Consider the following 221,379-nt stretch of genomic DNA (forward strand, 5'->3'; position numbering starts at 1 on the left):
CGGCAAATTCCTGCCGGCGGGGGCGGAAACCTTTCCCCCCATCGTTCCCCTACGAAGGCCCGGGACCAGTGGGGGGAGGTCAGTGACGACGCGCAGCGCCCTGTTCCCGCCACCTGGCCACCTGCACCCCCCCGCCTTCGCCGGGGGACGAGACGGAAAAAAGCGGCAACTTCCTCAAAATGGCACGGCCATTGCTTATCACCGTCCGAACGCCAATCCGGGCGTCCAGGGAGGCCAGTGTGGCAGCAGATACTTTGTTCGGCGTGCATGGAGCCGCGCTCCAGATACGGTCGCAACGCATGGGCGTGCTGGCGTCGAACATCGCCAACGCCTCCACCCCCGGCTTCAAGGCACGCGACATCGATTTCGGCGCGGCGCTGTCGTCGCTGGAAGGCGGCAACCAGGGCGCGGTCGCGACCGCGACGAAATATCGCGTGCCGCTCCAGACCTCGATGGACGGCAACACGGTCGAGCTGAACGAGGAACAGACCGCCTTCGCCGAGAATGCCGTCCAGTATCAGACGACCCTGTCCTTCCTGAACGGCCGCATCTCGCAGATCACCCGCGCGCTGAAGGGCGACTGAGCCATGGCCAACCCGCTTTCCATCTTCCAGGTGTCGGGCCGCGCCATGTCGGCGCAGCTCCTTCGCATGAACACCACCGCGTCGAACCTGGCCAATGTCGGCAACGCCGCCGGCTCCGCCGAGGCGGCCTATCGCACGATGAAGCCGGTGTTCCGCACCAGCTTCGACGCCGCCAGCGGCATGGCGACCGTGGATGTCGAGAAGGTGGTGACCGCGGGCGAGGCGCCGACCAAGCGTTACGATCCCGCCAACCCGATGGCCGACAAGGACGGCAACGTCTTCGACGCGGCGGTCGACGAATCGCGCGAGCTGGTCGACATGATGGAGACCGCGCGCAGCTACCAGAACAATGTCGAGGTGATGCAGACCGCCAAGTCGCTGATCATCGACACCCTCAAGCTCGGGCGCTGATGATGACGACCTCCACCGCTTTCGATTCCACCCTCGCCGGCCTCGGCATCTCGCGCAGCAACACTGCCGCGACGGTCAAGTCCTCCGCCTCCACCGCGCTCGGCCAATCGGACTTCCTGAAGCTGATGACCGCGCAGATGCAGAACCAGGACCCGTTCAACCCGGTCGACAATACCCAGATGGTCGCGCAGATGGCGCAATTCTCGTCGCTCGCCGGCATTTCGGAGATGTCGACGACGCTGAAGGCGATCCAGGACAAGTTGGGCGCGACCACCGCGTCGGACGCCATGGCCTATATCGGCAAGACGGTGCAGACGCCCGGCACCACAGCCTATGGCCGCACCGGCGGCGGGCTGACCGGCGCGGTCGAGCTGGGCGACGCCGCCTCGCGCGTCACCGTCAGCATCGCCGACCAGAGCGGCAACGTGCTGAAGCAGATGGACCTGGGTGCGCAGGCCAAGGGCACCGTCACCTATGACTGGGACGGCAAGACCCAGGGTGGCGAGGAAGCCGGCAGCGGCCCCTTCACCGTCACCGTCGCTGCCCAGTCCGCGGGCAAGACCGTCCCCGCCACCAACCTCGTCTGGGCGCCGGTCGGGTCGGTCTCGACCACCAGCGGCGCCACCGTCCTCACGCTTCCCGGTCTCGGCGAAGTCCCCGTCAGCGCCGTTCGCCAGATCGGCTGAGCCCCTTTTCCAGGAGCAATCCCCATGTCCTTCTACACCTCGCTTTCCGGTCTCCAGGCGTCGCAGTCGGAGATGTCGACCATCTCGCACAACCTGGCCAACGTCGCGACCAACGGGTTCAAGAAGAGCCGCACCGAGTTCGCCGACGTCATCGCCTCCTCGGTGTCGCTCAACCCGGCGCAGCAGGTCGGCTCGGGCACGGTGGTCAAGGCGAACCGCCAGCAGTTCGGCCAGGGCAACCTGATCCAGTCGGCCAACTCGCTCGACCTGGCGGTCTCCGGCGACGGCTTCTTCGTGGTGAAGCCCGAGGTCGGCGGCGCGAAGGTGAATTTCACGCGCAATGGCGGCTTCTTCGTCGACTCCAGCCGCTATGTGGTCGACTCGCAGGGCGGACATCTCCAGGTCTATCCGGTCGACGGATCGGGCGCGGTGGTGGCGACCGGCATCGACTCGGCGACCAGCCTCCAGCTGCCCGCCACCAGCGGCGTCGCGGTGCCGACCAAGAACGTCACCATGTCGCTGAACCTCAACGCCAATGCGTCGATCCCGACCGCCAAGAGCTTCGACCGGTTCGACCCGTCCAGCTACAACCAGTCGGCGCAGACCACGGTCTACGACACCGCCGGCAACGCGATGACGCTGACCAATTACTTCGTGCGCGAGACGACGCCGCAGACCGCCACCGACAGCTCGACCTGGAAGGTCTACAGCTTCGTCGGCGACAAGCAGCTGACCAGCAAGGGCGCCGATTCGGTCACCCTCACCTTCAATTCGTCGGGCGCGATCACCGATCCGGTGACGCAGATCCCCTATGACGAATTCACCACGGCGGGCGCGACCGCGCCGCAGCAGTTCGGCTTCCAGTTCGGCGTCGACACCACCCAGTTGTCGCAGCCCTTCAACGTCACCGATCGCGGCCAGGACGGCAAGCCGGTCGGCCAGATCCAGGGCGTGTCGATCGACGAGACCGGACTGGTCAAGGCCAGCTTCTCGAACGGCGACACCCAGGCGCTGGGCCAGGTGATGCTCGCCAATTTCTCCAATCCGGAGGGCCTGCGCCAGCTCGGCTCCAGCTACTGGCAGTCGACCGGCGTATCGGGCGAGGCGAAGCTGGGCGCGGCGGGGGCCAATGGCTTCGGCAATCTGATGAGCGGCACGATCGAGCGATCGAACGTCGACATCACCGAGGAACTGGTCAACCTGATCGCCGCGCAGCGCGACTTCCAGGCGAACGCCAAGGCGCTCGATACCGCCAGCCAGATCTCGCAGACGATCTTCAACATCCGCACCTGATCGGACGCGTAAGGGAGGTACGGGGTGGACAAGCTGGTCTATACCGCGGCGACGGGCCTGCGCGCGCACATGGCGGCGCAGGCGGCGATCGCCAACAATATGGCGAACGGCTCCACCACCGGCTTCCGCGCCGACCGGGTGGTGTTCGACCGCATCGAGCTGAAGGGCGGACCCGCCCAGATCGCGGCGCGGATGCCGACCGCGGAGGAAGTGACCGACGCCGATCGCACCGCCGGCGCGATCCAGCAGACCGGCCGCCCGCTCGACGTGGCGGTTTCGGGCGACGCCTGGATCGCGGTGCAGGCCGCCGACGGGCAGGAAGCCTATACGCGGCGCGGCGACCTGGAGATCGCGCCGTCGGGCGTGCTCCAGACCGGCGACGGCCATATCGTGATGGGCCAGTCCGGCCCGATCACGCTGCCGCCCGCATCCTCCGTGTCGATCGGCGCGGACGGCAGCATCACCATCGTGCCGCAGGGCGCGGACGCCACGCAGACCCAGATCGTCGACAAGCTGAAACTGGCCTCGGCCAAGGGCACCGACACGGTCAAGGGGCTGGACAACCTGCTCTATGTCCGGGGCGGCGGCACGCTGCCCGAGGATCTGGACGCGCGCGTCCAGGGCGGCGCGCTGGAAGGCTCCAACGTCAACATGACCCAGGCGCTGGTCGACATGATCGAGAACCAGCGCTCCTACGAAGTCACCGCCAATCTGATGAAGTCCGCCAAGGACATGGACGAGAGCAGCACGTCGCTGCTGCGTCTGCCGAGCTGAGGGAAGAACCATGACCAACGCCGCCATGCACATCGCGCGCACCGGGCTCGACGCCCAGGACATGCGGATGCGCGTCATCTCGAACAACCTGGCCAACGTCAACACGACCGGCTTCAAGCGCGACCGCGCCAATTTCGAGACGCTTTCCTATCAGGTGGTGACGACGCCGGGCGCGCAGTCGACCGCCGAGACGCGCTACGCCACCGGCCTCAACCTCGGCACCGGCGTGAAGGTGCAGGGCACCGCGCGGATCGACACGCAAGGCTCGATGCAGCAGACCGGCAACAGCCTCGACCTGGCGCTGGACGGCGACGGCTATTTCCAGGTGCAGATGCCCGGCGGCACGCTGGGCTATACGCGCGCCGGCAATTTCTCGCGCTCCGCCGAGGGGCTGCTGGTGACCAGCGAGGGCTATCAGGTGCAACCCGGCATCACCATTCCGGAGAATGCCACCGCGATCACGATCGGCACCGACGGCACCGTCTCGGCCACCGTGCCGGGGCAGAACGAGCCGACCCAGCTCGGGCAGATCCAGGTCGCCAGCTTCCCCAATGCCAGCGGCCTGCAGGCGACCGGCGACAACTATCTGACCGAGACCGCGGCATCGGGCGCGGCGAACCTGGGCGTCGCCGGCCTGGATGGCCGCGGCAAGGTGCGCCAGGGGTCGCTGGAGGCGTCGAACGTCAATGTCGTCGAGGAACTGGTCGACATGATCGAGACGCAGCGCGCCTATGAGGTCAACAGCAAGATGATCTCGGCGTCCGACGACATGCTGAAATACGTCAACCAGAACCTCTGATCGGGACGCCAGCTCATGTCACCTCGCCTCGCGCTCGTCCCGATCGTCGTGCTCGCCCTGGCGCCCCAGCCTTCGCAGGCCGGGCTGTTCGGCAAGAAGGCCCCGCCGGAGGATTTCTCCGCCGCGCGCGCCGCGCCGCCGGTCGTGGTGGAGCCGGCGACCGGTTCGATCTTCGCCGGGTCGCAAGGCTATGCCGCGCTGTACGAGGGGTGGCGCGCGCGCCGGGTCGGCGATCCGCTGACCATCGTGCTGGTCGAGCAGACGGCGGCGTCGAAATCGGCCTCGTCCAAGCTCGACAGCCAGGGCTCGGCCAGCATCACCCCGCCGACCACCGGGCCGCTCAACCTGTTCCCGCCCTCCTCCGCCACCGCCAGCGGCGGCCGCGCCTTCAATGGCAAGGGCGCGGCCGACCAGGCCAATTCGCTGTCGGGCGAGGTGTCGGTGACGGTGGCCGAGGTCTATCCCAACGGCACGATGCTGGTGCAGGGGCAGAAGCGGCTGACGCTCAACCGCGGCGACGAGTTCGTCCGGATCAAGGGGATCGTCCGCACCGCCGATGTCGACCGCGAGAACCGGGTGCTGTCGACCCGGGTGGCGGACGCGCAGATCGCCTATACCGGCAAGGGCGACGTGGCGCGGGCCAGCCGCCAGGGCTGGCTGTCGCGCTTCTTCTCGGTGGTGAGTCCGTTCTGATGGCTGGTCGGGTGCCCCGTCTTCGTGTTCCGGCGAAAGCCGGAACCCAGGGTCCGGCAGGACAAGGCCCGGCAGCGTCCGTGGCCCTGGGCTGCTGCCGACGCACGAACACGCGACGCGCCCGTGCCCGCCGAAGTGGAAAAGCAATCTCGGCTAACCCTTTGATAACCATACACCCGGCAAAAGTTGCCGCCATGCTCCGAGTCCTTTTCGCCGCGCTTGCCGCGCTTCTCCTCGCCACCCCGGCGACCGCCGACCGGATCAAGGATCTGGGCGGCTTCCAGGGCATCCGCTCGAACCAGCTGACCGGTTACGGCGTGGTGGTCGGCCTGCCCGGCACCGGCGACGACAATCTGGACTATACCGTCCAGTCGCTGAAGGCCGTCGCCTCGCGCTTCGGGCTGCAACTGCCGCCCAACGCCAATCCGGGCATGAAGAACGCGGCGGTGGTGATGATCACCGCCGAATTGCCGCCCTTCGCCAAGCCGGGCCAGCGGCTGGACATCACCGTCGCCTCGATGGGCAAGGCCAAGAGCCTGCGCGGCGGCAGCCTGATCCTGACGCCGCTGCTCGGCGCGGACGGGCAGATCTATGCGATGGCGCAGGGTAACCTGGCGGTCGGCGGCCTGGGCGCGGAGGGCGCGGACGGGTCGAAGATCGTCGTCAACGTCCCCTCCACCGGCCGCATCCCCGAGGGCGCGACGGTCGAGCGCGCGGTCGCCACCGGTTTCGACACCGCCCCCACCCTGACCTTCAACCTGGCGCGCGCCGATTTCACCACGGCGCAGAACGTCGCGGGCGCGATCAACCAGAAGTTGGGAATGGGCGTGGCCGAGGCGATCGACGCGGTGTCGATCGCGGTGCGGGCCCCCACCGGCGCGGATCGGCGCGCGACGATGATGTCGCTGATCGAGAATCTCGACGTCGTCTCCGCCGAGCCGCCCGCCAAGGTGATCGTCAACGCGCGTACCGGCACCGTCGTCATCAATTCGGCGGTGCGCGTCGGCCCCGCCGCCGTCACCCATGGCAAGCTGACGGTCCGGATCGACGAGAACCAGCGGATCAGCCAGCCCGCCCCCTTCAGCCAGGGCCAGACCGCGCTGGAGCGCAAGTCCAACGTCGCGATCGACGAGGAGAAGAAGCCGATGTTCCTGCTCGCCCCGGGTCCGCGCCTGGCCGACGTGGTCAAGGCGGTGAATGCGATCGGCGCATCGCCCGCCGATCTGGTCGCCATCCTGGAAGCGCTGAAGGAAGCCGGCGCGCTCAAGGCGGAGCTGATCGTCCTGTGACCGACATCACCACGCCCTCCCCGCTGGCGACGACCGCGTCGACCGGTCCGGCCGACACGCGCCGGCTGAACAGCAACGCCAATCTCGACCAGGCCGCCAAGCAGTTCGAATCGGTCTTCACCGGCATGATGCTGAAGTCGATGCGCCAGGCCAAGCTCGCCGACCCGCTGTTCGACAGCAAGGCGCTCGACACCTTCCGCGACATGCAGGACCAGATGACCGTCAAGGCGATGGCCGAGCACACGCCCTTGGGAATTGGTAAGGCGATGCGCGACTTCCTGGCGAAATCGCAAGCCGATCTTAAGACTCCGGCGCGATAAGGACGGGTCATGAGCGATCTCCTGTCCATCGGCGCCTCGGGCGTCCGCGCCTATCAGAGCGCGCTGTCGGTGACCGGCGAGAACATCGCCAATTCGGGGGCGGCGGGCTACGTCCGGCGCAGCGTCAAGCTGACCGAGATGGGCGCCGGCGCCGGGTTGGTCGACGTGCCGGCGGCGGGCAATGGCGTGCTGATGACCGGCATCGTCCGCGCCACCGACGTCTATGCCAGCCAGGCGGTGCGCAGCGCATCGGCCGACCTGTCGCGCACCGCGGCAGGCGTGCAATGGCTCGACCGGATCGAGAAGACGCTGACCGGCAACGAATTGTCGGCGCGCATGACCAGCTTCTTCGGCAGCGCCAGCACGCTGGCCGCCGAACCCGACTCCACCGCTTTGCGCCAGGGGATGCTGAGCGCCGCCGAGTCGCTCGGCATCGCCTTCACCGCGACCGGCCAGTCGTTCGACCAGATCGACCAGGACATGGACGCGGCCGGCCGCCAGGCGACCACCCAGCTCAACGCGCTGGGCCGCGCGCTGGTCCAGATCAACGACGGCCTCGGCCGCACCACGCCCAATACCGCCGCCGCCGCGCAGCTGACCGACCAGCGCGACCAGATCCTCGACCAGATGAGCGCGATCGTCGATATCGACGTGACGATGGACTCGCTGGGGCGCAGCAACGTCAAGCTGGGCGGCGCGAACGGCCAAGCCTTCGTCAACCAGAACCTGTCCGGCGCAGTCGCCTATCAGCGCAGCAAGGGCGAGGTGGTGCTGGCCGTGTCGATGAACGGCGGCATCGGCATCCTCTCCCCCAATGGCGGCGCCCTCGCCGGCATCGTCGACGGCGCGCAACGCGTCGCCGCGGCGCGCGGGACGGTGGAGGATGTCGCCACCGACTTCGTCAAACAGGTCAACGCCAACCAGAAGGCAGGCGAGGACCAGAGCGGCGCCGCGGGCCAAGCGATGTTCACGGTCGGCGCGCGCGCCACCGACGTCACGGTCGCGCTGACCAGCGGCGCGCAGATCGCCGCAGCCGATCCGGGCGGCGGCAAGCGCGATTCGAGCAAGCTGACCGACCTGGAGGGCTTGCGCGGCGCCAAGGGCTGGGAAGCCTCGCTGACCGCGACGATCACCAACAATGCCAGCGCGCTCGACCAGCGCAACACCATCGCCGCGGCGCAGGGCGCGATCCGCGACGGCGCGATGTCGGCGCTGACCAGCACCACCGGCGTCAATCTGGACAGCGAGGCGGTGGAGCTGATGCGCTATCAACAGGCGTATCAGGCCTCCAGCCGCGTCATCCAGATCGCGCGCGACACCCTCCAGACCATATTGGATATCCGCTGATGGGCGTGCAGCTTTCCACCGCCAGCTTCTACGACAGCAACGCCCGGCGCCTGTCCGCCATGTCGGCGCGCGCGCAGACGCTGCAGACCGAGATCGCCACCGGCAAGCGCATCACCACGCCCTCGCAGGACCCGGCGGTGGCGCAGCAGCTCGCCGAACTGGCGCGCAAGGACAGCGACGCGGCCGCCTATGGCGCGAACATGACGCTTGCCGGATCGCTCCTGACCCAGGCGGACGGCGTGCTGGGCCAGATCGCCACCCAGCTCCAGCGCGCGCGCGAGCTGACCACCCAGGCGGCGACCGGCACCCAGAATGCCGAGACGCGCGCGATCATCGGCACCGAATTGCAGTCGATCGTCGGCGCGATCACCGGGCTCGCCAATACGCGCAACGTGCGCGGCCAGCCGCTGTTCGGCACGCCCGATGGCACGCCCGCCGTGGTGCAGAACCCGGCCGGCGGCTTCACCTATGCGCCGATCAACGTGTCGGAAGTGCCGATCGCCGACGGCCAGAGCGTGCAGGCGACCGAGAGCGCCGCGCGCATCTTCACGCAGGCGGACGGCACCGACACGCTGAAGATGCTGTCCGACCTGGCCGCCGCGCTTCAGGACAATGCGACCGACGGCACCGCCGCCAACGCCGCGCTCGACAAGATCAGCGCCGCGACCGACCAGGTCTCGCTGGTCCAGGCGTCGATCGGCGCGCGCTCGGCGCGCGTCGAGCTGCAACAGTCGCTGGCGACCACCGCCAATACCGATCGCGACGACCTGCGCTCCAAGCTGGAGGATACCGACGTGACCTCGGCGGTGATCGAGCTGCAGCAGCTCATGACCGCGCTGTCGGCGACCCAGGCCAGCTTCACCAAATTGTCCGGCCTGTCGCTGTTCGACTATCTGCGCTGATAAAGCGACACCCGGCAATTTTTGCCGGGTGGTAACGGATTGGCGAGGAAATCCAGTTAACCCGTTGAACATCAAGCCGGCTTTTGCCGAATCCCGGGGGTGTTCCAGACATGTTTCCAGCCATCGGCCTCGTCGTGCTGCTTCTCATGGTGTTCGGCGGCTTCGCCTTCACGGGCGGCGCGCTCGGCCCCGTCATGGAGGCGATCCCGCACGAGATGCTCATTATCGGCGGTGCGGCGGCGGGCGCGCTGATCATCGGCAATTCGGGCGCCGAGCTGAAGGCGATGGGCGGCGGCCTGGCCAAGGTGTTTAAGGGCCCGAAATACAAGAAGCAGGATTATCTCGACACCATCTTCCTGGTGTCGAAGCTGATGAAGATGCTGCGCATGGAGGGTCCGATCGCGGTCGAGCCGCATGTCGAGGACCCCGCCTCCTCCGCCGTCTTCGCCGAATATCCCAAGCTGCTGAAGGACCATACGCTGGTCGCCATGATCGCCGACACGCTGCGGCTGGTGGTGGTGTCGTCGGGCACGCTCGACGTCCACGCGGTCGAGGACGTGATGGACCATGCGATCAAGACCCACCATCACGAGGTGGAGGGGCCGCAGCACACGCTGACCAGCCTGGCCGACTCGCTGCCTGCGCTCGGCATCGTCGCGGCGGTGCTGGGCATCGTGAAGACGATGGGTTCGATCGACAAGCCGCCCTCGGTGCTGGGCGGGATGATCGGCTCGGCGCTGGTCGGCACCTTCATGGGCGTGCTGCTCGCCTATGGCATCGTCTCGCCGCTGGCGGGCCGGCTGAAGCAGGTGATCGACGCCGATGCCGCCATCTACGACGTGGTGAAGCAGATCATCATCGCCTCGCTGCACGGCCATCCGCAGCCGTTGGTGATCGAGGCGGCGCGCGCCGGCATCGCGCACAAGAACCAGCCCGGCTTCGCCGAGGTGTTCGACGGCCTGAGGGGCAAGTAAGATGGCGAAGGCGGCCCCGCACGGCCACAACATCCCGCCCAAGATCATCGTCAAGAAGATCTATATCGAGGGCGGCGGCGGTCACCATGGCGGCGCCTGGAAGGTCGCCTATGCCGATTTCGTGACCGCGATGATGGCGTTCTTCCTGCTGCTCTGGCTGCTCGGCGCGACGACCGAGAAGCAGCGCAAGGGCATCGCCGATTATTTCGCGCCGACGCTGATCGACACGCATGCGATCGGCATCGGCGGGTCGGGGCTGCTCGGCGGCGAGTCGCTGATGTCGAACAACAAGCTGGGGCCGAAGGCCGCCGCCGCGCGCGTCGCGTCGATGGGTCTCGCCGCGCCGATCGCGCAGCAGGGCCCCGAAAGTGGTCTGGGCAAGAAGGGATCGCTGCGCAGCACGCCGGCCAGCCGCGCCGAGGATCTGAAGTCCTTCGAGACGATGCGCCGCCAGGTGATGGCGAAGATCGCCGGGTCGAAGCAGCTGGCGCGGCTCGCCAACCATATCCGCTTCATCCGGACCGCCGACGGCCTGCGCATCGACCTGGTCGACGACGCCGATTATTCGATGTTCGCCAGCGGCACGACGATGCTGGACGGGCGCGCGGGCGATCTGATCGGGATGATCGCGCAGTCGATCGCGCCGATGGGCAATCCGATCATGATCCGTGGCCATACCGACAGCGTGCCGTACGGCGACCCGCGCGCGATGAACAACTGGATGCTCGCCACCGGCCGCGCCGAGGCCACCCGCCGCCGCCTGGCGCTGGGCGGCATCCCCGAGGCGCGGTTCGACCGGATCGAGGGCGTCGCCGACCGCGAGCCGATGATCGCCAACAACCCCGCCGACCCGCGCAACCGTCGGGTGGCGATCACATTGCTCTACCGGCGCGGGGTGTTCGGGCAATAGGGGCATCAGAAACCGCCGCATCGGCCGTCGCCAGTCGCTGGAATGCGGCGGTTGAGTCGCCGTCAGCTAGACGGGACAATCCGCTTCAGCGAAATCCAATTCCGGTCAGCCGGCCACAGCGACCTTGCGGCGGGAGCGTCCCGCCGCACCGACCATAGCGAAGCCGACGATCATCATCGCCCAAGTGGCCGGCTCGGGCACCGCTGCCGCCACGCCTGAAATGCGGACGCCCATCGACCTGCTGGGGTCGTAAAGACCCTTCCAGCCCTGGCTTGATTTCCAGTACGCCGCCTTGGATAGCGGGTTGGGAGCACCGCCCGGCATCATGCCGGAGCCGGAATTCGCGAACGATACCCAGTAGTCGCCGGCATCCAGCACCCAGTTCAGATTGCCCAGACCCTGAAACGATGCCCCCTGCGCGAGGGCGACGGCCCCCGAATACAGGACGCCGCCAGGAACGCTGCCGCCGCGATTGATCGCGATCGTGAGAGTTGCCGAATTGCTGTACGATTTTATGTACCCTTGAACGTCGGTCAACGTGGTTGCGGACGACAGCGAAAAGCGCCCGGCGAGCGACTGCTCAGGACCGAGCGATAACCCCCAGGATGCATCGGGCGGCGTTCCGGTGTCGACGATCGTCGCCGCCTGCGCCGGCGCGGCGATGGACAGGGTCGCGGCCAGCGCGACGGGCAGGAATTTCATGCTATGTCTCCGACAGGCTGAACGGGTTGGTGTCAGGCGATGTGGACCGCCGCGCGCGTGGCGGACGATCGACGACGCAGCGCGCCGCCGGCCACGCCAAAGCCGACGATCATCATCGCCCAAGTGGCCGGCTCGGGCACTGCCGCTGCCACGCCTGAAATGCGGACGCCCATCGACATGGGATAGCTCTGCCAGCCCCAGCGTGGATCCAAATAGGCCGTCTGCGTCATCGGCCGGGGTGCGCCGGGCATCATGGAACTGTAGCCGGAACTCGCGAACGACACCCAATATTGTCCCGCATCCAGCATCCAGTTCAGATCGCTCAGGCCTTGGAACGATGCGGTGCGCACGGCAGTGAGCGACCCCGAATAGAGGACGTTGCCGGGAGCGGCGACACCGTCCCGTATCGCGATCGTGATCTCGGCATTGGGTGACGAGCCGATAAAGCCCTGAATGTCGGTCAACACGGTTGCGGACGTCAGCAAAAAGCGCCCGGCGAGGCTCTGGTTGGGGTTGAGCGCGATCGGGTTATCCCCTCCGACCGGCTTACCGGTGTCGACGATCGTCGCCGCCTGGGCCGGCGCGGCGATAACCAGGGTCGCGGCCAGCGCGACGGACATGTATCTCATCATATTCCCCTTTGACGGTGCTGATCGATAGTGATGGACAATCACGCCGCTGTCCGTGAGGCGGGGTGATCGCCGGGTGATGGCAACGACCGCTCGCCGCGGCGGATGTCTTCGGGCTAATCGGCAAGCGCGCGCTGCACCACGACGGTGTCGACATATTGGACAAAGCGCACGATCCGGCCGTTGCGCAGCGTCCAGGCATGGACGAAGGGCGCGCGGAACGCCTTGCCGGTCGCCTTGTACGTGCCGCTGTAATGGCCGAGTGCGATGACATCCTCGCCCGCGCTGACATAGCGATCCGGGATCGCTCTATAGCCGTCCCATTCGGTGGCGAGCCGGGTGAAGACGCCGTCGACGATCGCCTGGGGCCCGCGGAAGGTGCCGGCATAGGGATAGCCCTCGGCCTCGGTCCATTCGATGTCGGGCGCCATGTCCGCTAAGATGGCGGGCATGTCGCCAGTCGCGAAGCCCGCGTACAATGCCTTGATAATGTTGGCGTTGGTCAAGGAATGATCCTTTGTCAGCATGATAGTCGGCGGCCATGGGCTTTCTTCTAGTTCTCAGCGGTCTGCTGACTGGCCGTTCGTCATGGTTCTAGTGTTCGTCCGACGCGCATGTCATTTGGTCATTTGTCCAGCGACGCGGGATATTTGTCCAAGCGTCCCGCTGCGGCACTGCGGCGATGGCGTATCGCGAACCGGCCTGGACAAAATCCCTGCCGACTGGACAGAATGCCTCATGCATGATGCACATCAATTGCGTAGAAAGCGGCGATGATGCCGCCCCATGCTGATCACTACCGACCCTGGCGGGCCAAACGCTTCGAAGCGGCGGAGATCGACAGCACCAAGGCACCGCCCGGCGTCGAGGATTATCTGGAGAACGCCTTTCTCTATCGCCGCACCCCCCCGATCACCTTTGATGGCCGGCCATTGGACACGACGATGCGCTGGTTCATCGGATCCAGCGCGGCGTTCCTCCATTCGATCTCGCGTAATGGCGGCATGACCGGGCGACGCGCGGAGGATGACGACGCCGATAGCATGGACGGCTTGCTCACGTGCTTCATCACACAGGGTCGCATGGAAGTGGAGACCGACGGCAAGCTGCTGCATCTCGACGAAAGCGACGTGTTCACGCTCGATACGGCGGTGCCGCACGTGATGCGGGACTATCCGGCCCATGTCGTCGCGATCTTCGTGCCGCGATCGGCAGTCGCCGCGGCGGTGGACGCGGCGCGGCTGCGCGGGATCGCGGGTCGGGTGTTCACCGGCAGCGAACTGGCCGAACTGTTCGGCTTGCAGGTCCGCTATATGGTGGGCGCGTTGGGCACGGTGTCGCCCGCGACGTTCGACGTGGCGCTAACCACCACGGCCGACGTGGCCCTTGCGATGATCCGCCAGACAGAGGCCGATCCGGCGGAAGCGAAATCCCATCTCGTCGCCCGCGTGAAGGCGCTGGTGGCCGCGGCTGGCACCGATCCCGAACTGACCACGGCCAAGATCGCCACCATGCTCAACGTGTCGCGCAGCAGCCTGTACAGCGCGTTCGCCAAGCAGGGCGTGACGGTGGCGGCCTATCTGCGCGACCACCGTCTGCGCACTTTCCTGCAACTTCTGCGAAGCGCCCCCGAGATGCCGATTCAGAAATTGGCCCACGATGCCGGCTTCGGCGGCAGCGCGTCCGACTTCACCAAGCTGTTCCGCCGTATCTATGACACATCGCCTTCGGAGATGCGGTTGGCATTGCTGAAGGAGAGGACTTCGGAGCCGACCGAGGACACGTTCCACGCTATATCGAAGAAATAGGCGCTTTCCGCGCGGCGGACGGGTCCCGGTGAGGGCAATTTCCTCGTCCCGAGGTTCGATCCTTTCGATTCGGCACGAGCCCCGTCACGCGCCCACGCCCCCGTCAGCCCCCCGCCACCGGCTCCTCGATCCGCGCCAGCGCCTCGCGTTCGATCGTCGCCAGTTCGACCAGCGTCTGGTCGATGGCGTGGCGTTGCGCCTCCAGTTCGTCGATCCGCTCGCGGCAGCGGCCGGCCAGGCGGCGCATCTGCTCCACATGCTGCGGATCGGCGTCGTACAGGTCGAGGAACTCCTCGATCTCGCGGAGCGAAAAGCCCAGTCGCTTGCCGCGCAGGATCAACTGCATCCGCGCCGTGTCGCGCCGCGTATAGACGCGGGTCGAGCCGATGCGCAGCGGCTGGATCAGCCCACGATCCTCGTAGAAGCGCAGGGTGCGCTGCGTCACGCCCAGGCTCGTCGCCACCTCCTGGATGCCGCGCAGGTCCCGATCATCTTGGCTCACCGGCCGCTCCCCCATTGTCCCCCGACCGCGCCGCCCGGGCGGCTTCCTCTTCGACCAGCTCCTTCTTGGACAGCTTGCCGATCAAGGTCTTGGGCAGGCTTTCGCGGATTTCCACCTCGCGCGGAAGCTCGATCTTGCTGATCTTGTCGCGCAGGAAGTCGCGCAGGCCGTCCGCCGTGGCCGTCGCGCCGGGCGTCAGCGTGACGAACGCCTTGGGCGCCTGGCCGCGATAGCGGTCGGCGACGCCGATCACCACCGCCTCGGCAACCTCGGGATGCTCGTACAGCGCCTCCTCGATCACGCGCGGATAGACATTGTAGCCGCCGCACAGGATCATGTCCTTGATCCGGTCGACGATGAAGAGGTAGCCGTCCGCGTCGAGATAGCCGACATCGCCGGTGCGCAGCGCGCCGTCGGCGAACACCGCCTCGGTCTCGGCGGGCTTGTGCCAGTAGCCGGCCATCACCTGCGGGCCGCGCGCGCAGATCTCGCCCTTCTCGCCGGTCGCGACGATGCGGGTCGGCTGCTCGCGGTCGCGGATCTCGATCGTCGTGCCGGGAAAGGGCAGCCCGGCCGAGCCTTCCTTGTTCACCCCCTCGAACGGGTTGCAGGTGATGATCGGCGACGCCTCCGACAGGCCATAGCCCTCGACCAGCTTGGCATGCGTGCCCTGTTCGAAGGCGTGGCGCACCTCGATCGGCAAGGGCGCGCCGCCCGAGATGCAGACCTTGATCGCCGACAGGTCGGGCCGCTCGCCCGCGGGCAGGTTGGCGAGCGCGTTATAGATGGTCGGCACCGCCGGGAAATAGGTCGGGCGTGTGCGCTTGAGGGTGGCGAGCAACGGCTTCAGCTCGAACCGGGGCAGCAGGATCATTTCCGCCCCCGTCCGCGCCGAGAAGGTCAGCACGTTGGTCAACGCGAAGACGTGGAACAGCGGCAGCACGCCCAGCACCCGGTCCTGCTCCGCCGCCTCGCCGCCGACATGCGCGACCATCGCATCGGCGTTGGAGACGAGATTGGCATGGCTCAGCATCGCCGCCTTGGGCACGCCGGTGGTGCCGCCGGTATATTGCAGCACCGCCACCTCGTCGGGCGCGACCGCAACCGGCGTGGGACTTGCGCCATGGGCCATCAGCTCGCGGAAATACAGGTGGCGCGCATCGCGGGGGGCGCGGCCGATCTCACGCCTCTTGACCAGCTTGTAGCCGAGGCGCTTCGCGAACGGCAGGGCATCCGCGATCGGGCAGCTCACGACATGGCGCAGCTTCGTCTCGCCCGCCACCTTCAGCACGCGTGCCTGGATCTCGGCCAGGTCGCAGGTGACGATGATCTCCGCGCCCGAATCGGCGATCAGATGGTGCAGCTCGCGTTCGACATAGAGCGGGTTGACGTTGACGACGATGCCGCCGGCCTTCAGCGTCGCGAAGAACAGGATGGGGTAATAGGGCGTGTTGGGCAGGCAGAGCGCGACCCGCGTCCCCTTCACCACCCCCAGCGACTGCAGCCCCGCCGCCGCCCGGTCGACCGCCACGCCCAACTCGCCCCAGCGTGTCACCCGGCCCATGAAGTCGATCGCCGCGCGACGGCCGAAGCGCCGGACCGAATCGTCGAGCAGCGCGCCCAGCAGGCGCGGCCGCACGTCCAAGGGCGCGCCCTGCCGGATCGCGGGGGCCAGCGCCTGGCCCGTATCCGCCGTGCCCGTCGCGATTCCGTTCATGCTCGCATCCTCTCCATCCCGGTCATCGGACATATTGTCCGCCTGCACCACTTGACGTAATGGGAAGCTATCGCACCTATAGGACATCCCGCAAGCCCAAGCGGCTGCGCCCGGAGCATCAGAGAGGATTTCATGACCAACGTCGTCATCGCCGGTTATGCCCGTTCGCCCTTCCACCTCGCCGGCAAGGGCGCGCTGGCGCGGGTCCGCCCCGACGATCTGGCCGCGCAGACGATCCGGGGGCTGCTGGCGAAGACGGGGGTCGATCCGGCGCTGATCGAGGATATCGTGCTGGGCTGCGCCTTTCCGGAGGGCGAGCAGGGGCTGAACGTCGCCCGCATGATCGGCCTGCTCGCCGACCTGCCGCTGTCGGTCGGCGGCATGACCGTGAACCGGTTCTGCGGTTCGTCGATGAGCGCGATCCATATCGCGGTCGGCCAGATCCAGATCGGCGCGGGCGAGGCCTTCATCTGCGCCGGGCTGGAGTCGATGAGCCGCATCCCGATGGGCGGCTACAATCCGCTGCCCAACCCCGTGCTCGCGAAGGCCAATCCCGGTGCCTATATGGGCATGGGCGACACCGCCGAGAATGTCGCGCAGAAATACCAGATCACCCGCGCCGAACAGGACGGTTTCGCGGTCAAGAGCCAGAAGAAGGCCGCCGCCGCGCGCGCCTCGGGCAAGCTGGCCGACGAGATCGTGCCGATCGTCACCAAGGCTGGCACGGTGAGCGAGGACGGCACGATCCGCCCCGACACCGACGAGGCCGCGCTCGCCGGGCTGAAGCCGGCCTTCCATCAGGAGGGATCGGTGACCGCCGGCACCTCGTCGCCGCTGACCGACGGAGCCAGCGCCGTGCTCGTGACCTCCGAGGCGTTCGCGAAGACCCATGGCCTGACCATCCTGGCGCGGATCAAGTCGGTCGGCATCTCGGGCTGCGAGCCGGAGACGATGGGCCTGGGCCCGATCGGCGCGTCGAAGAAGGCGCTGGAGCGGGCCGGCCTGTCGGTGGCCGACCTCGACGTGGTCGAGATCAACGAGGCGTTCGCGTCCCAGGCGATCGCCTGCATCCGCGATCTCGGCCTGAAGGAGGAGACGATCAACCTGGACGGCGGCGCGATCGCGATCGGCCATCCGCTGGGTGCGACCGGCGCGCGGATCGTCGGCAAGGCGGCGGCGCTGCTGGCGCGCGAGGGTGGCCGCTATGCGCTCGCCACCCAGTGCATCGGCGGCGGCCAAGGCATCGCCACCGTGCTGGAGCGCGCATAACATGACGGACAGCGTGAAGAAGGTCTGCGTCATCGGCGCGGGCGTGATGGGTGCCGGCATCGCCGCGCACGTCGCCAATGCCGGCGTGCCGGTGCTGCTGCTCGACATCGTGCCCAAGGACGCGACCGATCGGGACGCCGTTGCCAAGGGCGCGGTCGCGAAGATGCTGAAGACCGATCCCGCCCCCTTCATGTCCAGGGGCGCGGCGAAGCTGGTCGAAACCGGCAATATCGAGGATCACCTCGAACGAGTCGCCGAATGCGACTGGGTGGTCGAGGCGATCGTCGAGCGGCTCGACATCAAGCAGGCGCTCTACGCCCGGCTCGAGCAGGTGAAGCGGCCGGGCACCGCCGTGTCGTCCAACACCTCCACCATTCCGCTGGAGAAGCTGGTCGAGGGCCGATCGGACCAGTTCAAGGCCGATTTCCTCATCACTCATTTCTTCAATCCGCCGCGCTACATGCGGCTGATCGAGATCGTCCGCGGCGCCGCCACCGACGCCAGTGTGGCCGGCAAGGTCGAGGATTTCGTCGACCGGTTCCTGGGCAAGCGGATCGTCCGCGCCAAGGATACGCCCGGCTTCATCGCCAACCGCATCGGCACCTATTGGCTGGCGGTCGCGATCAACGCGGCGATGGACCAGGGCCTGACCGTCGAGGAGGCCGACCAGATCGGCGGGCGGCCGATGGGCGTGCCCAAGACCGGCATCTTCGGGCTGATCGACCTGGTCGGCGTCGACCTGATGCCGCTGCTCGCGAAAAGCCTGTCCTCGACGCTGCCGGCGGGCGACCCCTATTTCGACACAGTGCGGCCGCTGCCGCTGGTCGATCGGATGATCGCCGAGGGGTTCACCGGGCGCAAGGGCAAGGGCGGCTTCTACCGCCTCGACAAGGGCGCGGACGGCACGCGCACCAAATTGGCGCTCGACCTGTCCACCGGCGAATACCGGCCGCAGGGCAAGCCGGAAAAGCTGCCGGGTGCGGCCGAGCGCGATCTCGCGGCGCTGGTGAGCGCGCCGGGCAAGGTCGGGGCCTATGCTTGGGAGGTGCTGGGCAAGGTGCTGTCCTATGCCGCGATGCTGGTCGGCGAGGCGGCGGACGACGTGGTCGCGATCGATGACGCGATGAAGCTTGGCTATAACTGGAAGTTCGGGCCGTTCGAACTGATCGATCGCCTCGGGCCGGGCGCGCTCGCCGCGCGGCTCAAGGCCGAGGGACGGCCAGTGCCCGCGATCCTAGAGACGGCGGGCGACCGCCCCTTCTACCGCGTCGAGAACGGTCGGCGGCAATATCTGACGATCGGCGGCGACTATGCCGATGTCGTGCGGCCCGAGGGCGTGCTGCTGCTGGAGGATGTCAAGCTGCGCGAACAGCCGCTGGCCAAGACCGGCTCGGCCGCGCTGTGGGACATCGGCGACGGCGTCGTCGCGCTGGAGTTCACGGGCAAGATGAACGCCCTGGACGAAGAGGTGACCAAGCTGATCCAGCAGGCGATCCCGTTGGTGAAGGCCAAGTACAAGGCGCTGGTCATCTATAACGAGGGGTCGAACTTCTCGGCCGGCGCCAATCTCGGCCTGGCCATGTTCGCGGTGAACATCGCCGCGTGGAGCGAGATCGACAAGCTGATCGCCGCCGGGCAGCAAGCGTTCAAGGCGCTGAAATATGCGCCCTTCCCGGTCGTGTCGGCCCCGGCCGGCATGGCGCTGGGCGGCGGGTGCGAGATCCTGCTCCATTCGGACGCGGTGCAGGCCCATGCCGAAAGCTATATCGGCCTGGTCGAATGCGGCGTCGGCCTGCTGCCCGGCTGGGGCGGCAATGGCGAGATGCTCGACCGATTCGCCAAGGCGCCGATGATGCCCAAGGGGCCGATGCCGGCGGTGGCCAAGGCATTCGAGACGATCTCGACCGCCAAGGTGTCCAAGTCGGCCGCCGAGGCGAAGGAGCTGATGTTCCTGCGCGCCACCGACGGGATCACCATGAACCGCGACCGGTTGCTCAGCGATGCCAAGGCGCGTGCGCTGGCCTTGGTCGAGGGCTATGCGCCGCCGGAGAAACCGGTCTTCCGCCTGCCGGGCGAGAGCGGCCGGGTCGGCATCGCCGGCGTCGTCGCCGACTTCCGGAAGAAGGGCGTGGCGACCGAGTATGACGTGGTCGTCGCCGAGCGGCTGGCGACCGTGCTGACCGGCGGCGAGGCCGATCTGGTCGACACCGTCACCGAAGACCAATTGCTGAAGCTGGAGCGCCAGGCCTTTCTGGCGGGTGTCAAGGACAGCCGCACCCAGGCCCGGGTCGAACAGATGCTGACGACCGGCAAGCCGCTGCGCAACTGAGGACGTAAAACGATGCAAGTCTATACCGCCCCCTTGCGCGACATGCGCTTCGTGCTGCACGAACTGTTCGCCGACCGGCCGTTCGGGCCGCTCGCGCTGTCCGACGACTTCACCCCCGACCTGTACGACGCGGTGCTCGAAGAGGCGGCGCGGATGGCGCAAGAGGTGCTGCTGCCGCTCAACGCCAGTGGCGACCTGGAGGGCTGTACGTACGAGAACGGCGTGGTCCGCACGCCCAAGGGCTTCCCCGAAGCCTATGCCCGCTTCCGCGAGGGCGGCTGGGCGGCGCTGTCATCCGATCCGCGCTGGGGGGGACAGGGCCTGCCGGAGACGGTGAACAAGCTGGTCGAGGAGATGACCTGTTCGGCCAACCTCTCCTTCGGCCTCTATCCCGGCCTGACCCACGGCGCGACCACCGCGATCGAGGGCCATGCCAGCGAGGATTTGAAGCAGGCTTATCTGCCCAAGATGGTCAGCGGCGAATGGGCGGGCACCATGTGCCTGACCGAATCGCATTGCGGCACCGATCTGGGGCTGCTGCGCACCCGGGCGGTGCCGCAGGGCGACGGCAGCTACAAGCTCACGGGATCGAAGATCTTCATCTCGTCCGGCGACCACGACCTGACCGATAATATCATCCATCTGGTCCTCGCCCGCCTGCCCGACGCGCCGGCCGGCGTGAAGGGGATCAGCCTGTTCCTGGTGCCGAAGTTCCTGCCGAACGCCGACGGCAGCATCGGCCCGCGCAACGGCGTGGCGGTCGCCGGGATCGAGCACAAGATGGGCTTGAAGGCCTCGGCGACCTGCCAGATGAACTTCGACGACGCCGCCGGCTGGCTGGTCGGCGAGCCGAACCGGGGGCTGGCGGCGATGTTCACGATGATGAACACGGAGCGCGTGTCGGTCGGCGTGCAGGGCCTGGGCGTGGGCGAGATCGCCTATCAGTCCGCCGTCGCCTATGCCCGCGACCGGTTGCAGGGTCGTGCCCTGACCGGCCCGGCGCGGCCCGACCTGCCCGCCGACCCGATCATCGTCCACCCGGACGTGCGCCGGATGCTGATGACGATGCGCGTCTATGCGGAGGGGTGCCGGGCGCTGGGTCAATGGACCTCGCAGGCGCTCGACGCCGAGAAGCACGGCACCGATCCCGAGGGCCGCGCCCGCGCCACCGACTTCGTCGCGCTGATGACGCCGGTGGTGAAGGCCCTGTTCACCGACCTCGCTTCCGAAGCGGCGAACCTGGCGGTGCAGACCTATGGCGGCCACGGCTATATCCGCGAGCACGGCGTCGAGCAGTTCGTCCGCGATGCCCGCATCTGCCAGATCTATGAGGGGACGAACGGCGTCCAGGCTCTCGACCTGCTCGGGCGCAAGATGCCCGCCAATATGGGCCGCGCGCTCCGCCCCTTCTTCCACAGCGTCTCCGGGCTGCTGGAGGAACTGACCGGCACGACCGACAAGGTCCTGTCGATCCACGCCACCGCGCTCCACCAGGCGTTCGGCGCGTTGCAGCTCACCACCGGTATGCTCGCGCAAAAGGGGCTGAAGGACCCCGACGAGATCGGCGCGGCGGCGACCGATTACCTGCGCATGCTGGGGCTGGTCGGCATCGGCTATTGCTTCCTGAAGGCGGAGCGGATCGCGCAGGCCCGACTCGCCGAAGGAAGCGGGGACGAGGCCTTCTACCGCGCCAAGATGGCCACGGCCGGCTTCTTCTTCGACCGCATCCTGCCCCAGGCGACGACCGGCTTCCTGGTCATCAAGTCGGGCAAGCGGTCGACCATGGCGCTCCCCGCCGACGCTTTCTGATCGCTGCCACAATCTCTACCTTCCATCCCGGCGGAGGCCGGGATCCAGTTGGAGAGATGCTGGTAAGAGACCAGGATCGTTCCGTGACTGGACCCCGGCCTTTGCCGGGGTCGAATAGATGGGTCCATCGGCCCCGCCGCTAAGACAGCTATGCTGACCTTGACACGTCACAAGAAAATCATAGGGTCAGCCGACTTCCCAATGCGTAAGGCACCGACCCTTTAAGTCAGGCCCGGCGCACTGGTGCAACCGGCCGATCGTACATATACGGCGGCCAAACGGCCCTATACGGCCACGAGGAGAGGATGATGTCGGCACCTGCCCTGTTCGCCACCCTGATCGCTTCGGTCGTGGCGCTCGCGCCCGTGGCGGCGTCGGCGCAAGCCGGGCCCAGCGCCGCGATCGGCCTGTGGAAGACGGAGACGCGCGGCGGCGTGGTCGAGATCCAGCGCTGCGGCGCATCGATCTGCGGCCGGCTGGTCACGTCGGAACTGCTGCGCACCCAGCCCAATCTCAAGGACGCGAACAACAAGGACGCGTCGCAGCGCAACCGCCCGCTGAAAGGCCTGCTGATCCTCAGCGGCTTCAAGGGCGATGCCGGCGCCTGGTCGGGCGGCACCATCTACAATGCCGATGACGGCAAGACCTACAGCGCCAAGCTGACGCCGATCGGCAACGATCAGCTGAAGGTACGCGGCTGTGTATTCGTGCCGCTCTGCAAGACCCAGACCTGGACGCGTCTGCGCTGATCCGGCCCCCGCTTTTCCACGACTGAACTGACCAAAGGAACTGCCCCATGTCGCTGCGCCTGAAGGTGTCCCTTGCCACCTCCGCTGCCCTGTCCGTCTTTGCCTGTGCCGGCGTCGCGCAGGGCCAGGCCTTCTATCTCCAGGAACAGTCGGCGCGCGCCGCCGGCCGCGCCTTTTCGGGCGAGGCGGCCGATACCGGCGCGCAGTCGCTGTGGTGGAACCCCGCCGCGATCGGCGGGCTGGACCAGGGCGATGCGGCGATCGCCGCCGCCGCCATCCTGCCCAAGGGCAAGGTGGTCGACAATGGCACGCTGATTCGCCGCCCCGGCCAGCCCGCCGCCGCCATCGGTGGCCAGTCGGTGTCGCGCGACCCGATCAACAACGGCGTGCTGCCCTCGGGCGCGATCGCCTATCCGTTGACGGACCGCGTCTCGATCGGCCTGGCGGTCACCTCGCCCTACAGCTTCACCACCGACTATGACGCCGACAGCTGGGCGCGCTATTCGGCCGACAAGACCAAGCTGCGCACCATCGACATCCAGCCCTCGATCGGCATCGCGCTGACCGACTGGCTGCGCGTCGGCGGCGCGGTGAATGTCGAATATACCGATGCCAGCTTGGGCAATGCGCTGCCCAACCTCTCGGCCGCGCTGCCCGACGGCGCGCAGAAGCTGAAGGGGGATGGCTGGGACCTGGGCTGGACTGCCGGCGTGCAGATGCACAACGACTTCATCACCGTCGGCATCGCCTACAAGTCGCGCATCCAGCACAATCTGAAGGGCAGCCTGGAGGTCAGCGGCCTGGTCGGCCCGCTCGCCGCGCAGAACCGCACGATCGACGGCGCGACCGCGCAATTCTACACGCCCGCCCAGACCATCGTCGGCGCCCGGCTGCGCGCCACCGACGCGCTGACGCTGAACGCGCAGGTGGTCCGTTACAATTGGAGCAAGTTCGACGCGATCCGCCTCGGCGCGCCGATCAATCAGGCCCTGCCGGAGAACTATCGCGACAGCTGGAGCCTGGCGGGCGGCGTCGACTATGCCGTGTCGCCGGCGCTGACGCTGCGCGCGGGCGTGCAGCACGCCAACACCCCGACCCAGGACGGCCGCCGCGACGCGCGTGTCCCCGACTCGGACCGCTGGAACTATGGCGCGGGCGCGACCTTCAACGTCACCTCGCGCTTCTCGATCGACGCGGCCGGCAATTACGTCGACTTCAAGAACGCGCCGATCGACCGGATCACCGCCGCTTATGCCGGCACCGCGGCGCAGACGCCGATCCTGACCAACGGCCGGCTGGAGGACGCCCACGCCTTCATCGCGTCGCTGGGTGGCCGCTTCCGCTTCTGATCGACCTCCGGGGGCGGCCGACCGCGACCGCCGCCCCCCCCATATCCCTGAACCGCCGCTAAATATTCCATTCCGACAGCATTCAGCGCGGGGCCGCTATCAGCGGAACCACGATCGCACCTTCGCGCGTTTGTCTCACAGCGGACCGGGCGTATCGAGTAGGAGGTTCGGGATGAACAACTGGATCAAGACAGCAGGTTTGAGCATTGCTTTGGCCGCGACCGCCGTCACCGCGGCAGCGCCGGCCGAGGCGCAGCGGTGGCGCGGCGATTATGGCTGGCGGCATCGTGGCGGCGGCGGCAATGCCGCGGCGGGTGCCCTGCTCGGCGGCATCGTCGGCCTGGGGGTCGGCGCGGCCATCGCCAGCAGCAATCGGGGCTACAACCGCAACTATTATTACTACGACGCGCCGCCGCCCCCGCCGCCGCCCGTCTATCGCGACTATTACTACGACAACTACTACCAGCCACAATGCTGGACGCAGTGGCGCTATGACCAATATGGCTACCGCGTCCCCGTACGCGTCTGCCAGTGAGGTGAGCGACGGCGTGGGGTCATCCCCACGCCGTTTGCTTTGAAGCCGCTTTTTTGTGGCCGAGCCGGCGTGGCTTGCGCTAAGCGCCGGGCATGACCGATACGCCTCCCGACCATCTTTCGATCAATCCCGACAGCCCGTTCTTCGACCAGGCCGCGCTGGAGCGTGGCGTCGGCATCCGCTTCAAGGGAGCCGAGCGCCGCGACGTCGAGGAATATTCGATCTCCGAGGGCTGGATCCGGGTCGGGCTGGGCAAGAAGGTCGACCGCCACGGCCGGCCGCTGACCATCAAACTGAACGGCCCGGTCGAGGCCTGGTTCGAACGCTCCGCCGACGGTGCCGAGGCGAGCGAGGACACGACCGCGTCCAGCGCCGACTGAACCTCCGCAAAACCGGGAGGCCGACCTGAAGCGCATTCTTCTCCTCACGGTCGGTCTTGCCGCCTGTATCCCCGCGAAGGCGCCAGAGGACGCCGGCGCCCGGCGCGATACCGACACGACGACGGTCGCTGTCCCGCCGATCGCGATGGTGACGCCGCGTCCCGGCGCGCTCCGGACCTTTGGCGACTGGGCCGTGGCGTGCGACAATGTCCGCCGCTGCGCGATGACGTCGCTTGGTGCGGAATTCGGCATCGACTGGCCCAAGGTGGCGATGACCGTCACGCGGACGCCGGGTCCGCGGGGCGGGTTCGCGCTGACCTTCCAGGCGCTGGATGATCACAGCCCGCCCTCCGACGCGGTGTCGATCGATGGCCACCGCTTGTCGCTGGCGGGCGGGCGGACCGGCAGCCCCGCCGCGGCGATCGTCGCCGCCATGGCGAACGGCCGGTCGCTCGCGATCGAGTCGGGTCCGCGCACCCTGTCCACCGTGTCGCTGAGCGGCGCGGCGGCGGCGCTACGCTATGTCGATGCCGAGCAGGGACGCGCCGGCACCGTCACCGCCGTGATGGCAAGGGGGGATGCGCCGGCCAGCCGCGTTCCGGCCGCGCCGCCGCTGCCGGTCGTCCGCATGGTCACGCCCGGCGGCCAGCCCGCCGCGATCGACCCACCGACGCTGAAGCGGCTTCGCCAGCAGGCCGGATGTGCGATGGACCTCTCCGCCGACCATCCCGCCGGGACGATGCCGCCCGAGGCGCACGCGCTGGGCGGCGATCGCACCCTGCTGATCGTGCCCTGTTCGATGGGAGCGTATAATTTGCTGTCGGCGCTCTTCGTCTCGCGGGGCGGGGACTGGGTCCCGGTCGCGGTCGATGCGCCGATCGGCTTCGCGGAAACCGGCGCGGAGGGCGATGGCCCGGTGCCCGAATTGGTCAACGCCGAATGGAAGGACGGCATGCTGACGGGCTATGCCAAAGGTCGCGGCCTGGGCGATTGCGGCCTGTCGCAGACCCTGGCCTGGGACGGCGCCCGCCTGCGCCTGACCGAGCAGCGCGAGATGCGCGAATGCCGAGGCAATCCGCACCTCCTCACAACGTGGCGGACGCAATTGGTGTGGGAGCGTTCGGCCCGCGCCGAGACACGACGGCGCACGGCCGGCGCGCTTTAGGTGCAACGGCCCCGTGCCGGGGGGGGGGGGGCGATGCGACACGTCGCGACCGTCCGGGCGCGTCCCGGCCTCCCATTGGGGGCCGTCGCGCATGGTTCGAGCGGTTGCGTGACCGGACCCCGGCCTCCGACGGGGTGGTGCCGATTTCGCGCCGCCTGGACCGCGATTATGGTGCGACCCGCTCCGCCTGGGCTTCGGCCAGATAGACCGCGAACAGCCCGTCGGGATCGGTCCATTCCGCCACCGGCGTCCAGCCGCCGGTGCGTAGCAGGATGCGCGCGTCGCGGGGGCCGTATTTGTGGCTGTTCTCGGTGTGGATGGTCTCGCCCGCCGCCATCGCGAAGGCGCGGCCGTCGACCGTGAAGGCGATGTCGCGCACCGCCTCCAGATGCATCTCGATCCGCGCCCGGTCGTCGTTCCAGATCGCGCGGTGGCGGAACGCGTCCAGCGGCATGGTGCCGTCCAGTTCGCGGTTGATCCGTTCGATCAGGTTGCGGTTGAACGCCGCCGTCACCCCCGCCGCATCGTCATAGGCGGGGACCAGCACGCGCTCATCCTTGATCCGGTCCATGCCGATCAGCAGCATCGCCCCCTGCCCCAGCGACTCCCGCATGGCGCGCAGCAGGTCGCACGCCATCGCCGGGGTCATGTTACCGATCGTCGAGCCGGGGAAGAAACCGAGCTTTGGCTGCTCCGCCACCGCCGCCGGCAGCGTCAGGGGCTTGAGGAAGTCGGCCTCGAACGGCAACACCGGAAGGTCCGGGAACCGCGCCGCCAGCACGCGCGACGATTCGCGCAGGAAATCGCCCGAGATGTCGATCGGCACATAGGCGCACGGATCGACGCAGGACAGCACGACCGGCGTCTTGGTCGACGAGCCGGAGCCGAACTCCACCACTGCCCGGCCGGAGCCGACCAGGTCGCGCAGCGTCGGGCAGATCGTCTCCAGGATCGCGGTCTCGGTCCGGGTCGGATAATATTCGGGTAGGTCGGTGATCGCCTCGAACAGTTCCGAGCCGCGCCGGTCGTAGAACCAGCGGGCCGGGATCGCGCGCGGCCGCCGCTCCAGCCCGGCGAGCACATCGGCGCGGAATGCCGGATCGGTCAGGCTGCGCAGGCCGTCCTCACCCTCGGGTTTCAGCATCTACAGATCCTTTGCGAGGCGCAGGCCGGTGAACTGCCAGCGTTGATGGGGGTAGAAGAAATTGCGATAGCAGGCGCGGACATGGCCGCGCGGCGTCGCGCAGGAGCCGCCCCGCAGGACGAACTGCCCGCTCATGAACTTGCCATTATATTCGCCGACCGCCCCGTCGGCGGCGCGGAAGCCGGGATAGGGGCGGTAGGCGCTGCCGGTCCATTCCCAGACATTGCCGAACATCTGGGCGTCCGCAGCGGCAACCGGCTCGATCACGCCAGCCGTGTCCATCTGCCGGCCGCCAAGCGGGTCCTGCCGGGCGGCATGCGCCTCCCACTCCGCCTCGGTCGGCAGGCGCGCGCCGGCCCAGGCGGCATAGGCATCCGCCTCGAAGAAGCTGATATGGGTGACCGGCGCGGCGGGATCGACCGGGCGGCGGCCGTCCAGCCCAAATCGCGTCCAGCCCTCCGCACCCTGCTGCCAGTAGAGCGGCGCCACGACCCCTTCCGCCTTCACCCAGGTCCAGCCGTCCGCCAACCACCAGCGCGGTTCGCGATAGCCGCCATCGGCGATGAAGGCGGCCCATTCGCCATTGGTCACGGTGCGGTCGGCGAGCATGTGGGGGGCGAGCAAGGTCTCGTGCCGCGGCCCCTCGCAGTCGAAGGCGAAGCCGTCACCGTCATGGCCGATGCGCACGATCCCGCCCGGATGCGACCGCCAGCCGGTCTCCGCCGGCATCGCCGAGGGGCCACGCCGCACGGGCGGATAGAGCGCCGGCTCCAGCGGATTCTCGCTGAACAGATGGATCAGGTCGGTGACCAGCAGTTCCTGATGCTGCTCCTCATGATGGCAGCCGAGCGCGACCAGCGCCCGCGCGTCCGCCGACAGGTCGGGCAGCGCCCGGGCCAGGGCGGCGTCGACATGCGCCCGGTAGGCGCGGACCTCGGACAGGTCGGGGCGCGTGATCATTCCGCGCCGGTGACGGGCGTGACGCCGCCCCTCCGCCTCGTAATAGCTGTTGAACAGGAAGGGCCAGCGGTCGTCGTGCAGCCGGTAGCCGGGCACATGGTCGCGCAGCACGAAGGTCTCGAAGAACCAGGTGGTATGCGCCAGGTGCCATTTGGCGGGCGAGGCGTCGGGCATCGACTGCACCGTCGCATCGGCATCGGACAAGCGATCGGTCAGTGCCAGGCTCAGCGCCCGGACATGCGCGAAACGCGCCTCCAGCTCCGTGTCGACTGCCGATATCGCCGTTGCCATCCACCCGCTCCCATCCGAACGCGTGGTCGACGATCGATCAGCGCGCTCGCCCCGGAACCCAGAGAACGTCTCCTGATCCATTTTGGTTCAGCGCCCGCGCCGCCACGAACAGGAAATCGGACAGCCGGTTGATGTAGGATAATGCCGCAGGGTTGATGGGTGCATCAACCGCCACCATCGCCCGCTCCGCACGGCGGGCGATCGCGCGCGCCAGATGCAGCGCCGCCGCCGCCGCCGAGCCGCCGGGCAGGATGAAGCTGCGCAAGGGGGCCAGATCGGCATTGGCGGCGTCGATCGCGGCCTCCAGTCGCGCGACCTGCGCCGGCAGGATGCGCAGCACCATGGCTGACGGTGCGAAGTCCTCGCCCTCGCCCGCCGGCGTGGCGAGGTCGGCGCCCAGGTCGAACAGGTCGTTCTGGACCAGCAGCAGCGTGTCACGCACCGGGCCGGCGGGCAGCTGCACCAGCGCCACGCCGATCGCGCTGTTCGCCTCGTCGACATCGCCGATCGCCGCCATGCGCGGATCGGACTTGCGCACGCGGCTGCCATCGACCAGCCCGGTGGTGCCGTCGTCGCCGGTGCGCGTGTAGATTTTCGTCAGCTTGACCAGATCAGGTCCGCCCGGCCGCGAACAGGATGACGACGACGATCAGCACCGCCAGCGCCTGGAAGAACACCCGCTGCTGCATCATCCGGTTGGATTTCAGCGCCGCCTGGCTCGGCCCCTCGCCCCGCTTCACCTGCGCGGTCGATTCCTGGAGGAAGGCGATCACCCCGCGCACGAGCGCCACGACCGTCGCGATCATCGCGGCGATGAGCAACAGGGTGAGGAACGTGTTCATGCCACCAACTTAAGGCTTCGCGAGCGAAAGACCAGCGGGCAATTCGCCCCGCCGCAACGCGTCGGCCAGCGCCCGCCCGTCCTGCCCGGCGACGCGCTGCGCGGCGAGGCTGGGCGCGCCGTCGCGCTTGGCCAGCCGCCGTCCGCCGGGCCCGGTCAGCAGCGGATGGTGGTGATAGCGGGGCGTCGGCAGGCCGAGCAGCGCCTGCAGCAGCCGATGGACATGCGTCGCGTCGAACAGGTCGACGCCGCGCACGATGTCGGTCACGCCTTGCGCGGCATCGTCCAGCGTCACCGCCAAGTGGTAGCTGGCCGGCGCATCCTTGCGCGCCAGCACCACATCCCCCTGGGGCGCGGGATCGGCCTCGACGCGGCGGCCATGGTCGAACCAGGCCAGCGGCCCCGCCAGCGCCAGCGCGCGCGCCATGTCCAACCGCCAGCAATGCGGCTCACCCATCCGCGCCTGGACCTCCGCCGGGGTCAGGCGGCGGCAGGTGCCGGGATAGGCGACGGCCGCCCCATGCGGCGCGGACAGGCTGGCGGCGATCTCCGCACGCGTGCAGAAACAGGGATAGACCAGCCCCATCGCCCGCAGCCGGTCGAGCGCGGCCGCATAGCTGGCCAGCCGTTCGGACTGGAAGACCGGCCCCTCGAAGCGCAAGCCGAGCCAGGCCAGGTCGTCCAATATGCCCGCGACATGGTCGGGCCGCGACCGGGTACCGTCGATATCCTCGATCCGCAACAGGAACGTGCCGCCGTGCGTTACGGCGAAGTCATGGGACAGGATCGCGGACCAGGCATGGCCGAGATGCAGCGCGCCGGTTGGCGAGGGGGCAAATCGCGTGCGGACTTGACCCGGGCTCACGGTCCGTGCTGTCTTGCGGTCCATTGTCATGACTGTGTCACGCCGGTCGGCCAAAGCACTTCCGGCTTTGCTTGGGAGGGCCCGTGTTTCATCCCGACCTGATCCGACATCCCGACAGTTGCCCCACGCTCGTGCTCAATGCGGACTATACGCCGCTGTCCTATTATCCGCTCAGCCTCTGGCCCTGGCAGACGGCGGTCAAGGCGGTGTTCCTCGACCGCGTCGACATCGTCGCCCATTACGAGCGCGAGGTGCGCAGCGCCAATTTCGCATTGAAGCTGCCATCGGTGATCGCGCTGAAGCAATATGTGAAGCCGTCGCAGTTTCCCGCCTTCACCCGCTTCAACCTGTTCCTGCGCGACCGCTTCGCCTGCCAATATTGCGGGGTGGGCCGCGACCTGACCTTCGACCACGTCATTCCCCGCGCCTATGGCGGGCGGACGACCTGGGAGAATGTCGTCACCGCCTGCGCGCCGTGCAACCTGAAAAAGGGCGGCCGCACCCCGCGCGAGGCGGCGATGCCGCTGCATGTCGAGCCGATCCGGCCGACCAACTGGCATCTCCAGGAACATGGCCGCGCCTTCCCGCCCAACTACCTGCACGAGACATGGCACGACTGGCTCTATTGGGACGTTGAGCTGCAGGCATAGACAGGAACGGGAGCCATTGATGCGGGTGACGAACGGGGGAATGGCGGCCGGCGCGATGGCGGTGGCGCTGATGCTGGCGGCCTGTGGCAAGGACCCCGAGCAGAAGATGGCGCAGGCCGATCACCAGGCCGCCGCCGCCGGCTTCACGCCGCCCTCGGTCACCTCGCGGCTCGATTTCGGCGGGATGATGGAGCGCCGCTTCCATACGCTCGATCGCGACGGCGACGGCGTGATCGACCGGACGGAGATGCCCCGCAACAACTCGCGCCTCGTCGCGCTGGACCGCAACCGCGACGGCAAGATCACCGCGACCGAATTCTCCGAAGGGACGCTGGCCTGGTTCGACCGGATGGATTTGAACCGCGACGGCACGGTCACGTCGGAAGAACGTGAAACCTACCGCAGGAACCCGCAACCCGCGCCGACGCCCACCGGTTCGGTGATCCCCGTCCCCTGACGCCGGCCCGCCGGCGGGACGCGCCGAAGGGAGCCAGCGATGACCGACATGCCTCAGGCCGATGCGGGACCCGACCGCACGCCTCGCCCGGACACGGGCCGCCGCCGCGTGGTGATCGTCGGCGGCGGTTTCGCCGGCCTCGCCTGCGCGCGCGAACTGGCGGGCGCGGACGTGCAGGTCGTGCTGATCGACCGGCGCAACCATCATCTGTTCCAGCCGCTGCTCTACCAGGTGTCGACCGCCGCCCTGTCGCCCGCCGACATCGCGGTCGCCATCCGGCGCGTGCTGCACAAGGCGGGGAACGTTGATGTCGTACTGGCCGAGGTGACCGGGGTCGACCGTGCCGATGCGCGCGTGCGGCTCAAGGATGGCGGCCATATCCCCTATGACCAGCTCGTGCTGGCGACCGGCTCCGTCTACCATTATTTCGCCCATCCCGAATGGCGTGACCATGCCCCCGCGCCCAAGTCCATCGCCGAGGCGCGCCGCATCCGCGCGCGGCTGCTCGGCGCGTTCGAGCGGGCGGAAAGCTGCCCCGATCCCGCCGAACGCCGGGCGCTGATGACCGTCGTCGTGGTCGGCGGCGGCCCGACCGGCGTGGAGATGGCGGGCACCGTCGCCGAACTGGCCCGCTATACGCTTCGCGGCGATTTCCGCCGGATCGATCCCGCAGAGGCGCGCATCCTGCTGGTGGAAGCGGGGCCGCGGCTGCTCGCCGCCTTTCCGCCCGACCTCGGCGACTATGCGCGCGGACGGCTGAAGCGGATGGGCGTCGAGGTGCGGCTCGACCAGCCGGTCGAGGCGATCGACGATGGCGGCGTCACGCTGGCGGGCGAGCGGATCGACGCCGCTACCGTCGTCTGGGGAGCGGGCATCCGCGCCGCGCCCGGCGCGGACTGGGTCGGCGGCACCGCGGACCGCACCGGCCGGCTGCCGGTCACCGCCAATTTGTCGCTGCCGGGCGACCCCGCCATCTTCGCGCTGGGCGACCTCGCGCTGTTCGAGCAGGACGGCAAGCCGCTGCCCGCCCTGGCGCAGGTCGCGCAGCAGCAGGGCCGACACCTCGGCCGGGCGCTGCGCCGGTCCGATGCACCGCCACCCTATCGCTACCGCACGCGCGGCGACACGGCGGTGATCGGCCGCCATGCCGCCGTCTACACCTATGGCCGGTTCAAGCTGACGGGGCGGCTGGCCTGGCTGCTCTGGTCGATCGCCCATGTCTATCTGCTGATCGGCTTCCAGCGGCGCACGCTGGTGATGCTGCAATGGGTCTGGCGCTATCTCACCTTCGAGCGCGGCGCCCGGTTAATCGACTGAATCGGTCGCTTACGCATACGTAAGCGCAATAAATGTTCGTGTCGCCGGGTATTCGCGACTTGACCCATGTTCCACCGCAGCGCAGCACAGACGCCATGGCCAGTCTTCCCCCGATCGCGAACAATCCCGACATCCGCTATCTCGGCACGCTGCTGGGCGACGTGATCCGCGACTATGGCGGCGACGCCCTGTTCGAGGCGACGGAGACGATCCGCCGCGCCTCGGTCGAGCGGCATCGCAGCGGCGGCGATGGCGCCACCGTCGACCTCCAGCTCGAACGGCTCGACCTGGACGAGACCATTGACTTCGTGCGCGGCTTCATGCTCTTCTCGATGCTCGCCAACCTCGCCGAGGATCGCCAGGGCATCGCCGCCGAACAGGGGGCCGATGTCGCCGCCGCGTTGGAACGGCTGGCGGGCGAGGGCATCGACCGCGCCGAGGTGACGGCGCTGTTGTCCGAGGCGCTGGTGATGCCGGTGCTGACCGCCCACCCGACCGAGGTGCGGCGCAAGAGCATGATCGACCATCGCAACCGCATCGCCGAGCTGATGGCGATGCGAGACGCTGGCCGCACCGAGACGCCGGACGGCGATGCGGTCGACCAGGCGATCCAGCGCCAGGTCGCGCTCTTGTGGCAGACGCGGGCGCTGCGCCGCGAGCGGCTGGGCGTGGCGGACGAGGTGGAGACGACGCTCTCCTATCTGCGCGACGTGTTCCTGCCGGCGATGCCGGCGCTATACCAGCGCTGGGACCGGGCGCTGGGCGGCCGGGTGCCGAGCTTCCTGAAACCCGGCAGCTGGATCGGCGGCGACCGCGACGGCAATCCCAACGTCACCGCCGACAGCCTCACGCTGGCGCTGGCCCGTGCGGCCGAGACGGTGATCGGCCACTATCTCGACACGCTGCACGCGCTGGGTGCGGAACTGTCGATCTCGTCGCTGCGCGCGCAGGTCGACCCCGCCGTGCTGGCGCTCGCCGACGCGAGCGGCGATACCGCGCCCAGCCGCCAGGACGAGCCGTTCCGCCGCGCGATTTCCGGCATCTATGCGCGGCTCGCCGCCACCTATCAGGCGCTGACCGGCAAGGCCCCGCCCCGCCCGGGCGCGCTGAAAGGCGAGCGCTACGCCGATCCGCAGGCGTTCCGCGCCGACCTGGTCGCGATCGCGCGCGCGCTGGCGACGCGCGGCGGCGGCACCCTGGGATCGAGTGGCGCGCTCGGCCGCCTGATCCGCGCGGTCGACATCTTCGGCTTCCACCTCGCCACGCTCGACCTGCGCCAGAACAGCGCCGTGCACGAGCGCGTCGTGGCCGAACTGCTGGCGGTGGCGGGGGTGGAGACCGACTATGCCGCGCTGGACGAGGAGGCGCGCGTCGCGCTGCTCCGCCATGAGCTCGCCTCGCCCCGGCCGCTGGTCGATCCCTATCACGACTATTCCGACGAGACCGCATCCGAACTGGCGGTCGTGCGCGCCGCTGGCGCCGCGCATGCCCGCTACGGCGCCGCCTGCATCGCGCGCTACATCTGCTCGATGGGCAAGTCGGTGTCCGACCTGCTCGAGATCCACCTGCTGCTGAAGGAAGCCGGCCTCTATCGCCCCGGCGCGACCGGCGAGGCCCCGCGGGCGGCGGTGATGGCCGTGCCGCTGTTCGAGACGATCGAGGACCTGGAGGCTGCCCCCGGCATCATGGCCGACTGGTTCGCGCTGCCGGAGGTCGCCGCGCTCGCCCGCCAGCGGGGCGCCCAGGAGGTGATGATCGGCTATTCGGACAGCAACAAGGACGGCGGCTACCTGACCTCGACTTGGAGCTTGTCCAAGGCGTCGACCGCCCTCGCCCCGGTCTTCGCGACGGCGGGCGTGCGGATGCAGCTGTTCCACGGGCGCGGCGGCGCGGTGGGGCGCGGCGGCGGCTCGTCCTTCTCGGCGATCCGCGCGCAGCCGCACGGCACGGTGCAGGGCCGCATCCGCATCACCGAACAGGGCGAGGTGATCGCCGCCAAATACGGCACGCGCGAGAGCGCGATGACCAACCTGGAGGCGATGGCCTCGGCCGCGATCCTCGCCAGCCTGGAGCCGCCGCAGCTCTCGGCGCATGAAAGCGCGACGTTCGCCGGCGCGATGGACCGCCTGTCCGACGCGGCGTTCCGCCACTATCGCGACCTGGTCTATGGCTCGGACGATTTCCGCACCTTCTTCCGCCAGATGACGCCGATCGCGGAGATCGCCAACCTCAAGATCGGCAGCCGCCCGGCCAGCCGCACCAAGTCCGACCGGATCGAGGATCTGCGCGCCATCCCCTGGGTGTTCAGCTGGGCGCAGGCGCGGGTGATGCTGCCCGGCTGGTACGGCGTCGGCCAGGCCATCGCCGCCTTCGAGGACAAGGCGCTGCTCGCCGAGATGGCGGCGGGCTGGCCCTTCTTCGCGGCGACGCTCGCCAATCTGGAGATGGTGCTGGCCAAGTCCGACATGGCGGTGGCGGCGCGCTATGCCGATCTGGTCGAGCCTGGGCTGCGCCGCCATTTCGCTACGATCCGCGACGCCTGGAGCCTGACCGAGGCGGGGTTGCTCGCCGCCACCGGCCAGTCGCGCCTGCTGGAGAAAAGTCCGGCGCTCGAAGCCTCGATCCGGCTGCGCCTGCCCTATATCGAGCCGCTCAACCTCCTCCAGATCGAACTGATGAAGCGCCACCGCGCAGGCGAGCAGGACGAGCGGATCGGCGAGGGTATCCTCCTGTCGATCAACGCCATCGCCACGGGGCTGCGCAATTCGGGGTGAGGGATTCTATGCGGAAGCCCTAATCTTCTTCCGTTCCCCGGCGAAGGCCGGGGCCCAGTTGGGAAGGCGTTGGAAACGGAGCACTGCGCGTCGTCACGATCGTCCCCCAACTAGGCCCCGGCCTTCGCCGGGGAACAGCTTGTGATGCAGGACGCAACCCAGCGCAAAAAACCACGGGCGGTGCCTGCCGGATGCAGACACCGCCCGTAGCCCGTAGTGACACAATGAATGTGTACAGCAGCGGTTGCTGACTGCAAGCCGGCCCTACACCATCGGCATTGCCACATTATGTCCCTGATGTGTCCGACAGGAACCGTTCGGCGATTTCCGGGCGGACGCGCAGCAGCCGGCCGGTGGCGCGGTCGATGAGCGCCCAGGTGGTCACCGCCTCCACCTTCACCCGACCGTCGGCGCCGGTGAAGCGGACGTGGCGATCGAAGCGCGCGCCGCGCGGGGCCGCGACCCAGGTCTCGGCCGTCACCGTCTCCCCTGCCGCCAGGTTGCCGCGATAGTCTATCTCGTGCCGGGTCACGACCCAGATATAGGCGGCCTGCTGGTCAGGGGGGGCGACCGCCGCCCAGTGCGCACCCGCCAGATCCTGGATCCAGCGGACCCAGACCGCATTGTTGACATGGCCGAGGATGTCGATGTCCGCCTCTTGCGCGGTGATGACCTGGGTGAAGCGGCTCATGCCTGTCGTCCTTTCCGCCAGCGAAAGAGTGCGAAGCCGATGCCCACCATCGCCAGCGCCGCCACCGCCCAAGGCCAATGCGTCGTGATGCGCCCCACCAGCCGCTCGAAGGCATGGCCGAACAGATAGCCGATGCCGGTGAAGAGCACGCCCCAGATCGCCGCCGACGCCGCATTGACCAGCACGAAGGTGCGCGCCGGCACCCGGGTCGTGCCGATCGCGATCGGGCTGACCGTGCGCAGGCCGTAGAGAAAGCGGAACACGAAGATGAAGCCGATCGGATAGCGTTCCAGCCACTGGATCGCTTTCGCAAAGGCGGGTTTCTCGCGCGCCTGCCGGACCCAGCGATGGTCGCGGAAATAGCGGCCGCTGGCGAACCAGGCCTGGTCGGCGGCGAACGAGCCGGTGGCGGTGGCGATCATCGCGCCCACCAGCGGCAGCAGCCCCTGATGCGCCGCCACCCCGCCGGTGACGACGACCGTCTCGCCCTCCATCGCCGCGCCGACGAAGAGCGCGGGCAGGCCGTAATGGGCGATCAGCTCGGGCAGGGTCACCCTGCGACCCCGAGCTGCCACAGGACGAAGGCATGTTCCTCCGCCGCCTCGCGCAAGCTTTCGAACCGGCCCGACTTGCCGCCGTGCCCCGCGCCCATATTGGTCTTGAGCAGCAGGATGTTGGCGTCGGTCTTGGTGGCGCGCAACCGCGCCGCCCATTTCGCCGGCTCCCAATAGGTGACGCGCGGATCGTTCAGCCCGCCCGAGATGAACAGCGGCGGATAGGCCTGCGCCCGGACATTGTCATAGGGGCTGTAGCTGCGGATCAGCGCGAACGCCGCCGGGTCTTCGATCGGGTTGCCCCATTCAGGCCATTCGCCCGGGGTCAGCGGCAGGTCGGCGTCGAGCATGGTGTTGAGCACGTCGACGAACGGCACGTCGGCGATCACCGCGCCCCACAGTTCCGGGTCGGAATTGACGATCGCGCCCATCAGCTCGCCGCCCGCCGACCGACCGGCGGTGGCGATCCGTCCGGCGCTGGTCCAGCCGCCGGCGATCAGCCCCCGGGCCACGTCGACGAAGTCGTTGAACGTGTTGGTGCGCTTTTCCAGCTTGCCGTCGTGATACCATTGCTGGCCCAGATCGTCGCCGCCCCGGATATGCGCGATCGCATAGGCGAAGCCGCGGTCGAGCAGGCTCAGTCGCCCGGTCGAGAAGCCGGGCGGAATGGCATGGCCGTACGCGCCATAGGCATAGAGGAACAGGGGCTGCGACCCGTCGCGCACGAAACCGGCCGGATAGACGATCGACACCGGCACCTCCGTGCCGTCGCGCGCGGTGATCTTCAGCCGCTCGGTCCGGTACCGGTCCGCGTCATAGCCGCAGGGTATCTCCTGCACCTTCAGCGTGGTGAGCGCTCGGCTCGCGACGTCGTACTCATAGACGGTGCCGGGCGTGACCATCGACTCATATCCCAGCCGCAGCCGGTCGACCGCATATTCGGGATTGTCGCCCAGCCCCGCGGCATAGCTCGCCTCCGGGAAGACGATGCGCTGCGGCGCGGTGGCGTCGTCATAACGGTGGATCGCGATCTGATCCAACCCGTCCTCGCGCCCCTCGACCACGAAGAAGTCGCGATAGCATTCCACCCCGGTCATGTAGAAACGCGGGTCCGGCGCGATCCGCTCGTGCCAGTCGCCGGGCGAATCGATGCTGGCGGTGCACAGCCGCCACATCGGATCGGTATCGTTGGTGTGGATGAACAGCGTGCCGTCATGCGCGTCGACATCATATTCGCGGCCGGACTGGCGCGCCGCGACCAGGATCGGTTCGGCGAACGGATCATGCGCCGGCAACAGCCGCACCTCGCTGGTGACATGGTCGCCGGTGCCGATCACCAGCCATTGCCGGTCACTCGTCTCCGCCACCGCGACGCGGTAGCCCTCGTCCGCCTCGTGATAGAGTTCGACGTCTTCCTCGACCGGGGTGCCCAGACGGTGGAAGCGCGCATTGTCGGTGCGCCACTGGTCGTTGGCCAGGCCATAGAGGAAACCGCTGTCATCGGCGCACCAGACGATATCGGACAACATGCCAGGGATCGTCTCGGGCAGCAGCGCGCCGCTGGTCAGGTCCTTGACGTGGATAGTGAAGCGTTCCGACCCGTTATCGTCGATCGCATAGGCCAGGTGGCGCCCGTCGTTCGACACGGCGAACGCGCCCAGGCTGAAATATTCCTTGCCCTCGGCGAGCGCCGGTTCGTCGAGCAGCAACTGGTCCGCGCCGCCCGCGACCGGCTTGCGCCACCATTTGCGATATTGCCCACCCGTCTCGAACGCCGCCCAGTAGAGCCAGTCGCCGTCCTTTTGCGGCACGGAGGATTCATCCTCCTTGATGCGGGCCTTCATCTCTTCGTACAGCCGGTCGACCAATGGCCGGTGCGGCGCCATCACCGCCTCGAAATAGGCGTTCTCCGCCTCCAGATAGGCCAGGATCTCGGGATCGCCGACCTCGGGATAGTCCGGGTCCTTCAGCCAGGCATAGGGATCATCGACGGTGACGCCGTGCAGGGTGAAGCTGTGCGGGCGCCGCTCCGCGACGGGCGGCTGGGGAGCGGGCTGGCTGGTCGGCTGGGAGTCGGTCATGGGACCGCCATAACGCCCGAAACCGCGAAGTCGACGGGGGGCGCCCTTCTACCCCCGCCCCTGCGCGCGCCAGCGCTGGATGGTCCGCGCGACGATCGCCTCCTCGCCGCCGACATCGCGCCACAATTCGGAGAAGAGCGGATCGCCCGAGGCCGGGCGGCGCGCCTCCTCCAGCGCGTCGAAGGCGACGCGTACGGGGATGGTCACGCCCTCGCCGCAGATGATCGCCTCGCGGTTGCGCAGCGCCGGGATCGAATCGAGGAAGCCGCGCGCCCCCTCCGGCATCGCCGCGCGGACGAAAGCCTGGTCGCGATCATTGTTCAGCCGCATGGCGATGATCGTGCCGCATTGCGACAGCACGCCCTCCGCCAAGTCGGACGGACGCTGGGTCACCAGCCCCAGGCTGACGCCATATTTGCGCCCCTCCTTGGCGATCCGGCCCAGGATGCGTCCGACCGACGAGCCGCTGTCCGACCCCGCGGGGACGTAGCGATGCGCCTCCTCGCACATCAACAGGATCGGGCGGCGCGGCTCGGCGCGCGACCAGATCGCATAGTCGAAGGTCATCCGCGCCAGCACCGCGACCACCACGGACGTGATGTCCGACGGCACGCCCGACACGTCGATGATCGCGATCGGCTTGCCGTCGCCGGGCAGGCGGAACACCCGCGCCAGGAACGCCGCCATCGTGTCCGCGACCAGCAGGCCGGAGAACATGAAGCCGTAGCGCGGATCGGCCTTGATCTCGTCGATCTTCGCCTTCAGCCGCAGATAGGGGGCGGTGTCGCCCGCCCGGTCCATCTTGCCCATCTCCTGCGACAGGATCGCGGAGAGGTCGGACAGCAGATAGGGCACCGGCGCGTCAACCGTCAGCTTGCCGATCTCCTGCCCCAGCCGGCTCTTGGCGCGTGCGGCAAGCAGGCATTTGGCGAGAATGTCGGCATCCACCTGCCGGTCCGGTCCGGCCGCGGTCAGGAACACCTCGCAATGTTCCTCGAAATTCATCAGCCAATAGGGGAGTTGAAGGTTGCCCACGTCCAGGATCGCGCCATTGTCGCGAAAGGCGGCGGCATATTCGCCGTGCGGGTCGATCATCAGGATATGGCCGTGCGGGGCCATGTCGCAGATGCGGTGGAGGATCAGCGCGGTCGCCGTCGACTTGCCGGTGCCGGTCGAGCCGACCAGCGCGAAATGCTTGCCCAGCATCGCGTCGATCGACAGCGAGGCGTGGATATCCTGGGTCGGATAGACGGTGCCGATGCCGATCTGCGCGGCGTCGCCGGCGGCGTAGACCTGGCGCAGGTCGGCGGTGGTGACGGGCCAGACCGAGGCGCCCGGCATCGGATAGCGGGTGACGCCGCGCCGAAACCGATGCAGCGCGCCGGTGGCCGCGTCCTGGTCGCCTTCGCCCAGGAAATCGATGTCGGCGACGATCGCGCCCTCCGCCGCATCCAGCCGCAGCGCGCGGATGTTGGCGATCAGCCAGGTCGCGCCGACCTGCATCCGCACCAGGCTGCCGACTTGACCGGCGGCGGCGAGCGCCGGATCGGCCGCGTCCGCCAGCCGCCCTGCGACGTCCGGATCGATCGTCACCCGGCTGGACGCGCCATCGATCGCCACCACACGGCCGATCGCGACCTCCGGGACGGGCGGTGCGACGGAGGCGAAGGCATCGCTGCCGGGCATCAGGGTCATGAACGGCCTTTCGAACAGCGCGAATGATGTGCGTGCCGCCGCCATGCCATGCCGGAAGTAAACGAAGCGTGAGCGGGCGCCGCTACATCCGTCTGGCCACCCAACCGGCCAGATAGCCCAGCCCCACCGACAGCATCACCGCGACCAGGCCATAGATCAGTTCGTGCCGGTCCGCGGCGCGGGCGACGAATCGCTCGAACCCCGATTTACGGATGTCGATGTCGCGTACCGCCGCCGCCAGGACGCGACCGTCGCGGATCAGGAAGGTCTCGGCGGTGAAGCGGCCGACCGGCACGCGCGCCGGGATGGTGACGCGCGCACGGTAGAGCACCCCGTCGGTGATCTCCACCGCGCGGGGCGACTCGACATAGAGGCCAGCGCGCTTCTTCAGCTCGACCAGCCCGCGGCCGAACCGGGCCTGCACATCGGGCGGCGCAGTGGAGGTGGGGGAAAGCTGCAGGCTATCCAGCCCCAGTTCGTAGATGGCGCGGGTGCGGTCGTCGACCAGGTCGCGGATCGGCCGCGATGAGGCGACGCTGTAGAAGGAGGGCGCAGAGCGATAGCGCGCGCTCTGCGCATTGACCCAGATGCCGGCCACCTTTTCCTTCTCGCGCAGCAGGATCGACTGGGTCGGCCCCTTGACCACCACGACGATGTCGGCCGGCCGCTCGCCCGCCGGCACGCGTCCGCCGGGATAGAGGATCGCGCCGAACAGCAAGAGGTCCGCGCCGGTGAAGGAATAGGCGATGTCGACCTGGCGCTGCGACACGTCGGGGACCAGCACCGGCTTGGCCTGGCCCATCAGCAGCGGCGCGGCGAGCAGCAGCGGCAGGAGCGGCCGGCCCACGCTCACGACAGCGCGACCGTGAAGATCTCCTCCGGCCGCCAGACCAGCCCCAGCAGGATACGGACGCCGACCAGCAGCACGATCACCGCCAGCGCCAGCCGCAGATATTCGGGCTTCACCCGCGTCGCGAACCGCGCGCCGACCTGCGCGCCGGTGACCGATCCGATCAGCAACAGCCCGGCGAGCACGATATCCACCGCCTTGGTCGTGGTCGCATGGACCATCGTCGCCATGGCGGTGACGAACAGGGTCTGGAACAGGCTGGTCCCGACCACCACGCCAGTCGCCATGCCGAGCAGGTAGATCATCGCCGGAACCAGGATGAAGCCGCCGCCGACGCCGAGCAGGATGGTCAGGATGCCGGTGACGAAGCCGAGCAGCAGCGGCGCGAGCGGCGAGATATAGAGGCCCGAGGCATAGAAGCGCGTCCGCATCGGCAGCGCCGCGACCAGCGGGTGATGGCGACGCTTGCGCGGGCGGGGCGGCTGGCCGCGCCGGGCGAGCAGGATGGTGGTCATCGCCTCGCGCGCCATGGTGCCGCCGATCCAGCTCAGCATCACCACATAGACGACCGCGATCACCGTATCGATCTGGCCCAGCGCCTGGAGCTGGCGGAAGATCCACGCGCCCGCGAAAGTGCCGGTGATGCCCCCCGCGACCAGCACGCCGCCCATCTTGAAGTCGACGCCGCGGCGCCGCAGATGCGCGAAGACGCCCGACACGCTCGCCCCCGTCACCTGGCTGGCGGAGGAGGCGGCGGCGACGGTCGGCGGGATGCCATAGACGATCAGCAGCGGCGTGGTCAGGAAGCCGCCGCCGACCCCGAACATGCCCGACAACAGTCCGACCCCGCCGCCCAGCAGCACGATCACCAGCGCGTTGACGGACAGATTGGCGATGGGCAGGTACAGGTCCACCTGCTGCTGGTAGCGCGGCCGGCGGCGCATCCCAACCCCTCCCCGCGCCACGGCTCCGGTTTTTCGGCCCCTTCGCCAAACCCCGCAGCCCATGCCCCCACCCTCCACCCCGACGACGGTCGGGGTCCCGGAATGGCCGGGGTCCGGTGACGGCCGGGGTCCGGTGACGGAATGTCTCGGATGATGTCCGGAGGTTGCGCAACCGGGTTCCGCGCCCGCGGGGCCTGGAACGCCGGCCCCTCCCCCGCTCAGAAGTCGGTGCCGACCGACAGCGCCGGGCCTGAGCCGGGGGCGGCGTTGCCGGCCACCCGCTGGCGCCAGTCGAGCGTGACGCGCAGCCGGTGCTCGCCCGCAGGCACGACGACCGCCAGGCTGGGTCCGAGGTCGAGCCGCGCTGCGCCGCGCTGCATCCCGCCCCACAGGCCGATGCCCAGGTCGAGCCGCGTCGCGCCCCGCGTCACCGGCCGGCTCAATCGCGCCGCGCCGTCGCCGAACCCCGCCGCCGCCGATCCATCGCGCGCGATCGCTCCGGCCTGCCCGTAGGCTTCGAGCCGCCACTCCCCCGCGATCCGCGTCGGATCGAGGCCGGCGACCAGCGTCACGCTCGCGCCATCGCGACCGCCATCCACCGCGATCCGCTTTTCCACCAGCACATGCACCGGTGCCGGGCCGGGCTGCCAGTCGAGCCCGGCGGCGATCTCGGCACCGCGTCCGCGCATGGGCGCCATCGCCCGGACCGACAGCGCGACGCGTCGCGCGTCGTCCAGCGCATAGCCGATCCGCCCGCCAAGCTGCGATCCGCCGAGCTGCGCGGCATCCGCCCGGGGCGCGCCGCCGCGCAGGATCAGCCAGCCGCTGGCGCTCCAGCGCGCACGGGCCGCGCCATGCGCCGGGGGCCGTTCGGGCAGCAGCAGCGGCGGCGCAGGATCGACCACCGCCCGCAAGTGCGGCGGGGTCGCCGAGGATCCCGACGGCGCGAGCGGGGTCGAGCCTGTGGATAAGTTTTGGGGCGGGGCTGTGGATAAGTTCGCAGGGCGGGACGGGAGCGCGACGGCATGGCGGCGCGTCGCCGGCGGCGGCTCCGGCGCGATCGCCAGCGCCGCGGCCGGCGGCACGATCGCCTCCATCACCTTCGCCGCCGAGTCGAGCTGCGGCCAGAGCAGGATCACGCGCGCACCGATCCACAGGCCGAGCGTGGTCGCCAGGAAGCGGAACGGCCGCCCGCCCTTCACAGCTCGGCCGCCGCCGGCTCCGGGAAGTCGTGTCGCGTCTTGCCCCAGGCCGGCGCCGCGCCGCGCAGCATGCGGACATAGCGCACCGCTCCCGCCCGGCCGGCGAGCAGCGCGATATAGTTGCCCAGCACCAGTCGTGGCGCGGACAACAGCGCCTGCCGCCACCCATAGACCTGTCCGGTCATCCAGGCGCGGACCACCAGCCGCCAGGCGAGCAGCACACCGTTCAGCGCCAGCATCCCCGCCAGCCAGGCGGGGATGCCCGCCTGTGCCAGGGCGAACATCCAGTGCAGCGCCCAGCGGACCGCCCAGCCCAGCAGGGCCCCATAGCTGGCGAGCAGGACCAGCAGGGCGAGCGGCCCGCGCCGGTCGCGCATCCGCATCCAGTTCTCGCCCAGGGCCAGGGTGCGCCCCCAGCCGGTGCGATCCCAGCCGGCAAAGGCGATCCCGGCCAGCCAGCGCGACTTCTGCCGCACCGAGTCGGCGATGCGATGCGGGAAATAGGCGCGCACCGCGATCAGCCGCCCGCCCGCGTCGCGTCGGCGGACGAAACAGCCCCGCCCGCCCAGATCGGCGATGCGCAGGCCCAGTTCGTAATCCTCGACCAGGCTGACCGGATCGAACGGATCGCCGCCCCGCGCCGCCGCGATCCGCGCCAGCATCGCCGGATCGATCGCACAGCCCGTCCCAGCCAGCGGCATCGCCGCGCCCAGGCCGGTCCGCACCGGCATCATCCGGCCATGTGCGTCGGCGAATTCGTCGGCATAGGTGGCGGACACCAAAGCCGCCATGACGCCCGCATCGCGGCGGATCAGCGGCATGACCGGCAGCTGCACCACCGTCCAGTCGGCGATCAGCGCATCGAACAGCCGGAGTTCATGCGGGTCGACGACGTCCTCGGCGTCGTGCAGCACGACCGCGCGGGTCGTCTGCCCCGCCGCGCGATCATCGGCGCACAGGCGATGCCACAGGATGTTGAGGCAATCGGCCTTGGTGGTCGGCCCACCGCCCGGATTGATCGCCAGCCGCACCCGATCGTCCCGCGCCATGACCGCGCGCACCGCCGCGATCGTCGCCGGATCGTTGGCATAGGCCCCGACGTAGATCCGATAATCGGGATGGTCGTAGCGGCGCAGTGCGGCGGTCAGCATCGCGCCGATCACCGCGCTCTCGTCCCAGGCGGGCACGAACACCGCCATCCGGCCGGGCGTCGTCGGAGCCGGGGCCGTCGGAGCCGTGCCCGCCCCCGACGACGACGCCCGCCACCGCCACAGGGCGATCCCGTCGATCAGCAGTTCGTCCAGGCCGCCGATCGTCAGGCCGAGCGCCGCGAACAGCGTCAGTTCGTGCAGCACGCGGTCGAGCGCGCCGATCGCTTCCATCATGCCAACCCCCGCTGGCCCACCCGCGTCCACGGGTTTCCGGTCCGGGATGGATCATTACCGGTCCGAAACGGAGTCTGGCGAGAACCAAAGCGGCGGTGGCGCGTTCACGCCCCGATCCCTCCCCCTTTTCGGGATCGGTGCCGGTCCAAGCACGGCACGGCCGCGTCGCCGCGTAGCTGGCGGCGCGGCCAACCCGGTGTTCCGCAACAGCAAATCCGACAATCCGGGTGCCGCGACGCGCCCGGCACCCCGCTGCCCGCTACCGGGTCGGGGCGGAGACGGACCGGCGGCCGGACCGAGATCCGTCCCGCGCTGGCACAAAAGTCGCCACCGACCGATATATCCGAAATGGAGCAGCTTTCGCCGCAGGAGCGAGCCAGGTGGCGCGGAACCCGTCAGCGCGCTCTGGTCTGCGTAAACGCGCCTAGGCCCCGCGAAACGCCGGGATCAGGGCCGGGTACGACCCGCGCCGCCACCGCCGCCGCCTGCCGGCCCGCCGGCGCCGGCCGCGCCGACCGTGCCGATATTGCCGAACAGGTCCTGGAAGAAGCCGCGCTGGCGGCCGAGCGTCGGCGTCGTCTTGCCATAGGGGCTGACCGAGGCGACCTGCGCCACGCCGCCGCGTCGGATCGCGCTGACATTGCCGGCCTGGTCGAAGCTGATCTGCACCGTGATCTGGTCGCGGACCTTGGGCACCTGATAGCCGTAGTTGCGGCTGTCGCGCGCGATATAATACCAGTCGCCCTGGCCGAAGGCGGTGGTCAGCGTCGGCTTGCCCAACGTCGCCTGGACCGAGGCGCGATTGTCGACGCCCGGCTGCACCGAATTGACCAGGTCGCTGTCGACCACATACCCCTGGTGCGAGCGGAGCGGTGCGCATCCCGCAGCGAGGAGGCCGGCGCCCGCGACCAGCGCGAGAGAGGCGAGGGGATGGCGCATGGACGAAAACTCCGGGCGGACGCGGGGACGCTGAACGACGACGGCCGATTGCATCGGTCGCCGATCGCCTCGATATGCGAGGGCGTCGCGGCGCACAAGCCGCGTGAAGCGGGAGGACGCGCGATTGGGCTGGCTGGGCAGGCTGTTCGGCGGCGGCAGACAGGCGGATGCCGCCCTGCCGCTCTACAATGCGGTGGTGCTGCAGGCGCGGGCGGAGCATTGGTATCTGGCCGGCGCGGTGCCCGACACGGTCGACGGCCGGTTCGACATGATCGCGGCCGTGCTGGCGATGCTGCTGCTCAGGCTGGAGGAGGAACCGGCCGGGGCCGAGCCCGCCGCGCGCCTCGCCGAACGCTTCGTCGACGACATGGACGCGCAGTTGCGCCAGCTGGGCATCGGCGACATCGTCGTCGGCAAGCAGATCGGCCGGATGATGGCCGCGCTGGGCGGTCGCCTGGGCGCCTATCGCGACGGGCTGGCGACGGGCGGGTTCGAGCAGGCGCTGGTCCGCAACCTCTATCGCGGCACGCCGCCCGATCCCGCCGCGCTCGCCCATGTCGCCGACCGCTTGCGCCGGCTGCGCGGCGACCTCACCTCCGTGCCCATCGACCAGCTTCTGACCGGATATCTGCCATGACCCCCGAATTCTCCCGCCCCGAACGCCTCGACACGATCGGCGAGGGCGAGCGCACCGTCGCGATCGAAGCGGAGGCGGAGGAGCGCCGCCGGCTCGCCGCCCGCTTCGGCATCGTCGCGGTCGATTCGCTCGCCGCAACCCTGACCATCCGCCGCGACGCCGGCGGCATCCTGGCGACCGGCCGGGTGACCGGGCAGGTGGTTCAGTCCTGCTCGATCACCGGCGATCCGCTGACCGTCGCGATCGACGAGCCGCTGGCGCTGCGCTTCGTCGAGCCGATGGCGGGCGAGGAGGAAGTGGAACTGTCCGCCGACGCGCTCGACACGGTCGAGATCGAAGGAAGCGCGATCGACCTGGGCGAGGCGGCGGCGGAGACGATGGCGCTGGCGCTCGATCCCTTTCCGCGCGGCCCCGATGCGGCCGAGGCGCTGAAGCGCGCCGGCGTGGTCGGCGAGGACGAGGCCGGGGCGGTGACCGGGCCGTTCAGCGCGCTGGCCGAGCTGAAGAAGACGCTGGGCGGCTGAGCCCCTCACCCCATCAGGTCGCGATATTCCGGGTGGCGGTCGATGAACGCCTTCACGAAGGGGCATTGCGGCACCACGCGCAGACCCTGGTCGCGCGCGCTGTCGAGCGCACCGCGGATCAGCTTGCTGCCGACGCCGCGCCCCTCGATCTCGGGCGGCACCAGCGTGTGGGTGAAGACGATCACTTCACCCTCGCGCTGATAGGCGGCGACGGCGCGATGGCCGTCGACCTCGAGCGTGAATTCCTGTTCGGCGCGATTGTCGCGAAGCTGTTGCATGGTCATCGAACGCGCTCTGCCCGATCCGGGTCCGTGTTGCCCAGCCCGCCGGTCACGCGCAGGTCAGCGTGATCCGCCGCGCCGGCTTGTCGAACAGGATCGACGAACAGCGCGCCAGCATGTCCGCGCCCAGGTTCAGCCGGTCGCGCGCCGGATCGGCCTTCTTGCCGCGCGCAACCACCACCAGCTCGTCCGGATCGGGCTCCGCCTCCGCGATCGCCGAGGTGCGGCCGTAATCGCCGTTTCGCGCGCCCAGCACCGCGAGCTGGAGCGGCCCGATCGCCAGCGGCCGCGCCAGCGTCAGCGTGCGCACCGGGCGGGCTATGCCGAAGGCGATCTCGACCGGCGCCGGCGCGCCCGACAGCGTGCCGCCCTGCGCCGCCGCCAGCCGCACCGCCGCCCCCGCCGTCGCCAGCGTGCGCGGATGATGCGGGTCGAAGCGCAGCCGCATCGGCTGGCCGCCGACCAGGATCATCGCGTCGCTCGCGCCCCAGTCGCCGAACAGGCCGCCGGCCTTCATCATCGGCAGCGTCACCGTCCGCTCGCCCGCGATCGGCGGCCGCAGCGTGAAGCGGACCAGCGGCTCGGGCAGCCCGCCCGGGCCGATGGCGCCGGCGATCCCGGCGGTCCGCGCCTGCACCGCCCAACCGATCCGCCGCTTGAACGGCGCGGCCCCGGGCAGCACGACCGGAGCGACCGCCGTGTGCCCCGTGAACAGGCGCGGCCCGACCGCAAACCGCATCGCGAACGGCCCCGGTTTCAGCCCGGCGAGCGCGGCATGCCCCGAATCGAGCATCGGCATCGCGATCATCGCCGGGTCGATCCGCATGGTCATGGCCGCACCCCCCACCCGCGCCGCTACCAACCCGTCCGCCGGCACCAGCCGTTCGCGCGGTGCGTCCTTCGCGGGCAGCGCCGCCGCGACCGCGAGCCCCATGATCGCCGCTGCCCCGAGCCGTCTCGCCATGCCACCGCCCCCGGCGGCGAAAGCGCCGCGACGACAAGCTGTCATGTCACGGCCGTAACAATCAAGGGCGAAGCATGGACCAAAGCGGAATCGCACCCTGGCGCGAAGTGCGGCCGCTCCGTGTCCGGCGCTGCTCGATCGTCGCCGACGCCGCCGATGATCGCGGACCCGCCACCCGCCGGACGCACCGGCCGCACCGGTGCGCGAGCCCTGGTCTTCTTTCCCCGCCCCCTCGACCCTGCCCATCACCGCGCCTACATCGCGGGCAATGCCCCCCGAAACCCTGCCCACCCTCCAGCGCGTCTTCGGCTTTCCCGGTTTCCGCGGCGTCCAGGCCGATGTGGTCGGCCGCGTGCTCGACCGGCGGCGGACGCTGGCGGTGATGCCGACCGGCGCCGGCAAGTCGCTCTGCTATCAACTTCCCGCGGTGATGATGGACGGGTGCTGCGTCGTCGTCTCGCCGCTCATCGCGCTGATGCACGATCAGCTCCGCGCGGCCGAGGCGGTCGGCATCCGCGCCGCGACGCTGACCAGCGTCGACCAGAATCGCGGCGAGACCATCGCGCGGTTCCGCGACGGGGCGCTCGACCTGCTCTATGTCGCGCCCGAACGCGCCTCGTCGGGCCATTTCCGCGATCTTCTGGAAAGCGCCCGGTTGTCGCTGTTCGCGATCGACGAGGCGCATTGCGTCAGCGAATGGGGCCATGACTTCCGGCCCGACTATCGGCTGCTCGCACCGCTGATGGATCATTTCCCGGACGTGCCGCGCCTGGCGCTGACCGCGACCGCCGATGCGCATACCCGCGCCGACATCCTGCAACAGCTCGGCATCGACCGGGAGGGGTTGATTGTGTCCGGCTTCGACCGGCCGAACATCCGCTATGCCATCTCGCCGCGCAGCAACCTGAACCAGCAGCTCGCCGACGTGATCCGCGCCAATCCCGGCCCCGGCATCGTCTATGCCCAGACCCGCGCCGCGACCGAGAAGCTGGCCGAGGCGCTGGCCCGCACCGGCCGGCCCACCCGCGCCTATCATGCCGGGCTGGACCCCGCGATCCGCGCGAAGAACCAGGCCGATTTCGTCGCCAGCGAGGATATGGTGATCTGCGCCACGGTCGCGTTCGGCATGGGCATCGACAAGCCCGACGTGCGCTTCGTCGCCCATGCCGGCCTGCCCAAGTCGATCGAGGGCTATTATCAGGAGACCGGTCGCGCCGGTCGCGACGGCGATCCCTCGGTCGCGCACATGTTCTGGGGGGCGGAGGATTTCGCCCGCGCCCGTCAGCGGATCGGCGAGGTCGAGCCCGAACGCCAGCCCGGCGAGCGCCAGCGGCTGAGCGCGCTGGGTGCGCTGGTCGAGACGGGCGGGTGCCGCCGCCATGTGCTGCTCCGCCATTTCGGCGAGAACCCGGTCGAGGATTGCGGCAATTGCGACAATTGCCTGGGCTCGCCCGACGCGCGCGACGCGACCGAGACCGCGCGCAAGTTCCTGTCCGCCGTCTTCCGCACCGGGCAGATGTTCGGCGCGACCTATGTCGAGCAGGTGCTGTGCGGCCAGTCGACCGAGCGCAGCCTGATGAACGGGCACGAGAATCTGTCGGTGTGGGCGATCGTCGACGGCGACGAGGTGGGGCTGATCAAGCCGGTGCTGCGCGCGCTGATGCTGCGCGACGCCCTACGCACCAACGCGCATGGCGGGCTGGAATTCGGCCCCGCCGCGCGCGCGCTGCTGAAGGGCGAGGCGTCGCTGTCGGTGGTCGTGCCCCCCAAGCGCGAGCGGCGCGGTCGCAGGGCGGGCGCGGCGACGGCCGCGAACCCCGCCGACAATCCGCTGTTCGAGGCGCTGCGCACGCGCCGCCGCGAACTGGCCCAGGCGGCCGGCGTGCCGCCCTATGTCATCTTCCACGACTCGGTGCTGCGCGACATGGCGGCGCAACGGCCCGCCAGCCGGGCGGAACTGGCGCTGCTGTCGGGCATCGGCGCGCGCAAGCTGGATGCGTATGGCGACGCGTTCCTGGAGGTGATCCGGGGGGCGTGATCGACGGCTGGACGGGTTCGCGCTAGCAAGGCTAGTTTTCTCCTTCCCGTGTCCCGGCGAAGGCCGGGGAACGGGAAGGTCGTGCGTTACGACCCCCGTGCTACCGCACGTCCCGCCCGCAGTCGGGAATTCGCCGTCGTGTCCGCATCACGCCCACGCGCCATCTTCCCCCGCCCCCGCCGCTTCAGTAAGGCGCGGGACATGGCCCAGATCCGCACCCTCAACGAGTCCGTCGCCGTCGCCCCGCAGATCGTCCCGGCCGATGTGCCGGTGATCAAGCAGGCGGGCTTCGTCGCCATCGTCAACAACCGGCCGGACGGCGAGGAGCCGGGCCAGCCGAGCGGCGATTCCATCCGCGAGGCGGCGGAAGCGGCCGGTCTCGCCTATACCGCGATCCCCGTGACTCCCGCCGGCATCGGCCATGCCGAACTGGATGCGATGGTGCAGGCGCTGACCGCCGCCGACGGGCCGGTGCTGGCCTATTGCCGGTCGGGCACGCGCTCGTGCAACCTGTGGGCGCTCGCCGCCGCCCGTGCCGGCCGCAACCCGACGCTGCTGATCGCCCAGGCCGAGGCGGCCGGCTACGACCTGTCGGCGCTGCGCCCCACGCTCGAGTCGCTCTCGGCCGCCCAGTGATCGCCGCCGACGCCGTCCTGATCGGCGGCGGCGGCGTGGCGGCGCTATTGGTGGTCGTCCCGCTCGGCCTATGGCTGTGGCGGCGCCGCACGCCGCCGCGGATCGACGGACCGGAGGAAGCCGTCGCCGCGGTCGAGCAGATGCTGCCCGGCTTCCCGGTCAGCGCCGCCGTGGTCGGCGCGGATGGGCTGGGCGCACTGGCGGTGACCGCGGACGGCCGGATCGCCGCCGTCCGCCGTGTCGGCCGCCGGCTGCTGGCGCGGGAAGTGCCGTGGCGCGTCGTCCGCGCGACCCGCGACGGGATCCTGGTGGAGACGGGCGACCGCCGGCTGGGCACCGTGCTGCTCGCCCGGGTCGACGCGCTCGATATCCGCCGCCTCACACCCAAGGGGATCGAATGGTGACCACGCCCAGCGCGCTCTACAAGCAGTTCATCGACTGGATCGGCGACGGCACCGGCCTGCCCGACACGATCCTGCACATCCATGCCGGCCTCGCCGTGCTGATGCTCGCCCGCGTCGTCACCCGCCGCTCGCTCGGCAGCCTGGTGCCGCTGTCGGTGGTGGTCGCGGCGGAGGCGTTCAACGAGATCATGGACCGGCTCTATTACGGCTCGTGGCGCTGGAGCGACACGTTGGGCGACATCGCCAACACGCTGTTCTGGCCGCTGGTCATCTGCCTGGGAATCCGCCTGCGCCCGCTGCTCCACCGGCGCGGGCTTTAAGCAAAGCTGGATCACAGCGTTATTGGATCGAAGTGGAACGCGACGAAAAAAACCCGGTGCGTTTCCGCACCGGGCTGAGGGTCGTCCGCAGGAGGAACATCGGTGGGGTGCGGGGGACCGTCCCCCGCACCCGAACAGTCAATTATAGGCGCGCTCGCCATGCTCGCCGAGGTCGAGGCCTTCATATTCGACCTCCTGGCTGACCCGCAGGCCGGTGACGGCCTTGGCGACGAGGATGGCGATGACGGTGCCGATCGACGCCCAGACGATGGTCACGACGACCGCCTCGATCTGGACGAGCAGCTTGGTGCCGATCGCATAGTCCGCCGCGCCCGGCCCGCCGAGCGACGGGGCATAGACGATCGCGGTGCCGATCGCGCCGATCATGCCGCCGACGCCGTGGACGCCGAACGCGTCGAGCGCATCGTCATAGCCGAGCTTGGGCTTGAGCACCGAGACGGCGAAGAAGCAGATGATCGAGGCGACCGCACCCAGCACGATCGCGCCGAACGGGCCGCTGTTGCCCGCCGCCGGGGTGACCGCGACCAGGCCGGCGATGATGCCCGAGCAGAAGCCCAGGGCCGAGCCCTTGTGGCCGCGCGCGCGCTCGATCAGCATCCAGAACAGCGCGCCGGACGCGGTGGCGACGAAGGTGTTGATCATCGCCAGGCCGGCGGTGCCGTTGGCCTCCAGCGCCGAGCCGGCGTTGAACCCGAACCAGCCCACCCAGAGCAGGCCGGTGCCGACGCCGGTCAGCGTCAGCGAGTGCGGCGGCATCGGCTCGCGCGGGTAGCCCAGCCGCTTGCCGAGCATGATCGCGGCGACCAGCGCCGACACGCCGGCGTTGATGTGCACGACGGTGCCGCCGGCGAAGTCGAGCGCCCCGGCCTTGAAGAACACGCCCGACGAGGCCCAGACCATGTGCGCGATCGGGAAATAGACGATCGTCAGCCAGACGAGCGCGAACACCATCACCGCCGAGAACTTCATCCGCTCGACCACCGAGCCCAACACCAGCGCGACGGTGATCGCGGCGAAGGTCATCTGGAAGCAGACGAAGACATATTCGGGGATCTCGACGCCCGGCGTGAAGGTCGCCGCCTGGGTCGTGGAGGTCACGCCCTTCAGGAACGCCTTGTCCAGGCTGCCGACGAATTGCGACAGGAAGGTGTTGGACACGTCTGGTCCGAACGCCATGCTGTAGCCCCACATCACCCAGACCAGCATCGCCAGACAGGCGACTGCGCCGATCTGGGTCATGGTCGACAGCATGTTCTTCGACCGGGTCAGGCCGCCATAGAACAAGGCCAGGCCCGGCAGGATCATCATCAGCACCAGCACGGTGGAGGTCATCATCCAGGCGGTGTCGCCCTTGTTGACGACCGCCGTCGGCGCGGCGGGCGGCGCCTGCAACGTCGCCGACTGCGCCCAGGCGGGCAGCGCGGCACAGAGCGCGGCCACCAGGCCCACCCCGGCGGCGATCTTGATCGCTTGCTTCATCTTACCCCCCTTTGCCTCAGAGCGCCGCATCGTCGGTCTCGCCGGTGCGGATGCGCACCGCCTGTCCGACATCGAGCACGAAGATCTTGCCATCGCCGATCGCGCCGGTGTTGGCCGCCTGCTGCACCGCCTCGACCACGCGGTCGGCGATGGCGGCGGCGCAGACCACCTCGATCTTGATCTTGGGCACCATGTTGGTGCTGTATTCCGCGCCGCGATAGATTTCGGTCTGACCCTTCTGGCGGCCGAACCCCTTGACCTCGGTGACCGTCATGCCCGCGACGCCCAGCGTCGTCAGGGCTTCGCGCACCTCGTCGAGCTTGAACGGCTTGATGACCGCAATGACCAGTTTCATCCCGCCCCCTTTGATGGCTGTTGATGCTGGCGTTGCATCGCAACAGCCGTGCCAAAATCCGAAATGGCGGGATTTGCGGGAGATAGGCAGCGGCAGCGGAGGCACGCAGCGGCGGTGCAACGATTAATTAAGCAGCAATCCCGGCCGCTGCCTGTTTTTCAGGCAGGCAGAATGTCGCGTGCGGCGGACAGCTCGTCCTCATCGACCATCACGCGCACGGGGATCAGCAGATAGCTGCCGTCGGCGATGCTCGCGCCGCCATCGAAGGCGACCGCCTCGATCCCCTCGGACTCGAGCCGGCCGACCAGGATCATCGCCTCGTTGCGCGCATATCGTCCGAGTTCGACCAGGGCCATGCGGGTGAAGCGCCGCGCGGGGCGGATCGTTCCGTCTGCGGATCATTGACCCTCGCCGGGTGAGGGGGGCGACCATATCTTTCCTACAGGGCGATCGCATACCGATCCGATCCCGCCGATCCCGTGCAGCCCACCGGCCTTCGCGACTCGGTGAAAGCCGAAAGCGCGCGGCGTTGGCAGCAAGAGAATCGCGAGGCGGTCGCCGGCTGGAACCAGTGGATCGAGGAAAACGGCCTGCCGCTGGCGCGCTATTGCTTGTTCTGATGGCGCAACGACTTGTCGGCCGTGACAGTTAGGCACCCCTGACCAATGGCCATCAAACCTTGCTACTGATCAACACGCTCCCTCACGCGCCATCCCGGCGAAGGCCGGGATCCAGGTGCGAGACGCTGGTGATCATCACCTCCGCTCCGTAACCGGACCCCGGCGTCCGCCGGGGTGGAAGCTCGCGGGGACGAAACGTCAACTTTCGCAAGCTCCCCTCTCCTCGGGGTGGTGTGAATGAAGGGGAGCGGACGATCATCCCCCCTCGCCCTCACACCGCCGTGCCGCCCACCGTCAGCCCCTCGACCAGCAGGGTCGGCTGGCCGACGCCGGCCGGCACGCCCTGCCCGCCCTTGCCGCAGACGCCGATCCCCTCGTCCAGCGCGAAGTCGTTGCCGATGCCGGTCACCTTGGTCAGCACGGTCGGCCCGTCACCGATCAGCGTCGCGCCCTTGATCGGCGCGCCGATCCGGCCATTCTCGATCCGGTACGCCTCGGTGCAGGAGAAGACGAACTTGCCCGACACGATGTCGACCTGCCCGCCGCCGAACGACTTGGCGAAGATGCCGGTCTTCACCCGCGACAGCAGCTCGGCCGGATCGTCCTGCCCGCCCTTCATGAAGGTGTTGGTCATGCGCGGCATCGGCGCATGGGCGAAGCTCTCGCGCCGGCCGTTGCCGGTCGCCGCCATGCCCATCAACCGGGCGTTGAGCCGGTCCTGCATATAGCCCTTGAGGATGCCGTCCTCGATCAGCACCGTCTCGCGCGTCGGCGTGCCCTCGTCGTCGATCGACAGCGAGCCGCGCCGGTCGGCGAGCGACCCGTCATCGACCACCGTCACGCCGGGCGCGGCGACCCGCTCGCCCAGCCGGCCGGAAAAGGCCGAGGTGCCCTTGCGGTTGAAGTCGCCCTCCAACCCGTGGCCGATCGCCTCGTGCAGCAGGATGCCCGGCCAGCCCGGCCCGAGCAGCACGGTCATCTCGCCGGCCGGCGCGGCGACCGCGTCGAGATTGACCAGCGCCTGGGCCAGCGCCTCGTCGATCCCGCGGTTCCAGGTCGCCGCGTCGAACAGCCGGTCGTAGAGATAGCGGCCGCCGATGCCGAAGCTGCCCGTCTCGCGCCGGCCGTTCTGCTCGACCACGATCTGGATGTTGAGCCGCACCAGCGGCCGCACGTCGGTGGCGACGAAGCCGTCAGCGCGAACGATCTCGACCACGCCCCAGGAGCCGGACAGCGACACCGACACCTGCGCCACGCGCGGATCGCGGGCACGCGCCGCCGCGTCGATCGTCTGGCAGAGGTTCACCTTGTCGGCGAAGGGCACCAGGTCGAGCGGATCGGCATCGGTATAGAGGTGCCGGTTGGTGCCGGCCGGCGCCGGTGCCCGCGCGGCGGCGGACGGGTCGATCAGCGCCATCGTCTGCCCGGCGCGGCGGATCGCCGCCTCGCTCAGCTCATTGGCATGGGCGAAGGCGGTCGTCTCGCCCGACACCGCGCGCAGGCCGAAGCCGGCATTGGTGTCGTAGGAGGCGGTCTTCAGCCGGCCGTCGTCGAAGCCGAACGCCTCCGACTTGCGATATTGCAGATAGAGTTCGCCGTCATCGGCGCCGCCGAGCGCGTCGCTGGTGAGGCGCTGCGCCGTCTCGGGCGACAATTCGCGGTAGAGGAAGCCGCGCGGGTCCTGATAGGTCATGGGCCACAATATAGGGGCGGCGCGGCCGACGTCCATGGACCGCCGGCTTGACCCAGGCTTGACCCAGGCTTGACCCAGGCTTGACCTTGCCCGCGGGCCTATCCATCCCCCCGGCGATGAGCGACATCCGCCTGCATCCCGACTGGCTCGCCGCGCTGCGGCCCGAGTTCGACAGCGACTATATGGCGACGCTGACGGCGTTCCTGGCCGAGGAGCGCCGCGCCGGGCCGGTCTTCCCCGCGCCCGCCGACTGGTTCCGCGCGCTCGACCTGACGCCGCCCGACCGGGTCCGGGTCGTGATCCTGGGCCAGGACCCCTATCATGGCGACGGGCAGGCGCACGGCCTGTCCTTCTCGGTGCCCCCCGGGGTGAAGCCGCCGCCCAGCCTGGCCAACATCTTCCGCGAGATGGAGAGCGACCTGGGCATCCCGCGCGCGCCGCACGGCACGCTCGACCATTGGGCGCAGCAGGGCGTGCTGCTGCTCAATTCGGTGCTGACGGTGCGGCGCGGCGCCGCTGCCTCGCACCAGAAGCGCGGCTGGGAACAGTTCACCGACGCGATCATCCGCCATGTCGCGGCCGAGCCGCGCCCAATCGTCTTCATCCTGTGGGGCGCCTATGCGCAGCGCAAGGCCGGCTTCGTCGAAGCGGCGGGCGGCGGGCGGCACTGCATCATCCGGTCGGCGCATCCGTCGCCGCTGGCGGCGCGTAACGGCTTCTTCGGCTCGCGTCCCTTCTCGCGCGCCAACGCCTTCCTGGTCGCGCACGGCCAGCCGCCGATCGACTGGGCGCTGCCGCCGGTATAGGCGCGACCTCCGCAACAGAGACGATACCACCCCGGCGAAGGCTGGAATCCAGTTGGGAAACGCTGCTGGCTGACCGCCACCGTTCCGTAACTGGGCCCCGGCCTTCGCCGGGGGGGGGGGGGCTTTGAGGGTGTGGGTGGCCGGCTTCTCGAAGCCCGGGCACCCCTCTGGCAATCAGGCGCTGGCGCCGTCCGGATGGTCGGGCAGCGTCGACTGGTCCTTGCCGTCGGCCGCGCCGCCGATCAGCACGAAGCGGCGATCGCAATAGCCACAATCGACATAGCCTTCCTCGTCGATCTGCAGCCAGACGCGCGGATGGCCGAGCGCGGCGCCTCCGGGAATGTCGCTGGCGCCGTCACAGGCGACGCGGGGCTGGCTGACACGGGTGATTTCGAGCGGCGGATGCATGGTGCTGCGATAGCAAGGAGCATTGTGGTCAGGCAAGCACCGGCCTATCGCGAACCGCATGACTGATGCGGCGATTTCGATCCAGGGCCTGGGCAAGACCTATGCGGGCGGCAAGCGGGCGCTGGACGGGGTGACGTTCGACGTGCCCCGCGGCCAGATCTTCGGGCTGCTCGGCCCCAATGGCGCGGGGAAGTCGACGCTGATCAACATCCTGGCGGGGCTGGTGAACCGGACGGAAGGCACCGCCTCCATCTGGGGGTTCGACATCGCCGAGCATCCGCGCAACGCCAAGGCGTCGATCGGCATCGTCAACCAGGAGATCCTGTTCGATCCCTTCTTCACGCCGATCGAAACGCTGGAGATCCAGGCCGGACTGTACGGTGTACCCAAGGCCGAGCGGCGGTCGATGGAGCTGCTCCAGGCGGTGCATCTGGCCGACAAGGCCAATGCCTATGCGCGCACCCTGTCGGGCGGCATGAAGCGGCGGCTGATGGTCGCCAAGGCGATGGTCCATTCGCCGCCGGTGCTGGTGCTGGACGAGCCGACCGCGGGCGTCGACATCCAGCTCCGCCAGCAGCTGTGGGACTATGTCCGCGAGCTCAACGCCGGCGGGGTGACGGTGGTGCTGACCACCCATTATCTCGAAGAGGCCGAGGAGCTGTGCGACCGGATCGCGATCATCAACCATGGTCGCCTGATCACCAACGAGCCGACCCGCGCGCTGGTCGGCCGCGCGCAGGAGAAGGTGGTCGCCGTCACCGTCGACCGCGACGTCGCCGCGCCGCCGGCGAACGCCTGTTTCCAGAAGATCGTGCTGAAGGGCGAGCGGACGCTGGAGATCACCTATGCCAAGGACAAGGTGAATGCCGGCGAGGTGCTGGCTGCGATCCAGGCGGCCGGGCTGGGCATCGTCGATGTCTCCACCAAGGAAGCGGACCTGGAGGACGTGTTCCTCAGTCTGACGCGCGGCGAGGGGTAAGGCTGGCGTCCTTCAACGCGCCATTTTCCGACGTACCTGTTCCCCGGCGGAGGCCGGGGCCCGGTTGCGGGACGCTGGTGACGACGCGAGCGCTCCGTTACACCCACCTTTTCAACTGGGCCCCGGCCTTCGCCGGGGAACAGGAAACAATCGGGAACGCCCCTACTTCTTCGCCAGCAGCTCCGCCGACCGGCGCGTCAGCGTCACCGCCTCGTCGATCAGGCGGGCGGCATGATCCTGGTCACGCTCGCGCACGGCGATCGCCACACAGTTCACAGCTTCGGAACGCAGACGCGCGGCGCGATCGCGCAGGCGATCGGCCTTGGACAGGATACTCACAGTCCCGGTTGAAAGCGGGGTGGCCGCTTCGGTTCCCCGATCGTCCAACGGTTCGTCGCATTGCCCGGCCATCGCTTCTCCACATCACTTCCCCCTGTCACATCCCCGCCCTCCTGTGCCAGAGCGGCGGGATGTATCCGTCGCCCCGCCCCGCGCCCTCGTTCGAAAGCCCGTCCGCATGAGCGGCCGCCGATCCGATGTGCTGATCGTCGGCTCCGGCGCGGCGGGGCTGACCGCCGCGCTCAACCTGGCCGAGCGCTTCCAGGTCACGGTGCTGGCGAAGGGCGCGCTGAACGAAGGCTCCACTGCCTGGGCGCAGGGCGGCATCGCCGCGGTGTTGGAGCCGGGCGACACGTTCGACAGCCATATCGAGGACACGATGGTCGCGGGCGCCGGCCTGAACGACCGCGCCACCGTCGAGTTCGTCGTCGAGCGCGCCCCCGCCGCGATCGAGCAACTTCGCAAGCTGGGCGTCCCCTTCGCGATGGAGGGCGATGCGCTGCACCTGACGCGCGAGGGCGGCCATTCGCACCGTCGCATCGTCCATGTCGCCGACGCCACCGGCTGGGCGGTGCAGGAGGCGCTGCAACGCGCCGCCGAGGCGCACCCCAACATCACCCTGGTCCCCGACCAGGTCGCGATCGACCTGGCGACCAGCCGGCACGAGCAGCGCTATTCGGGCGCCGACCATGTCTGGGGCGTCTATGCGGTCGACCGGCGGAGCGGCCGGGTCAATCTCTACACCGCGCGCGCCACCATCCTGGCGACCGGCGGCGCGGGGCGCACCTATCTCTTCTCCACCGCGCCGCGCGGCGCGACCGGCGATGGCATCGCCATGGCGTGGCGGGCCGGCGCGCGCGTCTCGAACATGGAGTTCATGCAGTTCCATCCGACCTGCCTCTACAATCTCGACGTGAAGAACTTCCTGATCACCGAGGCGGTGCGCGGCGAGGGCGGGCATCTGCTGCTGCCGCAAGGCGTGCCGGGCGGGGGCGAGCGGTTCATGCCGCGCTTCGACGCGCGCGCCGAACTGGCCCCGCGCGACATCGTGGCGCGTGCGATCGACCATGAGATCAAGCGGCTCGGCCTGGATTACGTCCATCTCGACATCAGCCACCAGCCGGCCGATTTCGTCCGCGCGCACTTCCCGACCATCTACGACAAGCTGCTGGGCCTCGGCATCGACATGACCCGCGCGCCGATCCCGGTGGTGCCGGCGCAGCATTATACCTGTGGCGGCATCGTCGTGGACCGTGACGGGCGCACCGACCTGCCCGGCCTCTATGCGGCGGGCGAGTGTACCCAGTCGGGCCTGCACGGCGCCAACCGGCTGGCGTCCAACTCGCTGCTCGAATGTTTCGTCTATGGCGAATCGGCGGCGGCGCACATCGCGCGGGCCTGGGACGACCTGCCCCCGCCGCCGCCGATCCGCGCCTGGGACGAGAGCCGCGTCACCGATTCGGACGAGGAGGTGGTGATCAAGCAGAACTGGACCGAGATCCGCCGCTTCATGTGGAATTATGTCGGCATCGTCCGCACCACCAAGCGGCTCCAGCGCGCCGCCAGCCGCATCCGCCTGATGACCGAGGAGGTGGCGGACTATTACGGCCATTTCCGCGTCACGCCCGACCTGATCGAGCTGCGCAACCTGCTCCAGAGCGCCGACCTGATCGTCCGCTCCGCGCTCCACCGCAAGGAGAGCCGGGGGCTGCACTATACGCTCGACTATCCGGAGACGCTGCCGGACGCGGTGGACACCATCCTGGTGCCGTGACGGGGCGTTCCACCAGGCTCTTGCGGCGGCAAGGCACACGGTGCTCCCAGCATCGATCCTCCACCCGCCGCGCGCGCCTGCCGCTTCGTCGCAGGACCGCAAAAGCCCCTTTTCCCGCGCCCGCCAGCCGATAAGGATCGGGCACGGCGGTGGTGGATCTTCTGGAACGCATGACTTTTCCGAGGGCGCTGGCCCTGTTGGCCCTGATCGGCGGCGCGGTGGTCGCCTGCGGTTCCGGCACGCGCCTGGGCGGCAGCGGTCGTGCGCCGTCGCGCGAGGACCAGGCGTCGGTCTCGATCCCCGTCCCGCCACCCGCGCCGGCCCGCCCCGCCGCCAATCGCCCGCGCGAGTTGCAGGCGCGGATCGATTCGATCGCCGCCGGCTTCCACGGCCGGTTCGGCATCGCCATCCGCGCGGTCGACGATGGCTGGACGGTCGAGCACGGCGCCCGTCAGCGCCTGCCCCAGCAATCCGTGTCGAAGCTGTGGGTGGCGATGACCGTGCTCGACCAGCGCGACCAGGGCCGCCTCCGCCTTGACGATCCGATCATCGTGCGGCCCGAGGATCTGACGCTGTTCCACCAGCCGATCGCCTTCCTGGTCAAGGCGGGGGGCTACCGGACGAGCGTCGGCGGCCTGCTGACCCGGGCGCTGACGCAGAGCGACAATACCGCCAACGACCGGCTGCTGACCCTGGTCGGCGGGCCTTCGGCGGTGCGGCGGATGATCCAGGCCAAGCGGCTGGGCGAGATCCGCTTCGGCCCCGGCGAGCGGCAGTTGCAGGCGGGCACCGCCGGGCTCACCTGGCAGCCGGCCTATGCGATCGGCAACGCCTTCCAGATCGCCCGCTCGCGCCTGTCGCCCGACGCGCGCAAGGCGGCGCTCGACCGCTATGTCGCCGATCCGCCGGACGGGGCCGCGCCGCTCGCCATCGCCGATGCGCTCGCCCGGCTGGCGCGCGGCGAGATCCTGTCGGAAACCTCGACGCGCATTCTGCTCGACACCATGGCCAGTTCGGTGACCGGCCGCGCCCGCCTGCGCGCGGCGCTGCCGGCCGGCTGGAAGATCGCGCACAAGACCGGCACCGGGCAGGACCTGGGCGTGCGCAACGCCGGCTTCAACGATGTCGGGCTGCTCACCGCGCCGGACGGCCGGCGCTATGCGCTGGCGGTGATGATCGGCGACTCCATCCGGCCGATCCGCGAGCGTCAGATGCTGATCCAGGCGGTGGCCGCCGCGCTCACCCAATATGTCCAGGCGCATCCATCAAATGCGGCCAGACTCAACAGCTTGCAATAAGGCGCTCCCCGCCCGCGCGTGGATTTGCTAGGCCCGGCCCCGATGCCCCATCTCTATCTCGTCGACGGCTCCGGCTATATCTTCCGCGCCTATCACCGGCTGCCGCCGCTCACCAACAAGCATGGCGAGCCGGTCGGCGCTGTCTATGGCTATACGACGATGCTGTGGAAGCTGGTCGACGAGGTGAACGCCGCCGACGGGCCGACGCACATGGCCATCGTGCTCGACAAATCGTCCAAGACGTTCCGCAACGAGCTGTACGACCAGTACAAGGCGCATCGGCCGCCGCCGCCCGAGGACCTGGTCCCGCAATTCCCGATGATCCGCGACGCCACCCGCGCCTTCTCGCTGCCCTGCATCGAGGAAGCCGGGCTGGAGGCGGACGATCTGATCGCCTGCTACGCCCGCGCCGCCCTGGCGCAAGGCTGGCAGGTGACGATCGTGTCGGGCGACAAGGACCTGATGCAGCTGGTCGAGGATGGCAGCCTCGACATGCTCGACACGATGAACAACCGTCGGCTGGGCGAATCCTATGTCGAGGAGAAGTTCGGCGTCGGGCCGAAGAAGCTGGGCGACGTGCTGGCGCTGATGGGGGACAGCGTCGACAATGTCCCCGGCGTGCCGGGCATCGGTCCCAAGACCGCCGCCAAGCTGATCGTCGAGCATGGCGACCTGGAATCAGTCCTCGCCGCCGCGCCCGAGATGAAGAAGGGCAAGCTGCGCGACAATCTCATCGAACATGCCGACAATGCCCGACTGTCGAAGCGGCTGGTGACGCTGGAATGCAACGCGCCGCTGCCGACGCCGCTGGAGGAGCTGGCGCTGCACCCGGCGATCCCGGACGCGCCGTTGCGCGCCTTCCTGGAGCATCACGGCTTCCGCTCGCTGATCAACAAGCTGGGCCAGATCGCCGACGCGCCGGTCGCGCCCGCCGCCGGGCCGGCGACCGACGCGCCGATCCCGGACGAGCCGGCCTGCGACCTCGACTCCTATGTCACCGTGCAGGACCTCGACACGCTCGACCAGTGGATCGCCGAGGCGGTGCACCAGGGGTTCGTTGCGATCGATACCGAGACCAGCTCGACCGACGCGACCCAGGCCAATTTGGTCGGCGTCAGCCTTGCGCTCGCGCCCAACCGCGCCTGCTACGTCCCGCTCGGCCATGGCGGCAGCGACCTGCTGGCAGACGTGCCGGTGCAGATCCCGGTCGAGGCGGCGCTGGCGCGGATCAAGGCGCTGTGCGAGGACGAATCGGTCCTCAAGATCGGCCAGAACCTCAAGTTCGACATGATCGTGCTGGGCGAGCGCGGCATCAGCATTGCTCCGCATGACGACACGATCGTGATGAGCTTCGACCTGGACGCCGGGCTGCATGGCCACGGCATGGACGAACTGGCGGCGACGCACCTCTCCCACAGCTGCCTCGCCTTTAAGGAGGTGGTCGGCACCGGCAAGAAGCAGCTCGGCTTCCACGAGGTCGATCTCAAGACCGCGACCCGCTATGCCGCCGAGGATGCGGACGTGACGCTGCGGCTGTGGAACCGGTTCAGGGCGCGGCTGCCCGTGGAGGGCGCGACCCGCGTCTACCAGATGGTCGACCGGCCGCTGGTGCCGGTGATCGCGCGCATGGAGCGGCACGGCATCAAGGTCGACCGCGCCCGGCTTGCCGCGCTGTCGGAGGATTTCTCGGGCAAGATCGCCGGGCTGGAGACGGAGATCCACACGCTGGCCGGTGGCCCCTTCACCATCGGCAGCCCCAAGCAGCTGGGCGACGTGCTGTTCGAGCGGCTGGGCCTGAAGGGCGGGCGCAAGGGCAAGTCGGGCGTCTATTCGACCGACGTGACCGAACTGGAGCGGCTGGCCCGCGAGCAGGGCGAGGGCAGCGCCATCGTCCACAAGGTGCTGGAATGGCGCCAGCTCACCAAGCTGAAGAACACCTATACCGATGCGCTCCAGGCGCAGATCAACCCGAAGACCGGCCGCGTCCATACCAGCTACAGCCTGACCGGCGCGCAGACCGGCCGCCTGTCCTCGACCGAGCCCAACCTCCAGAACATCCCGATCCGCACCGAGATCGGCCGCCAGATCCGCGAGGCGTTCGTGGCCGAGGCGGGCCATGTCCTGCTCGCCGCCGACTATTCGCAGATCGAGTTGCGGCTGGCGGCGCACATGGCGGACGTGCCGGCGTTGAAGGCGGCGTTCGCGAACGGCGACGACATCCACAGCCTTACCGCGACCGAATTGTTCGGCGAGGTCAATCGCGACACCCGCGCGCGCGCCAAGACGATCAACTTCGCCATCCTCTACGGCATCAGCCGCTGGGGTCTCGCCGGCCGTCTGGAGGTGTCGGCGGACGAGGCGCAGGCGATGATCGACCGCTATTTCGAGCGCTTCCCCGGCATCAACCGCTACATGGCCGAGACGCTGACCCAGGTCCGCGACCATGGCTTCACCGAGACGCTGTTCGGCCGCAAGACGCATTTCCCGCGCATCAAGTCGAAGAACCAGGGCGAGCGCCAGGGCGCGGAGCGCGCCGCGATCAACGCGCCGATCCAGGGGACCAGCGCCGACATCATCAAGCGGGCGATGGTGCGGATGGAGCCGGCGCTGGCGGCGGCGGGCCTCTCCCATGTCCGGATGCTGCTCCAGGTGCACGACGAACTGGTGTTCGAACTGCCCGAGGCGGATGTCGCCGCGGCGAGCGCGGTGATCCGCGACGTGATGGAACGCGCTGCGGAGCCGGCGGTGACGCTCAGCGTGCCGCTGGGCGTCGAGATCGGCACCGGCCTGTCCTGGGGCGCGGCGCATTGAGCATGACCCTTCGCTGATGTCCGACGACCCTCAAGATATCGACGCGCTCGCCAAGGGCGGGCGGACCAATGTCGCGGGCTTCATCCTGCGGCTGGCGGCACGCATCCCGTTCCTGTTCATCGCCGGCCGCCTCTATGGCCCCGACCTGGTCGGGCGCTTCGCCATCGCGGTGGTGGTGGTCGAGCTGGCGGCGCTGCTCGCGACGCTCGGCATGAAGCGTGGCCTGGCGCAGGCGCTGGCGGCGACCGACCGGCCGCACGCGCATGTCGTTTGGGACGCGATGGCGCTCGCACTGGTCGCCTCGCTGATCGCCAGCGCGGTGCTGTGGCGCTTTCCGCAGCTCCTCTATCCCAATTCGCCGATCGTCGGGCTCGATCGCTGGCTGCCGCTGATCGTGATCGCCATCGCCTGGTCGGACGTCAGCCTGGCGGCGCTGGCCTATCGGCTGAACGTCAAGGCGGCGGTGACCGCACGCGCGGTGGTGGAGCCATGGACGATCTCGGGCGCGGCCTGGGTCTTCTCCTTCGTCACGATCCGCGACGGCCTGGTCCTGTCCTATGTCGCGTCGATGACGGCGGCGCTGCTCGCCTCGATCGTGCCGTTCCTGCGCAGCTATGGCCTGCCGCATGGCTGGCGGCCGCAGCTTGGCCGGCTGGCGCGGCTGGCGCGCGCCAATGCGCCGCTCGCCGGGGCGGACGCGCTGGAATGGGGCAGCCGCAATGTCGACCGCTTCATCCTGGGGCTGGTCTTCACCCCCGCCATCGTCGGCATCTACTATATGGCGCAGCAGGTCGCCTCCCTGCCGCAGAAGCTGAAGACCAGCTTCGACCCCGTGCTCGGGCCCGTCATCACCCGCGCGCTGGCGATCGGCGACCGCGCGGCGGTGGCGCGGCAGGTGCGCCAGGTCGCCTTCTGGATCATCGCCGCGCAGGGCTGCCTCGCCCTCACCGGATCGATCCCGGGCGAGGCGGTGATGGGGATCGTCGGCCCGCAATTCGTCGCGGGCACCGCCGCGCTCGCCTTCCTGCTGTTCGCCGAGGTGCTGGCCTCGCCCGGCGCGGTGTGCGAATCGGCGCTGGTCTATATCGCGCGGCACCGCAACCTCGCCATCTCGGCGGTCATGCTGTTCGTCCAGATCGGCCTCAGCTTCGCCTTCATCTTCCTGATGCGCGCGCTCGACTGGCCGGTGACGTGGCAGGCGGCGGGGCCGGCGGTGGCGCTGATGACCAGCGTGGGGCTGACCTCGCTGATCAAGGCGCGGCTGCTGCGCCGCATCCTGCACGCCCCGGTGTCCCCGTTCCGCTGGCCGATCCTGTGGGCGGCCGGTACGGCGACCGCGGTCGGCGGCGCCTTCACGCTCCTGCCGCCCCGGCTGGAATGGGCGGAGCTGATGTTCGGCGTGCCGGCGATCGCGGGCACCTATCTGTTCATCCTGTGGCGCCGCGCCTTCGGACCGGCCGATCGCGCGCTGTTCGGCAGCGTGCCGTCGGGCGACGATGCCACCCTGCCCAATGTCGGGTCGCCGGTACGCTGACGGAACGACCCGGGGGGTTGGTGCGTAGCCTGATCCGCATAAACCACCAGGGAATCGTATATAATGAAGAAGATCGGACTCCTGCTGCCCGTCGCGGCGGCGCTGGCGTTGGCGGCGTGCGGCGGCAAGGGCGACGACAAGCTCGGCGACCGGGTCGAACAGGCCGCCGACAACCGCGCCGACGCGCTGGAGGCGCAGGCCGACAATCTCGAAGATCAGGCCAAGGCCGTGCGCAAGACCGGCGAACAGCAGGAAGACGCGATCGACGCCGCCGACGTCAATGCCCAGGCGATGAGCAACGGCGAGAAGGAAGCGCTGATCAACGGCAGCGACAAGCTGCGCTGAGGATTATGAGCGGGGCCATGGGCCAGCCATGAACCCGCTCGTACAATGGAATAGCGTGGTGGAGGGCATCCACTCATCCACCACGCCCCACCCCGGCGAGGGCCGGGGTCCAGTAACGCAACCGTCCGGCTGACTTACCACCGTGACCCAACTGGACCCCGGCCTTCGCCGGGGTGGTAGAAGGGTTATACCACTCATCCCTCACATGCCGAAGCTATGGAGGGCTGGCTTCTTATCAATGCCGGAAGTGGCGCATCCCGGTGAACACCATCGCCAGCCCCGCCTCGTCGGCGGCGGCGATCACCTCTTCGTCCCGGATCGAGCCGCCCGGCTGGATCACCGCCGTCGCCCCCGCCTCGACCGCCGCGAGCAGGCCGTCGGCGAAGGGGAAGAAGGCGTCCGAGGCCACCGCCGAGCCGATCGTGCGCGGCTCCGCCCAGCCGGCCTTGTCGGCGGCGTCCTTGGCCTTCCACGCGGCGATCCGCGCCGATTCCAGCCGGTTCATCTGGCCCGCGCCGATGCCGGCGGTGGCATTGTCCTTGGCATAGACGATCGCGTTCGACTTGACGTGCTTGGCGACCGTCCAGGCGAAGCGGCAATCGGCCAGTTCCTGCGGCGTCGGCGCGCGCTTGGTCACCACCTTCAGCATGTCGTCGGTCAGGCGCCCGCCGTCGCGCGACTGGAGCAGCAGCCCGCCCGCGATCGACTTCAGCGCCAGGCCCGGACGCTCCGGATCAGGCAGCTCGCCCGACAGCAGCAGGCGCAGGTTCTTCTTGCGCGCGAACACCGCCTTGGCCGCGTCGCTGGCGTCGGGAGCGACCACCACTTCGGTGAAGATGCCCGAAATTGCCTCCGCCGTCGCCTCGTCCAGCGGGCGGTTGCAGGCGATGATGCCGCCGAACGCCGACACCGTGTCGCAGGCGAAGGCGGCCTTGTAGGCGTCCAGCAGCGTGTCGGCGGTGGCGACGCCGCAGGGGTTGGCATGCTTGACGATCACCACGGTCGGCGGCCCGTCGCGGAACTCGCTGACCAGCTCCAGCGCCGCGTCGGCATCGTTCAGATTGTTGTAGGACAGCGCCTTGCCCTGCAACTGCTCGGCCTGGGCGATGCCGCGACCATGGGGGCCGCGCGGCATGTAGAGCGCCGCCGACTGATGCGGGTTCTCGCCATAGCGGAGCTCGTCGGCATGGCGGGTATAGGCCATGGGCAGCGTCTGCGGGAAATGCTCGCCCTGGTCGGCGAAGGCGAACCACTGCGCGATCGCCGCGTCATAGGCGGCGGTGGCGGCGAAGGCGCGCGCCGCCAGCCGCTTGCGCGTGGCGTGCGTCGTGCCGCCGGCGGCGATCTCCGCGATCACCACCGGATAGTCGGCGGGGTCGGTGACCATCGCGACATAGCCATGGTTCTTGGCGGCGGAGCGGACCATCGCCGGGCCGCCGATGTCGATATTCTCGATCACCTCGTCGCGCTCCGCGCCGCGCAGCACCGTCGCCTCGAAAGGGTAGAGGTTGACGACGACCAGGTCGATCGCGCCGATGCCGTGATCCTGCATCGAGGCGGCATGGCCGGCATCGTCGCGCACCGCGAGCAGGCCGCCATGCACCTTGGGATGGAGCGTCTTGACCCGTCCGTCCATCATTTCCGGGAAGCCGGTCAGCTCCGACACGTCCATCACCGCAAGGCCGGCATCGCGCAGCGCCTTGGCGGTGCCGCCGGTCGACACCAGCTCGACGCCGTGCTGGCTGAGCGCCTGGGCGAACTCGACGATGCCGGTCTTGTCGGACACCGACAGCAGCGCGCGGCGGACGGCAACCATATCGGGAGCGGGAACGGCGACAGGGGTCATGGATGGTCCTCGGGGGATCTGGGAGATGGGAAAGGTTGCGGCGGCCTTACACGCTGGGAGCGGCCGCACCCAAGCCCCCGCCGTCCGATTTTATACCAGCATGGTCGCGGGACCCGCCGATGCCGCCCCCGGCGGCGGAGTGACGGACATCACGCCGCGCGCTTCATCGCCCAGCTAACATGGACGCCGCCGCCGCTCGCCTGGCCGACGATCACCAGCTGGCGGATGCCGACCGGGCGGCCCTGCCCGTCGATCCACAGGCTGTCGTCGATCGACAGCTCGCCGCCCTTGCAGCGGAACTGCCACAGCGCGCCATTGGCGGTGCGCAGCATCACCGCCTGCCCCTCCGCCGCCGGCACCGCCTCCACCCCCGGCCCCAGATGGAAGCGCAGCGTGAAGCCGGCGTCGGACACGGCGCGACGCTTGCCGGCCGGCAGGAGGGCGTCCTCGCCGCGCAGCTCGCGCCCGTCCCCGGTCAGCAGCAGCTGGCGGCGATGGACGAAGCCCCAGCGCGCGGCATAGCCGTCATGGCTGGCCTCGATCCGGCTCGCGCCGTCGGATTCCTGGCGCGACAGCTCGACCTCGGTGACGCCGCGCCCCAGCGTGCCGTCGGGCAGGATGGCGGTGGAATTGCTGTCGGCCAGGGTCAGCGTCGAATGCGCGGCGGTGGTGCGCAACCCCTCCGCCAGGCCGCCGGGCAGCTGCACGACATGGTCGCGCGCGCCGCCGCAATTGACTACCAGCCGGTCCGGCCCGTCGGAGAATTCGAACGCCAGCGTCGAGGCGCAGCCCCCCGCCACCAGCCGGGCGATCGGCGGCGGCGCGGCGTCGACGATCAGCACCGCTCCCGCCGCCGCCAGCCTTTGGTAACCCCAGTCGCGCGACTGACGCAGCGGCCGGGTGCGGATGCAGCTCGCCTCGATCACCGCCGCGATATGCGCCTCGGTCGAGGGCCCGCCGCCCTGCCAGCAGGACAGGGCGCGGTCGCCATGCATCACGCCGAGCAGCGCCGGCACCATGCGCGACAGGGCGGCGCGCATCAGCTCGGGCGGCTCCAGCCCGCGCGCCTCGTAGCAGGCGCGCACCATGCCGAGCAGCATCACCGCCTCCAGCAGGTCGACCGGGCTGCGCGACACCACGCCGCCGTCGCTCAGGATGCCGCTGCCCAGTGCCCGCGCCAGGCCGCGCTCGGCAAAGGCGCGGCGCTGTTCGCCGCCGGGGATCAGCAGCCCGGCGGCGACGATGCCGCTCCACGCCGCGATCCGGCCGGTGCCCGCCACCGCCTGGTCGGCGCAGCGGTCCAGATGCCGGGCCCCGCGCGCCAGCGTGTTGAGCACCTGCGCGCGGTACACCACGTCGGTCGACGACAGGATCAGCGGCGCGTGCGCGGTCCAGAACAGGATGCGCCGCCCCCACAGGGCGGGCGACCAGGCGGGGTCGGTGACCTTGTCGGCATGACGCGCCAGCCAGCGGCTCATCAGCGCCTCCGCCACCGGCACGCCCTGCGACAAGGACCCGGCCATGGACAGGTCGCGCAGCCAGTCGAAGCCATGCAGGTAACGGTCGAAACCCGGCGTCCAGTCGGGCTTGGCCAGGTCCAGCCGCGCCAGATCGCGCGCCTCGCCAAGATAGTTGATCTGCCCGGCCAGCATCGCCCGGCCGCGCGCGACGTCGCCGGGGACCGGGTCGATCGGCACCGCCACCAGCCGCACCGGATGGCGGCCGTTCAGCCGCAGGCGGTGGAGCGGCGTCGCCCAGGCGAAGGCGCGCAGCCGCTCCGCCAGCCGCTCGGCGAGCGACGAGCCGCCGCCACCGGCGGCCCGGACCAGGCGCTTGCCCTCCTCCACGCCGTCGATCGCGGGATCATCGCTGGAACGCGGTCGGAGCATCGCGTCGAGCGCGGGCCGTTTCACCCGGCGCGCAATGCCGCGATATTGGCGGCATAGCGATCCGGCCCACCCCGGAATACGGCGGTGCCCGCGACCAGCGCATCCGCCCCGGCGGCGATGCAGCGCGGCGCATGGACGGGATCGACGCCGCCATCCACCTCCAGGTCGATGGCGCGGCCGGTCGAGTCGATCATCGCGCGGATCGCGGCGATCTTGCTGAGCTGGCTATCGATGAAATGCTGGCCACCGAAGCCCGGATTGACGCTCATCACCAGCACCAGGTCGACCAGATCGATCAGATAGTCGAGCGTGTCGACCGGCGTCGCCGGGCACAGCACCACGCCGGCGCGCTTGCCCAGCGCCTTGATCGTCTGGATCGTGCGATGGACGTGCGGGCCGGCTTCCGGATGGACGGTGATGCAGTCGGCTCCTGCCTCGGCGAACGCCTCCAGATAGGGATCGACCGGCGCGATCATCAGATGCACGTCGAATGGCTTGGTGGTGACCGGGCGGATCGCCTTCACGATCGCCGGGCCCATGCTGATGTTGGGCACGAAATGGCCGTCCATCACGTCGATATGGATCCAGTCCGCGCCGGCCGCGTCGATCGCGCGGACTTCCTCGCCCAGCCGGGCGAAGTCGGCGGACAGGATGGACGGGGCGATGCGGACGGGGCGATGGGAGCGGGTCGACATGGCGGCCCTGTTAGCGCGCGGACTCGCCCGGCGAAAGCGGGCGCGACAGCTGCGCGATGAAGAAGCCGTCCATCCGCCCGCGATCCGCCAGCATCGCCGGACCGGTGCGCAGCCAGCCGCGCGGATCGGCCGCCACCCCCACCGGCAGCACGTCCGGCGCGGGCGCGACCAGCGCGAAATCGGTGCGCGAGTCCAGGAACGCGGCCAGCCGCCGCTCGCCCTCCGCCGGCTCCAGCGAGCAGGTGGCATAGACCAGGGTGCCGCCCGGCTTCACCCAGTCGGCGGCGCGGGCGAGCAGCTTGCCCTGCAGCTCCGCCATCTCCGCGATCACCGCGGGGCGGACACGGTAGAGCACGTCGGGATGGCGGCGGAAGATGCCGGTCGCGCTGCACGGCGCGTCGAGCAGCACCACGTCGGCCGGCGCGGGCGGCGCCCAGTCGAGCAGGTCGGCGCGGACCACCTCGGCGGACAGGCCGGTGCGGTCGAGATTCTCCGAAAGTCGCGCCAGACGACTTTCCGACTGGTCGACCGCCGTCACCCGCCAGCCGGCGGCGGCGAGTTGCAGCGTCTTGCCGCCCGGCGCGGCGCACAGGTCGAGCAACGCGCCCTCCCCGCGTCCGATGAGGCGCGCGGGCAGCGAGGCGGCGATGTCCTGCACCCACCAGGCCCCCTCGCGGAAGCCCGGCAGGTCGGGGATCGGCGCATGATCCTGCCCCAGCCGGACATGGCCGGGCGCGAAGCTGGTCCCCTCCAGCCGCTCCGCCCAGACCGCCGTCTCGGCCGCGTCGCGCAGCGACAGATCGACCGGCGGCGGCGCGGCGATCGCCGCCTCCGCCGCCTCGACCATCTCCATGCCCCAGTGCATCTCCCAGCGCGCCGCCGCCGAATCGGGCAGGCGCGCGACCTCGGGCAGGGTCACGCCCTGGCGCATCAGCGTGCCGAACACGCCGTGCACCAGCTTGCGCGGGCCGCCGTCGACCAGCGGCAGCACCGTCGCGATCGCGGCGTGCGGCGGCGTGCCCAGCCCCAGCACCTGCGCCAGCGCGATGCGCAGCGCCGAGCGGGCCTTGGCGTCGTCGGGCAGCCGCTGCCGCGTGGCGCTGTCGATCAGCGTGTCGAGATCGGGCAGGCGGCGCAGCGTCTCCGCCGCGATGGCATGGGCGAGACCCCGATCCGGTCCGCCGGGCAGCGCGCGCGTGGCATGGCCCAGCGCCGATTCGAGCGGCTCACCCCGGCGCAGCACCGCATCGAGCAGGCGCAGCGCCGCGCGACGGGTGGCGGTGCCCAGCGGATCGGGCTGGCGCCGGGGAGCGGACGGGCTGGCGGCGGGCGGTTTCGGCATGATCGTTGAAGCAACCGTTCTTGGAAGGACGCGGGCCTCGCGCCCGGAGACGCATGACCCTATATGGGCGGCATCCCGCCCGGTAGAGGAGAGAGCCAGCCATGGGCCAGCGTCCCGACCACGTCAAACCGCCCGAATATCTCTCGCCCAACCCGCCGGTGCCCCGGCCTCGCCCCGCGCCCGCGCGCGACGATGATCCGCTAGGGCGCGATCCGGTGCGCTACGGCGATTGGGAACACAAGGGAATCGCGGTGGATTTTTAAGTCCACACTCCTGACGCAAGCGGAACGATCGGCCTAGCTCGCGCGTCGAGCCTGACATGGATCATATTGGGCGGCGACGCCGGATCGTCGCTGCGGCGCTGATCGGCCTGCTTCTTCTGTTGTTGCTGCTGGTCGCCGCCTTTCCCTGGGGCTGGCTGCGACCGCTGGTCGAGCGCGAAGCGAGCCAGCGCTTCGGCCGGCCGGTGACGATCGGCTCGGTCGAGCGGACCGACTATTTCGGCTTCCGCCCCGTCATCGCGGTTCGCGACCTGCGCATCCCCCAGGCGGACTGGGCAGGTCCCGGCGATTTCGTAAGGATCGACCGCCTCCAGTTCCGCCTGCCGATCTGGTCGCTTCTCAAGGGCGGCGTCCGCCCGCAGGATATCGTCGCCAGCGGCGTCCACCTGTCCTTCGCGCGCGACAAGGCCGGGCGCACCAACTGGCAATCCCCCGACGACAGGGGCGACGCGGGCGAAGGCAATGCCGATACCGATCTCGGCACATTGACCGTGCGTGACGCGGTGATCCGCTATGCCGATGCCAAGCGCGACCGCTCGGCTCTATTGAACCTGACGGCCGATCCGAACACCGGCCTCCGCGCCGAGGGCACCGGCACGGTGGCGGGCGCGCCGGTCCGGCTGGCGTTCGCCGGCCCCGCGCCGAGCAGCGGCCGGCCCTGGCCCTTCACCGCGCGGATCGCGGGCGACCGGCTGTCAATGTCCGCGCGGGGCCGAATGGACCGGCCGCTCGATCCGGCGCGGATGACGATCGATGTGACCGCGCGCGGCGACGACCTGAAGCGGATCGACACGGTGATCGAGGCCGGCCTGTTCCACACCCGCCCCGTCACGCTGAAGGCCCGCGTGCGCCACGATCCCAATCGCTGGGCCGTCACCGGCCTGACCGGCACGATCGGCCGGTCCGACCTGACCGGCCATGTCACCGTCGACAAGGTGGAGGGCCGCTCGAAGATCGACGGCGCCTTCACCAGCCGGGCATTCGACTTCAACGACCTGACCTCCGCGAAGGGGCGGGCGGAAGCAGCCGCGCTGGCGGCGCGGATCGGCCCGCGGCTGGTGCCCGATACCCGGATCGACATCGGCAAGATCGATTCGACCGATGGCCGCCTCGCTTTCAAGGTCGGGCGGATCATCGGCAGTTCCTCGCCGCCCGTCGAGGGGCTGGCGGGGGTGCTGACGCTCGACCACCGGCTGCTGACGCTGGCGCCGCTCCGGCTCGACCTGGCGCAGGGGCGGATCACCGGCCGCGCGGTGGTCGACCAGCGGCGCGGCCAGCCCGCGCCGACGCTGACGCTCGACCTGCGACTGGCGGGCGGCGAGGTCGGCGCGTTCGCGGCGGGCGGCGACTTCACCGGCAAGCTGGCGGCGCGGGTCCGGCTGACCGGCACGGGCGAGACGATCCGCGCGGCGGTGGGGCGGTCGAGCGGCACGATCGGCTTCACCGTGCGTCAGGGCCAGTTGCCGGCGCGCTATGCCGCCGCGCTCGGCTTCGACGCGGGTCGCGCGCTGCTGGCGGGCAGCGACGACCACAGCGCGCTGCGGTGCCTCGTCACGCGTCTGGCGGTGCGGGACGGCGTGGCCCGGCCCGACCCGCTGGTGATCGACACCGCGGTCAGCCAGTTGCGTGGGCAAGGCACGATCCACTTTCCCGACGAACGGCTGACGCTGACTCTGCACGGCGCGCCCAAGGGATCGGCGCTGCTCCGCATCCCGGGCCAGGCCTATCTGCGCGGCACCATCCAGAGCCCCCAGCTCTCGGTCCCGCCCGAGGTCCGCTCCGCCGGCAACATCCTGAAGGCGATCGGCCGCAAGATCACCGGGCATAGCGGCCCGACCGCCACGGACGCCGACTGCGCCGGCCTGTCGGCGCGGGCGCTGCGCTGAGCCGCAGCCCGACCGCGCCAGGGACCCCAGTCTCCAGAGGCCGAGATCCTACGCTGATCCGGCCGCCCCCGCCCCCTCTGTTAGCCCCTTCGCGTGAGCCTCTTATCGGGGGAGGCAGAGGAATGTCACATGTCAAGCGCGGCGGCGGCGGGGCCGCGTCGTCAGACTCCTTCGTCGCGCAGCGGTCGGGCGAGCAGTGCGCCGACGACCTCGGTCGCGCTGGCGCCGCCCAGCAGGCGACAGACGGCGTCGGTCACCGGCATGTCGACGCCCGCCTCGCGCGCCGCCTGGGCCAGCACCGGCGCGGTGAAGGCGCCCTCCGCCACCGTCCGCCGGTCCGCGAGCAGCGACGCGGCCGGCTCGCCGCGCCCCAGCCCCACGCCCAGCGAGAAGTTGCGGCTGCTGGTCGACGAACAGGTCAGCACCAGGTCGCCCAGCCCCGACAGGCCGGCCAGAGTCTCCGCCCGCGCGCCGCGCGCCAGGCCGAAGCGGGTCATCTCCGCAAAACCGCGCGCGATCAGCGCCGCGCGGGCGTTCTGGCCCAGCCCCGCGCCCTCGACCACGCCGCAGCCGATCGCGAGCACGTTCTTCACCGCGCCGCCGATCTCCGCGCCGGTCACGTCGCTGGAGCCATAGGGGCGGAAATGCGGCGCGGCGATCCGTTCGGACAGGGCCGCGCGCAGGCCCTCGTCCTCGCACGCCAGCGTCACCGCCGTCGGCAGGCCGCGTGCGACCTCGTGCGCGAAGGTCGGGCCGGACAGCACCGCGATCGGCGCATCCGGATGGACGGCGCGCGCCACCTCGCCGACCAGCCGCCGGCTGCCCGCCTCGATCCCCTTGGCGCACAGCACCAGTGGTCGGCGGCCGACCGGCGTCGCGGCGAGCACCGCGCCGACATGCTGCGCCGGCGCGACCACCAGCAGCGCGTCGGTGGCGGCCAGGTCGGTGAGCGCGGCCGTCGCCCGGATCGTCGGGGACAGGTCGATGCCAGGCAGGAACAGATGGTTGCGCCGCTCGGCGGTGACGCTGTCCACCACCTCCGGCTCGCGCGCCCAGAGCAGCACCTCGCGCCCGCCATGCGCCGCCACCTGCGCCAGCGCGGTGCCCCAGGCGCCGCCGCCGATCACCCCGATCCTCATGCCTTCACTCCCGCGCCGCGCACCGCCTCCGCCGCCGGGTCGAGCGGCCAGCGCGGCCGCGCCGGCAGGTCGAGCGGATCGGTCAGGCCCGCCGCGAACCGCTCCGCCCCCGCCCAGGCGATCATCGCCGCATTGTCGGTGCACAGCCACAGCGGGGGCGCGACGAAGCGGCGGCCATGCGCCGTCGCCAGCGCCTCCAGCGCGCCGCGCACCGCCCCGTTCGCGGCGACGCCGCCCGCCACCACCAGGGTCTTGGCCTCCGGCGCGGCATGGAGCGCGCGGGTGGTGCGGTCGACCAGGCAATCGACCACCGCCGCCTGGAACGACGCAGCCAAATCCTCCGCCGGATACTGCCCGACCGCGCGCGCCACCGCGCTTTTCAGGCCGGCAAAGGAGAAATGCGGCTCGGCCGCGCCCTTCAGCGGCCGCGGCAGCGGCACCGCCTTCGGATTGCCCAGCCGCGCCGCCCGCTCCACCGCCGGGCCGCCGGGAAAGCCCAGCTTCAGCAGCTTGGCGGTCTTGTCGAACGCCTCGCCCGCCGCGTCGTCGATCGTCGTCGCCAGCCTTGTGTAGCGGCCGACCCCCGCGACCAGCAGCAACTGGCAATGGCCGCCCGACACCAGCAGCAGCAGATAGGGAAAGGCCAGGTCGGGATCGGACAGGCGCGGGCTGAGCGCGTGGCCCTCCAAATGGTTGACCGCGACCAGCGGCTTGCCCGTGGCATGCGCCAGCGCCTTGCCGGTCACCAGCCCGACCATCACCCCGCCGATCAAACCGGGCCCGGCGGTGGCGGCGATCGCATCGACCTGGTTCAGTGAAACGCCGGCATCATCCAGCGCCGCCGCGATCAGCGGCTCCAGCGCCTCGACATGCGCGCGTGCGGCGATTTCCGGAACGACGCCGCCATAAGGGGCGTGCGCCGCCTCCTGCCCGGCAAGGCGATGCGCCAGTACGCGGCGGTCGCCGGTGACCAGCGCCGCCGCCGTCTCGTCGCAGGAGGATTCAAGGCCAAGGATCAGCATGGCTCCCCCTGTAGAACCATTCGCGGCGAAGGGGAAACGCCGGGCTTTGGCCTGGGTCCATCTTCGGCGAGCGTCAGGACCATCGCATATCATAAGGCTCTACCCCGGCGAAGGCCGGGGCCCCGTTGCCAAGGCTGTTGTGAAGGAACGCTGCGCTCCATCATCAGCGTCCGCCAACCGGATCCCGGCCTTCGCCGGGGTGGCGCGTGTACTTGGTGACGCTGGGAACGTCGCAGAGCCTCCCGCCCCCCTTGCGGCGATGCCGGCCCAGCGGCTAGGCGCGTGGCATGATCCGGTTCCGGCTCGGCACGCGCGGTTCGCCGCTGGCGCTCACCCAGGCGAACATGGTGCGCGATGCGCTGTGCGCCGCGCATGGCTGGTCGCGCGACCAGGTGGACCTGGTGGTGATCCGCACCACCGGCGACCGGGTGCAGGACCGCGCGCTTGCCGAGATCGGCGGCAAGGCCCTGTGGACCAAGGAACTCGACCGCGCGCTGCTCGCCGGCGAGATCGACGCGGCGGTCCATTCGATGAAGGATGTCGAGACGGTGCGCCCGGCGACGATCGCGATCGCCGCGATGCTGCCCCGCGCCGACGTGCGCGACCGGCTGATCGGCGCGGCGACGCCGGCCGACCTGCCCGCCGGTGCGACGCTGGGCACCAGCAGCCCGCGCCGCCGCGCGCAGATGCTGCGGCACCGGCCGGACCTGACGGTGGTGTTGCTGCGCGGCAATGTCGAGACCCGGCTGGCCAAGCTGGCGGCGGGCGAGGTCGATGCGACGCTGCTCGCCGCTGCCGGGCTCGACCGGCTGGGCCGCGCGCAGGTCGGTGCGGCGGTGCCGACCGACCTGATGCTCCCCGCGCCCGCCCAAGGCGCGGTCGGGATCGAGGTGCGGCGCGACGATTCGACCGCGCTGGTCCGGCTGGCGGCGATCGACGATGCCCCCACCCATGTCTGCGTCGCCGCCGAGCGTGCGCTGCTCGCCGCGCTCCGCGCCGATTGCCATTCGCCCGTCGCGGCGCTGGCGAGCCTGGCCGGCGAGACGCTGTCGCTGCGCGGCGAACTGCTGTCGGAGGACGGGGCGCATTGGGTCGAGGGCGCGGTGGAGGGCGCGGTCGGCGAGCCGTTGGGGGACCGCCTCGCCGCCGACCTGTTGGCGCGCGCGCCCGATCCCGTCCGCCGCCTGTTCGCGGCGTGACGCGGCCGATCGCGGTGCTCCGCCCCGAACCGGGCAATGGACGCACCGCCGACCGGCTGGCCGCGCTGGGCCTGGCGGTGATCCGCCAACCGTTGTTCGCGGTCGCGCCGGTCGCCTGGACGGCGCCCGACCCCACCGGCTTCGACGCGCTGCTGCTGACCAGCGCCAATGCCGTCCGTCATGCCGGCATCGCCGCCACGCCGCTCGCCCGGCTGCCGGTCTGGGCGGTCGGATCGGCGACGGCGGCGGCGGCGCGCGCGGCGGGCCTGCGCGTGGCGCGGACCGGCACGGGCGGCGTGGCGGCGCTGGTCGGGGACCGCGGCGACCGCCGTCTGCTGCATCTCGCCGGGCGCGAGCGGCAGGCGGTGCCGGGCGTCACCGCGATCACCGTCTACGCCGCCGATCCGCTGCCAGTGGCCGCCGCGGCATGGGCGGCGCTTTCGGGCAGTGTCGCGCTCCTCCATTCGCCTCGGGCGGCGCGGGCGCTGGCGGCGGGCGTCGTGGACCGCGCCAGCCTGCGTCTCGCGGCGCTCAGCCCGGCGATCCTGGCTGCGGCCGGGTCCGGCTGGGACCATGCGCTGGCGGTCGCCGTACCGGAAGAGGACGCGTTGCTGGCGGCGGCACGCGCGCTTGCCGATTGACCGCATGGCCCGTCGCGGGGATAGAGGCAGGCGATGAGCAGCTACGCGCCCACCGATCCGCCGCGATCGCGTAAATCGCGCCTTTGGCTGGCGCTCGTGCTGGTCGTGATCGCCTTTGCCGGTGGCGCCGCCGCCGTCGCCTATCTGGCGCGCACCACCAGCCTGTTCGCCGAGAAGGCCAGCATCGCCGCGGCCGCGGCACGGGGCGAGGCGGCCGCCAGCCACTACCAGCCCACCCCGCCGGTCGGCGTCACCGGCGCACCCGCGGTCGACCCCGCGACGCTGGTGACGCGCGAGGTCGCGCTCGCCGCGCAGCTCTCGGCGTTGGAGGCGCGCGCCGCCGCCGTCTCGACCGATGCCGCCGCGGCGGGCGCGCAGGCGACGCGGGCCGAGGGGCTGATGGTCGCCTTCGCCGCGCGCCGCGCGATCGATCGCGGCGCGCCGCTCGGCTATCTCGAGGAACAGCTCCGCACCCGTTTCGGCCAGGCGCAGCCGCGCGCCGTCGCGGTGGTGATCCAGGCGGCGCACGCGCCGGTGACGATCGAGGATCTGCGCCAGGGGCTGGATTCGCTCGCCCCCTCGCTCGCCGCGCCGGCCAGCGACGGCTGGTGGCACGATCTGCGCCGCGAGCTAGGCAGCCTGGTCGTGCTCCGGCCGGAGAACGCGCCCTCGACCCGACCGGCCGACCGGATCGCACGGGCGCGCGGCCTGCTTGCGGACGGCCGGGTCGATGCCGCCCGCGCCGAGATCGCGCGCCTGCCCGGGGCGGACGCGGCCGGCGGCTGGATGACGGCGGCGCAGCGTTACCTGCTCGTCCACCAGGCGCTCGACGTGCTGGAGACGGCCGCGATCCTGGGCCAGGCGCAAGGACCGCAGCCGGCCCCCAGGACGTTGACCACGCCGCAGGGCGACGACGCCCCGTCGACGGACGGACCGGTGACCAGCACGGTCACGTCGTAGCACCACTTTCCTCCCCCTGAACGAAGCGGGCGCGAGCCTCGACGGGTCACCGGTCCTGCCATCGTACTGGCGCTCGCCAGCGGCCGCACCGCTTCATCGGGCCGATGGTCCGCCCTCGTCCCAGACAGGAGGCAATCCGGGCGCTAGGCCCCTACGCCCGGCGGATGGCCTCAACCCGGAGACGGCGCGGAGCCACCGCCCCGGCCGCTCGCCTCAGTCCTCCGCCGTCTCCGCCTCGCCCGCGCTCGCCGCCGCGCGCCCCTTGAAGCCTTGCGCGATCACGAACCATTCCACCGAACCCTTGCGGCTGGCGGGCGGCTTGGCGTGCTTCACGGTGGCGAAGTTGCGCTTCATCTCGGCGACCAACGCCGAATCGGCCCCGCCCGCGAATACCTTGGCGACGAACGCCCCGCCGGGGCGCAGCACGTCGCAGGCGAACAGATGCGCGGTCTCGACCAGCGCCATGGTCCGCAGCGCGTCGGTCTGCGCATGCCCGACCGTGTTCGCCGCCATGTCCGACAGCACCAGGTCGGGCGCGCCGCCCAGCGCCTCCATCAGCGCGGCTGGCGCCGCGTCGGCCATGAAGTCCATCTGGAAGATCGTCACCTCATCGATCGGGTCGACCGGCAGCAGGTCGATGCCGACCACCCGCGCGCCCGGCGCACGGCGACGCACCACCTGGGTCCAGCCGCCCGGCGCGATGCCGAGGTCGACGACCCGCTTCGCGCCCTTCAACAGCCCGAATCGCTCGTCCAGCTCCAGCAGCTTGTAGGCGGCGCGGCTGCGATAGCCCTCCGCCTTGGCGCGGCGCACATAAGGGTCGTTCAACTGGCGCTCCAGCCAGCGCGTCGACGCCGCCGTGCGCCCGCGCGCGGTGCGCACCCGCTGGCGCCCGCCCGTACCTCCGCGGCTCATGGTGTCGTCTCCCCCATCAATCGGCGGAGGATGCCCTCGCGGATCCCCCGGTCGGCGATGCCTAGCCGCTCGGCGGGCCACAGGTCGAGGATCGTTTCGAGGATCGCGCAGCCCGCCACCACCAGATCGGCGCGTTCGGTGCCGATACAGGGGATCTGGGCGCGTTCGGCCAGCGACTTGGCGGCGATCGACCGACTGATCGCGCGCATCGCCGCCGCCGGGGCGATCAGCCCGTCGACGGTGTTGCGGTCGTAATGGCTGAGCCCGAGATGGACGCTGCCCAGCGTCGTCACCGTGCCGCTGGTGCCGAGCAGGCGCGGTCGTTCGACCTGCGGCAGGCGCGCGGCGAACCGCGCCATCCCCGCCGCCGCCAGCGTCCGCATCCGCGCATAGGCCGCCGCCCGCCCCTCGGCATCGTCGCTGCCGCCCGCGCTCTCCGTCAGCGACACCACGCCCCAGGGCATGGAATGCCAGTCGAGCACGCGCGGCACGGCCCCTTGCGTGTCGACCAGCACCAGTTCCGTCGATCCGCCGCCGATGTCGAACACCAGCGCCGGGTCGGCGCCGGGCTCGATCAGCGCGTGGCAGCCCAGCACCGCCAGCCGCGCCTCCTCTTCGGCGGAGATGATGTCGAGCCGGATGCCGGTCTCGGCATGGGCGCGCTCGATGAAGTCGGTGCCGTTGATCGCGCGCCGGCACGCCTCGGTCGCGACCGAGCGGGCGAGGACGACGTTGCGGCGCTTCAGCTTGTCGGCGCAGACGCGCAGCGCGGCGATGGTGCGGTCGATCGCCGCGTCGCTCAGCCGGCCGCTGGCGGCGAGCCCTTCGCCCAGCCGGACGATTCGCGAGAAGGCGTCGACGACGGCGAACCCGCCGCCCTGCGGCCGCGCGATCAGCAGGCGGCAATTGTTGGTGCCGAGATCGAGCGCGGCATAGGCCTGCGCGTCCGCCCAGCGACCGCGGGGCGGCCGGGTCGGCGCCGGACGGGCAGGACGCGCCTGCCGGTACGGCTGTCGGGCGAAATTCCCCATGAGCCGTGTTACTTTCGTGTTCGTGTTCTGCCGTCACGATCGTCGCCGACCGCTCGGTGCTTGCCGTGCAACGTAGCGATGCGCGCCCGCGCTCACAAGCCTCGCTCACAAGCCCTGTTGACAGGCTCGCCACCACCGCCTAGATGGCCGCCTCCGGTTGCCCCGTCGTCTAAAGGTAAGACTACGGACTCTGACTCCGTCAATTGAGGTTCGAATCCTCACGGGGCATCCAGGACTTCTCTCATCGCTGCTGTTCGGATCGTGGGCGCGTTACGCCGTCCTGCGGCGCACCCGACCGCGCCCCGGGTGCTGGCGGGGCCGCATCGCACGCCAGCCCCTGTTCCCGCGCCCTCCGGTCAGTCCCGCGTCATCCGCGCCAGGACCGTCTCGTGCGGCTCGGCGAGCGCCATCGCATCGGCGATCGACGCCTTCATCCGTGTCACGGCCGCCTCGATGTCCTCGACCGAGAAATGGTCGGCCAGCGGGTCGTGCGCCGCCGCCTCGACGCCGAGGCCGGCATAGAGGGAGAGCCAGCTCGAATCCCCGAACACCTCGCCGTCATGGCGGACCAGATGGCCACGCGCGCGGAACAGGCGCAGCTTGTGGGCGAGCAGCGGCGGCAGCGCGGTGTCGCGGCGCTCGTCCCAGAAGGCCTCGCCATGACGCGCGTTGGCGGCATAATGCAGCAGCAGGAAGTCGCGGACCCGCTCCTGCTCCAACGCGGTGAGGCGGTTATACTCGTCCGCCAGCGCCGGCGCGCTCATTCGGTCGGGAAGCAGCGACACCAGCCGCTCGATCCCGCTCTGGACCAGCGCCAGGCCCGTCCATTCCAGCGGCTCCAGAAAGCCCGCCGCCGCCCCCAGCGCGACGCAATTGCCCACCCAGGCCCGGGACCGGCGTCCGGCGCGAACGCGCAGCAGCTGCGGCTCGGCCAGCGGCTCGCCCTCCAGCCAGCCGGTCAGCGCCGCCGCCGCCGCATCGTCGGACAGGTGCCGGCTGGCATAGACAAGGCCGTTGCCGATCCGGTGCCGAAGCGGGATGCGCCACTGCCAGCCCGCCGGCCGGGCGGTGCTGCGCGTATAGGGATGGAGCGGCCCGGTGCGGGCGCAGGGGATCGTCACCACCCGGTCGCAGGGCAGCAGGTTGCTCCAGTCCTCGAACGCCGTCTCCAGCGCGCGGCCGAGCAGCAGCGCGCGCGGACCGGTGCAGTCGAGGAACAGATCGCCGGCGATGGTCCGGCCGCACGACGTGTCGACCGCGCGGACCAGGCCCCGTTCGACGCGAACCTGGCTGACGGCGGCATCGACCTGCACCACGCCCTGCGCGGTCGCCCGGCGCATCAGGACGCGGGCGAACAGCCCGGCCTCCAGATGCAGCCCCCAGTCGAAGGCCAGCAGATCCTGTTCCGGCCGGTCGCTCGGCGGCATGAAGCGGTCGTACCGCGCCATCGCGCTCGCCAGGCACAGCTCGGCGAGCGGCAGCTCCCGGCCCGCGGCGCGCAGCTTGCGCCAATAATGGTGGAAGGCGACGCCGCGCGACGCCATCCCGTAATGGCCGAAGGGGTGGAAGAAGCGGCGGCCGGGGCTGCGCCAGTCGACGAACTCGGTGCCGAGCCGGACGCTGCCCTGGCAGGCGGCGATCACCTCCTGCTCGGTGATGCCCAGTCCGCGCAGACCGGCGCGGATCGCGGGCGTCGTGGCCTCGTTCAGGACGCCCGCCTGGTCGTCGGGCGATTCGACGACGGTGATCGCCACGCTTTCGAGCTGGCGGGCGAGCTGCGCCGCCGCCATCCAGCCGGCGATGCCGCCGCCGACGATCACGATCGAGCGGAGCGGTCCGTGCGGGTCATCCCGATGCACCATACCGTCGTCCATTGTCGCGCCCAAATCGTGCAGCATCCGGCCGCCTGCCCCTTTCACCGGGTCATCCGCCATGGCCCGTGATGATGGCGATAAAGACCCTTAACGTGGGTTGGAAGCCCCTGGCGGATGGCGGACGCCGGGATCAGTCGTGGAGCGACGGGAAGCTCAGATCGTGCAGGTTGATGGTCAGCTGCGTGGTCAGCGCATGATCCATCTGACCCGGCCGGCCGCCGCGGCCGGGGCGGTATTGGTTGAGATAGCCGATATCCAGCGACGCCTCGCCCCCGATCGGCAGCGTCGCGCCGACGATGTTGCGCATCCGCTCATAGCCGCTGCGTTGTCCCCAGCGGGTGGCGTTGGGCAGATAGAAGCTCTCGTGGCTGGCGAACAGCGCGAGACCGGGCGGCCCCAGCTTGTAATTGTAGCGGATCAGCGGGCGGATGCGGATGCCGACGCCGCCCGCCTGCGTGCTGAACCGCTCGTCGACGCGGAACCGGGTCGCGATCGGGCCGAAGCTGCCGACCAGCTGCTGGCGCAGCCGATCCTCGTTGCCGCCGCTGCTGCCGTTATGCGCGCCGACCTTGCGATAGCCGACGCCCAGCTCCAGCCCGCGCACCAGCTTGCGCGACAGCAACACGCCGAATTCCGACTGGTAGAGCCCGTCCTGGCGTTCGCTGACCCGTGCGATCTGCTCCAGCGTCACCCGCGTCCGCTTGGCCACCGGCACCGCCGTGTTGACCTGGAACCAGATCTGCCCGTCCTGCGTCTGCGCCGCCGCCGGCTGGCAGAACAGGGCCGGGATGCCGAGCAGGGCGGCCGGCAGGGTGCGGGACGGGAACGGGGTCACGGCATGCGCCTCCGATGCGGGAAAGCGCCGCCCTGTCAGCGTTTGCCCGCGACATCAACCACCGGTCGACGCCGCCACACTTGCGCCGCAATTCCGACGCCGCAGCGCCATGATATATTATCCAGTTATGTCAATGTGTTGCACAATTGCGTCAGGATCAATTCAAAATGGCAATCATGTTGTCCCGCAAGCGACAATGGAATTGCCATAACCACGTCCATGCGACTGAAAAGGAAAGGGTATTTCACGCCTTATCATTCGAAGGAACCGCATTGTCCCGTAAGCTGCTCCTCAGCGCGACCGCCCTGGCGGCGGGCATCCTGTCCGCCCCGGCGTTCGCGCAAGATGCCGCCACCGCCCCGCAGGTCCAGGACCAGGCCCCCGACACCGTCACCGATTCCGCCGCGCAGGACCAGGCCCAGCAGGCCGGCAACAGCGAGGCGATCGTCGTCACCGGCTCGCGCATCCGCCGCCCGGATCTCGAATCCGCCTCACCGGTCGCGGTGATCGACGCCCAGCAGATCCAGTCGCAGGGCATCGTCAACACGCAGGACCTGCTCCAGAAGCTGCCGCAGATCGGCATTCCCGGCCTCAGCCGCACCAACAGCAACTTCCTGACCACCGGCAACGGCGTCGCGACGCTCAACCTGCGCAACCTGGGCGATTCGCGCACGCTGGTGCTGGTCAACGGCCGTCGCTTCGTGCCCGGCGTCGCCGGCACCTCGATCGTCGACGTCAACAACATCCCGGCCGATTTCGTCGAGCGGATCGACGTCGTCACCGGCGGCGCATCGTCGATCTACGGGTCGGACGCGATCGCGGGCGTCGTCAATTATGTGCTGCGCACCGACCTGCAGGGCGTCGTCGCCCGCGCGCAGTACGGCATCACCGACAAGGGCGACAATCCCAACTACACCGCCAGCATCACCGCCGGCACCAAGTTCGGCGCGGACGATCGCGGCTCGGTGATCGTCAACGGCACCTATTCGAAGGACTTGGGCCTGCTCTCGCGCAAGCGCGCGATCTCGGCCGAGGATTGCTCGGCGGCCGGCTGCGGCCCGCAGTCCTACAGCTCCTATCCGGCGCAGGGCCGGTTCCAGCTCTTCAACGGGGACACCGCGTCGACCAATGCGGGCGGCTATGCCAGCAACCTGTTCACCTTCAATCCCGACAATTCGGTCGTGACCGGCTTCCCCACCGGCTATGGCTTCAACCGGAACGCGGTGCGTCGCATCTCGACGCCGGTCGAGCGCTACCTGGCGGCGGCGTCGGCGCAATATGAGTTCAGCCCGGCGGCGACGCTGTTCCTGGAGGGCACCTACGCCAAGACCAAGTCCAGCTCGCAGATCGAGGCGCTGGCGCTCGATTCGCAGCTCGACGTGGGCGCTGGCTATGCGATCGACAATCCGTTCATCCCGGCGGCGATCCGCCAGCAGATCATCGCCCGCAACAGCGACGGGATCGCGTCGAACGACGTGACCTCGATCCAGTTCCGCCGCCGCCAGAACGAGGTGTTCAGCCGCAGCAACCGCAACGATCGCGACACCTTCCGCATCGCCGGCGGCCTGCGCGGCGACATCGCGCCCAAGTGGAGCTACGAAGCCTCGGCCGTCTACGGCCAGCTCAAGGAAGTGACGAGCAGCCAGGACATCAACATCCAGCGCTACGCCCAGGCGCTCGACGCGGTGACCGATGCGTCCGGTTCGATCGTCTGCCGCGACGCGGCGGCGCGCGCGGCGGGCTGCGTGCCGATCAACCTGTTCGGCTACGACACCGCCAGCCCGGCCGCCTCGGCCTATGTCCGGTCGGAATTGCCGCGCCAGGTCAACATCAAGAACACGCAGTTCGTGGCGAACGCCAGCGTCAACGGCTCGCTGTTCGCGCTGCCCTATGGCGACCTCCAGGTCGCGTTCGGCGGCGAGTATCGCCGCGAGAAGAGCAGCGAGGACTGGGACGCGCTGACCAATGCCGGTCTCAACTCCGGCAACCAGACCCCCGACACGGTCGGTTCGTTCAACGTCAAGGAAGTGTTCGGCGAAGTCGACGTGCCGCTGCTGAAGGGCCTGCCCTTCGTCGAGTCGCTCAGCCTCCAGGGCGCGGCGCGCTATTCGGACTATTCGACGATCGGCCATGTGTTCAGCTGGAACGCCGGCGGTGAATATTCGCCGATCCGCGGCCTGCGCTTCCGCGGCAACTACGCCGTCGCGAACCGCGCGCCGAACATCGGCGAGCTGTTCTCCTCGGCGTCGGAGACCTTCCCCAGCGTCAACGATCCGTGCGACGGCACCACCGCGACCTCGACCGGCACCTATGCGGCGGCCTGCCGCGCGATCCCGGCGGTGGCGGCGGCGGTCGCCAATGGCGGCACCTTCCAGTACACGCTGGCCGACATCCAGGGCATCAACGGCTTCGACGGCGGCAACCGCAACCTGTCCGAGGAAAAGGGCAAGACCCTGACCTTCGGCGCGGTGATCGCGCCCGATCAGGTGCGCGGGCTCAGCCTGACGGTCGACTATTTCAACATCAAGCTGGACAATGCCATCGGCATCGTGCCCCGCTCGACGTCGATCCAGCAGTGCCTGCTGACCGCCCTGCCGCAGTTCTGCAACAACGTCATCCGCAACCCGAACACCGGCTTCATCCGCACGGTGAACGCGCAGAACGTCAACATCGCCGACACCAAGACCAGCGGCATCGACGTCAACCTGCGCTATGGTCGCGCGCTCGGCCTGATGGACGACGACCGGCTGGACTTCAGCGTCCTGTACACGCACACCATCTCGTACAAGTCGCAGTCCGATCCGTCGGCGCCGGTCACCAGCGGCGTGGGCAATCTGGAGTTTGGCGGCGTGTTCCGCGACAAGGTGAACGCCACCGCCACCTATGCGGCCGGACCGTTCAGCCTGAACTGGACCGTCACCTATCTCAGCCCGATGGTCGACACGGTGCGTGAGGAATTCGCCGAGTTCGCCGCCGATCTCGATCCGGAGATCGCCGCGCACAACGAGATCGGTTCGCGCGTCTATCACGACGTGCAGCTGCGGGCGCGGGCGGGCGAGCACATGGACTGGTTCGTCGGCGTCAACAATCTGTTCGACCGCAAGCCGCCGAAGCTGGAGGACACCGTGTTCTACGGCAACATCACCGGCACGACGACCGCCGCCGACATCTACGATCCGATCGGCCGTCGCTTCTACTTCGGCGCGCAGGTCCGCTTCTAAGCAAGCCTTCGGCAGCGCCTCATCGGGGGGTGGACGGGCAACCGTCCGCCCCCTTTTTTCTTGTGCGCCGGCGGCGCGCTGCGATCGATTGCAGCGAATGCCCGCCAGCGCTACCCCTTGCGCGTAAGCGCTTGTATCAGGGCGCGAGGTCCGGGCGATGATCCGGGCGGATGAGCCGGGAAGCGGAAGACAGGTGGAGCAACGGTTCAGCGAGATCACCCCCAGCCAGGCCGTCTGCCTGCGGCTGGTGGCGCAGGGCATGTCGAGCAAGGAGATCGCGCAGGCGAGCGGACTGAGCTGGCAGACCGTCGACACCTATCTGAAACAGGCGATGGCGAAGCTGGGAGTCTCCAACCGGCGCGAGGCGGCGCGGCTGTTCGTGGCATGGGAAAACGGCGGAAATCCGCCATCCCAGAAATCGGAACCCCCATTGCCGGCGCTTGGCATCCCCCCGGAACCACCGGCACAGACGGGGTCGACCGATGGCGGAACGGCGGCCAGCCCCCGTTTCCTGCCCCCGGTCGGTGGGAGCCTGAACGACCTTCGTTGGGACCAGAAGACGATCAAGGCCCTGCAGGTGGCCGGCCTCGGCGTCGCCGTGGTGATCGCCCTGGCGCTGGCGATGGCGGGATTGCTCCAGACCTTTCGCTGACACTCGCACGGGGCGGCCCGGACCGGCCGCCAGGGGGAACCATCATGCCGACCTTCCAGCCCACTGCCGGCGCCGTCGTCGCCGCCGATACGCAGAAGACCATCGCCGCCCTGGATGGCGCGCTGCTCGATTCGATGCGCATGTGCATGTCCTTCATCGAGGCGACGCAAGGATCGGGCCTGCCCGCCGCGCGCAGCCAGAAGGTGCTCCACTCGCTGTCGACCGGCATCGCCTCGGTGGTCGAGGGGCGCAGCCAGGTCGTCTCCGCGATCCGCCACCTCAACGCGATCAAGCAGGGCAGCAACATCGCGCCGATGAATTTCGGCTGCCCCGAAGGCTGGGAGCAGATGGCGCTCGACGCCGGCCAGCCGGCTCCTCGCGCCGACCGCCCCGTGGCCGCCTGACCCGCCGCCACCCGATCCGCTGCCACCCGGTCCACTGAACGCCGACGGATGATCGTCGCCCTGCTGTTCTGGCTGCTGGCGCTCGCCAGCACCGGCGTCGCCCTGCTCTATGGCGGGCGCGACGGGCGGCGGGCCGCGCTCCTGATCCTGTCGGCGAGCGTGCTGACGATCGTCGCCAGCCGGATCGACCATGGCTGGCAACAGGTGGAGGTGGCCCGACTGGGCGTCGACCTGCTGCTGCTCGCCGGGCTGTACGCGCTGATGCTCGACAGCCGGCGCTGGTGGCCGATCTGGATGACTGGCTTCCACCTGGCGGCGGTGGCCAGTCATCTGGCGGTGGCGATCGCCCCGGCCTTTCTGCCGCGCATGTACCGCGCGATCGAGAGCTTCTGGGCCATCCCGGTCCTGCTCAGCCTGATGCTGGGGGTGGCGTTCGACGTCCGCCGTCACGTCCGCGACTGATCCGGCCCCGCCCCCATAAACATCCCCCCGGCGCTGCCGCCGGGCGTTCGAGAAGATAGAATTCGATGTCCTCAGCCATCATCGACAACCCTGCGGCGGGCGCCGCCCAGACGGACGGGCCAGCGGCCGACATCGATCCGGCCGCGCCGCCGCCGGCGATCGCCGACGCCGCATCCGCCGCGCCGCCGCTTTCGCTGGCGCGCGCGCGCCGCGCCTTCGCCGCGCGCCGTCGCCGGCACAAGGTGTTCGGCGACCGCGCCGACATCTTCGGCGAGCCCGCCTGGGACATGCTGCTCGACCTGTACATCGCCCTGCACGAGGGCAAGCATGTCACGGTCAGCAACGCCTGCGCCTCGTCCGGCGCGGCGACCACCACCGGCCTGCGCTGGGTCGCGACGCTGGCGGAGCGCGGGCTGGTCGAGCGGATCCCCGATCCGAACGACGGCCGCCGCTTCTTCGTGCAACTGACCGCCGACGCCGCGGCGCTGGTCGAAGCTTCGCTGGACTGACCGCGGTCAGGCCGCCAGCTCCTCCGCCGCCACCGCCGGCGGGGCGAGGGCGGCGAGCGACCGACCGACCGCCTCGGCGACCTTGATCCCGTCGACCGCCGCCGACAGGATGCCGCCCGCATAGCCGGCCCCCTCGCCCGCCGGATACAGGCCGACGGTGTTGATGCTCTGGAAGTCGGCGCCGCGCGTGACCCGGATCGGCGAGGAGGTGCGCGTCTCGATCCCGGTCAGCACCGCGTCGGGGTGGTCGTAGCCGGGGATCTGCCGGCCGAACGCGACCAGCGCCTCGCGCATCGCGGTGATGACGAAATCGGGCAGGCATTCGGCCAGGTCGGTCATCTTCACCCCCGGCCGGTAGGAGGGGATGACGCTGCCCAGCCTGGTCGACGGCCGCCCCGCCAGGAAGTCGCCCAGCCGCTGCGCCGGCGCGACATAGCCGCCGCCGCCCGCCGCGAACGCCTTCTCCTCCCAATGGCGTTGCAGCGCGATGCCGGCCAGCGGCCCGCCCGGATAGTCGCGCGCCGGATCGATGCCGACGACGATGCCCGAATTGGCGTTGCGCTCGTTGCGCGAATATTGGCTCATGCCGTTGGTCGCGACGCGCCCCGGCTCGGACGTCGCCGCCACCACGGTGCCGCCCGGACACATGCAGAAGCTGTAGACGGTGCGCTCGTTCCGGCAATGGTGCGACAGCGTATAGGCCGCCGCGCCCAGATCGGGGTGGCCGGCGCAGGGCCCGAACCGCGCCTCGTCGATCCAGCTTTGCGGATGCTCGATGCGCACGCCCATCGAGAAGGGCTTGGCCTCCAGCGCGACGCCGCGATCGTGGAGCATGTGCGCGGTGTCGCGCGCGCTATGCCCCAGCGCCAGCACCACCGGCCCCTCGACCGCCAGCCGTTCGCCGGTCTGGAACACCAGCGCCCGCAAGGTCCGCGTGCCGTCCGCCGCGGTCTCGATCTCCAGATCGTCGACCCGGTGTTCGAAGCGATACTCGCCGCCCAGCGCCTCGACCGTCGCGCGCATCGATTCGACCATCGTCACCAGGCGGAAGGTGCCGATATGCGGGTGCGCCTCGGTCAGGATCTCCTCGGGCGCGCCAGCCTTGACGAATTCGGTCAGCACCTTGCGGCCGAGATGGCGCGGGTCCTTGATCTGGCTCCACAATTTGCCGTCGGAAAAGGTGCCCGCGCCGCCCTCGCCGAACTGGACGTTCGATTCCGGGTGCAATTCGCTCCGCCGCCACAGGCCCCAAGTGTCCTTGGTCCGCTCGCGCACCACCTTGCCGCGCTCGACGATGATCGGGCGGAAGCCCATCTGCGCCAGGATCAGCCCGGCGAACAGCCCGCACGGCCCCGCCCCGACCACGATCGGGCGGGGTCCCTGATGATTCGCCGGGGCCTTGGCGACAAAGCGATAGCCGGTATCGGGCGTCGGATTGACGTGCCGGTCGCGGCGGAAGCGGGCGAGCACCGCCGCCTCGTTCTTCAGCGTCACGTCGACCGAATAGACGAGCTGGATGTCCATCTTGTCGCGCGCGTCATGCGCCCGGCGTGCGACGGTGTAGCGCACCAGGTCGCGCGGCGTGATCCGCAGCCGGTTGCGGATCGCCGCGGGCAACGCCTCCTCGGCATGGTTGAGCGGGAGCTTGAGTTCGGTGATGCGCAACATGCCCGCCTCTTTAGCGCGCTCAGGGGCCAGCGGAAACCGGGGGCTGGCTCTCCGTCATTGCACTCCCCGCCCGCTTGGTCTTTATCCCCGCGCGATACGGCAGGAGACGCGACATGGCACGGACGGCATTCATCACCGGCGCGACGGCGGGGATCGGCGCGGCGGCGGCGCGGGCGTTCGTGGCCGATGGCTGGCGCGTGATCGCGACGGGGCGACGTCGGGAGCGACTCGACGCGCTGGCGGAGGAACTGGGCGCGGACAAGGTGCACACGCTCTGTTTCGACATCACCGACCAGGCGGCGATGGAGGCGGCGCTCGGCGGATTGCCGGCGGAGAACCGGGCGATCGACCTGCTGATCAACAATGCCGGTCTCGCGCTCGGCACGCAGGCCGCGCAACAGGCCGACCTCGCCGCGTGGCACACCATGATCGCCACCAACGTCACCGCGCTCGTCTCGCTGACCCACAAGCTGCTGCCCGGCCTGGTCGAACGGCGGGGCGCGGTCATCAACCTGTCGTCGGTGGCGGCGACCTATCCCTATCCGGGCGGCAACGTCTATGGCGGCACCAAGGCGTTCGTGGAGCAGTTCTCGCTCGGCCTGCGTTCCGACCTGCACGGCACCGGCGTGCGCGTCACCTCGATCGAGCCGGGCATGGTCGAGACCGAGTTCACCACGGTCCGCACCGGCGGCGACCAGGCCGCGTCCGACGCGCTCTATCGCGGCGCCGACCCGATGACGGCGGAGGATATCGCCGCGACGATGCTGTGGGTGGCGACGCTGCCGCCGCACCTCAACATCAACCGGCTGGAGCTGATGCCGGTCAGCCAGAGCTTCGCCGGCTTCCAGGTCGCGCGCAAGGACTGACGGGCCGGCCGGGAGGAGGAAGCGTGGCGAAACGCTATTACCTGACCGCGACGCTGCCCGACGGCTATGTAAAGACGATCGGCCCCACCGCCACCGCCTTCACCCACTATTGGCGGATCGTCGCGACGCTGGCCAACGGCAAGACCGAGGTGTTCTGGGGCCACACCAAGTCGCTGGCGGAGGCGAAGGGCAAGCGCACCGCCCTCGCCGAGGCGGCCCGCCAGCGCGGCTGGACCGACCATGTGTTCGAGATCGTCGAGGTAGAGCGGCGGGCGAGGTGAGGGGAATTAAATATGGTTGTCCGGATCCCAATCTCGGAGGATATCGGATATAGGGAGTCCAAGACTCTTATCGTCGGGCCACTCCACCGTTCTTCCATCAACATTGCGAGCGGACAGTAAATCCGCGTGTGCCATCTTCATTCCAAGCAACAATGCTTGGATTTCATCCACACCGCAGGCCCTTTTTCTTTTAGTACCCTCTGGCCAATCGATTTCGACGTTACAGAAAAAGTAACTGTTATCTTGCTGCGGCTTATAAAAGCGGCATTCCGCCTCGTAACCGTCAACAACGAAAATTCGCCTAGCAAAACTATTTTCGGTCATTTGCGCGCCCAAATTCACAGCGTATTCACGGCAGTGATGTCACCGACAGGCGAAAGGACGTCGGCTCCATTGCCCCTAGCAAGGCGGGGTCGCACTCCAACCTGATCACTCACCGCTCGATATCGGCATACGCCTGCTTGATCGCCCGGTCGAACCGCGCATTCGACCGGCGGACCTGGCGGCGGAGGACCAGCCCCAGCAGGCCGAAGCCGAGGATCATCAGCGCCCAGCCGGCGGGTTCGGGCACGGCGGCGATCGCGGCGGCGATGCCGGTCTTGCGCGGCGGGTGCGCGGCATTGGCGACGGCCAGATCGTCGTGCATCAGCGCATAGGCGAAGGCGTCGCGCTCGGTGACGCCCTCCACCGCGACCCGGCCGTCGACGACGATGCGGATGACGTCCCGGCTACCCGGCGGCTCGCCGGATGCGGGGTCGGTGGCGAAGACAGGCGATTGGCCGGCGCGCACCGGCGCGGTCGACAGGGTCGCGGCCGGGGCGGTGATGGCGACGCACAGCCCCAGCAGCGCCAGCCATGCCATGATCACCGTCTTCACCGCGCGCACGTCCCACGTCCCCAGTCGCCCGCGCACGCTCCCCAGCGCCGCGTCGATCCGCAGCGATGATCTTAACAAGGCGTAAAGTCCACCGCTAATTCCGTCCACCTGCGGGACGATTCCGACGCCTCTTCCGCAAAGTCCCGCCCTTCCAGCGACATGGCCGAAAACGCCGCTTGCCGCATTCGTCCCTCGCCACGGTTGGCACCGGCCGGGCACTCGGCTAGAGCCGTGTGCGGAGCCGGTATCCGGTTCCATCGATCGCGTCGGTGCCCCCCACGGGGCTTGAATGGGAATGCGGTGCGAGGCGGCGACGCCTCCAAGCCGCGGCTGTCCCTGCAACTGTAAGCGGCGAGCGAGCGGCACAGGCCCCTGTCCATCCGGGCATGGGCGGCCACTGGCGGCGGACGGCGACGTCCCCACCGGGAAGGCGTACCGCAAGCGACGACCCGCGAGCCAGGAGACCTGCCGGCGCAATGGTCGCTCTTACCACGGTCCAGGGGATGGCCGCGGTACGGTGTTTCCGTCTGAGCGACGAACTCTTGCGGCCGGGGCCGCATCGGTGCGTGGCACGGGCGACTCCAGCGAGCGCCCGCCCGGCGACGCGCGCCGGCCGCTCAAAGGCCCCGTCCGTGTCGTTGCACAGGGCGCCCGCGCGGAGACACCATGACCGACCTTTCGCGTATTCCCGTCACCATCGTCACCGGCTTCCTGGGCGCGGGCAAGACCACATTGGTCAGCGAGCTGATCCGCCGCTCCGCCGGGCGGCGGCTGGCGGTGGTGGTCAACGAGTTCGGCACGCTGGGCATCGACGGCGAGATCCTGAAGGGCTGCGCCATCCCGGATTGCCCGGCGGAGAATATCGTCGAGCTGGCCAATGGCTGCATCTGCTGCACCGTCGCCGACGACTTCATCCCGACCGTCGAGCAGTTGCTGGCGCTCGACCCCCGCCCCGACCATATCGTCATCGAGACCTCGGGACTGGCGCTGCCCAAGCCGCTGTTGAAGGCCTTCGACTGGCCGGCGATCCGCTCGCGCATCACCGTCGACGGCGTGGTCGCGCTGGCGGATGCGGAGGCGGTGGCGGCGGGCCGCTTCGCCCCCGATCTCGCCCGGCTGGAGGCGCAGCGCGCCGCCGATCCGGAACTCGACCACGACACGCCGCTCGCCGAGCTGTTCGAGGACCAGCTCGCCTGCGCCGACCTGGTGCTGCTGACCAAGGGCGATCTGGCGGGAGCGGAGGGCATCGCCGCCGCGCGCGCGACCATCGCCGCCACCGCGCCGCGCCCGGTGCCGGTGGTCGAGCTGGTCGACGGGCGGATCGACCCGGCGGTGGTGCTGGGGCTGGAGGCGGCGGCGGAGGACGATATCGACGCCCGCCCCTCGCATCATGACGGCGCCGACGATCACGAGCATGACGATTTCGACAGCCTGGTCCACCAGATGGGTGAGATCGACGATCCCGCCGATCTGGTCGCCCGGATCGAAGCGCTGGCGCGCGAGCAGGACATATTGCGCGTGAAGGGCCATGCCGCGGTGCGGGGCAAGCCGATGCGGCTGCTGGTCCAGGCGGTCGGCGCGCGCGTCCGCACCCAGTATGACCGGCCGTGGCGGCCCGGCGAGCCGCGCGTCACCCGGCTGGTGGTGATCGCCGAGCATGACCGGATCGACCCCGCCGCGATCGGAGCCGCGCTGGCGGGCTGAGCCGCGATGCACCTCGTCTTCCGCGAGAGCCACGGCCTAGAGGAGACCGCCACCCCGCGCGACCTGGCGCAGGACCCGGCGGATCTGGTCGTGCTGTCCTTTTCCGACAGCGACCTGGGCGCGTTCGCCGCCGGCTGGCACGCCGCCGCCGGGGCGGGCGCGCCGCTGCCGTCGCTGCGCCTCGCCAATCTGGGCGATCTGGCCCATCCGCTCTCGGTCGACACCTATGTCGAGCGGACCCTGTCGGGCGCGAAGGCGGTGCTGGTGCGGATGATCGGCGGCCCCGCCTGGTGGCCCTATGGCCTGCAACAGGTCGAGGCGCTGGCCCGAAACCGGGGCATCGCGCTGGCGATCGTCAGCGGCGACGGCCGCGCCGACCCGGCGCTGGCCGAACGCTCCACCCTGCCCCCGGCGATCCTGGCCCGGCTGGCGACGCTCTGCGACCAGGGCGGCGCGGCGGCGGCGCGGGCGGCGCTGGCGCTGCTGGCGGCGGCGGCCGGACTGGCCGCGCGACCGGAGGCCGCTCCGGCTCCGCTCGCGTCGGTGGGCGGCTGGCGCGCAGGCGAGGGCCTCGCCTGTCCCGCTGCGACCCTGTGGATAAGTCGGTGGATACATCCACGTCCATTGGTGCTCCTCACCTTCTACCGCTCCTACCTGCTGGCCGAGGACCTGGCGCCGATCGCCGCGCTGGAGGCGGCGCTGGCGGCGCGCGGCTTCGCGGTCGCATCGCTGTTCGTGCCGTCGCTCAAGGCCCCGGAGGCGCGATCCTGGCTAGGGCGCTGGGTATCGGCGCTGGCCCCCGCGGCGATCGTCAACGCCACCGCCTTCGCCGCGCGCGACGACGCGTGCGGCAGCCCGCTCGACGGCGACGCGCCCGTCTTCCAGATCGCGCTCGCCACCTCGGACCGCGCCGCCTGGGCGGCCGCCGCGCGCGGCCTGTCGCCGGCCGACCTGGCGATGCATGTCGTCCTGCCCGAGATCGACGGGCGGATCTTCGCCGGGGTCGCCAGCTTCAAACAGGCCGGCGCGCGCGACCCCGCGCTCCACATCGCCGTGCGCGCGCACCAGCCCGAGCCGGAGCGGATCGCCGCCATCGCCGACCGCGTCGCCGGCTGGCACCGCCTCGCCGCCAGCCCGCCGGCCGAGCGGCAGGTCGCGATCCTCCTCTCCACCTATCCCGGCAAATCATGGCAGATGGCCCATGCCGTCGGGCTCGACGCGATCGCCTCCGCCGAGGCGATGCTCGCCGACTGGGGGGCGGCGGGCTATGCCACCGCGCCGGGCGCGCCGCTCGACCGGGCGCTGGCGGATGAGGTGATCGCCTGGCCGCTCGCCGCCTATCGCGCCGCGCTGGCGACGCTGCCAAGGCCGTTGCGGGACGATCTGGCGGACCGCTGGGGCGCGCCCGAGGCCGATCCGGCGGTGCAGGGCGGCGCGTTCCGTTTCGCCGCGACCCGGCGCGGTGCGGTGCTGGTCGCGTTGCAACCCGAGCGCGGCACCGCCGAGGATCGCGCCGCCGACTATCACGACCTGTCGCTCAGCCCCCGCCACGCCTATGTCGCCTTCTATCTGTGGCTGCGGGCGCAGGGCCTCCACGCGCTGGTCCATGTCGGCGCGCACGGCACGCTGGAATGGCTGCCCGGCAAGGCGGTGGCGTTGTCGGGCGCGTGCTGGCCGGAGGCGCTGACCGGCCCGCTGCCGATCCTCTATCCCTTCATCGTCAACGATCCGGGCGAGGCGGCGCAGGCGCGGCGGCGGATCGGCGCGGTGACGCTCGGCCATCTGCCGCCCCGGCTGGAGACGGCGGGGACCGGCGCTGGGCTGGGCCGGCTCGAATCGCTGCTCGACGAATATGCCACCGCCGACGGGCTCGACCCCGCGCGGCGCGACCGGTTGCAGGCCGAGATCGAGCAGGAGGCGGAGGCGCTGGGCCTCGCCGCCGCGCTCGGCCTCGCCCGCGCCGCCGACCGGGCGGAGGCGATGACGCGGATCGACGCGTTCGTCTGCGACGTGAAGGACAGCCGCTTCGGCGACGGCCTGCATGTCCATGGCCGGGGCGATTGCGCCGAGGCCGAGCGCGACGGACTGCTTCGCGGGCTGGACGGCCGGCGGATCGAACCCGGTCCCGCCGGCTCGCCCTGGCGCGGCCGGCGCGACGTGCTGCCGACCGGGCGCAATCTCTACAGCGTCGATCCGCGCGCCATCCCGTCGCGCGCCGCGCAGGCGCAGGGGGTGAAGCTCGCCGACGAGCTGGTCCGCCGCCACTTGCAGGAGCAGGGCGATTTCCCCCGCGCCCTGGTCGTCGACCTGTGGGGATCGGCGACGATGCGGACGGCGGGCGAGGAGTTCGCCATGGCGCTCCACCTGCTCGGCGTCGCGCCGGTCTGGGACGACGGATCGGACCGGGTGACCGGCATCACCGTCCGCCCGCTGTTGGAGATGGACCGGCCGCGCCTCGACGTGACCCTGCGCATCTCCGGCCTGTTCCGCGACACCTTCCCCAGCCTCTGCGCGCTGTTCGGGCAGGCGGTGCGGGCGCTGTGCGACCGCGACGAGCCGGCGGACTGGAATCCGTTCGTCGGACGCGGTCGGTCCCCCCGCGTCTATGGCCCCGCCCCCGGCCGCTACGGCCTGGCGATCGGCGATGCGATGGAGGATTATGGCGAGGCCGGTCGCGCCCGCGCCGGCGCGGCGTGGCTCGGCGCATCGCGCCACGTGTTCGATACGCCGGACCAGGAGGGGCAAGCGGATGCCGCCGGCCTGGCGGAACGGATCGCGGCGGCCGACGCCTTCGTCCACTGCCACGACCTGCCCGAGACCGACCTGCTGCTCGCCGCCGACCACGCCGCGCACCAGGCGGGCTTCGCCGCGGCGCAAGGCGTGACCGGCGGATCGGCCGCACTCTGGCATCTCGACACGCGCGATCCCGGCCGGCCCCGTGCCCGGCCGCTGGCGGAGGAGATCGCGCGCACCGTCCGCGCCCGCGCCGCCAACCCGCGCTGGGTCGAGGGGATGATGCGCCATGGCTTTCGCGGCGCGGCGGAGCTGGCGGCGACGCTCGACCATCTGGGCAGTTTCGCGCATCTGGCGCGGGTCGTGCCGCCGGCGCTCATCGATCTCTATCACGACGCGACGCTTGGTCGCGACGAGGTCCTCTCCTTCCTGGCCAAGGCGAATCCTGAGGCCCTGCGCGCGATGGAGGCGCGCTTCGCCGCGCTCCACCGCTCGGGCCTGTGGCCGACGCGGCGCAACGCGATCGTCGCCTGGCTGGAGGAGCGGGCATGATCGCGCAGGTCAAGGGTTGGTGTCCGGCCGCATGGCGGCCGATGGCGGCGGGCGACGGGCTGCTGGTCCGCGTGCGGCCGGCGTTCGGCCGGTTGTCGGCGGCGCAGGCCCTGGGGCTGGCGACGGCGGCGGCGCGCTTCGGCTCCGGCGCGATCGACCTGACCCGCCGCGCGAGCCTGCAACTGCGCGGCGTCGCCGAGGCCAACTGGCGGCCGCTGGTCGAGACCTTGGTCGCGCTGGACCTGGTCGATCCCGATCCCGCGATCGACGCGCAGGCCGGTCTCACCGTCGCGCCCGACTGGCAGGAAGGCGACGACACGCACCGCATCGCCGCCGACCTGCACGCCCGCCGCTCCGACTGGCCGGCGCTGCCCGCCAAGTTCGGCTTCGCGGTCGATGCCGGGCGCGCCTGTCGCCTGGCCGACACCCCCGCCGACCTTCGCGTCGAGCGCAGCGCCGAGGGCGGCCTGATGCTGCGCGCCGAGGGACAGGCGACCGGCGTGGCGCTGGCCCGGGGCGAGGAAGCGGCGGCGGCGATCGACCTGGCACGCTGGTTCCGCGACACCGGCGGCGATGCCAGCCGGCGGATGGCGCGCCATCCGGTGCCGCTGCCCGGCTGGGCGCGGGGCGGGGTGCAGCCCGCGCGCGGTGGCCCCCTGGCGGCGGGGCCGCACCCGCTCGGCTCCTTGTACGGCCTGCCCTTCGGCCGGATGTCGGCGGCCGCGCTCGGCACCCTCGTCGCGCGTCACGCGGCGACCGCGCTGCGGCTGACCCCGTGGCGGCTGTTGCTGGTCGAGGGTGCGGAGGGGATGCCAGTGCCGGGCTTCGGCCTCGACCCCGCCGACCCGCTGCTGGCGGCCGATGCCTGTGTCGGCGCACCCGCCTGTCCGCAGGCGAGCGTCGCGACCCGCGAGCTGGCGCGCCGGCTGGCCCCACATGTCGCGGACCTGCACGTCTCGGGCTGCGCCAAGGGCTGCGCGCGGAGCGGTCCGGCGGCGCTGGTGCTGACCGGGCGCGACGGCCGCTTCGACCTGGCGCGCGCCGCCCGCGCCGGCGACCCGCCGGCCGAGACCGGGCTCGACGCCGCCACCCTCCTCGCCCGTTTCGGAGCCTGTTGATGCCCCATTCCTACGAAACCGACGGCGCGGCGATCTATCGCCAGTCCTTCGCCATCATCCGCGCCGAGGCCGATCTCGCCCGCTTCTCAGTCGAGGAGGAGCCGGTCGCGGTGCGGATGATCCATGCCGCCGGGCTGGTCGCGCTGGCCCCGCATATCCGCTTCTCGCCCGGCTTCGCCAGCGCGGCGCGCGCGGCGCTGGCGGCGGGCGCGCCGATCCTGTGCGATGCGCGCATGGTGAGCGAGGGGATCACCCGCGCGCGGCTGCCGGCGGCGAACGCGGTGATCTGCACGCTCCACGATCCCGGCATCGCCGAGCGCGCGGCGGCGATGCGCACCACCCGCTCGGCCGCCGCGCTGGAGGCCTGGCGACCGCATCTGGCGGGCGCGCTGGTGGCGATCGGCAATGCGCCGACCGCCTTGTTCCACCTGCTCGACATGCTCGCCGATCCCGGCTGCCCGCGCCCGGCGGCGATCATCGGCTGCCCGGTCGGTTTCGTCGGCGCGGTCGAGTCGAAGGATGCGCTATGGGCGGAATCGCCGGTCCCCCACGCGATCGTCGCAGGGCGGCTGGGCGGCAGCGCGATCACCGTCGCCGCCGTCAACGCGCTGGCGAGCCGCGCCGAATGACCTGCGGCACGATCCACGGCGTCGGCCTGGGCCCCGGTGCCGCCGACCTGATGAGCGTCCGCGCGGACCGGCTGGTGCGCGGCACCCGCCATATCGCCTATTTCCGGAAGGCCGGCCGGCGCGGCCATGCCCGCACCATCGTGAGCGACATGCTGCGCGCCGATGCGGTCGAATATGCGATGGACTATCCGGTGACGACCGAAATCCCGGTCGATCATCCCGATTACAACGATCGGCTCGCCGCCTTCTATGCGCGCTGCACCGCGCATCTGGCGGCGCTGGCGCGGGCCGGCGAGGATGTGGTGGTGCTGTGCGAAGGCGATCCCTTCTTCTACGGATCGTTCATGCACCTCCATGCCCGGCTGCGGGCGCAGGTGCCGGTCGCGGTGGTGCCGGCGATCACCGGCATGTCGGGCGCCTGGACCGCGAGTGGCCAGCCGATCACCTGGGGCGACGATGTGCTGACCATCGCCACCGCCACCCTGCCCGAGGCGGAACTGGCGCGCCGCATCCGCGACACCGATGCGCTCGTGGTGATGAAGATCGGCCGCCACCTGGCCAAGCTGCGCCGCGCGGTGGCGGCGGCGGGGCGGACCGGGGAGGCGTGGCTGGTCGAATATGCCGCCATGCCGAACGAGCGGGTCCGCCCGCTGGCGGAGGCGGACGACACCGCCCCCTATTTCGCGATTCTGCTGATCCATGGTCGGGGACGGCGGCCATGAGCGGCTGGCTCGCCATCGCCGGCCTGGGCCCGGGCGGCGAGGCGCTGGTCACGCCCGAGGTCGCGGACGCGCTGGCGCAGGCGACCGACGTGATCGGCTATATCCCCTATGTCGCGCGCGTCGCCCCACGCCCCGGCCTGACCCTCCATGCCAGCGACAACCGGGTCGAGCGCGACCGCGCCGAACAGGCGCTGGCGCTGGCGGCGGCGGGTGCCCGAGTGGTCGTCGTCTCCTCGGGCGATCCCGGCGTCTTCGCCATGGCGGCGGCGGTGTTCGAGGCGGTGGAGGCGGGCCCGCGCGCCTGGCGGTCGCTCGACCTGCGCGTGCTGCCCGGCATCACCGCGATGCTCGCCGCCGCCGCGCGCGCGGGCGCGCCGCTCGGCCACGACTTCTGCGCGATCAACCTGTCGGACAACCTCAAACCCTGGTCGCTGGTCGCGCGACGGGTGGCGCTGGCGGCGGCGGCGGATTTCGCCATCGCCTTCTACAATCCGCGCTCCCGCGCCCGGCCCGACGGCCTCGACCGCGCGCTCGCCATCCTGCGCGCGACCTGCGGCGACGATCGCCCGGTGCTGTTCGCCCGCGCCGTCACCACCGCCGAGGAGACGTTGCGCATCGTGCCCCTGGGCGCGGCGACCGGCGACATGGCGGACATGCGAACCCTGGTGATCGTCGGCTCCAGCCAGACGCGGATCATCGACCGGCCGGGCACGCCCTGGCTCTACACCCCCCGGTCGGCCGCATGAGCCGCCAGCCAGTCGAACACCGCCGCGACGCTGTCGACGGTCGCCCGTTCGGGCAGCACCGGACGGTCGATCATCACCACCGGCACGCCCCATGCGCGCGCGGCGACCAGCTTGGCCCGCGCCCCCGATCCGCCGGCATTCTTGCAGACGATGCGCTCGATGCCGTGCGCGGCGATCAGCGCGCGGTCGCCCTCCAGGGTGAAGGGCCCGCGATCGACGATCAGCTCGTGGCGGGGCAGCGCCGGGCGCTCGGCCGGCGGATCGACGAAGCGGAGGACATAATGATGCTGAGGCTGCGCGGCGAACGCCGCGACATGCATCCGTCCCAGGGCCAGCAATATGCGTTGCGCCGGCCCGGCCAGCGCCGCGACCGCGTCCTCGATACCGGCGACATGGCGCCACTGGTCGCCGGCCTCGCTCCGCCAGGGCGGCCGGGTCAGCGCGACCAGGGGCACATCGGCGGAGATCGCCGCGGCGACCGCATTGGCGCTGATCCGCGCGGCGAAGGGATGGGTGGCGTCGACCAGATGGGTGACGCCCGCCGCCCTCATCCAGTCGGCCAGGCCCGCCGCCCCGCCGAAGCCGCCGACGCGCACCGGCACCGCCTGCGCGCGCGGGGACGCCGTGCGCCCGGCATAGCTGAGCGTCGCGGTCATGCCTCGCGCGGCACAGGCGGTGGCCAGGGCGCTCGCCTCGGTCGTGCCGCCCAGGATCAGGAGATGCGGCATGGCTGAGGCGGGTCCGTGGCTGACGATCATCGGGATCGGCGAGGATGGACCGGCGGGCCTGGGCGAGGCAAGCCGCATCGCGCTGGCACAGGCGGAGGTCCTGCTCGGCGCGCCCCGCCACCTGGCGCTGGTGCCGGAGGGGGTCGCCGCCCGGCGCATCGCCTGGCCGGTGCCGTTCGCCATCGACCCGCTGCTCGCCGAGCGCGGCCGGCGGGTGGTGATGCTCGCCTCGGGCGACCCCTTCTGGTTCGGCGCGGGCCGCCTGGTCGCCGACCGGCTCACGCCCGGCGAATGGACGGCGCACCCCGCCCCGTCCAGCTTCGCGCTCGCCGCCGCGCGGCTGGGCTGGGCGATCGAGCACTGCCGGTGCCTCGGGCTGCACGCCGCGCCACTCGACCGGCTGCGGCCGCTGCTGGCGCCGGGCGTCTGCGCGATCCTGTTGCTGCGCGACGGCGCGGCGGTCGCGGCGCTCGCCGATTATCTCGGCGGGCGCGGCTTCGCCGCCTCGACGCTGCATATATTTGAGGCACTGGGCGGACCGGCCGAGCGAATCCGCCGCGTCACGGCCAACGCTACCCTGCCGGACGATATCCGCCACCCGGTCGCGGTCGCGCTGGAGGTCGCGGGGGATGGCGACACCCTGCCCTGCGTCGCCGGGATCGACGATGGCTGGTTCGAGCATGACGGGCAGATCAGCAAGCGCCCGATGCGCGCGCTGGCCCTCTCCGCGCTCGCCCCCCGGCCGGGCGAGCATCTGTGGGATATCGGTGCAGGGTCGGGCGCGATCGGCATCGAATGGCTGCTGGCGCACCCGCACACCCAAGCCACCGGGTTCGAGCGCGATCCCGTCCGCGCGGCGCGGGCCGCCGACAATGCGCGGCGGCTGGGCGTCGATCGGCTGGCGATCGTCACCGGCACCGCGCCCGACTGCCTGTTCGACCGGCCGCCGCCCGACGCGATCTTCATCGGCGGCGGCCTGTCCACGCCGCTCCTAACCCTGTTGGCAGCCACGATGCCGGCGGGCACCCGCATCGTCGCCCATGCGGTGACGCTGGAATCGGAGGCGCTGCTGGCCGAATGGCACCAGCGGCGCGGCGGCACGCTGCTGCGCATCGAACTGGCCGACGCCCGGCCGCTGGGATCGCGGCGCGGCTGGCGCGCCGGCTATCCGGTGGTGCAGTGGAGCGCGGTGCTGTGATCGTCGCCGGTTTCGGCGGCCGCGCCGCCGCCACTCCCGCGGCCTATGCCGATGCGCTCGACAGCGCCTGGGGCACGCAAGCGATCGACGCGCTGGCCGCGCCGGCCGATCGCTGCGCCGCGCTCGCGCCGCTCGCCGAGACGCTGGGCGTGCCCCTGCTCGCGCTGCCGCCCGAAGCGCTGGTGGGTCGCGCCACCCCGACCCATTCCGCCACCAGCCTTGCCTGGCGTGGCGCCGGCAGCGTGGCGGAGGCGGCCGCGCTCGCCGCGGCCGGGCCGGGCGCGCGCCTGCTCCGCCTTCGCCACATCGCCGCCGACCGCACCGCCACCTGCGCGATCGCCCGGAGTTCCGAGATATGACCGTCCACTTCATCGGCGCCGGCCCCGGCGCGCCCGACCTCCTCACCCTGCGCGGCCGCGACCGGATCGCCGCCTCGCCCGTCTGCCTCTATGCCGGGTCGCTGGTGCCCGCCGCCCTGCTCGACCATTGCCCGCCGGGCGCACGGATCGTGAACACCGCGCCACTGGCGCTGGACGCCATCATCGCCGAAATGGTCGCCGCGCACGAAGCGGGGCTGGACGTGGCGCGGCTCCATTCGGGCGACCTGTCGATCTGGTCGGCGATGGGCGAACAGCTCCGGGCGCTGCGTGGGCTCGGCATCCCCGTCACCGTCACCCCCGGCGTCCCAGCCTTCGCCGCCGCCGCCGCCGCGCTGGAGGCGGAGCTGACCCTGCCCGGCGTGGCGCAGTCGCTGGTCTTGACCCGCACGCCCGGTCGCGCCAGCGCCATGCCGCCGGCCGAGACGCTCCGGGCGTTCGCCGCGACGGGCGCGACGCTGGCCATCCACCTGTCGATCCACACCCTCCCCAGCGTCGTCGCCGACCTGCGTCCGCTCTACGGCGACGATTGCCCGGTCGCGATCGTCTGGCGCGCGAGCTGGCCGGAGGAGCGGATCGTCCGCGCCACGCTCGCCACCATCGCGCAAGCGGCGGCCGACGGACCGGAGCGGACCGCGCTGATCCTGGTCGGACGCGTGCTGGACGCGCGCGACTTCGCCGCCAGCCGCCTCTACGACGCCGGCTATGACCGACGCTTCCGGTCGGTGGAGGCCCAGGCGTGACCTGTCCCGGCCTGGTGATCGCCGCCCCCGCTTCCGGCACCGGCAAGACGACCGTCATGCTCGGCCTGCTCCGCGCGCTTCGCGACGACGGCGTCGCGGTGCAGCCGTTCAAATGCGGTCCCGACTATATCGACCCCGCCTTCCACCGCATCGCCTGCGACCGGGAGTCGTTCAATCTCGACAGCTGGGCGATGCCCGGCGCGCTGCTCGACACGCTGGCCAATGTCGACGACCAGGCGGTGCTGGCGCTGGCGGAGGGGTCGATGGGCCTGTTCGACGGCGTTGCCGCGCGCGGCGCGACCGGCCACGGGGCCAGCGCCGACATCACGATGCGGATGGGCTGGCCAGTGGTGCTGGTGGTCGACGTGTCGGGCCAGGCCCAGTCCGCCGCGGCCACCGCCTTCGGCTTCGCCGGCTTCGACCCGGCCGTGCCGGTCGCGGGCGTGATCCTCAACCGCGTCGCCAGCCCGCGCCATGAGCGGCTGGTCCGCCGGGGCATGGAACAGGCCGGCCTGCCCGTCTTCGGCAGCCTGCCGCGCCGGCCCGACCTGACCCTGCCCGAACGCCATCTGGGGCTGGTGCAGGCGAGCGAGCATCCGGCGCTCGACGCCTATATCGCCGCCTGCGCGGCGCTGATCCGCACCCATGTCGACCTGGCGGCGCTGCGGAATGCCGCCGCCGTCACCGCCGCGCGTCCGGCCCGCCTCGCCATCGCCGCGCCGCCGCCGGCGCAGCGCATCGCGCTGGCCCGCGACGCGGCGTTCAGCTTCACCTATCCGCACCTTCTGCGCGACTGGCGGGCGGCCGGGGCGGAGATCCGGCCCTTCTCGCCGCTCGCCGACGAGCCGCCGGACGAGCAGGCGGAGATGGTCTGGCTGCCCGGCGGCTATCCCGAGCTTCACGCCGGCCGCCTCGCGGCCGCCGACCGGTTCCGCGCCGGGCTCCACCGCCATGTCGCGCGGGGCGGCGCGGTGCATGGCGAATGCGGGGGCTATATGGCGCTGGGCGCGGCGCTGGTCGACGCGGAGGGAACGGCGCATCGCATGGCCGGGCTGCTCGGCCTGGTCACCAGCCACCAGCAGCGGCGGATGCATCTCGGCTATCGCAGCGCGGTGCTGGCGCATCCGATCGGGGCAATCCCCGCGGGGGCCGTGCTGGCCGGCCATGAATTCCACTACTGCACCATCCGGGACCAGCCCGATGCGCCGCTCGCCACCGTCACCGACGCCGAAGGCGCGGTGGTGCCCGAGACCGGGTCACGGCGCGGCGCGGTGACGGGCAGCTTCTTCCACCTGATCCGGGCGGACGCGTGAGCGACGACGACCGCCCCCGCATCGCGCTCAGCCTGATCGGCATCGGCACCGGCAATCCCGACCATCTCACCCGCGAGGGGCAGGTGGCGATGCGCGACGCCGACCTGATCCTGCTCCCCGCCAAGCGGGCCGATACCGCGGAGCTGCTCGATCTTCGCCAGGCGTTGTGCGCCTCGGTGGCGACGGATGCGCGGATCGTCGCCTTCGACCTGCCGGAGCGGGCGGCGGACGGCCCCTATCGGGCGGCGGTCGACGACTGGCACGATGCGATCGCCGCCGCCTGGGCGCGCGCGATCGCGGAGCACCTGCCGGCGGGCGGGCGGCTGGCGCTGCTCGTCTGGGGCGACCCGTCGCTCTACGACAGCAGCCTGCGCGTCGCGGCGCGGCTCACCGCCGGGGCGATGCGGATGACGGTGCGGGTCGTGCCTGGCATCACCGCGCTCCAGGCACTGACCGCCGCCCATGCCATCCCGCTCACCACATTGGCCGCGCCGGTCCTGGTGACCACCGGCCGGCGGCTGGTCGCGGACGGATGGCCGTCGGGGGTCGATACGGTGGCGGTGATGCTGGATGCCAAGGCGGCCTACCGCACGGTCGATCCGGCGGGCGTGCGGATTTGGTGGGGGGCCTATCTGGGCATGGCGCAGCAGGCGATCGCCGCCGGACCGCTGGCCGAGATGCGCGATGTCATCCCGACGATCCGGGCGGAGCTGCGCGGCCGGCATGGCTGGATCATGGACAGCTATCTCCTCCGGCGCGGGCCGGACGACTGACCTGAGGAAAAGTCGCGCCGCGCGACTATCGCGGCTCCAGCGCCCGCAGCCGCCAGCGGCCGTGGCGCGACAGGATCACGCTGGTCAGCGGCGCGACGTCGATCGCCAGCGTCGCCGCCACCGGCACGTCCAGCGCCACCCCGATCGCGGCGCGGATCACCGCCGCATGGGTGATCGCCAGGACGCGGCCGTCCAGCGCGGCGAGCCAGGGGGCGACCCGCGCCGCCACCGCCGCCATCGACTCGCCCCCAGGCGGTGCCGCCTCGGGCGCGGCGAGCCAGGCGGTGAGCGCCGCCGGGTCGATCGCATCAAAGCCGCAGCCGCTCCACGCGCCATGGTCGCGTTCGGCCAGCGCCTTCGCCTCGCCGCCCGAAAGCCCGAGCAGCGCCGCTGTCTCCCGGCCGGCGCGATCGGGCGCGAGCATCACCCGCTCGGGCGCAGGTCCCTCCAGCCGCAGCATCCGCGCCTTGGCGATGCCGCCCGCGTCCAGCGGATCGGCGGGCCCCGGAAAGCCGGGTTCCCGCCGCGACTGCGTGGCGGCGGCGCAGAGGAGGACGAGCCGGGTCGACATGGGGACAGGCTCCTGCTCGGTTGACGCGCCCGCCGCAAGCCGGCAGAGCATCAGCCATCGGAGCCGGGCGGGAAGCCGGTGGGAATCCGGCGCGGTCGCGCCACTGTGATCGTCGGGCCCCGGCCCGGCGCAAGTCAGACCCCGCCCGGCGCCTTCACCCCCAAACCGGGCGCGCCATCCCGGCAGGAGCTTCGTGACCATGACCGTCACCATCGCCGCCAATGCGGCACCCCGTCCCGTCCCCCTCCCTATCCCGCGCCCCATCCCGTTGGCCGAGATCGCCCCCTGGGCGGTGTTCGCCGCCTTGGTGGCGGTGATCCTGCTCTATTTCGTCAGCACCGAACAGGGCGCCTTCGCGCTGTTCAAAGGGATGCTGGTGCACGAATATGTGCATGACGGCCGGCACCTGCTCGGCTTTCCCTGCCACTGACCCGGCGGCCGGACCGGGTCCGGCCACCTGACATCCAAGCGGGAGGGTCTTTTGTGACTCCATCTCTCCTCTGGCGGGGCATGCTCGCCGGACTGGTCGGCGCGTTCGTCGCCGCCACGATCGCGCTGATCTTCGCCGAACCGTCGATCGACGCCGCCATCGCCTTCGAATCTGCGCGCGCCGCCCACCACATGGCCGGCGAGGACGTCGAACTGGTCAGCCGCGCGACGCAGAAGACCTATGGCCTCTACACCGCGATGCTGGTCTATGGCGCGGGCGTCGGCGGCGTGTTCGCAATCCTGTTCGCCGGGATGCAGGGCCGTGTCGGCCGCGCCGGCCCCCGCCCCCTGGCGCTGCTGCTCGGCCTGGCCGGCTTCGTCGCGATCGGGCTGGTGCCGGCGCTGGTCTATCCGCCCAACCCGCCCGCGGTCGGGCTGCACGAGACGGTCAGGCTGCGCACCGCCGCCTGTTTCGCGCTGATCGCCTGGTCACTGCTCGCCGCCGGACTGTCGCTGTTCCTTTGGCAGAGGTTGGCTGGGCGGCTGCCCGCGACCGATCGGCTGCTCGCAGCCGGAGCGCTCTATGCGCTGCTGGTCGCGCTGGCGGCGTGGCTGCTGCCGCAGATCGACGAAGTGCCCGCCGGCTTCCCCGCCAGCCTGCTCTGGCGCTTCCGCCTCGCCGCGCTGGCGGTGCAAGGCGTGTTCTGGCTGGCAATGGCCGACCTGTTCGGCCGCAGCGCCGAGCGGCTGATGCAGGGGCGCGCGGCATGACCGACGAGGCGACCCGCAACGACCGGCACCGCGCCAAGATGCAGCGCATCCAGGCGGCGCGGCGCGACATGATGGAGAGCCGCACCGGCGAGAAGGGCCTGCTGATCGTCCATACCGGCCCCGGCAAGGGCAAGTCGACCGCCGCCTTCGGCATGGCGGTGCGCGCCATGGGGCACGGCATGAAGGTCGGCATCGTCCAGTTCGTGAAGGGCGCGATGGCGACCGGCGAGCGGGCGATCTTCGACGCCTTTCCCGATCTCGTCAGCTTCCGCCCGATGGGCGAGGGCTTCACCTGGGACACGCAGGACCGCGCCCGCGACATCGCCACGGCGCGCGCCGCCTGGGAGGAGGTCGCCCGGCTGATCGCCGACCCGGACATCGCGCTGGTGATCGCGGACGAGCTGAACATCGTGCTGCGCTACGACTATCTGCCGCTGGACGAGGTGCTGGCGGTGCTGACCGCGCGCGCCCCCATGAAGCATGTCGTCGTCACCGGCCGCAACGCGCCGCCGGCGCTGGTCGAGGCCGCCGACCTGGTCACCGAGATGGCGGCGGTGAAGCACCCGTTCCGCAGCGGCATCAAGGCGCAAGAGGGAATCGAATTCTGATGGACATCCTGCCCGTTCCCGACGGCCCCGCCGTCATCGCCTGCAACGCCTGCCGCTTCTCGAAGGAAGAGCGCGAGGATGGCGCGGGCCGGCGCGGCGGCGCGATGCTGGCCGAGGAACTCGCCCGGCTCCAGGCCGAGGACCCCGCCTATGCGGGCGTCGCCGTCCATGCCATGCCCTGCCTGTTCGCCTGCACCGAATTCTGCACCGTGCATCTGCGGGGCCCTGGCAAGGTCGGCTATATCCTGGGCCGGTTCACGCCGGGCGAGGCGGCGGCGCGCGCGATCCTCGACTATGCCGCCCGTTATGCCGACAGCGCGGCGGGACAGGTGCCCTATCGCGACTGGCCGGACGGGGTGAAGGGCCATTTCATCGCCCGTACGCCCCCCGCGGGAGCACTGGTCGCATGATCCGCTTCGACACGCCGGGCGATGTCGTCGCCGCCCTCGCTGACCTGCCCGCCCCCGACGCCCGGGCGATCGCCGCCGCGCAGGATCGCCAGGCGCAGCTCACCAAGCCGGCGGGCTCGCTCGGCCGGCTGGAGGAGGTCGCGCTGTTCCTGGCCGGGTGGCAGGGCCGGGACCGGCCCCGGCTGGATCGCGGCCGGGTGGCGATCTTCGCCGGCAACCACGGCATCGCCGCGCGGGGCGTCAGCGCCTTCCCGCCCGCGGTGACCGCGCAGATGGTCGCCAATTTCGAGGCCGGGGGCGCCGCGATCAACGCGCTGGCGCGCGCCGCCGGGCTGGAGCTGCGCATCGTCGCGATCGATCTCGACCGCCCGACGGGCGACATCGCCGAAGCGCCGGCGATGAGCGAGGCGGAATGCCTCGACGCGCTCAACCTGGGCGCGGCATCGGTCGAGGCCGGGCTCGATCTGATCCTGCCCGGCGAGATGGGGATCGGCAATTCGACCCCTGCCGCCGCGCTGTGCGCGGCCAGCTTCGGCGGCGACGCCAGCGACTGGGCCGGGCCCGGGACCGGCGTGGCGGGCGCGGCGCTCGCCGCCAAGCGGGTGCTGATCGACCGCGCGCTCGACCAGCACGGGGGCGACTGCGTCTCCGCCTTCGAGACGCTGCGCCGGCTGGGCGGACGCGAGATCGCCGCCATGGCCGGCGCGATGCTGGCGGCGCGCCATGCCCGCGTGCCGGTGCTGCTCGACGGGTTCATCGCGTGCAGCGCGCTCGCCCCGCTCGCCCGCTGGCAGCCGCGCATCGTCGACCATTGCCTCGCCGGCCATGTCTCGGCCGAACCGGGGCACCAGCGGCTGCTGCGGCATCTGGGGCTGGCGCCGCTGCTGGCGCTCGGCCTGCGGCTGGGCGAGGGCAGCGGCGCGGCGGTGGCGGCGGGGATCGTCCGCGCCGCGCTCGCCGCGCATGACGGGATGGCGACCTTCGCCGAGGCGGGCGTCTCGGGCGCATGAGCCGGCCGGTCCGCGTCCACCTGCTCCGCCACGGCGCGCCGGACGGGCCCGGCCGCTTGCTCGGCCGCACCGACGCGGGCGTCACGCCGGCGGGGATCGCGGCGTGCCGGGTGGCGGCGCTGGACCATGGCGACGGGGCTTTGCACAGCTCCGACCTGGCCCGCGCGCTGGACTGCGCCCGGGCGATCGGCGGGGGGCGGCCGGTGGCGGTCGACCCCCGCTGGCGCGAACTCGATTTCGGCGATTGGGACGGGTGCTGGCCCGCCGAGTGCGACGGGCCGGCGCTGGAGCGGTTCCACGCCGACCCGGAGGCCTGCCCCCCACCGGGCGGCGAACGCTGGTCGGCCTTGTGCGGGCGGGTGGCGGCGGCGCTGGCCGATCTCGTCCGAGCGGGCGACACGGCATTGGTCGTCACCCATGGCGGCGCGATGCGCGCGGCGCTGGCGGTGGGATGCGGCCTCGACGCGCGGCAGGTCTGGACGTTCGACCTGCCCTATGCGGCGCGTCTGTCGCTCGACCTGTGGCCGGGCGCGACGGCGGATGCGCCGCCCATGGCGCAGGTCGTGGGACTGGCGGCATGAGGCCGAGGGCTGTGGATGCGTTCTCCGCCACCCCGCCTGTGTATTGCCGGGTCGTCCCCGCCTCGCTCCCCCCCGGCGGCGGCCGGGGTCCAGTCGGGACACGAGCGTGACAGCATACCGACATCCCCCAACTGGCTCCCGGCCTTCGCCGGGTTGGACGAAGGGGCGTTGCGGAGCGTGTCCGTCTCGGACCCGGCCCCGACGGTGACGCCGCTGTGGCTGGCGATCGGCTTCTGCACGCGGCTGCCGGTGCCCCGCGTCGCCGCGGATGCGGCGGCGCGGGCGGCGGCGGTGCGCTGGTTCCCGGTCGCGGGATCGCTGATCGGGCTGGCGGTCGCGGGCGGCGCGGTGCTGGGTGCGCGGGTCGATCCATGGCTGGGCGCGCTCGTCGCGCTCGCCCTGTGGATAAGTCTGACCGGGGCGCTGCATCTCGACGGACTCGCCGACCTCGCCGACGGCCTGGGCGCGGCGCATGGCGACCGCACGCGCCTGCTCGCCGTGATGGCCGATCCCCATATCGGTAGTTTCGGCACCGTGGCGATCGTGCTGCAACTGCTCGCCAAGCTGGTCCTGCTCCACGCGCTGGGGACAGCGGCCTGGCCGGCGCTGATTCTGGTGCCGGTGGCGGCGCGGTGCGGCCCCCTCGCCTGGGCGCGCTGGCTGCCGCCGCTGAAGCCGGGGCTGGGCGCGGGGATCGCGACCGGCGTGCGCAGCCGCGACCTCATCGGCTGGGGACTGGTGCTGCTCGGGTTGGGCTGGGTGCGCCTCGGATTGCTCGCCGCGCCGGTGCTGATCCTGCTCTGGGGGCTTTATCTCAGGCGGCGGATCGGCGGCGTCACCGGCGACGCGCATGGCGCGGGGATCGAGACGGTCGAGACGCTGCTTCTCCTCGCCCTGGTCATCCCGGCTTAGCGGTCCGCGCCAGATCGACCAGCGCATCCAGGTCGACATGCCGCTCCAGCGTCGCGGCGATCGCGTCCAGCGCCGCATCGACATCGGCGTGATGGTCCGGCCCCGTCCCCGCCACACCCAGCCGCGCCAGCCACGCCGCGCGCTGCGCCGCCAGCCCCAGCAGGCCATGGACATAGCTGCCGCTGACCAGCCCGTCGGCGCTGACCGCACCCTCCGCCCGGCCGTCCCCCAGCCGGGTGAGCGGTCGCGCCGTGTCCGGCCCCTCGGTGCGGCCGAGATGGATCTCGTAGCCGGCGAACGCCGCGCCCAGCGCCGTGCCCGTCACCTGCGCCAGCCGCTTGTCGCCGCCCAGCACCGTGTCCACCGCCAGCAGCCCCAGGCCCGGCGCGGTGCCCGGCGGCCCCTCCAGCCCAAGCGGGTCGGCGACGCTGTGCCCGAGCATCTGATATCCGCCGCACAGCCCCAGCACCGGCCGGCCGGCGCGGTGGTGCGCCAGGATATCGATGTCCCAGCCCTGTTCGCGCAGGAAGGCGAGGTCGGCGATCGTCGCCTTCGATCCCGGCAGCACGATCAGCACCGCGTCGCGCGGGATCGGCCGGCCGGGCGGGACCATCGCCAGCTCGACGCCCGGCTCCAGCCGCAACGGGTCGAGATCGTCGAAATTGGCGATATGGCGCGTGATCGGGCAGGCGATCACCACCCGCTCGCCGACCGGGGCACGGGCGCGTTGCAGCACCACCGCATCCTCGCTGGGCAGGCGAAGCGCCTCCGCCAGCCAGGGCACGACGCCATAGCCGCGCCAGCCGGTCCGCTCGGCGATCGCCTGGTAGCCATCGGCGAACAGCGTTGGGTCGCCGCGGAACTTGTTGACCAGGAAACCCCGGATCATCGCCGCATCGGCCGGGTCGATCACCGCGCGCGTGCCGACCAGCGACGCGATCACCCCGCCCCGGTCGATATCGCCGACCAGCAGGACCGGCACGCCGGCCGCGCGCGCGAAGCCCATATTGGCGATATCGCCGGCGCGCAGGTTGATCTCCGCCGGCGAGCCCGCGCCCTCGATCACGACGATGTCGCTGTCGGCCGCCAGCCGGCGATAGCTGGCCAGCACCTCGGGCAGCAGCCCCTCGCGCCCCTCGCGCCAGCGCGCCGCCGCCAGCAGCCCGCGCACCTGCCCGCGCACCACGAGTTGCGAGGTGCGATCGCCTTGGGGCTTGAGCAGCACCGGGTTCATGTCGACTCCCGGCGGAACCCTCGCGGCCAGCGCCTGGGTCGCCTGGGCGCGGCCGATCTCGCCGCCATCCTCAGTGACGGCGGCGTTGTTCGACATGTTCTGCGGCTTGAACGGCCGGACGCCGAGGCCCCGGTTGGCGAGCGCGCGGCACAGCCCCGCGACCAGCACCGACTTGCCGACATCCGAGCCGGTGCCCTGGATCATCACCGCCGCCATGCCACCGCCCCCGCCACGATCCACAAGGCCACGCACGCCCGCCGATAGAGCCCCAAGGCCCGCCGCACGTCGCGCGCGGTCAGCTCGGCGCGGCCGGCGCCGATCCACGGCTTGTCCGCCACCACGCCGTCATAGGCGACCGGCCCGGCCAGCCTGAGGTCCAGCGCCCCCGCCATCGCCGCCTCGGTCCAGCCGGCATTGGGCGAGGCGTGGCGACGGGCGTCGCGCCGCATCACCCGCCAGCCGCCACCGCCACACAGGCAGATCAGCCCGCCCGCCAGCCGCGCCGGCACCCAGTTCGCCGCATCGTCCAGCCGCGCTGCCGCCCAGCCAAAGGCGCGCCAGCGCGGCTCATAATGGCCGATCAGGCTGTCGGCGGTGTTGACACCCTTATAGGCCCAGAGCCCCGGCAAGCCCCCGACCAGCAGCCAGAACAGCGGCGCGGCGACGCCGTCGCAAAAGCTTTCCGCCAGGCTCTCGACCGCGGCGCGGGCGACGCCGGCTTCGTCCAGCGCGGCGACGTCGCGGCCGACGATCCGGGCCACCGCCGCGCGTGCCGCGTCGAGATCGCCCGCCTCCAGCGCCCGGGCGACGGGGCGGACATGATCGTCCAGGCTGCGCTGCGCCAGCCCCGGCACGGCCAGGAGCGCCACCCCGATCCAGCCGAGCGCCCGGTCCGCCAGCGCCTGCACGATCCAGCCGCCGCCAGCGCCGGCCGCGACCACCAGCACGATCGTCGCCACGCCGCCCGCGCGCCGCCGGGCATCGGGCCGCTCCACCCGGTTCCAGCGCCGCTCGCACGCGCCGATCAGCCGCGCGAAGCCACCGACCGGATGACCGACCCGCGCATAGAGCCAGGCCGGCCAGCCGAGCGCCGCCTCCCCGGCCAGCGCGGCGAGCGCGACCGGTTCAGCCACCGGCCAGCGCCGCCGCCAGCCGGTCCCACGCCGCCGCCTGGCCCGGCAGGCCGAACCGCAGCCGCCGCGCATCCTCGGCGAACGGGCGGGTCAGAATGCCGGCGCGCGCCAGCCGCTCGAACATGGCGGGCGCCCGGTCGCTCTCGATCAGCCGGAACAGCGGGCAATCGCCGATCGGCGCCAGCCCGTGACGGCGCAGCAGCGTGTCGAGGCGCGCGCCCGCCGCCTCCAGCCGCGCGACGGTCATCGCCGGCCAGGCGCGGTCCAGATACGCGGCGGTGCCGATTGCGATCGCGGCGGCGGAGACGGGCCAGCTGCCCATGCGGGCCGCCACCGCCGCGACATAGGGTCCAGCGCCCAGCACGAAGCCGAGCCGCAGCCCCGCCAGGCCGTACATCTTGCCGAAGGAGCGCAGCACCAGCACCGGGTCGTCGGCGGACAGCATCGGCAGCACGCTGGTCCCCGGCACGGCGTCGGCAAAGGCCTCGTCGACGATCAGCAGTCCGCCCTTCGCCGCCAGCGTCGCGGCGACCGCCAGCAGCCGGTCGGGCGGCAGGCGGCGGCCATCGGGATTGTTGGGATTGGCGAGCAGCAGCGTGCCGCCGGCCTCGGCCGCCGCGTCCAGGTCGCCGGCCGCGACCGGGCGCGCGCCGGGCAGCGCCGCGCCGTGCCCGCGATAGCCGGGGCCGACGATCGCAAAGGGGCGCGGCAGGTTGATCGCGGCCAGCGCATGGAGCGCCGCCTCGCTGCCCGGCACCGCCGCGACCGGCAGGTGCGCCGCGCCGAAGGTCGCGGCGGCCGCCGTCTCCAACCCCAGGCGCGCCGCCCCGCCCGGCAGCGCGCGCCAGTCGACCGGCACCGATGCGGCGTCCCAGGGATAGGGGTTGAGGCCGGTCGACAGGTCGATCCACGGCCGCGGCGCATCCGGATAGCGCGCCGCCGCCACGTCCAGCCGGCCGCCGTGATAGGTCAGGTCGTGCAACCGCAAGGCTCCGATCGGCGGACGGCGGGAGCCACGCGGAGAGGGGAGCCTCTGCCGCACGCACTACACCATCCCGGCGAAGGCCGGGATCCAGTTGGGGGATGGTGGTGGATGGTCACACTCGTTTCGTAGCGGGTTCCCGACCTCCGCCGGGGTGGCGCATGACGGGGGCAAGGCGATCCCACGGACCCGTCACGCTCGGCGATGTCGGACGCTATCGCCCCCCTCAGACCGTCAGCCCCTGGAGCAGCTTGGGCAGCTGCCCCGTCTCGCCCCGCGCCTCGGCCATGAAGCGGTTCTTGAGCGGGCGGATCGAATCCACCGCCGAGATGCCGAAGCGGCGGATCGCGCTCGCCGTCCCGCCGCGGATCCCGAACAACCGGGTCAGGATGTCGGTCGCGCCCGCCACCGCCAGCGTGTCGAGCCCGCGCCACCGGCCATAGCGGGCGAGCAGCTGCGCATCGCCCAGGTCCAGGCCCAGCCGCTTGCCCTCGACCAGCACCTCGGTCAGCGCGGCGACGTCGCGCAGCCCGAGGTTCAGCCCCTGCCCCGCGATCGGGTGGATGCCGTGCGCCGCGTCGCCGACCAGCACCAGCCGGTCCGTCACGATCGTCGCCGCATGGTGGAAGCCGAGCGGATAGGCGCCGCGCGGCGACGGCGCCGACAGCGCGCCGAGGAAGCCGCCCATCCGCGCCTCCGCCTCGGCCAGGAAGCCGCGATCGGACAGCTTCATCAGCCCCGGCCCATGCTCGGCCGCCACCGACCAGACGATCGCCGAGCGGTGGCCGATCGCGTCGTCGGGCAGCGGCAGCAGCGCGAAGGGCCCGGCCGGATAGAAGATCTCGTAGGCCACATCCTCGTGGCTCCGTTCGTGGTGGAACGCTCCCACGATCGCGCTGTGATCGTAGCGCCACTGCGCGATGCGGATGCCGGCGGCCGCACGGGTCGGCGAGTTGCGCCCCTCCGCCGCGATCAGCAGCGGCGCGCGCACCGTCGTGCCGTCGTCCAGCGTCGCGACCACGCCCGCCGCCGTCCGCTCGGTCGACACCGCGCGCGTCCTCATCCGCAGGTCGATGCCGGCCGCCGCCTGCGCCGCGTCGAACAGGGCGCGGCGGATCAGCTTATTCTCGTACATGGTGCCAAGCGCGCCGTCATCGGCGGCGGGGATGAAGTCGAGCTTGCCCGGCTTCAGCCCGTCGCTGACCCGGATGTGGCGGATCGCGCAGCCCTGCCCGGCCAGCGTCGCGCCGATGCCGATCGCGTCGAGCATCCGCCCGCTGGCGCTGGCGATGGCGGAGGCGCGGCCGTCGAAGCCCGGCGCCAGCGTCACCGCCGGGTCGGCCGGGTCGATCACCGTCGCGGTCAGGCCGTGGGCGTCCAGCGCCAGCGCCAGCGTCGCGCCGACCAGGCCGCCGCCCAGGATGATGACGTCGCTGCTCCCGTGGCGGGACATGCCGTTGTTCGCGCTGTTTTCCATCCAACCGTCCTAGTCCTGTCGTCCGCCGCTGCCAACGGGTGGCCGGCTTGACGACACAAACGCGAAAGCCGATGACTCCGCCCGCAGATTTTCGCGGAATGTTCGGGGTAGTTGGGATGGCGAGCCAGGCGCAGCCGGTCTTGTGGCGGGAGACGGTGAAGGCGGGCGCGGTGCGCTCGGGCGCGCTGATCACCGCGGTGGCGGTCTTTGCGGCGACGGCGATGCTCGCCCTGGCGCTGGCGAGCTATCATGCCAGCGATCCGGCGATCAACACCGCATCGGGCGGCGGGCCGGTGAACCTGCTGGGCTATCCCGGCGCCTGGCTGTCGGACCTGCTCCTGACTCTGTTCGGCCCGGCGGTGGCGCTGCTGCTGCCGGTCGGTCCGATCGTCGGATCGCGGCTGTGGCGCGACCGGCCGGTCGGCGCGTGGGGGCGGATGCTGCGCGGGGCGACGATCGGCGCGGCGCTGATGGCCTGCGCGCTCGCCTTCGTCTCCGATTCGGCGGTGATGGCGCTGCCGGCCGGCTGGGGCGGGCTGGTCGGCCTGGGCGTCGCGGGGGCGGTGCATTCGCTGCTGGCGCTGGCGCAGAACCCAGCGGTCGCGCTGTGGGGCGCGCGTGGGGTGGGCGTGCTGCTGGCGCTTATCGGCGTGGTGATCTGGGCGCGCAGCCTGGAGCTGGACCGGGGCGAGCGGCGCTGGCGGCTGCGCCGGCCGCGGCTGCGCATCGCCGGTGGCCCCGACGCCGCGCTGGACGATGCGGACTATGGCGACGAGGACGACTATGCCGAGGAGGGGGAGGACGCGGTTCAGGCCCCGCCCTCGCGCCGGATGGGCGCGCCGCGTCCCGCCGTCGAGGAAAGCGAGCCCCGCCCCGCCCCGGTGATCGCCGATCGCCAGGTCGCGCCCGTCGTGGCGCCCGCGCGCAAGCAGGGCGCGGAGCAGCGCGACGACTATACGCTGCCCGGCCTCGACCTGCTGGTCCCCGCCCCGCCGTCCAACAACGGCGCGATCGACAAGGCCGCGCTGGAGCGCAATGCCCGGCTGCTGGAGACGGTGCTCGACGACTTCCACGTCAAGGGCAACATCATCGAGGTGCGGCCCGGCCCGGTCGTGACCATGTACGAGCTGGAACCGGCGCCGGGCATCAAGGCGAGCCGCGTCATCGCGCTGGCCGACGACATCGCCCGCAACATGAGCGCCATCTCCGCTCGCGTCGCGGTCATCCCCGGCCGCAACGTGATCGGCATCGAGCTGCCCAACGCCAAGCGCGAGGCGGTGTCGTTCCACGAGCTGGTCGGCAGCCAGACCTTCGAGGACCAGAGCGCGCAACTGCCGATCATCCTGGGCAAGAACATCGCCGGCGACCCCGTCATCACCGACCTCGCGCCGATGCCGCACCTGCTGGTCGCGGGCACCACCGGCTCGGGCAAGTCGGTGGGGCTCAACTGCATGATCCTGTCGCTGCTCTACCGCCTGACACCCAGCCAGTGCCGGATGATCATGATCGATCCGAAGATGCTGGAACTGAGCATGTACGACGACATCCCGCACCTGTTGTCGCCGGTCGTCACCGACCCGGCCAAGGCGGTGCGCGCCCTGAAATGGGCGGTGGAGACGATGGAGGACCGCTATCGCCAGATGTCCTCGGTCGGCGTGCGGAGTCTCGCGGGCTTCAACGAGAAGGTGCGCGCCGCCAAGGCCAAGGGCCAGCCGCTCGGACGCCGCGTCCAGACCGGCTATCATCCCGACACCGGCGCGCCGGTCTATGAGGAGGAGAAGCTGGAATTCGACGTGCTGCCGCAGATCGTGGTGATCGTCGACGAGCTGGCCGACCTGATGATGACCGCCGGCAAGGAGGTCGAGTTCCTGATCCAGCGACTGGCGCAAAAGGCGCGTGCCGCCGGCATCCACCTGATCATGGCGACGCAGCGCCCCTCGGTCGACGTCATCACCGGCGTCATCAAGGCCAACCTGCCGACGCGCATCTCCTTCCACGTCACCAGCAAGATCGATTCGCGCACCATCCTGGGCGAACAGGGCGCGGAACAGCTGCTGGGCCGCGGCGACATGCTCTACATGCCGGGCGGCAAGGGCATCGTGCGCGTCCACGGCCCCTTCACCTCGGACGACGAGGTGCGGCTGGTCGCCGACCATTGGCGCTCGCAGGGCCAGCCCGACTATATCTCCTCGGTCACCGAGGAGCCGGCGGAGAGCTTCGCGCTGGACGGCGCGCCCACGGGCGAGGATTCGGCCGAGGACCAGCAATATCGCGCCGCGATCCAGCTCGTCTGCGAATCGCAGAAGGCTTCGACCTCCTGGCTGCAGCGCCAGCTCCGGATCGGCTATAATTCGGCGGCCCGGCTGATCGAGCGGATGGAGAAGGACGGCATCGTCGGCCGCCCCGATCATGTCGGCCGCCGCGAGGTGCTGCGCGATGCCGAGGGCCACGCGATCTGAACCGATGCGGGGGCGCGGCGTTGGGTCGGCCGTGTCCGTTTCAATGCGCCTCGCCCACCATCAGTCACCTGACGCCACTGCCCCTATGGTCCACCCCGGCGGAGGCCGGGGTGGATGCTAGTGGTGGAGGACGTGGACAAACGGTCATCCCCTCGCCGCCAGGATTCACGACCCGTTCAAGCCGGTGGCGCGATGGCGCTCCCCCAAGGAGATGACGATGATCCGTTCCGCCCTGCTCGCCCCCGTTGCCGCCGCCATGATGGTCGCGGTCGCGCCGGCCCCGGCGCTCGCGCAAGGAAACGACCTGGCCTCGGTGCAGCGCTACCTGCGCGGCGTCACGACGATGACCGCCGACTTCACCCAGACCGACCGCGCCGGCAAGGTGCTGACCGGCACGCTGACCTGGAAGCAGCCGGGCAATATCCGTTTCCAATATGAGAAGGGCGTGCCGCTTTTGATCGTGGCGGAGGGCGGCGCGCTGACCTTCATCGATTATTCGGTGCGCCAGGTGCAACGCTGGCCGATCCGCAACTCGCCGCTCGGCGTGCTGCTCGACCCCAGCCGCGACCTGTCGCAATTCGCGCGCGTGACGCCGGGCGACGACCGGCTGCTGTCGGTCGAGGCGCGCGATCCCAAGCATCCCGAATATGGCCGGATCACCCTGGTCTTCGCGCGCGACGCGGCCGCGCCGGCGGGGCTGACGCTGCAGGGCTGGGTCGCGCTCGACAGCCAGAACAACCGCACCACCGTCCGCCTGTCGAACCAGCGGTACGGCGCGCCGGTCGCCGCCAACGCGTTCCGCTGGAATGATCCTCGTCGCCCGACCCGTTGATTTGTCGGAACAATCCTCCTTTTGCGACGAATAGCGTCATAACGGATCATTCATTCATCCGGGCGACAGGTTGGCTGCCTTAAAGACGGTCTTGCGGATGCGGGGCGCTCCGGGATTTCCCCCTGTTGCTCGGACGATCACCTGCATCCCGCCTGCGTGACCAACGCTGAGTCGGCCCTCGTTCCATGCCCCCGGAACGAGGGCCTTTCTTGTTTGGGGCGTCCGACGGCGCTAGGTACGCCCGCGTGAAGATCGCCTCCTGGAACATCAATTCGGTGCGGTTCCGCATCGACATCGTCGAACGCTTCCTGCGGGAGGCGGCCCCCGACATATTGTGCCTGCAGGAGACCAAGGTCGTCGACCAGGACTTCCCGCACGCGGCGTTCGCGGCGCTCGGCTACGATCATCGCCTGCTCCATGGCCAGCGGATGCACCACGGCGTCGCCATCCTGTCCAAGGTGCCGATCGTCGAGGACGACCGGCTCGACTGGCAGGCGAACCAGGAGGCGCGGCATATCGGCGTCGCGCTGCCGAACGGCGTGCGGCTGGAGAATGTGTACGTCCCGGCGGGCGGCGACGTGCCCGATCGCGAGGCGAACCCGAAATTCGGGCAGAAGCTCGACTTCCTGGAGCGGATGACCCGCTGGTCGAAGGGGCTGGCCGGGCCGACGATCCTGGTTGGCGACTTCAACATCGCGCCGCTGGAATGCGATGTGTGGAGCCACAAGCAACTGCTGGGCGTGGTCAGCCACACGCCGGTCGAGGTGGCGGCGCTCGACCGGCTCCAGGCGGCCGGCCGCTGGGTCGATCTGGGCCGGCATTTCCATCCCGCGCCGGGCCGGCTGCACACCTGGTGGAGCTACCGCGCCAAGGACTGGGCGGCGTCGGATCGCGGCCGCCGGCTCGACCATCAATGGGCGACCGCCGACGTCGCCGCGCAGGCCGTGTCGCACCGGGTGTTCGAGGATTGCCGCAGCTGGCTGAAACCGTCCGACCATATCCCGATCATGACCGAGTTCGCCTGGTGAGCGACCCCCGCGCGGCCGCGCGCGCGATCGACTCGCTGCGGCGCGGCTGGCCGATCGCGATCGACGGCCTCCCCCTCCTGTCGGTCGAGACGGGGGATGCGGACAGCGTCGGGGCGTTCGGACCCGCCCTGCCGGTGCTGATCTCGGCCGGCCGCGCCGCGACGCTGAAGCTGGCCAACCAGCTGGCGGCGGCCGATCCCGATGCGCCGGTGCTGGTCGAGGCCGCGCCCTGGCTGGACCGCGCGGCGGCGGTGGCGCTCGCCGATCCGCAGTTCGACCTGGCGACGCCGCTGAAGGGACCGTTCCGCGCCATCCCGCTGGACCAGCCCCAGGCCGCCGGCGCCGCGCTGCGGCTGGCGCGAATCGCGGGACTGCTGCCCGCCTTCTTCGTCGGTACGCCGGACGCGGGCGTGGAGCTGGCGATCACCGCCGCCGATATCGTGGCGCACCAGAGCGCCGCGCCGCTGCGCATCGCCACCCGCGCGCGCCTGCCGGTGGCGGGGGCGGAGGATGCGGAGATCGTCGCCTTCCGCTCGCCCGATTCGGGGGACGAGCATGTCGCGCTGCTGATCGGCCAGCCCGATGGCCGCGCGCCGCTGATCCGCCTGCACAGCGAATGCCTGACCGGCGACGTGCTCGGCAGCCTGAAATGCGATTGCGGGCCGCAGCTTCATGCCGCGATCCGCGCGATCCAGGCCCATGGCTGGGGCATCCTGCTCTATCTGCGGCAGGAGGGGCGCGGCATCGGCCTCGTCAACAAGCTGCGCGCCTATCAGTTGCAGGATCAGGGATTTGATACCGTCGACGCGAACACGCGGCTGGGCTTCGCGGTCGATGCGCGCGATTTCGGCGTGGCGGCGCGGATGCTCGACCTGCTCGGGCAGCACGTGGTGCGGCTCCTGACCAACAATCCCGCCAAGGTCGCCGGGCTGGAGGCGGCGGGCATCACCGTCGCCGAACGGGTGCCGCACCAGCTGCCGCCCAATCCGCACAATGCGCGCTACCTGGCGACCAAGCGGGATCGGACGGGGCACCAGTTGTAGGTCGCGCGACGACGCGAAAAGGCGTTCACGCGGAGGCGCGGAGGCGCGGAGGCGCGGAGCGTCGCATGGAAGAACGGTTCGACCGAATCGCGGTCGAATCCATCGTCCAGAGGGGAAGGAACGGCTGCGCCGGGCGAATCTCCCTCCGCGTCTCCGCGCCTCCGCGTAAACCCCTGCCGCCGGCCCTAGAGCCGCAGGAGTCCACAGCCACCCACGCCGTCGCGTGCCGCCCCGGCCCCTGCCTCCGCAAGGGCCGGCTCACCGCTCAGCGCGTCCAGACGTACGGGCCGACCACCGTGCCGACGAAGCCGCCCGCCGCCTTGGTGCTGAGAAAGCGCGCATCGACGTCCCGGGCCAGCGTCGCCGTCCGGCCCGCCACCGCATAGTCGAAGGCCAGGGTGGCGCCATCGGCGCGGATGGTCAGCGTCACCGGGCCGGCGCCGGTCAGCGGCGCGGTGGCGACCTGACGTTCCTCGCCGCCATTGGCGGTCTTGTCGCGGGTGACCAGCGCCAGCATCGGCCGCCCGCCGACTCGGGTAATGCCGAAGAACGCATAGTTGCGGTCGCTTTGCAGCGCCGCCAGCCCGGCGCGTTCGCCGTCCCGGGTCGGCGTGAAGCGCACGGTGGTCGACATGGTCGCGCGGCCATGCTGCTGCCGCCGGCCGACGAACGCCGGCACGCCCGACTGGTCGCCGAGCGGCGCGCCGCCCGACAGGATCAGTTCGCCTCCGGCGACGCGGGCGAAGGGCCGCGCCGGGATGCGCAGCCCGATCCAGCGCATGTCGAGCCGGTCGCCGGCGAATTCGTCGACATAGGCGAAGTCGCCGCTGGTCGGCACCGCTGCCCGCCCCTGGGGCAGGTCCGGTCGGGACGCGGCATAGGGGATGGCGGTCCGGTGCGGCAGGATGATCGGCCAGCCATCCCGCCAGGTGACCGGCAGCAGGAAGGTCTCGCGACCGATATTGTAGTAATCGCCCTCATAGGGTCGCACCGCCAGGAAGGTCGCCCACCAGTCGCCCTTGGGCGTCTGGACCAACTGGGCATGGCCGGCGGAGGTGATCGGGTCGGGCCGGCTCTCCGGCAGGTCGCGCTGGGTCAGGATCGGGTTGCCCGCGAAGGGCTGATAGGGGCCGCGCAGGTCCTTCGACCGGAACACGACCTGGGAGTGGTTGACGCTGGTGCCGCCCTCCGCCGCCGTCAGATAGTAATAGCCGTCCTTCCTGAAGATATGCGGCCCCTCGATCCAGACCGGCTTGGCGCTGAGGTCGACGCCGCCATTGACGAGCTGGGTGCTCTCGCCGACCATCTGCCCTTTGCGCCAGTCATATTCCTGGATCCAGATCGCGCGGTGCCCCTCGTAGCGGGGCGGCTCGGCGGGGGCGCGGTTGTTGACGATATAGGCGCGGTCGCCCTCCCAGTAGATCGACGGGTCGATCCCCTCGAACGGCAGCCAGATCGGGTCGGACCAGGGGCCCGCCGGGTTGCGCGCGGTGATGATGAAGTTGCCTTTGCACCGGACGCAGGTGTTGACGATGTAGAAGGTGCCGTCGTGCCACGAGATGGCCGGCGCGAACACCGCCTCCGACGCGCCGCGACCGCTGAAGTCGAGCTGGCCCGGCCGGTCGATCGCATTGCCGATCTGGGTCCAGTGGACCAGGTCCTTCGAATGCCAGACCGGGATGCCGGGGAAATGCGCGAACGAGGAATTGACCAGGTAGTAATCCTCGCCGACCCGCGTCACCGACGGATCGGGATAATAGCCCGACAGGACCGGGTTGCGATAGTCGCCCGGCCCAGCCTGCACCCGCTCCAGCGCCTGCCCGTCATAGGCGAAGCGGGTGAAATGCGCCGGCTCGCCGGCCATGGCCGCCCCCGCCGTCATCAGCGCCATCGCGGCCGGCACCGCGCCCGATCCGATCTTCATGCCCGTCTCCTCCCAGATCCTCCCCGTCTTCCACGCCGGCGGAGGCCTGACGGGAAGAAGCGCGGGATGGTCAGCCTATGTTCGTCAGCGCAGCAGCCGGGCATTGGCCCAGACGGCGGGCGCGGGGTCATCCGCCGAGCCGCCGGCGGCGCGCGTGACCAGCTCGATGATCCGGACGCCCGACACGTCCGCCGTCAGCGGCCGCGCCGCCGCGCCGAAGGCGACACCGTCGGTGCTGGCGAGCAGCCGGCCGTCGCCATAGATCGCGAACCGCAGCGTCCCCCGCGCCTGCGCGGCGGCATCGTCCATGCCCACCTCGGCGGCGAAGCGGCGGAAGCCGGCGTTGCGCACCTCCAGCCGCGATCCCGCCAGCACGCCCAGGCCGGTATCATAATCGGTCCCGCCGACGCGCAGCACCTGGCCATAGACCGCGCGGTCGGCACGCGATCCGCCCCAGCCGCTATACTGGACATGCTCGCCCGGCCCCTTGGTGCCCGACCAGGCGGTGACCGAATGATGGATGGTCGGATCGGCGCGACGCGCGACGACGCCGTCCACCGCCGGATTGACCCGTCCAGGCTGCTCCGACAGGTACAGCCCTTCGCCCAAGCGACGCGAACCGCTGGCCCGGAAGATCAGCACCTGATGCGGGGCCAGGTCGAAATCCCGCTTGGCGGTGAAGCCGATCTGCGCCTTGGTCCACAGATCGGTCAGCGTGATCGCGGCATCGTCGCGGAACTTCAACTGGCTGGCGTTCAGCGTCACCTTGGCGGGCACCGCGCTGCGGTTGAACAGCGCCACGCCCTTGCTGCCGTCCGCCAGCGTCTTGACCAGGAACTGCACGTCGTCGCTGTCATAGGCGATCACCGCCTGGTTGCCCGCCGGGTCCTGGTTGAGCGCGATGATGTCGGCGTTGCCGAAGATCGCCTGCAACCCCGGCGTCAGCTTGCGCAGGTCGTAGCCGATCACCAGCGGCGAATTGATCATCGCCCAGAGCGCGAAATGCGCCTTGGCCTCGGTCGGATGCGCTTCGTCGAAGTCGCCCTGGCCGACGAACAGCATGTCGGCGTCGTTCCACGAACCGGGATGCGCATAGAGTTCGCGCCGCGATGCCGTGTCGAAATTGGTCAGCATCCGCCCCCAGTGCGGCGTGATGTCGTCGCTGGTGCGCGAAATGTTGCCGAGGTCCTTGCCCCAGGCGCGCACATCGGCCGATCCCCACAGGCACAGCGACAGCAGGTAATCGCCGCCCGGCCGCTCCCGCTCCAGCGCATCGGCGACCGAGGTGTAGAGCGCGCGCACCGCCGCCACGTCGGTCCGCCCGATCGACTGCATGTCGACCAGCGGCGTGAAGGCGCGGTACAGGCCGGAGCGGACGCGCGGATTGTCGGCCGGCAGGCCCCGGATGCCGCAGCCATCAACCTTGATCAGGTCGAAGCCCCATTCGGTGAAGAACAGGCGGATGTCCTGGTCGACATGGCCGTACAGGCCGATCTCGCGCTCGGCGACGCTGCCCTCGGGCTGGTTCTTGAAATCGGCGGTGTAGATCTGTCCGCAACTGTTGCGGCCCATGTCGGAATAGATGCCCGCCTTCAGCCCCATGGCGTGGAGCCGGTCGGTCAGCGGACGGAAGCTGGTGTCGTCGGCCTGCCCGCCCTTCACCCGGGCGGAGGGGAATTGCGCGGTGCGGATCACCAGCCGCCCGTCGCGCGTGCGCCGCTTCAGCCACCAGCCGTCGTCGATATTGACGCGGCCGTAGCCCGCCTTGGCGAGCCCGCTCGACACCAGGGTCTGCGCCGATCCGAGGATCTTGGCCTCGTCGATATCGCTGTTGAACGCGTTCCAGCTGTTCCAGCCCATCGGCGGCACCGGCGCCTGGCCCCCCGCATTGGCGGTCCAGCGACCGGTGGGGTCGAGCGGATCGGCCCCCGCCGCGCCGGGCACTGCCGCCTGTGCGAGCAGCGCGGCGATCAGCGGCAGCAGGCGTGCGCCACGGCGTCCGGAACGGGGCATGTCTCTCTCCCTGTCGGTGATCGGTGCGGCCATGACCTGGCTCTTGGTATCGCTACCGCGTATTTGTCAGACCGAAGTCTGTCAACGATGGCGATTCGGGTGGCGAAGGCCCGGACGATCGCTGGGAACATGCCAGACGGTTGAAAACGGAGGGGATTGGACGATGCGGCGACCTGCCATGCTGGCCCTGGGGGCCACTCTGACGCTGGCCCTTCTCGCGACGGGCTCGGCCGCGCAGACCGGTCCCGCCCCGACCGGCTGGACCGCCGACAATGGCGACGGCACATTCACCAACCCGCTGTTCTTCGACGAATTCTCGGACCCCGACCTGATCCGGGTCGGTGATGACTTCTATCTGACTGGCACGACGATGCACGCCATGCCAGGCCTGCCGGTGCTGCATTCGCGCGACCTGGTGAACTGGACCTTCCAGAGCTACGCGATGGACCGGCTCGACCTCGGCCCCGCCTACCGGCTGGAGGGCGGTCGGAACGTCTATGGCAAGGGCATCTGGGCGCCCAGCTTCCGCTACCGCGACGGCACCTTCTACATCTTCAGCAACCTGAATGGCCAGACGACGCAGATGTTCACCGCGCGCTCCCCCAAGGGCCCGTGGACGCGCACCGCGATGAAGCGCAGCTTCCACGACCTGTCGGTGCTGTTCGACGATGATGGCAGGGCCTGGGTGATCTGGGGCTATCAGGACATCCATCTGGCGGAGCTGGATGCCGGCCTGACCGACATCGTGCCGGGCAGCGAGCGGATCATCATCGCCAAGGGGGCGGGGATGGGCGAGGGATCGCATCTCTACAAGATCGACGGCCGCTATTACATCACCAGCGCCGAATGGTCCGGCCCGTTCCGGATGCCGGCCGCGCGCGCCGACCGCATCACCGGCCCCTGGGAGGTCAACCGCGCGATCAGCCGCGACGAGGATTTCGGCGAGACGGCGGGTTATCGCGTCGCCGGCAAGACGCCGCCCTTCCGCCTGACCCCGCCCGACCCCGCCTCGCGCGGCGGCCTGTCGCTGCACCAGGGCGGCATCGTCCAAACGCCGGCCGGCGAATGGTGGGGATGGTCGATGTTCGAGGGCAATTCGGTCGGCCGGCTGACCGCCCTGTCGCCGGTGACGTGGCGGGACGGCTGGCCCTGGTTCGGCCTGCCCGGCAATCTGGGGCGTACCCCCCGCACCTGGGTGAAGCCGAAGCTGCCGGTCCAGCCGATCGTCGCACCCTATCGGCGCAGCGACCCCTTCGACGCCGCCGTGCTGCAACCGATCTGGCAGTGGAACCATGTCCCCGATGACGGCCACTGGTCGCTCTCCGCCCGGCCGGGCGCGCTGCGCCTGACCGCGCTGTCCGCCACGGACTTCCTGCAAGCGCGCAACACGCTAACCCAGCGCGCGGTGGGGCCGGTATCGGTGGCGACGGTCGAGATCGACGGCGCGGGGCTGAAGCCGGGCGACGTCGCCGGGCTGGCGCTGCTCAACCGGCCCTATGCCTGGCTGGGGCTGGCGCGGGACGCCGATGGCCTGACGCTGCTGCTGCGCGACGAACAGACCGCCGCGCCGATCCGCCGGCCGATCGCCACGCCGCATCTCTGGTTGCAGGTCGCGGCCGATTTCCGGTCGGAGCAGGCGCAGTATCGCTGGTCGACCGACGGCCGCCACTTCACCGACCTGGGCGCGCCGGTGACCATGGCCTATCAGCTCCTGACCTTCCAGGGCGTCCGCTACGGCCTGTTCGCCTACAACCGCGACGGGCGGACCGGCGGCGTGGCGGATATGCTCGACTTCACCGTTGCCGAGCCGCTGGCGGAAAGCCGCCCCGCCATCCCCTATGACCGGACGATCCGCCTGCGCCCGGTCGGCGCGCGGGCGGCCGGCGAAAGCTTCCGCGTCGTCAAGCTCGGACTGGGTCGCGTCGCGCTGGTGCGCGGCGACCGGGCGCTGACCGTGGCGACGGACGGCAGCGCGCGTCTCGCCCGGCGCGCGGACGGGCCGGCGCAGAGCTTCCAGTGGATGGAGTCCTTGAGCGGCGGAGCGATGCTGATGTCGCTCGCCACCCATCGTTATCTTCGGCCGACCGGCGACGGCGGCTGGCGGGCGGACAGTCCGGGCGCGACAGCCGACAATCGCGATGGCAGCCGGCTGGACTGGCAATAGGGTCGCGGGGGGCGCGAACCGGTATATCCGCCCCTACCCTCCCGGCGAAAGCCGGGACCCAGTTCGGGAACGCCGCTTGTCCATCTCCATCGTTCCGTGCCTGGACCCCGGCCTCCGCCGGGGTGGAAGAGAGGGGCACCGGCCCTTTATCGCCTGGGAAAGACCAGCGTCTCGCTGAAGAAGGGCAGCACCTGGTCCTGGATGCGGAAGGCGACGTTGCTGGTGTGCGTGCCCGGATAGACGGCGTAGCGGTGCGCGATGCCATAACGGTCGAGCGCGGCGTGCAGCTTGGCCGCATCGTCCTTCAACCCGTCCTGGTCGCCGACATCCAGGCCGATCCCCCGATAGCGGCGCAGATTGCCGGCATATTGGTCGATCATCGCCAGCGGCGCATTGGCGGTCCAGCGCGCCAGCACGTCGGGCTGCACCTGGCCGTCCTTGACCGGCAGGTCGAGATAGAGCGGCGGCGCCTTGGGATTGGGCGACCAGGCGGCGGCGCTGGCGAGCTGGGCGCGCTCGCCCCAGCCGAGTGTCGCCGCGTCGCCGGGCGAGCGCAGCGCGCGCAGCTTCGCCTCGACCGCGGGATCGGCGGCGAAGGTCTCGCGCGGCGACAGGCAGCAGGGGCTGAGCATGTAGAGCGCGCCGAACACCTCGGGATATTTCATCCCGATCCGCGTCGTGCCGTATCCCCCCATCGAATGGCCGGCCAGGCCGCGACTCTCGCGCGTCGGGACCGTGCGGTAATGGCCGTCGATGTAGCGAACCAGGTCGCGCGCGATGAACGTCTCGAAATCGCCCGTGGTCACCGAGCGCGAGTACATCGAGCCGTTATGCACCGTCTTCGAATCGGGCAGCACCAGGATCATCGGCTTCACGCCGCGTGCGAAGGCACCTTCCACCGTCTGGGGGACGTGGATTTCCGCCATCCATTGTTCCGCGCCGATCGAATAGCCGTGCAGCGCGTAGACGACCGGGTAGCGGCGGCTGCGGTCGGCGGCATAGCCGGGCGGCAGGATGACGATCACGTCGCGGTCCGCCGAATCGCCCTCCAGGCTGCCCTCGATGCTGGGGGCGTGGACCTTGATCCGCTCGATCGTCACCGGCTTGGCGCCGGCCACCACCGGCGGCGCGTTGGTGCCGACCTGCGCCGCGCCGGGCGTCGCCAGGCCGAGCCCCAGCAGCATCCCCGCCCATAGCGCCCGCGCCCCGCCACGCCTGTTCACCCTTTGCATCTTCGTCCCTCCTGTCTGGTTGATTTCACTTATTTGTCTGTCAAGTCGTCAGCCCCGCAGCAGCCGCATGACCAGGGCGCGGATCCGCCCGTAATTGACCGGTTTCAACGGCCCGAGCAGCCCGTGCCGCTCGGCCGGCAGGTGCGCCAGCGGATGGCCGTCGGGGCGGAAGACATAATGGTCGAACCAGGCGCGCCAGCTCTCGCGTTCCGGTGCCGGACGTTCGCTGAGCGCGATCATCGCCAGCAGCATCGCCGCCTGGGGCTGGTCGGAGCCGCTGGCGAAGCCGTCCCACCAGAAATTGACCAGCAGATTGTACGGATCGAGCGCCTCCACCCGGTGCCACCAGAGCTTGGGCAGGTAGAGCGCGTCACCCGCCGCCAGCTCCACCGTGATCGCTTGGTCGCGTACGCGCTCGAACCGGGGATAGCGCGGGTCGCCGGGGGCGCTGCCATCCGCCAGGCTGATCGGTTGCCCGGCCAAAGTATGGTCGATCGGCCCGACATAAAGATCGCCGATCGCTGCGGGCGGATAGAGGGTGAAACGCCGCCGCCCCGCGACGACGCAGGCGACATTGTCGAACAGGTCGTAATGGCAGGCGACCGCGGTGGCATGGCCCAGCCAGATGCGCGGCGATACGCCCGCCGGCACGACGGCGAGGCCATGGTCCGCGACCAGCCCCGGCAGATACTGATCGATCGACAAGGAGCCGACATAGAGCGTCGGCTGCCCGTCCGCGCCGGCGGTGGCGAGGATGCGATCGATCGCGGCGCGATAGGGCAGCGTCTCGCGCGTGAAGTTGAACCCGTCCGCCCCCTCGCCATAATGATAGCGGCCGGCGATCGCGGGCGGGCCGACGAACATCTCCGCCGCGCGCCCGGCGTCGTGCGATCGCAGGCAGGCGGACAGTGTGGCGGCGCTCCGCCCGGCCGCCACCAGCGGCCAGTGCGCCGCCGCGCCGCGCAGCACGACGGGCCGCCCTGCCGCCATCACCTGCTGGCGGAAGCTCTCCGCATCCGGGAAATCGGCCGCGTCCAGGCTGGCCAGCGGCGCGCTCATCCGCCGAGACCGGCCGCCAGCCGCGCGTTGCGCCGCGCCGCCAGCGTACGCAAATGCCCGACCGACTGCGCCTGGGTATAGGCGAGGTGCAGCGTGCCGTCGCGGAACAGCGCCAGCACCTCGGCATCGGGCAGTTCGTGCAGCGCGTCCAGGCTGATGGTGTACAGCCCGTCCAGCACCAACCGCTCGCCATCGTCGAAATGGAGCGTGACGTCGATCGGCTCGATCAGCGTCAGCGCCAGCAGCCGGGCGACCAGCCGCTCCGTCTCGGGCAGCCCGGCCTGCAACTGCCCGAGCGCGCGGCGGATGCGCTGGAAGGTGGGCGTGGCCTCGCCGCCCGCATCGAACAGGGGCTGGCCACCACCGGCGAAGACCGGATCGTCGCGGCGGATGACGATCTCGCCCTCGACGAGGAAGAAGCCGTGCCGCTCCAGATCGGCGGGCCGATAACCGGTCAGCAGCCCGTCCTCGCCGGTGCACAGATTCTCGCCCGGCTTCACCCCCAGGATCGCGCCCGCGAAAAAGGCGCCGGTCTCCGGATGCTTGGTGAACAGGATGGGATAATGCAGCGCCGCCGCCGCGAATTCGCTCGGCACCAGCTGGACGAAATGCCGCTGCGATTCGAGCGTCCGCGCCACGGTCAATTCGGCATGACGCTCCGTCTCCAGCCGCTCCCATTGTTCCATCGACACCCTCTCCCCTCGCCGGTCCCGCTTGTGCGGATGCTGCGCAGCATGAGCGATTTCAACGCGATAACAAAGCCCTTGCCGTCTCGACTTGTCGGACTATAGTGCCGACTCATGTGAGCGATACCAAAATCGCCTTTCGGCCTCTGCCGAGTAGGATTTCGGTCAACGACAACGCTCCGATGATACCGCTCTCGTACCGATCACAGACCGGGCGGGGCATGAACAAGGCAGGGAGAGGGTGATGGCGACTTCATTCCATGGAACCACGACGCGGGGCGGCAAGCGCTCCGCTTGGCTGATGACCGGGGCGAGCAGCCTCCTGGCGATCGCGCTGGCGATGCCGGCGCAGGCGCAGACCCAGACGCCGACGCAGACCGACCTTCAGAACACTGTCACGCCCGGCGCCGCCGCGCCGCAGCCGGCGGTGCCCGTCACCGCCAACGAGACCAGCGCCGCCCAGGCGGGCAGCCCCCAGGACGCGGCCACCGCGCAGGACGTGTCGCAGGGCAATTCGGTCGAGGCGGGCGATCCCGACATCGTCGTCGTCGGCCTGCGCGGCTCGCTCCAGCGCAACCTCGACCTGAAGCGTGAATCCTCGGGCGTGGTCGACGTGATCTCCGCCGAGGATATCGGCAAGTTCCCGGATTCGAACGTCGCCGCCTCGCTCCAGCGCCTGCCGGGCGTGTCGATCCAGCGTTCCGGCTCGCGCGGCGAGCCGACCGGCATCACGGTGCGCGGCTTCGGCGGCGACTTCAACACCACCCTTTATGACGGCCGGCGCATCGCCACCGGCACCGGCGGTCGCCAGATCGACTTCAGCACCGTCGGCGTCGACTTCATCGGTCAGCTGTCCGTGCTGAAGACGCCCGACGTGTCGCTGGCGTCCAGCTCGATCGGCGCGACGGTCAACATCGCCTTCCCCAATCCGTTCGACCATCCCGGCTTCCGCGCCGCCGCCACCGCCTCCGGCTCGGTGCAGGACCGCGCCGGCCGCGTCGTGCCGACCGGCGGCCTGCTGATCAGCAGCACCAACGAAGCCGAAACCTTCGGCGTCTTGGCCGACGTGATCTATACCCGCCGCGACACCGACACCAACCGCGTCTATGTGTCGGGCTGGCCGGGCGGCAATTACGCGCCCTGTCAGCTGGCGGGCAGCACCGGCACCTGCACGCCGACCAGCAACACGCAATCGGCCGCCTATGCCAATCCGGCCAACCGCCAGAACCTGCCCGGCTGGTTCCCGCAGCAATACGGCGCCGAGCAGCAGCGGGTGAAGGACGAGCGCGTCGATGCGCGCGTCTCGCTGCAATATCACCCGTCCGACGACCTGATGCTGACGCTCGACAATAATTTCTCGCGTCAGAACATCACCCAGAACAATTACGCCTTTGGCGTCTGGTTCAACCAGGGCGACCTGCGCAACGTGACGCTCGACGCCAACGGCACCGCCACCGACTTCACCCAGGCGAACACGCCGACCGACTTCACCGCCGCGCTCAACAAGCAGATCCTCCAGACCAACCAGACCGGCCTCAACGTCAAGTATGACGCGACCGAGAATCTGACGCTGGAAGGCGACGTCGCCTATGCCAAGAGCTGGCTGAACCCCGGCGACGTGATCGGCAGCGCCAATGGCGATATCGGCTATGGCAATCGCCTCGGCAACGTCCTGCGCTTCACGGTCGACGGCGCCAGCAACAAGGCGTTCCCGACGATCAGCAACTTCGGGCCCGCCGGCGACGAATCGCGTTGGGCGGACCAGTCGCTGATCGGCTCGCACGTCACCGTCAACCAGACGCAGCACAATACCGACGAGTTGGTCCAGTTCCGCGGCAACGCCACCTGGAAGCAGGACGACCTGACGCTGAAGGCCGGCGGCCAATATTATCAGGACACGTTCAACTTCCGCAACCAGAGCACCTTCACCAACAATTTCTGGCAGGCCTATGCCGGCTACGGCGCGCCGTCGGGCGGCACGTCGGGCATTTCGCCGCTGCCCGCCAATCTGTACCAGGGCTCGATCAGCCTCGACAACTTCATCCCCGGCTTCAACGGCAGCCTGCCGCCGTCGGTGTTCGTGTTCGACCCGATCGCGTACCAGAATTTCCTGACCAGCCAGGGCAATCCCTCGGCGACGCGGGTGCCGGGCTTCAACTATGGCAACGTCAACGGCTTCACCGGCACGTTCGACGAGGCGGTCGATCCGGGCAGCATCCTGCGCGTGCGCGAGCGGACCTGGTCGCTCTATGCCAGCGCCAATTTCAAGACCGAGGTCGGCGGCCTGCCGCTGACGATCAATGCCGGTATCCGCAACGAGACGACCAACCTGGTCTCGACCGGTCAGGGTCGCCTGCCGCTGGTCCTGGTGACCAGCGCGGCCGATCCAACGCTGCTCAGCATCCCCAACTATACGCAGGTGCAGCCGCAGACCGCGCGCAACTCCTATTCCTACCTGCTGCCCAGCATGGATGCGAAGCTGGAGCTGACCGACAATCTGATCCTGCGCATCGATGCGTCGCGGACGCTGACCCGGCCGACGCTCAACCTGCTCAACCCGGTGCTGAACGTCGGCAACGGCCAGCGGATCGGCGCGCTCAACGCCAGCGGCGGCAATGCCAACCTCAAGCCCTATCTGGCCGACAATTTCGACCTGGGCGCGGAATGGTATTATCGTCGCAACTCGTACCTGGCGGTCAATTTCTTCCTGAAGAACGTCAGCAACTTCATCGTCGGCGGCGTCACCCGCCAGGCGATCAACGGCGTGGTCGACCCGACCACCGGACAGCTCGCCTCCTTCGCGGTGTCGCAGCAGGTCAACGGGCCGGATGCGACGGTGCGCGGCGTCGAGCTCGCCTGGCAGCAGGTGTTTGGCGACACCGGCTTCGGCTTCCAGGCCAACGCCACCTTCGTCGACACCAACCGCCCCTATGACGACAAGAACATCAGCCAGACGGGCTTCGCGGTCACCGGCCTCGCCAATTCGGCGAACTTCGTCGGCTTCTATGACAAGAACGGCTTCCAGATCCGCGCCGCGCTCAACTGGCGCGACGAATATCTGGCGCAGTTCGGGCAGAACCAGAATACCGGCTCGTTCGGCGCGGAGCCGACCTTCGTCAACCAGAGCTTCCAGGTCGACCTGACCAGCAGCTTCGACGTGACGAAGAACTTCAGCGTGTTCGGCGAGGCGCTCAACCTCAACAAGAACAAGCAGAGCACGCACGGCCGCTATTCCAACCAGCTGCTCGACGTGTTCGATTACGGCCGCCGCTTCACGCTGGGCGCGCGCTACCGCTTCTGACCCTCTCCCCTGACGCGGGGATGTCGACCCCTACCGGTTGACATCCCCGCGCTTTTTTCCTGGGTTCGGTGTCGTGCAACCGATCAACCACATCGTCATCGTCGGCGGCGGGACCGCCGGCTGGCTGACCGCCGGCACCATCGCCGCGCGGCACCGCGGCCGCATGGCCCATGGCTTCACCGTCACGCTGGTCGAATCGCCCACCACGCCGATCATCGGCGTCGGCGAGGGGACCTGGCCGACGCTGCGCGGCACGCTGCGCCGCATGGGCGTGTCGGAGACCGACTTCTTCCGCCAGTGCGATGCCGCGTTCAAGCAGGGGGCGCTGTTCGCCGGCTGGACCACGGGCGCGGCGGACGACGCCTATTACCACCCGTTGATGCTGCCCCAGGGCTTTGGCCAGGTGAACCTGGCGCAGCATTGGCTGGCCGATCCGGCCGCGGCGACTTTCTGCGACAGCGTGACGCCGCAGGGCCGCATCTGCGACGCCGGCCTCGCGCCCAAGACGATCGCCACGCCCGAATATGAGGGGCCGGCCAACTACGCCTATCATCTCGACGCGGGCAAATTCTCCACCTTCCTGCAACGTCACTGCACCGAGCAGCTCGGCGTGCGCCATGTGCTGGCGGACGTGCGCGAGGTGCGGAAGACCGAGACTGGCGACATCCGCGCCGTCCGCACCGAACAGGCGGGCGAGATCGCCGGCGACCTGTTCGTCGACTGCACCGGTTTCGCCGCCCGGCTGATCGGCGAGGCGATGGGCGTGCCGTTCAAGAGCTGCGCCGACACGCTGTTCTGCGACACCGCGCTCGCCATCCAGATGCCCTATGAGCATGAGGACGCGCCGATCGCCTCGCACACCAAGTCCACCGCGCAGTCGGCGGGCTGGATCTGGGACATCGGCCTGCCGACCCGGCGCGGCGTCGGCCATGTCTTCTCCAGCAGCCATGTCAGCGTTGACCAGGCCGAGCGCGAGCTGCGCGCCTATCTGGGCGAGGGCGCGCGCGACCTGCCGGTGCGCACGCTCAAGATCCGCGCCGGGCATCGCGAAACCTTCTGGACCGGCAATTGCGTCGCGGTGGGGCTGGCGGCCGGCTTCCTGGAGCCGCTGGAAGCCTCGGCGATCGTTCTGATCGAACTGTCCGCCAAGCTGATCGCCGAACAGATGCCGGCCTGCCGCGAGGTGATGGACACCATCGCCCGGCGCTTCAACGCGACCACCCACTATCGCTGGGGCCGGATCATCGACTTCCTCAAGCTCCATTATGCGCTGACCCAGCGGCGCGACACCGACTTCTGGCGCGACAATGTGCGGCCCGAGACGATCCCCGACCGGCTCCAGGGCCTGATGGAGCTGTGGCGGTGGCAGGCCCCCTGGATGCATGACGAGTTCGATCGCGCCGACGAGGTCTTCCCGGCCGCCAGCTACCAATATGTCCTGTACGGCATGGGCCATCGCAGCGCCGTGTCGCCGGGCAGCCTGGATGCCGAAGCGGTGCAGGCGAGCCGGGCGCTGCGCGAAAACCGCAGCCAGACCGAGCGGATGCTCGCCGGCCTGCCCCGCCACCGCGACCTGATCCGCAAGATCCACCAGCATGGGATGCCGACCCTATGATCCGCCAGACGAGCGTGCCGCCCGCCATCCTGCTCGCGGCGACCGCGCTGTTCGCCGCGCCCGCCCAGGGCGCCCCGCGCCTGGACGGGGCGATCGGCGACCATGCCGTCCTGCAGCGCGACCAGCCGATCCGGCTGCGCGGCACTGCGGCGCCGGGCGAGACGGTGATGATCGGGCTGGCCGGGCGCAGCGTCACCGCGAAGGCGGATCGCAACGGCCGGTTCGAGGCGCAAATGCCTGCCCTGCCGGCCGGCGGCCCCTATGACCTGACCATCGCCGCGCCGAGCGGCGCCGGCATGATCCGCGACCTGCTGGTCGGCGACGTGTTCCTCTGCTCGGGCCAGAGCAACATGGAGATGCCGGTCGACGCCGCGCAGCAATGGATCGCCGATGCGCGGCCGCCGGTCGACGACAAGCTGCGGCTGGTGACGATAGAGAAGATCCCGAGCAATACCCCGCTGTCCACCTTCGCGCAGACGCCGGCCTGGGTGGTCGCGGGACCCGAGACCGCGCGCAAGTTCTCCGCCGCGTGTTTCTACATGGTGCAGGCGCTGCGCCGCACCCAGCCCGACGTGCCCATGGGCGCGATCGCGTCCGACTGGGGCGGGTCGCGGATCAGCGCGTGGATGGACGCCGCCGGGCTGCGCCGGGCCGGCATGGGCGCGGAGGCCGATCTGCTCGCCCTTTACGCCCGCGATCCCGCCGCCGCGCAAGCGCGCGCCTCGACCGTGTGGGAGAATTGGTGGCGGCGGAAGAGCGGCGACGCGCCCGGCCGCGAGCCCTGGCAGCCGAATGCGGCGCTCGACTGGAAGCCGGTGCCCAGGATCGCCAATTTCGAGACGTGGGGCGTGCCCGAACTCGACGACTACAACGGCATGATCTGGTACAGCCGCGAGATCGACCTGACGCCCGAACAGGCGCGCGGGGCGGCGACGCTGGCGATCGGCGCGGTCGATGATGCCGACCGCACCTGGGTCAACGGCGTCGGCGTCGGCGGCAGCAGCCTGGCCGGGCAGCCGCGCCTCTATGCGCTGCCCGTCGGCACGCTGAAGGCCGGACGCAACATCGTCACGGTCAACGACGACGATGTCTATGCGCTGGGCGGCATGACCGGCCCGGTCGAGCAGATGGCGCTGACCCTGGCGGACGGCACCCGCATCCCGCTGGGCACCGGCTGGCGCTATGCGGTGGCGCGCAAGGTGGAGGGGGATGCGCCGCGCGTGCCCTGGGACGACATCAACGGTGCCGGCACGCTCTACAACGGCATGATCGCGCCGCTGGGGCCGATCGGGCTGGCCGGCATCGCCTGGTATCAGGGCGAGTCGGACACCGGCCTGCCGGGTTACGATGCGCGGCTGGCGGCGATGACCGCCGCCTGGCGCGCGCAGTTCGGCCGCGCCGACCTGCCGCTCGCCGTGGTGCAGCTCGCCGGCTACGGCAAGCCCGCCACCAGCCCCGGCGAGAGCGGCTGGGCGACGGTGCGCGACGACCAGCGGCGGATGACCGCGCGCGACGGCCATGCCGGCGTCGCCGTCGCGATCGACCTGGGCGACCCGCTCGACATCCATCCGGGCGAGAAGCACGAGGTCGGGCAGCGGCTGGCGCGGGTGATGCGGTCGCTCGCCTATCGATCGCCCGAGCCGATGGGCCCGGCGATCGGCGCGGCGGAGCGGACCGCGGATGGCGGCGTGCGCCTGCGCATCGACGGTGCGACCGGCGCGCTGCACACGCGCTCCTCGGGTCAAGCGATCGGGTTCGAACTGTGCGACGCGGCGCCCGGAACCTGCCGCTATGCCAGCGCCGTGGCCGAGGGCGCGACCGTGCGGCTGGCGGGCGATGGCAAGCCGGTGACGCGGGTCCGCTATGCCTGGGCGGACAGCCCGGTGGTCAATTTGTTCGACGATGCCGCGCTGCCGCTTGGCCCCTTCGAGGTCGCGCTGCCCTGACCTTCGCCGCAGCGCCGGACAATGACGATGGAACAGAGAGGAACGGCGATCATGCGCAACGACATTGGAGCCCGGCGCGGGCTGGCGCTGGCGGCGATGCTGCTGGCTGGCGCGCCGGTGATGGCGCAGGCGCCCGCGCCGGACGCGACGGTCGCCGCCGACCGCGCGGCCACGACGCTGGTCGCGAAACTGACCGTCGAGGAGAAGATCGCGCAGCTCCTCAACACCGCGCCGGCCATCCCGCGCCTCGGCATCCCGGCCTATAACTGGTGGACCGAGTCGCTGCACGGCGCGCTGGGCCCGGTGCCGACCACCAACTTTCCCGAGCCGATCGGCCTCGCCGCCAGTTTCGACGCCCCCTTGCTCCAGGACGTGGCCGGCGCGATCGGGACCGAGGTGCGCGCGCTCCACACTTTGGGCCGGGCCACCGGCCATATCGGCACGATGAGCAGCGCGCTGAACACCTGGTCGCCCAATATCAACATCTTCCGCGATCCGCGCTGGGGACGCGGGCAGGAAACCTATGGCGAGGACCCCTATCTGACCGCGACCATGGGCGTCGCCTATGTCCGCGGCGTGCAGGGACCGGACGCCACGCGCCCGCAAGTGATCGCGACGCCCAAGCATTTCGCCGTGCATAGCGGGCCCGAGCCGACCCGCCACACGGTCGACATCCGGGTCTCGCCGCACGATCTGGAGGACACCTATCTTCCCGCCTTCCGCGCCGCGATCGTCGAGGGGCAGGCGGGATCGGTGATGTGCGCCTATAACCGCGTCGACGGCCAGCCCGCCTGTGGCAGCACGCTGCTGCTGACCGATCATCTACGCGGGGCCTGGGGCTTTCGCGGCTATGTCGTGTCGGATTGCGACGCGGTGGTCGATATCTCCGAGCATCACCATTATGCGCCCGACCCCGCCAGCGGCGTCGCGGTGGCGCTGAAGGCGGGGGTCGACAATGAGTGCAACAACGCCACCCTGTCGCGCACGCCGGGCCTGGGCGACCGCTATCGCGAGGCGCTGCGCCGCGGGCTGATCACTGAAGCCGACATGGACCGCGCGCTGGTCCGACTGTTTTCCGCGCGCTACCGCACCGGCGACCTGGCCGGGATCCGCCCCGCCGATCCGGTGCCCGCCACAGCGATCGACTCACCGGCGCACCGCGCGCTGGCGCTGAAGATGGCGACCGAGAGCCTAGTGCTGCTGAAGAACGACGGCGTGTTGCCGCTCAAGCCTGGCGCGCGCATCGCGCTGGTCGGGCCGCTGGCGGACGCCACGCGCGTGCTGCGCGGCAATTACTCCTCGACGCAGAGCGCGCCGCCGGTCTCGGTGCGCGACGGGCTGGTCCAGGCGATGGGGGCGGGCCGGGTGACGCACGTCCCCTTCACCGCCTCGATCACCGACGGCGACCCGGTGCCCGCCAGCGCCTTCGTCACGCCCGACGGCCGGCCGGGGCTGCGTGCGGACTACTACAACGCGACCACGGCCACCGGGACCCCCACCTATCCCGAACGGCCGGTGGTGACCCGGACCGAGCAGGGCCTTCGCTCCGCCGCCAGCCAGTTGAGGGACGTCGGCGAGCGGCACAAGCTGGTCTGGACGGGCGCGCTGGTCGCGCCGGAGACCGGCACCTATCGCCTCGCTTTGACCGGCGTAAAGGGGCAGATCGACATCGCCGGCGGCGCCTCCGTCGCCGCCACCGACTATAGCCGCTGGGCCGAGCCGCTGAAGCTGACCGAGGTGCGGCTGGTCAAGGGCCGGCGCTATCCGCTGCGGCTCCAGATGGAGTCGGGGAATAGCGGCCAGCCCGGCGTGTTCTGGAAGCGGATCGCCGCCACCGCCGCGCAGGACATGGCGGCGGCGGCGAAACAGGCCGATGTGGTCGTCGCCGTCGTCGGCCTCACCGCCGATCTGGAGGGCGAGGAGATGCCGGTGGCGGTCGAGGGGTTCGCGGGCGGCGACCGCACCGCGCTCGACTTGCCCGCCGATCAGCGTGCGCTGCTCGACGCCGCCTATGCGACCGGCAAGCCGGTGGTGGTGGTGGCGATGAACGGCAGCGCCATCGACCTGTCCCAGGCCAAGGCGCATGGCGCGGCGATCCTGGAGGCCTGGTATCCCGGCCAGGCGGGCGGGCAGGCGGTCGCCGATGTGCTGACCGGACGCAGCAACCCGGCCGGGCGGCTGCCGCTGACCTTCTATCGCAGCGTCGCCGACCTGCCGCCGTTCGACGATTATCGCATGGCCGGACGCACCTATCGCTATTTCACCGGCACGCCCGTCTACCCGTTCGGCCACGGCCTCAGCTACACGCGCTTCGCCTATGCCCCCCTGCGGTTGACCCCGGCGGCGGGCGGTGCGGCGGCGGGATTGCAGGTCGTCACGCAGGTGACCAATGTCGGCGGTCGCGCGGGCGACGAAGTGGCGCAGCTCTATCTCGGCTTCCCCAACACGCCGGGCGCGCCGCGCATCGCGTTGCGCGGATACCGCCGGCTGTCGCTCCAGCCGGGCCAGGCGGCGGAGGTCCGCTTCGACCTGTCGCCGCGCGACCTGAGCGGCGTGACGCCCGATGGCGTCCGCCAGGTCATGGCCGGCCGCTACACGGTCAGCGTCGGATCGGGCCAGCCGAACACCGGCGTCCCCGTCCGGTCGGCGACGTTCGAGGCGAAGGCGTCCGCGCCGCTGCCGAAATAAGCGCAGGAGCGCTCGCGACCATCGCCGCGAGCGCTCCTGTCGTCACCGCTTCGCAGGATCAGGCGGCGTAGCGCACCACCGTCTTGCGGCGGCGCATCGTCGCGCCAAGCAGGCCGAAACCGACCGCCATCAGCGCCCAGGTCGCCGGCTCCGGCACGGCGGCGGCCGTCGAGGCGACCGAGAAGCTGGCATTGCGGCTGTGCAGTTCCCAGCCACCCCAGCCATAGGCGTTGGCGAACATACCCAGGCGAACGTTCGATGCAGTCGACCAATCGACCGCCGCCAACGCGCCGTTCAGGCTGGCGAGCTGGTCGACGCTCGCGGTGAAATCGATCGTCTGGGCGCCATGGCTGGCGCCGGCGGCGGTCGCTTGCCAGACGCGTGAGGTCCCCACGACCAATGCGAGACGCAGGCCATTGTCCCCGGTCTGTCCACCCCAACCCTGATCCCAGACCGTCGCGGTGCTGGTCAGGCTGCTGATCAGGTTGGTGCCCTGGGCCAGGGTGATCGCACCGAGTTCGTCCGACCGCCACTGGCTGTAGCTGTCGAAATTGGCGGCGGTGGCCGACTGCACCGTGGTGGCGGCGGCGGCCTGCTGCATCGGCGCCACGACGGCAGCGGCGCTGAGCGCTGCAAGTACGATCTTCTTCATGATGTTGCCCCTTTTCGATCGCCCGGCGATGGCGACCCCCTGGCGCTTGCGATCGAGAATAACGCATCGCCCGACAATTCGGAAATACTGTGGTTAATGAACCGTGACGGGATTATTAACCTTCATCTCTGTCTTGACCTACAAGGTGCAGTAGAGAGTTCGCGGTTCAGCTGATTGTCGATGGATCCACTTGATCAAAACCAATCATCATTCGCCGGCATGCCGCCGCGATGGCAACCGGCCGCGACGACAGGAGGCCGGTCCGGGCCGGTATCGATGCAGCCCCGGCTCGACGCTGCCCAGCCCGTGCCGAGACCGCGCCCGGAATGGCGACGGGGCGCGCTCGACGAGGCGAAGCACCAGCCGGCGCACGCCGGCGCATGCGCCGCGTTTCAGACGCACGACGCCGCCCCGGACCTGCACCCGCTCGATCGGCAGCGCGCCCGGCAGACGCCCGACGTGCATGCGCTTCCTTGCGCGAGGGGCGGGCGCGGGCCGGGACCATCGGCCGCAAACCCGCGCCTATGGCCGGCGCGGCTAGCGCGCCTCGGCGATCGCCTTCGCCGCGACCGGTCCCGACCAGTCGAGGTCGCCGACGGTCCGCAACACCTCGCGACCCTGCGAATCGAACAGGATGCTGGTCGGCAGGTTGGCCGCCACGCCCGGCACCCAGGCCAGCTTGGGATCGGTGAACGCGCGCAGCGCGCGGAAATGCTTCGCCGCGAAGAAGGGGGCGACCTTGGCCGGGTCCATATCCTGGCTGAGCGGGATCACCGTCAGCCTGCCCGCCTCGCGCGCCGCCAGCGCGTCGAGGGTCGGCAGCTCCTTCACGCACGGTCCGCACCAGGTCGCCCACAGGTTGAGCAGCACCGGCTTGCCGCGATAGTCGGCGAGCGTCACCGCCCGGCCCGCCGGATCGACGAAGCCGAGCGTCGGCGCGGGTTGTCCGGCATGGCTGCGGTCGATCGCGCCGGCCCGGGGCGCCGGCGTGGCGGCGGGGGCGGCTTCGTCGGGGGACGCGACCTCATCGGGGGACGCGGCAGGCGCGGCGGCATTGCCAGCGCCTTGCTCCGCGCCCTGCGAAGTCCTATCGCCGCAACCGGCCAGGACGGCCGTCAGCAGGACCGGGACGAACAACCAGCGCATGACATCCTCCAATTCCATGTGGGGCGGCCGTTTCGCCGCCGGGCCCTCGGCCGTGATGCGCGAGATTAACGCCTCGCTGCCGTTCGACAAGCGCTTGTGGCAGCAGGATGTCCGGGGATCGCAGGCGCATGTCGCGATGCTGGGCCAGCAGGGCATCGTTCCCGCCGACGACGCCGCCGCGATTGCCGACGGCCTGGCGCAGGTCGCCGCCGGCTATGCCGCCGACGGCGTGCCCGAGGACCTGTCGCTGGAAGACATCCACATGCTGACCGAGGCGCGGCTGGCCGAGGCGATCGGCCCCGCCGCCGGTCGGCTCCACACCGCCCGCTCGCGCAACGATCAGGTCGCGACCGATTTCCGCCTGTGGGTGCGTGACTCGATCGATCAGGTGCTGGAGGCGCTGGCCGGCTTCCAGGCGGCGCTGCTCGCCCGCGCCGAGGAGCATGCCGACAGCGTCATGCCCGGCTTCACCCATCTGCAATCGGCGCAACCGGTGACGCTCGGCCATCACCTGATGGCCTACTACGAGATGATCGCGCGCGACGTGTCGCGCTTCCGCGATGCGCGGGCACGGATGAATTTATGCCCGCTGGGGTCCGCCGCGCTGGCCGGCACCGGCTTTCCGGTCGACCGGCATGCGACGGCGGCGGCGCTGGGGTTCGACGGGCCGACGCGCAACTCGCTCGATTCGGTCAGCGATCGCGACTTCGCGCTCGATTACCTGACGGCAGCAGCGCAATGTGCGTTGCACCTGTCGCGGCTGGCGGAGGAGTTCGTGCTCTGGGCGTCGCAGCCCTTCGGCTTCGTCGCGTTGTCCGATGCGTGGTCGACGGGCAGCTCGATCATGCCGCAGAAGCGCAACCCCGATGCCGCCGAGCTGGTGCGCGGCCATAGCGGCCGGATCACCGGCGCGCTGGTGTCGCTGATGATGACGATGAAGGGCCTGCCGCTCGCCTATTCCAAGGACATGCAGGACGACAAGCCGCCGACCTTCGAGGCGCACGACCTGCTCGGCCTGTCGATCGCGGCAATGACCGGCATGGTCGAATCGGCCAGCTTCCGCACCCAGCGGATGCGCCAGGTGGCCGAGGCCGGGTTCAGCACCGCGACCGACTTGGCCGACTGGCTGGTGCGCGAGGCGGGCCTGCCCTTCCGCGAGGCGCATCACGTCACCGGCCGCGCCGTCGCCGCCGCGGAGGACGCCGGGCTGGCCCTACACGAACTGTCGCTGGGGCAGTTGCAAGCGATCGACCAGCGGATCGACGGCCGCGTCTATGACGTGCTGTCGGTCGACGCCTCGGTCGCCAGCCGGACCAGCTTCGGCGGCACCGCGCCGGCCAATGTCCGCGCCGCGATCGCCGCCGCGCGAGGAGGAGAAACCACATGACCCGGCGTCCCGCCCTGTTCCTGTTGCCGCTGCTGGCCGGCTGCGGATCGGCGGCGGGATTGAAACCGGCGCCTGGCGAGCATCTGCCGGTCGCGCCGCGCGGCGCGGCGGCGACGCCTACCCCGCAGGAGCTGCTGACCCCCACCAGCCAGGAGCGCCCGCAACGCAGCGACGAGCTGCTCCGTCGTTCGGACGAGCGTCGCTCGGACGAGTTCGATCTCCCCCCGTCGGACTGAAGACCATGGACCATTTCGCCTATCGTGACGGCGTCCTCCACGTCGAGGACGTTCCCCTGCCCGCCATCGCCGAAGCGGTCGGCACCCCCGTCTATGTCTATTCGGCCGGCACGCTGCGCCGCCATGCCCGCGTCTTCAAGGATGGGCTGGCGGGCGTGCCGCGCAAGCATATCGCCTATGCGATCAAGGCCAATCCCAACCTCGCCGTGCTGCGCGTGCTGGCGAACGAGGGGTACGGCGCGGACGTCGTGTCGGTCGGCGAGATGAAGCGGGCGCTGGCCGCCGGCATCCCGGCGAAGGACATCGTCTTCTCGGGCGTTGGCAAGACGCGCGCCGAGCTGTCCGCCGCGCTCGACGCCGGAATCGGCCAGTTCAACCTGGAGCTGGAGGAGGAGGGCGTGGTGCTCGCCGCGCTGGCCGCCGAACGCGGCTTGCGGGCGCCCGCGACCCTGCGCGTCAACCCGGACGTCGATGCGCGCACCCACGCCAAGATCTCCACGGGCCGCAAGGAGAACAAGTTCGGCGTGCCGATCGACCAGGCGCCGGCGATGTTCGACCGGCTGGCGCCGCTGGAGGGCCTCGACCTGCGCGGCATCGCCACGCATATCGGCAGCCAGCTGCTCGACCTCAGCCCGCTGGAGGCCGCCTATACGCGGATCGGCGCGCTGGTCGCCGAGCTGCGCGGCGCGGGCCACCGCATCACCCATGTCGATCTGGGCGGCGGCCTGGGCGTTCCCTACAAGGCCGCCGACGTGCCGCCGAGCCCGGCCGATTACGGCGCGATGGTCGCGCGCGTCACCGCCGACTGGGATGTCGAGCTGATGTTCGAACCGGGCCGGGTGATCGCGGGCAATGCCGGCGTGCTGATGACCGAGGTGGTGTGGGTGAAGCCGGGCGTGCTCCACCCCTATGTCATCGTCGATGCGGCGATGAACGACCTGGCGCGCGTCGCGCTCTACGACGCCTGGCACGATTTCCAAGCGGTGACCCCGCGCGGCGACCATTTCACCGCCAATATCGCGGGGCCGGTGTGCGAGACCGGCGACACCTTTGCGATGGGCCGCGAGGTCGACCGGGTCGAGTCGGGCGACCTGGCGGTGTTCCGCACCGCCGGGGCGTATGGCGCGACCATGGCCTCGACCTATAACAGCCGCCCGCTGGTGCCCGAGGTGCTGGTCGATGGCGACCGCTTCGCCGTGGTCGCCGACCGCGTCGCCGCCGAGGCGCTGATCGCCGCCGAGCGCGTGCCGGACTGGCTGGCGGGTTGAGGTCGGTGCCGGCGGCGTTTTCTCCTTTCTGGTCCCCGGCAGAGGCCGGAGCCCGGTCATGGGACGCTACCGTCGGTTATGGCCGCTCTCCTGATTTCGCGCAGACCGTCTGCGGCCTGACGGCATGACCCTCCGCAGCCTGCCGCTGTTCGTCCGGCTCGACGGCCGCCCGGTGATCCTGCTCGGCGAGGGGGAGCCCGCCGCCGCCAAGGGCCGGCTGCTCGCCCGGGCCGGCGCGGTGCCGGTCGGCGAGGCGGCGGACGCCGCGCTCGCCATCGTCGCGATCGAGGACGAGGCGGAGGCGCTCGCCGCCATCGCCCGGCTGAAGGCGCGCGGGGTGCTGGTCAATGCGGTCGACCGCCCGTCGCAATGCGACTTCACCCTGCCCGCGATCGTCGACCGCGATCCGGTGATCGTCGCGATCGGCACCGGCGGCGTCTCCGCCGGGCTTGCGGCGGCGCTCCGCCAACGGCTGGAGACGCTGCTTCCCGCCCGGCTCGGCGCGCTGGCGCAGGCGCTGTACGCGGCCCGCGCCGCGCTCCGCCAGCGGTTTCCCGACATGGCCCAACGCCGCCGCGCGATCAGTGCGGCGCTGGCGCCGGGCGGCGCGCTCGATCCGCTCGCCCTGCCGGAGGGCGACCTGAACGCCATCGCCGCGACGATCGGTGCGGCCGCGGTCGCGACCCGGCGCACCATCCGGCTGCGCTCCGCCGATCCCGACGACCTGAGCTTGCGCGAGGCGCGCTGGCTGGCCGATGCCGATTGGCTGGTCGCCGGACCCGATGCCCCGCCTGCCATCCTCGCCCGCGCCCGCGCCGATGCCGGCCGCAGCGCCACGCCACCGGCCGAGGCGGCCGGGCTGGTGGTGACGCTCATCGCGCCGGGGGGGCCGCTATGAACCCTTGCGCCTATCGGATCACGGACGGCGCGCCGCAAAAGATCGCGCTCACCGATGCGATGCGGGATGCGGGCGGACTGGTCTGGGTGCATCTGGCCGGCATCGACGACCAGACCGCCGGCTGGCTGCGCGACACCGGCGGACTCGATCCGTATCTGGTCGACGCGCTGACCGCGACCGAGACCCGGCCCCGCTGCGAGGCGCTGGGGGAAGGCGCGTTCCTCAATCTGCGCGGCCGCTCGCGCGAGGAGCTGCACAATAGCGACCTGCTCGCCTCGGTCCGCATCTGGGCGGTGAAGGGCCGGGTCTTCTCGGTGACGCGCAAGCCGATGATCGCGGTCGGGCTGGTCCAGGCGAAGGTCGACGCGGGCGCGGTGCGCGATCCCGGCGACCTGATCACCGCCTTCGCCACCGCGATCACCGAGGATCTCGACCCCGATGTCGCGACGCTGGGCGACCAGCTCGACGATTGCGAGGAGCAGCTCGACGCCGCCCGCGTGTTCGAGTTGCGCCGCACCGTCAGCCGGGTGCGGATCGCCGCCATCGCCTATCGGCGCTTCCTCCAGCCGCAGCGCGCGGCGCTGGAGAAGCTGGCGGCGTTGCCCGGCGACTGGCTGGGCGAGGACGACCGGCTCCACCTCGCCGCCGCCGCCGACCGCGCCGCGCGCATGGCCGAGGAGCTGGAATCGATCCGCGAGCGCTCCGCGCTGATGCACGAGACCTTGTCCGATCTGCGCGCCGAGCAGATCGACAGCCGCTCGCTGGTGATTTCGATCGTGGCGATGGTGTTCCTGCCCCTCACCTTCATCACCGGCCTCTACGGGATGAACGTCGCGCATCTGCCCTATGCGCAGGAGCCATGGGCGTTCGACGCGATCATGGGCGTGTGCGCAGCAATCGCGGCGGGGGTGACGATCTACTTCGTCCAGCGCCACTGGTTTTCGCGCTAGGGCCGATCGGCTCCCGAAAGTTCCTCCCGGGCAAGGCGAGGAACGAAGCAACGGCCTGCCTGCGCAGCGGAGTCGATATGCAATATCCTTGCGCGCAGCCTGTTATGATGTAACATCCGATTCGCAGCTTGGCCGAATTGCGTTTCTTTGTGATCATACAGGAGACGAAGAGGATGTACGCGCCTCGTTATACCGGCTCGCCCCGGTTCAATCCGGGTGGTCTGGCCGCTGCGATCGGGATCAATGGCGGCGTCGTCGTCGCGTTGATGCTGGCGGTGCCCTATGTCGCCCACAAGACCCCGACCCCGCCGCTGATCGGCGAAACCATCGCGCTGCCACCGCTGCCGCCCGAACCGACGCCGCCGCCCAAAACGGAGGCGCGAGTCGAGCCGCGGCCGACACCGCCGATCGCCGCGCCGCACCCCATCGTCGAACATCCGCTCGCGGAAGGGCCGGTCACGGCGACCGACACGCTGGTCCCTGTCCTACCGGGCGACGGCGGCGTGCTGGGCGGCACCGGCACCGGCGTGACGCCGCGTGCCACCCCCACCCCGCCCGCGCCGGTGATCGTCGCGCCGGGCATCGACCCACGCTACGCCGGCGACTTCCAGCCGCTCTATCCTTCCGCCGAGCAGCGGATGGGCCGATCGGGCAAGGTGACGGTGCGGGTGCTGATCGGCACCGACGGCCGGGTGAAGCAGGTCGAGCCGGTCTCCGCGACCAGCGACGCGTTCCTGCGCGCCACCACCGACCAGGCGAAGCGGCGCTGGCGTTTCACGCCCGGCACGCGCGATGGCGTGGCGCAGGAGGCCTGGCGGACCATGACCGTCACCTTCGTGTTGCAGGAATGACCCGGACGGCCACGGACGCGGCAAAGGGAACGGGGCTGGCATGTGCCGCCCCGATTTCCTATTTTACGTCGATGGGCTTCTTCTCTCGCATGTCGCCGGTGCGCGCCTACAAGGACCTGCGCCTGTTCCTCGCCGCGCGCGAACCCTATGAACTGGGGTTCCTGGCGCTGGCGATGCTGGTGACCGGCTTCTTCGTCTATGCCTTCGCGCATGACAGCGATGAGGAGCCGGCCTACAAGCGCGACATCATCTATGTCCAGCAATGGACGCTCGACCGCACCGATGCGCAGATCCGAGCGCAGCAGGCGATCGACGCGCCGATCAAGGCCGCCCAGATCAAGGCGCAGGCAGAGCGCGAGGCCAAGAACCGCGCCGCGTTCAAGAAGCTGGACGACCAGCTGACCAAATACGGCCTCTGACCGCACGCCGTGCTCCGCGACGAGGATGCGCGCTGGATGGACGTGGCGCTCGCCCTGTCCGGGCGGACCAGGGGGCGGACCGCTCCCAACCCCAACGTCGGCTGCGTGCTGGTCGCCGGGGGCCGCGTGGTCGGACGGGGGTGGACCCAGGCCGGCGGCCGCCCCCATGCCGAGGCGATGGCGCTCGCCGAGGCCGGTGACGGCGCGTGCGGCGCGACCGCCTATGTGACGCTGGAGCCCTGCGCGCATCGCTCGCCGCGGGGGCCGGCATGCAGCGACCTTCTGGTCGCCAGCGGCATCGCGCGGGTCGTCGCGGCGATCGAGGACCCCGACCCGCGCACCGCCGGTCAGGGCTTTGCCCGGCTGCGCGATGCGGGCATCGCGGTGACGGTCGGGACGGGCGCGGACGCGGCGCGGCGCGCGATGGCCGGCTTCCTGACCCGCCAGGCGTTGGGGCGGCCGGTGGTGACGCTCAAGCTCGCCACCTCGCTCGACGGCTGCATCGCGCGCGCCGACGGCGAGAGCCGCTGGATCACCGGCGCGGAATCGCGCGCGCACGCGCATCTCGAACGCGCCCGGCACGACGCGATCCTGGTCGGGCGCGGGACCTTCGCGACCGATGCGCCGCGCCTCGACGTGCGGCTGCCGGGCCTGGAGGCGCGCAGCCCGGCCCGCGTGCTGCTGTCGGCCACCGGCTCTGCGCCCGATGGATGGACGGTCCTCGCCGCGCCGGAGGCCATCGCGACGCTGCCGGGCGACCATCTGCTGGTCGAGGGCGGCGCGCGGACCGCCGCCGCCTTCCTGCGCGCCGGGCTCGTCGACCGGCTGCTCCTCTACCGCGCGCCGATCCTGATCGGGGGGGGCGTGCCCGCGCTCGGCGACATCGGATTGCACCGTCTCGCCGAGGCCCATGGCCGCTGGCAAATGGTCGATGCGCGCGCGCTTGGCAGCGACCGGCTGGAGGTCTACGAGCGCGGTCCATGTTCACCGGTATCGTCAGCGATCTAGGCACCATCCGCACCGTCGAGTCGCGCGGCGACGCGCGCGTCGTGATCGGCACCGCCTATGACCCCGCCACCATCGACCTGGGCGCGTCGATCGCCTGTTCCGGCGTCTGCCTGACCGTGGTCGACAAGGGCCATGACGCCGATGGCGCCTGGTTCGCGGTCGATGTCTCGGCCGAGACGATCGACAAGACCGCGGACCAATGGCGCACGGGCCAGCCGCTCAACCTGGAGCGGGCGCTGAAGCTTGGCGACGAACTGGGCGGCCACATCGTCACCGGCCATGTCGACGGCGTGGGCACCGTCATCGCCGTGACGCCCGAGGGGGATTCGAAGCGGATCGCGATCCGCGTCCCCGCCGCCATCGGCCCCTATCTGGCGACCAAGGGATCGGTGACGGTCGATGGCGTGTCGCTGACCGTCAACAGCGTCGCCGACGATACGGCGGATGGGGCGGCCGGCACCGTCTTCGGCATCAACGTCATCCCCCATACCCAGGCGGTGACGACGATCGGCACGCTGACGCCCGGTGCCAGCGTCAATATCGAGATCGACGTGCTCGCCCGTTACCTGCAACGCATGGAGCAATATCGTGCCCGCTGACCTGGCTGAACTGGCCCCCCTGCGCCGCGGCTTCCTGTCCAGTCCCGAGGAGATCATCGACGAGGCCCGCAACGGCCGGATGTTCATCCTGGTCGATGACGAGGATCGCGAGAACGAGGGCGACCTGGTCATCCCCGCGCAGATGGCGACGCCGGAGAAGATCAACTTCATGGCGCGGCACGGGCGCGGGCTGATCTGCCTGGCGATGACGAAGGCGCGGACCGAGGATCTCGGGCTCGACCTGATGAGCCGCAACAACGGCACCCGGCACGAGACCGCCTTCACCGTCTCGATCGAGGCGCGCGAGGGCGTGACCACCGGCATCTCCGCCGCCGACCGGGCGCGGACGATCGCGGTGGCGGTGGACGCGACCAAGGGCCGCGACGACATCGTCACCCCCGGCCATGTCTTCCCGCTGGTCGCGCGCGACGGCGGCGTGCTGGTCCGCGCCGGCCATACCGAGGCGGCGGTCGACGTGTCGCGCCTCGCCGGCCTCAACCCCTCGGGCGTGATCTGCGAGATCATGAACGAGGACGGCACCATGGCGCGGATGGACGACCTGGTGTCGTTCGCGCAGCTCCACGGCCTCAAGATCGGCACGATCCGCGACCTGATCGCCTATCGCCGCCGCTACGACCATTTGGTGCGGCTCGAGGCGGAATCGACCTTCCAGAGCCGCTGGGGCGGCGAGTGGAGCGTCCGCGCCTATCGGAACACCGCGACGGGGACCGAGCAGGTGGCGCTGGTCAAGGGGCGGATCGACGCCAGCCGGCCGGTGCTGGTGCGGATGCACGCGCTGTCGCCCTTCGCCGACGTGTTCGGAGAGGACAGTTCGCGCGGCCGGATGCTGCAACGCTCGATGGAGGCGATCGCCCAGGAGGGCGCGGGCGTCATCGTCCTGATCAACCGCCAGCGCGCCGACGCCTTCACCACCGCCGTGCGCCGCCAGGCCGGCGAGCAGGTCGAGGTGCCGATGGAGGAATTGCGCGATTACGGCGTCGGCGCGATGATCCTGGCCGAACTGGGCGTGCACGACATGGTGCTGCTCACCAACACCCACCATACGCTGGTCGGGCTCGACGGCTATGGCCTGTCGATCGTCGGCGAGCGTCGAATCGAGGACTGATCCCATGGCCCATCTGCTGATCGTCGAGGCGCGCTTCTACGACCATCTCAACGACCTGCTGGTCCAGGGCGCGCGCGCCGCGATCAAGGCGGCCGGCCACACGCACGAGACGCTGACCGTGCCCGGCGCGCTGGAGGTGCCCGCCGCGATCGCGCTGGCCGACCAGAGCGAGCGGTTCGACGCCTATGTCGCGCTGGGCGTGGTGATCCGCGGCGAGACCTATCATTTCGAGATCGTCGCGGGCGAGAGCGCGCGCGGCATCATGGCGCTGACCATCGATGGCCTCGCGATCGGCAACGGCATCCTGACCGTGGAGAACGAGGCGCAGGCGCTGACCCGTGCCCGCCCGGACGAGAAGGACAAGGGCGGCGAGGCGGCCAAGGCGGCGCTGGCGCTGCTCGACCTGCGCGAGCGGATGGCGCGGTAATGCGGACGCCGCCGCCCCCCCGCTACCGCGTCACCGAGCGCGGCCGGCGGCTGGAGGTGGTGGACACCTGGCGCGACCCCGCCGCGGCGCCGCCGGCCTTGGTGGCGCGCGGGGCGGTCGGGGCGATGCCGGCGCGGGTGCCGTCGCGGCCGGCCGCATCGCCGACAGGCCGTGCGATCAAGGCGCGATCGCTGGCCGCCCAGTCGGGGGAGACCCGGTCGCCGGCCGCGGGAAGCGACGGCGTGCCGATCCCGGGGACGACACTGCGCACCCTGACGCTGTTCGACGAGAAGGCGCCACGCACCATCCCGCTCGACGCGGCGAGCTGGCGGACGATGCTGACCGCCATCAGCCTCGCCACGATCGTGCTGGTGATGGCGGTAAGCTGGTCGCTGGCGGGCGGCGGCCTGCCGGCGCTGGGCGTGCTCGGCATCGCGCTGGGCGCGGCGGGCCAGCATGGCCGCGCCGCGATCACCCGCTGGCTCGACCGGCTGGAGTCGTGGGGCGGGCGCTAGGCCGGACCGGTGTTCGGGAAGCGTCTCCTCCGTGAGCGGATCGTTGCGCGATTGGGTGACCGGCGCCCTGGCGAAGACCGGGGTCCGATAACGGAACGACTCCGGTTACCTACCGACGTCTCCCAACCGGATCCCGGCTGTCGACGGGATGGTGGAGCGGCCTTGGCGACGATCCCCGGTCCGGGGGAGGGAGTGTCGATCGACCATAAGCGATACGGGTACCTTCTCCCGATCGCCCCTCATGCCGCCTCGGATAGCTGCCGGACCGGCGCGGCCTCTTCGCGCACCGGCATCGGCACCGCGCCGCTGGTCGCCGCCGCCAGCGCCGGCGCGGTCACCCGGCCGGAGCGTTCCAGCTTGCCCCAGGTGACGCGCGGGCCGGTGATTGCGGCCAGGCAGGCGCGCACCACCACCCAGTACATGAGCTGGCGATAGCCGAAGCGCTGCGCCAGCAGGCGGAGCGCCGGGAAGCGCGCCTCGCGCGGGTCGAGGCGGAAGGCCGCCCAGCCGCAGGCCAGGTCGACGGCGGTGAACAGCGCCCAGAACAGCGCCATCCACCGCACGTCGCCGCCCGCCTCGGCCCAGCCGTGATTGACGATGCGGAACGCGGTGCCGGCGACGCTGGCGAGGAGCGCCAGATCGATCAGCGGTGCGAGCAGCGTGAAGCCGACCTGGAAGATCCAGGCCTGGGGCAGGCCGATCCGCGCCAGCCCGCGCGCGTGATGCTCGCGGAACAGGCCGCGATGCTTCCACAGCGCCTGGAGCGTGCCGTACGCCCAGCGATGCCGCTGGCGATAGAGCGCGCGCGCCGTCTCCGGCGCCTCGGTCCAGGCGATCGCGTCGATGTCGCAGGCGACGCGCCAGCCGGCGCGCTGGACGCTGATCGTCAGGTCCTGGTCCTCGGCCAGCGTATCCTCGGGATAACCGCCGACCGAGTCGAGCGCGGTGCGCCGCCAGGCGCCGACCGCGCCCGGCACCACGGTGATCGCACCGAGCCGGTCGAGCGCGCGCCGCTCCAGATTCTGCGCGGTGACATATTCCACCGCCTGCCAGCGGGTGATCAGGTTCACCGCATTGCCGATCTTGGCATTGCCCGCCACCGCGCCGATGCCCGGATCGGCGAACCAGCGCGCCAACCGCGCGATCGTCTGCGGCTCGAACTGGGTATCGGCATCGAGCGCGATGACGATCGCGCCCTTTGCCAGCTTCAGCCCCTCGTTCAGCGCCCGCGCCTTGCCGCCATTTTCCAGCGTCAGCAGTTCGACGCGGGGATCGAGCGCGAAGGCCCGGTCGATCACGGCGGAGGTGCCGTCGGTCGAGCCGTCGTCGATCACGATCACCTCGACGCGGATGTCCTCGCTGGCCAGGATGCGGCGCACCGACGCCTCGATCACCCGCGCCTCGTTGAAGGCGGGGATCAGGACCGAGACGAAGCGCGGCACCAGATGCGGCCGGACGTCGGGCATGGCGGGCCGGCGGGCGAGCGCCAGCGCGGTCAGCCCGATCGAGCGCGCCATGCCCAGGCCGATGGCGAGCGCGAAGAGCAGGCCGAAGCCGCTGCGCATCCCCGCCAGCCCATGGAACAGGCCGCGATTGACCAGCGCCAGCGCACCCTGCCCGCCCGCGACCGGCGGCATCACGTCGTGCGCGCGCAGATGCGCCAGCCGCGACACGGGCACGATCGCATAGCCCCGCGCGCGCAGGCCGCGGACGATGCCGGGCAGCGCGCGGATCGTCGCCTCGCGGTTGCCGCCCGAATCGTGGAGCAGCACGATCTGCGCCGGTCGCGCGGCGCTGCCCGCCGCGACCTGGTCGAGGGTGCGGCGGACGATCTGGTCGGCGTCGGGCAGGCTCCAGTCGAGCGGATCGACATGCAGCCCGACCGAGACATAGCCCAGCTCCGCGGCCGCCTGGATCGGCGCGATCTCGGCCGCGGTGTCGGGATCGGCGTCGCCGAGATAGGGCGCGCGGAACAGGCGCAGCGAGCGGCCGGTATAGGCTTCCACCAGCCGCTGGGTGGCGAGCAGCTCCAGCCGCATCGCCGCCACCGGCAGACCGGTCAGGTCGGGATGGGTCGTGCTGTGGTTGCCCAGCTCATGCCCCTCCGCGACGATGCGCCGGAGCAGGTCGGGTTCGCCCAGCGCGTTGGTGCCGGTGACGAAGAAGGTGGCCGGCGCGCGCAGGCGGTGCAGCACGTCCAGGATGCGCGGCGTCCAGCGCGGGTCGGGCCCGTCGTCGAAGGTCAGCGCGACCATGCGCGGCTCGGCCCCGACATGGCGGACGATGGCGGGGCTCGGCAGGCTGGTCCAGGTGGCGGCGCGGATCAGCCCGTCATCATCCTCGACCAGCGCGCGCGCGCCGTCGCTGGCGGGACGGTCGAGGCGCAGGATCTCGCCCTGTCCCCGCGATTCGACCGCGACGGCGGGCGGCACGGTGGCGGCGGCGAGCCCGGCTGGGCGGGCCAGCGCGGTCCAGAAGCCGGGGTCCTCGCTGCCCAGCCGCCACAGCGCGATGCCGGTCGCGCCGGTGCGGGCGACGGCCTTCATCTCGTTGGCGGCGCTGGCGGCATCGAGCATCCAGACCTGATGGTCGACGCCCCCGGCGCGGTAGGCGAAGCTGCTGTTGCCGCTGGCCCGGTCGAAGCGCGGAGTGACGCCGGCGGCGCGCGCGCGCGCCCAGGCCTCCGCCACGGTCAGGATCTCGGCCGAACCCGCTCCGGCGCCCGCGCGCGGCCAGTCATAGGCATAATTGCCCAGCGCCACGATCGCCTTGCCTGGCCCCATCGCGCGCACCGCCGCCGCGACGGTCTGCGCGAACCAGGGCTGCGCGGCGATCGGCCCCGGCTCGCCGCCCGGCCAATGCTGGTCATAGGCCATGATGAACATCCGGTCGGCGACCTTGGCATAGGCCGCCAGGTCCCAGGCCGGGTCCGCGACCGGCACCGCCAGCGTCACCAGCCAGCCGCGCGGTGCGAAGCGGCGGCGCGCCTCGCCCAGGAAGCGCCGGTAGTCGGCCTGCGCGGTCTCGGGCAGGTTCTCCAGGTCGAACACGACGCCGCGTCCACGCTCGGCGCGGATCATCCGCTCGACCGAATCGAGCAGCGCGGCGCGCGCAGCGGGGTCGGCAAGCAGCGTGGCGGTGCCCCGCCCGTCCCACTCGCCCGACTCCATCGCGTTCTGCACCATCGGCAGCACGCCCGGCCGGTCGTTGGCGCGCGCCAGCACGTCGTTCAGATGCGCGTCGGTCTCATAGGTGAAGCGGTGGCCGGGCCCGGTGACGTTGGCGAGGCCGGGCACCACCCAGTCGAGCGCGCCGACATGCGCGTCGAGCGCCGCGCGCGAGGCGGCGTCCCAACCCATGTAGAAGCCGACGACCTCGGGCGCGCGGGGCGTGGCGACGCCCGGCCCGGTGGGCAGCCAGGCCGCTGCCTGCGCTGGCGCGGGGGTGACGGGCGCGGCCAGTCCCACCGGCGCGCCGCCATCCCCGGCGAAGCGCAGCGGCGCGAGCGCCGGCGTGCGGGTCAGCGACACGATCAGCGCCGCCGCCACGACCAGCGCGAGCGCCGCCGCCACCGCGGTCAGGCGGATCGTCCAGCGCCGACGAGCGCCGCTGGGATCGTGAAATATCTGCCGTCCGTGCGCCACCTGATCGAATCCCCGGATTGAACCGCGGTGGCGCTAGCCGATCAGGTGCGAAGATATGGTTACCGTAGCGGATACCATAAGGTTGGCGTGGCGGCGCGGTTCATCTGGGGCCGCCGCCCGCGAGGGCCCTCCACCACGCCGTGCAGGCTCAGCTTCCAGTGACGGATGCTATTCGCGGCACCTGCCGTCGCCCCTGCGAAGGCCGGCATCCAGTTGGGGGACGATCACACGTCATCGGAAACCTTACCCAATTGGACCCCGGCGTTCGCCGGGGTGGACGCTAATGGAAGTGGACTGTCGATTTTTGAAAGGTTCCGCCTCCGCCGGATGCGCGCGGTCTCAGGCGACTTCCGCCGGTCCACGACAATCCCCTTGCAAGGTGGAATCGCCGCGCCAGGCCGATCACGCCGCCATGCGCAGTTCGAGCCGATCCCAAATCTCCACCAACGCCCGGGTCAGGTCGCGCATCATCGCCTCGTCATGCGCCGGGCCGGGGGTGAAGCGCAGCCGCTCGGTGCCGCGCGGGACTGTGGGATAGTTGATCGGCTGCACGTATACGCCATATTCGGCGAGCAGGATGTCGCTGATCTTCTTGGCCTTGACCGGGTCGCCGACCATCACCGGCACAATATGCGTGTCGCCCGGCATCACCGGCAGGCCGGCGTCGCGCAGCATCGCCTTGAGCGCCGCGGCGGCGGCCTGCTGCCCCTCGCGCTCGGCGGTCGAGCTCTTCAGGTGGCGGACGCTGGCCAGCACGCCCGCGACCAGCACCGGCGACAGCGAGGTGGTGAAGATGAACCCCGGCGCATAAGAACGGATCACGTCGATGATCGTGCGGTCCGCGGCGATGTAGCCGCCCATCACGCCGAACGCCTTGCCCAGCGTCCCCTCGATGATCGTCAGCCGGTCCGCCACCGCGTCGCGTTCGGAGATGCCGCCGCCGCGCGCGCCGTACATGCCGACCGCATGGACCTCGTCCAGATAGGTCAGCGCATTGTAGCGGTCCGCCAGGTCGCAGATGCCGGCGATCGGGGCGATGTCGCCCTCCATCGAATAGACGCTCTCGAACGCGATCAGCTTGGGCGCGGCGGGGTCCGCCTCGGCCAGCAGCTCCTCCAGATGCGCGAGGTCGTTGTGGCGGAACACGCGCTTCTCGCAACCGGCATTGCGGATGCCGGCGATCATCGAGGCGTGGTTCAGCTCGTCGGAGAAGATGATGCAGCCCGGCAGGATCTTCGCCATCGTCGCCAGCGTCGCCTCGTTGGAGACATAGCCCGAGGTGAAGAGCAGCGCCGCTTCCTTGCCGTGCAGGTCCGCGAGCTCCGCTTCCAGATCGACATGATAATGGGTGTTGCCGCCGATGTTGCGCGTGCCGCCGGATCCGGCGCCGACATCGTGCAGCGCCTCCTCCATCGCCGCGATCACCTTGGGGTGCTGGCCCATCGCCAGATAGTCGTTGGAGCACCAAACGGTGATCGGCTTGGGTCCGTTATGCCCGGCGAAGCAGCGCGCATTGGGGAACGCCCCCTTGTTGCGCAGGATGTCGATGAAGACGCGGTAGCGCCCCTCGGCATGGAGGCGGTCAATCGCCTGATGGAAGACCCGGGCGTAATCGACGCGCGTCTCTGTACCGATGCTGTCCATGATCCGGGATGTAATCCTCGCGATCCCGTGGGGAAAGAGGATAAAGCCGGTGACCGTGATCGGATCGGGTGGACAAATTGTCTCACCCGATCCGCATCCTCAAACCGCCGGATAGCGCAGCCGGCCGATGAAGCGTGACAGGCTGGGGCGATGTTCGGTGCGCTTGAGCGCCGCCGCCTTGGCCTTCTCGAAACGCATCAGCCCGTCGATCCGACGCTGGAGGAAGGCGCGCGTCTCCGTCTGGTCCTCGCTGTCGTCGTCGAGCAGGATCGTCGTCGTCGCGGTGTAGATGGCAAGCAGCAGCGAGCGCTTGGTGTAGTGGTTGTAGTCAGTGGCGGTGTCGCCGGCCAGCCGCCACATCCGGTCGACCGAACGCCAGCCCAGGCGCGCCGCGGTCGCGACATTCTGCGGCATCGCCAGGATCGCGCGGGCGCGGCGCAGCGATTCGCGGTCGGGCGCGAGCAGGCGCAGCCGGTGCTCGACCAGCGCGGTGATCCGCTGGCGGATCTTCATCGTCGCCAGCGTCTCCGCCGGCAGGGCGGCGGCCATCGCCCGGTCGATCGAGTCAAACCAGGCGTCGATCATCGCCACCGCGCCGCCGGCGAAGGCGAGCTTCGCGACATCGGCATCGATCCCGTGCGCCTCCGCCGCCATCAACAGCGCCGGCTCGCCCCAGCCGTCAAACGCGGCATTGGATGCGATCGCCGGAGCCAGTGCCTGGCGGATTTCATCGAGCGTCATGTCCTCAGTCATCGTCCGTCCTTCAACCCTGAACATGCGCGTCCGCGGCGGTGGGCGCAACCGCCGGCCGCCGCGCGACCAGCACCAGCGCCGCCGCCACCAACGCCGCACCGACCAGGTCGGGTGCGCCCAGCCGCTCGCCATAGACGATCCAGCCGATCGCGCCCGCCACCATCGGCTGGATCAGGAGGGCGATGCCGATCACCAGCGGCGACAGCCGGCCCAGCGCATAGATCATGCAGCCCTGGCCCAGCACCTGGCTGACCAAGGCAAGTCCGACCAGCGGCGTCCAATGCTGCGGCATCACCCGCTCGTCGAGCAGCAGCGCGAAACCCAGCAGCGGCAGGATGCTGGCGAGCGTCGACAGCGCCAGCGACGACAGCGGCGCCATCACGCGACGCGCCTGCGTCATCAGGATGAAATAGGCGGTATAGAGGACGCCGGCGAGCAGGCAGAGCAGGTCGCCCGCCAGGTTGCGCGCGTCGAGGTCATAGGAACGGCCCATCAACAGCCCGCCGCCCGCCAGCGCCAGCAGCAGCGCGGCCGCCTGGCCCCGCGCCGGCCAGCGCCGCGCGACCAGGAAGCCGTAGAGCGGGAAGATCAGCACCGCGCAATTGCCGAACAGCGTCGCGTTGGCCAGCGTCGTGCGCAGGATGCCGAGATGCCAGCTTCCCAGATCGGCGGCGAAGGCGATCCCGGCCAAAGCCAGCGTGATCCACAGCCCCGGGCCCAGCCGTCGCGGCCGCGCGCCCCCGGCCAGCGCCATCACGCAGAGCAAGGGGGCGGCCAGCGTGATCCGCCAGAAGGCCGACGCCACCGGCCCGGTATCGGCGACGCGCACGAACCAGGGGCCGAAGGCGAGCGCGATATTGGCGACCGCCACGCATAATAGGGCCAGCGGTTCCGTGGCTTGCGGCGGATGTGACCTTGATGCGGGTTCAGAATTTCTTGGGGCGTCGGCGTCGTGCATGCGGTCCTCTAGCCCCCTATCTTGTCCGCGTCAGGTCCGTCCGGACCATTCGCGACGCATGTTCCGTCAGGAGTCCCTATGCCCAATCTGTTCGATCCCATCGATCTCGGTGCGATCCACGCCCCCAATCGCCTGTTGATGGCGCCGCTGACCCGTGGTCGCGCCAGTCGCGACGGCGTGCCGGTCGCGATGATGGCGGACTATTACGCGCAGCGCGCCAGCGCCGGCCTGATCATCTCGGAAGCCACCGGGATCAGCCGCACCGGCCTGGGCTGGCCCTATGCGCCGGGCCTGTGGTCGGACGAACAGGTCGAGGCGTGGAAGCCGGTGACCGACGCGGTCCACCGTGCGGGCGGGCGCATCGTCGCGCAGCTCTGGCACACCGGGCGCCAGGGCCACAGCTCGGTCTATGGCGCGCAGCCCGTCTCCAGCTCGGCGACGCGGACCGAGGGGCAGGCCCACACCTTCGACGGCAAGCAGGACTTCGAGGTCGCCCGGCCGCTGGCGCTGGAGGAGATTCCCGGCATCATCGAGGATTACGCCACCGCGACCCGCAACGCGCTCGCCGCCGGTTTCGACGGCGTGCAGATCCATGCCGCCAATGGCTATCTGATCGACCAGTTCCTGCGCGACAACGCCAATTTCCGCGACGATCGTTACGGGGGCAGCCCGGAGAACCGCATCCGCCTGCTCCGCGAGGTCACCGAGCGCGTCGCGGCGGTGGCGGGCGAGGGCCGTGTCTCGGTGCGTCTGTCGCCCAATGGCGATAGCCAGGGCGTGGACGACAGCGACCCGGCCGCCGTCTTCCTGCCGGCAGTGAAGGCGCTGGACGCGATCGGCATCGGCTTCCTGGAGCTGCGCGAGCCCGGCCCCGACGGCACCTTCGGCCGCACCGACGTGCCGCCGCTCAGCCCGCAGATCCGCGACGTCTTCTCGCGTCCGCTGGTGCTGAACAGCGACTACGACACGCGCGACGCGGCGCAGGCCAAGCTGGACGAGGGCGTCGCCGACGCGATCAGCTTCGGCCGCACCTTCCTGGCCAATCCCGACCTGCCGGAGCGGCTGCGCACCGGCGCGCCGCTCAACGAGAGCAATCCGAAGACCTGGTACAGCCGGGGGCCGGAGGGCTATATTGACTATCCGGCGCTGGAGACGGCGGAGGCCTGATCGAGAAGGACGATCGTCATTCCGTTCAGGCGATGACGATCGTCCGATCGCTGCCCGGCACCGAAACGGGTTCGCCGAAAGGGATGGTGATGACGCGGCGGTAATCGCCCCGCATCGGCTCGGCATGGACGTGCATCACCGCCATTGGAGCCTCGACCTCCGATAAACCGGCACTCCGACCGTGGCATAGGCGATCCGCTTTATTTTCAAGCCGCGCAGCCGCGTCGTCTCCGCGATCTCGACCACGAGCCACACGTGGTCCGGCCGCGCCAGTCGGGTGTCCGGCGCCGGCCCGGTCAGCAGCGCCGCGTCGCAGGACAGGATCACGTCGTCGGCCAACTCTAATCCGACTTCGCCCATCACCCATATGCCAGTGGATGCGAAGATCGCCCATAGCTGACCCACGACCCTCGCCTGTCGCCCTGCATGGGCGGTCGGGGGCTGTCGGGGGCGGTCGGGGGCGGATCGGTCCGTTACAACTCTCCCCCGACCAGCTCGACCGTCATCCCTTCGAAGGCGCTGGCCTCCGCCATTCGCAGGAACTCCGTCGCGGTGAATCGCGCCTCGAACCACCCCGAGGTCGCCAGCCTGGTCATGCCTGCCCTATACCACGCCCATCGCGATGGTCAGCAGCCCCAGACCCAGCGACAGCGGCACGCGCAAGGCCATCCACCCCTCCGGCGCATCGCCCGTCGTCGCCAGGCGCCGGTCGACCGGTAGCGTCAGCAGGATCGCCGCCCCCAGGAGCACCAGCGGCCAGCGCAGGTCGAGCAGCATCAGCCCCAGGCCCAGCAGCCCGAACGCGACCAGCGACGGCACCACCGCCGCGATCAGCAGCGGCGCCTGCGTCGCCGCTGCCCGCCGCACCGCGAAGCCCCACCACATCCCGCCCAGGAAGCTGAAGATCAGCCCGGCATAGGCGAAAGCGAGCATCCGCCAGCCGTCATCCGGCCGGACCAGCTCCAGCCCGAGCAGCGCCAGCGGCGGCAACAGGCCGGAAAACCCCAGCAACCGGGCGGCGGGCGAGACGATCGATGGCGCTTCTGACCTCATACCCTCGACAACGCGCCCGTCGCGACCACGGGTCCGGTCGGCAGGCTGGTCGGCGACCCGCCCGGCGGCTCGATCGAAATGGCGAGCGTCGCGCCAGCCACGAGCCGCGCCCGGTCGGCGGGGGCCAGCACCAGCTCCAGCCCGTCCGGCCCGAGCAGCCCGAGCGGATGCGGCGTCGCGTCGCCGCCGATCACCCAGAGCTGCGCGACCCGGCCGCGCGGCGTCGCCGGCTGGCTGGCGACGCGCAGCCGCCCGGCCGCGCCGTCATAGGCGGCGGCGATCGGCGTCCTGCCGTCGCCCAGCATTGCGATCAGCGTCGGGCCTGCGGCCGGTGCCGAGGGAGCGGCCGTCGCGCTAGCCACGGGGGTCGGCGACGGGGCGGCCGGCTCCGGCGCGGGCCGCAGCAGCAGGATGACGAGCAGGCACGCCGCCAGCGCGCTCGACGCGATCGCGATCAGCGGCCAGGGCGCGGCGCGGCGGGTGCGGACATGACCGGGCCCACCCAGGCTGGCGTCGATCCGCTCGATCAGCTCCTCGGGCGGCTCCACCTCGGGCCACAGGTCGAACAGTTGCGCGAAATAGAGCCGCCACCGCTCCACCTCGGCGGCGAAGGCCGGTTCGGCCAGCACCCGGCGCAGCGCCGCCGCGCGCTCCTCGCCGTCCAGCACGCCCAGCGCCAGTTCGGCGGCCTGGAGGTCGGGGTCATCCGTCACGGTCCAGGCACTCCTTCAGCCGGGCGAGGCCACGGCGGATCCAGCTCTTGACGGTGCCGAGCGGCACGGCGGCGCGCTCGGCGACCTCGGCATAGGTCAGCCCGTCGAAAAAAGCGGTGCGGATCGCGGCGCGCGACCGGTCCTCCAGCTCGCCCAGGCAATCGACCAGCCGGTGCCGCTCGCCATCGGCGACCAGCATCGCCTCGGCATCGGGCGCGCTGTCGGGGATGTCGGGCGCCTCGGCGATCGGGCGGGTCTGGCGGCTGGCCTGCGCGCGCCGCCAGTCGATCGCACGGTTGCGCGCGACGGTCGCCAGCCAGGTGATCGGGCTGGCCCGCCCCGGCTCCCACGCGCCCGCCCGGCGCCAGATCGTGAGGTAGACATCGTGCAACACATCCTCCGCCGCGCTCCGGTCGCCGCAGATACGCAGGCAGATGCCGAAAAGCTTCGCGGAGGTCAGGCGATAGACCTCGCGGAACGCGGCGCGATCCTCGCTGCCGGTGGCGATCAGCATCGCGGCGAGATGCGCGCGGGCGTCGGGGGAAGCGGTACGGACCATCAAGTCCTGACGATAGCCGCAACATTTCACGCGGCAAGGGGTGTGGTCATCCGGACGGTATCCGGCTATGGGCGCGCCCATCCCTTCGTCTTGCCGCCAGGAAGCGCCCATGCGCATCGCCATCGCCGCCGATCATGCCGCCGTCGCCCTCAAGTCGGTGCTGGCCGCCTGGCTCGCGGAGACCGGGCATGAGGTGATCGACCTTGGCACCCATGGCGACGGCCGCGTCGACTATCCCGATTATGGCTACGCATTGGCACAGGCGATCGCCGAGGGCCGGGCCGAGCGCGCCGTCGCGCTGTGCGGATCGGGCATCGGCATCTCGATCGCCGCCAACCGCCATCCGGCCTGCCGCTGCGCGCTCGTGTCCGAGCCGCTGTCGGCAACGCTCGCCCGCCAGCATAACGATGCCAACGCCATCGCCATGGGCGCGCGCCTGACCGGCGAGGACATGGCCAAGGCCTGCGTCACCGCCTTCCTGGCCGCCGATTTCGAGGGCGGTCGCCACCAACACCGGGTCGAGAAGCTGGGCGCCGCCCCCTTCGCCGCCCCCTCTGCACAGGATCACGCCGCATGAGCAGCCAGCCGATCGATACCTTGAGCGCCCAGCCCGAGGGCTTCTTCACCCGCGACCTGGCGGACGCCGACGCCGCGGTTTTCGCCGGCATCGCGCAGGAGCTGGAGCGCGAGCAGACCCAGATCGAGCTGATCGCCTCGGAGAACATCGTCTCGCGCGCGGTGCTGGGAGCGCAGGGCTCGGTCTTCACCAACAAATATGCGGAAGGCTATCCGGGCAAGCGCTACTATCAGGGCTGCGCTCCCTCCGACGTGGTCGAGCAGCTCGCCATCGACCGCGCCAAGCAGATCTTCGGCTGCGGCTTCGCCAACGTCCAGCCGCATTCGGGCGCGCAGGCGAACGGCGCGGTGATGCTGGCGCTGGTCAAGCCGGGCGACACGATCCTGGGCATGAGCCTGGACGCCGGGGGCCATCTGACCCACGGCGCGCGCGCCGCGATGTCGGGCAAGTGGTTCAACGCCGTGCAATATGGTGTCGATCCGGTCACCCACCTGATCGATTACGACCAGGTCGAGGCGCTGGCGGTCGAGCATCAGCCGAAGCTGATCATCGCGGGCGGCTCGGCCTATCCGCGCGTCATCGACTTCGCCCGCTTCCGCGCGATCGCGGACAAGGTGGGCGCCTATTTCATGGTCGACATGGCGCATTTCGCCGGCATCGTCGCCGCCGGGCTGCACCCGACCCCGTTCGGCCATGCGCATGTCGTCACCACCACCACGCACAAGACGCTGCGCGGCCCCCGGGGCGGCATGATCATGACCGATGACGAGGGGCTGGCGAAGAAGATCAACTCTGCGGTGTTCCCGGGTCTCCAGGGTGGCCCGCTGATGCATGTCGTCGCCGCCAAGGCGGTGGCGTTCGGCGAGGCGCTGCGCCCCGACTACAAGACCTATATCGCCGCCGTGGTGGAGAACGCCAAGGTGCTGGCCGCGACCCTGAAGGAACGCGGCGCCGACGTGATCGCCGGCGGCACCGACACGCATCTGGCGCTCATCGACCTGCGTCCGCTCGGCATCACCGGTCGCGACGCGGACGAGGCGCTGGAGCGCGCCGGCATCACCTGCAACAAGAACGGCATCCCCAACGATCCGCTGCCCCCGGTCAAGACCAGCGGCATCCGCGTCGGCTCGCCGGCCGGCACCACGCGCGGCTTCGGCCCGGCCGAGTTCCGCGAGATCGGCCATATGGTCGCCGACGTGCTCGACGGCCTGGCCCGGAAGGGCGAGCATGGGGACCCCGAGGTCGAGGCGGACGTTCGGACCCGCGTGCGCGCCCTGTGCGCACGCTTCCCCATCTATCAAGGATAAGCGCATGTCGAAGATCGACGAAGTCCAGAGCGAGATCAAAGCTACCCCCGGCCTGGGCAAGAAGATGGCCAAATATGGCGCGATCGGCGCCGTGGTGGCGATCCCGATCCCCTTTGTCGGTCCCGTGTTCGGCGCCTTGGCCGGCGCCGCCATTGCCTATGCCAAGCGCCGGGACTGACGCCGGCCGATGCGCTGCCCCTTTTGCGGCCATGACGACAGCCAGGTGAAGGACAGCCGCCCCACCGAAGATGGGGCGGCGATCCGCCGCCGGCGGCAGTGCGAGGGCTGCGCGGCGCGCTTCACCACCTTTGAGCGCATCCAGCTCCGCGAACTCACCGTGCTGAAGAGCGAGGACCGGCGCGAGCCGTTCGACCGCGAGAAGCTGATGCGCTCGGTCGCGATCGCCGCACGCAAGCGGCCGATCGAACCGGCGCGGATCGAGAAGCTGGTCACCGGCATCCAGCGCCGGCTGGAGACGCTGGGCGATACCGACGTCACTTCCGCCCGGATCGGCGAGATGGTGATGGAAGGGCTGAAGGGCCTGGACTCGGTCGCCTATATCCGCTTCGCCAGCGTCTATCGCGACTTCAGCGAAGCCAAGGATTTCGAGGCGTTCGCGGGCCAGGTCGAGGAGGCCGGGCAGGTCGGCGACGCCATCCGGGGGTGAACGCCGGCGGCGGGACGCTCACCGGATCAGCCGTCTTCCCCCTGACGAGGCTTCATCCCGGCGAAGGCGGGGTTTGCAGCCGTCGATCGTTCGCTCCCATGAGCGTCGGCCCGCGAAGATCGGCCGTGGAGATCGTGCGCTTCGCGGCGACCAGCGCCATCCGCCCAGCGAGCCCGGACACAATCAGAAGCGGAAGGCAGTGCCCACATAGACCGCCTGGCTGTCGCGGCGGTCATCGGTGCGGGTCAGGCGCTCGCGGTCGGAGCGATAGCGCAGCCCGGCGGTGACATCGAGATTATGCGTAAGCGAATAGGAGCCGCCCAGGTCGACCGAATAGCTGGGCAGCTCGGCGATCGCCTTCGGGGTGCCGTCGGTCGGGCGATCGGCGGCGGCCTTGACCCGGCCGGACCAGCGATTGCCGGTATAGCTGACCGCGACATCCGCGCCCTCGCGCCCGCCGGGCAGGCCCTGCAGGTCGACGCGGGTCACGTCGCCCGCCAGCGCGAACCGCTTCCAGCCCACCGCCGCGCCCAGATTATAGGCGATCGGGGCCAAGCCGACGACCGTCGAGTTGCTGGCCAGATCGGTCCGGCCGGTGTCGGCGGCGCGGATCGAGCGCGCCCGCACCGCCACCGTGACCGCGCGCGTATCGCGGCGCGTATCGGCGGGGGTGAAGTGGAAGCCGTTGGGATCGAAGCCGCCGCGCGCCAGCAGCGCCGCGAGCCGCGGATCGCCGGAGGCCGGGGTGAAGCCGCCGACGCTGCGCAACGCCGAGCGCTTGACCGGCTTGGCCGCCGTCCGTTCGGAGGCCCCGAATGCGGGGGCGACGACGGCGCCGAGAGCGACCAGCGCCCCCGCAGCGATCCCGACGATAACGCGCCCCACCCTCATGTAATTCCCTAAATCGACCCGTGACGAACTATCGCCCGGCAACTCTATGTAGCATGGTTCGATCCGCCGCCGCCAGCTTGTCGGACCAATTTCATACCGCCTGTTGCATCCATCCCACAGCTCGTCGCGAAGCCGTTGCGACCGTGACGGATTTGGAGCGTGATTCGGGCGTGCCTTGCTAGCCATGGCGGCCGGCGGTACAGGCCGGAGGGCACGCCCTTCCTGCGCAGGATTCATCGTATATGTTCCGCCGTACCGCCCTGTTGATCGCGGCCACCGCCGCGCTGTCGCTCACCGCCTGCGGCGGCCGCAAGAGCGGGTTGCCGAGCGGCGACCTGGCCGCGAGCAAGGTCACGACGATCGGCGTCAATTCCTATCTGTGGCGCGCCGCGCTCGACACGCTGAGCTTCATGCCGCTGGTCCAGACCGACTCGAACGGCGGCGTCATCGTCACCGACTGGTACGTCAACCCGCAGCTGCCGACCGAGCGGATGAAGGTGACGGTCACCATCCTCGACCAGGACCTGCGCGCCGATGCGGTGCGCGTCGCGGCGCTGCGCCAGGTCAACCAGGGCGGCCAATGGGTCGCCGCCCCTGTCCAGGCCGCGACCACGCAGAAGCTGGAGGACCTGATCCTGACCCGCGCCCGCGACCTGCGCCGCGCCTCGATCGCGGGCTGAAGGCGGACCCCATGACCAATTCGCGGTTCAACGCGCTGAAGGCCGACGCCCACTGGCAGCGCGTCTGGGACGAGCGGCAGAGCTTCGCCGCCGATGGCCGCTCGACCAAGCCGCGCGCCTATGTGCTGGAGATGTTCCCCTATCCCTCGGGGAAGATCCATATGGGCCATGTCCGCAACTATACGATGGGCGACGTGCTGGCGCGCTATCGGCGGATGACCGGCCACGAGGTGCTTCACCCGATGGGCTGGGACGCGTTCGGCATGCCGGCCGAGAATGCCGCGATGGAGAAGGGCGTCCATCCGGGCAGCTGGACCCGCGCCAACATCGCGACGATGAAGGCGCAGCTCAAGCGGCTGGGCTTCGCGCTCGACTGGAGCCGCGAGCTCGCCACCTGCGAGCCGGACTATTACGGTCACGAACAGGCGCTGTTCCTCGACCTGTTCGCCGCCGGCCTCGTCTATCGCAAGGAATCGACCGTCAACTGGGACCCGGTCGACATGACCGTGCTGGCCAATGAGCAGGTGATCGACGGGCGCGGCTGGCGCTCGGGCGCGCTGGTCGAGAAGCGCAAGCTCAACCAGTGGTTCCTGAAGATCACCGACTTCGCCGACGAACTGCTGGAGGGGCTGGAGAGCCTGGACCAGTGGCCTGACAAGGTGAAGCTGATGCAGGAGAACTGGATCGGCCGCAGCCAGGGCCTGCAGTTCCAGTTCGCCCTGTCCGACGGCGGGTCGGTGGAGGTGTTCACCACCCGCCCCGACACGATCTTCGGCGCCAGCTTCGTCGCGGTGGCGGCGGACCATCCGATCGCCCAAAGCCTGGCGGCCCGATCCGAGGACGCGGCCGCCTTCGTCGCGCGTTGCAAGCAGGGCGGCACCACCGCCGCCGAGCTGGAGACGCAGGAGAAGCTGGGCTTCGACACCGGCCTGACCGCGCGGCATCCGCTCGACCCGGACTGGCGCCTGCCCGTCTACATCGCCAATTTCGTGCTGATGGAATATGGCACGGGCGCGGTGTTCGGCGTGCCCGCGCACGACCAGCGCGACATGGATTTCGCGCGGAAGTACGCCCTGCCGGTCCAGCGCGTCGTCGCCGATGGCGAGGAGACCGCCCCCGACTTCGCGGGCGACACCGCCTTCACCGGGGCGGGCACGATCGTCAATTCGCGGTTCCTGGACGGGCTGGCGATCGAAGAGGCCAAGCGCCAGGTGATCGCGCGCGCCGAGGCGGAGGGTTGGGGGCAGGGTTCGACCGTCTATCGCCTGCGCGACTGGGGCGTCAGCCGCCAGCGCTATTGGGGCACGCCGATCCCGATCATCCATTGCGACGCCTGCGGCGCGGTGCCGGTGCCCAAGGAGCAGCTGCCGGTCGTGCTCCCCGACGACGTGTCCTTCGCCATTCCCGGCAATCCGCTGGACCGGCATCCGACATGGAAGGACGTCGCCTGCCCGACCTGCGGTGCTGCCGCGCGGCGGGAAACCGACACGCTCGACACCTTTGTCGATTCGTCCTGGTATTTCATCCGCTTCGCCAGCCAGCCGAAGGATCGCCCGTTTGATCCGGCCGAGGCGGCGCAGTGGCTGCCGGTGGGCCAGTATATCGGCGGCGTCGAGCATGCGATCCTGCACCTGCTCTATGCCCGCTTCTGGACGCGCGCCCTGAAGCATATCGGCCAGCTCGCCATCGCCGAACCGTTCGCCGGGCTGTTCACGCAAGGCATGGTCACGCACGAGACCTACAAATCGTCGGACAATCGCTGGCTCGCGCCCGAGGATGTCCGCGACGGCATCGAGATCGCCACGGGCGAGCCGATCACCGTCGGCCGCATCGAGAAGATGTCGAAGTCGAAGAAGAACACGATCGATCCCGAGCCGATCGTCGACCAGTATGGGGCCGACGCGGTCCGCTGGTTCATGCTCTCCGACTCGCCGCCCGAGCGCGACCTGGAGTGGAGCGAGAACGGCATCGAGGGCGCGTGGCGCTTCGTCCAGCGGCTGTGGCGGCTGGTCGGTCAGGCCGAGGCGGCCGCCGAGGGGGACGATCTGGCGCTGCGCAAGCTGGTCCACCGCACCACGGCGGGCGTCGCCGAGGCGATCGAGGGGTTGCAGTTCAACAAGGCGGTGGCGCTGCTCTACACGCTGGCCGGCGCGATCGAGAAGGCGCCCCCCTCCGCCGACCGGCGCGACGCGATCGCGACCATGGTCCGCCTGTCCGCGCCGATGGTGCCGCATCTGGCCGAGGAGGCCTGGGCGGCGAGCGGGCAGGACGGACTGATCGCCGATGCCGCCTGGCCGGTGGTCGACCCGGCGATGCTGGTGGACGACGAGGTGACGATCGCGGTGCAGGTCAACGGCAAGCTGCGCGACACCCTGGTCTTCGCCAAGGGCGCCGCGCGCGAGGATGTCGAGGCGGCGGCGCTGGCCAGCGACAAGATCGTCCGCATCCTGGAAGGCAAGGCCCCGCGCAAGGTGATCGTGGTGCCCGACCGCCTGGTGAACATCGTCGCATGATCCGCCCCATCGCCCTCTCCGCCCTGGCATTGGGCCTGACGCCGCTGCTCGGCGGCTGCGGTCTGCACCCGCTCTATGCCGGGGGCGCGGGCGGAGCGGTCGCCCGGTCGCTGGCGGAGGTCGAGGTCGCGCCGATCGAGGGCAAGGCGGGCTGGCTGGTCGGCAACGCCCTGCGCGACCAGCTCGGCGCGACCGGCACGCCGCGCTATCGGCTGACGGTGCGGCTGGACGACCAGATCAGCGGCCTGGGCGTGCGCGGCGACGATTCGATCACGCGCGAGCGGCGGGTGCTGCGCGCGCGCTATCAACTGACCGACCTGGCGGACAACCGGACGCTGCTCGACGCGACCGCCGGTTCGGATGCGGGGATCGACGTGGTCCAGTCCGAATATGCGACCATCGCGGCGGAGAACACCGCGCTCGAGCGGCTGGCCAAGATCGTCGCGGACGAGATCGTGACCCGCGTCGCGATCACCGCGCGCAACCGCGACCTGGCTGCGCCCGCCGGTGCCGGAGCCGCCCCGCGGTGAAGGCCAATGCCGGCCAGATCCGGCAGGCGCTCCAGTCTCCCCGGCGCGACGTCCGCTTCCACCTGCTGCACGGGCCCGACGAGGCGGGAGCGCAGGCGCTGGCGGCGCTGCTCGGCAAGGCGCTGGGACCGGAGGCGGAGCGGATCGACCTGGACGGCGCGGCGCTGCGCGCCGATCCGGCCCGGCTCGCGGACGAGGCGGCGTCGATGTCGCTGTTCGGGACGCCGCGCTGGGTGCGGATCACCGGCCTGGGCGAGGAAAGCATTGCCGCCGTCACCGCGCTGCTCGACCTGGAGAGCGGCGCCAACCCGGTGGTGGCGATCGCGCCGAGCGTGAAGACCAACGCCAAGATCGTGAAGCTCGCGCTCGACCATCCACGCGCGCTCGCCTTCGGCTGCTATCCCCCGACCGCGCAGGATGCCGAGAAGCTGGCCGCGCAACTGTCGCAGGAACAGGGGATGCGCGTCGCCCCCGGCGTCGCGGCGCGGCTGGTCGAGGCGGCGGGCGGCGACCGGTCGGTGCTGGCGCGCGAGGTGGAGAAGCTGGCGCTCTACCTCGACGCCGCGCCGGACCGGCCCCAGGACCTGACGCTGGAGGCGCTGGACGCCGTCGGCGCCGATCTGGACGAGGGCGAGACCTTCGCGCTGGTCGACACGCTGATCGAGGGGCGGCCGGACCTGCTGGCCAACGAGCTGGCGCGGCTGGGGGAGGCAGGCGGGTCGCCGATCCCCTGGCTGCGGCAGGTGGCGCGCAAGCTCGTCTCGCTCGCCGAGATGCGCGCCGAGATGGCGACGGGCGAGCCGGTGGAGGCGGTCATGAAGCGTCACCGCGTCTTCTTCAAGGAAGAGGCCGCGACCGCGCGCCACCTGCGCCGCTGGACTCCCGCGATGCTCGCCGACGCGCTCGCCCGCGTCCGCCGGGCGGAGCGGGCGGTGATGGCGCCGGGCAATGCCGGGGGCGTGCTGGCGGATGACGCCGCGCTGTCCCTGGCGCGGGCCCTGGCGCGGCGACGATAGGGGCGGATCAAAGCCGACAGGCTTTTGGATTCACGCGGAGGCCTAGAGGCGCAACGATGCCCTGCCCTCGGCAACCGCCGCGCTCCTTCCGTAGCGCCGGGTTTGAGGGAGGATTCAGCTCCACAGGCGATGCGCACTCGGAGTCTGCGCGCCTCCGTGTGGATCATGCTGGGAGCGAGATCCGCTCGCCCTCACCCATAGGCCCGCACGAAGAACACGATCGTGGTCGCCGCCGTCACCAGCAGCGTCCAGCCGCGCACCGCCGGGGCGGGCAGCGCCTTGCCCAGCGACGCGCCCAGCCAGCCCCCGACCAGGCCGCCGGCCAGCATGGGCAGGCACAGCTCCCAACGCACCAGGCCGGTCGCCACGAACACCAGCGCGGCGGCGAGGTTCGCCACCGCCAGCATCAGCGTGCGCGGCGCGAACATCGAGCGCACCGACTCGCCCGCAAGCAGGCCGTAGGTGGCGGTGGTCATGATGCCGACGCCGCCGCCGAAATAGCCGCCATAGGTGCCCAGCACCGCCTGCACGACCATCAGCGTCGACGGACCGATCGTCACCCGGTCGCGCAGCCAGTCGCCGGCCCGGCGGCCGAAGGCTATGGCCAGGAAGGCGACCAGCAGCAGCCACGGCACGATCATGTCGAAGGCGCGGCCCGGCGTCGCGACCAGCAGCACGCTGCCCGCCAGACCGCCCGCAAAGGTGATCGCCGCCAGCACCCGCACCGACACGCCGCCGACCGGGCGAAGCTCGTCGCGGAACGCCCAGGCGCTGGCCCAGGCCCCCGGCATCAGCGCGATGTTGGAGGTGGCGTTGGCGACATTGGCGGGCGCGCCCAGGCCGAGCAGCGCCGGCATGGTGGCGAAGGTGCCGCCCCCCGCCAGCGCGTTCATCGCGCCGCCGGCGAGCCCGGCGGCGGCGGCGAGCGCGATCGCGCCGCCCTCGATCACCCCAACCCGCCCCGGATCAGGCGGCGGCTTGGGCGGCGGCTTCGGCCGCCTCGCGGTCGCGTTCGGCGCGCGACTTCTTCTCGGCCGCCGTCTTCAATTGACCGCAGGCGGCGTCGATGTCGCGGCCGCGCGGGGTGCGGACGGGAGCGGAGATGCCCGCCTCGAAGATGATGTCGGAGAAGCGCCGCACCCGCTCCGGCGTCGACGTGTCATAGGGCGCGCCGGGCCAGGGGTTGAAGGGGATCAGATTGACCTTGGCCGGCAGCCGGTACTTGCGCAGCAGGCGGACCAGCTCGTGCGCTTCTTCATCGGAGTCGTTCTTGTCCTTCAGCATCACATATTCGAAGGTGATGCGCCGGGCATTGTTCGCACCGGGATAGTCGGCGCAGGCCTGGAGCAGTTCCTCGATGCCGTATTTGCGGTTGAGTGGCACGATCTCGTCGCGCACCTCCTTGGTCACCGCATGGAGCGACACCGCCAGGTTGACGCCGATCTCCTCGCCCGCGCGCGCCATCATCGGCACCACGCCCGAGGTCGACAGGGTGATGCGGCGCTTGGACAGAGCGAGGCCGTCGCCGTCCATCACCAGCTTCAGCGCGTCGCGGACATGGTCGAAATTATAGAGCGGCTCGCCCATCCCCATCATCACGATGTTGGTGAGCATCCGCCCCTCGGGCTGGGACGGCCATTCGCCGAGCGCGTCGCGCGCCAGCATCACCTGGCCGACGATCTCGCCCGCGGTCAGGTTGCGGACCAGCCGCATCGTGCCGGTGTGGCAGAAGGTGCAGTTCAGCGTGCAGCCGACCTGGCTCGACACGCACAGCGTGCCGCGATCCGCATCGGGGATGAACACCGCCTCGTAATCCTGCCCGTCGGGCGAGCGGAGCAGCCATTTGCGCGTGCCGTCGGTCGACACCTGCGCCTCGACGACCTCGGGCCGGCCGATCACGAAGCGTTCGGTCAGCCAGGGATGCTGCGCCTTGGCGATGTCGGTCATCTGCGCGAATTCGGTCGCGCCGCGATTGTAGAGCCAGTGGAAGATCTGCTTGGCGCGCAGCTTCGCCTGCTTGGGCTCCAAACCAGCCGATTCGAGCGCGGCCCGGATCTCGTCGCGGGTCAGGCCGATCAGGTCGACCCGGCCGTCACTGCGGGGTGCGGCCGCGCGGGGCACGGGCACGGGATCGACATGCCCCGGAATGGGCATCAGGTTCGCGGCTGTCTGCATCGTCCGCATATAGCCGATCCGTGCGGCTTTTTCCACTGCCTCGCGGAACCATTCCGGCGGCGGGCCGTGCCGGACCTCGCTACCGCCCCGCGCAGGCCAGGATCGCGGCGTCGATCGCGGTGGCGGCGCCGCGCAGCGCGTAACTGTCGGCGAAGGGACGGCCGCGCACGCCGACCGTCTCGATGCTCATGCTGCGCGCGCCGCGCAGCGCCGCGACGATCGCCCGGTCGCTCGCCGCGTCGGTCGCGAAGGCGTCGACACCGTTGCCGACCAGCGCGAACCGCCGCTCGCCGACCGTCAGCGTCACCGGCGCCGAGCGGTCGCGCTCGCGACTCAGCCGGACGTGAAGCGAGGCGCGCAGGCCGCGGCCGCTGCTCGTCTCGGTCCAGCGCGCGACGCTGGCGAAGGGCCGCCAGCGCGACGCGCCCCCGGCCGAGGCGGGACTGGCGATGGCATAGCAGCGGTCGCGGTCGCGGAACGCGCCCCAGCTTCGCCACACGCCGATCGTCTCCCTCGCCGCCAGCGGCCCCGCCGCGACCAGCAGCAGGGTGGCCAGCAATCCCGTCCGTCGCATGCGTGTCATGGCCCGGCCTGTCGATCCTCGCGCGGAGCGATGCAACGGCAAAGCGCGTTAACCGCTCGTTTACCCTCGTTGTCGGAGGGAGCAACGCTTGCTCCGCTCCGTCAATCGGGTAGGACTGGAATCCAAATCGGCCGAATGCGGGCCTGGGGGATGATATGAAGGCGACGATCGAACGCGCGACGCTCCTGAAGGGGCTGAGCCATGTGCAGTCGGTGGTGGAGCGCCGCAACACCATCCCCATCCTGTCCAACGTCCTGCTCGAAGCCAGCACCGACGGCCATCTGAAGATGATGGCGACCGACCTGGACCTCCAGATCAACGAGCAGGTGCCCGCCGCGGTCGACCAGCCCGGCTCGACCACCGTGTCCGCGCACACGCTGTTCGACATCGCGCGCAAGCTGCCCGAGGGGTCGCAGGTGTCGCTGTCCGCCGCCGAGGGTCGCATGACCATCGTCGCCGGTCGCGCGCGCTTTTCGCTCGGCACGCTGCCGCGCGACGACTTCCCGGTGATCGCCGAGGGCGAGTTGCCGACCCAGTTCGAACTGCCCGCCGAGACGCTGAAGCAGATCATCGACAAGACGCGCTTCGCCATCTCCACCGAGGAGACGCGCTATTATCTGAACGGCATCTTCCTGCACGTCGCCACCGACGGCCCGGAGCCGGTGCTGAAGGCGGCGGCGACCGACGGCCACCGGCTGGCGCGGGTCACCATGCCGCGCCCCGAGGGCGCCGAGCAGATGCCGGACGTGATCGTGCCGCGCAAATGCGTGGGCGAGCTGCGCAAGCTGCTCGACGAGGTGGACGGGTCGGTCGGCGTGTCGCTGTCGGGCACCAAGATCCGCTTCGACCTGGGCCGCGCGATCCTGACCTCCAAGCTGATCGACGGCACCTTCCCCGATTATTCGCGCGTCATCCCGACCGGCAACGACAAGATCCTGAAGCTTGACCCCAAGAGCTTCATGGAGGGGGTCGACCGCGTCTCCACCATCGCGACGGAAAAGACCCGCGCGGTGAAGATGGCGCTGGACCGCGACCGCATCACCTTGTCGGTGAGCAGCCCCGAAAACGGCACCGCCGCCGAGGAAGTGCCCGGCGAATACACCGCCCCGCCCTTCGAGATCGGCTTCAACAGCCGCTATCTGCTCGACATCCTGGGCCAGATCGACAGCGACCTGGTCGAGGTGCATCTCGCCGACGCCAGCGCGCCGACCTTGATCCGCGAGAATGACAAGGCGCCAGCGCTCTACGTGCTGATGCCGATGCGGGTGTAAACGGGAGCGGTTCGTCCGGCGACCCGGCGGGAAAGGAGTCCGATCATGCAAGCCTATGACATCCGCGATGCGGCCGATCGGCTTGACGAATTGGTCCGGCGGGTCGAGCTCGGTGAGCAGATCGAGATCGAGCGGGGCGGCATGATCGTCGCCCGGCTTGCCCCGGCGCCGGCCGCCGCGAGCTTCGATCTCGCTCGACTCGATGCACTGGCCGCCACGCTCCCCTTCGATCCGAGCGACAGCGTGGCGGAGATGCGGCGAGAGGCGCGCTATTAGTGATCTATTGTGACACGTCGCTGATCGTCGCGGCGTTGACCAACGAACCGCATAGCGAGCGCGCGCGCCATTGGCTGCGATCCGAACCGGCCGAGCCATTGGCCATCAGTGCCTGGACGCTGACCGAGGTCGCCAGCGCCTTGGCGATGAAGCACCGGCGCGGCGTGCTGGACGATGCCGCGCTGGCGGCGGTGGACGGCATCTGGACAGAATTCCGCTCGGCGCGCTGTTCGATGCTGGCCATCGACGAATCGCATTTTCGCGAGGCCGGAGTGCTGGTGAACACCCCGCCACGCGGCCTGCGCGCGGCGGATGCGTTGCACCTCGCCGTCGCGCTCCGCTCCGGAGCCGCTATCGCCACGTTCGATCACGATCTCGCCGAGTCCGCCAAGGCGCGCGGGCTCGATGTCCATCCCCGTTCCTGACATCCTCGCCGACCCTTGCTCGACCGCCTCACCCTCAGCGATTTCCGCAACCATGACGCGCTGAGCCTCGCGCCCGGTCCCGGCTTCGTGGTGCTGACCGGCGCGAACGGAGCGGGAAAGACCAACGTGCTGGAGGCGGTGTCGCTGCTGGCGCCCGGTCGCGGGCTGCGCCGTGCAGCCCTGGCGGCGATGGCGCGGCAGGGCGGCGCGGGCGGCTGGGGCGTGGCGGCGCGCGTCGCGGGCGTCGAGCTCGGCACCGGCACCCAGGCCCCCGCCCCCGATCGCCGCATCGTCCGCATCCAGGGCGCGGCCGCCACCGCCACCGGGCTGACCGAGTGGATCACGCCGCTCTGGCTGACCCCGGCCACCGATCGGCTGTTCGTCGAGCCGGCGGGCGAGCGGCGGCGCTTCCTCGACCGGCTGGTGCTGGCGTTGTCGCCGGCCCATGCCGGCCATGCCAGCCGCTATGAGGCGGCGATGCGCGAGCGCAACCGGCTGCTGGCGGGTGCGCATCCCGCCGATCCCGAATGGCTGACCGCGCTGGAGGCGCGCATGGCCGAACATGGCGCGGCGCTCGACGCGGCGCGGCTGGAGACGGTCGCGCTGCTCGCCGAACGGCTCGACGCGGCCCCGGCGGGCGCCTTCCCACATGCCAGGCTGCACCTGCTGGGCGAGCCGATCCAGGGCGATTCCTTCGCCCGTGCGCTGGCGATGGGCCGCCGCCGCGATGCCGCCGCCGGCCGCACGCTGATCGGGCCGCATCGCGCCGACCTCGCGGTCATCCACCGCGAAAAGGCGCAAGCGGCGGCGTTGGCCTCGACCGGCGAGCAGAAGGCGCTGTTGATCGGCATCGTCCTGGCCCATGCCGAGCTGGTCGCGGAACGCACCGGCCGCGCGCCGGTGCTGCTGCTCGACGAGGTGGCCGCGCATCTCGATCCCGGCCGCCGCGCGGCGCTGTTCGCCCGGCTGGACGGCCGCGGACAGACCTGGATGACGGGCACCGAGGCGGCGCTGTTCGCCGACCTGTCGGCGGACGCGACGCGGATCGACCTGTAGCGACGGCTCGACTTTGCGCGCGAGACGCGGAAAAGGAAGGTCATGCCTTCCCCCGCTCCCAAGCCCGTCATCGTCCTGGTCCGCCCGCAACTGGGCGAGAATATCGGCAAGGCCGCGCGCGCCATGCTCAATTTCGGGCTCACCGAGCTGCGGCTGGTTTCGCCGCGCGACGGCTGGCCCAATCCCCAGGCCGGCCCCGCCGCCTCGGGCGCCGACCTGGTGCTGGAGCGCGCGGTCGTGTTCGAGACAGTGGCCGAGGCGGTGGCCGATTGCGCGCATGTCTATGCCACCACGGTGCGCAAGCGCGGGGTGACCAAGCCCGTGGTCACACCGGAGGAAGCCGCCACCGCGATCCAGGCCGAGCCGGGGCGCAGCGCCTTCCTGTTCGGGCCCGAGCGGTCGGGGCTGGAGACGGACGATGTCGCGCTCGCCCGCACCATCGTGACGGTGCCGATCAATCCGGAGTTCGGCAGCCTGAACCTGGCGCAGGCGGTGATCCTGATCGCCTATGAATGGTCCAAGCACCAGGCGCTGGCGCAGCCGCCCGAGACCGAGCTGCCGCCCCCCGCCCCGCAGGGCGAGCTGGAGGGGATGATCGGCCAGCTCGACTCGATGCTGGAGGCGGCGCATTTCTTCTTCCCGCCCGAACGCGCCGGCGCGACGCGGCGGACATTGCGGACGCTGCTGACCAAGCCCGGCTGGTCGAGCCAGGAGGTCCGCACGCTGCGCGGCGTGCTATCGGCGCTGGAAGGCGCGAAGCTGCGCCGCGGCCGGACGGAGGACGAATCAGCGGGTTCGGTCGAACCGGTCGAGTTCATAGGCGATCGAGGCCTCGACCAGCCGCTCCCATAGGTCGGCGATCACCTCAGCCGGCAGGCCGAGCCGTTCCGCCTCGGCGCGGGCATTGGCGATCACTTGCGTCTTGCGCGCCTCGTCGCGCACCGCGCCGCGCGCCGGTTTGATCCGCGCCGCCGCGTCCATATAGGCGAAGCGCCGGGCGAGCAGCGCGACCAGTTCGCGGTCGAGCGCGTCGACGCCGGCGCGGACCTCGGTCATGGTGGTGCAGTCGGGGCCGGGCAGGATCGTGTCAGACATGGCCGCGCTCTAGCCGCGCCTGCCGCGCCCGCCAATGCGGGATCACGATCAGGCTTTGCATCGGCCGCGGATTTCAGGTCATATCCCCTGTCTCTTTTACAGGGAAAACGACCAATGTTCATGCTCTTGCTGTCCGCCGCCCTTGCCGCCCAAACGACCGCGCCGGAAGCGCCCGCGGCCACGCCGACGCCGACGCCGACGCCGGTCGCGGCGGAGAAGCCGGTCTGTCGCAAGGAGGTGCCGCTCGGCTCGATCATGGCCAAGCGCACCTGCCACAGCAAAGCGGAGTGGGCGGCGATCGACAGCGCCAATGCCGGCGCGGCGGAGAATGCACGGCGCATCAATGGCGGGCGCACCGGCGCGCCGCGCTGACCGCGCCTGCTTGACTCCGGGACCGCCTGCGGCTAGGCGCGCCCCTTCGCAATCGGCCCCGCATCCCGGTGAAGCGGCGGCCCTGCCCTCCTGCGCGTGAGAATCCTCATTCGTCCGAGTCGCGGAGCGATACCGGGACCAACGTTGTTGTCAGTTGCAAGGAATTACGATGTCGAAGCGCCATAGCGCCAAGCACAAGCTCGATCGCCGTCTTGGCGAGAACATCTGGGGCCGTCCCAAGTCGCCGGTCAACAAGCGCGAATACGGCCCCGGCCAGCACGGCCAGCGCCGCAAGGGCAAGGTCTCCGACTATGGCATCCAGCTCCGCGCCAAGCAGAAGCTGAAGGGCTATTACGGCGACGTCACCGAGAAGCAGTTCAAGCAGTGCTACCAGGAGGCCGCCCGCATGAAGGGCGACACCTCGCAGAACCTGATCGGCCTGCTGGAGCAGCGCCTGGACATGATCGTCTATCGCGCCAAGTATGCGCCGACGATCTTCGCCGCGCGCCAGCTGGTCAGCCACGGCCACATCCGCGTCAACGGCGTGAAGTGCAACATCGCGTCGCGTCGCTGCTTCGTCGGCGACGAGATCACGCTGGGCACCAAGGCCAAGGAAATGGCGCTGGTGCTCGAGGCGCAGAACCTCGCCGAGCGTGAGATCCCCGATTACGTCGCGCCGGACGGCAACGCCAAGATCACCTTCGTCCGCGTGCCGACGCTGGACGAGGTGCCTTATCCGGTGAAGATGGAGCCGAACCTGGTCGTCGAGTTCTACTCGCGCTAAGACCCGTTCGACTCCGAACACGAAAACGGGCGGTCCCCTTTGCGGGGGCCGCCTTTTTTCGTGGGATTTCATTTGCTCACCGCGGCGAGCCCGGCCAAACCATCCGGCGCATCCAGGAGACACCATGCGCCTCACGATCCTCGCCCTGCTCGCCACCGTCGCCGCGCCCGCCCTGGCCCAGACCCGGCCCGCGCCCGCGCCTGCGCCCGCTATTTCGCCGGAGACGCTGAAGACCGTCACCCAGACGCTGTCGTCCGACGCCTATGAAGGGCGCGCGCCGACCACCGCGGGCGAGGAGAAGACCGTCGCGTACATCATCGAACGGTTCAAGGCGGCGGGGCTGAAGCCCGGCAATCACGGCGCATGGACGCAGGCCGTGCCGATGGTGGAGATCACCGCCACCGACATGTCGCCGATGACCTTCACCGTGCCGGGCAAGCCGGCGCAGCGGCTGGCCTATCGCACCGACATGGTCGCCGGCACCTATCGCGTCACGCCGTCGATCGCGGTCAAGGACAGCCCGGTCGTCTTCGTCGGCTATGGCATCACCGCGCCCGAAAAGGGTTGGGACGATTATGCCGGCGTCGACGTGAAGGGAAAGACGGTCGTCATCCTGATCAACGACGCCGACTGGCAGACCATGGGCCGCGAGGGACCGTTCGAGGGTCGGGCGATGACGTGGTACGGCCGCTGGCCCTACAAGTTCGAGAATGCCGCGAAGCACGGCGCCGCCGCCGCAATCATCGTCCACCAGACCGAGCCGGCCGCCTATCCTTGGGCGGTGGTGCAATCCTCCTGGACGGGCCCGCAGCTCGAACTGGACGAAAAGGGCGATCATCTCGACCAGAGCCAGGCGGTGGGCTGGATGCAGCTGCCCCAGGCGCAGGCGCTGTTCGCCGCCGCTGGCAAGGATTTCGCCGCCCTGTCCGAGGCCGCCAAGACCAAGGGCTTCAAGGCGGTGCCGCTCGATGCGCGGATGTCGCTCAGCTTCCGCAACACGATCCGGCGTCAGGCGTCGAAGAACGTGATCGGCGTGCTGCCGGGCACCGCGCACCCCGATGACTATGTTCTCTATTCCGCGCATTGGGACCATCTGGGCCGGTGCGATCCGGTCGATGGCGACGACATCTGCAACGGCGCGGTCGACAACGCCTCGGGCGTCGCCGGGCTGGTCGCGCTCGCCGAGGCGCAGGCCAAGGCGGGGCCGGCGAAACGCTCGATCGGGTTCCTGGCGGTGACGGCGGAGGAGTCGGGGCTGCTCGGCTCGCGCTATTATGCCGAACATCCGATCTATCCGCTCGGTCACACGGTCGGTGGCGTCAATATGGACGTGCTCAACGTCAACGGCCTAACGCGCGACTTCGTGATCGCGGGGGCGGGCAAGTCGGAACTGGAGGATCTGGTCAAGCCGATCGTCGCCGCCGAGGGACGCGTGATCGGAACCGAGAGCAACCCGGAGCGCGGCGGCTATTACCGGTCGGACCATTTCTCCTTCGCCAAGCTGGGCGTGCCGATGCTCGACGCCAATTCGGGCCAGGACCTGGTGGCGGGCGGCACCGCCGCCGGCCATGCCAAGGCCGAGGATTATGTCGCCAACCGCTATCACAAGCCGGCCGACGAATATGATCCGAAATGGGACTGGTCGGGTGCGCTGTCCGACCTGCGCATCTATTACAAGCTCGGCCGGATGCTGGCCTATGATGGCAATGCGTGGCCAAACTGGTATCCGACCGCCGAATTCCGCGCCATTCGCGACCGTAGCCGAGACGCCACACGATGACCGAGCCCATGACCACCGCTTCCGCCCCCACCACCCCGCCGCCGCCCGCCGAATGGGCGCCGCACAAGGCGGTGTGGATCGGCTTCCCCAGCCATCCCGAACTCTGGGTCGAGGATCTGGCGCCGGCGCGCGCGGAGGTCGCCGCCTTCGCCCGCGCCGTCCATGCCGAGGGACGCGGCGAGACGGTGATCCTGGTCTGCGCCAATGCCGAATCGGCCGCGGCGGCCGCCGCCCTCGCGCCATTCGCGCAGGTCGAGGTGCAGCCCTTCGGCGACATCTGGCTGCGCGACACCGGCCCGATCCTGATCGGTGACGGTCAGGCGCGCGACTTCGACTTCAACGGCTGGGGCGGCAAATACGACCTGCCGGGCGACGACACGATCGGGATGCGGCTGGCGCAGACGCAAGGGCGCAAGGTTGGCTATTGCAACTGGGTGCTGGAGGGCGGCGCGATCGATGGCGACGGCACCGGCACGGTCGTCACCACCGAGCAATGCCTGCTCAACGCCAATCGCAACCCGACGCTGACCCGCGACCAGATCGCCGCCCGGCTCGCCGAGGATTTGGGACTGACCCGCGTCGTGTGGCTGGGCGACGGGCTGCTCAACGACCATACCGACGGCCATGTCGACAATCTCGCCCGCTTCGTCGGCGAGGGCCGGGTCGCGATTCCCGAAGCGGCGGAGAACGACCCGAACTGGCAAGTCTATCAGGCCGCGCACCGCGCGCTGACCGCGGCGGGGCTGGAGGTCGTCACCCTCCCCTCGCCCGGCCGGGTGATCCGCGACGACGAGATCGTGCCCGCCAGCTACATGAACTTCTATATCGGCAACGCCGCGGTGGTCGTGCCGCTCTATGGCGCCGAGAATGACGATGCGGCGGTCGCGGCGGTCCAGGCGCTGTTCCCCGACCGCCAGGCGGTGGGCCAGCGCGCCGACCATATCCTGACCGGCGGCGGCAGCTTCCACTGCATCTCGCAGCAGATTCCCGCCTGATCAATCCAGGAAGCGGGTGACGCGGGCCGCGCGAGCCCTTATCTGGGCGCGCATGACCGAGATCACCGTCGCCGCGCTCCAGCTCGCCTTTTCATCGGATATCGATGCGAACATCGCCAACGTCTCGCGCCTGGTGCGCGAGGCGCATGGCCGGGGCGCGCAGGTGATCCTGCCGCCCGAACTGTTCGAGGGCGAGTATTTCTGCCGGGTCGAGGATGAGGGCCTGTTCTCCAACGCCAGGCCGGTCGGCGAGCACAAGGCTGTGCTGGCGATGCAGGCGCTGGCCGAAGCGCTGAAGGTGTGGATCCCGACCAGCTTCTTCGAGGCGGACGGGCCGCATCATTACAACAGCCTAGCGATGATCGGCCCGGACGGCGAGGTGCGCGGCGTCTATCGCAAGAGCCATATCCCGGACGGACCGGGCTATGAGGAGAAATTCTACTTCCGCCCCGGCAATACCGGCTTCAAGGTTTGGGACGGCCCCGCCGCCAAGCTGGGCGTCGGCGTCTGCTGGGACCAATGGTATCCGGAGACCGCGCGCGCGATGATGCTGATGGGGGCGGAGCTGCTCTTCTATCCGACCGCGATCGGCAGCGAGCCGCACGACACCTCGCTCGACACGGCGCGGTTGTGGCGGCGCGCGATGGTCGGCCATGCGGTGTCGAACGTGGTGCCGGTGATCGCCGCCAACCGCGTCGGCACGGAGCATGGCCAGACCTTCTACGGCACCAGCTTCATCACCGACGAGCGCGGCGACATCCTGGCCGAGCTGGACCGCGAGGAGGAGGGCGTGATCGTCGCGACGCTCGACCTCGACCGGGTGAAGCGCCACCGGGCCGCCTTCGGCTTCTTCCGCGACCGGCGACCGGAGCTGTACGGCCGGCTGGTGCAGGACGTGTGATCTAGCCGCCCGTCATCGCCGCCCGCAGCGCCACCGCGCGGGCGAAGACGGCCTCGAACATTGCGGTCGTGAGCCGGCCGGTGTTCTGGTTGTAGCGCGAACAGTGATAGCTATCGATCAGCACCCGGCCGTCGGGCATGACATGTTCGGCCAGGTGGCCGAACCGCGCCTTGGGCAGGCGGCCGCCCATCACCTTCACCGCCGACTGGTGCGCGATCTGGCCGAGGGCGACGACGATCCGCACCCGGGGCAGCGCGGCGAGCTGTCCCTCCAGAAAGGGGCGGCAGTTGCGGATCTCGTCGGGGTTGGGCTTGTTGGCCGGTGGCAGGCACTTGACCGCATTGACGATCGCGGCGCCGGTCAGGTGCAGGTCGTCGCCGGGATCGGCGGTGAACAGGCCGCCCGCCAGCCCGAATTTGCGCAAGGTGCCGAACAGCAGGTCGCCCGAATAGTCGCCGGTGAAGGGCCGGCCGGTGCGGTTCGCCCCCTGCTTGCCGGGGGCCAAGCCGACAAGCGCCAACCAGGCATCGGGGTCGCCGAACGCGGTGACCGGCGCGTTCCACCAGTCCGGGTGCTCGGCGCGCAGCGTCTCGCGCAACGCCACCAGCCGCGGGCAGCGCGGACAGTCGCGCGGCGGTTCGGTCTCGGGGATGGGCGAGGATGCGGATGCGGTGATTTGCGGGTAAGCGCTGGTCATGACGCGTACAACCTATGCGATCGCGCTCGGCTCCAACCGCAGCGGGCGCGCCGGTCGCCCCGAGGCGATGGTGGCCGCCGCCGCGGCGCGGCTGGGCGCGCGGGTCGTGTCGCCGATCATCCGCACGCCGCCGCTCGGCCCTTCGATCCGCCGGTTCGCCAATGCCGCCGCGCTGGTGGACAGCGACCTGGCGCCGTCGGCGATGCTGGCATGGCTGAAAGCGATCGAGCGTGATCTCGGCCGGCGGCGCGGGCGGCGCTGGGGGGCGCGGCCGATCGACCTGGACATTATCCTCTGGTCCGGCGGCCGGTGGCACGCGCGCGACCTGACCATTCCCCATAACGCCTTTCGATCGCGCGACTTCGTGCTGGTGCCGCTGGCCGCGATCGCCGGCGACTGGCGCGATCCGGTGACGCGTCGCAGCGTCCGGCAATTGCGCACGGTGGTTGACCGCCGCCGCCCCCGTCCCTAGTCACGCGCATGTTGGGTCCGTAGCTCAGTCGGTAGAGCAAGCGACTTTTAATCGAGAGGTCCCGGGTTCGAGCCCCGGCGGACCCACCATCCTCTCCCCTGCCTGTCAGAATGTCACCAGCTCGTCCCAGGGGATGATGCGGTGGAGATGCGCGACCGCCGAGCGCGGCACGCGGAAGGTGCAGGCCGGGTTGAACTGCTCGAATTCGTAATAGGAGGCGCTCTGGCGCACCAGCCGCTTGGCGATCACGGTGAAGATGCGCTCGCCATCGCCGTCCGGCCGGCGCATCTGTGCGACCACATAGTCGCCGGTGCTGGGCGGACGGTTGGGATCGACATAGCCCAGCTCGCCCGGCTCGTAGCGCGGAGCCATGGAGACGCCGCGGAAATACAGCGCATAGACGTCGCGCTTGTGATCGAGCGTCAGCGGTCGCCGGGCATAGTCGATCACATCGTCCATCTGCATCTCCATCGCCTCGACCTGAACCGGCTCGTCCGAATCGGGAAGCCTGATGTCGGAGCAGAGCGCGGTGCCGACGATCGGCACGTCGCGCGGCCGGTCCTGACCGCGCAGCGCCAGGAACGGTCGGCGGTCGGGGGGCTCCTGCCCGGTCGCGCGCTGGCCCGCCTCGAACTCGGCGAAGGTCACGCCGATCGCGCCGAGCAGCTTCTCGATCGTGTCGTGCTGCGCCGCGCCGCGACGGCGGATGTCGCTGAGCACATTGCGGTTGAGACGGGCGCGGACGGTCCAGGCATTGGCGGACAGGCCGGCCGGCTTGACGGCCATCAGCCGGTCATGGAGCGACAGGGGATCAGCGGACATGATGTCAGCACTAGCTGGCATTGCGGCACCAGTCATCACCGAAGCTAACCGAATATCACTTCCGAATGTCAGCGTTTGCTGATATAGACGCTTTCTGCGCTGACAGAGCGTCACCGGCCGGCAGGCCACAGGAGGAACAGCATGACCCCGATCATGGACACGGACGTGGCGATGGCCATGTCCGCGCAGGATGCCGACCGTGCCGGGGACGACCCCTCCTGGGTCGAGGCGGTCGGCACCAACCATGCCGATCGCTGCATGGCGACCGACGGGTGCCGGAAACTGCTGCGGGCGCAGCTCGCCACCGGCGCGCACTGGCTCCGCGATCCGGACCGGCTGGCCGCGGCGCGCGCCAGCGTCGGCCTGCCGGACGATCCCGTATAGAACAAAACAAGTACATCATGCCGCGAAGGAGAGATATCATGGCCACCGCCCTGCCCGCGAGCGCCCCCGGCGCCGCTCCGCCGCCCCGCATGGCGACCAAGGATCTGCTGACGCTGATCTGCACCATCATCGCCGCCGCCGCCGTGCTCGCCGGCGCGATCCGGGGCGATGGTCAGCGCGAACAGCGGCTGCAACAGGTCGAGACGCAGGTCCGCCAGCTCGAGCAGCGCGAGGACCGGCGGCAGGATCTGCTCAACGCCATCGACGTGCGCACCGCACGGATCGAGGCGACCTTGCAGATGATGACCAAGGGCGCGGCGAAATGAGCCAGGTGCCGGCGATGCTGGTGGTGGCCTGTCTCGCGGTGCGCGCACTGCCCGCGCTGCGCCTGACGCTGCGCCTGACCTTGGGCCTCGTCACCGCCGGCCTGCGCCGCCGGCGGTGGACGATCCGCCCCGACTGAAGCCCGCCCCGATGCCGGGGCCTAAGCGGAGATGCAGTGATGACCCGTATCAACTGGCGCGAAGCCTCGCGCTGGTGGTCCGTGCGCCTGTCGGCGTTCGGATCGCTTCTCTACGCCGCGATGATCCTGATGCCCGAGCGGCTGCTCGATCTGTGGACGATGATGCCGGCGGAGCTTCGTGCGATGCTGCCGGCGCGTGCCGACGCGTGGCTGGGGATGATTCTGTTCGCGCTGGTCATCGCCGCGCGCCTGTCGCCCCAGCCGCTCCGCGATCCGCGTCCGCGTCCGGCCGAGCGCGGGGCGGTCCCGGCCCGGGCGATCGGCGGCACGGCGATGGTCGCGGCGGCGCTGACGCTGGCGATCGCCGGGCTGCGCGAGGACGAAGGCAAGCGCAACACCAGCTATGTCGACATCGCCGGCGTCGCCACTAGCTGTTTCGGCCATACCGGGCCTGGAGTGCGCACCGGCCAGCATCGCAGCGATGCCGAATGCGAGACGCTGTTGCGACGCGACGCGCAGGCGCATCTCGCCGGTGCGCTGGCCTGTTCGCCCGAACTGGCGGAGCGACCGAACCAGCTCGCGGCCGTCACGCGGCTGACCTTCAACATCGGTGTCGCCGCCTATTGCCGGTCGAGCGTCGCCCGACATTTCGCCGCCGGGCGCTGGCGCGAGGGTTGCGACCGGTTCCTCGCCTTTTGGTTCGCGGGCGGCCGTGCGGTGCGCGGACTGCTGCTGCGCCGCCAGCGTGAGCGGGCGCTGTGCCGCACCGGCCTGCCTGTTTGACCCCTCCCCCACGGGCCCAAGGACCGGCCAATGCTGCGGTTCGCCACCGCCCCGTCGGGTGCCGGGCCCGTCCGCGAACAGGCCTGCCGTCCGGCACGCCGATGGAGCGGCTTCTGGCGGTCCGGGCGGGGCGGGCACTACCCGCATCGCCGCGCCCCGCGCCAAAGCCGTGGCCCGGCAAGGGCGTCCTCCCCTTCGCTTGGGGGTGGGAGAGGGTGAATGGCGCGAAGCGCGGCTTCGCCCGTCCGGGTGGCGATGGTCGCAACTGGATAGGCGCGAACGAAGCCGGGAGGGTTGACCGGGTATAAGGGATTTCCTCCCCTGCTCAGCGGAACCCCGCGTCCGTTGCGGCATTGTTCCTCCTGGTTGCCGGCGATGATCCGGCGGCCCGCAAAGAGGACCTCCATGAGCCGTGTGACACTGACCCTGTTCGGGGCCAATAACCGTATCGCCGCCGACGACCGCAAGCCGCTGCCCTCAATCGAACTCGACAGCCAGATCAAGCCCGAGACGCTGGAGCGCCTGTCCGGCCTGACCCCGGTGGAGCGCGCGCTGTTCCAGTCGCTGTCGCGCAATACCGACGCCGTCGCGGCCTGACCCGGTCCGGGGCCCGCCGCCTAGCGCTGGGCCTGGATCAACCGAAGATACGCGATCATCTCCCGGCGACCGGTCGAGGAGAGTTGCACAAGTACGCGCCGGGCGTCGCGGCGGTCGGGTACCCGCTTCACCAGCCCCTGACTCTCCAGCAGGTGGACATAGCGCAAAGCGGTCGATGCCGCGACGCCGGACGCCAGGCAGGCGGCGGTGGTCGATACTGTTCGCCCTTCCGATTCCGCGATCAGCAGATCGAGCAGCAGGTCCCAAGCGGGATCAGCGAAGAGGTCGGGATAGCGCTGGAAATGGCGGTCGCGCCATCGTCGTTCATGCCATAGTCGCAATGCCAGCCCGGCGACATCGTCCGGGACGACCGGGTTGCGTTCCCGCCGGCTCATCGACGAACGCCAAGATCAGGGCGCATCTCGGTCACCACCTCCCCATGATCTTCACCGCCATTTCGACACCCCCAGCATGACTATGGCCACCCGCGTTGCGCCAGCGGCACTATGGCGGGGAGCACTTCTATCGCGAAGGCGATATGATATTGTTAACTGGTCCGGACGTTTGTTCGTACTTACCGGCGATGATACGGTTAAGAACCATGTTTCATCTTTATTCCATGCGCTTACGGCGAAAAGCGTCCGTCATGGACCAAGTGAAAACGAGCCGTGGCCGTGGATGAACTGACCTTGGCGGTCGTCGGACTGGATCATCCCAATGCGGACCGCAGCAGCCGGCGGTTCGAGGCGATGCTCTGTCGTCCTGGCGATCCGGTGTCGCTGCGCCCGGAACCCCGAAACCCGCACGATCCCCATGCCGTCGCCGTGCTAAGCGAGCGCGGCGTGCAGATCGGCTATATCACCGCCGAGCGCGCGCCCTGGATCGGCGGTCGACTGCGCCAGGGCCGGCCCGTCGTCGCCCTGTTCCAAGGCATGGCCGGAACGGTGGCCTATATCCGGCTGCGCTTCGGCGGCGATGCGCCGCACCGGCTGCCGCCGATCGCGCCGGCGGGCGACACCGGTCCGCCGGCCAGGCGGGACGAGGACGACAGCGGCTTCCACCCCGACCCTGATGGCCCCGAATGGGGGGCGTGAGCCGCTTTGCCGGCTTGCGCAGACCCTCGCCGCTGTAGCACCAACACGCGATGACCGCCCCCGCCCATGTTGCCGTCGCTGCCCCTCCCGCCGTGCTCGGCTTCGACTTCGGCACAACCAATTCGGTCGCCGCGATCGCGCGCGGCGGCGAGTCCGCGCTGATCCCCATCGCGGGCTCCGACGGGGCGTCCTCCGTGTTCCGCTCGGCTCTGTGCTTCTGGCAAGAGGAATCGGCGCGCGGCGGACTGGACTCGGCGGCAGGGCCCTGGGCGATCGCGGAGTATCTCGACTTCCCCGAGGGCAGCCGCTTCCTCCAGTCGTTCAAGTCGGTGGCCGCCGCGCCCGGTTTCGACCATGCCACGGTATTCGAGCGGCGATTCCGGTTCGAGGAACTAGGCGCGCGCTTCCTCCAGCACATGATCGCGCGAGCGGGCGGTGCCCTCGACCAGAGCTTCACCCGGATCGTCGTCGGCCGCCCCGTCGAATGGGTCGGCCACCGCCCCGACGCGGCGCTGGCGCGCCACCGCTACGATGCGATGTTCGCGCCGCTGGCACGATCGGGCGCGGAGATCCATTATGTCTATGAACCGCTCGGCGCGGCGTTCAGCTATGCGGCGGCGATCGACCAGCCCGCGACCGTGCTGGTCGCCGATTTTGGTGGCGGCACCAGCGACTTCTCGGTGGTGCGGATCGAAGCGCCGGGCGCGCCGCGACGTTGCGTGCCCCTGGGCCATGCCGGGGTCGGCATCGCCGGCGACCGATTCGACTATCGCCTGGTCGACCATCTGGTGATGCCGCTGCTCGGCAAGGGCGGACAATATCGCTCGTTCGACAAGGTGCTGGAGATCCCCGCCGGCTATTTCAGCGATTTCGGCGACTGGTCGCGCCTGGCCCTGATGCGCAACCGTCGCACGCTCGCCGAATTGGAGAAGCTGCGTCGCGCCGCGCTCGATCCCGACGCGATCGGGCGGATGATCGCGGTGATCGAGCAGGAACAGGGCTATCGCCTCTATGACGCGGTGGCTCGGGCCAAGCGCGACCTGTCGACGTCGGACCAGGCGCAGTTCGTCTTCGAGGGCGGCGGGCTGCGCATCGAGGCGGAGGTGGATCGCCGCGACTTCGAGGCGTGGATCGCGCCCGACATCGCCCGGATCGATGCGGCGGTCGACCGGGCGCTGGTCGCAGCAGGCATCGAAGCCGCGGCGGTCGACCGAATCTTCCTGACCGGCGGCACGTCGCTGACGCCGCGCATCCGCCGCCTGTTCGTCGAACGCTTCGGCGAGGAACGGCTGGCGACCGGCGATGCGCTCACCTCCATCGCTCATGGCCTCGCGCTGATCGGCGAGTCACCCGACCTGGCCGCCTGGTCCAGCACGCCGGCCTGACGATTGCAGTCGCTGCATTCCCTATTGGTCAAGTTGCACTTAACACACGCTACTGTGCGACGCATAAGGACCGGGCCTTTCAGGCATCCTCTCCTAAAAACTTTCCAGGCCGGTCTCGTACCGGCCTTTTTTTTCGCCCCGTGCCCGGACGGCTCATCCCATGTGCCGCTTGTCGAGCTTGCGGGCCAGGGTGCGGCGATGCATTCCCAGCCGCCGCGCCGCCTCGGAAATGTTGAACTCGCTATCGGCCAGCGTCTGGTGGATATGCTCCCACTCCAGCGTTTTGATGCTGGTCGGCGCGGCAGTCAGATCGACCTCGGCATCCCCCTCCACCTTGGCGAAAGCGGCTTCGATGTCGTCGGTATTGGCGGGCTTGGTCAGATAGTTGGTCGCGCCCAGCTTGATCGCCTCGACGGCGGTGGCGATGCTGGCGAAGCCGGTCAGCACGACGATCCGCATGTCCGCGTCGACCCGGTGCAGCGTCTCGATGCACGACAGGCCGGACGCCCCCGCCAGCCGGAGGTCGACCACCGCGAAGCCGGGCCGGAACGCCGCCGCCACCGCGTCGAGCTGGTCCGGCCCGGCGAGCACCTGCACCGCATAGCCGCGCCGCTCGAACGACCGCGCCAGCGTCCGCGCGAAGACCGTGTCGTCCTCCACGATCAGCAGCCGGCGCTGCGTCGCGTCGGACGGGCCCGTGCCCTCGGTCATGCCGCCTCTCCTTCCGCCGCCAGCGCCGTCAGCGGCACCCGCATCGTGATCCGCGCGCCGCGCCCGGGCAGGTTCACCGCCCGCAACGTCCCGCCCAGCGTCCGCAGCACATTGTTCGCCAGGAACAGCCCCAGCCCCGATCCCGGCCGCAGCTTGCTGCTCTGATAGGGTTTGCCGACATGCGCCAGGATATGGTCGGGGAAGCCGTGGCCGTCATCCTCGACCCGCAGCACCAGGTCCGCGCCCTCGCGGTCGACGGTCAGCGCGATGCGGCTGGCCCCCGCCTCTACCGCATTGTCCAGCGTGTTGGTCAGCGCCTGGCCCAGCGCCCGGTCGGCGATGATCGCCCAGTCGGCGACCTGCCCGTAGTCGACCGCGACCAGGTCGGGATGGATCCGGCTCCACGCCAGCAGCAGCAGGTCGACGAAGCGGCGCAAGGTGGTGCGCGCGGGCGCCTCCCCCGTCACCTCGCCGGCGGCGAACAGCACGCCGCTGACGATATCCTTGCAGCGCATCACCTCGGCGCGCATGTCCGCGACCTCGGCGGCAAGATGCGGCGACCCGGCGATGGCGGGCTCGTTCTTCCAGTCGCTGAGGATCACCGCCAGCGAGGCGAGCGGCGTGCCCAGTTCATGCGCGGCGCCGCTGGCGAGCAGGCCGATGCGGACGATATGCTCCTCCTCCGCCGCGCGCTGGCGCAGCTCCGCCAGATGCGAGTCGCGTTCGCGCAGGTTGCGGGTGACGCGGGTGACGAACAGCACGATCAGCACCGCGGTCAGCGTGAAGTTGAACCAGCTGCCCAGCACATAGGCCGGCGATGGCGAATGCGCGATCAGCGCCGGCAGGGGCAGCGGCCGATGGGTCACCGCCAGCCCGGCGAACAAGCCGCTGGTCAGCGCCACCAGCGCCCAGCTCGACCAGGTCTCCAGCAGGATTGCACCCAGCACCACCTGCAACAGGTAGAGCGAGGCGAAGGGATTGGTCGCGCCGCCGCTCAGGAAGAGCTGGATGGTCAGGCAGGTGACGTCGACGATCAGACTGGCGACCAGGTGCAGGTTGGTGATCGGCCAGCGCTTCGGGATCGCGAGCGTCAGCAGGTTGAGCACCACCAGCAGTCCCAGCGCCGCCAGCATCGCCGCCACCGGCAGGCGGATGCCCAGGCCGTAATGCACGCCCAGGATCGTCGCGAGTTGCCCGCCGACCGCCAGCCAGCGCAACTGCACCAGCAGGCGCAGGTTGCGCCGGCCCGCTTCGGTCACCGTCGGCGGCTCCATGCCGCTGGGCTGGCTGATCAGCATGACGGCGACCTTAGGACTTTCCGGGGCGGAAGAAAGCCGTTCCGGTCGTTGATGCGCCCGCTCAGCGCCGGACCGGACAGCCGGCCGCCGCGCCGCTGCCCGGATCGAGGCCGCAGAGAAAGGCGACGACGTCCGCGCGGTCGAGCGGGTCGTGCAAACCCGGATCGGGCATCGACGTGCCGGGCACCACCGCTTGCGGGCCCGCCAGCCAGCGATCGAGCCGATCGACCGTCCAGCGGCCCGATGCGGTGCGAAGCGCATAGCTGTAGGAGAAGCTGGGACTGACGCGGCCCAGCGGCTTGCCGACCACGCCGTACAGGTTCGGGCCATTGCGATCGGGCGCACCGGCCCGCGCGGCATGGCAGGAGGCACAGCGATGGAACAGGCGCTCGCCCTGCGCCGCGTCGCCGACCCGCAGCCAGTCGGCAAGGCGGGGATCAGATCCAGCCGCCGCGATCCGCCGCTCCCGCTCGGCATCGCCGCCCCCACAGGCGCTGGCCAGCAGCAGCATCGCAAGCGCCGCCGCCCGTTTCATCCCCGGCGCAGCGCGCGCCAGCCCATGAACGCGACGAGCGCGGCCAGTCCGAACCAGGTCAGCGCATAGGACAGGTGGTTGTTGGGGAAACGGACCACGGTCAGCCCACCCTCCGGCCAGCGGCCCGGCGGCGCGGTGCGATCGGAATCGATGAAATAGGGTGCGACGGTCCCCAGCCCGCGTCGTGCGGCGATCGCCGCCACGTCGCGCGAATACCAGCGATCACTGGCGGGGACGTTGCTGCGCAGGAAGCCGCCCTTGGGCTCGGTCAGCCGCAACAATCCGGTGACGGTCACCGGCCCGGCCGGCGGCGACGTCGGCTTTGTCCCGCTCGGCACGAAGCCGCGATTGACCAGCAGCACAAATCCCGTGTCGGAGCGGAACGGGGTCAGGACCCAAAAACCGGGGCCGTAGCCGGTCACCGCCTGGGTCAGCGTATCCGCGCCGACCTGGTAGCGGCCGGTGACTCGAAGACGGCGATAGGCGTCGCCTGGGCCGACGCCACGCCAGTCGGCCGGTCCCGGGGCCGGCACCGGCGCGGCTGCCAGCCGCGCCCGGGTCTGGGCGATCAGCGCCCGCTTCCAGGCGAGACGCTCGACCTGCCACACACCCAGCCCGACCAACAGCCCGACCGCCGCGACGATCGCGACGACCAGCCCCGGCCGGGCCCGGGCGCCGGTCACATCCCGCCGCCGACGTCTCCGGAAGCGGACATGGCGCCGGCCATCGCCCCCATGCCGGGCATCATGTTCTGGTTCATATGGTACATGACCCAGAGCGAGCCGGTCAGCGCGATCACCACGACGATCAGCGTGAAGATCAGCGCCATCAGCGTCCAGCCATTCTCCGACTTGGAGTTCATGTGCAGGAAATAGACCATGTGGACGACGATCTGCACCAGCGCGAAGGCCATGACGATGCCGGCGGTGACCCGCGTATCGGCAAAGGCATCGGTCATCACCAGCGCGAACGGGATCGCGGTCAGCACCACCGACAGCAGGAAGCCGGTCATGTAGCTCTTGCGGCTGCCATGCGCATGGCCGTCGCCATGATGGTCCCCGTGATGGCCATGCGCATCATGACCATGGGACGCGCCGTGCGCGGGGGCGTGGGGTTCGGCGCTCATCGCAGCACTCCGAGCAGATAGACGAAGGTGAAGACGCCGATCCAGATGACGTCCAGGAAGTGCCAGAACAGCGACAGACACTGCAGGCGGCGCTTGTTGTCGGGGATCAGCCCCTTGCGGCCGACCTGCACCATCAGCGTCACCAGCCAGATGATGCCGAAGGTGACGTGCAGCCCGTGCGTGCCGACCAGCGTGAAGAAGGCCGACAGGAAGGCCGAGCGCCACGGACCCGCACCCTCATGGATGAGGTTCGAGAATTCGTAGAGCTCGATGCCCAGAAAGGCGAGGCCGAACAGGCCGGTGACCGCCAGCCAGGCTTGCGTCGCCCCCTTCCGGTTCTCGTCCATCGCGATCATCGCGAAGCCATAGGTGATCGACGAGAAGAGCAGCATCGCAGTGTTGACCGCGACCAGCGGCAGCTCGAACAACTCGCGCTGGTCGGGGCCGCCGGCATAGCTGCCGCCATAGACGCCATAGGCCGCGAACAGCATCGCGAAGATCAGGCAGTCGCTCATCAGATAGAGCCAGAAGCCCAGCATGGTGCTGGCCCCCGCCTCGTGATGATGCTCCTCCGTCTCGTAGAAGATCGGCGCCTCGGCGCCGGGCGGGATGGTTGCGCTGCTCATGCCTTACGCTCCCGCCGCCAGCGCCTTGGTGCGCGCATTCTCGGTCTCGATCACTTCTTCCACCGGGATGTAATAGTCGCGGTCATAGTTGAACGTATGGCCGATCGCGACCGCCAGCAGCGCGACGAAGCTCAGCGCCGCGAGCCACCAGATGTACCAGATCATCGCCAGGCCGAACACGGTCGCACACCCCGCCAGGATGACGCCCGCGCCGGTGTAGCGCGGCATGTGGATCGCCCGGAAGCCTTCCGTCGGACGCACCGCGCCACGCGACTTCATGTCGTACCAGGCGTCCAGGTCGTGGACGACGGGCGTGAACGCGAAGTTGTAGTCCGGCGGCGGCGACGACGTCGCCCATTCCAGCGTACGGCCACCCCAGGGATCGCCGGTCGTGTCGCGCAGCGCCTCGCGGTTGCGGAAGCTGACCCAGAACTGCATCAGCAGGGCGCCGATGCCGGCCGCGATCATCAGCGCGCCAAGCGCGGCGATGATGAACCAGATCTGCAGCGACGGATCGTCAAAGTGGCGCAGGCGACGCGTGACGCCCATCAGGCCGAGCACGTAGAGCGGCATGAAGGCGACGTAGAAGCCGATCGTCCAGCACCAGAAGCTGACCGTGCCCCAGAACTTGTCCAGCTTGAAGCCGAACGCCTTGGGAAACCAGTAGTTGATCGCCGCGAACACGCCGAACACCACGCCGCCGATGATCACGTTATGGAAGTGCGCGACCAGGAACAGCGAGTTGTGCAGGACGAAGTCGGCCGGCGGCACCGCCAGCAGCACGCCCGTCATGCCGCCGATCACGAACGTGATCATGAACGCGATCGTCCACATCATCGGCAGTTCGAAGCGGATCCGCCCCTTGTACATGGTGAACAGCCAGTTGAAGATCTTCGCGCCCGTCGGGATCGAGATGATCATCGTGGTGATGCCGAAGAACGAGTTGACGCTCGCGCCCGACCCCATGGTGAAGAAGTGGTGCAGCCAGACCAGGTAGGCCAGGATGGTGATGACCAGCACGGCGTAGACCATCGAGGTATAGCCGAACAGCCGCTTGGACGTGAAGGTCGAGGTGACTTCCGAGAAGACGCCGAACAGCGGCAGGATCAGGATGTACACCTCCGGGTGGCCCCAGATCCAGATCATGTTCACGTACATCATCGGGTTGCCCCCGCCGGTGTTCGTGAAGAAGTTGGTGCCGATATAGCGGTCGAGCGACAGCATCGCCAGCACCGCGGTCAGGATCGGGAAGGCGGCGACGATCAGCGTGTTGGTCGCCAGGGCCGTCCAGGTGAAGATCGGCATCTTCATCAGCGTCATGCCCGGTGCGCGCATCTTGATGATGGTGGCGAGCAGGTTGACGCCGGATAGCAGCGTGCCGACGCCGGCGATCTGGAGCGCCCAGATATAATAGTCGACGCCCACGTCCGGGGAATAATCCAGCCCCGACAAGGGCGCCATCGCCAGCCAGCCGGTGCGGGCGAACTCGCCGACGAACAGGCTGGCCATTACGATCACCGCGCCGGACACCGTCATCCAGAAGCTGAAATTGTTCAGGAACGGAAAGCTGACGTCGCGGGCGCCGATCTGCAGCGGCACGACATAGTTCATCAGACCGGTGACGAAGGGCATCGCCACGAAGAAGATCATGATGACGCCGTGCGCCGTGAACACCTGATCGTAATGGTGGGCGGGCAGGAAGCCCTCGTTCCCGCCGAACGCCATGGCCTGCTGCGCGCGCATCATCAGCGCGTCGGCGAAGCCGCGCAGCAGCATGACGATCCCCAGGATCATGTACATGATGCCGATGCGCTTATGGTCGACGGTGGTGAACCACTCCTTCCAGAGATAGCCCCACAGCTTGAAATAGGTCAGCGCCCCCAGCACCACCGCGCCGCCGAACGCGACCGCGATGAACGTGCCGACCAGGATCGGCTCGTGGATGGGAAAACTGTCGAGCGTCAGCCGCCCGAAGATCGTCTTGAGCAAGGTTTCCGACATGATGTCTCTCAGGCCCCCGCAACGGCGGAGGAACGGCCGGGGACGCCCGGCAGCGTGGAACGGTCGATCGCAGAGAAGCTGCGGTTTTCCTTGCCGCCGCGATCCTGCGACCCGGCCGGCGTCTCGATCGGCGCGCCGCGATTCTCGCCGCCCTTCTTCTCTTCGGGCGCCTTGAACAGCGCGCCGTCGGGCTTGTCGACCGGCGGACGGTTGCTGACCGGGGCATGGGCGCCGCGGTTCATGTCCTTGGCCATGGCATCCTGCATGCAGGGGGTGCCCGGCTTCACGCACATGCCCAGGATCTTGTCCCAGAGCCCCGGCTGCACCGCGTTGAAGCCCATTGCCGGCACGCGCTCGCTGGGCTTCTCCAGCTCCAGATAGCGGTCGGTCGACAGGCGGTCGGGCTGGCGGCGGATCGAGTCGACCCACTCACCGAACTGCGCGTCCGACACCGAACGGGTCGGGAAGTGCATGTAAGAGAAGCCCGCGCCGCTGTAGTTGGCGGACATGCCCTCGAACGTGCCCGTCTTGTTCAGCACCGCGTGGAGCTGCGTCTCCATGCCCGGCATGGTGTAGATCATGCCGGCCATGGCGGGGACGTAGAAGGTGTTCATCACCGACGACGAGGTCATCTTGAACTGGATCGGCCGGTTGACCGGCACCACCAGCTGGTTGACCGTGGCGATGCCCTGTTCCGGATAGAGGAACAGCCACTTCCAGTCCATCGACACGACCTCGACCACCAGCGGCTTGGTCGCCGGCGTCACCGGCTCGCCCGGCGCGATTCGGGTCAGCGGGCGATAGGGATCGAGCGTGTGCGTCGCCAGCCAGGTCAACGCGCCAAGCGCGATGATGATCAGGAGCGGCATCGCCCAGATCACCAGCTCCAGCCCGGTCGAGTGGTCCCAGTCGGGCCGATATTCGGCGTCCGCATTGCCCGCGCGATATTTCCACGCGAACAACCCGGTGAGCACGATCACCGGCAGGATGATGATCAGCATCAGGCCGGTCGACCACAGGATCAGGTCGGCCTGCTGACGCGCGACATCGCCGGCGGGGTTCATGACCACCATGTCGCACCCACCCAGAAGGGCGGGAGCGGCCAGCGCGGCAGCCCGGAGGCCGCGGGAGCGAGAGAGGGATCGGGACATATTGGTGTCGCGGCTACTCCCGATTGTGCATTTGCGAAATAGGACAATTTGTCCTATCCCGCATTGCGGCACGGCCCGCTAAGCCTCCTGCCAAATATTTGGAGTAGCTTCAGGCCATGGCTGAGACCGCCGCCTCTTCCACGCCCACATCGCAGGGCATCGAGCGCGATGCCCGTGCGATGTACGCGGAAGGCCATCATGACGTGCGCCCCGGCGAGATCGCGATCGGCGTGATCATCGGCCGCACGTCCGAATTCTTCGACTTCTTCGTCTATGCCATCGCCTCGGTGCTGGTGTTCCCGCAGATCGTCTTCCCGTTCGTCGACCGGGTGACGGGCACGCTGCTGTCCTTCGCGCTCTTCCCCCTCGCCTTCCTGGCGCGGCCGCTGGGCACGCAGATCTTCATGGCGATCGACCGTCGCCACGGCCGCGGCACCAAGCTGACGATCGCGCTGTTCCTGCTCGGCACGTCGACCGTGTCGCTGGCCTTCCTGCCCGGCTACGAGCAGGTCGGCATCGCCTCGGCCATCCTGCTCGGCCTGTTCCGCGTCGGTCAGGGCCTGGCGCTGGGCGGGGCGTGGGACGGCCTCGCCTCGCTCCTCGCGCTCAACGCGCCCGAGGACAAGCGTGGCTGGTACGCGATGGTGCCGCAGCTCGGCGCGCCGCTGGGCCTGATCGTGGCGAGCGGACTGTTCGCCTTCTTCTCCGGCTTCCTGTCCCCGGCCGACTTCCTGGCCTGGGGGTGGCGCTATCCCTTCTTCGTGGCGTTCGCGCTCAACGTGGTGGCGCTCTTCGCCCGCCTGCGCATCGTCGTGACGCCGGAATATACCGAACTGTTCCACACCCGCGAGCTGACCGCCTCGCCGGTCGGCGCAACGATCCGGGCCCAATGGCGCAATATCGTGATCGGGGCGTTCGCGCCGCTCGCCAGCTTCGCGCTGTTCCACATGGTCACGGTGTTCCCGCTGTCCTGGGTCATGCTGTTCACCGATCAGAGCATCACCCGCTTCCTGCTGATCGAAATGATCGGCGCGGTGTTCGGCGTCGGCGCGATCGTCGTCTCGGGCCTGCTGGCGGACCGGATCGGCCGGCGCTCGCTGCTGGGCTATACCGCGGTCGCGATCGCCATCTTCAGCGGCGTCGCGCCGCGCCTGCTGAACGGCGGCGACGCGGGCGAGCTGGCCTTCATGATCGGCGGCTTCATCCTGCTCGGCCTGTCCTTCGGCCAGTCGTCGGGCGCGGTCACCAACAACTTCCCCAAGCGCGCCCGCTATACCGGCGCGGCGCTGACCTCGGACCTGGCCTGGCTGTTCGGCGCCGGCTTCGCCCCGCTCGCGGCGCTGGTGCTGGCCCAGAATTTCGGCCTGATCGCGGCGGGCGGTTATCTGTTCTCGGGCGCAATCGGCACACTGGCCGCGCTGTACCTGAACAAGGAATTGGGCAAGCGGATGGGCTGAGCCCGGCAGCCGGCGCAGTTTCCACGCGCCGGCCCAACGCCCTATCCAAATACGAGAAAGGCCACCGCGACAATCGTGTCGCGGTGGCCTTTTTCCTGTCCGACGATGCGAGTCCGCCGGGCGGTCAGCGTGCCGTGCCGAAGGGGATGGCGGACACCCGCACCGGTTGGCGGTTGATCTTGCGCGCCAGGGCCGAGGGATCGGTCAGCGTCAGCCGGCCCGTCTTCCAGGTCAGGTCGCCCTCGCGCCGGAAGAGCTGGATCATGCGATTGACATGGACCGAGGTCAGGCCGAGCGCGTCGGCGATCATTTCCTGCGTCAGCGGCAGCGCGAAGCTGTTGCCGCTTTCCAGCCCCGCCATCCGCAGTCGCTCAAGCAATTCGAGGAACAGGTCGCCGATCCGCTCCTGCGCATTGAGCCGGCCGAGCCGGGTGATGTTGGCGAGCAGATAGGCCTCATCGAGCGCCCGACTGAGCGCATAGGCTTCCGCCAGCGCCGGCGACTTGTCGCGCGGCGGCGCGGAACACACCTCGACCGGCGTCAGCGCGATCACCGTCGCGGTGGCGACCGGGCGCGTCTGGTGGCCGAGCCCGACCACATCGCCCGGCAGCAGGAAGCTGAGGAACTGGCGCCGGCCATCGGCCAGGAAGCGGACCCGCGCCGCCCAGCCGCTGAGGATCAGCAACGGCTCGACGATCTCATGTCCCTCGCCGATCAGCTCGCGGCGCGGCTTGATCGGGCGGGCGGTCGCCAGCGCATCGGTCAGCGCGAGCGTCGCATCCTCGTCCAGCGGCACCAGCGTGTTAAGCCGGCGCACCGCCGCGCCGGGATCGCGAAAGGCTCTGATTGCACGTATCACAATGCCACCTCCGGGCAGACGAGATCGCGCAGGGTGTCCAGCACGACCTCCATGGTAAAGGGCTTGGCCAGGCGCGGATGAGCGCGATAGCCGTCCGGCATGGTGATGCCGTCATAGCCCGTCAGAAACAGATAAGGCACGCCTCGCGCGCTCAGCACATCGGCAATCGGGAAGGACGGGGTACCCTCGAGATTGACGTCGACCACCGCGACGTCAATCGGTTCAACGGTCGCCGCCGCGAGGCCGATCGCCACGGTGTTGAAGGGGCCGAGCACGACCGCCCCTTCTCGCAGCAGCGCGCGCTTTAGGTCCGCAGCGATGTAGTATTCGTCCTCGATCACGAGGATGCGCTTGCCGCCCAGCGTCACGACCATCCTCCTTCGCCATAGCGCACGGCGTCATCATCGATCGCCGACAACGGAAGCGCGATCGTGCATCGTACGCCGCCGCGCTCGAACAGCAACTCCGTATCAGCCCTTAGCCGATAGGGTAGCGCCTCCTCGATCAGTTCCCGACCAAAGCCGTATCGGCCAGGTCGCAAATCGATCGCGGGAACGCCGGTCTCTAGCCAGCTTAATACCAGTTTCTCACCCCCGCTCTGATCCACGTCAATCCGCCACGTCAGCGCAAGCTTCCCGGACTTGACCTTCAGCGCGCCAAATTTGATCGCGTTTACAGTCAGTTCGTGGAACGTTAAAGCTAAATTCTCGGCGATGTCCAGCGGCAGGGCGACATCCGGCCCATCGATCACGACCGACGGTCCATCGCAAACCCCGACGCTGAGCAATTCTTCACGGATCAGATTCTGCAAATCGACCCGCTGATCGGGATTGTGACAGACACCCCCATGGGTCCGGGCCAAGGCGTCCAGTCGGCCGCGGAAGTGATCGTTGATATCATCAATGTCATATCCTGACTCAATGGTCCGTTCGAATACCGACCGCGTCACCGTCAAGAGGTTGCGGACCCGATGCTGCAATTCGGCAAGCAGGAACACCTGCCGATCCTTCAGCGTCCGCAGTTCATGAATGTCCGTCGCCGAGCCGTACCAGCCCGTGACCTGCCCGTCCTTGTCGCGCCCAGGCACGGTGCGGACCAGGAACCAGCGATACGTGCCGTCGCGCATCCGGTAGCGCAATTGCCGTTCCACCGGCGCTTTAAATTCATCGGCGCGCTTGGCGATATCCAGCTCGATATGCCGGTCGTCGGGATGGACGTAACGAATCCAGCCGCCATTCTGGCCGTCGTAATAAGATTGGCCCGTTAGACGTTCCCACTGCCGATTGTCGACAAAGTTGATCCCGTCGCTGTCCGCATACCACAACAGGCTGGGCAACAATTCTGTCGTGCGGCGGAAGCGATCGCTGGTTTCCTGCAACGTCGCTTCCGCTCGCGCGCGTCCGACGGCCAGCTTACACCGTTCGGCGACCTCCTCCAGGAATGTAACCTCGGTGCTGCTCCAAAGCCGTGGCGCGGCAGTGCCGACGAACAGGGCACCGACCACTCGGTTCTGGCTAACGAGGGGTACGACGCACAGTGCACCGAGTCTGATCGAACGCAGATAGTCGCAGGCTGGGCTGTCGGCAGCGTCGTCCAGTACGATCGTCCGGCCTTCCCGTAGTGGCGCAATCAGATCGGGCGGCAGCTGGTCGGCAGCGACGGCCAGACGATATGTCTCTCCCGGACGATCGGGATTGACCGCCTCGACCTTCAACATGTTCCGGCGCCCATCGAAATAGACGAAGCCGCACTGTTCGACCGCCATCCACTTGAGCAACTTGGCGATCGTATGCTGCTGGATCGCGAGAGGATCGGTCATCTCCCGCCATTGCCGGCTCAGGGATCGAAGGCGCTGCTCCGCCCGACGCTGGTTCTCGATCCGCTGGACGACTCGGCGAATGTGGACGAACTCGCCTGCGATCCAGCCGAGCAGATCGAGCAGACGGAGCGTGAATCTGTCGAGCGTACGTGGCGTCCGGAAATGCACGTTCAATATGCCCAGGAAATTGCGCTCCGAGCCCACTAACGGGATCGATACCATGGCCGCGATGCCTGCATCGAGCATCATGGCACGAACTATTTCGGACATTTCCGATCGCATGATATCGGGAAGAATGATCCGCTGACGCTTCGTCATCAGCTTTTCCATGATCGGACCCGGCTTCCGCAGGTCACCATCGCGATAGGTGCGGATGAACAGGCTGTCCTCGCTGAACCCCTGCACCGCGACCAAGGTGGCGATCCGGTCATCCGCATCCGCCAGATGGAGCGCCCCTAGATCGGTATCGGCAAAGGAGGTGGCGAGATGCAGGACCTCGGTCATGGCTTGCGACACGTCGCGCGCCTCACGCAGGCGGAGGTGCAGATCGTGCAGCAGGGTCAGGGCCGATCGACCGTCGATCCGGCGATCGACTGGCAGCATGACCGGCTCGTCGCTCGACAACCCGTGACGATCCATCGGCTGCAACCGGATCAGGTACCCGGCGACCTGCTTCGCCTCGTCTTCTATGGGGCGGATCGTCACCTGGGTCAGCGCGCGGCTGAAGCTCGGCGGCAGCGTTAAAGCGGGCTGTGGCTCCCACGCGTTCGCCGCACGCTCCAGCGCCTGTTCAAACATCGGCCAGCAGGTCGACCAGGCCTCCGCCGCCGGGGAACCCAATTCCATGCCGATGTCCGCCACCGCGAGGTGCTCGGCGAACGCGTCGTTCCAGATCTGATGCAAAGGCCCGCCCCACCACAATGCCATGGGCTCGGGCGCGGTGAGCACCAGTCGGAGCATGGATTGCAGTGTCGGCGGCCATTCGGTCAGCGGCCCCAGCTCGGTCCGGCACCACGGATGGGCACGGATGGCCTCGGCCATTTCGCTGTCGCCTCGAAGCCAGCCGACCGGACCGCTGAACGCGGTCGTGCCGACACTATCACCCCGTGCCGCGATCTCGATCACCGTTCAAATCCCCTCCCCGGTCAGGCGCTGGCAGAGCATGTCGAGCTGATCGAGTGTCGAATAGCTCAACGTCAGCGTACCCCCCTTTGCACCATGCGCGATCTGCACCGACACCCCGAGCAGGTCGGCTAGCTGCGTCTGCAACGCGACGATGTCCGCGTTGGGTAACGCCGGAGGTGCCTTCTCCCCAGACTCCGACTTGCGCGGCTTCTTTTCGCGGGTGAGCTTTTCGGTATCGCGCACCGACAGGCCGCGCACCACCACCTGCTCGGCCAGTCGCTCGACATCGGGCGCGCCCAGCAGCGCACGGGCATGACCCATCGACAGCGATCCATCGACCACCTTGGCCTGGACCGGGTCGGGCAGTTCGAGCAGCCGCAGCAGATTGGCGACATGACTGCGCGACTTGTGGACGATCTTCGCCAGCGCTTCTTGCGTATGGCCATATTCACCGGCCAGACGTTGATAGGCCTGGGCCTCTTCGATCGCATTCAGGTCCTGGCGCTGGATATTCTCGACAAGCGCGATCTCCATCGTCTCGACATCGTTGAAGTCGCGCACCACGACCGGGACTTCGTGCAGCCGCGCGCGCTGGGCCGCGCGCCAGCGCCGCTCGCCCGCGACGATTTGGAACTGGTGACCATGGGGCCGCACCACGATCGGCTGGATGACGCCGCGCGCCGCGATCGACGCGGCGAGTTCCTCCAGCAGCGCATCATCGAAGCGGCGACGCGGCTGTTGCGGATGCGGGGCCAGCGCGCTGATCGGCAGTGTACGGATGCCAGCGGGCTTGTCCGCCGCACCGTCCGACACCGGCACTTCGCGCGCCATTTCGCCAAGAAGCGCATCGAGCCCGCGACCCAGGCCAGCGCGGGCGCGGCGGGGTGATGCCTCGCTCATGCCGCGGCCGCCTTGCTCGGCAGGCGCAGGATGATCTCGCGGGCCAAGGCGATATAGGCTTCCGAGCCGGAGCAGCGATGATCGTAGATCAGGGCCGGCAAACCATGGCTTGGCGCTTCGGAGAGACGGACGTTTCGCGGAATCACGGTATCGAACACCACCTTGCCCAACACGGCGCGGACATCGGCAGAGACCTGTTCAGTCAGCCGGTTACGCCGATCATACATGGTCAGCGCTACACCCAGGATCGACAATCCCGGATTAAAGCGCTGACGAATTCGCTCAACGGTCGTCAGCAATTGCGACAGCCCCTCCAGCGCGAAGAACTCGCATTGCAGCGGCACGAACAACGTGTCGGAGGCGACCATCGCGTTCATCGTCAGCAGGCCGAGCGATGGCGGACAGTCGACCAGTACGATGTCCCAGGGCGTGGTGCTCCGGCGCAGCGCTTCGTCCAGCCGGTGGGTGCGCGCGTCCAGTTCGACCAGCTCGATCTCTGCGCCGGAGAGATCGACCGTCGCCGGTACCAGATCGAGGCGCGGCACCTTGGTCGAGATCACGGCCTGGTCGAGCGTGGTGTTGCCGATCAGCACGTCATAGCTGGAGGTGACTCGCTGCGAGTGACCGACGCCAAGTCCGGTCGACGCATTGCCCTGCGGATCAAGGTCGATCAGCAATACGTGCTGCCCGGTTGCTGATAAAGCGGTCGCGAGGTTGATCGCGCTGGTGGTCTTGCCCACCCCGCCCTTCTGATTGGCGACTGCAACAACGATCATCGCTTGGCTCCATCGGCTATCACGATCGACGAGTCCGCTGCGGTGAGGGATTGTTCCACGTGGAACGTTAGCCCGTATCGCCGGTCGAGGCCGCGCAAATCTTCCGGATCGACAGCGCCGCGGGGCAGCAACCATCGTGTCTCCGCTGTGGCGCAAGCGGCGGCCGACTGCAAAAGCTTTTCGATCGACGCCACGGCGCGCGCTGTAATGATGTGGGACGGCCGGGCGATCTGTTCGACCTTGGCGCAGGCCAGCTCGACATGGGTCAGGCCCAATGCGTCGCTGCAGCCTTGCAGGAAATCGACGCGGCGCTTGCGTGGCTCGACCAACAGGAACGGCGCGTCAATCGCCATGGCGAGCACCAGTCCGGGAAAGCCGGCGCCGGTGCCGATGTCGAGCCAGCGTTCGGCGGGCGCCTCCGCGAGCAGGCCAAGCTGGAGCGAGTCGACGAGATGGCGGGCCCACACGATGTCCAGCGTCGAAGGCGCGATCAGGTTCTGGCGCTGCATCTCGTCCGCCAGCATCGGCACGAAGCGGGTAAGGCGGTCGACGGTGCGCGCCCCGAAATGCGTGTCGACCCAGGCGCGGGCTTCATCTTCGGTCATGCGGCATACCGTTTGGCGTGGAGGAGGACGGCGGACAGCGCGGCCGGAGTGATGCCCCGAATTCGGGCGGCCGCTGCGAGCGAGATGGGTCGGCTCGCATCGAGCCGCGCGACCATCTCATTCGACAGACCGGCGATCGCGGCATAATCGATATCGGTCGGCAAGGCGATCGACTCCTCTGACCGCAGCGTTGCTACTTCCTGCGCCTGACGCTCGAGATAGGGGGCGTACCGGGCATCCTCGCCCACCTCCCGAATCACCGCCGGATCGATTCCATCCAACGCATCCGGCGCGATCAGATCCAGGTCGATGCCATCGAACCGCAACCACTCCCAGGCGCTGCGCCGCGCGCCATCCTGGCTGACGCGACCGCCCAGGCCTTGGATATCGCTGGCGGTGAGCGATCGATCCAGCCGCTGACGGAGCGTCGCGCGTTGGTCGGCCGAGCGTTGCTGATGATGGAGCCGCTCGGCGGATACGCAGCCGGCGCGTTGCGCAAGGCCTGCCAGTCGCGTCTCGGCATTGTCGGCGCGCAGCGACAGCCGGAACTCGGCCCGCGCGGTCAGCATTCGATAGGGCTCGGTGACGCCTTGCAGGACCAGGTCGTCGATCATCACGCCGATATAGCTGGACGCACGGTCCAGGATGACCGGCGTGAGTTCGTTGGCATGTGCCGCCGCGTTGAGGCCGGCGACCAGCCCCTGCCCCGCCGCCTCCTCATAGCCGGTCGTGCCGTTGATCTGTCCGGCGCAGAATAGTCCCTCGATCGAGCGGACGGCCAGCGTCGGGGCCAGAGCGCGGGGATCGATATGGTCATATTCCACCGCATAGCCCGGCACGGTGATCCGCGCCTGTTCGAGACCGGCGATGGTCGCGATCATCGCGCGTTGCGCATCGGCGGACAGGCTGGTCGACAGCCCGTTGGGATAGACGGTCGGATCGTCCAGCCCTTCGGGCTCAAGGAAGATCTGATGCCCGTCACGGTCGCCGAATCGGTGAATCTTGTCCTCGATCGACGGACAATAGCGCGGCCCCTGCCCTTCGATCGCGCCGGAATAAAGCGGCGACGTGTCGAGATGCGCACGGATCACGTCATGGGTCGCGGCGGTGGTCCGGGTGATCGCGCAGGCGATTTGCGGCACCGTCCGGGCGGGTGTCAACGCCGACATCGTCCAGCCGAGATCGTCCGAGGGCTGCTCCGTCAGCCGCGCCCAGTCGATGGTGCGGCCATCGAGACGGGGCGGCGTGCCCGTCTTCAGCCGCCCCATCGGCAGGCCAAAGTCGCGAAAATGGGCCGCCAGGGGACCCGCACTCCGCTCCTCGACCCGGCCGCCGCTATGCCGCTCGTCACCCCGAAAGATTCGCCCGCCCAGAAACGTTCCTGTCGCCACCACCAGGGCTCGGGTCGCGATCCGCTCTCCCGATGCGAGCACGATGCCACGCACCGCGCCCCCGCTCAGGTCCAGCCCGGTGACCTCCCCTGTAACGAAGGTGACGCCGCTCACCGCCATCAGCGCCTTCACCGCCGCTTGGTAGCGCCGGCGGTCCGCCTGGATCCGGGGACCCTGCACGGCCGCACCCTTGCTGGCATTCAGCAACCGGTGGTGGATGGCGGAGGCGTCGGCGGCGCGCGCCATCACGCCGTCAAAGGCATCGACCTCACGGACGATATGTCCCTTTCCCAACCCCCCGATCGATGGATTGCAGGACATGATGCCGATATTGTCGGCCGAGAAGCTGATCAGGGCGGTGGTGGCCCCACGACGGGCGGCGGCCGATGCGGCTTCGATCCCCGCATGGCCGGCACCGAGAACGATGACGTCGAACATGCCTTGCCTGTAGCGTCTATCGACCCGCACTCCAAAGCTGTTCCACGTGGAACATCATTTTCCCAGACAGAAGCGTCCGAAAAGCTGGTCGAGCATCACCTCGGTCGCATCCACGCCGGTGATCGCTGCCAGTTCCGACCGAGCTTGTCGGAGATGTTCACCGATCAACAAGGGATCCGCCGGCGAGTCGCGCAGCGCCCGTACGGCCGCCCGGCAGAGATCGCGATGACGGGCGCGCAGCGGCAGGGCGTCGGCCGGGGGCAGCAACGCCGCGGCCTTGGCTGCGATCGCCTCCCACAGCGCGGTGACCGATGCGGGATCATCGCGGCGCACGCCGATCCGATCGGCGGGTGTGTGATCCCGCCCCGGCAGGTCGGCCCGTGCATGGACGTGCAAGGCTTCGCCGTGCGGCGACGGCTGGTCGCTGACCCACATTATGATGTCGGCTTCCGCCAGCGCCTGGCGCGCGCGGTCGACACCGATCGCTTCGACCACGTCGTCGGTCTGGGTCAGTCCGGCCGTATCGATCAGTAGATAGGCGCGACCGTCGCGCACCACCGGCGCTTCGATCCGGTCCCGCGTCGTGCCCGCAATCGGCGAAACGATCGCGGCGTCCCGTTGGGCGAGCAGGTTGAGCAGCGTCGACTTGCCCGCGTTGGGCGGCCCGGCGATCACCACACGCAGCCCGTCGCGCACCCGCTCCACGGGCGGTGCCGACGCCGCCCCGTCGATCTGATCCGCCAATGCCGCCATCGCCGATCGGATCGCCTCGGCATCGTTCGCGCCGGCATCCTCTTCGTCGGCATAGTCAAGCATCACTTCGATGCGGGCGGAGAGCATCGCGACCTGGCTCAGCCAATCCTGCACCGCACGACTGATCGCCCCCTCCGCCGAGCGCAACGCCAGGACGCGTTGTTGCTCGGTCTCCGCCTCCAGCAGGTCGGCAAGCCCTTCCGCTTCACTCAGATCGATACGGCCATTGGCCAGCGCGCGTCGCGTGAACTCGCCCGGCAACGCCAGCCGACATCCCGGCACGGTCGCCAGCGCGGCGAGCACCGCCGCGACGACTGCGCGGCCGCCGTGGCAATGCAGCTCGACCAAATCCTCACCGGTGGCGGTGGCGGGACCGTCAAAGGCTAGCGCCAGCGCCCGGTCGAGCAATTCGCCCCGCTGCCCCCGCAGCGCCCGCAACGTCGCGCGGCGCATCGTCCTGGGCAAGGCGTCGAGCGCTTCGGCCGCCGCGAAGGCCGCCGGTCCGCTGATCCGAACGACCGCGATGCCGGCTGGCGGCTGCCCCGACGACAGCGCGAAGATCGTGTCGATCATCCCGTGGACTTGCCCGCACTGTCGATCATCCGCCGCCAGAAGGCCATGCCGGCCTCGCCCATCGGCGCCCATTGCCGCATCATCGTCTCCATTGCCTCGGGGCGGAACTGTCCGTCCATCGCCTCGCGCAGCATCGCCAGATATTGGTCGTGCACCGGGGTGAGGTCGGGCAGGCCCATGGCGCGGCGTGCCTCCTCCGGCGTGCAGTCGATCTCGACCGTGATCTTCATGATCGCTTCTCCTTGAGCCCCCATGGCCTCACCGGCATAGTCATGCGCGGAGCTTGCCCCGTCCGGCAAGCAGAGGAACCCGCATGACCAGCATCAGCATAACGCCGCTCGACGGCACCGGTCGCTTCGACGCCTATCGCGCCGCGCCGGAGGGTACGCCACGCGCCGCCATCATCGTCATCCAGGAGATCTTCGGCGTGAATGCCGGCATCCGCCGCAAGTGCGATGCGCTGGCCGAAGCCGGCTATCTCGCGATCGCGCCCGACCTGTTCTGGCGGATGCAGCCGGGCCTCGAACTCGATCCCGACGTGCCCGAGCAGATGCAAGCGGCGCTCGACTGGATGGGCCAGTTCGACCAGGACCAGGGCATACGCGACATCGAAGCCACCATCCGCGCCGCGCGCGGCGAACTGGGCCCGGACGGCAAGGTCGGGGTGGTCGGCTATTGCCTGGGCGGTCGGCTCGCCTTCATGGCGGCGACGCGCACCGATACCCAGGCGAGCGTCGGCTATTATGCGGTCGGCGTCGACGGCTTGCTGGGCGAGGCAGCAGCGATCGCGCATCCGGTGCTGCTGCACGTGCCGCAGGAGGATCATTTCGTCGACAAGGACAGTCAGGAGCGGATGCATGCGGGCCTCGACGACCACCCCAAGGTGACGCTGATCGACTATCCCGGCGAGGATCATGGCTTCGCCACCGAGTTCGGCCAGCGCCGCTCGGACGACTCCGCCAAGCGCGCCGATGCCGCGACCATGGCCTTTTTCGCCGACCATCTCGGCTGAACCATCCACAGGGTGGGATCGACGGTCCCACCCGGATCGGACGCGGCCCCCGGCTGTGAATGCTCCGGCAGCATGGGGCGGGCCGCATCCGTTGCAATGTGCCGCTCCATTCTATCCCCAGTCTTATCCCCAGGAGTGCGAACGGCCGGACCGGCAATGTCGGTTACTCCGTCCCATGGTCACGGGTGACTTGTGCTTCGGGCGCGCCGTCTCCGCTTGCCAACGCGCGCTGCCGCCTTGGGGACGTCCTATCCACGCACAGAGGGCCTGATCAGAAGCGGCCGTCATGGAGGATCATCCACAGGGCCGTTCGGACCTTCTCGCCGACCCCGATGGAAAACCATCCACAGGGCCAGACGCGAAAACGGCTCGCCCTCCCCGTTGGGACGACGAGCCGTACAGAGACCGGACGGGGCGCGACGGATCAGCCAAACAGGCTGACCAGCCCCAGCGTGTCCTCGGTTCCGACCCAGCCTTCGTAGATCATCCGCACCGCAACGAACAGGATCACCGCCAGGCCGATATAGGCGATCCAGCGATAGCGATCGATGATCCGCGCGATGAAGTTCGCCGCCAGACCCATCAGCGCCACCGACAGCAACAGGCCGACGACTAGAATGCCAGGATGCTCACGCGCCGCGCCGGCGACCGCCAGCACATTGTCCAGGCTCATAGACACATCCGCCACCGCGACCGCCCAGGCCGCCGCCGCGAAGCTGCGCGCGGATTTCACGCCGGACACTTCGTCGCCGCCCGCCGCCGCAGGGTCGGCATGATCGCCGCCACTGCGAATCTCGCGCCAGAACTTCCAGCTCACCCACAGGAGCAGCAGGCCACCGGCGAAGATCAGGCCGACCACGCCCATCAGCCAGGTGACGATCAGCGCGAACAGGATACGCAGCACCAGCGCGGCGCCAATTCCGATCAGGATGACCTTGCGCCGGTCGGCTGCGGGCAGCCCCGCCGCCAGCGCGCCGACGACGATGGCATTGTCGCCCGCCAGCACCAGGTCGATCATCAGCACCGAACCGAAGGCGGCGAGCGCGGCGGGCTCGGTGATGTTGGAGAAGTCGGCAACGATATGGTGCCAGATTTCGGCCGGCGATCCCGGCCCGGCCGCCGCCGCACTGGCGGCACCGGCGAGTAGCGTGAGAATGGACAAGTTCGGCTCCCGGATGATGCACCGGCAACTCGTGGCCGCGGCGCTTGTATCCCTGTCCTACAAAGAAGCGGCGCACATACAAGAACGGCGCGGGGGCCAGCCACCGCGCCGTCACCTGGGTCCCATCGGGGGCGGCGCGAACGCCGCCGGGCCTGGCCCTTACTGGTTCATGCTGTCGAAGAAATCCTCGTTGGTCTTGGAGTTCTTCATCTTGTCGAGCAGGAACTCCATCGAGTCGATCGTGCCCATCTGCATGAGGATGCGGCGCAGCACCCACATCTTGGACAGCTTGTCCTTCTGGACCAGCAGCTCCTCCTTGCGGGTGCCCGACTTGCCGACGTCCAGCGCGGGGAAGATGCGCTTGTCCGCCACCTTGCGGTCGAGCACGATCTCGGAGTTGCCGGTGCCCTTGAACTCCTCGAAGATCACTTCGTCCATGCGGCTGCCGGTGTCGATCAGCGCGGTGGCGATGATCGAGAGCGAGCCCCCCTCCTCGATGTTGCGCGCCGCGCCGAAGAATCGCTTGGGCCGCTGCAGCGCGTTGGCGTCGACGCCGCCGGTCAGCACCTTGCCCGAAGACGGCACCACCGTGTTGTAGGCGCGGCCAAGGCGGGTGATCGAGTCGAGCAGGATCACCACGTCCTTCTTGTGCTCGACCAGCCGCTTCGCCTTCTCGATCACCATTTCGGCGACCTGGACGTGCCGCTGCGCCGGCTCGTCGAAGGTGGAGGACACGACCTCACCCTTCACCGAGCGCTGCATGTCGGTGACTTCCTCGGGCCGCTCGTCGATCAGCAGCACCAGCAGGAACACCTCGGGATGGTTGTCGGTGATCGCCTTGGCGATGTTCTGCAGCATCACCGTCTTGCCGACGCGCGGCGGCGCCACGATCAGCGTGCGCTGGCCCTTGCCCTGCGGGCTGACGATGTCGATGACGCGCGCCGACTTGTCCTTCTGCGTCGGATCGGCCGGATCGAGGATCAGCTTCTCTTCCGGGTAGAGCGGCGTGAGGTTGTCGAAGTTGACCCGGTGGCGGACCGCATCGGGATCGTCGAAATTGACCGAGGTCAGCCGCGTGATCGCGAAATAGCGCTCGCCATCCTTGGGCGCACGGATCTCGCCTTCCACGGTATCGCCGGTGCGCAGACCCCATTTGCGGACTTGGTTGGGCGAGACATAGATGTCGTCCGGCCCGGCAAGATAATTGGCCTCCGGCGAGCGCAGGAAGCCGAAGCCATCCTGCAGCACCTCGATCGTGCCCAGACCCATGATCTGGTCGCCCTGCTCCGCCTGCTCCTTCAGGATGGCGAACAGCAGGTCCTGCTTGCGCAGGGTCGAGGCGCCCTCGACGCCGAGTTCCTCGGCCAATTGCACCAGCTCAGCCGGCGTCTTTTTCTTCAAATCTTTGAGATGCATGGAAAATTTCCAAATGCGACAGATAGTTGGGGAGAAGCTCGGTCAGCGGCAGGACGCGGCGACATGAAGCTGGAGGGAGGAACGCGGAGCGGCAGGACGCCGCTCTACGCGTGGACAGGAGGTAAGCAGGGCAAGGCCCGCCGTCAAGCGCGCTGTGCGGCGGGACAGGCGTGTGGACAAGTCTGTGGATAAGCCTGCGGACCGGCCGTCAGGGACGGACGATCACCAAGATCACGATCAGCGACACGGCAAGCGCGGGCACCTCGTTCAGCATCCGCAAATGCCGGCCCGACAGGCTAGGCTTCCCCGCCGCCAGCTTCCTGGCATAGCCGACCGCCCAGCCATGATAGCCGGACAGCAGCAGGACCAGCGCGATCTTGGCATGGAGCCAGCCCAGCCCCGGCACCCCGTCCGCCAGGCCCAGGTTGAGGGTCAGCGACAGGCCCAGCAGCCAGGTGACGATCAGCGCGGGGGTCAGGATGATGTGGCGGATCTTGCTCTCGCGCTCGACCCACTGCGCTGCTTCCTCGGCCCGACCGGCGGCCAGCGCCTCCTGGTGATAGACGAGGTAGCGCGGCAGCATGAACAGCCCCGCCATCCAGAAGATCACGAAGATGATATGCGCCGCCTTCACCCAGTCATAGGCAGCCCCCAGCCATCCGGTCATGCCATCCTCCTGACGCGAGCGATCAGCCGCTCGACATGGGCTATGGGCGTGTCGGGCAGGATGCCGTGGCCCAGGTTGAACACATGCGGGCGATCCACCAGCGCGGTGAGGATATCGTCCACCGCCCGGTCCAGTTCCACGCCGCCCGCGATCAGCGCCAGCGGATCGAGATTGCCCTGCACCGGCATCCCGTCCGGCAGATGCGCGTGCGCCCAGGCCGGATCGACCGTCTCGTCCAGTCCCAGCGCATCGACGCCCGTCTCGCGCGCATAGGCGGGCAGCTTGCCGCCGGCGCCCTTGGGAAAGCCGATCACGATCAGTTCGGGGCGCAGCGCCTTCAGCCGCGCGACGATCGCGGCATTGGGCGCGATCACCCAGCGTTCGAACTGCGCCGGCGACAGGCTGCCGGCCCAGCTGTCGAACAGCTGCACCGCCTCCACCCCGGCATCGGCCTGGGCGACCAGATAGGTGACGGTGCAGTCGACGATCGCCTCGATGATCGCGCCGAACGCCTGGGGGTCGCGATAGGCGAAGCGGCGCGTCTCGCCCTGGTCCTTCGACCCCGCCCCCGCCACCATATAGGTCGCCACCGTCCAGGGAGAGCCGGCAAAGCCCAGGAAGCTGGTCTCGGGTGGCAGCGCCGCCGCCACCGCCCGCACCGTCGCATAGACCGGCTCCAGCCGTTCGGGCACCCGGTCGAGCGCCGACAGCGCATGTTCGACCAGCGGCGGCGACAGGCGCGGTCCCTCGCCCGCCCCGAAGCTGAGGTCCTGGCCCAGCGCCCAGGGCACCATCAGGATGTCGGAGAACAGGATCGCCCCGTCGAAGCCGAAACGCCGGATCGGCTGGAGCGTGACTTCCGCCGCGGCGACCGGATCGGTGGCGAGCGCGAGGAAGCCGCCCTTCTCCGCCCGGAGCGCGCGATATTCCGGCAGATAGCGCCCGGCCTGACGCATGAGCCAGAGCGGCGGGATGGCATGACGCTCGCCACGGAGCGTGGACAACAGGCGTTTCACGGGTCGGACGGGCCCTTCTATCTAATAAGAATAAGAGTCTTAGAGAGTCTGATGAAGTCGTAGGCGCGTTGGCAGCGGGGATTAGGCGGCCATCCCGAAAATGCCAACAGATTGACCGGGCGGGATTCGCAGATTCCCGGGCGATTCGAATCCGCGCTCCCCGTTATCCACAGGCTGTGAACGGAATCGGGTGGCTGTGGACGGCGATGTGGATGGAATCGGATTCGTCCACCGGCGGGGGGGCGCTTCCCCGGTTGGACGGGTTGCGCTACCGCTTATCCCCATGTTGTCCACAGATTGGTCCGGCCCTTCGTCCATCCACAGCGAGGCGCGCGCATGATGACGCGGCTCCACCTCCATCTCCTGTCGGATTCAACCGGCGAGACGCTGGAGAACATCGCCAAGGCGGCGCTGGCGCAATATGACGATGTCGAGACCGTCCGCCATTTCTGGCCGATGGTGCGGACCGAGGCACATCTGGAGCGCATCCTCCAGGAGATCGCGCAGAATCCGGGACTGGTGGTGTTCACCCTGGTCAATCCGTCGACCCGCCGCATCCTGGAATCGCGCTGCGCCGCGCTCGGTCTGCCGGCGGTCGCGCCGCTCGATCCGGTCAACGACGCGCTGTCGGCGATGCTGGGCCAGCAGGCCAAGGCGCGGCCCGGTCGCCAGCATGTGCTCGACGCCGCCTATTTCGCCCGCGTCGATGCGATCCAATGGACCATCGCGCATGACGACGGCATCGCCTGGGAGGAATGGGAGGAGGCGGACATCGTGCTGGCCGGGGTCAGCCGCTCGTCCAAGACGCCGACCTCCATCTATCTCGCCAATCGCGGCTACAAGACCGCCAACATCCCGATCGTGGTCGAAAGCCCGCCGCCCGCCGCGCTCTATTCACTGCGCAATCCGCTGGTCGTCGGCCTGACCACCAGCGCCGACCGGCTGATCCAGATTCGCCGCAACCGCCTGCTGTCGCTCAACCAGATGCCCGACACCGCCTATGTCGAGGAGGAAGCGGTGCTGAAGGAGATCGCCTTCGCGCGCCGCCTGTTCGCCGACAATGGCTGGCCGGTGATCGACGTCACCCGCCGCTCGATCGAGGAGACCGCCGCCGCGGTCGTCTCGCTCGTCAACCAGCGCAAGGCCGAGTCATGAGCGTTTTCCCCACCCTGATCCTGGCCTCGCAGAGCGCCTCGCGTCGGGCGATGCTGACCGATGCGGGCGTTCCCTTCACGCCGATGGCGGCGATGGTGGACGAGGAATCGGCGAAGCAGGCGCTCGCCGACCTGTCGCCACGCGACCTGGCGGATGCGCTCGCCGAGCTGAAGGCGGTGAAGATCGCGACCCAGGTGCCGGGCGCGCTGGTGCTGGGATCGGACTCGCTGGTCGCGCTCGCCGACGGCACCCGCCTCGACAAGCCGGTCGACCGCGACGAGGCCGCGCGCCACCTGCGCGCCATGTCGGGCGGCGTCCACGACCTGTGGAGCGCGGCGGTGATCGCGGAGAATGGCCGCGCGGTGTGGCGGCAGGTCGACCGGGCGCGGCTCCATGTCCGGCCGCTCAGCGACGCGTTCATCGAGCGGTATCTCGACGTCGAATGGCCAGCGATCGCGGGATGCGTCGGCTGTTTTCGGGTCGAGGGGCCGGGCGTCCAGTTGTTCAACCGGGTGGAGGGCAGTCACTTCACCATCCTCGGCATGCCGCTGCTGCCGGTGCTGGGCTATTTGCGCGAACGAAAGGTGATGGCGGCATGATCTACGCCGAGGTGATCGGGGACCCGATCGGGCACAGCAAGTCGCCGATGATCCACCGCCACTGGCTGGCGCAGCTCGGCCTGGACGCGGATTACCGCGCCACTCGGGTCGCGCCCGACGGACTGGCCGCGTTCCTGCGGCACCGGGCGGAGGACCCCGACTGGCGCGGCTGCAACGTCACCGTGCCGCACAAGGTCGCGGCGCTCGACCATGTCGCCGATCCCGGCGGGGTGCGCCAGTCGATCGGCGCGATCAACACCGTCTTCCGCGCCGAGGACGGCACGCTCGCCGGCACCAACACCGATGCCGCCGGCTTCTGGTCGCCGATCGCCGATCTCGACCTGGCGGGACAGCCGGTGACGGTGATCGGCGCGGGCGGTGCGGCGCGGGCGATCCTCTGGGCCCTGTCGCGCGTCGGCGTCGGCCCGGTGACGGTGATGAACCGCAACGTGCTGAAGGCGGCGGCACTGCTCAGCCAGTTCGGGCTGAAGGGCCAGGCGCTGCCGCTTGGCCCCGCCGCGCCTCCGGCCGCGCTGACGGTCAACGCCTCCAGCCTGGGCATGACCGGCCAGCCGCCGCTGTCGCTCGACCTCTCGGCGCTGCCCGGGGACGCGATCGTCTACGACATCGTCTATGCGCCGCTGGAGACCGGGCTGCTCGCCGCCGCGCGCGCGCGCGGGCTGGAGACGGTCGACGGGCTCGACATGTTGGTGGCGCAGGCGGCGGTGGCGTTCGAGATCCTGTTCGGCCAGGCGCCGCCCCGCGACCGGGACGAGGACCTGCGCGCCGCTCTGATCGCGTGACGCCGATGCGGACGCTGGGCCTGACCGGGTCGATCGGCATGGGCAAGTCGACGGTCGCGGCGATGTTCGCCGAGCAGGGCGTGCCGGTGTTCGACGCCGATGCGGCGGTCCACCGGTTGCAGGGGCCGGGCGGGCGATTGCTCGCGGCGATCGAATCGGCCTTTCCCGGCACGACGGGGTCGCTGGGCGTTGACCGCCCTGCCCTGTCGGCGGCGGTGATGGGCGATCCGGCGGCGTTCGCGCGGCTGGAGGCGATCGTCCATCCGGCGGTGGCGGAGGAACGCGCCGCCTTCCTCGCCGACCACGTCGATGCGCCGCTGGTCGTGTTCGACGTGCCCCTGCTGTTCGAGACCGGCGGCGATGCGCGGGTCGACCGGGTCGTGGTCGTCTCCGCGCCCGAGGACATCCAGCGCCGCCGCGTCCTTGCCCGGCCCGGCATGACCGAGGCCAGGCTCGCCGCGATCCTGGCGCGACAGTGGCCCGACGCGGAGAAGCGCGCGCGCGCCGATTTCGTCATCCCGACCGGCGGCGGACTGGACGAAACCCGCGACCATGTCCGGCGGGTGATCGCTTGCATGGGGCCGCGCGAAGGCCGATAACCGCACGGATGCGAGAGATCGTCTTCGACACGGAAACGACCGGGTTCAAATTTTCCGAGGGCGACCGGCTGGTCGAGATCGGCTGCGTCGAACTGGTCAATCGGGTGGAAACCGGCCGGACCTTCCACGCCTATTACAACCCCGAACGATCGATGCCCGCCGAGGCGCAGGCGGTCCACGGCCTGTCCGACGCCTTTCTGTCCGACAAGCCGGTGTTCGCGGCGGGGGTGGCCGACTTCCTCGACTTCATCGGCGATGCGCCGTTGATCGCGCACAATGCCAGCTTCGACTTCGGCTTCATCAACGGCGAGCTGGGCCAGTGCGGCTTCCCGCCGGTCTGCCACAAGACGCGGATGATCGATACGCTGGCCATCTCGCGTCAGAAGCATCCCGGCGCCAAGCATACGCTGGACGCGCTCTGCTCCCGCTATGGCATCGACCGGTCGCATCGCGTGCTGCACGGCGCCTTGCTCGACGCGCAGCTCCTGGCGCAGGTCTATGTCGAACTGATGGGTGGGCGACAGATCGGCCTGGGGCTGAGTCTGGAGCCGGAAGCGGTTGATTCCGGCCCGGTCGTGACGACCACGCCCCGCCGCCAGCGGCCGATCCGCGTTTTCGCGGCCAGCGAGGGAGAGATTGCCGCCCATGCCGCGTTCATGAAGGGGGTCAGCGATCCGATTTGGGGGACCGTGGCGTCCGGATGACGCCGATCCGGTAAGGCCAACAGGACCGCCGGCCTACACGAAGCATAGGAGTTGCGAGAATGGATATCCGGATTTCAGGTCATCAGGTCGAGACGGGCGATGCGCTGAAGGACCATGTCACCGACCGGCTCCAGGGTATCGCCAGCAAATATTTCGAGCGCGCCATCTCGGCGGAGGTCACGTTCGGCAAGGGTCCGCACGATGTCGGCTTCAAATGCGATATCGTCGCGCACATCATGCGCGGCCTGATCCTGAAGGGCCGGCACGAGGCGCAGGATGCGCACCGCGCCTTCGACGCGGCGGCCGAGAAGATCGAGAAGCAGCTGCGCCGCTACATGCGCCGGCTGAAGGACCGCAACGCGGCCCAGGCGATCGAGATCGAACAGGCCAATGGCTATGACAACGCCAATTACACGCTGTTCGCCGAGACGGTGGAGGATGACGAGGCGGGCGACGCGCCGCTGATCATCGCCGAGACGCGCGTCGACGTGCCCGATGCCAGCGTGTCGGACGCGGTAATGATGCTCGACCTGCGCAACACGGCCGCGCTGCTCTTCCGCAATTCGGGCACCGGCGCGTTCAACATGGTCTATCGCCGCGGTGACGGCACGATCGGCTGGGTCGAGCCGCAGGCCGATCAGGTCGAGTCGAACGCGCCCCAGCCCCAGGCGGCCTGACCGACCCGGCCGTGCCGCGACAGGGCACGGCCCCTTGCCACCCCCGCGTCGATCGTTAAGGCGGCGCGGGGCTTTTCCAGAGTGGCACGATGACTGATTTAAGCGATGTGGTCCGCCCGGAGGCCGTGCAGACCGGGTGGAACGTCGCCAACAAGAAGATCCTGTTCCAACAGCTCGGGCAGCTCGCCGCGGCGCAGGCGATCGGCGACGCGCGCCATGTCGCGGAGCGGCTCGCCGACCGCGAGCGGCTGGGTTCGACCGGGTTCGGCGGCGGCGTCGCCATCCCCCATGCCAAGCTGGCCGGCCTGGCCGCGCCGATCGGCCTGTTCGTGCGGCTGGCCCAGCCGATCGAGTTCCAGGCGGTCGACGACCTGCCGGTCGATCTGGTGTTCGCGCTGCTGTCGCCGGTCGATGCCGGGCAGGAACATCTAAAGGCGCTGGCGCGCGTGTCCCGTCGGCTGCGCGACCGGCCGTTCGTCGACAAGCTGCGCGGCGCCGGCTCGCCCGACGCGCTGTATGCGCTGTTCACCACCCCGGACCCGCGCCGTGCCGCCTGAGGCCGCCGCACTAGCCGAGGGCGAAGCAGCCCATTTCCGCGCGCTGGAATCGCTCTACGCGCACGCGCCGATCAACCGCTTCTTCGAATCCGCGCTGGAGATCGCCGACGCCGGCATCGCCCGCATCCGCTTCACGCTCGACGAACGCCATTTCCATGCCGGCGGCGCGGCACATGGCACCAGCTATTTCAAGATGCTGGACGATGCCGCCTTCTACGCCTGCAACAGTCTGGTCAGTGATCGCTTCCTGTTGACCACCGCGTTCAACCTGCTCCTCACCCGGCCGCTCCGGGCGGGACCGGTGGTGGCGGAGGGGCGCTGGGTCAGCGGCAGGCGCCGCGTACTGGTCGGCGAGGCGCGACTGATCGATGCGGACGGCGAGGAGGCGGCGCGTGGCACCGGCACCTTCATGCGCTCGCGCATCGCGCTTGCCGGCCTGCCCGGCTATGCCGTCGCATGACCGACGGCCGGCTGCCCACCCATTTGCTGGTCGGTGCGTTGCTGCGCCGCGCGAATGACGGTGGCGGCATGGGCATGGTGTTGGCCAAGGGCGATGCGCAGGGCGGCGGCATCCTGATCGTCGCGGCAGAGCCCGGCGCCCCGGAAAGGCTTCTGGAGCGTGCCTTAGACCTTGATGGTAAACCCATATTAAGGAATGTGACGCCCAACGACGATCTGACCGGCTATTGGCGGCGGCGTCGCGACCGGGATCGCGACCTGTGGGTGATCGAACTCACTGTCGCAGGCGTCGAACGGTTCATCGCCGATACAGTCGCGTCGAATTGACATGGAACCGTAACGCAGCGAGACGGCCGGCATTCCAATGGGCGTTGTGCCGTGTCTGGGTGCGATCCAGGTCGGTGACGCAGTCGGGGGGTAGCCCGGACGATCGCTGCAAATGCGATCGGGTCCGTGAACCAACCGCATGTCGAATTGATTGAATGTCGTTTTTCTCTCGGGTCGTGACTGCTGCGACCTTTGCTCTTTCCCTGGCCGGGGCTCTTGCCAGCTCGCCCGGTTGGGCCACCGGTACGGACCAGGGTCTGGTCACGACTCCGGCGCTCCAGACGTTGAACACGCTGGCCCCCCAGATGGTTCCTGCGGTCGAGCCCGTCGCTCCCGCCTCCACCGTCACGCCCTCCTCGGTCCCGATGGTGCAGCCGCTCCCGGCCGAAGAGCCCGAATTCGAGACGCTCGACGCCGCCGTCGCCGCCCAGGCCAGCGAAGCCAAGGACGAGGCGACCCGCTGCCTGGCCGGCGCTATCTATTTCGAGGCCAAGGGCGAGCCGCTCGCCGGCCAGCTCGCCGTCGCCGAAGTCATCCTGAACCGCGCCAAATCGGGCCGTTATCCGCCGGACGTGTGCAGCGTCATCACCCAGCGCGGCCAGTTCTCCTTCGTGCGCGGCGGCAAGATCCCCGCGATCGATACCGACCGCCGGTCCTATCGCACCGCCGTCGCGGTCGCCCGCGTTGCCCTTGACGACATGTGGGACAGCAACGCGTCCGACGCGATGTATTTCAACGCCACCCATCGCCGCCCGTCGGGCGGGGCGATCAAGGTCGCGTCGATCGGCAATCACGTCTTCTATCGCTGAACCTCGTACGGCGTTCGGGCTTGCTCCGTTCGCTGGATGTTCCTAAAGTCGCCGTCATGCTCGACGTCGCACCCGCCTCGTGCCGCGATCCCTTAGACGCAACGCTCTGCGCCGCCGATGTGGCGCGGGGCGTCGTACGCATGCTGCTCCGCCACGACCTGGTCGCGATGGCGGAGGTGCCGCTCGACGGTGGCCGCCGCGCTGACCTGATGGCGATCGATGCCAAGGGACGCATCGTCGTCGTCGAGATCAAGACCAGCCGCGCCGACTTGCTGGGCGACGGCAAATGGCCCGACTATCTCGACCATTGCGACCGCTATTTCTGGGCGGTGCCGGCCGGCTTCGACCTGGCGCCGCTCGACGGCGCGGCCTTCCTGCCGGAGCGGACCGGGGTGATCGTCGCCGACCGTTACGACGCGGCGATCGTGCGCGAGGCGCATACCACCCCGCTGCCCGCGCATGTCCGCAAGCGCTGCACCCTCGCCTTCGCCCGCCGCGCGGCACGACGGCTGACGCACCTGGTCGATCCGGACAGCGCCGCGCTCGGCTGAGGGCAGGCTGCCGTGACAGGTCGGTATTCGTGCGGAGCCCTCGCTTCCGCCGGGCGCATCGCGTCGCTACAGGCGATGGCATGAGCGATGCGCGACCGATCCTGATCTTCGATTCCGGCGTCGGCGGACTTTCGATCGCGGGGCCGGTACGCGCCGCCCTGCCCCGCGCGCCCATCGTCTATGCCGCCGATTCGGCCGGCTTTCCCTATGGCACCAAGAGCGAGGCGGAGATCGCAGCGCGCGTTCCCGCCTTGCTCGGCCGGCTGGCGGAGCGTCATCACCCGCGGCTGATCGTCATCGCCTGCAACACCGCCTCCACCATCGCGCTGCCGGCGGTGCGGGCGGCGCTCGATTGTCCCATCGTCGGCACGGTGCCGGCGATCAAGCCCGCCGCGCTGCTGAGCCGGACCCGCACGATCGGCGTGCTCGGCACCGAGGCGACCGTCCGCCAGCCCTATGTCGACGACCTGGCGGCGCGGTTCGCGGCCGATTGCACGGTGATCCGCCACGGCTCGGCGGCGCTGGTCGCGCTGGCGGAGGGGATGCTGGCGGGCGTGGCCCCCGATCCGACGGCGGTGCGCGCCGAGCTGGACGGGCTGTTCGACCAGCCGGGCGGCGCGGGCATCGACGTGATCGTCAACGCCTGCACCCATTTTCCGCTGCTGGAGCCGGTGATGGCCGCGGCAGTGGCTGGGGTGGCGCCGGGGCTGCGCTTCGTCGATGGCGGCCCCGGCATCGCCCGGCGGGTCGCGCATTTGACGCAGGGGCAGGACTGGCCCGACCGGCCGTCACCGCACCGGCTGGTCTTTACCCGACTCGACGCGCGCGAGGCGGCGATCGGCCGGTCGCTCGCCGGCTACGGCTATGCCGCGCCCGAGCGCCTGTGAGGCGGACGAATGGCCGGGCCACCGAAAACCTTTGCCACGCGCTAATTGATAATTAGTCGCAAGCTCTCTATGTGCCGCATATGGCTTCAGACTGTCTTGCGACCTTCCCGCGCCGCCGCAACGCCACCGTGTCGACGATCGACTGGACGCGACTGGCGCCGCCCGAGGCGCGGCGGCTGCGCGAGCTGGGCTTCGACGAGGGTGTCGAGGTGCAGGTGCTGCACCGGGCGACGCTGGGTGGCGGCCCGATCGCATGCCGGATCGGCCGGATGACGGTGGCGCTGCGCCGCGCGGTCGCCGCGTCGATCCATGTCGCGCCGATCGCCGGCTGACTTATGACCCAGGCCGCGCCTTTGGTGGCGCTGGTCGGCAATCCCAATGCCGGCAAGAGCGCGCTGTTCAACGCCCTGACGGGCGCCCGCCAGAAGGTGGGCAACTATCCGGGCGTGACGGTGGAGCGGCATTCGGGCCGGATCGCGCTGGAGGACGGCCGCCCGGTCGAACTGGTCGACCTGCCCGGCGCCTACAGCCTCGACCCCTCCTCGCCCGACGAGCGGGTCACGCGTGACGTGGTGACCGGCCGGTCGAGCTTCGAACGCGTGCCCGACGCGATGGTCGTGGTGGTCGACGCCGCCAATCTCGACAACCACCTGCGCTTCGCGCTGCAACTGATCGCGCTGGGCCGGCCGGTGGTGGTGGCGCTCAACATGGTCGACCTGGCGGAGCGCGACGGGCTGGTGCTCGATCCCGCGGTCCTGGCACGCGAGCTGGGCGTGCCGGTGGTGCCCACCGTCGCGGTGCGCAAGCGCGGGCTGGACGATCTGCGCCACCAGCTCACCGCAGCGCTGGGCGCCGCGCCGCCGCCGGCTCCGGTCCAGGACCAGCCGGACGAGCCGCTGTCGACGCTGCAACGCCGCGCCCGTGCGATCGCCAAGGCCGCGATCGTGTCGGAGACGCCGGCGCGCCGCTGGGCGCACTGGCTGGACGCGGTGGCGCTGCACCCGGTGGTCGGGCCGCTGCTGCTCGTCAGCCTGTTGTTCGTGATGTTCCAGGCGGTCTTCACCTGGGCGACCGTCCCCGCCGACATGATCGACGCCGGGTTCAAGGCGCTGGAGGGCTGGATCGCCAGCCATGCGCCCGACGGCTTCCTGCGCTCGCTGGTCACCGACGGGCTGATCGCCGGCGTCGGCGCTGTGATCGTCTTCCTGCCGCAGATCCTGATCCTGTTCCTGTTCATCCTGGTGCTCGAATCGAGCGGATACATGGTCCGGGCCGCCTTCCTGATGGACCGGCTGATGGCGACCGTCGGCCTGTCGGGCCGCGCCTTCATCCCCCTCCTCTCCAGCTTCGCCTGCGCGGTGCCGGGGATCATGGCGACCCGGACGATCGAGGACGAGAAGGATCGCCTGACCACCATCCTGATCGCGCCGCTGATGACCTGTTCGGCGCGCTGGCCGGTCTACACCCTCATCATCGGCGCGATGATCCCCAACACGCCGGT

Annotated in this window: 225 protein-coding genes, 2 tRNA genes, 1 pseudogene and 1 riboswitch (1 of these 229 running past the window's edge); of the genes and pseudogenes, 136 read left to right on the plus strand and 92 right to left on the minus strand. The window is 70.0% G+C overall.

Annotated elements, in window-relative coordinates:
- Positions 1–239 precede the first annotated feature (239 nt).
- From flgB to GGQ96_RS10965, 13 genes are all read left to right on the plus strand, one after another.
- Positions 240–584 (plus strand): flagellar basal body rod protein FlgB, encoded by a 345-nt coding sequence (gene flgB, locus GGQ96_RS10905; RefSeq protein WP_343059008.1) that lies wholly within the window; start codon positions 240–242, stop codon positions 582–584.
- Between the two features lie 3 nt (positions 585–587).
- A complete protein-coding gene (flgC, locus tag GGQ96_RS10910) occupies positions 588–995 on the plus strand; it encodes a flagellar basal body rod protein FlgC (protein WP_184114537.1) in 408 nt (135 codons plus the stop codon).
- Positions 996–997: 2 nt separating this feature from the next.
- The gene (locus GGQ96_RS10915; protein WP_184114538.1) at positions 998–1,681 is read left to right on the plus strand and encodes a flagellar hook assembly protein FlgD; all 684 of its coding nucleotides are present in this window, start codon (positions 998–1,000) and stop codon (positions 1,679–1,681) included.
- Positions 1,682–1,705: 24 nt separating this feature from the next.
- Positions 1,706–2,974 carry a flagellar hook protein FlgE gene (locus GGQ96_RS10920; protein WP_184114539.1) on the plus strand — a complete coding sequence of 423 codons (1,269 nt, stop codon included), beginning with the start codon at positions 1,706–1,708 and terminating at the stop codon, positions 2,972–2,974.
- Positions 2,975–2,998: 24 nt separating this feature from the next.
- On the plus strand, positions 2,999–3,748 hold the full coding sequence (locus GGQ96_RS10925) for a flagellar basal body rod protein FlgF (RefSeq protein WP_184114540.1): 750 nt from the start codon (positions 2,999–3,001) through the stop codon (positions 3,746–3,748).
- A gap of 10 nt (positions 3,749–3,758) precedes the next feature.
- Positions 3,759–4,547, plus strand: a complete 789-nt coding sequence (flgG, locus tag GGQ96_RS10930) for a flagellar basal-body rod protein FlgG (RefSeq protein ID WP_184114541.1) — start codon at positions 3,759–3,761, stop codon at positions 4,545–4,547.
- A 15-nt stretch (positions 4,548–4,562) separates the two neighbouring features.
- Positions 4,563–5,240 carry a flagellar basal body L-ring protein FlgH gene (locus GGQ96_RS10935; RefSeq protein ID WP_184114542.1) on the plus strand — a complete coding sequence of 226 codons (678 nt, stop codon included), beginning with the start codon at positions 4,563–4,565 and terminating at the stop codon, positions 5,238–5,240.
- 194 nt (positions 5,241–5,434) lie between these two features.
- Complete coding sequence (locus GGQ96_RS10940; protein WP_184114543.1) at positions 5,435–6,529, plus strand: flagellar basal body P-ring protein FlgI; 1,095 nt, start codon at positions 5,435–5,437, stop codon at positions 6,527–6,529.
- Positions 6,526–6,849 (plus strand): rod-binding protein, encoded by a 324-nt coding sequence (locus GGQ96_RS10945; RefSeq protein ID WP_343059009.1) that lies wholly within the window; start codon positions 6,526–6,528, stop codon positions 6,847–6,849. The genes GGQ96_RS10940 and GGQ96_RS10945 overlap by 4 nt, the downstream gene beginning before the upstream one ends.
- 9 nt (positions 6,850–6,858) lie before the next feature.
- Complete coding sequence (flgK, locus tag GGQ96_RS10950; RefSeq protein ID WP_184114545.1) at positions 6,859–8,196, plus strand: flagellar hook-associated protein FlgK; 1,338 nt, start codon at positions 6,859–6,861, stop codon at positions 8,194–8,196.
- Positions 8,196–9,098, plus strand: coding sequence for a flagellin N-terminal helical domain-containing protein (locus GGQ96_RS10955; RefSeq protein ID WP_221239915.1), 903 nt, complete (start codon positions 8,196–8,198; stop codon positions 9,096–9,098). Before flgK ends, GGQ96_RS10955 begins: the two co-directional genes overlap by 1 nt.
- A gap of 110 nt (positions 9,099–9,208) precedes the next feature.
- A complete protein-coding gene (motA, locus tag GGQ96_RS10960; protein WP_184114546.1) occupies positions 9,209–10,072 on the plus strand; it encodes a flagellar motor stator protein MotA in 864 nt (287 codons plus the stop codon).
- A gap of 1 nt (position 10,073) precedes the next feature.
- Positions 10,074–10,982, plus strand: coding sequence for a flagellar motor protein MotB (locus GGQ96_RS10965; RefSeq protein WP_184114547.1), 909 nt, complete (start codon positions 10,074–10,076; stop codon positions 10,980–10,982).
- Between the two features lie 105 nt (positions 10,983–11,087).
- Here GGQ96_RS10965 and GGQ96_RS21430 read toward each other — a convergent pair whose 3' ends face one another.
- The 3 genes from GGQ96_RS21430 to GGQ96_RS10980 form a co-directional block, all read right to left on the minus strand.
- Positions 11,088–11,684, minus strand: coding sequence for a PEPxxWA-CTERM sorting domain-containing protein (locus tag GGQ96_RS21430; protein ID WP_246360438.1), 597 nt, complete (start codon positions 11,682–11,684; stop codon positions 11,088–11,090).
- Positions 11,685–11,716: 32 nt separating this feature from the next.
- A complete protein-coding gene (locus tag GGQ96_RS21435; RefSeq protein WP_246360440.1) occupies positions 11,717–12,304 on the minus strand; it encodes a PEPxxWA-CTERM sorting domain-containing protein in 588 nt (195 codons plus the stop codon).
- 125 nt (positions 12,305–12,429) lie between these two features.
- The gene (locus GGQ96_RS10980) at positions 12,430–12,819 is read right to left on the minus strand and encodes a nuclear transport factor 2 family protein (protein WP_221239916.1); all 390 of its coding nucleotides are present in this window, start codon (positions 12,817–12,819) and stop codon (positions 12,430–12,432) included.
- 270 nt (positions 12,820–13,089) lie between these two features.
- On the opposite strand from GGQ96_RS10980, the gene GGQ96_RS10985 reads away from it, so the two are divergent.
- Positions 13,090–14,121: an AraC family transcriptional regulator gene (locus tag GGQ96_RS10985; RefSeq protein WP_184114549.1), complete on the plus strand. Its 1,032-nt coding sequence runs from the start codon at positions 13,090–13,092 to the stop codon at positions 14,119–14,121.
- Positions 14,122–14,224: 103 nt separating this feature from the next.
- Here GGQ96_RS10985 and GGQ96_RS10990 read toward each other — a convergent pair whose 3' ends face one another.
- On the minus strand, positions 14,225–14,638 hold the full coding sequence (locus GGQ96_RS10990) for a MerR family transcriptional regulator (protein WP_184114550.1): 414 nt from the start codon (positions 14,636–14,638) through the stop codon (positions 14,225–14,227).
- Positions 14,610–16,340, minus strand: coding sequence for a long-chain-fatty-acid--CoA ligase (locus GGQ96_RS10995; protein WP_184114551.1), 1,731 nt, complete (start codon positions 16,338–16,340; stop codon positions 14,610–14,612). Before GGQ96_RS10995 ends, GGQ96_RS10990 begins: the two co-directional genes overlap by 29 nt.
- A gap of 132 nt (positions 16,341–16,472) precedes the next feature.
- On the opposite strand from GGQ96_RS10995, the gene GGQ96_RS11000 reads away from it, so the two are divergent.
- The 8 genes from GGQ96_RS11000 to GGQ96_RS11035 all read left to right on the plus strand — a co-directional run bounded on the left by GGQ96_RS11000 (position 16,473) and on the right by GGQ96_RS11035 (position 25,925).
- On the plus strand, positions 16,473–17,609 hold the full coding sequence (locus GGQ96_RS11000) for a thiolase family protein (protein ID WP_184114552.1): 1,137 nt from the start codon (positions 16,473–16,475) through the stop codon (positions 17,607–17,609).
- Position 17,610: 1 nt separating this feature from the next.
- The gene (locus tag GGQ96_RS11005) at positions 17,611–19,938 is read left to right on the plus strand and encodes a 3-hydroxyacyl-CoA dehydrogenase/enoyl-CoA hydratase family protein (protein ID WP_184114553.1); all 2,328 of its coding nucleotides are present in this window, start codon (positions 17,611–17,613) and stop codon (positions 19,936–19,938) included.
- A 12-nt stretch (positions 19,939–19,950) separates the two neighbouring features.
- Positions 19,951–21,747, plus strand: coding sequence for an acyl-CoA dehydrogenase C-terminal domain-containing protein (locus GGQ96_RS11010; RefSeq protein ID WP_184114555.1), 1,797 nt, complete (start codon positions 19,951–19,953; stop codon positions 21,745–21,747).
- 308 nt (positions 21,748–22,055) lie between these two features.
- Complete coding sequence (locus GGQ96_RS11015; protein WP_184114557.1) at positions 22,056–22,496, plus strand: DUF2147 domain-containing protein; 441 nt, start codon at positions 22,056–22,058, stop codon at positions 22,494–22,496.
- A gap of 47 nt (positions 22,497–22,543) precedes the next feature.
- Positions 22,544–23,845 carry an OmpP1/FadL family transporter gene (locus GGQ96_RS11020; protein WP_184114559.1) on the plus strand — a complete coding sequence of 434 codons (1,302 nt, stop codon included), beginning with the start codon at positions 22,544–22,546 and terminating at the stop codon, positions 23,843–23,845.
- A gap of 172 nt (positions 23,846–24,017) precedes the next feature.
- Positions 24,018–24,380 (plus strand): hypothetical protein, encoded by a 363-nt coding sequence (locus tag GGQ96_RS11025; protein ID WP_184114561.1) that lies wholly within the window; start codon positions 24,018–24,020, stop codon positions 24,378–24,380.
- Positions 24,381–24,472: 92 nt separating this feature from the next.
- The gene (locus GGQ96_RS11030) at positions 24,473–24,760 is read left to right on the plus strand and encodes a DUF3297 family protein (RefSeq protein WP_184114563.1); all 288 of its coding nucleotides are present in this window, start codon (positions 24,473–24,475) and stop codon (positions 24,758–24,760) included.
- A 148-nt stretch (positions 24,761–24,908) separates the two neighbouring features.
- Positions 24,909–25,925 carry a DUF1176 domain-containing protein gene (locus tag GGQ96_RS11035; RefSeq protein WP_184114565.1) on the plus strand — a complete coding sequence of 339 codons (1,017 nt, stop codon included), beginning with the start codon at positions 24,909–24,911 and terminating at the stop codon, positions 25,923–25,925.
- Positions 25,926–26,091: 166 nt separating this feature from the next.
- Here GGQ96_RS11035 and egtD read toward each other — a convergent pair whose 3' ends face one another.
- From egtD to gluQRS, 5 genes are read right to left on the minus strand one after another with little or no spacing between them, the layout of a single operon-like run.
- Complete coding sequence (egtD, locus tag GGQ96_RS11040; protein WP_184114567.1) at positions 26,092–27,069, minus strand: L-histidine N(alpha)-methyltransferase; 978 nt, start codon at positions 27,067–27,069, stop codon at positions 26,092–26,094.
- Positions 27,070–28,320: an ergothioneine biosynthesis protein EgtB gene (gene egtB, locus GGQ96_RS11045; RefSeq protein ID WP_184114569.1), complete on the minus strand. Its 1,251-nt coding sequence runs from the start codon at positions 28,318–28,320 to the stop codon at positions 27,070–27,072.
- Positions 28,321–28,357: 37 nt separating this feature from the next.
- Positions 28,358–28,930 carry a cob(I)yrinic acid a,c-diamide adenosyltransferase gene (locus GGQ96_RS11050; protein WP_184115092.1) on the minus strand — a complete coding sequence of 191 codons (573 nt, stop codon included), beginning with the start codon at positions 28,928–28,930 and terminating at the stop codon, positions 28,358–28,360.
- A gap of 1 nt (position 28,931) precedes the next feature.
- Positions 28,932–29,162: a twin transmembrane helix small protein gene (locus GGQ96_RS11055; protein ID WP_184114571.1), complete on the minus strand. Its 231-nt coding sequence runs from the start codon at positions 29,160–29,162 to the stop codon at positions 28,932–28,934.
- Positions 29,163–29,171: 9 nt separating this feature from the next.
- Entirely contained in the window at positions 29,172–30,050 is an 879-nt protein-coding gene (gluQRS, locus tag GGQ96_RS11060; protein WP_184114573.1) for a tRNA glutamyl-Q(34) synthetase GluQRS, read from the minus strand.
- A gap of 59 nt (positions 30,051–30,109) precedes the next feature.
- Here gluQRS and GGQ96_RS11065 point away from each other — a divergent pair, with 59 nt between their 5' ends.
- From GGQ96_RS11065 to ppc, 4 genes are all read left to right on the plus strand, one after another.
- Positions 30,110–30,676 (plus strand): HNH endonuclease, encoded by a 567-nt coding sequence (locus tag GGQ96_RS11065; RefSeq protein ID WP_125996022.1) that lies wholly within the window; start codon positions 30,110–30,112, stop codon positions 30,674–30,676.
- 55 nt (positions 30,677–30,731) lie between these two features.
- Positions 30,732–31,133 carry an EF-hand domain-containing protein gene (locus GGQ96_RS11070; RefSeq protein WP_246360441.1) on the plus strand — a complete coding sequence of 134 codons (402 nt, stop codon included), beginning with the start codon at positions 30,732–30,734 and terminating at the stop codon, positions 31,131–31,133.
- Positions 31,134–31,172: 39 nt separating this feature from the next.
- Positions 31,173–32,450 carry an NAD(P)/FAD-dependent oxidoreductase gene (locus GGQ96_RS11075; protein ID WP_246360442.1) on the plus strand — a complete coding sequence of 426 codons (1,278 nt, stop codon included), beginning with the start codon at positions 31,173–31,175 and terminating at the stop codon, positions 32,448–32,450.
- Between the two features lie 95 nt (positions 32,451–32,545).
- On the plus strand, positions 32,546–35,224 hold the full coding sequence (gene ppc / locus GGQ96_RS11080) for a phosphoenolpyruvate carboxylase (RefSeq protein WP_184114575.1): 2,679 nt from the start codon (positions 32,546–32,548) through the stop codon (positions 35,222–35,224).
- A gap of 286 nt (positions 35,225–35,510) precedes the next feature.
- On the opposite strand, the gene GGQ96_RS11085 is transcribed toward ppc, so the two are convergent.
- The 9 genes from GGQ96_RS11085 to GGQ96_RS11125 all read right to left on the minus strand — a co-directional run bounded on the left by GGQ96_RS11085 (position 35,511) and on the right by GGQ96_RS11125 (position 45,565).
- Complete coding sequence (locus GGQ96_RS11085; RefSeq protein ID WP_184114577.1) at positions 35,511–35,915, minus strand: acyl-CoA thioesterase; 405 nt, start codon at positions 35,913–35,915, stop codon at positions 35,511–35,513.
- Positions 35,912–36,469, minus strand: a complete 558-nt coding sequence (locus GGQ96_RS11090; RefSeq protein WP_184114579.1) for a VTT domain-containing protein — start codon at positions 36,467–36,469, stop codon at positions 35,912–35,914. Before GGQ96_RS11090 ends, GGQ96_RS11085 begins: the two co-directional genes overlap by 4 nt.
- Positions 36,466–38,550, minus strand: coding sequence for a S9 family peptidase (locus GGQ96_RS11095; protein WP_184114581.1), 2,085 nt, complete (start codon positions 38,548–38,550; stop codon positions 36,466–36,468). The genes GGQ96_RS11090 and GGQ96_RS11095 overlap by 4 nt, the downstream gene beginning before the upstream one ends.
- A gap of 48 nt (positions 38,551–38,598) precedes the next feature.
- Positions 38,599–40,245, minus strand: coding sequence for an ATP-binding protein (locus GGQ96_RS11100; protein WP_184114588.1), 1,647 nt, complete (start codon positions 40,243–40,245; stop codon positions 38,599–38,601).
- An 82-nt stretch (positions 40,246–40,327) separates the two neighbouring features.
- A complete protein-coding gene (locus GGQ96_RS11105; RefSeq protein WP_184115098.1) occupies positions 40,328–41,047 on the minus strand; it encodes a TIGR02186 family protein in 720 nt (239 codons plus the stop codon).
- A gap of 47 nt (positions 41,048–41,094) precedes the next feature.
- On the minus strand, positions 41,095–42,009 hold the full coding sequence (locus tag GGQ96_RS11110) for a TSUP family transporter (RefSeq protein WP_184115100.1): 915 nt from the start codon (positions 42,007–42,009) through the stop codon (positions 41,095–41,097).
- 248 nt (positions 42,010–42,257) lie between these two features.
- Positions 42,258–43,241, minus strand: coding sequence for a hypothetical protein (locus GGQ96_RS11115; protein ID WP_184114590.1), 984 nt, complete (start codon positions 43,239–43,241; stop codon positions 42,258–42,260).
- A complete protein-coding gene (locus GGQ96_RS11120) occupies positions 43,238–44,626 on the minus strand; it encodes a glycosyl transferase family protein (RefSeq protein ID WP_184114592.1) in 1,389 nt (462 codons plus the stop codon). Before GGQ96_RS11120 ends, GGQ96_RS11115 begins: the two co-directional genes overlap by 4 nt.
- Positions 44,627–45,073: 447 nt before the next feature.
- Positions 45,074–45,565 carry an outer membrane protein assembly factor BamE gene (locus GGQ96_RS11125; protein ID WP_184114594.1) on the minus strand — a complete coding sequence of 164 codons (492 nt, stop codon included), beginning with the start codon at positions 45,563–45,565 and terminating at the stop codon, positions 45,074–45,076.
- A gap of 103 nt (positions 45,566–45,668) precedes the next feature.
- Here GGQ96_RS11125 and GGQ96_RS11130 point away from each other — a divergent pair, with 103 nt between their 5' ends.
- Together GGQ96_RS11130 and GGQ96_RS11135 are read left to right on the plus strand one after the other, a co-directional pair.
- Entirely contained in the window at positions 45,669–46,202 is a 534-nt protein-coding gene (locus tag GGQ96_RS11130) for a ubiquinol-cytochrome C chaperone family protein (RefSeq protein ID WP_425506699.1), read from the plus strand.
- Positions 46,199–46,726 (plus strand): YceD family protein, encoded by a 528-nt coding sequence (locus tag GGQ96_RS11135; protein WP_184114596.1) that lies wholly within the window; start codon positions 46,199–46,201, stop codon positions 46,724–46,726. Before GGQ96_RS11130 ends, GGQ96_RS11135 begins: the two co-directional genes overlap by 4 nt.
- 5 nt (positions 46,727–46,731) lie before the next feature.
- On the opposite strand, the gene GGQ96_RS11140 is transcribed toward GGQ96_RS11135, so the two are convergent.
- Both GGQ96_RS11140 and GGQ96_RS11145 read right to left on the minus strand, forming a co-directional pair.
- Complete coding sequence (locus tag GGQ96_RS11140; protein WP_246360443.1) at positions 46,732–47,010, minus strand: GNAT family N-acetyltransferase; 279 nt, start codon at positions 47,008–47,010, stop codon at positions 46,732–46,734.
- A 46-nt stretch (positions 47,011–47,056) separates the two neighbouring features.
- Positions 47,057–47,971 carry a hypothetical protein gene (locus GGQ96_RS11145; RefSeq protein WP_184114598.1) on the minus strand — a complete coding sequence of 305 codons (915 nt, stop codon included), beginning with the start codon at positions 47,969–47,971 and terminating at the stop codon, positions 47,057–47,059.
- 268 nt (positions 47,972–48,239) lie between these two features.
- On the opposite strand from GGQ96_RS11145, the gene recQ reads away from it, so the two are divergent.
- From recQ to GGQ96_RS11165, 4 genes are all read left to right on the plus strand, one after another.
- Positions 48,240–50,009: a DNA helicase RecQ gene (gene recQ / locus GGQ96_RS11150; protein ID WP_184114600.1), complete on the plus strand. Its 1,770-nt coding sequence runs from the start codon at positions 48,240–48,242 to the stop codon at positions 50,007–50,009.
- Between the two features lie 201 nt (positions 50,010–50,210).
- Entirely contained in the window at positions 50,211–50,645 is a 435-nt protein-coding gene (locus GGQ96_RS11155) for a protein tyrosine phosphatase family protein (RefSeq protein WP_184114602.1), read from the plus strand.
- On the plus strand, positions 50,642–51,049 hold the full coding sequence (locus tag GGQ96_RS11160) for a hypothetical protein (protein WP_343059010.1): 408 nt from the start codon (positions 50,642–50,644) through the stop codon (positions 51,047–51,049). The genes GGQ96_RS11155 and GGQ96_RS11160 overlap by 4 nt, the downstream gene beginning before the upstream one ends.
- Complete coding sequence (locus GGQ96_RS11165) at positions 51,046–51,369, plus strand: hypothetical protein (RefSeq protein WP_343059011.1); 324 nt, start codon at positions 51,046–51,048, stop codon at positions 51,367–51,369. The genes GGQ96_RS11160 and GGQ96_RS11165 overlap by 4 nt, the downstream gene beginning before the upstream one ends.
- A gap of 138 nt (positions 51,370–51,507) precedes the next feature.
- Here the strand turns inward: GGQ96_RS11165 and GGQ96_RS11170 are convergent, their stop codons facing one another.
- The 3 genes from GGQ96_RS11170 to GGQ96_RS11180 all read right to left on the minus strand — a co-directional run bounded on the left by GGQ96_RS11170 (position 51,508) and on the right by GGQ96_RS11180 (position 53,580).
- Positions 51,508–52,869, minus strand: a complete 1,362-nt coding sequence (locus GGQ96_RS11170; protein WP_184114607.1) for an ammonium transporter — start codon at positions 52,867–52,869, stop codon at positions 51,508–51,510.
- 16 nt (positions 52,870–52,885) lie between these two features.
- Complete coding sequence (locus GGQ96_RS11175) at positions 52,886–53,224, minus strand: P-II family nitrogen regulator (RefSeq protein ID WP_184114609.1); 339 nt, start codon at positions 53,222–53,224, stop codon at positions 52,886–52,888.
- A gap of 158 nt (positions 53,225–53,382) precedes the next feature.
- Complete coding sequence (locus GGQ96_RS11180) at positions 53,383–53,580, minus strand: putative signal transducing protein (protein WP_184114611.1); 198 nt, start codon at positions 53,578–53,580, stop codon at positions 53,383–53,385.
- A 123-nt stretch (positions 53,581–53,703) separates the two neighbouring features.
- Between GGQ96_RS11180 and GGQ96_RS21680 the strand changes: the two genes are divergently transcribed.
- On the plus strand, positions 53,704–53,844 hold the full coding sequence (locus GGQ96_RS21680) for a type II toxin-antitoxin system CcdA family antitoxin (protein ID WP_343059012.1): 141 nt from the start codon (positions 53,704–53,706) through the stop codon (positions 53,842–53,844).
- Positions 53,845–54,115: 271 nt separating this feature from the next.
- On the opposite strand, the gene tldD is transcribed toward GGQ96_RS21680, so the two are convergent.
- Positions 54,116–55,573 carry a metalloprotease TldD gene (gene tldD / locus GGQ96_RS11190; protein ID WP_184114613.1) on the minus strand — a complete coding sequence of 486 codons (1,458 nt, stop codon included), beginning with the start codon at positions 55,571–55,573 and terminating at the stop codon, positions 54,116–54,118.
- An 80-nt stretch (positions 55,574–55,653) separates the two neighbouring features.
- On the opposite strand from tldD, the gene ung reads away from it, so the two are divergent.
- On the plus strand, positions 55,654–56,343 hold the full coding sequence (gene ung, locus GGQ96_RS11195; protein ID WP_184114615.1) for a uracil-DNA glycosylase: 690 nt from the start codon (positions 55,654–55,656) through the stop codon (positions 56,341–56,343).
- Positions 56,344–56,517: 174 nt separating this feature from the next.
- Here the strand turns inward: ung and GGQ96_RS11200 are convergent, their stop codons facing one another.
- Positions 56,518–56,751 (minus strand): zinc-finger domain-containing protein, encoded by a 234-nt coding sequence (locus GGQ96_RS11200; protein ID WP_184114617.1) that lies wholly within the window; start codon positions 56,749–56,751, stop codon positions 56,518–56,520.
- A 58-nt stretch (positions 56,752–56,809) separates the two neighbouring features.
- Here GGQ96_RS11200 and GGQ96_RS11205 point away from each other — a divergent pair, with 58 nt between their 5' ends.
- Complete coding sequence (locus GGQ96_RS11205) at positions 56,810–57,730, plus strand: ABC transporter ATP-binding protein (protein WP_184114619.1); 921 nt, start codon at positions 56,810–56,812, stop codon at positions 57,728–57,730.
- Positions 57,731–57,892: 162 nt separating this feature from the next.
- Here GGQ96_RS11205 and GGQ96_RS11210 read toward each other — a convergent pair whose 3' ends face one another.
- Positions 57,893–58,141 (minus strand): hypothetical protein, encoded by a 249-nt coding sequence (locus GGQ96_RS11210; RefSeq protein ID WP_184115173.1) that lies wholly within the window; start codon positions 58,139–58,141, stop codon positions 57,893–57,895.
- Between the two features lie 106 nt (positions 58,142–58,247).
- Here GGQ96_RS11210 and nadB point away from each other — a divergent pair, with 106 nt between their 5' ends.
- The 5 genes from nadB to GGQ96_RS11235 all read left to right on the plus strand — a co-directional run bounded on the left by nadB (position 58,248) and on the right by GGQ96_RS11235 (position 65,831).
- On the plus strand, positions 58,248–59,843 hold the full coding sequence (nadB, locus tag GGQ96_RS11215) for an L-aspartate oxidase (RefSeq protein WP_184114621.1): 1,596 nt from the start codon (positions 58,248–58,250) through the stop codon (positions 59,841–59,843).
- A 170-nt stretch (positions 59,844–60,013) separates the two neighbouring features.
- Entirely contained in the window at positions 60,014–61,141 is a 1,128-nt protein-coding gene (locus GGQ96_RS11220) for a serine hydrolase (protein ID WP_184114623.1), read from the plus strand.
- A 42-nt stretch (positions 61,142–61,183) separates the two neighbouring features.
- Positions 61,184–63,952 (plus strand): DNA polymerase I, encoded by a 2,769-nt coding sequence (polA, locus tag GGQ96_RS11225; protein WP_184114625.1) that lies wholly within the window; start codon positions 61,184–61,186, stop codon positions 63,950–63,952.
- 16 nt (positions 63,953–63,968) lie between these two features.
- Positions 63,969–65,486, plus strand: a complete 1,518-nt coding sequence (locus GGQ96_RS11230; RefSeq protein ID WP_184114627.1) for a lipopolysaccharide biosynthesis protein — start codon at positions 63,969–63,971, stop codon at positions 65,484–65,486.
- A gap of 63 nt (positions 65,487–65,549) precedes the next feature.
- Positions 65,550–65,831, plus strand: coding sequence for a hypothetical protein (locus tag GGQ96_RS11235; protein WP_184114629.1), 282 nt, complete (start codon positions 65,550–65,552; stop codon positions 65,829–65,831).
- A 235-nt stretch (positions 65,832–66,066) separates the two neighbouring features.
- Here the strand turns inward: GGQ96_RS11235 and purH are convergent, their stop codons facing one another.
- The 4 genes from purH to GGQ96_RS11255 form a co-directional block, all read right to left on the minus strand.
- Entirely contained in the window at positions 66,067–67,677 is a 1,611-nt protein-coding gene (purH, locus tag GGQ96_RS11240; RefSeq protein ID WP_184114631.1) for a bifunctional phosphoribosylaminoimidazolecarboxamide formyltransferase/IMP cyclohydrolase, read from the minus strand.
- A 149-nt stretch (positions 67,678–67,826) separates the two neighbouring features.
- The gene (locus tag GGQ96_RS11245; RefSeq protein WP_184115109.1) at positions 67,827–69,566 is read right to left on the minus strand and encodes a heparinase II/III family protein; all 1,740 of its coding nucleotides are present in this window, start codon (positions 69,564–69,566) and stop codon (positions 67,827–67,829) included.
- 20 nt (positions 69,567–69,586) lie between these two features.
- Entirely contained in the window at positions 69,587–70,261 is a 675-nt protein-coding gene (gene rpe, locus GGQ96_RS11250) for a ribulose-phosphate 3-epimerase (RefSeq protein ID WP_184114633.1), read from the minus strand.
- Between the two features lie 10 nt (positions 70,262–70,271).
- Positions 70,272–71,603 carry an RsmB/NOP family class I SAM-dependent RNA methyltransferase gene (locus GGQ96_RS11255; protein ID WP_184114635.1) on the minus strand — a complete coding sequence of 444 codons (1,332 nt, stop codon included), beginning with the start codon at positions 71,601–71,603 and terminating at the stop codon, positions 70,272–70,274.
- Between the two features lie 101 nt (positions 71,604–71,704).
- On the opposite strand from GGQ96_RS11255, the gene GGQ96_RS11260 reads away from it, so the two are divergent.
- Positions 71,705–71,866: a DUF1674 domain-containing protein gene (locus tag GGQ96_RS11260; protein WP_184114637.1), complete on the plus strand. Its 162-nt coding sequence runs from the start codon at positions 71,705–71,707 to the stop codon at positions 71,864–71,866.
- A 56-nt stretch (positions 71,867–71,922) separates the two neighbouring features.
- Complete coding sequence (locus GGQ96_RS11265) at positions 71,923–73,770, plus strand: AsmA family protein (RefSeq protein ID WP_184114639.1); 1,848 nt, start codon at positions 71,923–71,925, stop codon at positions 73,768–73,770.
- A gap of 161 nt (positions 73,771–73,931) precedes the next feature.
- Here GGQ96_RS11265 and GGQ96_RS11270 read toward each other — a convergent pair whose 3' ends face one another.
- Positions 73,932–74,909 carry an NAD(P)H-dependent glycerol-3-phosphate dehydrogenase gene (locus GGQ96_RS11270; protein WP_184114641.1) on the minus strand — a complete coding sequence of 326 codons (978 nt, stop codon included), beginning with the start codon at positions 74,907–74,909 and terminating at the stop codon, positions 73,932–73,934.
- Positions 74,906–75,931, minus strand: a complete 1,026-nt coding sequence (gene tsaD, locus GGQ96_RS11275; protein WP_184114643.1) for a tRNA (adenosine(37)-N6)-threonylcarbamoyltransferase complex transferase subunit TsaD — start codon at positions 75,929–75,931, stop codon at positions 74,906–74,908. The genes GGQ96_RS11270 and tsaD overlap by 4 nt, the downstream gene beginning before the upstream one ends.
- A gap of 287 nt (positions 75,932–76,218) precedes the next feature.
- On the opposite strand from tsaD, the gene hemC reads away from it, so the two are divergent.
- From hemC to GGQ96_RS11290, 3 genes are read left to right on the plus strand one after another with little or no spacing between them, the layout of a single operon-like run.
- A complete protein-coding gene (hemC, locus tag GGQ96_RS11280) occupies positions 76,219–77,130 on the plus strand; it encodes a hydroxymethylbilane synthase (RefSeq protein WP_184114645.1) in 912 nt (303 codons plus the stop codon).
- Positions 77,127–77,771, plus strand: a complete 645-nt coding sequence (locus GGQ96_RS11285; RefSeq protein ID WP_184114647.1) for a uroporphyrinogen-III synthase — start codon at positions 77,127–77,129, stop codon at positions 77,769–77,771. The genes hemC and GGQ96_RS11285 overlap by 4 nt, the downstream gene beginning before the upstream one ends.
- 33 nt (positions 77,772–77,804) lie before the next feature.
- Positions 77,805–78,731 (plus strand): MICOS complex subunit MIC60, encoded by a 927-nt coding sequence (locus GGQ96_RS11290; protein ID WP_184114649.1) that lies wholly within the window; start codon positions 77,805–77,807, stop codon positions 78,729–78,731.
- Positions 78,732–78,944: 213 nt separating this feature from the next.
- On the opposite strand, the gene GGQ96_RS11295 is transcribed toward GGQ96_RS11290, so the two are convergent.
- Positions 78,945–79,646, minus strand: coding sequence for an RlmE family RNA methyltransferase (locus tag GGQ96_RS11295; RefSeq protein ID WP_184114651.1), 702 nt, complete (start codon positions 79,644–79,646; stop codon positions 78,945–78,947).
- Positions 79,643–80,677 carry a Ppx/GppA phosphatase family protein gene (locus GGQ96_RS11300; protein ID WP_184114653.1) on the minus strand — a complete coding sequence of 345 codons (1,035 nt, stop codon included), beginning with the start codon at positions 80,675–80,677 and terminating at the stop codon, positions 79,643–79,645. The genes GGQ96_RS11295 and GGQ96_RS11300 overlap by 4 nt, the downstream gene beginning before the upstream one ends.
- Before the next feature lie 158 nt (positions 80,678–80,835).
- Between GGQ96_RS11300 and GGQ96_RS11305 the strand changes: the two genes are divergently transcribed.
- Positions 80,836–80,909, plus strand: a tRNA-Gln gene (locus GGQ96_RS11305).
- A gap of 124 nt (positions 80,910–81,033) precedes the next feature.
- On the opposite strand, the gene GGQ96_RS11310 is transcribed toward GGQ96_RS11305, so the two are convergent.
- Together GGQ96_RS11310 and GGQ96_RS11315 are read right to left on the minus strand one after the other, a co-directional pair.
- A complete protein-coding gene (locus GGQ96_RS11310; protein WP_184114655.1) occupies positions 81,034–82,539 on the minus strand; it encodes a tryptophan halogenase family protein in 1,506 nt (501 codons plus the stop codon).
- A gap of 142 nt (positions 82,540–82,681) precedes the next feature.
- Positions 82,682–83,386, minus strand: a complete 705-nt coding sequence (locus GGQ96_RS11315; protein ID WP_184114657.1) for a DUF2490 domain-containing protein — start codon at positions 83,384–83,386, stop codon at positions 82,682–82,684.
- 272 nt (positions 83,387–83,658) lie between these two features.
- Between GGQ96_RS11315 and GGQ96_RS11320 the strand changes: the two genes are divergently transcribed.
- The 5 genes from GGQ96_RS11320 to GGQ96_RS11340 all read left to right on the plus strand — a co-directional run bounded on the left by GGQ96_RS11320 (position 83,659) and on the right by GGQ96_RS11340 (position 88,634).
- Positions 83,659–86,607, plus strand: a complete 2,949-nt coding sequence (locus tag GGQ96_RS11320; protein ID WP_184114659.1) for a TonB-dependent receptor domain-containing protein — start codon at positions 83,659–83,661, stop codon at positions 86,605–86,607.
- Between the two features lie 193 nt (positions 86,608–86,800).
- Positions 86,801–87,259 carry a LuxR C-terminal-related transcriptional regulator gene (locus GGQ96_RS11325; protein WP_184114661.1) on the plus strand — a complete coding sequence of 153 codons (459 nt, stop codon included), beginning with the start codon at positions 86,801–86,803 and terminating at the stop codon, positions 87,257–87,259.
- 44 nt (positions 87,260–87,303) lie between these two features.
- A complete protein-coding gene (locus GGQ96_RS11330) occupies positions 87,304–87,663 on the plus strand; it encodes a hypothetical protein (RefSeq protein WP_184114663.1) in 360 nt (119 codons plus the stop codon).
- A gap of 48 nt (positions 87,664–87,711) precedes the next feature.
- The gene (locus GGQ96_RS11335; protein WP_184114665.1) at positions 87,712–88,125 is read left to right on the plus strand and encodes a hypothetical protein; all 414 of its coding nucleotides are present in this window, start codon (positions 87,712–87,714) and stop codon (positions 88,123–88,125) included.
- 65 nt (positions 88,126–88,190) lie between these two features.
- Positions 88,191–88,634 (plus strand): winged helix DNA-binding protein, encoded by a 444-nt coding sequence (locus tag GGQ96_RS11340; RefSeq protein ID WP_184114667.1) that lies wholly within the window; start codon positions 88,191–88,193, stop codon positions 88,632–88,634.
- A 6-nt stretch (positions 88,635–88,640) separates the two neighbouring features.
- Here GGQ96_RS11340 and GGQ96_RS11345 read toward each other — a convergent pair whose 3' ends face one another.
- On the minus strand, positions 88,641–90,302 hold the full coding sequence (locus GGQ96_RS11345; protein ID WP_184114669.1) for an NAD(P)/FAD-dependent oxidoreductase: 1,662 nt from the start codon (positions 90,300–90,302) through the stop codon (positions 88,641–88,643).
- A 113-nt stretch (positions 90,303–90,415) separates the two neighbouring features.
- Between GGQ96_RS11345 and GGQ96_RS11350 the strand changes: the two genes are divergently transcribed.
- Entirely contained in the window at positions 90,416–91,168 is a 753-nt protein-coding gene (locus tag GGQ96_RS11350) for an SDR family NAD(P)-dependent oxidoreductase (protein WP_184114671.1), read from the plus strand.
- Positions 91,169–91,191: 23 nt separating this feature from the next.
- Positions 91,192–91,449 (plus strand): hypothetical protein, encoded by a 258-nt coding sequence (locus GGQ96_RS11355; protein WP_184114673.1) that lies wholly within the window; start codon positions 91,192–91,194, stop codon positions 91,447–91,449.
- A gap of 6 nt (positions 91,450–91,455) precedes the next feature.
- Here the strand turns inward: GGQ96_RS11355 and GGQ96_RS11360 are convergent, their stop codons facing one another.
- Both GGQ96_RS11360 and GGQ96_RS21845 read right to left on the minus strand, forming a co-directional pair.
- Positions 91,456–91,773, minus strand: coding sequence for a DUF6968 family protein (locus GGQ96_RS11360; protein ID WP_184114675.1), 318 nt, complete (start codon positions 91,771–91,773; stop codon positions 91,456–91,458).
- Between the two features lie 109 nt (positions 91,774–91,882).
- A pseudogene (locus GGQ96_RS21845) lies at positions 91,883–92,029 on the minus strand (PEPxxWA-CTERM sorting domain-containing protein); the annotation flags it as partial.
- A 547-nt stretch (positions 92,030–92,576) separates the two neighbouring features.
- A riboswitch (cobalamin riboswitch) is annotated at positions 92,577–92,813 on the plus strand.
- Between the two features lie 179 nt (positions 92,814–92,992).
- Between GGQ96_RS21845 and cobW the strand changes: the two are divergent.
- The 6 genes from cobW to cobJ are packed head-to-tail and all read left to right on the plus strand — an operon-like array spanning position 92,993 to position 100,530.
- Entirely contained in the window at positions 92,993–94,030 is a 1,038-nt protein-coding gene (gene cobW, locus GGQ96_RS11370; RefSeq protein WP_184114677.1) for a cobalamin biosynthesis protein CobW, read from the plus strand.
- A gap of 6 nt (positions 94,031–94,036) precedes the next feature.
- Positions 94,037–97,315 carry a cobaltochelatase subunit CobN gene (cobN, locus tag GGQ96_RS11375; protein ID WP_184114679.1) on the plus strand — a complete coding sequence of 1,093 codons (3,279 nt, stop codon included), beginning with the start codon at positions 94,037–94,039 and terminating at the stop codon, positions 97,313–97,315.
- Positions 97,312–98,433, plus strand: a complete 1,122-nt coding sequence (locus GGQ96_RS11380; protein ID WP_184114681.1) for a cobalamin biosynthesis protein CobG — start codon at positions 97,312–97,314, stop codon at positions 98,431–98,433. Before cobN ends, GGQ96_RS11380 begins: the two co-directional genes overlap by 4 nt.
- A complete protein-coding gene (locus GGQ96_RS11385) occupies positions 98,433–99,062 on the plus strand; it encodes a precorrin-8X methylmutase (protein WP_184114683.1) in 630 nt (209 codons plus the stop codon). Before GGQ96_RS11380 ends, GGQ96_RS11385 begins: the two co-directional genes overlap by 1 nt.
- A complete protein-coding gene (gene cobI, locus GGQ96_RS11390; protein ID WP_184114685.1) occupies positions 99,059–99,784 on the plus strand; it encodes a precorrin-2 C(20)-methyltransferase in 726 nt (241 codons plus the stop codon). Before GGQ96_RS11385 ends, cobI begins: the two co-directional genes overlap by 4 nt.
- On the plus strand, positions 99,781–100,530 hold the full coding sequence (gene cobJ, locus GGQ96_RS11395) for a precorrin-3B C(17)-methyltransferase (RefSeq protein WP_184114687.1): 750 nt from the start codon (positions 99,781–99,783) through the stop codon (positions 100,528–100,530). Before cobI ends, cobJ begins: the two co-directional genes overlap by 4 nt.
- Here cobJ and GGQ96_RS11400 read toward each other — a convergent pair.
- Positions 100,506–101,258, minus strand: coding sequence for a cobalt-precorrin-6A reductase (locus GGQ96_RS11400; protein ID WP_184114689.1), 753 nt, complete (start codon positions 101,256–101,258; stop codon positions 100,506–100,508). The two genes, cobJ and GGQ96_RS11400, sit on opposite strands and share 25 nt — an antisense overlap.
- Between GGQ96_RS11400 and cbiE the strand changes: the two genes are divergently transcribed.
- The 5 genes from cbiE to cobF are packed head-to-tail and all read left to right on the plus strand — an operon-like array spanning position 101,257 to position 105,662.
- Positions 101,257–102,456, plus strand: coding sequence for a precorrin-6y C5,15-methyltransferase (decarboxylating) subunit CbiE (gene cbiE, locus GGQ96_RS11405; RefSeq protein WP_184114691.1), 1,200 nt, complete (start codon positions 101,257–101,259; stop codon positions 102,454–102,456). The genes GGQ96_RS11400 and cbiE overlap by 2 nt on opposite strands.
- Positions 102,453–102,815, plus strand: a complete 363-nt coding sequence (locus GGQ96_RS11410) for a cobalamin biosynthesis protein (protein WP_184114693.1) — start codon at positions 102,453–102,455, stop codon at positions 102,813–102,815. The genes cbiE and GGQ96_RS11410 overlap by 4 nt, the downstream gene beginning before the upstream one ends.
- Complete coding sequence (cobM, locus tag GGQ96_RS11415) at positions 102,812–103,576, plus strand: precorrin-4 C(11)-methyltransferase (protein ID WP_184114695.1); 765 nt, start codon at positions 102,812–102,814, stop codon at positions 103,574–103,576. The genes GGQ96_RS11410 and cobM overlap by 4 nt, the downstream gene beginning before the upstream one ends.
- A complete protein-coding gene (locus tag GGQ96_RS11420; protein ID WP_184114697.1) occupies positions 103,573–104,889 on the plus strand; it encodes a cobyrinic acid a,c-diamide synthase CobB in 1,317 nt (438 codons plus the stop codon). The genes cobM and GGQ96_RS11420 overlap by 4 nt, the downstream gene beginning before the upstream one ends.
- The gene (gene cobF / locus GGQ96_RS11425) at positions 104,886–105,662 is read left to right on the plus strand and encodes a precorrin-6A synthase (deacetylating) (RefSeq protein ID WP_343059015.1); all 777 of its coding nucleotides are present in this window, start codon (positions 104,886–104,888) and stop codon (positions 105,660–105,662) included. Before GGQ96_RS11420 ends, cobF begins: the two co-directional genes overlap by 4 nt.
- Positions 105,663–105,687: 25 nt before the next feature.
- Here cobF and GGQ96_RS11430 read toward each other — a convergent pair whose 3' ends face one another.
- Entirely contained in the window at positions 105,688–106,233 is a 546-nt protein-coding gene (locus GGQ96_RS11430; protein ID WP_184114699.1) for a histidine phosphatase family protein, read from the minus strand.
- Between the two features lie 199 nt (positions 106,234–106,432).
- On the opposite strand from GGQ96_RS11430, the gene GGQ96_RS11435 reads away from it, so the two are divergent.
- The 7 genes from GGQ96_RS11435 (at position 106,433) to cobS (ending at position 110,954) form a co-directional block, all read left to right on the plus strand.
- Complete coding sequence (locus GGQ96_RS11435; protein WP_184114701.1) at positions 106,433–106,663, plus strand: CbtB domain-containing protein; 231 nt, start codon at positions 106,433–106,435, stop codon at positions 106,661–106,663.
- Between the two features lie 53 nt (positions 106,664–106,716).
- Positions 106,717–107,433: a CbtA family protein gene (locus tag GGQ96_RS11440; protein WP_184114703.1), complete on the plus strand. Its 717-nt coding sequence runs from the start codon at positions 106,717–106,719 to the stop codon at positions 107,431–107,433.
- Entirely contained in the window at positions 107,430–108,041 is a 612-nt protein-coding gene (gene cobO / locus GGQ96_RS11445; protein ID WP_184114705.1) for a cob(I)yrinic acid a,c-diamide adenosyltransferase, read from the plus strand. The genes GGQ96_RS11440 and cobO overlap by 4 nt, the downstream gene beginning before the upstream one ends.
- Entirely contained in the window at positions 108,041–108,451 is a 411-nt protein-coding gene (locus GGQ96_RS11450) for a DUF1636 domain-containing protein (protein ID WP_184114707.1), read from the plus strand. The genes cobO and GGQ96_RS11450 overlap by 1 nt, the downstream gene beginning before the upstream one ends.
- Positions 108,448–109,461: a nicotinate-nucleotide--dimethylbenzimidazole phosphoribosyltransferase gene (gene cobT / locus GGQ96_RS11455; RefSeq protein ID WP_184114709.1), complete on the plus strand. Its 1,014-nt coding sequence runs from the start codon at positions 108,448–108,450 to the stop codon at positions 109,459–109,461. The genes GGQ96_RS11450 and cobT overlap by 4 nt, the downstream gene beginning before the upstream one ends.
- Positions 109,458–110,042 (plus strand): histidine phosphatase family protein, encoded by a 585-nt coding sequence (locus GGQ96_RS11460; protein ID WP_184114711.1) that lies wholly within the window; start codon positions 109,458–109,460, stop codon positions 110,040–110,042. The genes cobT and GGQ96_RS11460 overlap by 4 nt, the downstream gene beginning before the upstream one ends.
- A 177-nt stretch (positions 110,043–110,219) precedes the next feature.
- A complete protein-coding gene (gene cobS, locus GGQ96_RS11465; protein WP_425506700.1) occupies positions 110,220–110,954 on the plus strand; it encodes an adenosylcobinamide-GDP ribazoletransferase in 735 nt (244 codons plus the stop codon).
- Here the strand turns inward: cobS and GGQ96_RS11470 are convergent.
- The 4 genes from GGQ96_RS11470 to GGQ96_RS11485 form a co-directional block, all read right to left on the minus strand.
- The gene (locus GGQ96_RS11470) at positions 110,941–112,404 is read right to left on the minus strand and encodes a cobyric acid synthase (RefSeq protein ID WP_184114713.1); all 1,464 of its coding nucleotides are present in this window, start codon (positions 112,402–112,404) and stop codon (positions 110,941–110,943) included. The genes cobS and GGQ96_RS11470 overlap by 14 nt on opposite strands.
- The gene (cbiB, locus tag GGQ96_RS11475; protein WP_343059017.1) at positions 112,392–113,321 is read right to left on the minus strand and encodes an adenosylcobinamide-phosphate synthase CbiB; all 930 of its coding nucleotides are present in this window, start codon (positions 113,319–113,321) and stop codon (positions 112,392–112,394) included. The genes GGQ96_RS11470 and cbiB overlap by 13 nt, the downstream gene beginning before the upstream one ends.
- A complete protein-coding gene (locus tag GGQ96_RS11480; RefSeq protein ID WP_343059018.1) occupies positions 113,314–114,303 on the minus strand; it encodes an aminotransferase class I/II-fold pyridoxal phosphate-dependent enzyme in 990 nt (329 codons plus the stop codon). Before GGQ96_RS11480 ends, cbiB begins: the two co-directional genes overlap by 8 nt.
- A gap of 226 nt (positions 114,304–114,529) precedes the next feature.
- Complete coding sequence (locus GGQ96_RS11485) at positions 114,530–115,780, minus strand: UbiH/UbiF/VisC/COQ6 family ubiquinone biosynthesis hydroxylase (RefSeq protein ID WP_246360445.1); 1,251 nt, start codon at positions 115,778–115,780, stop codon at positions 114,530–114,532.
- 116 nt (positions 115,781–115,896) lie between these two features.
- On the opposite strand from GGQ96_RS11485, the gene GGQ96_RS11490 reads away from it, so the two are divergent.
- From GGQ96_RS11490 to ribA, 4 genes are all read left to right on the plus strand, one after another.
- Positions 115,897–118,239 (plus strand): FtsK/SpoIIIE family DNA translocase, encoded by a 2,343-nt coding sequence (locus GGQ96_RS11490; RefSeq protein WP_184114725.1) that lies wholly within the window; start codon positions 115,897–115,899, stop codon positions 118,237–118,239.
- A gap of 217 nt (positions 118,240–118,456) precedes the next feature.
- On the plus strand, positions 118,457–119,071 hold the full coding sequence (locus GGQ96_RS11495) for a LolA family protein (RefSeq protein WP_246360447.1): 615 nt from the start codon (positions 118,457–118,459) through the stop codon (positions 119,069–119,071).
- 245 nt (positions 119,072–119,316) lie between these two features.
- A complete protein-coding gene (locus GGQ96_RS11500; RefSeq protein WP_184114729.1) occupies positions 119,317–120,099 on the plus strand; it encodes an exodeoxyribonuclease III in 783 nt (260 codons plus the stop codon).
- Positions 120,096–121,142, plus strand: a complete 1,047-nt coding sequence (gene ribA, locus GGQ96_RS11505; protein WP_343059019.1) for a GTP cyclohydrolase II — start codon at positions 120,096–120,098, stop codon at positions 121,140–121,142. The genes GGQ96_RS11500 and ribA overlap by 4 nt, the downstream gene beginning before the upstream one ends.
- A gap of 265 nt (positions 121,143–121,407) precedes the next feature.
- Here ribA and GGQ96_RS11510 read toward each other — a convergent pair whose 3' ends face one another.
- Together GGQ96_RS11510 and GGQ96_RS11515 are read right to left on the minus strand one after the other, a co-directional pair.
- Positions 121,408–123,066: a glycoside hydrolase family 43 protein gene (locus GGQ96_RS11510; RefSeq protein WP_184114732.1), complete on the minus strand. Its 1,659-nt coding sequence runs from the start codon at positions 123,064–123,066 to the stop codon at positions 121,408–121,410.
- Positions 123,067–123,150: 84 nt separating this feature from the next.
- The gene (locus tag GGQ96_RS11515; protein ID WP_184114734.1) at positions 123,151–125,079 is read right to left on the minus strand and encodes an NPCBM/NEW2 domain-containing protein; all 1,929 of its coding nucleotides are present in this window, start codon (positions 125,077–125,079) and stop codon (positions 123,151–123,153) included.
- A gap of 163 nt (positions 125,080–125,242) precedes the next feature.
- On the opposite strand from GGQ96_RS11515, the gene GGQ96_RS11520 reads away from it, so the two are divergent.
- Positions 125,243–127,243 carry a glycoside hydrolase family 43 protein gene (locus GGQ96_RS11520; protein WP_221239924.1) on the plus strand — a complete coding sequence of 667 codons (2,001 nt, stop codon included), beginning with the start codon at positions 125,243–125,245 and terminating at the stop codon, positions 127,241–127,243.
- Positions 127,244–127,389: 146 nt separating this feature from the next.
- On the opposite strand, the gene GGQ96_RS11525 is transcribed toward GGQ96_RS11520, so the two are convergent.
- Genes GGQ96_RS11525 through GGQ96_RS11535 form a run of 3 tightly spaced genes read right to left on the minus strand, consistent with a single transcriptional unit; the run spans position 127,390 to position 130,220 of the window.
- Positions 127,390–128,475 carry an alpha/beta hydrolase gene (locus GGQ96_RS11525; protein WP_184114736.1) on the minus strand — a complete coding sequence of 362 codons (1,086 nt, stop codon included), beginning with the start codon at positions 128,473–128,475 and terminating at the stop codon, positions 127,390–127,392.
- Positions 128,476–128,523: 48 nt separating this feature from the next.
- Positions 128,524–129,534, minus strand: a complete 1,011-nt coding sequence (locus GGQ96_RS11530) for a cupin-like domain-containing protein (RefSeq protein WP_184114738.1) — start codon at positions 129,532–129,534, stop codon at positions 128,524–128,526.
- Entirely contained in the window at positions 129,531–130,220 is a 690-nt protein-coding gene (locus GGQ96_RS11535; protein ID WP_184115122.1) for a SapC family protein, read from the minus strand. The genes GGQ96_RS11530 and GGQ96_RS11535 overlap by 4 nt, the downstream gene beginning before the upstream one ends.
- A 244-nt stretch (positions 130,221–130,464) precedes the next feature.
- Here GGQ96_RS11535 and GGQ96_RS11540 point away from each other — a divergent pair, with 244 nt between their 5' ends.
- The 4 genes from GGQ96_RS11540 to GGQ96_RS11555 all read left to right on the plus strand — a co-directional run bounded on the left by GGQ96_RS11540 (position 130,465) and on the right by GGQ96_RS11555 (position 139,770).
- Entirely contained in the window at positions 130,465–133,521 is a 3,057-nt protein-coding gene (locus GGQ96_RS11540) for a TonB-dependent receptor (RefSeq protein ID WP_221239925.1), read from the plus strand.
- Between the two features lie 73 nt (positions 133,522–133,594).
- Positions 133,595–135,136 (plus strand): tryptophan 7-halogenase, encoded by a 1,542-nt coding sequence (locus GGQ96_RS11545; RefSeq protein ID WP_184114740.1) that lies wholly within the window; start codon positions 133,595–133,597, stop codon positions 135,134–135,136.
- Positions 135,133–137,082: a sialate O-acetylesterase gene (locus GGQ96_RS11550; RefSeq protein ID WP_184114742.1), complete on the plus strand. Its 1,950-nt coding sequence runs from the start codon at positions 135,133–135,135 to the stop codon at positions 137,080–137,082. Before GGQ96_RS11545 ends, GGQ96_RS11550 begins: the two co-directional genes overlap by 4 nt.
- A gap of 51 nt (positions 137,083–137,133) precedes the next feature.
- Positions 137,134–139,770 carry a glycoside hydrolase family 3 C-terminal domain-containing protein gene (locus tag GGQ96_RS11555; RefSeq protein ID WP_184114744.1) on the plus strand — a complete coding sequence of 879 codons (2,637 nt, stop codon included), beginning with the start codon at positions 137,134–137,136 and terminating at the stop codon, positions 139,768–139,770.
- 58 nt (positions 139,771–139,828) lie between these two features.
- Here the strand turns inward: GGQ96_RS11555 and GGQ96_RS21445 are convergent, their stop codons facing one another.
- The 3 genes from GGQ96_RS21445 to GGQ96_RS11570 form a co-directional block, all read right to left on the minus strand.
- Positions 139,829–140,422: a PEPxxWA-CTERM sorting domain-containing protein gene (locus GGQ96_RS21445; protein WP_246360450.1), complete on the minus strand. Its 594-nt coding sequence runs from the start codon at positions 140,420–140,422 to the stop codon at positions 139,829–139,831.
- Positions 140,423–140,629: 207 nt separating this feature from the next.
- Positions 140,630–140,887: a hypothetical protein gene (locus GGQ96_RS11565; RefSeq protein ID WP_184114746.1), complete on the minus strand. Its 258-nt coding sequence runs from the start codon at positions 140,885–140,887 to the stop codon at positions 140,630–140,632.
- Between the two features lie 72 nt (positions 140,888–140,959).
- The gene (locus GGQ96_RS11570) at positions 140,960–141,568 is read right to left on the minus strand and encodes a TlpA family protein disulfide reductase (RefSeq protein WP_246360451.1); all 609 of its coding nucleotides are present in this window, start codon (positions 141,566–141,568) and stop codon (positions 140,960–140,962) included.
- Positions 141,569–141,584: 16 nt separating this feature from the next.
- Between GGQ96_RS11570 and argH the strand changes: the two genes are divergently transcribed.
- The 12 genes from argH (at position 141,585) to GGQ96_RS11630 (ending at position 151,252) form a co-directional block, all read left to right on the plus strand.
- Entirely contained in the window at positions 141,585–142,955 is a 1,371-nt protein-coding gene (argH, locus tag GGQ96_RS11575; RefSeq protein ID WP_184115129.1) for an argininosuccinate lyase, read from the plus strand.
- On the plus strand, positions 142,952–143,191 hold the full coding sequence (locus GGQ96_RS11580; protein WP_184114750.1) for a hypothetical protein: 240 nt from the start codon (positions 142,952–142,954) through the stop codon (positions 143,189–143,191). Before argH ends, GGQ96_RS11580 begins: the two co-directional genes overlap by 4 nt.
- A gap of 5 nt (positions 143,192–143,196) precedes the next feature.
- Entirely contained in the window at positions 143,197–144,459 is a 1,263-nt protein-coding gene (lysA, locus tag GGQ96_RS11585) for a diaminopimelate decarboxylase (RefSeq protein ID WP_184114752.1), read from the plus strand.
- A gap of 124 nt (positions 144,460–144,583) precedes the next feature.
- Entirely contained in the window at positions 144,584–145,357 is a 774-nt protein-coding gene (locus GGQ96_RS11590; RefSeq protein WP_184114753.1) for a precorrin-2 dehydrogenase/sirohydrochlorin ferrochelatase family protein, read from the plus strand.
- Positions 145,354–146,307 (plus strand): zinc transporter ZntB, encoded by a 954-nt coding sequence (locus tag GGQ96_RS11595; protein WP_184114755.1) that lies wholly within the window; start codon positions 145,354–145,356, stop codon positions 146,305–146,307. Before GGQ96_RS11590 ends, GGQ96_RS11595 begins: the two co-directional genes overlap by 4 nt.
- 173 nt (positions 146,308–146,480) lie before the next feature.
- Positions 146,481–147,158, plus strand: a complete 678-nt coding sequence (locus GGQ96_RS11600) for an energy transducer TonB (RefSeq protein ID WP_184114756.1) — start codon at positions 146,481–146,483, stop codon at positions 147,156–147,158.
- 89 nt (positions 147,159–147,247) lie between these two features.
- A complete protein-coding gene (locus GGQ96_RS11605; RefSeq protein ID WP_246360453.1) occupies positions 147,248–147,577 on the plus strand; it encodes a hypothetical protein in 330 nt (109 codons plus the stop codon).
- 9 nt (positions 147,578–147,586) lie between these two features.
- Complete coding sequence (ribD, locus tag GGQ96_RS11610; protein WP_343059021.1) at positions 147,587–148,585, plus strand: bifunctional diaminohydroxyphosphoribosylaminopyrimidine deaminase/5-amino-6-(5-phosphoribosylamino)uracil reductase RibD; 999 nt, start codon at positions 147,587–147,589, stop codon at positions 148,583–148,585.
- Entirely contained in the window at positions 148,558–149,184 is a 627-nt protein-coding gene (locus GGQ96_RS11615) for a riboflavin synthase (protein WP_184114759.1), read from the plus strand. Before ribD ends, GGQ96_RS11615 begins: the two co-directional genes overlap by 28 nt.
- Positions 149,174–150,310, plus strand: coding sequence for a 3,4-dihydroxy-2-butanone-4-phosphate synthase (ribB, locus tag GGQ96_RS11620; RefSeq protein ID WP_343059022.1), 1,137 nt, complete (start codon positions 149,174–149,176; stop codon positions 150,308–150,310). Before GGQ96_RS11615 ends, ribB begins: the two co-directional genes overlap by 11 nt.
- Positions 150,311–150,314: 4 nt before the next feature.
- Positions 150,315–150,737 (plus strand): 6,7-dimethyl-8-ribityllumazine synthase, encoded by a 423-nt coding sequence (gene ribH / locus GGQ96_RS11625; protein ID WP_184114761.1) that lies wholly within the window; start codon positions 150,315–150,317, stop codon positions 150,735–150,737.
- Positions 150,737–151,252, plus strand: a complete 516-nt coding sequence (locus GGQ96_RS11630; RefSeq protein ID WP_184114763.1) for a hypothetical protein — start codon at positions 150,737–150,739, stop codon at positions 151,250–151,252. The genes ribH and GGQ96_RS11630 overlap by 1 nt, the downstream gene beginning before the upstream one ends.
- Before the next feature lie 239 nt (positions 151,253–151,491).
- Here the strand turns inward: GGQ96_RS11630 and GGQ96_RS11635 are convergent, their stop codons facing one another.
- The 4 genes from GGQ96_RS11635 to GGQ96_RS11650 form a co-directional block, all read right to left on the minus strand.
- Complete coding sequence (locus GGQ96_RS11635) at positions 151,492–154,896, minus strand: glycosyltransferase (RefSeq protein ID WP_184114765.1); 3,405 nt, start codon at positions 154,894–154,896, stop codon at positions 151,492–151,494.
- Positions 154,897–155,298: 402 nt separating this feature from the next.
- Entirely contained in the window at positions 155,299–156,540 is a 1,242-nt protein-coding gene (hemA, locus tag GGQ96_RS11640) for a 5-aminolevulinate synthase (RefSeq protein ID WP_184114767.1), read from the minus strand.
- A gap of 99 nt (positions 156,541–156,639) precedes the next feature.
- Positions 156,640–157,293, minus strand: a complete 654-nt coding sequence (locus GGQ96_RS11645) for a COQ9 family protein (RefSeq protein ID WP_184114770.1) — start codon at positions 157,291–157,293, stop codon at positions 156,640–156,642.
- A 10-nt stretch (positions 157,294–157,303) separates the two neighbouring features.
- A complete protein-coding gene (locus GGQ96_RS11650) occupies positions 157,304–158,251 on the minus strand; it encodes a DMT family transporter (RefSeq protein ID WP_184114771.1) in 948 nt (315 codons plus the stop codon).
- Positions 158,252–158,329: 78 nt separating this feature from the next.
- On the opposite strand from GGQ96_RS11650, the gene GGQ96_RS11655 reads away from it, so the two are divergent.
- Entirely contained in the window at positions 158,330–159,418 is a 1,089-nt protein-coding gene (locus GGQ96_RS11655) for an alkene reductase (RefSeq protein WP_184114772.1), read from the plus strand.
- A 135-nt stretch (positions 159,419–159,553) separates the two neighbouring features.
- Here the strand turns inward: GGQ96_RS11655 and GGQ96_RS21450 are convergent, their stop codons facing one another.
- The 5 genes from GGQ96_RS21450 to GGQ96_RS11675 all read right to left on the minus strand — a co-directional run bounded on the left by GGQ96_RS21450 (position 159,554) and on the right by GGQ96_RS11675 (position 161,743).
- Positions 159,554–159,757: a hypothetical protein gene (locus tag GGQ96_RS21450; protein ID WP_343059024.1), complete on the minus strand. Its 204-nt coding sequence runs from the start codon at positions 159,755–159,757 to the stop codon at positions 159,554–159,556.
- A gap of 134 nt (positions 159,758–159,891) precedes the next feature.
- A complete protein-coding gene (locus tag GGQ96_RS21685) occupies positions 159,892–160,014 on the minus strand; it encodes a hypothetical protein (protein ID WP_281392658.1) in 123 nt (40 codons plus the stop codon).
- Positions 160,015–160,021: 7 nt separating this feature from the next.
- Entirely contained in the window at positions 160,022–160,471 is a 450-nt protein-coding gene (locus GGQ96_RS11665; protein ID WP_184114776.1) for a DUF3429 domain-containing protein, read from the minus strand.
- Positions 160,468–161,184 carry an anti-sigma factor domain-containing protein gene (locus GGQ96_RS11670; protein WP_184114778.1) on the minus strand — a complete coding sequence of 239 codons (717 nt, stop codon included), beginning with the start codon at positions 161,182–161,184 and terminating at the stop codon, positions 160,468–160,470. Before GGQ96_RS11670 ends, GGQ96_RS11665 begins: the two co-directional genes overlap by 4 nt.
- A complete protein-coding gene (locus GGQ96_RS11675) occupies positions 161,174–161,743 on the minus strand; it encodes a sigma-70 family RNA polymerase sigma factor (RefSeq protein WP_184114780.1) in 570 nt (189 codons plus the stop codon). The genes GGQ96_RS11670 and GGQ96_RS11675 overlap by 11 nt, the downstream gene beginning before the upstream one ends.
- A 109-nt stretch (positions 161,744–161,852) precedes the next feature.
- On the opposite strand from GGQ96_RS11675, the gene rpiB reads away from it, so the two are divergent.
- From rpiB to nrdR, 4 genes are read left to right on the plus strand one after another with little or no spacing between them, the layout of a single operon-like run.
- Positions 161,853–162,320: a ribose 5-phosphate isomerase B gene (rpiB, locus tag GGQ96_RS11680; protein WP_184114782.1), complete on the plus strand. Its 468-nt coding sequence runs from the start codon at positions 161,853–161,855 to the stop codon at positions 162,318–162,320.
- Complete coding sequence (gene glyA / locus GGQ96_RS11685) at positions 162,317–163,627, plus strand: serine hydroxymethyltransferase (RefSeq protein ID WP_184114789.1); 1,311 nt, start codon at positions 162,317–162,319, stop codon at positions 163,625–163,627. The genes rpiB and glyA overlap by 4 nt, the downstream gene beginning before the upstream one ends.
- A gap of 4 nt (positions 163,628–163,631) precedes the next feature.
- Positions 163,632–163,805 (plus strand): hypothetical protein, encoded by a 174-nt coding sequence (locus GGQ96_RS11690; protein ID WP_184114791.1) that lies wholly within the window; start codon positions 163,632–163,634, stop codon positions 163,803–163,805.
- A 9-nt stretch (positions 163,806–163,814) separates the two neighbouring features.
- Positions 163,815–164,294, plus strand: a complete 480-nt coding sequence (gene nrdR / locus GGQ96_RS11695) for a transcriptional regulator NrdR (RefSeq protein ID WP_184114793.1) — start codon at positions 163,815–163,817, stop codon at positions 164,292–164,294.
- Positions 164,295–164,477: 183 nt separating this feature from the next.
- On the opposite strand, the gene GGQ96_RS11700 is transcribed toward nrdR, so the two are convergent.
- Positions 164,478–165,185, minus strand: a complete 708-nt coding sequence (locus tag GGQ96_RS11700) for a hypothetical protein (RefSeq protein WP_184114795.1) — start codon at positions 165,183–165,185, stop codon at positions 164,478–164,480.
- Positions 165,186–165,427: 242 nt separating this feature from the next.
- On the opposite strand from GGQ96_RS11700, the gene GGQ96_RS11705 reads away from it, so the two are divergent.
- From GGQ96_RS11705 to holA, 4 genes are read left to right on the plus strand one after another with little or no spacing between them, the layout of a single operon-like run.
- Positions 165,428–165,865 carry a DUF3576 domain-containing protein gene (locus GGQ96_RS11705; RefSeq protein ID WP_184114797.1) on the plus strand — a complete coding sequence of 146 codons (438 nt, stop codon included), beginning with the start codon at positions 165,428–165,430 and terminating at the stop codon, positions 165,863–165,865.
- Positions 165,866–165,876: 11 nt separating this feature from the next.
- Positions 165,877–168,378 (plus strand): leucine--tRNA ligase, encoded by a 2,502-nt coding sequence (leuS, locus tag GGQ96_RS11710; RefSeq protein ID WP_184114806.1) that lies wholly within the window; start codon positions 165,877–165,879, stop codon positions 168,376–168,378.
- A complete protein-coding gene (gene lptE, locus GGQ96_RS11715; protein WP_184114808.1) occupies positions 168,375–168,908 on the plus strand; it encodes an LPS assembly lipoprotein LptE in 534 nt (177 codons plus the stop codon). The genes leuS and lptE overlap by 4 nt, the downstream gene beginning before the upstream one ends.
- Positions 168,905–169,924, plus strand: a complete 1,020-nt coding sequence (holA, locus tag GGQ96_RS11720) for a DNA polymerase III subunit delta (RefSeq protein ID WP_184114816.1) — start codon at positions 168,905–168,907, stop codon at positions 169,922–169,924. Before lptE ends, holA begins: the two co-directional genes overlap by 4 nt.
- A 191-nt stretch (positions 169,925–170,115) precedes the next feature.
- Here the strand turns inward: holA and GGQ96_RS11725 are convergent, their stop codons facing one another.
- The 3 genes from GGQ96_RS11725 to GGQ96_RS11735 all read right to left on the minus strand — a co-directional run bounded on the left by GGQ96_RS11725 (position 170,116) and on the right by GGQ96_RS11735 (position 172,673).
- Positions 170,116–170,874: a sulfite exporter TauE/SafE family protein gene (locus tag GGQ96_RS11725; protein WP_343059025.1), complete on the minus strand. Its 759-nt coding sequence runs from the start codon at positions 170,872–170,874 to the stop codon at positions 170,116–170,118.
- Positions 170,875–170,890: 16 nt separating this feature from the next.
- Positions 170,891–172,099, minus strand: coding sequence for a dual-specificity RNA methyltransferase RlmN (gene rlmN / locus GGQ96_RS11730; RefSeq protein ID WP_184115137.1), 1,209 nt, complete (start codon positions 172,097–172,099; stop codon positions 170,891–170,893).
- A 79-nt stretch (positions 172,100–172,178) separates the two neighbouring features.
- On the minus strand, positions 172,179–172,673 hold the full coding sequence (locus tag GGQ96_RS11735) for a hypothetical protein (protein ID WP_184115139.1): 495 nt from the start codon (positions 172,671–172,673) through the stop codon (positions 172,179–172,181).
- 164 nt (positions 172,674–172,837) lie between these two features.
- Here GGQ96_RS11735 and dnaN point away from each other — a divergent pair, with 164 nt between their 5' ends.
- From dnaN to GGQ96_RS11760, 5 genes are read left to right on the plus strand one after another with little or no spacing between them, the layout of a single operon-like run.
- The gene (dnaN, locus tag GGQ96_RS11740) at positions 172,838–173,953 is read left to right on the plus strand and encodes a DNA polymerase III subunit beta (protein WP_184114817.1); all 1,116 of its coding nucleotides are present in this window, start codon (positions 172,838–172,840) and stop codon (positions 173,951–173,953) included.
- Between the two features lie 45 nt (positions 173,954–173,998).
- The gene (locus GGQ96_RS11745) at positions 173,999–174,229 is read left to right on the plus strand and encodes a type II toxin-antitoxin system Phd/YefM family antitoxin (RefSeq protein WP_184114818.1); all 231 of its coding nucleotides are present in this window, start codon (positions 173,999–174,001) and stop codon (positions 174,227–174,229) included.
- Positions 174,229–174,654: a PIN domain-containing protein gene (locus tag GGQ96_RS11750; protein ID WP_184114819.1), complete on the plus strand. Its 426-nt coding sequence runs from the start codon at positions 174,229–174,231 to the stop codon at positions 174,652–174,654. The genes GGQ96_RS11745 and GGQ96_RS11750 overlap by 1 nt, the downstream gene beginning before the upstream one ends.
- Positions 174,655–174,669: 15 nt before the next feature.
- Positions 174,670–175,710, plus strand: a complete 1,041-nt coding sequence (gene recF / locus GGQ96_RS11755; RefSeq protein ID WP_184114820.1) for a DNA replication/repair protein RecF — start codon at positions 174,670–174,672, stop codon at positions 175,708–175,710.
- A 42-nt stretch (positions 175,711–175,752) separates the two neighbouring features.
- Positions 175,753–176,562, plus strand: coding sequence for an RNA methyltransferase (locus tag GGQ96_RS11760; RefSeq protein WP_184114821.1), 810 nt, complete (start codon positions 175,753–175,755; stop codon positions 176,560–176,562).
- On the opposite strand, the gene GGQ96_RS11765 is transcribed toward GGQ96_RS11760, so the two are convergent.
- The gene (locus GGQ96_RS11765; protein WP_184114822.1) at positions 176,497–176,805 is read right to left on the minus strand and encodes a chorismate mutase; all 309 of its coding nucleotides are present in this window, start codon (positions 176,803–176,805) and stop codon (positions 176,497–176,499) included. The genes GGQ96_RS11760 and GGQ96_RS11765 overlap by 66 nt on opposite strands.
- 114 nt (positions 176,806–176,919) lie before the next feature.
- Between GGQ96_RS11765 and GGQ96_RS11770 the strand changes: the two genes are divergently transcribed.
- The 5 genes from GGQ96_RS11770 (at position 176,920) to aguB (ending at position 181,637) form a co-directional block, all read left to right on the plus strand.
- A complete protein-coding gene (locus tag GGQ96_RS11770; protein ID WP_184114824.1) occupies positions 176,920–177,177 on the plus strand; it encodes a hypothetical protein in 258 nt (85 codons plus the stop codon).
- A 169-nt stretch (positions 177,178–177,346) separates the two neighbouring features.
- Positions 177,347–177,961, plus strand: a complete 615-nt coding sequence (gene rpsD, locus GGQ96_RS11775) for a 30S ribosomal protein S4 (RefSeq protein WP_184114830.1) — start codon at positions 177,347–177,349, stop codon at positions 177,959–177,961.
- Positions 177,962–178,085: 124 nt separating this feature from the next.
- Positions 178,086–179,741 carry a M28 family metallopeptidase gene (locus GGQ96_RS11780; RefSeq protein ID WP_184114831.1) on the plus strand — a complete coding sequence of 552 codons (1,656 nt, stop codon included), beginning with the start codon at positions 178,086–178,088 and terminating at the stop codon, positions 179,739–179,741.
- A gap of 8 nt (positions 179,742–179,749) precedes the next feature.
- Positions 179,750–180,736 (plus strand): agmatine deiminase family protein, encoded by a 987-nt coding sequence (locus GGQ96_RS11785; protein WP_184114832.1) that lies wholly within the window; start codon positions 179,750–179,752, stop codon positions 180,734–180,736.
- Between the two features lie 52 nt (positions 180,737–180,788).
- Positions 180,789–181,637: an N-carbamoylputrescine amidase gene (gene aguB / locus GGQ96_RS11790; protein WP_184114833.1), complete on the plus strand. Its 849-nt coding sequence runs from the start codon at positions 180,789–180,791 to the stop codon at positions 181,635–181,637.
- Position 181,638: 1 nt separating this feature from the next.
- Here aguB and GGQ96_RS11795 read toward each other — a convergent pair whose 3' ends face one another.
- On the minus strand, positions 181,639–182,334 hold the full coding sequence (locus GGQ96_RS11795) for a uracil-DNA glycosylase (RefSeq protein ID WP_184114834.1): 696 nt from the start codon (positions 182,332–182,334) through the stop codon (positions 181,639–181,641).
- On the opposite strand from GGQ96_RS11795, the gene folK reads away from it, so the two are divergent.
- Together folK and GGQ96_RS11805 are read left to right on the plus strand one after the other, a co-directional pair.
- The gene (gene folK, locus GGQ96_RS11800) at positions 182,333–182,806 is read left to right on the plus strand and encodes a 2-amino-4-hydroxy-6-hydroxymethyldihydropteridine diphosphokinase (RefSeq protein ID WP_184114835.1); all 474 of its coding nucleotides are present in this window, start codon (positions 182,333–182,335) and stop codon (positions 182,804–182,806) included. The genes GGQ96_RS11795 and folK overlap by 2 nt on opposite strands.
- 13 nt (positions 182,807–182,819) lie before the next feature.
- Positions 182,820–182,895 (plus strand) — tRNA-Lys (locus GGQ96_RS11805).
- 16 nt (positions 182,896–182,911) lie between these two features.
- Here the strand turns inward: GGQ96_RS11805 and GGQ96_RS11810 are convergent.
- The gene (locus GGQ96_RS11810) at positions 182,912–183,628 is read right to left on the minus strand and encodes a S24 family peptidase (RefSeq protein WP_184114837.1); all 717 of its coding nucleotides are present in this window, start codon (positions 183,626–183,628) and stop codon (positions 182,912–182,914) included.
- 141 nt (positions 183,629–183,769) lie between these two features.
- Between GGQ96_RS11810 and GGQ96_RS11815 the strand changes: the two genes are divergently transcribed.
- The 5 genes from GGQ96_RS11815 to GGQ96_RS11835 all read left to right on the plus strand — a co-directional run bounded on the left by GGQ96_RS11815 (position 183,770) and on the right by GGQ96_RS11835 (position 185,855).
- Positions 183,770–184,012 carry a hypothetical protein gene (locus GGQ96_RS11815; protein ID WP_184114839.1) on the plus strand — a complete coding sequence of 81 codons (243 nt, stop codon included), beginning with the start codon at positions 183,770–183,772 and terminating at the stop codon, positions 184,010–184,012.
- 38 nt (positions 184,013–184,050) lie between these two features.
- Entirely contained in the window at positions 184,051–184,338 is a 288-nt protein-coding gene (locus tag GGQ96_RS11820) for a hypothetical protein (protein WP_184114841.1), read from the plus strand.
- A complete protein-coding gene (locus tag GGQ96_RS11825; RefSeq protein ID WP_184114843.1) occupies positions 184,335–184,475 on the plus strand; it encodes a hypothetical protein in 141 nt (46 codons plus the stop codon). Before GGQ96_RS11820 ends, GGQ96_RS11825 begins: the two co-directional genes overlap by 4 nt.
- A gap of 39 nt (positions 184,476–184,514) precedes the next feature.
- A complete protein-coding gene (locus tag GGQ96_RS11830) occupies positions 184,515–185,258 on the plus strand; it encodes a lysozyme (RefSeq protein ID WP_184114845.1) in 744 nt (247 codons plus the stop codon).
- Between the two features lie 405 nt (positions 185,259–185,663).
- Entirely contained in the window at positions 185,664–185,855 is a 192-nt protein-coding gene (locus GGQ96_RS11835) for a hypothetical protein (protein WP_184114847.1), read from the plus strand.
- Between the two features lie 20 nt (positions 185,856–185,875).
- Here GGQ96_RS11835 and GGQ96_RS11840 read toward each other — a convergent pair whose 3' ends face one another.
- Positions 185,876–186,250, minus strand: a complete 375-nt coding sequence (locus GGQ96_RS11840) for a helix-turn-helix domain-containing protein (RefSeq protein WP_184114849.1) — start codon at positions 186,248–186,250, stop codon at positions 185,876–185,878.
- A gap of 279 nt (positions 186,251–186,529) precedes the next feature.
- Between GGQ96_RS11840 and GGQ96_RS11845 the strand changes: the two genes are divergently transcribed.
- Together GGQ96_RS11845 and GGQ96_RS11850 are read left to right on the plus strand one after the other, a co-directional pair.
- Positions 186,530–186,949 carry an HIRAN domain-containing protein gene (locus tag GGQ96_RS11845; protein WP_184114851.1) on the plus strand — a complete coding sequence of 140 codons (420 nt, stop codon included), beginning with the start codon at positions 186,530–186,532 and terminating at the stop codon, positions 186,947–186,949.
- A 50-nt stretch (positions 186,950–186,999) separates the two neighbouring features.
- Positions 187,000–188,334 carry an Hsp70 family protein gene (locus GGQ96_RS11850; RefSeq protein WP_184114853.1) on the plus strand — a complete coding sequence of 445 codons (1,335 nt, stop codon included), beginning with the start codon at positions 187,000–187,002 and terminating at the stop codon, positions 188,332–188,334.
- Positions 188,335–188,487: 153 nt separating this feature from the next.
- Here the strand turns inward: GGQ96_RS11850 and GGQ96_RS11855 are convergent, their stop codons facing one another.
- The 8 genes from GGQ96_RS11855 to cyoA all read right to left on the minus strand — a co-directional run bounded on the left by GGQ96_RS11855 (position 188,488) and on the right by cyoA (position 195,782).
- Complete coding sequence (locus tag GGQ96_RS11855; protein WP_184114855.1) at positions 188,488–189,045, minus strand: response regulator transcription factor; 558 nt, start codon at positions 189,043–189,045, stop codon at positions 188,488–188,490.
- Complete coding sequence (locus GGQ96_RS11860) at positions 189,042–190,343, minus strand: ATP-binding protein (RefSeq protein ID WP_246360460.1); 1,302 nt, start codon at positions 190,341–190,343, stop codon at positions 189,042–189,044. The genes GGQ96_RS11855 and GGQ96_RS11860 overlap by 4 nt, the downstream gene beginning before the upstream one ends.
- Positions 190,344–190,404: 61 nt before the next feature.
- Positions 190,405–190,878 carry a c-type cytochrome gene (locus tag GGQ96_RS11865; RefSeq protein ID WP_184114857.1) on the minus strand — a complete coding sequence of 158 codons (474 nt, stop codon included), beginning with the start codon at positions 190,876–190,878 and terminating at the stop codon, positions 190,405–190,407.
- On the minus strand, positions 190,875–191,561 hold the full coding sequence (locus GGQ96_RS11870) for an SURF1 family cytochrome oxidase biogenesis protein (RefSeq protein ID WP_184114859.1): 687 nt from the start codon (positions 191,559–191,561) through the stop codon (positions 190,875–190,877). Before GGQ96_RS11870 ends, GGQ96_RS11865 begins: the two co-directional genes overlap by 4 nt.
- Complete coding sequence (cyoD, locus tag GGQ96_RS11875; RefSeq protein ID WP_184114861.1) at positions 191,558–192,004, minus strand: cytochrome o ubiquinol oxidase subunit IV; 447 nt, start codon at positions 192,002–192,004, stop codon at positions 191,558–191,560. The genes GGQ96_RS11870 and cyoD overlap by 4 nt, the downstream gene beginning before the upstream one ends.
- Positions 192,001–192,630: a cytochrome o ubiquinol oxidase subunit III gene (cyoC, locus tag GGQ96_RS11880; RefSeq protein WP_184114863.1), complete on the minus strand. Its 630-nt coding sequence runs from the start codon at positions 192,628–192,630 to the stop codon at positions 192,001–192,003. The genes cyoD and cyoC overlap by 4 nt, the downstream gene beginning before the upstream one ends.
- 3 nt (positions 192,631–192,633) lie before the next feature.
- Positions 192,634–194,631 carry a cytochrome o ubiquinol oxidase subunit I gene (gene cyoB / locus GGQ96_RS11885; protein ID WP_184114865.1) on the minus strand — a complete coding sequence of 666 codons (1,998 nt, stop codon included), beginning with the start codon at positions 194,629–194,631 and terminating at the stop codon, positions 192,634–192,636.
- 8 nt (positions 194,632–194,639) lie between these two features.
- Positions 194,640–195,782, minus strand: coding sequence for a ubiquinol oxidase subunit II (cyoA, locus tag GGQ96_RS11890; RefSeq protein WP_184114867.1), 1,143 nt, complete (start codon positions 195,780–195,782; stop codon positions 194,640–194,642).
- A gap of 116 nt (positions 195,783–195,898) precedes the next feature.
- Between cyoA and GGQ96_RS11895 the strand changes: the two genes are divergently transcribed.
- A complete protein-coding gene (locus GGQ96_RS11895) occupies positions 195,899–197,239 on the plus strand; it encodes an MFS transporter (protein ID WP_184114869.1) in 1,341 nt (446 codons plus the stop codon).
- Between the two features lie 124 nt (positions 197,240–197,363).
- Here the strand turns inward: GGQ96_RS11895 and GGQ96_RS11900 are convergent, their stop codons facing one another.
- The 9 genes from GGQ96_RS11900 to GGQ96_RS11940 are packed head-to-tail and all read right to left on the minus strand — an operon-like array spanning position 197,364 to position 206,708.
- Positions 197,364–198,098, minus strand: coding sequence for a helix-turn-helix domain-containing protein (locus GGQ96_RS11900; protein ID WP_184114871.1), 735 nt, complete (start codon positions 198,096–198,098; stop codon positions 197,364–197,366).
- Positions 198,095–198,466 carry a response regulator gene (locus GGQ96_RS11905; RefSeq protein WP_343059028.1) on the minus strand — a complete coding sequence of 124 codons (372 nt, stop codon included), beginning with the start codon at positions 198,464–198,466 and terminating at the stop codon, positions 198,095–198,097. Before GGQ96_RS11905 ends, GGQ96_RS11900 begins: the two co-directional genes overlap by 4 nt.
- Entirely contained in the window at positions 198,463–201,042 is a 2,580-nt protein-coding gene (locus tag GGQ96_RS11910; RefSeq protein WP_184114875.1) for a GAF domain-containing protein, read from the minus strand. The genes GGQ96_RS11905 and GGQ96_RS11910 overlap by 4 nt, the downstream gene beginning before the upstream one ends.
- Positions 201,043–201,045: 3 nt before the next feature.
- Complete coding sequence (locus tag GGQ96_RS11915) at positions 201,046–201,942, minus strand: ParB/RepB/Spo0J family partition protein (protein WP_184114877.1); 897 nt, start codon at positions 201,940–201,942, stop codon at positions 201,046–201,048.
- On the minus strand, positions 201,939–202,718 hold the full coding sequence (locus tag GGQ96_RS11920; protein ID WP_184114879.1) for a ParA family protein: 780 nt from the start codon (positions 202,716–202,718) through the stop codon (positions 201,939–201,941). Before GGQ96_RS11920 ends, GGQ96_RS11915 begins: the two co-directional genes overlap by 4 nt.
- Positions 202,715–203,323: a 16S rRNA (guanine(527)-N(7))-methyltransferase RsmG gene (rsmG, locus tag GGQ96_RS11925; RefSeq protein WP_184114881.1), complete on the minus strand. Its 609-nt coding sequence runs from the start codon at positions 203,321–203,323 to the stop codon at positions 202,715–202,717. The genes GGQ96_RS11920 and rsmG overlap by 4 nt, the downstream gene beginning before the upstream one ends.
- Entirely contained in the window at positions 203,320–205,152 is a 1,833-nt protein-coding gene (gene mnmG, locus GGQ96_RS11930; protein WP_184114884.1) for a tRNA uridine-5-carboxymethylaminomethyl(34) synthesis enzyme MnmG, read from the minus strand. The genes rsmG and mnmG overlap by 4 nt, the downstream gene beginning before the upstream one ends.
- 54 nt (positions 205,153–205,206) lie before the next feature.
- Positions 205,207–206,478 (minus strand): tRNA uridine-5-carboxymethylaminomethyl(34) synthesis GTPase MnmE, encoded by a 1,272-nt coding sequence (gene mnmE, locus GGQ96_RS11935; RefSeq protein ID WP_184114886.1) that lies wholly within the window; start codon positions 206,476–206,478, stop codon positions 205,207–205,209.
- Positions 206,475–206,708, minus strand: a complete 234-nt coding sequence (locus tag GGQ96_RS11940; RefSeq protein ID WP_184114888.1) for a DUF6489 family protein — start codon at positions 206,706–206,708, stop codon at positions 206,475–206,477. Before GGQ96_RS11940 ends, mnmE begins: the two co-directional genes overlap by 4 nt.
- An 83-nt stretch (positions 206,709–206,791) precedes the next feature.
- On the opposite strand from GGQ96_RS11940, the gene GGQ96_RS11945 reads away from it, so the two are divergent.
- The gene (locus GGQ96_RS11945) at positions 206,792–207,490 is read left to right on the plus strand and encodes a dienelactone hydrolase family protein (RefSeq protein ID WP_184114890.1); all 699 of its coding nucleotides are present in this window, start codon (positions 206,792–206,794) and stop codon (positions 207,488–207,490) included.
- A 424-nt stretch (positions 207,491–207,914) separates the two neighbouring features.
- Here GGQ96_RS11945 and GGQ96_RS11950 read toward each other — a convergent pair whose 3' ends face one another.
- The 4 genes from GGQ96_RS11950 to hemE all read right to left on the minus strand — a co-directional run bounded on the left by GGQ96_RS11950 (position 207,915) and on the right by hemE (position 211,772).
- On the minus strand, positions 207,915–208,652 hold the full coding sequence (locus tag GGQ96_RS11950) for a YjbE family putative metal transport protein (protein ID WP_221239928.1): 738 nt from the start codon (positions 208,650–208,652) through the stop codon (positions 207,915–207,917).
- Between the two features lie 159 nt (positions 208,653–208,811).
- Positions 208,812–210,068, minus strand: coding sequence for a transcription termination factor Rho (gene rho / locus GGQ96_RS11955; RefSeq protein ID WP_184114892.1), 1,257 nt, complete (start codon positions 210,066–210,068; stop codon positions 208,812–208,814).
- A 208-nt stretch (positions 210,069–210,276) separates the two neighbouring features.
- Complete coding sequence (locus tag GGQ96_RS11960) at positions 210,277–210,735, minus strand: CopD family protein (RefSeq protein WP_184114894.1); 459 nt, start codon at positions 210,733–210,735, stop codon at positions 210,277–210,279.
- Positions 210,732–211,772 carry a uroporphyrinogen decarboxylase gene (gene hemE / locus GGQ96_RS11965; protein ID WP_184115145.1) on the minus strand — a complete coding sequence of 347 codons (1,041 nt, stop codon included), beginning with the start codon at positions 211,770–211,772 and terminating at the stop codon, positions 210,732–210,734. Before hemE ends, GGQ96_RS11960 begins: the two co-directional genes overlap by 4 nt.
- 318 nt (positions 211,773–212,090) lie before the next feature.
- On the opposite strand from hemE, the gene GGQ96_RS11970 reads away from it, so the two are divergent.
- From GGQ96_RS11970 to feoB, 14 genes are all read left to right on the plus strand, one after another.
- Positions 212,091–212,906, plus strand: a complete 816-nt coding sequence (locus tag GGQ96_RS11970) for a pyruvate, water dikinase regulatory protein (protein ID WP_184115147.1) — start codon at positions 212,091–212,093, stop codon at positions 212,904–212,906.
- Positions 212,903–213,505, plus strand: a complete 603-nt coding sequence (locus tag GGQ96_RS11975; protein WP_184114896.1) for a Maf family protein — start codon at positions 212,903–212,905, stop codon at positions 213,503–213,505. Before GGQ96_RS11970 ends, GGQ96_RS11975 begins: the two co-directional genes overlap by 4 nt.
- Positions 213,502–214,308 (plus strand): shikimate dehydrogenase family protein, encoded by an 807-nt coding sequence (locus tag GGQ96_RS11980; RefSeq protein ID WP_184114898.1) that lies wholly within the window; start codon positions 213,502–213,504, stop codon positions 214,306–214,308. The genes GGQ96_RS11975 and GGQ96_RS11980 overlap by 4 nt, the downstream gene beginning before the upstream one ends.
- 5 nt (positions 214,309–214,313) lie before the next feature.
- Positions 214,314–214,907: a dephospho-CoA kinase gene (gene coaE / locus GGQ96_RS11985; protein WP_184114900.1), complete on the plus strand. Its 594-nt coding sequence runs from the start codon at positions 214,314–214,316 to the stop codon at positions 214,905–214,907.
- 8 nt (positions 214,908–214,915) lie between these two features.
- The gene (dnaQ, locus tag GGQ96_RS11990) at positions 214,916–215,611 is read left to right on the plus strand and encodes a DNA polymerase III subunit epsilon (protein WP_184114902.1); all 696 of its coding nucleotides are present in this window, start codon (positions 214,916–214,918) and stop codon (positions 215,609–215,611) included.
- A gap of 59 nt (positions 215,612–215,670) precedes the next feature.
- Complete coding sequence (hpf, locus tag GGQ96_RS11995) at positions 215,671–216,288, plus strand: ribosome hibernation-promoting factor, HPF/YfiA family (protein ID WP_184114904.1); 618 nt, start codon at positions 215,671–215,673, stop codon at positions 216,286–216,288.
- Positions 216,289–216,377: 89 nt separating this feature from the next.
- Positions 216,378–216,845: a PTS sugar transporter subunit IIA gene (locus tag GGQ96_RS12000; protein ID WP_184114906.1), complete on the plus strand. Its 468-nt coding sequence runs from the start codon at positions 216,378–216,380 to the stop codon at positions 216,843–216,845.
- Entirely contained in the window at positions 216,805–217,305 is a 501-nt protein-coding gene (locus GGQ96_RS12005) for a PaaI family thioesterase (RefSeq protein ID WP_184114908.1), read from the plus strand. Before GGQ96_RS12000 ends, GGQ96_RS12005 begins: the two co-directional genes overlap by 41 nt.
- The gene (locus GGQ96_RS12010; RefSeq protein WP_184114910.1) at positions 217,302–217,631 is read left to right on the plus strand and encodes a DUF1491 family protein; all 330 of its coding nucleotides are present in this window, start codon (positions 217,302–217,304) and stop codon (positions 217,629–217,631) included. Before GGQ96_RS12005 ends, GGQ96_RS12010 begins: the two co-directional genes overlap by 4 nt.
- Before the next feature lie 155 nt (positions 217,632–217,786).
- Positions 217,787–218,440: a cell wall hydrolase gene (locus GGQ96_RS12015; protein ID WP_184114912.1), complete on the plus strand. Its 654-nt coding sequence runs from the start codon at positions 217,787–217,789 to the stop codon at positions 218,438–218,440.
- Positions 218,441–218,496: 56 nt separating this feature from the next.
- Positions 218,497–218,991, plus strand: coding sequence for an MmcB family DNA repair protein (locus GGQ96_RS12020; RefSeq protein ID WP_184114914.1), 495 nt, complete (start codon positions 218,497–218,499; stop codon positions 218,989–218,991).
- A gap of 80 nt (positions 218,992–219,071) precedes the next feature.
- Positions 219,072–219,878, plus strand: a complete 807-nt coding sequence (gene murI, locus GGQ96_RS12025) for a glutamate racemase (protein ID WP_184114916.1) — start codon at positions 219,072–219,074, stop codon at positions 219,876–219,878.
- Between the two features lie 80 nt (positions 219,879–219,958).
- Positions 219,959–220,210 (plus strand): FeoA family protein, encoded by a 252-nt coding sequence (locus GGQ96_RS12030; RefSeq protein WP_184114918.1) that lies wholly within the window; start codon positions 219,959–219,961, stop codon positions 220,208–220,210.
- A gap of 3 nt (positions 220,211–220,213) precedes the next feature.
- A protein-coding gene (feoB, locus tag GGQ96_RS12035) for a ferrous iron transporter B (RefSeq protein ID WP_184114920.1) crosses the window boundary here: on the plus strand, positions 220,214–221,379 show its 5' portion. It continues 697 nt past the right edge of the window; 1,166 of the gene's 1,863 nt are visible here — the first part of the coding sequence; the start codon lies at positions 220,214–220,216; the stop codon falls past the right edge of the window.

It is taken from the genome of Sphingomonas abaci (genome assembly GCF_014199625.1).
GTDB classification, from domain to species: Bacteria; Pseudomonadota; Alphaproteobacteria; order Sphingomonadales; family Sphingomonadaceae; genus Sphingomonas; species Sphingomonas abaci.

What these genes read in the sequence shown, in the direction of transcription:
- GGQ96_RS11235 (WP_184114629.1), top strand. Translation starts at nt 65,550, where the DNA reads ATGAAGAAGATCGGACTCCTGCTGCCCGTCGCGGCGGCGCTGGCGTTG.
- GGQ96_RS11555 (WP_184114744.1), top strand. Translation starts at nt 137,134, where the DNA reads ATGCGCAACGACATTGGAGCCCGGCGCGGGCTGGCGCTGGCGGCGATG.
- GGQ96_RS11055 (WP_184114571.1), bottom strand. Translation starts at nt 29,162, where the DNA reads ATGAACACGTTCCTCACCCTGTTGCTCATCGCCGCGATGATCGCGACG.
- GGQ96_RS11075 (WP_246360442.1), top strand. Translation starts at nt 31,173, where the DNA reads ATGACCGACATGCCTCAGGCCGATGCGGGACCCGACCGCACGCCTCGC.
- recQ (WP_184114600.1), top strand. Translation starts at nt 48,240, where the DNA reads ATGCCCCCCGAAACCCTGCCCACCCTCCAGCGCGTCTTCGGCTTTCCC.
- GGQ96_RS11330 (WP_184114663.1), top strand. Translation starts at nt 87,304, where the DNA reads ATGCCGACCTTCCAGCCCACTGCCGGCGCCGTCGTCGCCGCCGATACG.
- GGQ96_RS11340 (WP_184114667.1), top strand. Translation starts at nt 88,191, where the DNA reads ATGTCCTCAGCCATCATCGACAACCCTGCGGCGGGCGCCGCCCAGACG.
- GGQ96_RS11530 (WP_184114738.1), bottom strand. Translation starts at nt 129,534, where the DNA reads ATGAGCGCGCCGCTGGCCAGCCTGGACGCGGCCGATTTCCCGGATGCG.
- GGQ96_RS11980 (WP_184114898.1), top strand. Translation starts at nt 213,502, where the DNA reads ATGATCTACGCCGAGGTGATCGGGGACCCGATCGGGCACAGCAAGTCG.
- GGQ96_RS11230 (WP_184114627.1), top strand. Translation starts at nt 63,969, where the DNA reads ATGTCCGACGACCCTCAAGATATCGACGCGCTCGCCAAGGGCGGGCGG.
- GGQ96_RS11915 (WP_184114877.1), bottom strand. Translation starts at nt 201,942, where the DNA reads ATGAGCGAGGCATCACCCCGCCGCGCCCGCGCTGGCCTGGGTCGCGGG.
- tsaD (WP_184114643.1), bottom strand. Translation starts at nt 75,931, where the DNA reads ATGCTGATCCTTGGCCTTGAATCCTCCTGCGACGAGACGGCGGCGGCG.
- GGQ96_RS11435 (WP_184114701.1), top strand. Translation starts at nt 106,433, where the DNA reads ATGACCGTCACCATCGCCGCCAATGCGGCACCCCGTCCCGTCCCCCTC.
- lptE (WP_184114808.1), top strand. Translation starts at nt 168,375, where the DNA reads ATGATCCGCCCCATCGCCCTCTCCGCCCTGGCATTGGGCCTGACGCCG.
- GGQ96_RS11825 (WP_184114843.1), top strand. Translation starts at nt 184,335, where the DNA reads ATGAGCCAGGTGCCGGCGATGCTGGTGGTGGCCTGTCTCGCGGTGCGC.
- GGQ96_RS10990 (WP_184114550.1), bottom strand. Translation starts at nt 14,638, where the DNA reads ATGGGGGAGCGGCCGGTGAGCCAAGATGATCGGGACCTGCGCGGCATC.
- GGQ96_RS11860 (WP_246360460.1), bottom strand. Translation starts at nt 190,343, where the DNA reads ATGCTGATCAGCCAGCCCAGCGGCATGGAGCCGCCGACGGTGACCGAA.
- cobJ (WP_184114687.1), top strand. Translation starts at nt 99,781, where the DNA reads ATGAGCGGCTGGCTCGCCATCGCCGGCCTGGGCCCGGGCGGCGAGGCG.
- GGQ96_RS11515 (WP_184114734.1), bottom strand. Translation starts at nt 125,079, where the DNA reads ATGCCCCGTTCCGGACGCCGTGGCGCACGCCTGCTGCCGCTGATCGCC.
- GGQ96_RS10995 (WP_184114551.1), bottom strand. Translation starts at nt 16,340, where the DNA reads ATGAACGGAATCGCGACGGGCACGGCGGATACGGGCCAGGCGCTGGCC.
- GGQ96_RS11005 (WP_184114553.1), top strand. Translation starts at nt 17,611, where the DNA reads ATGACGGACAGCGTGAAGAAGGTCTGCGTCATCGGCGCGGGCGTGATG.
- GGQ96_RS11975 (WP_184114896.1), top strand. Translation starts at nt 212,903, where the DNA reads ATGAGCGTTTTCCCCACCCTGATCCTGGCCTCGCAGAGCGCCTCGCGT.
- GGQ96_RS11785 (WP_184114832.1), top strand. Translation starts at nt 179,750, where the DNA reads ATGACCACCGCTTCCGCCCCCACCACCCCGCCGCCGCCCGCCGAATGG.
- GGQ96_RS11380 (WP_184114681.1), top strand. Translation starts at nt 97,312, where the DNA reads ATGATCGCGCAGGTCAAGGGTTGGTGTCCGGCCGCATGGCGGCCGATG.
- GGQ96_RS11795 (WP_184114834.1), bottom strand. Translation starts at nt 182,334, where the DNA reads ATGACCAGCGCTTACCCGCAAATCACCGCATCCGCATCCTCGCCCATC.
- GGQ96_RS11290 (WP_184114649.1), top strand. Translation starts at nt 77,805, where the DNA reads ATGAGCAGCTACGCGCCCACCGATCCGCCGCGATCGCGTAAATCGCGC.
- GGQ96_RS10985 (WP_184114549.1), top strand. Translation starts at nt 13,090, where the DNA reads ATGCCGCCCCATGCTGATCACTACCGACCCTGGCGGGCCAAACGCTTC.
- GGQ96_RS21445 (WP_246360450.1), bottom strand. Translation starts at nt 140,422, where the DNA reads ATGAAGAAGATCGTACTTGCAGCGCTCAGCGCCGCTGCCGTCGTGGCG.
- GGQ96_RS11520 (WP_221239924.1), top strand. Translation starts at nt 125,243, where the DNA reads ATGCGGCGACCTGCCATGCTGGCCCTGGGGGCCACTCTGACGCTGGCC.
- GGQ96_RS11310 (WP_184114655.1), bottom strand. Translation starts at nt 82,539, where the DNA reads ATGGTGCATCGGGATGACCCGCACGGACCGCTCCGCTCGATCGTGATC.
- egtD (WP_184114567.1), bottom strand. Translation starts at nt 27,069, where the DNA reads ATGCTGAAACCCGAGGGTGAGGACGGCCTGCGCAGCCTGACCGATCCG.
- GGQ96_RS11645 (WP_184114770.1), bottom strand. Translation starts at nt 157,293, where the DNA reads ATGACTGAGGACATGACGCTCGATGAAATCCGCCAGGCACTGGCTCCG.
- GGQ96_RS11265 (WP_184114639.1), top strand. Translation starts at nt 71,923, where the DNA reads ATGGATCATATTGGGCGGCGACGCCGGATCGTCGCTGCGGCGCTGATC.
- GGQ96_RS12015 (WP_184114912.1), top strand. Translation starts at nt 217,787, where the DNA reads ATGTCGTTTTTCTCTCGGGTCGTGACTGCTGCGACCTTTGCTCTTTCC.
- gluQRS (WP_184114573.1), bottom strand. Translation starts at nt 30,050, where the DNA reads ATGGACCGCAAGACAGCACGGACCGTGAGCCCGGGTCAAGTCCGCACG.
- GGQ96_RS11820 (WP_184114841.1), top strand. Translation starts at nt 184,051, where the DNA reads ATGGCCACCGCCCTGCCCGCGAGCGCCCCCGGCGCCGCTCCGCCGCCC.
- rlmN (WP_184115137.1), bottom strand. Translation starts at nt 172,099, where the DNA reads ATGCAGACAGCCGCGAACCTGATGCCCATTCCGGGGCATGTCGATCCC.
- GGQ96_RS11865 (WP_184114857.1), bottom strand. Translation starts at nt 190,878, where the DNA reads ATGAAACGGGCGGCGGCGCTTGCGATGCTGCTGCTGGCCAGCGCCTGT.
- argH (WP_184115129.1), top strand. Translation starts at nt 141,585, where the DNA reads ATGTGGGGCGGCCGTTTCGCCGCCGGGCCCTCGGCCGTGATGCGCGAG.
- hemA (WP_184114767.1), bottom strand. Translation starts at nt 156,540, where the DNA reads ATGGACAGCATCGGTACAGAGACGCGCGTCGATTACGCCCGGGTCTTC.
- hemC (WP_184114645.1), top strand. Translation starts at nt 76,219, where the DNA reads ATGATCCGGTTCCGGCTCGGCACGCGCGGTTCGCCGCTGGCGCTCACC.
- GGQ96_RS11260 (WP_184114637.1), top strand. Translation starts at nt 71,705, where the DNA reads ATGGGCCAGCGTCCCGACCACGTCAAACCGCCCGAATATCTCTCGCCC.
- GGQ96_RS11815 (WP_184114839.1), top strand. Translation starts at nt 183,770, where the DNA reads ATGACCCCGATCATGGACACGGACGTGGCGATGGCCATGTCCGCGCAG.
- GGQ96_RS11120 (WP_184114592.1), bottom strand. Translation starts at nt 44,626, where the DNA reads ATGATGGAAGCGATCGGCGCGCTCGACCGCGTGCTGCACGAACTGACG.
- GGQ96_RS11400 (WP_184114689.1), bottom strand. Translation starts at nt 101,258, where the DNA reads ATGCCGCATCTCCTGATCCTGGGCGGCACGACCGAGGCGAGCGCCCTG.
- GGQ96_RS10935 (WP_184114542.1), top strand. Translation starts at nt 4,563, where the DNA reads ATGTCACCTCGCCTCGCGCTCGTCCCGATCGTCGTGCTCGCCCTGGCG.
- cobM (WP_184114695.1), top strand. Translation starts at nt 102,812, where the DNA reads ATGACCGTCCACTTCATCGGCGCCGGCCCCGGCGCGCCCGACCTCCTC.
- GGQ96_RS12010 (WP_184114910.1), top strand. Translation starts at nt 217,302, where the DNA reads ATGACCGACGGCCGGCTGCCCACCCATTTGCTGGTCGGTGCGTTGCTG.
- folK (WP_184114835.1), top strand. Translation starts at nt 182,333, where the DNA reads ATGACGCGTACAACCTATGCGATCGCGCTCGGCTCCAACCGCAGCGGG.
- GGQ96_RS11895 (WP_184114869.1), top strand. Translation starts at nt 195,899, where the DNA reads ATGGCTGAGACCGCCGCCTCTTCCACGCCCACATCGCAGGGCATCGAG.
- GGQ96_RS11070 (WP_246360441.1), top strand. Translation starts at nt 30,732, where the DNA reads ATGGCGGTGGCGCTGATGCTGGCGGCCTGTGGCAAGGACCCCGAGCAG.
- GGQ96_RS11580 (WP_184114750.1), top strand. Translation starts at nt 142,952, where the DNA reads ATGACCCGGCGTCCCGCCCTGTTCCTGTTGCCGCTGCTGGCCGGCTGC.
- GGQ96_RS11855 (WP_184114855.1), bottom strand. Translation starts at nt 189,045, where the DNA reads ATGACCGAGGGCACGGGCCCGTCCGACGCGACGCAGCGCCGGCTGCTG.
- GGQ96_RS10955 (WP_221239915.1), top strand. Translation starts at nt 8,196, where the DNA reads ATGGGCGTGCAGCTTTCCACCGCCAGCTTCTACGACAGCAACGCCCGG.
- GGQ96_RS11205 (WP_184114619.1), top strand. Translation starts at nt 56,810, where the DNA reads ATGACTGATGCGGCGATTTCGATCCAGGGCCTGGGCAAGACCTATGCG.
- GGQ96_RS11295 (WP_184114651.1), bottom strand. Translation starts at nt 79,646, where the DNA reads ATGAGCCGCGGAGGTACGGGCGGGCGCCAGCGGGTGCGCACCGCGCGC.
- GGQ96_RS11350 (WP_184114671.1), top strand. Translation starts at nt 90,416, where the DNA reads ATGGCACGGACGGCATTCATCACCGGCGCGACGGCGGGGATCGGCGCG.
- GGQ96_RS11920 (WP_184114879.1), bottom strand. Translation starts at nt 202,718, where the DNA reads ATGATCGTTGTTGCAGTCGCCAATCAGAAGGGCGGGGTGGGCAAGACC.
- GGQ96_RS11745 (WP_184114818.1), top strand. Translation starts at nt 173,999, where the DNA reads ATGCAAGCCTATGACATCCGCGATGCGGCCGATCGGCTTGACGAATTG.
- polA (WP_184114625.1), top strand. Translation starts at nt 61,184, where the DNA reads ATGCCCCATCTCTATCTCGTCGACGGCTCCGGCTATATCTTCCGCGCC.
- GGQ96_RS11360 (WP_184114675.1), bottom strand. Translation starts at nt 91,773, where the DNA reads ATGACCGAAAATAGTTTTGCTAGGCGAATTTTCGTTGTTGACGGTTAC.
- GGQ96_RS11735 (WP_184115139.1), bottom strand. Translation starts at nt 172,673, where the DNA reads ATGCGACGGACGGGATTGCTGGCCACCCTGCTGCTGGTCGCGGCGGGG.
- GGQ96_RS11245 (WP_184115109.1), bottom strand. Translation starts at nt 69,566, where the DNA reads ATGCTCCGACCGCGTTCCAGCGATGATCCCGCGATCGACGGCGTGGAG.
- GGQ96_RS11335 (WP_184114665.1), top strand. Translation starts at nt 87,712, where the DNA reads ATGATCGTCGCCCTGCTGTTCTGGCTGCTGGCGCTCGCCAGCACCGGC.
- GGQ96_RS11570 (WP_246360451.1), bottom strand. Translation starts at nt 141,568, where the DNA reads ATGCGCTGGTTGTTCGTCCCGGTCCTGCTGACGGCCGTCCTGGCCGGT.
- rsmG (WP_184114881.1), bottom strand. Translation starts at nt 203,323, where the DNA reads ATGACCGAAGATGAAGCCCGCGCCTGGGTCGACACGCATTTCGGGGCG.
- cbiE (WP_184114691.1), top strand. Translation starts at nt 101,257, where the DNA reads ATGGCTGAGGCGGGTCCGTGGCTGACGATCATCGGGATCGGCGAGGAT.
- GGQ96_RS11095 (WP_184114581.1), bottom strand. Translation starts at nt 38,550, where the DNA reads ATGACCGACTCCCAGCCGACCAGCCAGCCCGCTCCCCAGCCGCCCGTC.
- GGQ96_RS11105 (WP_184115098.1), bottom strand. Translation starts at nt 41,047, where the DNA reads ATGGGCCAGGCCAAGCCGGTGCTGGTCCCCGACGTGTCGCAGCGCCAG.
- GGQ96_RS11970 (WP_184115147.1), top strand. Translation starts at nt 212,091, where the DNA reads ATGACGCGGCTCCACCTCCATCTCCTGTCGGATTCAACCGGCGAGACG.
- rpsD (WP_184114830.1), top strand. Translation starts at nt 177,347, where the DNA reads ATGTCGAAGCGCCATAGCGCCAAGCACAAGCTCGATCGCCGTCTTGGC.
- GGQ96_RS11025 (WP_184114561.1), top strand. Translation starts at nt 24,018, where the DNA reads ATGAACAACTGGATCAAGACAGCAGGTTTGAGCATTGCTTTGGCCGCG.
- GGQ96_RS11675 (WP_184114780.1), bottom strand. Translation starts at nt 161,743, where the DNA reads ATGGTCCGTACCGCTTCCCCCGACGCCCGCGCGCATCTCGCCGCGATG.
- motA (WP_184114546.1), top strand. Translation starts at nt 9,209, where the DNA reads ATGTTTCCAGCCATCGGCCTCGTCGTGCTGCTTCTCATGGTGTTCGGC.
- GGQ96_RS10940 (WP_184114543.1), top strand. Translation starts at nt 5,435, where the DNA reads ATGCTCCGAGTCCTTTTCGCCGCGCTTGCCGCGCTTCTCCTCGCCACC.
- tldD (WP_184114613.1), bottom strand. Translation starts at nt 55,573, where the DNA reads ATGGACGTCGGCCGCGCCGCCCCTATATTGTGGCCCATGACCTATCAG.
- GGQ96_RS11765 (WP_184114822.1), bottom strand. Translation starts at nt 176,805, where the DNA reads ATGTCTGACACGATCCTGCCCGGCCCCGACTGCACCACCATGACCGAG.
- GGQ96_RS11690 (WP_184114791.1), top strand. Translation starts at nt 163,632, where the DNA reads ATGTCGAAGATCGACGAAGTCCAGAGCGAGATCAAAGCTACCCCCGGC.
- GGQ96_RS11490 (WP_184114725.1), top strand. Translation starts at nt 115,897, where the DNA reads ATGGCGAGCCAGGCGCAGCCGGTCTTGTGGCGGGAGACGGTGAAGGCG.
- dnaN (WP_184114817.1), top strand. Translation starts at nt 172,838, where the DNA reads ATGAAGGCGACGATCGAACGCGCGACGCTCCTGAAGGGGCTGAGCCAT.
- GGQ96_RS11940 (WP_184114888.1), bottom strand. Translation starts at nt 206,708, where the DNA reads ATGAAGATCACGGTCGAGATCGACTGCACGCCGGAGGAGGCACGCCGC.
- GGQ96_RS11170 (WP_184114607.1), bottom strand. Translation starts at nt 52,869, where the DNA reads ATGAAGCAAGCGATCAAGATCGCCGCCGGGGTGGGCCTGGTGGCCGCG.
- mnmE (WP_184114886.1), bottom strand. Translation starts at nt 206,478, where the DNA reads ATGATCGACACGATCTTCGCGCTGTCGTCGGGGCAGCCGCCAGCCGGC.
- GGQ96_RS11180 (WP_184114611.1), bottom strand. Translation starts at nt 53,580, where the DNA reads ATGGCCCTGGTCGAACTCGGACGATATGCGCGCAACGAGGCGATGATC.
- coaE (WP_184114900.1), top strand. Translation starts at nt 214,314, where the DNA reads ATGCGGACGCTGGGCCTGACCGGGTCGATCGGCATGGGCAAGTCGACG.
- GGQ96_RS11125 (WP_184114594.1), bottom strand. Translation starts at nt 45,565, where the DNA reads ATGCGCCATCCCCTCGCCTCTCTCGCGCTGGTCGCGGGCGCCGGCCTC.
- cobO (WP_184114705.1), top strand. Translation starts at nt 107,430, where the DNA reads ATGACCGACGAGGCGACCCGCAACGACCGGCACCGCGCCAAGATGCAG.
- GGQ96_RS11600 (WP_184114756.1), top strand. Translation starts at nt 146,481, where the DNA reads ATGTACGCGCCTCGTTATACCGGCTCGCCCCGGTTCAATCCGGGTGGT.
- GGQ96_RS11255 (WP_184114635.1), bottom strand. Translation starts at nt 71,603, where the DNA reads ATGCCGAAACCGCCCGCCGCCAGCCCGTCCGCTCCCCGGCGCCAGCCC.
- leuS (WP_184114806.1), top strand. Translation starts at nt 165,877, where the DNA reads ATGACCAATTCGCGGTTCAACGCGCTGAAGGCCGACGCCCACTGGCAG.
- GGQ96_RS11550 (WP_184114742.1), top strand. Translation starts at nt 135,133, where the DNA reads ATGATCCGCCAGACGAGCGTGCCGCCCGCCATCCTGCTCGCGGCGACC.
- GGQ96_RS11850 (WP_184114853.1), top strand. Translation starts at nt 187,000, where the DNA reads ATGACCGCCCCCGCCCATGTTGCCGTCGCTGCCCCTCCCGCCGTGCTC.
- GGQ96_RS11210 (WP_184115173.1), bottom strand. Translation starts at nt 58,141, where the DNA reads ATGGCCGGGCAATGCGACGAACCGTTGGACGATCGGGGAACCGAAGCG.
- ribH (WP_184114761.1), top strand. Translation starts at nt 150,315, where the DNA reads ATGGCCCATCTGCTGATCGTCGAGGCGCGCTTCTACGACCATCTCAAC.
- flgK (WP_184114545.1), top strand. Translation starts at nt 6,859, where the DNA reads ATGAGCGATCTCCTGTCCATCGGCGCCTCGGGCGTCCGCGCCTATCAG.
- lysA (WP_184114752.1), top strand. Translation starts at nt 143,197, where the DNA reads ATGGACCATTTCGCCTATCGTGACGGCGTCCTCCACGTCGAGGACGTT.
- GGQ96_RS11540 (WP_221239925.1), top strand. Translation starts at nt 130,465, where the DNA reads ATGGCGACTTCATTCCATGGAACCACGACGCGGGGCGGCAAGCGCTCC.
- GGQ96_RS11430 (WP_184114699.1), bottom strand. Translation starts at nt 106,233, where the DNA reads ATGTCGACCCGGCTCGTCCTCCTCTGCGCCGCCGCCACGCAGTCGCGG.
- flgC (WP_184114537.1), top strand. Translation starts at nt 588, where the DNA reads ATGGCCAACCCGCTTTCCATCTTCCAGGTGTCGGGCCGCGCCATGTCG.
- cyoD (WP_184114861.1), bottom strand. Translation starts at nt 192,004, where the DNA reads ATGAGCGCCGAACCCCACGCCCCCGCGCACGGCGCGTCCCATGGTCAT.
- GGQ96_RS11030 (WP_184114563.1), top strand. Translation starts at nt 24,473, where the DNA reads ATGACCGATACGCCTCCCGACCATCTTTCGATCAATCCCGACAGCCCG.
- GGQ96_RS11300 (WP_184114653.1), bottom strand. Translation starts at nt 80,677, where the DNA reads ATGGGGAATTTCGCCCGACAGCCGTACCGGCAGGCGCGTCCTGCCCGT.
- GGQ96_RS11770 (WP_184114824.1), top strand. Translation starts at nt 176,920, where the DNA reads ATGTTCATGCTCTTGCTGTCCGCCGCCCTTGCCGCCCAAACGACCGCG.
- GGQ96_RS11945 (WP_184114890.1), top strand. Translation starts at nt 206,792, where the DNA reads ATGACCAGCATCAGCATAACGCCGCTCGACGGCACCGGTCGCTTCGAC.
- rho (WP_184114892.1), bottom strand. Translation starts at nt 210,068, where the DNA reads ATGCATCTCAAAGATTTGAAGAAAAAGACGCCGGCTGAGCTGGTGCAA.
- GGQ96_RS11085 (WP_184114577.1), bottom strand. Translation starts at nt 35,915, where the DNA reads ATGAGCCGCTTCACCCAGGTCATCACCGCGCAAGAGGCGGACATCGAC.
- GGQ96_RS12005 (WP_184114908.1), top strand. Translation starts at nt 216,805, where the DNA reads ATGCGCTGTTCACCACCCCGGACCCGCGCCGTGCCGCCTGAGGCCGCC.
- GGQ96_RS10965 (WP_184114547.1), top strand. Translation starts at nt 10,074, where the DNA reads ATGGCGAAGGCGGCCCCGCACGGCCACAACATCCCGCCCAAGATCATC.
- rpiB (WP_184114782.1), top strand. Translation starts at nt 161,853, where the DNA reads ATGCGCATCGCCATCGCCGCCGATCATGCCGCCGTCGCCCTCAAGTCG.
- GGQ96_RS11385 (WP_184114683.1), top strand. Translation starts at nt 98,433, where the DNA reads ATGCCCCATTCCTACGAAACCGACGGCGCGGCGATCTATCGCCAGTCC.
- purH (WP_184114631.1), bottom strand. Translation starts at nt 67,677, where the DNA reads ATGACCCCTGTCGCCGTTCCCGCTCCCGATATGGTTGCCGTCCGCCGC.
- GGQ96_RS11780 (WP_184114831.1), top strand. Translation starts at nt 178,086, where the DNA reads ATGCGCCTCACGATCCTCGCCCTGCTCGCCACCGTCGCCGCGCCCGCC.
- cobI (WP_184114685.1), top strand. Translation starts at nt 99,059, where the DNA reads ATGACCTGCGGCACGATCCACGGCGTCGGCCTGGGCCCCGGTGCCGCC.
- GGQ96_RS11835 (WP_184114847.1), top strand. Translation starts at nt 185,664, where the DNA reads ATGAGCCGTGTGACACTGACCCTGTTCGGGGCCAATAACCGTATCGCC.
- flgG (WP_184114541.1), top strand. Translation starts at nt 3,759, where the DNA reads ATGACCAACGCCGCCATGCACATCGCGCGCACCGGGCTCGACGCCCAG.
- mnmG (WP_184114884.1), bottom strand. Translation starts at nt 205,152, where the DNA reads ATGTTCGACGTCATCGTTCTCGGTGCCGGCCATGCGGGGATCGAAGCC.
- aguB (WP_184114833.1), top strand. Translation starts at nt 180,789, where the DNA reads ATGACCGAGATCACCGTCGCCGCGCTCCAGCTCGCCTTTTCATCGGAT.
- GGQ96_RS21430 (WP_246360438.1), bottom strand. Translation starts at nt 11,684, where the DNA reads ATGAAATTCCTGCCCGTCGCGCTGGCCGCGACCCTGTCCATCGCCGCG.
- GGQ96_RS11760 (WP_184114821.1), top strand. Translation starts at nt 175,753, where the DNA reads ATGCCTTCCCCCGCTCCCAAGCCCGTCATCGTCCTGGTCCGCCCGCAA.
- GGQ96_RS11000 (WP_184114552.1), top strand. Translation starts at nt 16,473, where the DNA reads ATGACCAACGTCGTCATCGCCGGTTATGCCCGTTCGCCCTTCCACCTC.
- GGQ96_RS11145 (WP_184114598.1), bottom strand. Translation starts at nt 47,971, where the DNA reads ATGGCGAGACGGCTCGGGGCAGCGGCGATCATGGGGCTCGCGGTCGCG.
- GGQ96_RS11010 (WP_184114555.1), top strand. Translation starts at nt 19,951, where the DNA reads ATGCAAGTCTATACCGCCCCCTTGCGCGACATGCGCTTCGTGCTGCAC.
- GGQ96_RS21685 (WP_281392658.1), bottom strand. Translation starts at nt 160,014, where the DNA reads ATGACCAGGCTGGCGACCTCGGGGTGGTTCGAGGCGCGATTCACCGCG.
- GGQ96_RS11595 (WP_184114755.1), top strand. Translation starts at nt 145,354, where the DNA reads ATGAACCCTTGCGCCTATCGGATCACGGACGGCGCGCCGCAAAAGATC.
- GGQ96_RS10920 (WP_184114539.1), top strand. Translation starts at nt 1,706, where the DNA reads ATGTCCTTCTACACCTCGCTTTCCGGTCTCCAGGCGTCGCAGTCGGAG.
- cobT (WP_184114709.1), top strand. Translation starts at nt 108,448, where the DNA reads ATGATCCGCTTCGACACGCCGGGCGATGTCGTCGCCGCCCTCGCTGAC.
- GGQ96_RS11460 (WP_184114711.1), top strand. Translation starts at nt 109,458, where the DNA reads ATGAGCCGGCCGGTCCGCGTCCACCTGCTCCGCCACGGCGCGCCGGAC.
- GGQ96_RS11270 (WP_184114641.1), bottom strand. Translation starts at nt 74,909, where the DNA reads ATGAGGATCGGGGTGATCGGCGGCGGCGCCTGGGGCACCGCGCTGGCG.
- cyoB (WP_184114865.1), bottom strand. Translation starts at nt 194,631, where the DNA reads ATGTCGGAAACCTTGCTCAAGACGATCTTCGGGCGGCTGACGCTCGAC.
- GGQ96_RS11565 (WP_184114746.1), bottom strand. Translation starts at nt 140,887, where the DNA reads ATGCACGTCGGGCGTCTGCCGGGCGCGCTGCCGATCGAGCGGGTGCAG.
- ung (WP_184114615.1), top strand. Translation starts at nt 55,654, where the DNA reads ATGAGCGACATCCGCCTGCATCCCGACTGGCTCGCCGCGCTGCGGCCC.
- GGQ96_RS11450 (WP_184114707.1), top strand. Translation starts at nt 108,041, where the DNA reads ATGGACATCCTGCCCGTTCCCGACGGCCCCGCCGTCATCGCCTGCAAC.
- GGQ96_RS11485 (WP_246360445.1), bottom strand. Translation starts at nt 115,780, where the DNA reads ATGGAAAACAGCGCGAACAACGGCATGTCCCGCCACGGGAGCAGCGAC.
- GGQ96_RS11700 (WP_184114795.1), bottom strand. Translation starts at nt 165,185, where the DNA reads ATGAGGGTGGGGCGCGTTATCGTCGGGATCGCTGCGGGGGCGCTGGTC.
- GGQ96_RS11840 (WP_184114849.1), bottom strand. Translation starts at nt 186,250, where the DNA reads ATGAGCCGGCGGGAACGCAACCCGGTCGTCCCGGACGATGTCGCCGGG.
- GGQ96_RS12020 (WP_184114914.1), top strand. Translation starts at nt 218,497, where the DNA reads ATGCTCGACGTCGCACCCGCCTCGTGCCGCGATCCCTTAGACGCAACG.
- GGQ96_RS11830 (WP_184114845.1), top strand. Translation starts at nt 184,515, where the DNA reads ATGACCCGTATCAACTGGCGCGAAGCCTCGCGCTGGTGGTCCGTGCGC.
- GGQ96_RS11155 (WP_184114602.1), top strand. Translation starts at nt 50,211, where the DNA reads ATGGCCCAGATCCGCACCCTCAACGAGTCCGTCGCCGTCGCCCCGCAG.
- GGQ96_RS11655 (WP_184114772.1), top strand. Translation starts at nt 158,330, where the DNA reads ATGCCCAATCTGTTCGATCCCATCGATCTCGGTGCGATCCACGCCCCC.
- GGQ96_RS11470 (WP_184114713.1), bottom strand. Translation starts at nt 112,404, where the DNA reads ATGGCGGCGGTGATGATCCAGGGCACCGGCTCGGATGTCGGCAAGTCG.
- GGQ96_RS11590 (WP_184114753.1), top strand. Translation starts at nt 144,584, where the DNA reads ATGACCCTCCGCAGCCTGCCGCTGTTCGTCCGGCTCGACGGCCGCCCG.
- GGQ96_RS11495 (WP_246360447.1), top strand. Translation starts at nt 118,457, where the DNA reads ATGATCCGTTCCGCCCTGCTCGCCCCCGTTGCCGCCGCCATGATGGTC.
- GGQ96_RS11015 (WP_184114557.1), top strand. Translation starts at nt 22,056, where the DNA reads ATGTCGGCACCTGCCCTGTTCGCCACCCTGATCGCTTCGGTCGTGGCG.
- GGQ96_RS11525 (WP_184114736.1), bottom strand. Translation starts at nt 128,475, where the DNA reads ATGCAAAGGGTGAACAGGCGTGGCGGGGCGCGGGCGCTATGGGCGGGG.
- nadB (WP_184114621.1), top strand. Translation starts at nt 58,248, where the DNA reads ATGAGCGGCCGCCGATCCGATGTGCTGATCGTCGGCTCCGGCGCGGCG.
- GGQ96_RS11810 (WP_184114837.1), bottom strand. Translation starts at nt 183,628, where the DNA reads ATGTCCGCTGATCCCCTGTCGCTCCATGACCGGCTGATGGCCGTCAAG.
- cobN (WP_184114679.1), top strand. Translation starts at nt 94,037, where the DNA reads ATGCACCTCGTCTTCCGCGAGAGCCACGGCCTAGAGGAGACCGCCACC.
- egtB (WP_184114569.1), bottom strand. Translation starts at nt 28,320, where the DNA reads ATGGCAACGGCGATATCGGCAGTCGACACGGAGCTGGAGGCGCGTTTC.
- GGQ96_RS11605 (WP_246360453.1), top strand. Translation starts at nt 147,248, where the DNA reads ATGTCGCCGGTGCGCGCCTACAAGGACCTGCGCCTGTTCCTCGCCGCG.
- GGQ96_RS21435 (WP_246360440.1), bottom strand. Translation starts at nt 12,304, where the DNA reads ATGTCCGTCGCGCTGGCCGCGACCCTGGTTATCGCCGCGCCGGCCCAG.
- GGQ96_RS11020 (WP_184114559.1), top strand. Translation starts at nt 22,544, where the DNA reads ATGTCGCTGCGCCTGAAGGTGTCCCTTGCCACCTCCGCTGCCCTGTCC.
- cobW (WP_184114677.1), top strand. Translation starts at nt 92,993, where the DNA reads ATGACCGACCTTTCGCGTATTCCCGTCACCATCGTCACCGGCTTCCTG.
- GGQ96_RS11175 (WP_184114609.1), bottom strand. Translation starts at nt 53,224, where the DNA reads ATGAAACTGGTCATTGCGGTCATCAAGCCGTTCAAGCTCGACGAGGTG.
- rpe (WP_184114633.1), bottom strand. Translation starts at nt 70,261, where the DNA reads ATGTCGACCCGCTCCCATCGCCCCGTCCGCATCGCCCCGTCCATCCTG.
- GGQ96_RS11100 (WP_184114588.1), bottom strand. Translation starts at nt 40,245, where the DNA reads ATGACCCTGATGCCCGGCAGCGATGCCTTCGCCTCCGTCGCACCGCCC.
- GGQ96_RS11220 (WP_184114623.1), top strand. Translation starts at nt 60,014, where the DNA reads ATGACTTTTCCGAGGGCGCTGGCCCTGTTGGCCCTGATCGGCGGCGCG.
- cyoC (WP_184114863.1), bottom strand. Translation starts at nt 192,630, where the DNA reads ATGAGCAGCGCAACCATCCCGCCCGGCGCCGAGGCGCCGATCTTCTAC.
- GGQ96_RS11630 (WP_184114763.1), top strand. Translation starts at nt 150,737, where the DNA reads ATGCGGACGCCGCCGCCCCCCCGCTACCGCGTCACCGAGCGCGGCCGG.
- GGQ96_RS11650 (WP_184114771.1), bottom strand. Translation starts at nt 158,251, where the DNA reads ATGCACGACGCCGACGCCCCAAGAAATTCTGAACCCGCATCAAGGTCA.
- GGQ96_RS11345 (WP_184114669.1), bottom strand. Translation starts at nt 90,302, where the DNA reads ATGTTGCGCATCACCGAACTCAAGCTCCCGCTCAACCATGCCGAGGAG.
- nrdR (WP_184114793.1), top strand. Translation starts at nt 163,815, where the DNA reads ATGCGCTGCCCCTTTTGCGGCCATGACGACAGCCAGGTGAAGGACAGC.
- GGQ96_RS11135 (WP_184114596.1), top strand. Translation starts at nt 46,199, where the DNA reads ATGACCCCCGAATTCTCCCGCCCCGAACGCCTCGACACGATCGGCGAG.
- GGQ96_RS11960 (WP_184114894.1), bottom strand. Translation starts at nt 210,735, where the DNA reads ATGACCGGATGGCTGGGGGCTGCCTATGACTGGGTGAAGGCGGCGCAT.
- glyA (WP_184114789.1), top strand. Translation starts at nt 162,317, where the DNA reads ATGAGCAGCCAGCCGATCGATACCTTGAGCGCCCAGCCCGAGGGCTTC.
- GGQ96_RS11200 (WP_184114617.1), bottom strand. Translation starts at nt 56,751, where the DNA reads ATGCATCCGCCGCTCGAAATCACCCGTGTCAGCCAGCCCCGCGTCGCC.
- GGQ96_RS11140 (WP_246360443.1), bottom strand. Translation starts at nt 47,010, where the DNA reads ATGACCATGCAACAGCTTCGCGACAATCGCGCCGAACAGGAATTCACG.
- ppc (WP_184114575.1), top strand. Translation starts at nt 32,546, where the DNA reads ATGGCCAGTCTTCCCCCGATCGCGAACAATCCCGACATCCGCTATCTC.
- GGQ96_RS11665 (WP_184114776.1), bottom strand. Translation starts at nt 160,471, where the DNA reads ATGAGGTCAGAAGCGCCATCGATCGTCTCGCCCGCCGCCCGGTTGCTG.
- GGQ96_RS10915 (WP_184114538.1), top strand. Translation starts at nt 998, where the DNA reads ATGACGACCTCCACCGCTTTCGATTCCACCCTCGCCGGCCTCGGCATC.
- GGQ96_RS11705 (WP_184114797.1), top strand. Translation starts at nt 165,428, where the DNA reads ATGTTCCGCCGTACCGCCCTGTTGATCGCGGCCACCGCCGCGCTGTCG.
- cyoA (WP_184114867.1), bottom strand. Translation starts at nt 195,782, where the DNA reads ATGTCCCGATCCCTCTCTCGCTCCCGCGGCCTCCGGGCTGCCGCGCTG.
- GGQ96_RS12000 (WP_184114906.1), top strand. Translation starts at nt 216,378, where the DNA reads ATGACTGATTTAAGCGATGTGGTCCGCCCGGAGGCCGTGCAGACCGGG.
- GGQ96_RS12030 (WP_184114918.1), top strand. Translation starts at nt 219,959, where the DNA reads ATGGCTTCAGACTGTCTTGCGACCTTCCCGCGCCGCCGCAACGCCACC.
- GGQ96_RS11510 (WP_184114732.1), bottom strand. Translation starts at nt 123,066, where the DNA reads ATGAAGATCGGATCGGGCGCGGTGCCGGCCGCGATGGCGCTGATGACG.
- GGQ96_RS11535 (WP_184115122.1), bottom strand. Translation starts at nt 130,220, where the DNA reads ATGGAACAATGGGAGCGGCTGGAGACGGAGCGTCATGCCGAATTGACC.
- hpf (WP_184114904.1), top strand. Translation starts at nt 215,671, where the DNA reads ATGGATATCCGGATTTCAGGTCATCAGGTCGAGACGGGCGATGCGCTG.
- murI (WP_184114916.1), top strand. Translation starts at nt 219,072, where the DNA reads ATGAGCGATGCGCGACCGATCCTGATCTTCGATTCCGGCGTCGGCGGA.
- GGQ96_RS11615 (WP_184114759.1), top strand. Translation starts at nt 148,558, where the DNA reads ATGTTCACCGGTATCGTCAGCGATCTAGGCACCATCCGCACCGTCGAG.
- dnaQ (WP_184114902.1), top strand. Translation starts at nt 214,916, where the DNA reads ATGCGAGAGATCGTCTTCGACACGGAAACGACCGGGTTCAAATTTTCC.